Origin of the sequence: Anaerococcus cruorum, from assembly GCF_046365495.1 — a bacterium.
Classification (GTDB): domain Bacteria; phylum Bacillota; class Clostridia; order Tissierellales; family Peptoniphilaceae; genus Anaerococcus; species Anaerococcus cruorum.
This window is the reverse complement of sequence record NZ_JBGMEH010000001.1, coordinates 287,277-494,010: the sequence shown is the minus strand read 5'-3', so window position 1 is coordinate 494,010 and position 206,734 is coordinate 287,277. Positions and strand designations below refer to the sequence as shown.

Here is a 206,734-nt window from a genome sequence, read left to right as displayed (position 1 = left end):
ACTTTGGTTAATATCTCATGCGAGATAGAAACATCATAGGGTATTATTCTCCGTTTCCAGAGGCTATCCCCTTGTATAAGGCAGGTTACTCACGCGTTACTCCCCCGTCCGCCACTAATCCGCTTAAGTTCATTCCGAAGAAATCATTTAAGTTTCATCGTTCGACTTGCATGTGTTATGCACGCCGCCAGCGTTAATCCTGAGCCAGGATCAAACTCTCATGAAAAATATTATTTACTACTATTACTAATAGTAGATTTAAGTTTAATTCATAAGAATCTTTCTCGGTCTCCGTCCTGCGACCACTCCGTGGAGGGTCCTCTATTGGCCGGACGGGCCTATTTTGATCTAGACTCTTCATTTACATCAACATTCTGTTAATGCGTGATTTAAATTATCCTGTTCTTTATATAAAGAACAAAATCATTGTTTTAAGGTTACTCAAATTAATTGAATAAGTTTAATTTCTATTTATTTTTAGATAAGTTTTATCTTATCTGGTTCATATTGCCGCTTCTCAACGACAAGATATATAATACCACGTTTAAAAATGTTTGTCAAATGTTTTTTCAAATATTTTTAATTTTTCGTTATAAATTGCTTTTATAACTAGTGCGGTATTTTTATATATTACACCATCTTAAAATGATTGTCAAATTTATTTTCCAATCACTTCTTAAGTGGTGATACTAATAATACTAGGAATTTTTAATTATGTCAAGTTTTTTTCTAAATTTATACCCCTCTATAAGTTCCTTCTATGTATAGGCACAAAAAACTGACCTAGTATTTTCTAGCTAGGTCAGTCCTAATATAAGAAAACTAATATTTTATCTTAAACACTCATTAATTACACTTCCGCTCATATTTTTTATTTCTAAATCGTAAATTTTATTAATTGTTGGAGCTATATCTACGATTTTTTCATTTTCTATAGTCTTGCTTTCTTTGAAGGCAGGACCTTTAAATATTGCTATGGCTAGATTTTTTTCCTTGCTTGGTAAAAATCCGTGGTTACCTCGTGGTCCTGGTTCTTTATCTCTACTTTCTACAAAGTCTCTTGCATCTGCGTCAAATACATAACCTTCCTTAGCCTCAATCCATAACTTAGCACGGTCACTTGATTTTAAATCGCTAATCTCTTCGGTGGTAAATATTTGATCTATTCCTTCTATGTTTAAACTTTCAATCTTCTCTTTGATTTCTGCTACAAGTTTAGGATTATCTTCTTTTGTATAAAGAGCTGTAGATCCTCCGCATGTTAAGAAATATGCTTGCCAGTCTTCTTTTACAGTACCATCTTCATTTACATTTACTAAATCCATATCTGCTAAAACTTTATTTAGTCTAATAGGATAAGCTGTGTCTATTTGGGAGTGGTCGCTTAAAAGCATGATATTTATTTCATCAAGATTTTTAACTTTTGAAATTTTTTCAAACATACGTTTAAGTCTATCATCTAGTTCTTTTATAGCATCTGTTATTGCAAAGTGGGTAGAACCATATACATGCTTTTGGTGGTCTACATCTATTAGATGAAGGAAGGTAATGTCTGGCTGGTGTTTTTCAAATGTGTAGGCCGTAGCATTTGCCATCCATTCATCTTTTTTCTTTTGACTATCACAACTATTAAATGGACCAAAAACAGATTGTAGCTCTTCTATATATTCTCCACTACCGTTTTCTTTTAAGTGGTCTATATAGGTTCCTACTGGATTTGGAGAAACTTCTGGAACATTAAACTCAATATCTGCTTTTGCAGAAACTGGCCATGAAAAGGCAGCTATTTTTAATCCCTTTTTGTGGGCATTTTTTAATATTGTATCTCCAGAAATATAATCATGGTCCCAATACCAATCCATTGCTTTTTTCTCAGGCTGAACAAGTAAGTTATTATCAACCCCATGTTCAATCGGATATCTACCAGTGACAATTGTTGAATGAATAGGATAAGTAAGGGTTGGATATATGGATTCTACTTTTCTTATCCATGTACCTTTTTCTATTATTGATTTTAAAAACGGTAGATTTTTATAAGTTTCTTCATCACAGTATCCAAGAGCATCTAGTGAAATAATTATAAGTGGTGTATTGTTCATAATATCTCCTATTTGATTCCGCTATAGGTAAAGGCTTTAATAATCTCTCTTTGGGCAAAGATATAGATAATTACAATTGGTAATATCAAAATAACATTTCCTGCCATTACTGTATTCCAATGGATGCCATCTAGGGTTGACTTAAGCATAGAAACTCCTAGAGGTAGAGTTCTTACATCATCATTACTTGTCATAACTAATGGCCAAAAATAATCATTCCATGTACCAATAAAGTTTAAAAGAGCAATGGTGATTACAGTACCGCGAGCTTGGGGAAGCATAATTTTAAATATTATCTTCCATGTTGGAGTATTATCTAAAACTGCTGCTTCTATAATCTCATCTGGCACTTGCATAAATCTTTGGCGCAGTAAGAAAATCCCAAAGGCTGAACTTGCCCATGGTAATATAAGTGACCAGTAGGTGTTAATTAAATTTGCCTTAGAAAACATAAGATATACTGGTAAAAATATTAACTGAGCAGGGATCATCATGGTTACAAGTATCAATGAGAACAAAATATTTTTGCCCTTAAAATCCATTTTCGCAAAGGCATAGCTTGCTGGGATGATTGTTAATAATTGCAAAGCCACCACTGATAAAGTTACAATGATAGAGTTTTTTGTATAATGTAAAAATGGTCCAGAATTCCAAGCATCTACATAATTTTGTGGTACCCAAGTTTCTGGTAAGAAAGTTGGTGGCAGTTTTAAAGCTTCAGCCAAGGGCTTAAAGGAAGTAAATACCATCCATAAAAACGGTCCTAGGAAAATAACTGAAACCAGTATCAAAGCTATAATTCTTAATATTTTTCTTAAAATACTTTCTTGTCTCATAAATTCTCCTTAATTGTAGTAAACTTTCTTAGCCATCAGCTTAAAGTAAATAAAGGTAAGTATAGCTATTACAACAAATAAAATTACTCCTGCTGCTGATGAAAGTCCCATGTTAAAGAACTTAAATCCTGTTTCATAAATATAATAAACTAAAGTATTTGAAGCATTCATCGGCCCACCTTGGGTCATAATACTAATAGTTTCAAAAACTTTAAAACTTGCTATAATACTTGTAATGCCTATAAAAAATATAGTAGGCGAAAGCATTGGCAAAGTAATTTTAAAAAGTTTTCTATGCCAAGGAGTATTATCTAGGGCTGCTGCTTCGTAAATATCATCAGGTATAGCTTGAAGACCTGATAAAAATATTAAAGAATAATATCCTACACCCTTCCAAATGCTTACTGCTGCTAGAGAATACATAACTATATCTGGATTTGTAAGAAAACTAACAGGACCTACACCAATTTTGCCTAGCAGATAATTAAAAAGACCATAATCATAGTCCATTAACCATAACCAAAGCATAGATATAGATACTAAAGATATGATATGAGGGGCAAAGACTACACTTTGCATAAAAGAATGTATCTTAGTATTTTTATTTAAGGCAATAGCAATAAGTAATCCTAAAATTATAAAACCTGCTACTGTAAGGATGGTGTATAAAATAGTATTTCTCATAGTTTGAGCAAATCTAGGATCACCTAATAGATGCTTAAAGTTGTTAATTCCCACAAACTTCATATCCGGGGATATGAAGTTCCAATCATGAAATGAAAGGTAAATCATATATATGATAGGAATAAAGGAGAATAAAACAAAAACTAACATAGCAGGAGTAATCATTAGATAAGGGCTAGCCTTACTTTTAGTTTGAGCTATAGGTTTTTGAGTTGGTTGTTTTTTCTTGATAGCTACGTTCAAACTCATCTCCCCTTTCTTTGCTCTCATTTTTAACTTCTACTTCTTCTAATTTTTGGTTTTCGGTTAATAAATTTTGGTTCTTATCAAAGTAATTTAAATCTTCTTTTTTAACTTCTATGATTACTTCATTTTTATTAATAATCTCTTTTTCATAAGATTTAACTTGGAAAGAACCTAGATTATTTTCTAAAGTATATATGGTTTCTGATCCTAGAGGCTCAACATTTTCTACATTACTAAGAATAGATAAAGAATCTTGGTAATTAGGCTTTTCTACAATTTTAGCATCTTCAGGTCTAAATCCTACATACTTTATAGCAGAGTTATGAGGCTCATAATATTTTCTAGTACCATCGTTTAGTTCGATGATATTCATAGGTGGAGATCCTATAAATTTAGCAGTAAATACATTAGCTGGGTTATTATAAACATCACGTGGTTTTGAGTCTTGCATAACATGACCATCACTCATAACAATAATTTGTGTTCCCATACTCATAGCTTCTACCTGGTCATGGGTTACATAAATGAAGGTTGTTCCAAGCTTTTCGTGAATTTTTTTAAGCTCTGTTCTCATTTGCACCCTAAGTTTTGCATCTAAGTTACTTAAAGGCTCATCTAAGATAAATATATCTGGTTTTTTTACCATAGCGCGTGCTAGGGCAACTCTTTGCCTTTGCCCACCGGAAAGATTTGATGGTCGTCTATCCATATATTCATCAAGAGAAACTATTTGGCTAATCTCACTAATAAGTCTATTTCTTTCTTCTTTTGGTACCTTGTTATTTATAAGTCCAAATTCTATATTTTCTCTAACTGTCATTGTAGGGTAAAGAGCATAGTTTTGGAAAACCATAGCTACTTTTCTATCTCCAGGAGCTACATTATTTACTAACCTATCTCCTATATAGATATTTCCATCGGTAATATCTTCTAGTCCAGCTATCATTCTTAAAGTAGTGGACTTACCACATCCTGACGGTCCTACAAAAACAGCAAAAGCTCCGTCAGGGATGTATATAGATACATCCTCAACAGAATACTTTTCATTGCCGTCATATTTTTTATATACGTGTTCTAGTTTTACACTTGCCATTTTTTATCCTAACTAAAATGATAAGATTGATTGTGCTTGATTTTGTAAGTTATCATAAATTTGATCTACATCAGCACCTTGAGTTGTCGTATTTGTCACACCTTCATAAAGCATTTTTTCCATTTCAGGCCATCCTTTTGCAATTGGTCTTGCTTGTGCATGTTCTAACTGGTCAAACGCTGTTCTGTATTGAGGGATTTCTTTGTGGAGTTCTTGAATTTTATCAGTTTCTACTGATGAATATCTTGTTGGTAGATAACCTGTATATTCTGAAGCAAATACGTTTTGCTCTGTCGCTGTCATAAATTTAATGAATTTAAAAGCCGCTTCTTGCTTTTCTTTATCAAGCCCACTAGTCATAACAATGTTACATCCACCTGTTGGTACCGCATAATGTTTATTCCCTGGGACAAATGAAGTATCAAGCTCAAAACCATTTTCTTCAGCTAATGGTAATAAAGATGATAAACCTGCAGTAGATGTGAAATATAAAGCAGAATTTTGGTTTACAAAATCTTGTCTTTGTGTATCTCCTGCTTGTTCACCTAAAACTACTTTTATTAGATCATCATCTGCAAGTTCTTGTAAGAATCTAGCTGGTTCTTTTGTTCCCTCTTGATCAAAGCCAATTTCCCCATCTTTTGCATAAAATCCATCAGATGAATAAACCCAAGCTTCTAAAAACCATGGATCTAAATTAAATGTCATTGCATACTTATCGTTATCTTTATCTCTTAATGCTTTAGCATATTCCTTAAATTCTTTCCAATCTTTTGGCCCCTCTGGATCAAGACCTGCTTCTTTTAACATATCAACGTTTTTATACATAATTGGAGTTGATCTATAAAAAGGAAGTCCGTATAAAGAATCATCTATATATGCTTCGTGCATAAGTCCTTCGTTAAAGTCTTCTATATCTACTTCATCATCTACAAATGGATCTAGATTTTCAATCATGCCACCTTTAGCCATGGTATACATATTTGCAATTTCTACTTCAAATATTTCTGGTGCATTGTTTGCTGCTTTTGCAGCTTGTGTTTTCGATGAAAGTTCATCATATGAACCCTGGTAAGCTGCTTCAACTACAATCTCATCTTGGGATTCGTTAAATTGTTTTACCAATTCTTCTTTTGATTCACCGATTTTATCCTTCCAGGCATACCAATATGTAATGTGAATTTTTCCATCATCGGTGTTTGCAGAAGTTTTCTTATCTTCTGTATTATTTTCTGCTGGTGTGTCGCTAGTTTCCCCGGATTTATTTTCTGCATTATCTGTATTTGCAGATTCTGTTTGTGCTGGTTGACTGTCTGTTGCAGTGTCATTATTATTTGCACCACAAGCTGTAAAGCCTAGTAACATTGACATTGATAAAGCTAGGCTAAAAATTTTTTTTGTATTAAACATACATCCTCCTAAAGTCTAATGTATGTATATTTTAAGAAGTGCATATAAAATGTATTTATTAATCTTGTAATACTTTGGTAAATTTTAGCAAAGATTTTTTAAATTTTTTTTACAAGCTTAGTCAATTTTTAGAAAAATTACTAAAATCAAGGTATTTTTAAAATTTATATAAACTTTACAAATATTTAATAAAAAAAAGCATACTATTGTATGCTAATTTAGAAATTCTTTTACTTTATCTGGATAATCTGTTATGAGTCCAGTAGGATTACATGGCAAATATATACTATAATCATAATCAGCTTTACCAAACCAAATGTTTAAACCAATATTATTTTCAGCAAATTTTTCTGCTATTTCTTTATTTACTGTAAAATTCATAGGATGGTAGTACTCCATGCCCAAGTTTTTTACATACTCCCATGGCTTATAAAGTCTGGATGATTCCAAAACTCCACATTTAATATGTGGGGCAATATCTTTAAATTTTACTAGGGCATTGTGATTAAATGATGAAATAATTATTTTTTCATCTAAGCTATATTCTTTTATCAAATCATAAACTTTCTTTTCAATACCTGGATAGTCGATTATGGAAGTTTTTAGTTCTATATTTGTAATAATATCCTCATTTTTGGCATATTCAAAATACTCTTTTAATGTAGGAATTTTTTGACTGTCCCATTCAGGATAAAATTTTGCTGCATTTAACTTTTGTAGTTCATCTAAAGTTTTTTCGAAAACTAAACCCTCTCCATCAGTTGTTCTATCTAAAGTTTCATCGTGAATTATTACTAATTGACCGTCTTTTGATAAATGAACATCAAATTCTATTCCATCCGCACCAGCTTCAACTGCTTTTTTAAAGGCTAGCATGGTATTTTCTGGATATTTTCCTTTAAAACCCCTATGGGCAAAATTTATCATTAATTCCTCCTAAAATTTTTGTGTATATGATAGCAATAAAATATTTTAATTTTATATTAGTTTTGTAAAATCTAAATTAAATACTTGTTTTTGCCACAACTTTGGTATAATTATTGGTAATATAAATTAAGGATTAGAAATGGATAATAAAAATAAAGATTTGATAAAAAATGATGGTTTCACTGGTAAATTAGGATTTACCCTGGCATCCATAGGATCTGCTGTAGGAATGGGAAATATTTGGCGTTTTCCTGTTATGGTTTCTATTTGGGGAGGGATGAGCTTTTTAATTCCCTACTTTATATTTGTAATACTAATTGCATCAACTGGGGTTATAGAAGAATTTGCCCTGGGTAGGCTTACAGGGTCTGGACCTGTGCATGCTTTTGGTTTTGCTACAAAACAAAAAGGAAATGAAAATATAGGAAAAAAATTAGGCTTCATCCCTGTTTTAGGCTCTCTTGCTCTAGCTATAGGCTATACAGCTGTTATGGGGTGGATTTTTAAATACAATTATCTGGCTATAAGTGGAGAATTGTCTAGCTTGGGCAATGATTTTTCATCTATAGCTATAACTTTTGAAAATACTGCGGCAACTTTCTCAAATAATTTTTGGATAATAATAGCAGGAATTTTTTCGATGGTTATTATGTCTTTTGGTATCGCTAAGGGCATTGAGAGGGCAAATAAGATTTTAATGCCTATTTTATTTATTTTGCTACTTGGCCTTGCCATATACCTAGGAATGAATCCAAATTCAGCAGCTGGCTATAGGTATATTTTTAGCCTGGATACATCTAAATTAGCTGACATAAAGTTATGGATTTTTGCCTTTGGCCAAGCCTTTTTCTCCCTATCTATTGCAGGAAATGGATCTGTAATTTACGGATCATATTTACCAAAAAATGAAGATATCCCATCTTCTGCAAAAAACATTGCTTTTTTTGATAGCTTATCTGCCATCCTTGCAAGTTTTGTAATCATTCCTGCCATGGCTATTGGTAAGGCTGACCTTACTGAGGGTGGACCCGGCCTTATGTTTATATATTTAGTAAATGTCTTTAATCAAATAGAAGCCGGTAAAATTTTAATGATTATTTTTTATCTAGCTGTTTTATTTGCAGGACTTTCATCTATAATCAATCTTTATGAAGCTCCAGTAGCCTATGTTCAGGAGAAATTTGGCCTAGAACGTAAAAAATCAGCCTTTATTATAAATCTATTGGGAATAATATGTGCTATTTTCATCCAAGCTATAGTTGGTCCATGGATGGATATTGTTTCTATAGTAATAGCTCCCCTTGGAGCCCTGCTAGCTGGAATAATGTTCTTCTGGGTTTTGGATAAAGATATAGCTATAAAAGAAGTAAATATGGGTCGCAAAAAAGCTTTAGGCGCTTGGTTTTATCCTCTCGGTAAATATATTTACTGTGCATTAAGCTTCCTTGCACTTATTCTTGGTATAGTTTTGGGTGGTATTGGTTAATAAATATTTTACCAATTTTTGAGTGTAAGAGCTTGAAAACTTTAAATTAATATAAATTTTTTTAAAAATTTATTAAATTTATTGTATTAATATGGTAGAATAATAAAAATAAGAAATTTAATAGCTAATTTTATTTAGCCTTTAAAATTTTTATAATATATTTATATATGATTATTATAGGAGGCAATCATGACTTTTGAATCAATAAACAACAAACTTAAGTCCGGTGTAATCATGGATGTTATAAATGTTGAGCAAGCTAAAATTGCTGAAGATGCAGGTGCTGTTGCTGTAATGGCCCTTGAAAGAGTACCAGCAGATATTAGAGCTGCAGGTGGAGTTTCTAGAATGAGTGATCCTGAAATGATTAGCAAAATTCAAGAAGCTGTTTCAATTCCAGTTATGGCAAAGGTTCGTATAGGTCACTTTATAGAAGCACAAATCCTAGAAGCATTAGGAATTGATTACATAGATGAATCTGAAGTTTTAACACCCGCAGATGATTTTAATCATATAGATAAAACTAAATTTAATACACCTTTTGTATGTGGAGCTCGTAGCTTATCAGAAGCTTTAAGAAGAATAAAAGAAGGTGCTGCAATGATTAGAACTAAAGGTGAAGCTGGAACTGGAGATGTAGTTCAAGCTGTAAGACATCTTAGAACAATCCAAACAGAAATAGCAGAAGTATCAGCACTTAGGGATGACCAACTTTATACAAAAGCAAAAGAACTAGGTGTAGACTATGACCTATTGGTTTATGTAAAAGAAAATAAAAAACTTCCGGTTCTAAACTTCTCTGCTGGTGGAGTGGCTACTCCTGCTGATGCTGCCCTTATGAGACAACTTGGAGCAGAGGGTGTTTTTGTAGGAAGTGGTATCTTTAAATCAGGAGACCCAGCAAAAAGAGCTCAGGCTATAGTAAAAGCAGTAGAAAACTACAATGACCCTAAAGTTTTACTAGAAGTAAGCAAAAATTTAGGAGAAGCTATGGTCGGTATCAACCCAGATGAAATAACTCAAATAATGGAAAATAGATAAAACAAAAGCAGTAGACTAAATTCTACTGCTTTTGTTACATTATAGTATTGCTTTTCTTAAATCTTCTAAAGCTTCACGTGCTACATCCATAGCTTTTTGCATAGCATCTTTATTTGTCATATCAACACCTGCTTTTTTAAGAACATCGATTGGATATTCACTTTCACCTGCTTTTAAGTAGTTTAAATAAGCTTCACGATCTTTATCACTACCATTTAGGATTTTTTGGCTAAGGGCTACTGCTGACATAAAGCCTGTTGCGTATTGGAATACATAGTAGAACATATAAAAGTGTGGGATTCTTGCCCATTCTGTTGAGATATATTCGTCTACTTCTATATCACTACCAAAGTAATCACGGTTTAAGTCCCCATAAATTTCATCAAGTTTTGCAGCTGGGATAGGCTCTCCTTTGGCAACTAATTTATTTACTTCATGTTCAAATTCTGCAAACATTGTTTGTCTAAAGACTGTTGACTTAAATTGGTTTACAAAATAGTTTAGTAAATATGCAGTTTCTTCTTCACTTTGGCTATTTTTTAGCATGTAATCTAAAAGTAGCAACTCATTAGTTGTTGATGCAATCTCTGCAAGGAAGATTGAATATGAACCGTAAATGTATGGTTGGTTTTTCATTGTGTAATATGAGTGCATAGAGTGGCCAAGCTCGTGGGCTATAGTAAATACATCACCAATGGTATTTGTATAGTTTAGTAAAATATATGGTTGGGTATCGTAAGACACTGATGAATAGGCTCCTGATCTTTTTCCTTCATTTGGCATTACATCAAACCATCTTTGTTCAAATCCCTTGCGAGCTACCTCTACATATTCTTCACCAAGTGGTTTGATTGCTTCTAAAACTATATCACGAGCTTCATCAAAGTCGATTTCTCTTTCATAATCTTTTACAAGTGGTACATAGATATCGTGGAAACCTAGGTCATCTACTCCTAAAAATTCTTTACGAAGGCTAGTGTAATCTCTGTGGATATCCATATTATCATGGACCACTTCTAGTAAATTGTCATAAATTTCTTCATCTAAATTATTTGCTGAAAGACTCATTTGACGAGCTGAGTCATAGTTTCTAAGTTTTGCTACTATATTGTGGCTGGTTAGCTCACCGTCTAATAGTGATGCAGCTGTGTTTTCAAATTGTTTGTAAACTCCATAATAAGTTTCATAAACCCTGCGTCTAAAGTCACGGTCCTTATTTTCTTCAAGAGTTGTAAAGTTTGCATCTGATAAGGCAACTTCTTCTCCATCTTTTTCAACTGATGGGAATTTCATATCAGCATTTGAGAAAATCATATATGTTGATACTGGATTCTCGCTTAGTTTGGAGAAAGATGCTACGATTTTTTCTTGATCTTCACTTAAAACGTGGTCTTTGCTTCTAAATAAGTCATCAAAGTAGTGGTCGTATTCTTTTAGCTCTTCATTTTCTGTCAGCATTTTTTTGATGTCATCATAGTTAGCAGATAAAATTTCTGGTGTAATAAAAGATAATTTTTCAGAAATTTCTGCACCTGTAATTGTAGAAGTTTGGCTCATTTGTTGGTAAGTGCTGTCAGATGTATCTTCATCTGATTTTAAATGGCCATATACTGCAGCCTTTGAGAATTTTCTCATAAGTTTTTCATAATCTTTTAGAAAATTTAAAAGGGTTTGACTATCAGATGTAATCTTGCCCTTATAATCTGTAAGTTTTTCGGCAAGATCTTTTACTTCTTCTATCTCCTTATAATACTCATCATCTTCTTTATAGATTAAAGAGGTATCCCACTTTAAATTTTCATCTATTTCGTGTCTTTTCATTATTACTCCTTATTTTTCTATATCTATATTCATGCCCATATTTTGTGCACTGGTTGTAGTTTTTGTAAGTAATATCCTATCTTCCCCAGTCACATCAGGCAAATATCCTATATCCATCTCACGATTTTCATATAAACTTGTAACTGGCCTATGTTTTATACCATAGATATCTAGCATGGATGGTAAATATCTTTCTTCTGTTTCCATACGATTTTTAATAGCCTTATTTATATCCCCTGGTACAGCCTGATCAGTATATTCAACAACATCTCCCAAGCGTTCCACAGTTGGCATAGTGTTGTCAGTAGAAGTTCTAAAAACTAAATAATCCATCAGGCTCATAAATTTATTAAAAATATAATAAGCGCTATAAGTCTCGCCATTATTTATAGTAATTTGGCTAACCAAAAGCATAGGACCAGAATCAGAATTTATCTTATCATAAGTTACAATTGTATTTAAACCGCTAATTCCTGCAACAGGCCCAAATTCACGCTCTGTTAGCTCGTTATTTCTCTTATAGGAAAGAATTGTAGAATATGCTCCACCAATTTGAGTTGAAGGGCGTAGGGAAACACCTATTTGACTATCTCCTATTTTAGTGTCTATGATATTTCCCACAGCATCAGCTGGATTTAAAGTTTTGCCAGTCTTACCAGACCCATATAAATTAGTTAAATCTAACTTATCTTCTGTTTTTTCTTCTCCGCTTGATTCTGGTTCATCACCCGCTTTTTCATAGCGGATATCTGGCATAGCAAAGTCTTTTTCACTAGCACTATCTTCTGCCTCCAATTCTTTTTCAAAATCAGCTCGGGATTGAAATTCGCAAGAAGTAAGGGCCAAAATGAGGCCCAAACTTAAAAAAAACTTTTTATTCATAGGCTATACCACAGTTTTTAGACCTATTCTTACAAAAAGAATAGCTAAAACTACAAAGGCAGTTACACTTATAATTTGAGTACTTGTAGCAAGGCTGCGATTTATAACTGGGAAAACTCCCGCCAAAATCACACCAGCCAGCAAACCACCTAGGTGGCCAAGCATGCCTACGCTAGGGCTTAGTAAAGAATAAATAATATTTATTGCAATCACTGATAAAAAACTTGCCCCAAAACTAGATAGCATGCTATCTCCCCTATAATTTAGCATAATACCTAAAGCCAAACCAAAAAGTCCGTAAAGGGAAGTAGAAGCTCCAGCACTAACTGTGGATGGATTTCCAAAGGCAAAACTTACCAAATTTCCCATAATTCCTGCTAAAAGGTAAATAATAAGGAAGTTGCGGCTACCATATAACCTTTCAAAAATTGGTCCTATTTGATACAAAAAGTACATATTAAATAAAATATGCATAAATCCTATATGGATAAAGCTAGCAGTAAAAAGTCTCCACCATTCACCATAAGCAATTCTCTCCTTAACCACAGCTCCAAACCTAACAAGGTTTGTGATATTTTGGCTGCCTCCATTTAAGGTCATAATTGCAAAAACTATGACATTTATTATAAGTAGGGCGCTTGTTACTTTGCTTGATCCTAAATTTCTAAAATTATTCATAAATTTACTATACTTTCTTTTCCTATTTTATCTGCTAAAGTAGTTTTTATTAAGGTCTTTAGCCAAGGCCCTAATAGCTTCTCTCATCTGGTCACGGTCAAAATCATCTGATATTTCGTATTGGTAGATTTTATCAAATTTTTCTCTTTGCCCAATTTTTTTGCCATCCTTATTTTCTAAAAATATTACATCTAAGTTTTCATTATAAGACTTGGCCACTTTGGCAACATTTATAGAACTTAGACCGTCAAATTGATCAACATTTTCCCCTAGGATTAGGGTGTCATATTCTTTTATCATTTGGTCAAAGTCTAGTCTTTCTAATACTAGGTCCATGGACTTGGTAATTTTTGTTTTAAAAAATGTATATAAGGCCCAGGCCACTCCTCCACCAGAGCCTAAAGATGGTAAGTCTACTGGGTCAATGCCAAGGGCCTCTTCTATTTTTTTCTTAAAGTGTTTGGAGCCCTTATATAAAAATGCTATATCTAATTCCGAAGCTCCCTTTCTGTAAACCCTACTTTCTAAAAAGGAATTTTCCCCAAAAAGGGTCGTATCAGAGCTTGTGGCAATGACTATGTACTTATCAAAAATCCTATGGTCCATATTTGAAAGGTCTATTCTTTCTACTTCTACCATATTTTTTGCAATAGGATTTAGCTCATTATTACCTTTATCATAAAACCTTGCCCCCAAAGCATAGAGCATGCCCATACCAAGGTCATTGGTTGCCGTATCTCCTATGCCTATAAAAAATGAATTAGCTCCAGCATCTAGTCCATCTACTAGCATTTCTCCAAAACCTAAGGAAGAAGAATTCATCACATCAAGCTCTTCTTTATATAATAAACGTAAGCCAGAAGATTGGGCCATTTCCATAACTGCGTACTTATCTTTCATGACATATCTTGCCGTTATAACTTCATTTTTGGGATTATGGACATTTACATAATGGTAGTCACCATCTAATAGGCCTTTCATGGCTTCTACTGTCCCCTCGCCTCCATCTAAAAATGGAATGATGTCAGCATTATCTCCTAATTCTTCTTTAAAAATATTTCCTATCTCTATTGAATTTTCATAATTTTTTATTGAATCTATTGCTATTAATGTTTTCATCATCTACCCTCTCCTTATAAAATATTACCCGAAAAACGGTTAAAATAGCATAAATTAAAGCTTTACAAAAGTAACTCATATGTTATAATAAACAAGAAAGTTTATACTTTCGCTGTTTAACTCATGGAATCTTAACGGATTTCACCCATCAAAGACCATCACAAGAATGTGGTGGTTTTTATTTAGCAAATTTTTTTCAATATGTTATAGTATATTTATTAATATAGATAATGGGGTGCTAATTAGCTGAGATTATACCCAAAAACCTGATCTAGGTAATACTAGCGGAGGGATTTTTCTCGCTATTAGCTCCATGAAAAAGGAGTATCTTATGCAAAATTCTAAAAATTTACGCAAATTTGTTTTACTAGCTATGCTTGTAGCTATTGGAGTAGTTATTTCTCCAATTTTAAGGGTTCATGGCTTTGCTCCCACCCAGCACTTTATAAATGTAGTTTGTTCCGTTTTATTAGGCCCTTATTATTCTCTAGCCTGTGCAACTATGATTGGACTTATTCGTATGAGCCTTATGGGCATATCTCCCCTAGCACTAACTGGTGCAGTTTTTGGTGCCTTTTTATCAGGCCTTTTATATAAAAGATACAAAACATTTTTATCAGCATGTATAGGAGAAGTTATCGGTACAGGCATAATTGGATCTATGGTATCTTTTCCAGTTATGAAATTTATAGCAGGAGATAGCAAGGTAGCTTTATTTACCTTTACACCAAGCTTTGTAATTGCAACTATAATTGGATCAGCTGTAGCCTATATCTTCCTAAAAGCTTTAGAAAAAAACGGAAGTCTTGCTAAAATGCAGGAGTCATTAAATGATTGATTTTAATACTAGTTTTAAAAAAATGAAAGAATCCACCCACATGATCCATGCCATAGTAAGCCCGCTTGCTTCAAATGATTTGGCAAATGTGCTTTTAAGCTTAAACCAAGCACCAATTTTGGCAGAATATTATAGGGAAGTTTATGAAGTAACTCAAAACTCCCACGCCCTACTTATAAATCTAGGAACTCTAAATCAAAGCAAGCTTATGGGTATAAAAGAAGCTTTAATATCAGCCAAGGCCAATGATATTCCTATCATCCTAGACCCAGTTGGTGCTTCTGCTACAAAAGTAAGGCTAGAAACTAGTCTTTACTACCTAAAAAAATATCCTATCAAGGTTTTAAAAGGCAATTATAGTGAAATCTACTCTATATATTACCAAAAATTATCTACTAACGGAGTAGATGCCAAAAATATAGACAAAGATCAAATGATAAAAATCTGCCGAGACTTATCTACTATGTATAACACAATAGTAGTAGCAAGTGGCAAGGAAGATATAATTTCAGATGGCAAAGAAACTTTACTTTTAAAAAATGGCAGCCCACTTTTACCAAAAGTCACCGGCACAGGTTGCATCCTAGGTGGCATTATAGCAGCAAGCTATTCATTTGAAAAAAATTTAAATGCCATAGCCCTTGCCATAAGTATATTAAATATAGGAGCAGAGCTTGCCCAAAAAGATAAGGGAATGGCAACCTTTAAAATATCACTACTAGATCAAATTTCCCTTATAGATAGTAAAACAATTGAGGAGAGAATCGTATATGAAAAACTTTGACCTAAGCCTATACCTAGTTACAAATAGAGATAAATTAACCGATGAAGAATTTTTTAAGACAGTAGAAGAATCCTTAAAGGGGGGAGTAACCCTAGTCCAACTTAGAGAAAAAACTGCTCCAGCTCGTGAAGTCATAGAACTTGCCAAAAAATTAAAAGAACTTTGCCACTCTTATAATGTGCCCCTTTTAGTAGATGACAGGGTAGATATTGCGCTTGCGGCAAACCTTGATGGAGTTCACTTAGGAAATGATGATATGGATGTGGCAGATGCCAGAAAAATCCTAGGCGATGAAAAAATTATAGGATCAACTGCAAAAAATCTAGATTGGGCAATAGCAGAAGAAAAAAAAGGAGCAGACTACCTAGGAGTAGGTGCAATTTTTGAAACCAAAACCCACGTAAAAACCAAACGCACCAGTGTAGAAACATTAAGGGAAATAAATGATAATATATCTATCCCAACAGTAGCTATAGGTGGCCTTAACTATGAAAATATAGATATCCTAAAAAATTCCGGTGCATCTGGTGTATCAGTTGTAAGGGCTATTATGGATAGTGAAAATCCTTTTGAAGATAGTAGGAAATTAAGAGAAAAAGTAAAAGAAATTTTAAATATATAGAAACTTAAAGACTACCCTTAAGGGTAGTCTTTTATGATATCTTATATTTCTTCTAAATCTTGGCTAATGAACGATAGGCTTGAATTTTCTATATCATATAATTCAAAAAGCTCACTTAAAACTCTAATTTTAGAATTGTTGCTATAATTTAACTCAGCGTAGACATCCTCTATTTTAATGGGCATTCTCAGATCATCTTTATCGAAGCTAAATGCTTTGCTTAAAAAGCCATCTTCTTTTGTTTGATTAGCTAAATCAACTATATTTGAACTGTCCTGTTTATAAAGCAATCTAATTATTTCTGTAAAAGCATCTGTTAGATTACTTGTATTATATTGCTGATCTTCATATATAAATGCTTTTATTTTTTTACCAGTAAAGTCATTTTCTTCATCTAATATTAATTCACTTACTCCCGAATCTTTAACTTCGTAAGTTGTTTTAATATCAGGCCATATTTCTAAAGCTTGATTTGTTAAGTGTTTATCCCTCTTCTCTATCTCATCTTGTCCCCAACTATCGAATTTTGAAATATATTGATTTATTCTAAGACCACTATCGATAAATCCATTCTCTCTAGTTTTTTTATCCTCAAAACTATTATTACTATAACTGCTATTGTAAGCTGTTAAGGTAAGATTTGCCATTGTATGAATCCAACGTTCATAAACAGCCTCATAGTCTTCACCCAATTCTTCTTTCCACTGACTGGTTAAAGTTTGAGGCATTATGTGCTCTATTGAATAATCTCCATTATCCACGTGCCTATATATATCTTTATCTTCTTTTGTATTTACATTTTCAAATCTTTCTAGCATGTATATAACAGTCTTATTGTTCATTAAATAAACTTGTTTGATAGATAAATTTTCGATAAATTCTGGATTTCTTGGAAATTTAGCCTTACCACTTTTATTTAAAAGTGAATAATTTAATTTGTTTACATAATCATCATAGTTGTTTTCTCTTTTATAAATATCATTATTTAGCGGCAAGAATACTTTGTTTAAACTGTTTGTTGGTAAGCCTACTATACTTCTTCTAAATATATAACTTTCAATGCTAATGAAAATATCATATAAACTTCTCTCATCTATAATTTCTTGTTTATATAATTTTAATACCTCTAGAAAATATGGTCTAGTAACTTTAGTTTCTAATCTATTTAACCTATATATAACAGCCTTAATCTGATTATTTATACCATCACCTGTTACTAAGATATTATAGTTTCTAGCATATTCTAATAAATCTTTTAAGACTTCCTCATTGTCTAAGTTTTCTCCTTTTACATAATCTTTAAAGGCAAAATATACTTTATTCATAGATGGAGTTTTTCTAGTCTTTGCACTTAGATAATCTCTTACAAACCTACTTAAATCTTCTTGTGTTAATTCTTCTATTTTACTCCAATAATCTTCATATAATCTATCTTGTTCACTAGCTTCCGCTCCCATAAGAATAAAGTTTCTAATTTTATCTGACTCTTCTAAGGCTAAACCAGTAGAATTTAGGCTTTCAAATATAAGCTGAGGATCATCACGTCTAGAATCCAATTCTATATTTATAATTTCTAATTTATGTAAGGCATCATATAGCTTATCTAAATCAATATTTTCTTTATTTAAACGATTATAAAAGTAATTATAGTTGATAGTAACATTACTAGCTTCTATTACTTCTGTATTTTCCTTAAATAATTTTTCATATGCATCATTATCTTTTTTAATAGGTTTTAACTTTAAGCTGGTTTCTAAATTATCGGCATATGGATCTACCAGGTATCTTTCATATATTTCTTTTTCACGATTAGTTAGTTGATCAGATTTGTTATTAGATCTTAAGGTTTTGTATATAGCAAGTAATAAAAGTGAAACAGTTGTAAGACGTTGTTGACCGTCTATAACAAGATACTCATTAATTCTTCTTTCAGAATTTACAACAGATACTACACTTCCAAAAAAGTGACTATCTCTATCTTTTTTACCAACATCTATTAAATCATCTAATAACTGCTTACATTGCTGAGTACTCCAACTATAATTTCTTTGATAAACAGGTATGGAAAATTTAGTCTTTCCTTTATCAAGCAATGATAGTAACTCCTCTTTTCTACCGTCCATAATTATCTCCTTATAAAAAATTTTATATATTATTATAAATATTCCCATTTTTGAATAAAAATATCATTCCTAATAAAATATAAACTATTTATATGTATATATTACAATTTTTAAGCAAACAAAAAGCCCCAATATGGGGCAAACAAAAACAATTTATTATTCTTAGGGGTGTGTTTATTAATCTTTTCTTTTACTTATTTTATTGACATGTAGTTTACTGTGTACTCTACTGGGTAGTCTTGGCCGTTTTTTGTAACGCCTGCTACTTTTACTTGTAATTTTGTACCAGCTTCATAGTTCATTCCGTATCCAAATGTGATTGCTTCTACGTTTCCTTTAAAACTTTCATCAACATTTGCTGCTATGTTTACTTCACCTGTTGCTAGGTCTGTTACTTCTACTGTTGCGTTTGTTAGGTCAAAGTTTTCACCAAACATTAGTGATAGGCTTGAACCTTCTGAGTGGAATTCGCTGATTGCTGTTTCACCTGGATAAGCATAAACTGTGTTCGCATTTTCTCCAGCATAGTCGTTGTTGTTTACAAACATAGCGTTAAATTCTTCTGTTTGACCAAATCCTACAAGGCTAGCTTGTGGGTTTAGTACCCATCTTCTGTGTCCAACTTCTAATTGGTTTTCATTTCCTAGGTCATCTTTTAGGTATTCTACTACTGAGTCAAGGATGTTAAAGCTTGCTGCAAGGTTTGAGTTTTCTGCACCGTATGCTCCGTTTACATATTCTACTGAGTCAGAAGCAAGTCCTGTTGGAAGTCCTGGGTAGTGGCTAACTTGTAAGTTTAATCTGTTTACCATTGTTGCTGCTTGTGCAAATTGTGCTTGGTCAGATCCTAGTGCTAGTTTATTTGTAATACCTGATGCAAATCTTGCTGTGTTTGCAATGTGTAGGGCATCTTCTTGAGCTATATTTGAAACTTCTCCAAGGTTTAGAGAGTTTAGGTCAGCATTTGGTATGCTTACAAAAGCTTCTTCACTTTCTGGATTGATTAGGTTAAGTCCGTAGAAATCTTTTTTATCACTTGCTTTTGATTCGTAGTTTAACCAGTATGCTTTAACTTCTTCAACTGATGGGCTAGCAATTGTAAGTCCGCTTGCTACTTCTTCTGTTTGTACTAATGTACTTTCTTCTACTGCTACAGCTTCAGGAGATGCTACTTTTTCTTCTAAAGTTTTTGGTGATGAAAGAGATTCAGATGTTTCTGATACTGCATCAATATTTGCTAATTCAACATCATTTGAAGCAACTTCTTTTACTTCAGCTTCCTCATTAGCTACGTAAGCTTCTTGTGTAGTTGTTGTTTCTTCTACTACTACAGCTTCTTCGTTAGCTTCTTTTACTTCTTCTTTTTTGTTTTCTTCTTTTAGTTCTACTGTTTGTGGGATAAGGTAGTTTCTGTTATCTTTTTTTTCTACTTCTACTGCATCAGCTTTTGGTGTATCAACATTTGCTACTTTTACTTCTTTAGCTTCTGCTGTTTGTGCTTGAGCTACTTTTGTATCGTTTGATACTTGTGCTTCGTTTGATCCGCATCCTGTTGTTGTTAATAGTGCTAATGCTAATGTTAGTGCTTTAAGTTGTTTTTTCATGGTAGACCCCTTTAAAAATAGTTTTTTTGTTTTTGTTTTTTGTTTTTTGTTTTCTTGTTCTTTAGTATGTCTTTATTATAGGTGGGGGTCTTTAGCTGAATTTTTTTTGAAATTCATTTTTTTATTTGGCTTTGTTTTACCCTCACCTTTATTCTGATTACATTATAGAGGGGGCCTATCAGCTTAGTTTTTTTTGAAATTCACTTTTTATTTTTATCTATTTTTCTAGGATAAAGGGCCAATTTTGAACAAAAAAATACCAGACTTAGGAACTTCCCAAATCTGGTATAAATAATTTACTATTAAATTTTATCTTCTTTTAAGTCTTTAATTATCTTTTCTGCTTTTTCTTTATCTTCACTATCGAAGGTTGGATAGCTTGGATTTATATTTTCTATAGCCTCTATTAAAGCAAGGGTTGCAATTTTTCTTGCAAGCCATGGATTATCAGCTGGTAGTACATACCAAGGCGCAGTCTCAGTAGCAGTATTATTTAGCATTTCTTCAAATGCTTTTTGATATTTATCCCAGTTTTTTCTATCATCTATATCTGAAAATGAAAATTCATGGTTTTGGTTTTTATTTTCCAGTCTATCTAAAAGTCTTTGTTTTTGCTCGTCTTTTGATACATGAAAATAAAATTTCATTACTGGAAATCCGTTTTCTTTCATATATTCTTCAAAGTTATTGATATGCTTATATCTTTTTTCCCATAAGTTAGGATCGTTTTTAATCTCATCTGGCAAGTGGTCTAGGGTGTCATATATCTTTGGAGAAATGATATCTTCATAGTAGGATCTATTTAATATGCCGATTTCTCCTCTCTTTGGTAAACCCTTATGCATTCTCCATAAATAATCGTGGGCGTTTTCTTCTTCGGATGGTTTACCAAAGGATGTCTCCCTTAATCCTTGGGGCATAAGGTTTGAGAAAATATATTTTATTATTTCATCCTTGCCTGCTGCATCTATAGCCTGAAGAACTACTAGGATACCGTACTTACTTTCTGCATTTAATTTTTCATGAAGATCTCTAAGTTTTGGCACTAAATCATCATAGAGTTCTTTTTTAATTTCTTCATCTTTTTCTTCACTTACCAAGTAACTATCTAAATCAGTTATTTTTATTTTTTCACCAGTTAATTTAAATTTATTATTATCCATAATATCTCCTTTTTTTATATTTACCCCAAATTTAAAAAAAACCGGATTTTTGTCCGGCATTTCTTACTAAAAGTTTTCATGTTGGTAAATAAACTTATTAATATTTTCTTGGTTATTTTTATAGTCTATAGCATTGGCAGTTTCTATAGCTAGGTTAAAATATTTTCTTGCTTTTTCTTCTTTGCCCCAACGAATATAAAGTTCTGCTAAATTACTATAGTTTACCATTAATCTTTCTTCATTTTCTACTGACTTATGATAGTCTATAACCCATTTGGTAAGATCAATTGATTTTAGATAACACTTTTCACAAAGAGCGTAGTTTTTATCTTTTATCAAGTAAAGATTACCTAAGTTATTGTAGGTAATGGCTGTTTTCTTACGTTTTTTGTATGGGTCTTTTAAAATTTTAATCAGCTCTATTACTTCTAAGTATAAATCTTCTGTCACACTTAGAGGATAATTTAAGTCTGTTTGATTACAAGCTAGGTTATTATATATTATCAGAAGTTTTTCGATATTATCATCATCTTTAAATTCTTTGATTAATCTTTTATGAATATCAATAGCTTTTGCGTAATATTTTTCGCTATTTTTACTATCGCCTAGCATAAAGTATAGAGAAGCAAGGTTTGTATAACAAGTTGCAAGGTTTTCTCCATAACTTTTATCTGTTTGATTTTCTTCAATAGTATTCATTAACTCAATGGATCTTTTGTAGCAAAAAATTGCATAATCATCATCTGCCCTATTATCTACATATAAAAAGCCTAGGTTATTATAGCTTGTTGCAAGGTCAGTAATGGCTTCTTTGCTGGAGCTACTAGTTAATAAATCTTCTTTTAAGGCTATGGCTTTTTTGTAGTATCCATAAGCTTCCTCAATTTTCCAATCTGCATAAAGATTGCCTATATTATCGTAGGTAATTGATAGAGATTTTTTTACAGAAATTATGGCCTTAAGCTTTAAGATGCCTTCAAATATCCTAATTGCTTTAAAATAAAAGTCTTCTGCCTTTTTCCTATCATCTATTAGCTCACTTGCAAAAAGGTCGGCAATATTATTATAAGTCTTACCTAGAGTTTCTTTGTTTTCTAGGCTTGGCTCTTCTTGCTCAATCTCTTTTAAAATATCAATAGACCTATAGTACCATCTTTCTGCTCTATCAAATTTATTTTGTGTAAAGCAAAGGCTAGCTATATTTATATATGCTAAAGCTAAAGTTTTTTTAAGGTTGATATCATCATGATCATCTAAAAGTTTTTTTATAGTATCTATAGATTGTTTATAATAGTATTTTGCATTTTTAAACTCTTCACCATCCCCTGTCGAATAAAGGTTGGCTATATCATTGTAGGCCATGGCTAGATTTTCTTTATTGACAATGTTTGGCTCATCCTCTGCAATCTTTTGAAACATCGTTAGAGATTTTTGATAATATTTGCTTGATTCATCCCTTCTACAAGGACTTACATCTAGGTAAAATCTTCCTATATTACTATAGGAATTAGCTACATTTTCTTTATTTGAAGTGTTTTTATCTAAATCGTAGAGTTTTTTATTTACCTTAAGTGAATTTAGCAAATACCTTTCACTTTGCTTCATATCACTTTTAGATCCTATGTCATACTTCATTCCAAGGTAGGCTGATTGGTCTGCATATAAGCTCATTAATTGCTTATCATCTGTATGAGTTTGAACAAGAACTTCCAAATATTCTAAAATTCTTTTACCATTATATTTGGTAGCTATAAGAGATTCCCTAGTTTTTTCCTCATAGGCACTGTAAACAAAGTAAGTTAGTAAAATCTTTTGAGCTTCTAAGCCAAATTTACTAAGTTCTATAAATATTTTTTTCATCCATTCATCATCTTTATTATCAATGCTTACATTGTGGATTTTAGTAATAGATTCTATGGCAATATCTATCTCTTGTGGGGTTAGTCTCCCATATTGATTGCCAATCTTATTTAAAATATCTGCTCCTGCTTCTACATTATGGGACTTATAGGCTGAGTAATATTGCTCTTGAAGTTTTATCGGATCTTCTATTGGCAGGGTAATAAAAGCGTTAGCAATATCGTTATGATATCTTTTTTGTTTTTCCTCTGAGAGAACTTCAAGAACAGCTTGGCGGATAATCTTATGAGTAAAGTCTATCCTTAGGTACTTATCTTCTAAGAAAAATGCCCTGAGATATTTTTTTAAAGTAGCAAAGTCTAGAGAATTATAGTTATCTCCTTGCAGTTCATAAATCTTTTTTAAATCACTTTCACGGAGACCTCGCCTAGATACTGCTAAGTAAGAGATGGTTCTTTGCACATCATCTGTATTTGTTTTTAGATTTTTAGATGCATGGGAGATTATATCTAGTATTAGCTCTTTTAAATCACTTGGCATTTGCTGGATAAGATTTTTTTGATAGGTAGTTATTTTTTCATAACCATCGCCAGCCTTTAATATCCTTAGATAATCTTCCCTATTCATCATTAAAAGTCTTTGAACTAAAAGCGATATATATAAAGGAGATGAGCTTCCCTTTTTATTCACAATTTCTTGTTTGATTTCTAAAGGTAATTCTTTATTGTTTATAGCAAGTGATGAATTAATAACCTCAAGTTTATCTTCAGTATTTAATTTATCTAACTTAAAGTTTAAATAATCATTTAGGAAAATATAGGTATCACTTACCTTTTCATTCTCATCTTCGAGATAAGAAATTATAAATTTAATTTTACTATCGTTAGTGAAGTTTAGAGGTTTAAGAAGTTCTGCAACACCAGCTGGATTATCAAGCTGGTCTATGGCATCAATTAAGATAATTATTTCTCTTTTGCCTTTTTTGAAATATTCTCTAAGAGCTGTTTCATATAATTTCTCATCCTTAGACTCATCTTCTTTTTTTACACCCTGAGATGCATCTTCTTCTTCAAAATCTTCCAAAATTTTGCTAAAGTCTATGGCCTTATCTTCTTTTCTAAGAGTTTCATTTATATATTCTGTTATAACTCTCATCATCCCTTGAGGGCTGGTAGTTTTTGGCGTAAGGGATGAGAAAAGGATGATAGAATTATATTTTTTATTGACTCTTTCAGAAATTTTTGCCATTAAGGTAGACTTACCATTTCCACTTTTTCCCTTAACAGTTATGACATTATTTTTAGCAATTTCTTTTACTATCTGGTCTTCGATAGCTTTTCTGGCATTAGAAATTACAGATTTCTCGTCAGCTTGAGTCTTGTGATAGAGGATTTCTTTTTGAGTATCTGTTAGGTCTTCTTTTATAATTTGATTTTCCAAAAGAACTCTAGTCATATCCTCTGTAGCAAAATCTACAAATTTATCTACACCTACTAAGTATCCATCTTTATAAGTTACATCATACTCATGGATATTTTCTGCTGGTAAAACTTGCCTGATTTCTTTTTTTAGCTTTTCTATTTTTTCTTTTTCTTCTGGGTCTTGCTCATATATAGTTCCCTTTAAATCGCCCACTATATTTCTAATATAGGCAAAGGAATGTTTAGCGTATTGGGGATTTTTTAAAAATCCATAGTCTATTTCTAGGTTTGTAATAGACTTTTCTATTTTTTCATCTGGAGAATAGATTCCGTAGCGAACACCAGTTTCTTTTACCAAATCATTATCTGGTATCCACCCATACCTATCTCCTACAAGTACCATAAAATAAGGTCTGTTATTTTCTATCTCATCTAGGCACACTTCTAGGATTTTTTTATCCTTTTCTTCTTCATTTTCAATGTCTGTATCAATACCCCAACGTAAGTCTTGGAATTTGATTCCTTCTATTCTTTTTTTGTATGCTTTTTCATTTAAGTCCGGGGATAGTTTTGTCTGAATCAAATCCCTTTCTATGTGCATATCCTTAAATGTACTTGATACAAATATTTGCTTCATCTAACCACCTAATTTTCTACTAATTCCCAATTCTTTTCTGCTTTTGCTATATTTTCTAGATAATTTATAATATTATTCTCTTCTATCATCTGACGATCTATTAAATAAACTCCTGTGGCCTTGGCAATTTTTCTAGTAGAAGAATCTATACCCTTACTATTAGTATTTACTAAAATCGGCTTGGTATCTATACCAAACTGCTTGGCCTGAGTTTTTATTTCATAAATATCTTCTTTTCTTAGTTGTTCTTGGATGGTTGTTATGATAAAAGTAGAAAATTCTTTGGTACATACTATATCAATATGATTTTCTACCCCCTCGCTTATAGGGCTATAATCATCGTAGGCCTTCCACTTTAACCTAACATCGATTTTTATCTCATCAAAGACTGAACTTTTTCTAATAAGTTCAAAATAAGTATAAATCTGTAGGGCAATACCTTTTTCTAAAAACTCCCTAAAGGCTATATCTCCCAGCTCGTAATTAAACTCTAGGGTATTTCCTTTTGCTCTTACAAAGTCCTTGCCATTTATATGATTAAAAATTCTAATATCTTCATCTGGATTTATATTTTTATCCAAATTTTCCATCAAACTATTTAATTTTTTGGCTATATCCTCTGCATCTTCTCTTGTAGTTTTATAGCTAAAATTAACATTATTACTCATAGCATAGTAGTAGATGTTCTTTTCTTCTTCATTTTCATAAAGAGGGAAATAAAGCTTTCTTAAGTCAAAAACTTCAAAATATTTGTTAAGATTTTCACTTATGAATTTGCCTAGGATTTTTGAAAATTCATCATTGTAGCTATGAAGTTTTAGTTTGCCGGGATTTACTGGATATTTATAATCGATTAATAGATTTTCATCCTTCATGTCATTTAGAAAAGAAGTAAGTTTTTGATATTTTAATTTATCATCTCTTTTGAAAATAAAGTCTCCTACTTCTATCATACTAGTATTTGGTTTAGTTTTATACGATAAATTTAATATATATTCTGGCATGGACTCTCTAAATATTCGGGTAAATTTTGCCCAACTTTCAGAGTCAGATTCTATATAAGCCTGCCATAGCTTTTCATAATAATTATTTAGCCTTGCTATGTTGTTTTCACTAGCTGCATTGTAAAACTTAGCATTATTTAGGAAAAAAGTTTCTTCTACCGTTAAAGTTCTGCGATTTATATAATAGTCTATAGCATCATAGTCCCCACCCCATTTATTTGATCCTAAATATTCTACATAAGGCAGGATTATTATTTCTGGTCTTTTAGCATCAGTGTGGGTATTTAAGGTAAGATCAGCTACAGCATCAACCTTACTATATAAGTGCATTTGATCATAGCTAATCATATAGATATTTAGAGATTTTTGCTGTCTTTTGTATTTTAAAAATTCTACAATCTTAGCAAATTTTTCTTTATGCTCAGTAGGATTTTCTGCAAGTAATATCAAGTTTTTAGGATCAAACTTAATGGCTGCAAGGACATTTGCCCAAAGCAATTGATCATCAGCTACAAAAGGAGCAAAAATAGTTTTGATAGGCCCATGTTTTATAAGAGGCTTTGCATCTATTACCATGTAGTCAGAATCTCTAAAAGATTTTGGTTTTTCCCTTTCTATCATTAGTGATATATCCTGCTTTATAAGGATATAATCAGCCAAAAGCTCCTCTTTACCTAGGAAATCTTCTTCAAATCTTTCATCAATAATGCTTAGCAATTGATTTATAGTATTTATTGCAAAGGCTTCTTTATCAATTAACCTATCAGTGACATTGTAAAGCTCCTCCCATACTGGAAAAAGCTCACGCAAACTATCATTGGCATGCCAATTTGTATTGCTTAAATTATGGCTGATACGTTCCATAACTTTTTTGTCGATATTTTTAGTTTTCTGGAATAAAAACTCTTGGATTTTACGACTTACTATTTCTAGCTCATCATCCTCACCCGCTTTAAATTTTTTTATATTTGTGTTGGCTATAAGAGGGTGGAGTTTATTTACTTTATCAACGTGTTTAATGGACCCAGTGTAGGCATAATTTTTAAATTCTTCCTCACTTGGCCTGCGGTAACCTTGGGTTATCATAAACTTATTCCAATTGTGGTGTTCTCTATCAGCAAAAATATCTCTTGTAGAAAGCGCCTGTGTTTTACGTCCTGGTTCTACAACTCTTTCATAAAAATGCTTAGAAATATCCTCATGGGCATAGGATCCTGCCATATAAATCCTATATTTCATAGAAAGAGCCGTTCTTACAGATGATTTTAAGCTGTAAAGGTCATTTTTTATAAAATCTTGCCAAATTCTAGCATCATCCACTCTTTCTCCACCGTATTCTCTGGTGTAATATTTATGAACTTCGTAAGCTTCTTCCAATATATTTTCGCCAAATTCTTTGTTACGGAAGGTTGCTGCACTACGCAAATCTACATTATAAAGGCTAATAAATTCATTTTCATGTGCTTCTATATCGCTAGAATATCGAGAGTAGTTGATAATTAAACGGTTTTCTTTTGTATCTTTAAATTTTTCATAAAGCTGGTTGGCAAGTTGTGTATAATTTTGCCCATCCTCATGGTGAATTATTATATAATGCTCGTTTATATCAGCTGTTTTTCTAGAAAAATTAATGCTTGCATAAGAACTTTCTGTAATAGCTGGGTTTATATCATCATTTATTAATTTTCCTTCAATGCTTATTTTTGTTGTTTCTTTTAAAAGGGGCATAGAAGTTGTAAGGGTTTTATAAGTTTGTTTAGGGTTTTTTGTATAAAAAGTAAACCTATTTTCTGTCCCATCTAAATCTACTGCAGCAAATAATAAGCTAAAGAATTCTAGACCTCTTTCCAAATCCCCTACTATGGCTATATCTATGTAAGATTTATCGTCATCTTTTTGAATATAGTTATAGAGAGGCTTATTTTCTATAATAAAGGCAGCAGAAAGTATATTTGCTATTTGTTTATTCTTATCTATATCAAGACCTGCTTGAATCTCATCTAGCCTTTGGCTAAAATCACTTACTGTAAGATACCTATGGACAGATAAGCTTTCCTTTAACAAATCAATAATTTTATCAGTAGTTATTTTGTTTAAAAATATCCTGTTTGATTTTTTAAGTAAAACTTCCCTAAGATTACGCTCTAGGTAGTCCATATCTTCATTTTCTAAATCTTCTGGATACCTATCCATTAAAAGATAGAAAAATGTAACACCAAGCATGTATAAATCTATCTCTTCACTGATAAATATTTCCTTACGCTTATTGATATTTGATACATAACGGAGTTCTGGTGGGATAAAGGCACGCTCATTTGGCATGAAAAATTCTGTAATACTATCTAAATCATCCAAAGATACTGCTGCGTCAAAGTCAAATAATTTTACCGTATGACGTTTGTAATCATATAGGATATTTGCAGGTTTTAAATCCATGTAGATAATTTCTTTTTGGTGGAGGAAGTGTAATATTTCAGAAGTTTGCCTTAAGACATCTATAATCCTACCTAGGTCTAGATTATTGTATTTATCTACACTTTGGGCCTTATCTGTGTCATATAAGGCAAAAAGATAGTCATCTGATTTTTCTAGTTTGTAAGGTCTTACTATCCTATCTTCAAGAATTGGGTCGATTTCTATAACTTTTATGTGCTTATCATAGGAATCGATAAATTTTTTGCGGTCTTTTACAAGCGTTAATAAACTTTCTTGGTCCTTGGCATCAAAATCTAATTTTATAGGATTGGCTTTATCCCTTATCACCTTTATGTCATCTTGATTATAATTAGGGAAAAACTCCTTTAAAATCATATTTTTCTTTGGAGGATAAAGGTCATCTACTTTAACTTCATAGACTAGGCAAGAAGCACCAGCGCCAACAAGTTTACCCACTTCTATTTTATATTTTAATTCTCCTCTATCATCCAAGATTTTTATATCTTGGCCTGATAAAGAAGACCTGCTTTGGTCCATTTCTTTTATTTGGCTGATAAATTCTTCTTGTGTCTTGAAATTTTTCATCTAGTCTTTATTCTCCTATATTTATTAGATACTTAGCCCAAAGATCGCGAAAGGCATCTATTGGCTCATCATAAACTACTAGTTTTAATAGGGTTTCCTCATATGGGTTTGATATATTGTACTCATATAGCCTTGAGTTTCTTAGCTTATAGTCCATAAAAATCAAGTAGTTTCTCTTTCTTTTGGCTGGGGTTGATAGTTTATCAAACCATATATCCTCATTTTCTATTACAAAAGCTAGAAAATATAGGGTAATGAGCCTTGATCTAGTAATTTGTGATATCTTGTTTTTTTCTATAATTGCATTTAGGTTTTCGTGTTTTATCCTCGTATCTTTAAGCAAGTCATCTAGGGCTGCTATTTGATTTTCTGGTAGGCCTACATCTTCATTTGATATTATGGCATCTTTATTATAAAGATAGGATAGTAGCGAGGATATTTTCTTTTCAGATATATAAATAGAGTCTTGCTCTACCCTTTCTATACCTCTTATATCATTTTGATAAATATAATCACTATACTCTTCTCCAGAACCTAGGATAGGTACCTCATCCTTATAGGTAAAGTCATCGCTTCTTAAGATGATTTCTTTTTCCGCTCCTGCTGGACTTTTTTCAAGTATATATTTTTTTTCTGGATAATAGGTCTTAGTATCTACCCTTTGCTCTGATTTAAAAACAAAGGGCATATCTTGAGTAATTATTATGTCATCCTCACTTTTATAGAATATCTTTACATTTCCTCTTGAAAAAAAGTCTGCATTTTGAGTAGATCCATCGTCATTGCCATATTTTACATTTGAAAAACCAGCTATCTCGTAATCAAGTTTTTCTTCGACTTCATAAAAGGTAGATATAAACTCACTTTTTATAGTCCTATTAGTATTTTCACTAACAAGGTCCTTATGATAAGCTATGATATCGTGAATAATGGTATCATCTACCTGATCCATATTTCGATACTCATTTAGATAATCATCTAAGGAGTTTTGTAAAATTGTAGTGTTTAAGTTGGTGTCTTTTTTTTCTACTTTGCTATCTAAAAGTTCGTCTTGGTGGTCATAAAGATAGTTTGCTCTTAGAAAAAAATTGACAGGATTATCTGGAAAGTGTTTTAGTGCAATATAAATTAAGGCTTCCTTTTTATCCCAAATGTTAAGCCCTGTTTCTTCTAATGCTTTCATCAAAAATACTTCTAGCTCAGCAAGGTCCATGCCTAGGCCAAAGCCGTAGATAAACATCTTATCACGGCTTATCACACTTGCTTTAAAGTCTTTTCTGATTTGTGTTTTTTTCCAAATTTTCCTGTCGTCTTTGTCATAGTCCAAAGATCCATAGACCTCACTTTTTGAGCCGTGAGGGTAGAGATTTTTTTCTTTAAATAAGTCTACTACTAAATCTATAATCTTTTCAAAATCTTGGTTTTTTTTCTCCATTTTCTATGGAGGTAAATATGTCTATTACCTTATCCCCAATTTCCTCTTGGCTAAAGCCTAGGTCATTGTAATGGGTAAGGAGTAAATAATTAATTATGTATTTATAAAAAGGAATTTTCTTCCTTAGAGCAATAGTATTATTAGCTCCAATTTCTATAGATTCTATATCTAAGTATTCTCCAGAACTAATATTTTTTTGCCATTCAAACTCGTTAGTTTCAATTATAGTAGTTTCACCAGAAACTATTGCATTTTCCATAAAGGCTCCTTAATTAATATATTCGTATGTCTTATCAAACTCATCCCTATCGATTAGGTTAAAATCGACATTTTCTATAAGATCTCCATCTCTTTTTACATCATATATTAATATAATATCATTTTTCTTAGCCCTTAATATAGTCCCCCATAATTCTGCCTGATAGAAAGCATCATCTAAGTCAGGATTTATTATAAGTTTACCTGTATCAAGTAGGTATTTTATGACATCATCTTCCTCATCACCGTACTGCCAGCTATAAAGAATAACTGGAACTTGCTCATACTGATAGCCCTCTATATGGCGGTGATGATTTAAAAACCTTTCACGTGCATTTGGATAGGGATTGTTAGCATTATCAATTTTTACAAAGTCTCCAGTGCTTGCAAGCTCACCTTTAGTTGTAGTTTCTGTCGAATATACTTCATAACAATCTTTGTGCTTAATAATCTTTCCATTAGCAATCAGCTCTTTTTCAAGGTCTGTACCAGTCCCTAGTTCAAAAGCTCTTACATAGACATTAGTCTTTTTAACTTTTCTCATAGTTCCTCATCAAAATTTTAATATATAATTTATAAAAATTTCCCTAAGCATATCCCAGGGTTTTACTAGGTAATATTTTACCATAAATAATTAAATAATTATATTACATTATAGTATTATTGTAAAAATAACAAATATATATAAAATAAGGAGTAACCTCACCTCTATTAATAGGAAAATATTATTTATATAATCATCAATAATATTAGCTTACTTGGGTAAGATATCTAATGAATAGAATTATAATCGTTCTTTTAGGTTGACTTTTATTTTAGAATGATTATAATGTTCATGTAACCATTAGTAAAACACTACTAAAAAATATAAAGGAGAAATAATTATGGCATTTATTGGTAAAACCCTACCAGAATTTAAATTAGACGCATATGATCCACAAAAGGATGACTTTATCACAGTTTCAAGTGAAGATTTAAAAGGTAAATGGACTGTATTACTATTTTACCCAGCTGACTTTACCTTTGTTTGTCCAACAGAACTAGAAGACCTACAAGATAACTATGCTGCTCTTAAAGATTTAGGTGCAGAAGTATATGGTGTTTCTGTAGATACACACTTTGTTCACAAGGCTTGGCATGATAACAGTGATAGAATTAGCAAACTAGAATACCCACTAATCTCTGACTCAAATAAAGATCTAACACGTGAACTTGATATCCTAGATGAGACTGGAAAAGCTCAAAGAGCGACATTTGTAATCGACCCAGAAAATGTAATCCAAACTGTAGAAATCAACGCTGACGGTATCGGACGTAAGGCTAATGTAAATATTAACAAAGTTAAAGCTGGAAAATACGTTGCAGAACACCCAGGTGAAGCATGTCCTGCAAAATGGGAAGAAGAAGGCGATGATATCCTAACTCCAGGCCTTGACCTTGTAGGTAAACTATAAGTTAAGAAGGAAAACTAAATAGATGCTAGAAAATAATTTAAAGCAACAGTTAGCCCAATACCTTGACATGTTAAAAACAAAAGTCACTATTGGGCTTTCTGCTACTAACGATGAAAAATCGGATAAAGTAAGAGAATTTGTAGAAGAAGTAGCAGAACTTTCAAATAAAATAAAAGTCGAAGAAAAAGAATTAACCTACACACCTTCATTTGAAATAAAGGGTGACTTTGACCATGGTAAGATTATCTTTGCAGGAGTGCCACTAGGTCATGAATTTGCATCTTTTGCCCTAGCTATGCTTCAAGCAGGTGGTATAGAGCCAAAAGTAGATGAGTCTACTAAAAAAAGAATAGAATCAATAGAAGGCGGAGACTTTGAAACTATCGTTTCCCTATCCTGCCACAACTGCCCAGATGTAGTTCAAGCTATAAATATCATGGCAATCTTAAATCCAAATGTAAACCACACTATGATAGAAGGATCCATGTTCCAAGACATAGCAGAAAGCCGTGATGTCCTTGCAGTACCAGCTATCTTTAAAGACGGAGAATTTTTTGAAGGTGGTAAGCAAACCATGGATAGCCTTTTAGATAAAATTGCCGGTGGCAAATCAGCAGATGATTTTGCTGATAAGGCAGCCTTTGATGTTTTAATCATAGGTGGCGGTCCAGCAGCAGCAACTGCAGCAGTTTATGCAGCTAGAAAAGGTGTATCAACAGGACTAGTTGCAAGTGATTTTGGTGGTCAAGTAGTGGAAACACTTGGAATAGAAAATATTCCTGGCTTTAAATACACAGAAGGCCCATCATTCATGGGACAAATGGAAGAGCAAGTTAAGGCCCTAGGTGTAGATATCATGACAGGAGCTCTTGCAGAAAATATCAAAGAAAGTGAAAACTCCTCCCAAGACCTACGCCTAATCGAAGTAGAATTAGATAATGGAGCAAAACTAGAAGCTAGATCAGTAGTAATTGCAACTGGTGCAAGATGGAGACTACTAGGTATCCCTGGAGAAATCGAATTTAAAAATAAGGGTGTTGCCTACTGTACCCACTGTGACGGACCACTATTTAAAGGTAAAAAAGTAGCAGTAATCGGTGGAGGAAACTCAGGAATCGAAGCTGCCATAGATCTTGCCGCAATGGTAGAACACGTTACAGTTATAGAATTTTTACCAGAACTAAAAGCAGACCAAGTCCTACAAGATAAGCTAGCTACCCTAGGAAATGTAGAAGTAATCAAAAATGCCCAAACAACAGGTCTATATGGTGAAAACAAACTACAAAGACTAGAATACCTAGACCGTGAAACAAACGAAGAACACGCTATAGATGTAGAAGGTTGCTTCATTCAAGTGGGCCTTGTGCCAAACACAGACTGGCTAAAAGAAAGTGATGTAGAACTAACAGACAGGGGAGAAATAATAGTAAACCCAGACGGATCAACAAGCCTAGAGGCAGTATATGCAGCAGGAGATGCAACAAACAGTCTCTTTAAACAAATAGTAATAGCAGCAGGATCAGGCGCAACAGCAGCCCTTGGTGCTTTTAATTACTTGATGAGAAATTAAAAAAATAACTATCCAAATAGTATCTAAAATTTTGGATAGTTATTTTTTAATTTTAAATCTTCTATTAATTTAGCCTTACTTTCAAAATCAGTTGGTATACCAGTAGCATTCATATAATCATATACTATCTGATAATCTCTTTTAGCGAAAGCTTTAGCAGTTACAATTATTGATGAATTCATTTCGGATGTAATTAAGTAATCACGCATAAGAATATTCATACATATAATCATTGCATAAACATTGTTATAATTATTTTTATCAAATAAATTTTGATAATTAGAATTACCAACAATATTCCTGTTAATATTATAAACATTATCCTTGTATGTTATAAATTTTAGGTTGTGGGCGATTTTATTCCTAAACCTTCTAGTAATACTCAAAGAATTGAATAGAACTTCTTTTTTATTTTCATCCACAATTTCATCATCTAGTAAAATACTACACACTTCCATTTTATCATCGCTTCTTAATAATTTGTACAACCTTATAGATTGGTCGAAAGTGATATTTTTAAATAGTATCCATGGTGGAATATGATTTTTTTTCATTTTATAATGTTTTGTAGGTTCCTCAATTGAATCGATAGATTTTTCGTATACTTTTCTAATCGAATTTAATAATGAAATAGTTTTACTATGATTTGGTCTAAGATAGTTATTAGGACTCAAATAATTATCTTCTAACACGCCATAATTTTTTGAGATTATGTAAGCCAGAGCATTTTTAAACGATGTTTCAATTATAACGCTATATTTAAATAATATATTTTGTATATTTCGGTCAAAACGAGAAAATAGATATAAATATTCTATTGATAAATTCGGTCTGAAATTATCATCAATCATAAATATATCTTTGTAACCATTAACTAAATCATAATAGGATATCATAAAAATAATATTTTTTGCAGCATTCCTGTCTTTTATTACTAACCCTCTACTTTCTAATATATCTATTTGTTCATCCACAGTTTTAAAAGGTTTGTCTGGTTGTAATTCATTGCTCATATTTTTACCTCAAACAAAAATCCCCATCATCAAAAGATGATAGGGATCTAAGCAGTTCGCTTTCGCGTAACCATTGTATACACTATCATTATATAATATTATACTATTTTTTCAAGATATAAGGGCGTTTTATTGCTAATTTTATCGATAATATCAATACACTGTATATTTTATATTATATTAACCACAGATAAATTTATAACCCAATTTAGTACAAAAATAGAGATTAATTATATAAAAATTAACCTCTATCTTTCAAGTTGTATTTAGCAGCTACAAGTACCGCCACCACAGCCACATCCACCTTCATCATCCATATCATCAAGGTCTGAATCTGGGAATAGGTGTTCATAGAATTCTGCATTTTCTGGATACCTGCGAGTTATTACTACCTCATCATTTAGTAAAACGATAGGAAGTACGTCTTCTCCATTTTCAGCTAAAAATCTAGTTACGATTTTGTTCTCATCAAATTTTTCTTTTGAATCATCTAGGCTATATCTAGTAATACCAGCACCTACATTAGTAAGCTCAGTAACAATTGTATTGACCCTATCAAGTTCTTTGCTATCTACGCTATTTGATTTTGGTTCGTATATATATAAATTTCTCATTGATTCCTCCATTGAAATTGATTATCATTACATATTTATAATACCGTATGACTATTAAAAATCATGTAAAATCGAAAATAAAATTTGAAATTTTATCTGAATTAGATATGAAAATATTTTAGAAAAAATGTATTAAAAAATTATAGCTATCGACTGTAGATTTGCAGCTTGTGAATCACTAATTATAAATTTGATATACTTATCACATAAAACATAAAATAATAGCCAATTATAAAAATCAGCCCTAGGATAACTAAGGCTGATTTTTTATGATAATTTTTAAAAAATATTTATACAATTATCGGTTAAATTTATATTCCAGTGAGTTTGCAATTCTTACTAAGAGTAGCATTACTGGTACTTCTACCAAAACTCCTACCACTGTTGCAAGGGTTGCACCAGATGATAGGCCAAACAATGAAATAGCCACAGCTACAGCTAGTTCAAAGAAGTTAGATGCTCCTATCATACCGCATGGAGCAGCTATTGAATAAGGCAATTTTGCAAGATATGCCATACCAAAGGTAATAGCAAATATCAGGAAGGTTTGAAGTATAAGTGGTACTGCTATAAGAGCAATATTTAGAGGTTGGTCGATAATTTTCATTCCTTGGAATGAGAATATAATTATTAAAGTTAGTAATAATCCAACCATAGTATACTTATCAAAAGATGGTATAAATTCGTTATTTAAGTAATCTTCACCCTTATTTTTTATCACATAGTTTCTAGTAATCATACTTAGGATAAGGGGAACTACTATAAATAGTACGATTGATAAAAGTAGAGTCCCCCAAGGTATATTGATATTGCCCCTCTTTAGTAAAAAGCTTACTATTGGTATATAGGCAATTAATATAATAAGGTCATTGCTCGCCACTTGAACTAGGGTATAGGCACTATCCCCTCTTGTTAGCTTACTCCAAACAAATACCATGGCCGTACATGGAGCTGCTCCTAATAAAACTGCTCCTGCTAGGTATTCTGATGCTAGATTTTCGTTAATGATATTTTTGTAAATACCAAAGAAAAATAAGCTAGCTATAAGATACATAGTAAAGGGTTTGATAACCCAGTTGGCAATCCATGTTATAAACAGTCCCTTGGGATTGTTTTTGATATTTTTTATACTCTTAAAATCAATTTTGAGCATCATTGGATAGATCATAATCCAAAGAAGTATGGTTGTTGGGATAGATACATTATAAAACTCAAACTCTCCCAGAGCCTCTGGGATAGCAGGTAGGAAGCGTCCGATTAAAATACCTATAGCCATACATATCAAGACCCAAAATGTAAGGTTTCGCTCAAAAAAGCTTATATCTTGTTGTTTTTTCATCTACCAAACTCCTCATCTATTTCACTGATTAAGTCCTTTAATTTTCCTTCAATTTCATCTATTACTTTGATAAACTCCTCATCAGACTTACCAGTAGGGTCTTCTATCCCCCAGTCATACTTTTTGTGCTTGAAAGGAAGTATTGGGCATACCACATTACAACCCATAGAGATGACATAGTCTACTTCAGGTAGGTCATCTATGAGTTTGGAATACTGGTCTTCTTCCATATCTATCCCGTGGATTTCTTTCATAAGTCTTACTGCATCTTGGTTTATCTGAGCTACTAGCTCAGTTCCTGCAGAGTAAAAATCTATTTTATCTCCAGCAAATTTCTTGCCAAGGGCCTCAGCTATCTGAGACCTGCAAGAATTGTGAACACATATAAATGCAACTTTTGCTTTTTCTGTCATAATATACCTACTTAATTAATTTATCTAAATTAGATCCCTTGATTTGGTCACTAGACCATGGGATTATTGTGAAGTTACCATCTGTGCGCTCGTCAACCTTATTTATCCATTCTAGCTCACTATTAGCCTTAGCTTGTAGGGTCTTGTTAGTAGAGCCAGTTTTGTATATAGATGAGTTTATAATCCACCAGTTGCTATAAATTCCCGCTCTTTTTAGGTCTTCTTCAAGTCTTACAGACTCATAGAAAGGAGTAGGTTCTGCAAGTGTTACAATTAGGACCTCTGTTTCATCACTATTTTTTAATCTAGGTAGAAGTTTTTTTGCTGATTCTGGAACATTACCTTGGTTTTTTTCTATCTCTTGGTTGTAGGATTCTGTAGAATCTAGAAGCAGAAGTGTATGTCCTGTTGGAGCTGTATCTATAACAACAACTTCACTATCAGCCTTATCCACCACATCTGCAAAAGCTCTAAATACGGCAATCTCTTGAGTACATGGTGATCTTAAATCTTCTTTTACATATTCCAAATCATCATCAGACATGGTTTTTTTAGCATTTTCTAGAACTTCTTCTTGGTATTTTTTTAGTTCTTCCTCTTCATCTATATGGCTTATAGTTAATAAGTCATCTTCTTCAATCATGCCAGTCAAATGGTTGGCTGGGTCAGTTGTAGTTAGGTGGACCTTTTGCCCCTTATCGGTAAGTCCCTTAGCGATAGCAGATGCTATTGTGGTCTTTCCTACACCACCTTTTCCCATGGTAAAGATAACTTTTTTCTCATTCTTATATAAGTCATCTACTATATCTTTTAGGCTTGTGTTTTCATTTATATTAATATCTACATCACTAGTATAGTCCTTATCCTCAATCAGAAGTGATCTTAGGTTTTCGATACTATTTAAGTTGTATCCCCTAAGTGGGATAAAGAAAGTTTTAAGATCCTTAAGACCTTCTGGCATCTTGTCTAAGGATTCTTTTTGTTTTTTATAGAAAGCTTCAGAAACTTCATCATCATGGCCACTTAAAAGACCATTTATGATAAGAATTTGATTGTTAATACCTAGTTCTGATAGTTCATGAGATGCTCTATTTGCTTCAAGAAGAGGAGTTTCCTCAGGTCTTGCAACTAATACTAAGCTTGTAAGATTGCCATCAGCTAGAGTATCTACAGCAAATTTGTATGTTTCTTTCTCATCTTCTAGACCTGATAATTGACCTAGGCATGAAGCTCCGTGAGTACTTTCGCTGATAAAGCTCGTCCAAGCAGAAGGAAGTTGGAGCATCCTTAAGGTATGGCCAGTTGGCGCAGTATCAAAGATTATATAATCATATTTATCTTTAAGGTCTGAAGCAGTTATAAACTTAGAAAATTCATTAAAGGCAGCTATCTCAACAGTACAAGATCCGGATAACTGCTCTTCCATATTTTCTATTACACTATCAGGCAACTGTCCTCTGTAAGGACCAACCACACTTTCCTTATACTCATTAGCAGCTTCTATAGGATCAAGGTTGGCAACAGTAAGACCATCCACACCTTCTATCCTTACACCCTTATTATCAAGCTCAGTTTCAAAAACATCCTGAAGATTAGAAGCTGGGTCAGTACTTATTAATAGGACCTCATTGCCCATATCAGCTAGGCTTATTGCACTAGCACAGGCAGTAGAAGTTTTTCCAACTCCTCCCTTTCCTGTGAAAAATAAGTATTTAGTTAGGTCGATTTCCTTAATATCAAATTGTTTCACTTAAAGTCACTTCCTTTTTCTTGTTGCTATTAGCAGCAGCATCCACTGCCAGAGCAGCAGCTTCCACTATCACTATTTGTTTCTTCTATTGCATCATCAGCTAAAAATAACATTTCATAAAATTCTTCATTGCTAGGATATTTACCTGTCATAACAATTTCATCATTAATCATTACAACTGGTAGGATATCTCTACCTTTTTCCCCTAAAAGATTGTTAATAATTTTGTTTTCTACAAAATCTTTAGTATTGCTAGTTAGGTTATATCTATCAATGCTAGCCCCACTTTTTGTAAGCTTATCTATCAAAGTAGATACTCTCATCAACTCTTCATCTGGGCTTGGTCCACATACACCTGTTGAGCAACACATAGCATCTTCATATATATACATCTTTTTCATAAAATCCTCCCTTAATTTAAAACCATAATAATATATGTAACAAAATACATATAGACACATTCAAATATTTCTATATGTTTTAGAAAAAATATTTGCCTAGGATTTTACACCTTGCAAATACAGTCATCTTGGATATGAAATATAAGATTTAAACTATCCTCAATCTCATCTAAACGATCCTTATTTAAAGAGTAGTAGGTATTCTTACCCTCTCTTCTGCTAGACACAAGACCAACCTCTTCTAGCTTTCTCATATCATGAGATAAGGTGGGTTGGCTTATATCAAATTTTTCAAGTATCTCACAAGCGCAAAGCTCATCGCAAGATAACATATCTATAATCTTAAGCCTCTTAGGATCAGAAATTGCCTTTAACTTTTTAGATATATTTTCATAATCAATACTCATAATCCACCTCATATAGAAATATTTCTATATGTTATGATACCGGCGGATTTGGGGGTGTCAAATGGATTTTAAAATAAAATATCTTTGGGTAAAAGTGAGGAAATATTAGGCAGATAAAGGTATAGCTTAAGAATTTTGGGTGAATAATATAAAACTCCAGATATAGGACAAAATTAAATATAATAATAAACTGACTTGTATAGGGCAGGAAAATAAGAAAATCATTGCGGTAAAGTCAGAACTAAGATCTATCACTACAAGCTATTAACTAAAGAGATTACTTCTTAAAATTACACCAATAAATATTTCGGATTATATCAACCAACCTTTGCAATACTTCTCTTATGATATAGATAATTAAAACTAAGTAATGATAAAATCTTAAGCTAATGGATCTACTAACTCTAATAAGCATATGGTTTTCTTATAAAAAACCCAGCTAGTTAATCACTTTATATAAAAATAGCCGGTATAAGACTCCTCCTTAATATATTACTAAAACTTATACCGGCATAAGCTAAAATACTCATTACAAAACCCATCTACAAGCTAATTCCTTTATTGACTGGTAGGTGGGTTTGTTTTTTTATAAGATTGAGTAGGGCAAGAGAGTTCGAAAGAGTCTTTGGGGAAATAGTTAGAATAAAGTTGAGGATGTATTATTCTCAATTTACTCTTATAGTATAATTATTAATTCATATTAATTCTCTTCATAATCTTCGCCTAAAAATTCATTACTCATAGAAGTTATTATAAGTTCTCCTCCAACATTTTTAGCATAAAATCTATTTTTCATATCTTTTGTTTCATTATTAATCAAGGGACTAATTTCATCCTTAATTATTTTCCTTTCAGCCTTTTTTACTATATCTATAAAGTCTTCAATTACTTTATTACTATTCTGATAAATATCTTGATTCATTTCTTTTCCATGCATAACTATATTTCTTATCTCTATTATTTCTTGAAACTTTTCCTCTACAAAATTAGTTTCATCTGTGTTTATATACCTATTCCAGAAGCATACTTTTTGTTCTCCATTATTGTTAAAATATGGATAATTTCTAAAAAGAAGATTTCTAAAATCTGAAAAATAAACGAATTCAAGAGCATTTTCTAAAGACCATTCTTTTTTCCCATTTTTTTTAATATTACTCATAATATTCTTCTTATGCTCTTTATCTATCTGATGGATAAATCTTTCAATCCACATGTTACCATAATTGTTAACGACCCCTACATATATGATATTTCTGATACTTCTTTCGATGTATATTAATTTAGGGTATAAAACTTTGCAGTAATAATCTGACACTCCATCATAGCTAAAAACAATATAGAAATCATTAAAGTCACTAGATTTTTTTATAATCTTCTTGATTTCGTTAAGTATGGTCTCTTGCTTATCGATAGGTCCATCAGCTTTTATATTTATTTCTAGCAAGTGATCCAGTGGTTCCTTATGATATGCCACTGTAAGTTTACATTCTTTATATTTTTTACTAAAATCCTTTACGAAGTCATTCTTAGATAAAACCTGTTCTGCAGGGGTTATAGATTTTACTTTATCATTATCTTTAGGTAACAATATACATTCCAGATACATTAATATTCTTCTCCATCGAAATTATTAATACAGTACTTTCTTAAAATTCATTTATTTAATCGAACTAATTATAGTTATAAGAAAATTACTTTTACTTCCATATAATCCTTAAATATATCTATATATATCTATAGGTTCGCCATCTTTATTTTTCCAATTCCACCAACCATTAGCATTTTTTCCAACTAAAATCCACGCTGCCATTGATGGAGAACTACATATTATATCTTTTTGTAATATCCCATCTACTACTGGAGCTGATTTAACTACTTCAGGTGGATTCTTATGAGTGATTGGTGCGCACCTCGCCCCTGCCTTTAAAGTGAGAGTCCCTCCATTATTTATCAATACTCCATGTGTTTTCCCGAATCCTCTTACATTTCTATTTAAGTAATACTCCCCATCTGGTAATGATTCAATTCCAGATTTCTGACTAAGCTCCTCCGTAGATTCAGAAAAGACTTCCCTCTTTGTCTTTTGCTCAGGATAAACTTGTTTCCCCTCAAAGGAAGACAATAACTGAGTTACTAAATCTATATCTAATGCAAATAGCTCAGTATTAGGAACACGACTCTTGGAGAATATCTCATGCAAGAGCTTCTCTTTTTCGTCATAATCATCAAGCTCTATAGCAAACTCACGGCTAAGCCCTGTTACATTAGCATAACCATGGCGTTCTAATCCATACATTCTATTATCAAAATTATTAACATCAGTCTTACCAATCTTTATTAGACCTGGCACTACTGTTGTCATTACATATATTATTCCTCTTGCCAATACAAATCTCTCCTATTCGATAGATTCAAATACCATAGTTGCTTGAATCCTATCCCCTCCGCCAAGGCCAACACTTGATCCTACCGATGTTGAAATAGTATGTAATTTGTATCCTTTTTGTGCTTGCTTGTTAATCACCGCTTCTAATTCAGATAAGTTTTTAGACCCAGTTCCTATAAATTTTTCTTTCAAAGTAACTTGTAAAACTACATATTTATAAGACCTTCCACTTCCATGTGATACTGTAGATTTATCAGCCATGATTTTAGCCAATTCTTCTTCATTGATTTCTGCTCTTCTTATTTCTGTTGATTCATCATTATTTTTCTTAAAAAATTTATCCATCTATAGATCTCCTTTTTATATAACCATGCCATCAAAATACTCAGCCTGCTCCACAAGCAAATCTATTATCTTATTACGGCTATCTGCTGGGTATTTATGTCTTGCCAGTAGTCTTTTGATGGCTCTTCTCATATTTGCTCGGCCGGATTCTCTCATCATCCAGTCTGAGGTCATTTCTTCTGATATTGCTTCTGTTAGTTCTTGAGTAAAGGTTATTAGCTCCTCATTTGTATAAAAATCGTGGATGTTTTCTGGCTTTGATATTGCATGGTAAAATGCTAATTCTTCTCGGCTTAAGCCTAGACTTTTGTTTTCTTCTTCTAATTTTACAATTTCTTCTGCTAGACTCATTAAAGCTTCCCTGATTGTTCCAAGGTTGTAGTCATCTTTGTCTTCTTTCACTAATCCTACAAACTTATCCAAACTTTCTGCATTATCTACCATGCTTTCTCTGTAGGATTTCATAATGCGTTTTAGTCTTTCGGAAAACTCCTCACCCTTTACTATATCACCTCTGGATATAGTTCTTATTTCATCTTCTATAAGCTTATTTAAGAGTTCTATACTTAGATTTTTTTGCTCCATTTGAGAAATTTTTTCTAAAAATAGTGGGTCAAATAGGCTAAATCCTTTGTCAAAATCTTGAAAAAGATTGATAACCCCTTCACTGTGAATGGATTGCTCTAGAAGTTTACTTATTTGTTCATTGATTTCATTTTTATTTAATTTACCATGACCTGTAATCCTATTTAAACTTGTGCGTATAGCTTCAAAATATGCAGCTTCTCTTTGTTCTTTTTCGTTTGTTATAGAAGAACATAAGGTATGGGCCTGTTTTAATGCGTAGGATTCTCTTTTAAAAGAATTTTGTTTTTCTTCAGAAAAAGTCAACACATGATTTAGCCCTTCGGTTATGAGGTTTGCTAATTGATTAGGTTTAATTTTTTCAGAAAATATCATTGAATAATTAAAATTACAGAAAAATACATCTCTACATACTTCAAGTTTTTCCCTAAACATAGGATATGCCGAATCCCTAATATTTGCATTTTCTATTTGTTTTTGGTCTGCCTTAGTATAATTGCTCATAGCTTCTTTTAGAGCACTTGCTATACCAATATAATCTACTACGAGCCCTCCTTCTTTATCCGCAAAAACACGGTTAACTCTGGCTATAGCCTGCATGAGATTGTGGCCTTTCATTGGTTTATAGACATACATGGTAGAAAGGGAAGGCACATCAAATCCTGTCAGCCACATATCTACAACTATAACTATCTTAAAGGAATCATTGTCATCTTTAAATCTTTTTGCTAACTCTTCTTTATCAGAGTTATTCCCTATAATTTCTTTCCATTCTATAGGGTCATTGTTGTTTGCAGTTACTACTACCTTTACTTTTTCATTCCAATTTGGGCGGACTTCTAGGATTTTATTATAAATTTTAACTGCTATTTGCCTATTATAAGCAACTATCATAGCCTTGCCAGTCAATAATTTTTCCCTAGTTTCTTCATAGTGGCTAATTATATCATTTACCAAAGTATCTATGGCTTCATCTGATCCTATGATTTGTTCAAGGCGGGATAATTCTCTTTTGCTAGCTTCTATATCCATTTCGCTGGCATGGTCGCTAAGCTCATCGTACTTATTATCAATTTGACTTAGGATATTTTGGTTAAGGCCTAGATTGATTACCCTGTTTTCATAGTAAACCGGTTTGGTAGCTCCATCCTCAACAGCCTGAGCCATATCATATACGTCGATATATCGGCCAAATATTTCTTGGGTGTCCTTATCGTTCTCGCTTAAAGGTGTACCAGTAAAACCAATATAAGTAGCATTTGGTAGAGATTTTCTAACCAATCTTGCCATACCGGATTGGATTTTCCCGTCTTTGGTCATTTTTTCTCGCATACCGTATTGGGACCTGTGGGCCTCATCAGCTATGACAATCACATCATCACGCAGGGTCAAGGCTTCTTCAGATTCTGCAAATTTTTGCATAGTTGAGAAAAATATTCCATTGCTAGTCCTGTTGTCCAAAAGCTCATGCAAGTTCTCACGTGAGCTTGCTTGAATAGGCTCTTGCCTTAAAAATTTAGCTGCTCTAGCAAATTGACCATATAGTTGGTCATCTAGGTCATTTCTGTCAGTAAGTATTACAAAAGTTGGCTTGCTTAAAGTACGCATCATACATCCAGTATAAAAAACCATGGATAATGATTTACCCGATCCTTGGGTATGCCAAAAAACTCCACCCCTGCCATCACCTGATCTGATAGCATCGATTGTGGAGTTAACAGCCTTGTGAACTGCAAAATATTGGTGGTACTGAGCTAGTATCTTATTTGTACCATCATCCTTATGTTCAAAGAAAATAAAGTTTTTTATAATATCTAAAAACCTATCCTTGCTAAGAACACCAGAAAGCAAAGTCTTATAATCTGCATACTGGGTAGATTCATAGGACCCATCGATAGACTTCCACTCCTTATACCAGGCCTTGCCCGCGGTAATAGTCCCAATTTTTGTAGTAGTAAAATCAGAGATAATATTAAAGGCATTATAGACAAATAGATTTTCTATGTCATATTGGTAATTTTGTATTTGCCTAAAGGCACTATCTATATCAGAGTTAATAGAAGTCATAGATTTAAGCTCTATAACAACCAAAGGCAGACCATTGATATATAAAATAATATCAGGTCTTTTGGTATCCTTGCCAATGATAGTAAGTTGATTAGTCACTACAAAAGAGTTATTTTCTATATTTTCATAGTCTATAAGGTAAACAGTAGAAGTTTTTTGCTCATCATCTTCATAATAAGAGATTTCTATCCCATTTTGTAGGTAGTCAAAAAAGACCTCGTTACGATTTACCAAAAGACCTGCATCTATATTTTTTATTTTATAGATAGCTTGGTCTATAACCTCCATAGAGATATCTGGATTAATATCTACTAGACCATCAGCTAAAATATCACTAGCAAGCACTGCCTTCATACTATCCCTTAGTATTTCTTGGTGGGGAATATATGTGTATCCTAGGTCCTCGATATGTTCTATAAATACTTTTTCAAATCCATCTTCTAGATATATCTCACTCATAATCTATATCCTCATCATCAATCTTTATATTAGAAACATCAATCTCCCCACTCATTAGCTTTGGTAGGAGGGTGTCTCGGGTTTGGGCTAGGGTTTGGTTTTGTTCTGATAGGAAATATTTATATTGAATAAATGGTTTCATAATCCTGTTGTATCTATCAATAACCTCTATTGTTGGAACTATGATTTTAATATCTTTAACGTTTTTTATTGTTAGTTGAGGTTGAGCAGAACCTGTGACGTAGTTTTCAAAATTTATAAAATCGAATAATTCACCAAAATAATAAAAGTAGTTTTCATCTATCTCATTAAATACTAGTGAGTTATTAGTAACAAATGAATATGGTTTTGAAAATCCAACCTTTCCTGAAGCTGCTCCCCTACAAGAAACTATAATCCTTGGTTTCTCATATAAATATTCACTGTAAAACCCAATCTCACCATTACCACCAAATACCGGATACCCATAATTTTTTAAGTTTTTGGTCGGCAAGTTTTTTCCATATTCTATATTAAACTTTCTTCCAAGATTAGATATATTCCAACCATTAGGAATCAATCCTAATTCACTTTCTACAAAGTTCCCATCTTGAAATGGTTCAAAATCTACAAACCATGATTTGAAAATAGCTTGAGCTTGGGTTTCTAGGTTTTCTATGATTTTATTATTTGTTTCTATTTTTTTATCTAAATTTGATAAAATTGATGATACTATTAGCTGTATTTCTATTCTAGGCAATTTTATTGACAACTCTTTCAAATCAGATGGCTTAATAGCTGGATAAGTTGATACTGAATCCTCAGCAATTTTTTGCAAGTAGTCAGTAATATTTGGCTGTGTTAAGTAATAATAAATATATTTAGAAACAGCTTTAGAAGTATTTGTATCTATAACAGCAAAGCCTGTTGAAACTAATAAATTTTTAAAATCATCTTCTATAAATCCATAATGTTCTTGATTTGGTCTTACAGTTGAGTAAAGAATACTGTTTTTTTGAGTGATTCTCTTCGCTCTAGAAGGCAATTTTTCTACTTTTAAATCAAACTCAACTATGTCATTTATAGTATTTTTTGTTAGATTTCCAGTATCTAGGTAATATGCCTTATTCCAATTCCATTCCTTCTTATAAGATGATTTATTGATTTTCACAATATCTTCTAATTTTAAGGTCTTAAACTCCATAACCGAGCTCCCCAATCTGTGCTCTTATCTCTTCTTCTAGCTTATTAGATTCGGCAAAAAGCAAGCCTAATTCATTGGTCAGCCTTTCCATTTTTTCTTCAAAGGGCTCGCCATCATCCTCTACTTCTTCTAGTCCTACATACCTACCAGGGGTTAGGACAAATCCGTTTTCTTCTATCTCATCTATATCAGCTGCATGGGCAAATCCAGCTTGATCTATATCTTTACCATTTGTAAAATTCTTATAAGTTTCAGATATATTTGCTATATATTCTACTGATAGGTCTCTGTGGGCCCTGTCTACCATGTGGCCCATATTTCTACAATCTAAAAATAGGGTTTTACTTTTTTGTTTTTTGTCTTTGTTGATTATCCATAGAGAAACTGATATACCTGTTGAGTAGAAAAGTTTATTCGGCATGGCTATGATGGCTTCTACTAGGTCATCTTTTATAATATTTGCTCTAATTTCTCCATCTTTTCCGATTGCTGATAGGGATCCATTGGCAAGGACTAGGCCAAGTTTCCCTTTTGGTGCTAGGTGGTAGATCATATGTTGCATCCATGCAAAATTGGCATTTCCTTCTGGGAGACCGTATTTCCATCTAACATCCTCTACTAATTTATCTCCTCCCCATTCTTTCATATTAAAAGGAGGATTGGCTAGGATATAGTCTGCACGCATGCTTTGGTGTTGGTCTTCGAAAAATGTATCTGCTGCGCCCTTTCCTAGGTCACCTTCTAATCCGTGAATAGCAAGGTTCATTTGAGCTAGCTTCCAAGTATTGGCATTTGATTCTTGGCCATAGATTGAAAGTTGGTTGACCCTGCCTTGGTGGCGTTCTACAAAGTTTGCTGATTGGACAAACATGCCACCTGCCCCACAGCAAGGATCATAGACTCTACCTACATATGGTTCTAAGATTTCTACTAAAGTTCTTACAATGCTTGATGGTGTATAGAATTCTCCTGCATTTTTACCTTCTTGGGAGGCAAATTGAGCTAGGGCATATTCATATGTACGGCCTAGGATATCTTTGGAATTTCCATGTTCTTTTAGCTTTAGGTTGTTAAATAAATCTACAACTTCTCCCAGACGTCTCTTATCTAGTTCTGGTCTGGCGTAGTTTTTTGGAAGGATGCCTTTTAGCCTGTCGTTTTCTTCTTCTATAGATACCATAGCCTTGTCTATTACTTGTCCTATTTCTGGTGTCATTGCTTTAATAGCTACGTAATCCCAGCGGGCTTCTTTAGGTACGAAAAATATGTTTTCTGCTACGTATTCTTCGCGGTCTTCTTCAAAACCATCGCCCTCTTCTACAAGTTTTTTGTATCTTTCTTCAAAAGAATCAGATATATATTTTAAAAATATTAGCCCTAGTACAACATTTTTGTACTCTGCCGCATCTATATTACCGCGTAGCTTGTCAGCCGCTGCAAATATTTCTTTTTCAAAGCCGAGATTAGCTCCACTTACTTTTTCTGACATAAGGCTCCTCCTAATTTATAATATGATTCTATAAATAATATTTTAAATATTTTCTTTATAATCATTATAACTAAAGTAGCTACCGAAGGCCAGAGTATTTGTAAAAAACAATTCTCCTTAAAACAGAGCTTCTACTTATATATAGAAAAACCCCAGGATTCTTCCCGAGGTTTTCTTTGTCCTTTTTCTATCACTTATTTTTCAGCTAAGATTATATCCATCTCTTCTAAGGCTTTTTGGCTTTTTTCTTGCAGTTTTTGTGATGTTTCTAGAAGTTTTGCTATTGTTTCTTTGTTTTTTTCTGCTATATTTGGTGCAATATCTTTTAGGATTTGGATTGCTCTTGCTGTTGTGCGGTTTTTTTCTACTGATGCTTTTAGTTTGTTGTATTTTGCTAGTAGGTCTTTTTTGTAGTAATAGCCTTCTTTTATTGATTTGTAGCCATTTGATACATAGATTATCTCGTCTGTGATTTTTTCTGCGTATGGTTCGTTTTTGCTTTGTTTTATTTGTGGCAATTCTTTGTTGTAGTGGATTTCGATTTCTTTTTTATCTTCTATTTTTAGTGTTGGTGGGATTACTATTGTTATATTGTCTATGATTGGCTTTTTGCCTTGGTCTTTTTTTGGGCTTTCTTTGCCTGGGATTTTTGTAAGCCCTAGGTCTTTCATGTAATCTGCTTTTATGGCGCTTTTTCTAAAGGCTTTGGTGTTTTCTCCGTCCATAAACCAGTAGGTTGATCTTAGTCCATCTGCTGATGCTTTTGGATCTATCATAAATCCTTCGTTGTTTAGGTCGATATTCATATCTTTTGGTGCTGTTACGTGGACAATTTTTGGATCTTTGCTTCCATTAAATTGGATTATATTGTGGATATTGTTGTAGTCATTGTCTGCGTTTGCCCAAAGCACGTTGTTTTCTGTATCAAAGTCCATGCTCATTACTCCACCTAGTCCTGTTTGGATTTCTGATATGACTTCTGCTTTTCCATTTTCTTCAAGTACTAGGGCGTATACATGGCCATTTGCTTCCATACCTACAAAGAATATTCCGTCTGCGTAGGCCTTTGGATAGTCGTTTTTGTCTAGGGCTTTGTTGTTTTTTTGGTCATATAATAATCCGTTTAGATTATCAAAGCTTACCCACTCAATGGTTTCTATGCCTAGGTTTGCTCCTACATCTGGCAATAATTCTGTGATGTTCCATTCTCTGTCTGCTACCATTTCTTTTGCATCTTTAAATGGATCTGCTACTTGAAGTATCATGTTTTTGTTTACATTTTTATCGCCGTTGTCGCGTTCTACTGCTAGGTAAACTCTTCCTTTATTATCTACTGTGATGCCTTCTGAGTCTGGACCTGCTGCTTTTGGATTATTGGCATCTTTTATAAATTTTACGGATTTTCCTTTGCCATCAAATCCTGGTGCAAATATCACTTGGTCATTTTCTACTTTGAAGATGATAAATCTACCTTCTTTGTTATTTACTCCATATATCCAACCATCGTGGTTGTCTAGGCCTGATAGGTCTTTTAGGTCAAATATTGATGTTTCGTCTAACACTTTTACTTCATCAATTCCTGGCCAATTTAAAGTTTCTACATCTATTTCTTTTTCTACATTTTCTTCTGTAGTGTTGGCTCTGCCTTTTGAAGCTTTACCATCTACAATTTCGCCTGTACCATCTGGGATTCTACCGTATGTACCATTTGCATGGCCTTGCCATGAAAACTTATCTACCAACTTATCTTCTTTATCGTAAAGATTTACTTCATCATTATCACCTAGGCCAAAGTCAAAGTCTACATTTTCTTCGAATACGAAAAATCCTTTGGCTGGAATGCTTGTTCCTTCTTTTACTGTATATTTAGAATCTTTTTTGTGTTTTGGGTCATTGTCTAGGATGTACCAACCAGATATATCTATTGCTTGGTCTGTATTATTATAAATTTCTGCATAATCATTGCCACCACTAGGATCTTTTGATTCTACTTCATTTACTACTACTTTGCCCTTAAATGCTGATTCTACTGTGTTAGTATCCTCAGCTGGTGGAGTTTGCTCTTCTTCTTTTGCTGGTATTGGGTTTATTTGTCCCTTTGAAGCTTTTGCTTCTTGCATTTGACCTGTCTCAGGATTTCTTGCAAAAACTTCATTTGGGTGTCCGCCTTCCCATTGGTAGCTTCCGATTAACTGATCATTTTTATTGAATAATCTTACAGTATCATTTTTTCCAAGACCAAAATCAAAGAGAGTATCTTCTTCTAATACAAAAACTTCTCCTGGATTTAATATTATTCTATCAAGTTTTATTACTTTATCCGCCCTATCTTCGCTATCGAAAATATACCAACCTGTTAAATCTACTGGACCATTTCCTTTATTTAACAATTCTACATAATCTTTTCCCTTATCAGGAGCTTTTGTCATTATTTCGTTGATGACAATATCAAAATCATTTTGACTTGTGTTTTCATTGTTTGCTGCTAATAAATTTACATTTTCTAAATCTGTGCTTGATTCTTCTAAGATTTGTGTTGTTTGCCCAAGTTCAACGTTATTTTCTGTTGCTAAATCTTGGCTTGCAAAACTTTCATTTGCTCCAAGGACTAAGCTTGTTGCAAGTACTACTGCTAGTAATTTTTTCATAAAATCCCCTTTATACTTTTTAATTTAAGTTTATATCAATGGTGTAAATTATATGTAAAACAAGTGTAAAGTTTTATAAATATTAGTTAACAAAAAAAAGACCCCCAAGGTCTATTGCCTTTGGAGGTCACTTTATTTTTTTATCTTAATTATTTAAGTGTAGCATACATGATTGCTTTGATTGTATGCATTCTGTTTTCTGCTTCGTCAAATACTTTTGATTGGTGTGATAAGAATACTTCTTCTGTTACTTCTTGGCCGTTTAGGTCGTATTTGTTTCCGAATTTTTCGTTAACTTCTTTACCTACTGTTGTGTTTAGGTCGTGGAATGATGGTAGGCAGTGCATGAAGATTGCTGTATCTTTTGCATTGTTCATTACTTCTTTGTTTACTTGGTATGGGTGAAGTTGTTCGATTCTTTGTTCCCAAACTTCTTCTGGTTCTCCCATTGATACCCAGATGTCTGTGTAGATTACGTCAGCATCTGTTGTTGCTTCTTTTACATCTTCTGTAAAGTTTACTTTTGATCCGTGTACTTCTGCAAATTCACGTGCTAATTGTTGTACATCTTCTTCTGGCCATAGGTCTTTTGGACCGCATCCTGTGAAGTTTACACCTAGTTTTGCACATGTTACTGCTAGTGAGTTACCCATGTTGTTTCTGCAGTCGCCCATGTATACAAAGTTGATGCCTCTTAGTTTACCAAAGTTTTCTTTGATTGTAAGCATATCTGCAATCATTTGTGTTGGGTGCCATTTATCTGTAAGACCATTCCATACTGGTACTCCGGCATTTGCTCCAAGTTCTTCTACTAGGTCTTGGTCAAATCCTCTGTATTCGATACCATCGTAGAATCTACCTAATACTTTTGCTGTATCTGCGATTGATTCTTTTTTACCCATTTGGCTTGAACCTGGATCTAGGTATGTTACTCCCATTCCTAGGTCATATCCTGCTACTTCGAATGAACATCTTGTTCTTGTTGATGTTTTTTCAAATAATAGTGCTATATTTTTACCTTCTAGGTATTTGTGTGGTGTACCTGCAAGTTTTAATCTTTTAAATTGTTCTGATAGTTGGATTAGGTAAAGTACTTCATCTTCTGTGAAGTCTTTGATTGCCATTAGGTTTCTTCCTCTTAAGTTAACTCCCATTTTATATCTCCTTTTATGTTACTAAAATATTACCAAATATATATTACAAAATGCCTTTTAAAGCATCTTATAAGCTACGTTACATTATTTTGTTACCCACATGTTTTGATTTTAATCAAGGGTGACTTAGCCGTTTATGATTTTTGTTCCTACTTCTCCTGATAGAGCGTATGCTGCTTTTTCTAGAGATGTAATGATTGCTGTTCCTTCTGGATTTTCTTCGATAAATTTAATGCATGCTTCTACTTTTGGTAGCATGGATCCAGCGTGGAATTGGTTGTCTTCGATGTGTTTTTTGATTTCATTTACTGTGATTTCACGAAGTTCTTCTTGGTTTTCTTTGCCAAAGTTTATATATACTGAATCTACTGCTGTTAGTATTAATAGTGTATCTGCACCGATGTCTGATGAGATTCTGCTTGCTACAAAGTCTTTATCGATTACTGCATCTACCCCTTTTAGTTCGCCATTTTCATTTAGAACTGGGATACCGCCACCACCACCTGTAACTACTACACCATCGTTGTCTAGATGGTTTTTAACTGTGTCTAGCTCAACGATTCTTTGTGGTTTTGGACTTGGAACTACTCTTCTAAATCCACGACCTGCATCTTCTTTAAATGTGTATCCATCTTTTTTTGTTATCTCGTTTGCTTCTTCTTCTGTGTAGAAGTTTCCGATTGGTTTTGTTGGATTTTCAAATGCTGGGTCCTTTGGATCTACTTCAACTTGTGTTACTACTGTTGCTACTTTTTTATCTATATTACGAGATGCTAATTCATTTTCGATAGCTTGTTGTAAGTGATATCCTATATATCCTTGGCTCATTGCCACACATTCAACTAATGGAAATTCTGGGATTGTTGAGTCTTCTTTAGCTGCAAGGGATAAAGCTAGGTTTATTACTCCTACTTGTGGTCCATTTCCATGAACTACTGCAACTTTATCATATGTTTCTACGATATCTGCTAATGATTTTGATGAGCCTTTTACAGCTTCAAGTTGTTCTTTTGGGCTATTTCCTAGGGCGTTACCACCTAGTGCTACTACTATTGATTTCATGTATCCTCCTGAAATTTAATAATGGTTTGTAAATATTTTTTTATCTTTCAACAGAATCATCATCTGATTCAAATGTTAAGGTTTCACCTTCGCGAACTTCTGTTGCGTTAGTTGTTGTAGTTGATTTTCTTACAGTTTCATCTGTAGGTCTAGCTGGTGCTTTTACTTTTCCAGTATCTAGTCTGTAGTACTTATCTGATTTAAAGAAGTCATCAGCTATTTCTTTAACTTCACCACTCATCATTATAAGACCAATCAAGTTTGGTATTACTACAAGTCCTAATGTAAAGTCAAGGAATACTCCTGCATTGTCAAATGATACAAATAATGCAGCAAGTATCATAAGGGATGCAACTATTCTCATAACTTTACCAACTTTTGTACCAAATAGGTACTCAGCTTGTTTTTCACAGTAAAATACGATTACTATGATTGTTGATAATACGAACAGGAATAAGCAAATTGAGATGATTATTGAACCCCATTGACCAAATAAGGTGTTAAATGATCTTTCTACAGCTATTGATCTTACTGCTGCCATGTCAGCTTCACTCATACCTGGTTGCCATACTCCTGTAAGGATTACTACTAGAGAAGAAATTGTACAAACTATAATAGTGTCTGCAAATACTTCAAAAACTCCCCATAGACCTTGTCTAGCTGGGTGGTCTGTTGTAGCTGCAGCGTGTCCATAACCTGCAGAACCCATACCAGCCTCGTTTGAGTATACTCCACGAGCTACCCCTTGGGATATTACTTTTGAAATTGTTACACCTGCTACACCACCCATAGCTGCTTTAGGATTAAATGCTCCTTTAAATATATAACCAAAAGCTGCTGGAACATCACCTATGTGCATGATTATTATAAGTAATCCACAGATAATATAAAAAGCTGCCATGATTGGAACTAGTTTTTCTGTTACCTTACCAATTTGTTTTACTCCACCAAATACAACTATAGAAACTAAAATAAAAATACCAATAATAGCAATTCTTTTAGCTGTAAGTTCATCTACTGCAAGTGGTTTAAATACACTTTGGATTGGGTTAACCGCTGATAGTGTTTGAAGGGTAATTGATGGAAGGATTTCTATCATAAAGAAAAATGCTGCAAGGGAACCTAGTACTTTACCAAGATTGCCTTTTAGACCATTTTTAAGCATGTATGAACATCCACCAACGTACTCTCCTTCAGAGTTTAGCTCTCTGTATTTGATAGAAAGAGCAACTTCTGAGAACTTTGTTGCCTGACCGATGATTGCTGCTATCCACATCCAAAAGATTGCACCAGGACCTGCTATAAAAATAATTGTTGGTGCTACTACGATATTTGCAGCTCCAATTGATGAAGCCAGTGCGGTTGTCATAGCTTGGAAAGCGGAAACTGTACCGTCACCTTGATTTTCTTTGGAAAACATTTTTCCAAAAGTTTGGCCCATTATGTATCCAAAATGGCGCAATTGGAAAAATCCTGTTCTGATAGATATAAGCAAACCGCCGCCCATTAATAGGACTAATAAAGGCCAGCTCCACAACCAATCAGTAAAGCGTGATAATGTATCTAACATAATTTTCTCCTTTTTTATAAGTTCGATATGACTTATAAATATTTACAAACCATCATCTTGATAAAAGTATATCATAATCGTAATCAACTGAGGGACATCTAAGTTAAAAATTATTGTAAAATTAATGCAAATGTTTTCATAGCCTTAAAGGATTTATTTTTTTAAAATTTTTTGTACTTTAATGGGCCAAATTATGTTATAATTAGAGCGATAAGAGGTAAAAGGGAGGGATTAATATCAAAGATCATACCAATATCCAAGATGAGTCAACATATTTTCAAACTGACTTTAGCCAATCAGTTCTAATAGATATAGGAAGTGAGATTTGCAGCAAAGAAACAGATCCTTTGCTTCATACCAATGCCAGATTTTGGTATATAAAAAGTGGCAAGGCTATTTTTAATATCCAAGGGGAAAACTATACCCTAAAAGAAGGAATGCTTGTAGGGATATTGCCATGGTACTACACACAAATTATACAAATTATAGAACCAATAGACCTAGATATTGTGGTAGTAGATATTGAGCTTATAAATATCATACTTAAAAAAACTAACGAAGTATTTGGATCTACTGCTCAAATCACTACTGCTATATCTGAAAATACCTATGTTATTTTAAATGATGATGAAAGAAAAATGGTAGAAAATATCATCCAAATCCTAAAAGATGAGTTTCGCTCCTTTAATAATGGCAAGGCCTATGCCAATCAAATGATTTATATAAAACTTATGGAACTTGCTATTTTATTTGAAAAACTAACTGACAAGGGTAAAAAAAAACTCCAAAACAATAATAAAATAGAAATATTTCACTACATCTGGGCCCATTTGGATGAAAAAATTACTTTAAAAAGCCTAGCAACCACCTTTTATATTTCAGACTCAAATATTTCAAAGTACATCAAAGAAGAAACTGGCCTATCCTTTACCGACCTTACCTCACTTATGAAACTTACTAAACTTATGGGCTACCTCAACTTTTCTGAAAAAAGTTTGCAAGAACTTTCTGTTATCCTAGGCTTTAAAGATGCCTCCCACCTTTCTAAATTTTTTAAGGCAAAAACAGGTCTTAATTCTAAGGATTACAAAAATTCCTACCATACCATAGATACATATGACTCGGTGGTTGGCTATGAAAAAATGGAAAATATAGTTGATAATCTAATAAATAACTACTATCAAGATTTAAAAATAGACGATATTTGCCAACAATTTGCTATAAGTCAAAACCAATTAAATAAGTCTTTAAAATTTTATGTAGGCAGGAGTTTTGATGATTATATCAACTATGTCAGAGTGATAAATGCAGCCAAACTCTTGCTGCAAACAGATGACTTAATCTCTGTCATAGCCTACAAAGTAGGTTTTAATACAACAAAAACTTTTTATAGGAATTTTAAAAAAATCTATGCTATAAATCCCAACGATTTTAGGCAAAAAATAACCTACCAAAAATATAATATCTAATTTAAAAAATCATTCCACAATTTGGAATGATTTTTTATTTCTCTTTTAGTGCCCATTGCCGAGGGCCCTTAGGGTATCATCATGCATCTTTTCCTTAAGATTTTTATCCTCATCCACAAAAAATGAATAAAGTAAATCTACCATTACCGATAAGGGAAATTGGGGACTTATGACATTGCCGTAGTTTAAATGTTTGAGGGATGGGACTAGGATTATTTCATCGCAATAAGACCTTAGCTCATCTCTATTTTGAGAGGTTATTAAAACTGTTTTTGCATTTTTATTGTGGGCTTCTTTTAAAAAGTATAGGACTTCCTTGGTTTCTCCGCTAATACTTAGGCCTATGACTAGGCTTTCTTCATTATGAAAAACGGCTCGCATTTTCATTTGATCAGCATCAGTTATGGAATCTATATTTACCCCTATTCTCATAAACCTTGTTTCCATTTCATTGGCTGCAAGACCCGATGATCCCTTTCCACATACAAAAACTTTTTGGGCTTTGTTTAAATAATCTATAACTCTTTTCAGCTGGTTTTCATCTATAAGTGAATAGGTTTTGTTTAAAAGTTCTTGATAAGTTTCTAAAACTTGGCTGACATTATTAGTAATTTCATCTTGCTTTTCCACAAATTTTTGCTTGTATTCGTAAATGAATTCTCTATACCCTCTAAAACCACACTTTTGGGCAAAACGAGACAGGGAAGCTTCTGATACAAAAAGTTCTTCTGCAAGTTTTTTACCAGAAAAATCTCTTTTTTGGTCATTATGGATAAAAAAGTCCGCAATATTTTTTTCAGTAGGCGTGAAATTTTCGTAGTTAGATTCTATGGTTTCAATTACTGATTTTACATAATAAGCCATAAAATTCCCTTAATTTTTGGCTTCTTGGTTTTTAAAATTATAAAAGGCTCCTAGCATGCCTGCTGCATTTTGATTACTAGCAAATTTTAGACTTATTGCATCATAAAGTGGTTTTTGTAAATATTTTTCTAGATTGTTATCTATTTTTTCATACAAATATTCTTCTTGAGCCATAATTCCACCGCCTAGGATAACTGTATCTGGGTTTAAGACATAGACTATATTTGCTATGCCTCTTGCTAGCACGTCGCACATTTCATCAATGGCTTTTATGCACATCTCATCTCCACCTTTAGCTAGGTCAAATATTTTCTTACCATTCCAATCTTCTACATTCTCACCTTTTAAATCAGCAACTTTTTCTACTAAGGCTTTTGCAGAGGCTAGGGTCTCAAAGGTGCTATTTTGCATATTCATATATCCAATTTCCATAGCAGATCCAGAAACTCCATGGTAAACTTCTCCATTTATTATAGCACAACCTCCTATTCCTGTTCCTATGGTAAGGATAAGGGCGATCTCACTATTTTTTCCAGCTCCTGATTTATATTCTGCAAGACCAGCGCAATTTACATCATTTTCTACAGTACAAGCTAGATTAAATCTTTCTTTGATAGGGTCTTTAAAATTTATTCCTGTATAACCTGGGATAAGTTCTGAGGCATAGCGGATAGAGCCATTTTTTGTATCAACCATACCTGCAGTAGATATGGCAACTCCTTCTACTTGATGATTTTCCTTATAGTCTCCCACAATTTTTAAGGTTTTTTCTAAGATTTGCTCACCACCCTTACTAGCTTCTGTGGCAAGCTCGTGTTTTTCTAAAATCTCTCCATTTTTATTTATCAGACCATATTTTATAAAGGTCCCGCCTATATCTATACTGATATATTGTTTCATAATCACTCCTAAGTTTTAGTTTTAAAAAGGCATAAGACTTCTTGCCTTATGCCCTTTTTAATTAAATTTTGATTTTAAATATTGCTTTTTTAGTATATACTGGATCATCTATTTGTAAGGCTGTCATATGAACATCATTTGGATAGCAAACTAAAAAGTCTCCTATTTTTAAATCTACTGATGAATTTCTCTCACCTTCTGCTGCTTGAAAGTCTTTTTCTTTATCATAGTCACCTAGGTCCATGTCTTTTAAAAAGTTTAAGTCAATTCTTTCTTCACCTAAAAGCATGAGGTGAAGGTCTAGGTATTCTTTGTGAGCTTCCCAAAATCTATTTTCTGGTGTTGTTGTATCATATTCTACTATGTTTACAAAAAATTCATCGCCATCGATTTTGTGGATACCTGCTTCCATGTTTTCCATATCATTTTCTTCGTAATAGTCAAAGCACGCTTTGATTTTATCTTCTAAGTAAGCATATTCTTCTAGATTTGTAATATTTCCAAATATCATAATTTTCTCCTATTGTTGATTATAAATTGTTGAGTTTACTGGTGGTATATCTTTTATACCCTTAACCTTATTATAAATTATAGATCCAATTACTCCAACTACTAATGACACTGCTATAGAAATAATTGAGTATGACCAGAATGATACTTTGGCTGGATCTACAAAATATTTTATATAAACCATTACAAGGGCAGCTACCGCAAAGGCAAGGCTTGCTCCAAATTTATTGGCAACTTTTGTAAAGGCACCTAGGATAAAGATTCCAACTAGGATTCCTAAAACTAATCCCATAAAGCCGTTAAACCATTCGTAGGCTGATTTTACTCCACCGTGGGCTAATAATATTGAAACAATTATTGCAAAAATACCTACTACTAAAGAAACTCTTTGGCCAATTTTAGTTTGTTTTTCAAAGGTCATGTCTTTTTTATTTAAAGTTGATTGGATATCTAAAGCCCAGCTTGATGCAACTGAGTTAAGTCCTGTGGATAGGGTTGATTGGGCTGCTGCATAAATTGCTGCAAGTAGTAAACCTGTAACCCCAACTGGTAGCTCATAGGCTATCCATGATGCAAAAATTTGGTCTTGTTGGGCATTTGGTGGTAGTGGATTACCTTGGACTTGGTAGAATACATATAGTCCTGTACCTATTAGGTAAAACACAGTAGCTATAAATATTGATAGGCAACCATTACCAATCATCATTTTTCTAAGTTGTTTAGGATCATTTGTTGTTGTAAATCTTTGTACTATATCTTGGCTTGATACATAAGAACCTATTGTATTTATACCAGCTCCTACAATTAGTAAAAAGACACTATCTCTTAGGATATTTGCATCAAAAATTGGTTGGTCTGCTGCTAAAAATTTGTGGTTAGCAAATAATTCTTGGTTAATAGCACCCATTCCACCATTTATATTACTGATAAGGTAGATTAGACCAAAAATAACACCAATTAGTAAAACTGATCCTTGGATAAAGTCAGTCCACAAAACAGATTTAAGACCACCTGAGTAGGAATAAATAATTGCTATTACTCCCATGATAATTATAAGAATATCTACATTTATGCCCATAAGGCTAGATAAAACCATGCATGGTAGATACATAATGATAGACATCCTACCAATTTGATAGATGATAAACATAATTGCCCCAAGGACTCTAAGGCCCTTAGATTTATATCTTATTTCTAGATATTGGTATGCTGTATCTATATCTAATTTTGCATAAATTGGCAAAAAGAATTTTATGGTAAATGGTATAGCAATTAGCATACCCAGTTGGGCAAACCACATTATCCATGTTCCTGCGTAGGAGTTTCCAGCAAGGGACAAAAAGGAAATAGGGCTAAGTAAGGTTGCAAAGATAGAAACAGATGTTACCCACCAAGGGATAGATCCATCACCTCTAAAATATTCCTTACCTGTCATTTCTTTTTTTGAGAAATGAAGTCCTGCAAAAAGTACTGCACCAAGATAAACTATCAGTATTATTAAGTCAATTGTTGTAAAACCCTGCATACTTTTCTCCTACTTAGCCAAGATATTTTTCTTTTGCATCTCTTATCATCTTAGCAGCTTCTTTTACAATTTTTTCATCTTCATCATTTAATTCAGCTAGTGGTTTTCTAACAGATCCTATATCTAGATCTTCGTTTTCTCTTAAAATAGCTTTTATAACTGCATACATATTGCCATGACCTGAAACCATTTTATAAATTATTGAATTTATGTCATATTGGATACTGCGAGCTTGGTCTAAATCGCTATTTTCAAAATATTCATTCATTTTTAAGAATAATTCTGGCATAGCTCCATAAGTTCCACCTATACCTGCTTCGGCACCGATTAATCTTCCTGAAATAAATTGTTCATCTGGACCGTTGAAGATAATATAATCTTCTCCCGCATCTTGTTTAAAGATTTGAATGTCTTGGACTGGCATTGATGAGTTTTTTACACCGATTACATTTGGATTTTTTCTCATTTCGGCAAATAAGCTTGGTGTTAGGGCAACTCCTGCAAGTTGTGGGATATTGTAGATAACAAAATCTGTATTTGGAGCTGCTGATGAAATATCATTCCAATACTCTGCGATAGCATATTCTGGTAGTCTAAAATAAATTGGTGGGATAGCTGCGATAGCATCTACTCCTAGGCTTTCTGCGTGAGCTGCAAGTTCCATAGAATCTTTTGTGTTGTTACAAGCAACATGGGCAATTACTGTTAATTTTCCTTTTGCCTCTTCCATTACATTTTCTAAAACGATTTTTTTATCTTCAACACTTTGGTAGATACATTCTCCAGAAGATCCATTTACATAAACACCCTTCACACCTTTTTTAATAAAGTATTTGGTTAAATCTCTTACCCTTTCTGGGCTGATATTTCCTTCATCATCATAGCAAGCATAAAATGCTGGGATAACACCTTTGTATTTTTCTAAATTTCTCATAATTACGTTTTCCTCCTTATTAAAATTTTTATTTTTTTAGTTTTCTGCAAGTTTTTCAACAAAGTTTTTTGTAATCACTTGGGGTCTAGTTATTATTGATCCTACAACCACACTGTAAGCACCAAGCTCTATTACTCTTTTTGCCTTTTCTGGAGTATTTATATTACCTTCAGCTATGACTTTGCCATTTGCCTTTTCAATTATTTTTCTTAAAATTTCAAAGTCATTAGCCTCAATCTTATCTCCCTTTGATTGGTCAGTATAGCCAACTAGGGTTGTTCCTATAAAATCAAAACCTAATTCATCTGCATAGAGTGCTTCTTCTACTGTCGAGCAGTCTGCCATTAGCATTTGATCTGGATATTTTTCTTTGATTTCTTTAAAAAATTCATCCAATGTTTTGCTATTTGGTCTTAAATCACTTGTAGCATCTAGGGCTATGATATCAACTCCAGTTGCTGTTAGCTCATCGATTTCCTCCATAGTTGGAGTTATGTAAACTTTCGAATCATCATAATCTTTTTTGACAATCCCTATAATAGGTAAATCCACTTCTTTTTGTATTTCTTTTATATCTGCTGCAGTATTTGCTCTGATACCACTTGCCCCACCTACTTTTGCAGCTCTTGCCATTCTTCCCATAATAAATGAAGAATGGAGAGGCTCCTCAGGTAAGGCCTGGCAAGAAACTATTAACTTTCCCTTTATAGCTTCTACTTTCTTGTTTTCCATTATTCTAACCTCCATCTTTAGGAAAACTATATCCTGTTCTGAATTATATTTCAATATTTAATCACTAATTAGAAATTACTTTCAAGATAGCACCCTTTTGGTAACATTTTCCTGTTTTCCTTACACTATTTAATTTTATCTTTGAAAGTAGCTTCAGAAAAAATTGTTTTTTTGAAAATAAAAAACAATAGCTAGGCTATTGTTTTAAAAAAAATATTATTTACCATCCAAAACAGTATCTGAAAATACTAGATATATAACAATTTGATTTTCTATATATGTATTTTTACATTCAGCATATAATACTAAATTTTCTTAATTTAGATTTTTTATCATGTTAATAACCTTCTTCAATTAAGTAATATATCGGTCAAAAGCTATGTACATATCATTATAAGAATGATGATTCTTTTAATCTAAATTTTTATGCACCCTTAACAAAATCTCCTTGTATTTATATTTTTGATTCCTGTATAGGATAATTTGCCTATTTTTTATTATATTTAAATTTTTATATATTGAAATCACGCGATTTAAATACTAAAAAAAGGTAAGAATATAATTTCTAACTTTTTTGTAGAAAGTTTGAGTCTTCGATTTATTCCTAAGTCTCATTTTATTGTGTAAATTAATTAACCTTAAGAATTTATTATCTCAAAATCCTCTGGTTTTTCTGATGCAGAGTAACTTCCATTAGATTTTCTTTGGTTAATTCTCCTTGTAAAGATTTTTCCTTAAGTTCAATTACAGGATCGAATTTTAAAATAATGCTATCGTATGAAATAGTTGAGTCTTGTTCTTAACAAACGGGTATTATTAATATAATGATGTTGAATTGTTTATTCTAAAGTAATAAAAAAAGAAGTCAGGGAGGATAAAATGAATAATAATAGAAAAAAACTTCTCATTACTCACTCGGTTATTCTTGTAATATATATATTATTTGAGTTTTTAGTTTCGGATTCTTATAAATATTACCCATATTTTATGTGGATGCTTGCACTTCCTATTTTTGGTTTATCTTATCTTGATTATAAAGAAAATAAGAAATGATAAACAGAGTATAAAATTAGCCTTGACCAGAATTATATAGTAAAAATTATAACTCTGGTCAAAGATTAATTACTAACCTACAAAATTAGTCCTGTGTACTGTTTTTTCTAACTTAGTTAGGTCTGGATCTGAATAATATTTTACTATACTTTCTTCCCCTATAAGCACTTCATAACTGTCTGGTTTTGGAGTATGGGCCATAATGTTTCTTGCATTTACTGTTATCCAAACATCTGCATCCTGAGGAATAGTTGCGCTAGCTATTGAATATACTTGCATTAAATCCCTTACTTGTGCGCTTGGTATTATACGTGATAACGCACCAGTTACAATAGCTTTTCCTACTCTTTTTGCTCTTGTACTTAAAACATATTTATCACCAGACCAGTCACTATATTGAAAATTGCTATATCCTAATTTTTTATAATCTTCAATACTATTAGGGCGGGTTAGACTATACATCTGTACGCCATCTTTATTATTTATTACACGATCGTTATACAAATTTGCGTGTGGTAAATTTGATGACTCTTCATATGAAACTCCACTTTCTTTAATAACTGATTCTTCAGAGTCTGCTCTTGATGTAGAAGGCAATGCTAACACAATGAATTCAAATACGAATACAATTGACATGAGCAATGACATAAGTTTTAAACTAAAATTTTTCTTTCTTTCCAAAACTTTCTCCTTTCGTTATATTCCAGTAACTATTAAATTGTTCTACATAAAAGTATCTACCCAGTTTGTTAGATTTATAATATTTAATTATTAATCTAACACACTTAATCGATTAAAAGAGAATAACTATTTGCATAAATACTGAAATCTAATCCACGTTTTTAAGATCTTCTGTCAGTTTATCATCTTATATTGGTTTATTTTTTCTTTAGCTTCAGGAATTTTAGGTTATTAATTAACTTTCTATACAAGCTCTGTTTTAGCATTATCTTTATTAGCTCTAGAACTATTTAAAAAACTATTATCTAATAGCTTTAAACTTATGTATTAGCTTAATTATATCAAATAACCATTGTAAGATACCAATCTATCTTGTAATATAACATTAATGTTAGTATAATGTGAGTGACTAAAAGAATAGAGTTCAATTATGTTGGACACACAAAAAGACTGGAGTTGCCGCTCCAGTCTTTTTTTATTAGGCTAGTTACTATCTTTATCATCGCTTCCATCTAACCATTTGCAGATGTAGGGACTAAGTACACCTGCCATGATAGAAACTGTCAAAGAATAGAGTAGGTCTATGAGTAGATCCTTCATGCTGGACACACCCCCTTCCTGTTACCAGTATGGGGATAGTAACTTATACACTATTCTATTCTTTAGATAAAAAAAGAAAAACTCGATTTTTATCAATTAAATTTATTAATTTAGGTATTCAAATAAATAGTTCAAATATTTATTGGTGAAAGAAAAATATCTCCTACATAGAAATTAAGTTTTGTTTCTTGATTTTGCTTTACTTTTTATTTTTATTGTAATAGCCTAGCTTCTTATTTAGTAAAGTAGACTCTAATATATTGAAACCAATCCATTTAACACAAAGAATAGTGAAATTGTAGTTTGTGCCTACTTCGTAGACGGTCTGATCAATTTATCCCTACTGCTACTGATTTCAAATATAAATTCAAATTTATTCTCCATCCAAAACTGTATCTGAAAATACAATTAAAAGCTCTAGACCAGGGTGATTAAATATAGAAAGAACTCCATATTCTACTAAAGTCATTTCGGGATTGTCCTTATATCTTTTATCTGGACTGCCATCCTTGTTGGTGTGGGCATAGGTTTTACCTAGGACTGTAGCATCATTTGGAATTTTGCTATCTTCTAAAAATAAGGCTGTTGCAAGATTTATATCTATTTCTTTAAAGCTTACTGCAGCTAGCTTACCATTTTGCTTGATAAAAATAGCATCTGGTAAAAATATCAGCTTAAGCTTCCCTGCATCTAGGGTGTAGGTATCTACATTTGCCTCTATGGCTTCATCTGTCCCCTTATAAAAATTAATTGGTGTGCGATCGATAATTCTCATTCGCTCTTCATCACCAGCCCTAGCTTCTTCTAGCTCATTTACCAGCCACACAGCATCTGATTCCATAATACCTGCTAGTAAATTATTGGTTACTTCAAGTTCTTCTTTGGCATCCTCGCTTAATTCGTAATCTAGGCTAATGGTTTGATTATTTTTGTTATAAATAGCCAAAATAACCCCCAAAACTGCCAAAATTGCAAAAAGAGGATTTACAATTATTAAAAGTAGACCAATTATTATAAGAGCAATGGCCGTATATTTATAGGTGCGGTTTTTATTAGTTGCTGCAAGCACATCTGCCATGTCTGATGAATGGATACTGCCTATATCACTTTTATAAAAGATAGAGTCTTTGGATTCACTATTACTTTTAGCAGGTTTATTTTTATTGCCAGATATTTTTTTGTGGGGATTTCCAAAATCTTTTTGGTAGCCAATCCCAGTTCCCGGTATGTAAGCTGATCCTCTTATATTGCCATTGGCAGTACGTGTAATCCTAAAACCCTTGCCTCCCCAAGAAAATCCAGGTCCAGTCTTACTCATATTTATCCTAAATCCCTTGCCAAGATTTATACTTTTTCTATATCTAATTCCCATATTTTTCTCCTGAAATAGTCTCTACTAATCTAATTTTATTCATAAGCCAAAATAATATGATACATTCTTATCTAAGATAAACTGAGAAAAATCATAAATATATTTCTCATTTACCAATATATCTCCTTCATGGGCCGTAACGTAAGATATTACTTCGTTATTTTCATCAAAAAAAGCAATATCAGCGTGTCCCCAATCAGTATCCTCTATAGTACAACTATAAGTATTTTTTGAAATTTCCTTTTTATTAATAATAAAAAAATTTTCCAATTTCAACAAAATATTTTTAAATTCAGAATTTGAATCAAAACGATACAATAGATTTTCTCTAGATCCTGACTTAGTTCCCATCCAAGAACTTACATTTTTTGCTCTCACGTTATTTTTCTTCAAATATTCCATAATAATTGGGCTAAAAATATAACTATCATTTAAAATAACAAATTCGATATTTTTAACATATTTAAAAATGTGGTTTATATAATTTTTATAATCATCATTACTATCTAAATAAATTCTAATCATTTCTTCCATATTAATCTTCTCCTGCACTTATATTATACTAAATCCTAATTAAATAAGTAAATTTAACAATAATTAACTTGACTTTTAATATTATCAAGTATAATATAAGTGTAATTAAATTTTATTAAAACCTATTTTAAGAAAGGGGTTTCAATGAACAAATTAAACAGACTTAGAACTTCAATCCCAGCTTTTTTTAAAGCTTTAAAAAATAAAAATACACCTATTCCAGCAAAAATCTCAGTTATTGTTGCTATTGCCTATGCAATCCTACCTGCAGATATGGTTGTCGATGCTATTCCATTTTTAGGATGGTTTGACGATGCCCTTGTAATGACAGTATTATTTGCTATCGCAAACAAGATGATTCCTGATTATGTAATGGAAAAGGAAAAAAGCGAAATCATAGATGATGTAAATTATGAAACAATAGACTAAAATATAACTACAAGCCCTAGGGCTTGTTTTTTTGTGTAAAATAACAAATAAAAAACCCAAGCTTGCAATAAAATTATCCTTGACTAAACTTTCTAAAATCGTCTGGTCTGTTCCTAGGTCTTGCGATTTTTTAAAGTTTATCTTAAATAATCTTAAAAACTTGGGTTTAGTGGTTGGTTAAAAGTAAATTTCTTTAATTACTCTTATTATAAGCAAATTTTGAAACTGGAGTAGGATACTCACTTTTTCTCTCAAAGTTTCAAAGCGGGCTGCTATTATATTTATTTCAATATCTAATATTTTTATTAAAGAAGATTTTCCTTAGCATATTCAATTATATCGTCAGATTCATACATAGCTTCACCATCTATAACTAGACATGGTACTTGTACCTTGCCTCCGACTTCTTCTAATTTACGAGCATTTTCCTCGCCGCAGGTTGCATCTTCTATGTTATAAGATTGGAATTTGATGATGTTATTATCTCTAAAGAAATTTAACACCTTTAATGAATATGGACAATCTGGCTTAAAATAAAGTTCAAAATCGTGTTCTCTTTCCATTGGACTATCCTCCTATCTTTCTAGTTGAAAATATATTTTCTTATTAATATAATACCCAGCAATTTTATTTCTAAACATCGTTTTCCTAAAAAAGTTAATTTTATATTTTAATTTTGCACGACTAAACTATTTGACAATAAAATTACAAAAACTTATAATTTAACTATAATTTAATTTATAGGAGGTTATTATGGATTACATAAAACTTGCAAGGGATAATGAAGACCTTTGTATAGAAATGAGACGCGAGTTACATAAAATTCCTGAATTGGAATTAGAATTACCAAAAACTGTTGCCTATGTAAAATCAAAGCTAGATGACTTTGGCTTAAGCTACAAAGAATACGTAAATGGTAACGGCTTATCTGTTCTTATAGAAGGAAGTGAACCTGGTAAATGTCTTGCTATTAGAGCTGATATGGATGCACTACCTGTTGCAGAAGAAACAGGACTAGAATTTGCATCTACCCACCCAGGCAAAATGCACGCTTGTGGGCATGATTCTCACACAGCTATTGCTTTAACTGCCGCAAAAATTTTAAATGAAAACAAGGATAAATTAAAAGGCTCTGTTAAATTTATCTTCCAACCAGGTGAAGAAATCCCAGGTGGTGCAAAACCAATGATTGAAGAAGGAGTTTTAGAAAACCCAAAAGTTGACTTTATAATCGGTATGCACGGAGGCCACCTAGCAGAAATCCCACGTGGATCTATTGCCTTTAAAGATAACGAAATGATGGCTGCTATGGATAAGTTTACTATAGAAGTAAATGGAAAAGGCGGCCACGGGGCAAGCCCACACCTAGCTATTGACCCAATAGTTATTTCTGGAGAGATATTACTTGGTTTACAAAAAATTATTTCAAGAGAAATAGCTCCAGTTGATAGCGCCCTAGTTTCAGTTTGCAAAATCAACGGTGGTTTTACTCAAAACATCATCCCAGATAAGGTAGAAATGATGGGAACAGCAAGATCTCTTAGTGAAGACGTAAGGGATATTGTAGAAAAAAGAGTAATTGAAATTTCAGAAGGCATTGCAAAAACTTATGGCGGATCTGCTGATGTAAATTACGAAAGATTTTACCCAGTTTTAAATAATGACCCAGAATTTACTGGTCAAATTAGAAATATTGTTAGTGAGATCCTACCAGAAGATGTTTTTGAACTTAGAAAACCAGTTATGGGTGGAGAAGATATGGCCTTTTACCAAAAAGAAGTACCAGGCTGCTTTATGTTTTTATCAAACCTAACAGAACACTCAGATGGGGTTTGCTATCCAAACCACAACTCTAAGTTTAACCTAGATGAGTCCCTATTCTATAAGGGAGTTGCAGCCTTTATATCTTCTGCCTTTGAAATTTTAAAATAGGAAAGATTTATGCACAAATTTAAAATAAAAGATGACCTAGGTATGCATATTACAGTCCTGATTTTGGCTATTATAAGCATCCTTATCGGTCCAAAAAACTTAAATATCGGGGGAATAACAATAGTATTCTCTCCCCTGATTTGGGCAATGATTTTATCATTTGCAGTCTATAAGTCACCCATTAAAACATTAAGCGAAAAGGATGCTCCTGCAGCTAACTCTATGATGAGTATTATGCTTGCAATTTTAATTGCAAAACTAGGAGTTGCTAGTGGATCACAACTGGAAGCTATAAAAGAAGCAGGCCTTGCCCTTGTTTTACAAAACTTTGGTAACCTTGGCACAATTCTTATTTCCCTACCAATTGCTATGCTTCTTGGCCTAAAAAGAGAATCTGTCGGTATGTGCCACGCCCTAAGTAGGGAATCAAACGTAGGTCTTATCCAAGATACTTATGGGGCCCAATCTCCAGAATTTAGGGGTGTAATGGCAGTTTACATTATAGGAACAATCTTAGGACCAATAATTTTAAGTATCATCACATCAATTACTATTTCTCTAGGCATAGTTAGCCCACAGGCAGCAGCCATGGGTACTGGAGCAGGATCTGCATCTATGATGACTGCAGGACTTTCTGCCCTAATTGCAAACTATCCACAATTTGAGGCAGAAATGACAGCCTTTGCAGGACTTTCAAACCTCATTTCTAGTGTAATTGCTCTGCCACTTGGAATATTTTTAGGACTACCTATTACAGAATTTTTATATAAGAGACTTGATAAACTAAGAGGAGGAAAAAATGCAGAAGTTTAAAACTGATTTTCCATCCATATTAATAGCCCTATTGTTTACAATAATAGCTTGTACTGTTTCAAATATGGTAGGCTATGAGAGTCTAGGCAATTCACTGCCTGGTATCTTAGTTTTATCAGCTATAACTGTTGTAGGATACTTTTTATCTTATGTAGTACCCCTTAAAAAAGTTTCAGCGGTACTTTGGATATCAATTATTGCAATCCTACTTGCAAGCCCAATCTCACCAATATCTGATTTTGTGATAACAAGTGTTGATAAGCTAAATATCAATGCAATCATTACACCAATCCTAGCCTATGCCGGTGTTATAATCGGTAAGGACTGGGGAGCATTTAAGTCAGTTGGGATAAAAGGAGTGATAGTTTCTATTTTTGTAATCATAGGGACATTTTTAATCTCAGCCCTACTAGGTGACTTCTTTATAGGTATATTTAATTAAAATAAAAAAATCGCTAAGTTTTTATCCTTAGCGATTTTTTATTTATTCACTTTCAAAGCTTCTAGAAAAATCTGAAAACCATTTTAATTCTTCTTCTGCAGTTTTCTCATCCCAACCGTATTGGCCGATTAGAAATTCCTTAAAATTTTCTATACTTGATAAATCAGCATCTAAGGGCTCACTTTTTAAAACACCCCAGTGATCTACTGCCAAATGTCCATTTTTATTCCATATATCTTTTATTTTTAAATCCATATCATACTCCTTTGCTACAATATAGATACCCAAAGATAAGTTATAAGTCTACAGGAGTCATTAAAACTTTTCCCCTAGCTACAGATTCTGCTAGATGACTTATTTATAGGACTCTTTAACTAAGAAACTTTAGTTTAGATTTACTATCAAATCGTATAGGACATTGATTGCTTTTTCAAAATATTCATATGGTGTAAATTCTTCTGGACTGTGGCTTCTGCCATTTACACTTGGGACAAAAACCATGGCAGTAGGTTTGTACTTGCCTAATATCATAGCATCGTGACCTGCTCCTGATGGCATGGTAATGTTAGAATATCCCCTATCATTGGCATATCCCACTAGCTTATCAATCAAGTCTTCATCCATCATAGTAACTTCTGCATCCAAAGTCTTTTGAACCTCCCAGGATGCACCTACTTCCTTAGTCAGTTGGTCTAAAAGACTTGCAATTTTGCCATAAACTTCACTTACCACATCCTTATCAATTGACCTAATATCAACAGAAAATTCAACTTCTGATGCAACTATATTCATCCCACCTGGCTTTACATTGATAAGGCCAGTTGTTACAACAGTCCCACCACCTGCCTCGTTGGCAAAGTCAGGAAGTTTAGAAATAAGCTTAGCAGCAATATCAACAGCATCTTTTCTCATATCCATTGGGGTGGTTCCAGCATGGTCAGCTCGACCTTTTACTGTAATCATATATCTTTCAACACCCACAATCCCATTTACAATACCAAGGTCAATATTTTTTTGATCTAGAACTGGCCCTTGCTCTATGTGAAGCTCTAGGAAAGTTCCTATGCGGTCTTTATCCCATATAACTGATTTGATATCATCCGGATTTAGGCCATAGGAAGTCATAGCCTTACGAATAGAAATACCATCCCTATCTGTAAAATTATTTATCTCATCATCATCTACTTCACCTACTATGGCCCTGGATCCAAAGCAACCATTACCAAACCTTGTTCCTTCCTCATCCATAAAGGCTGAAACTATATAACTCCTATCTAAGCTTATATCATTTTCATCAAGCAATTTGGCAATTTCAATAGCTGCCATAACACCAGCTATACCATCAAAATTACCACCATTGAAAACAGAATCATAGTGGGACCCACAAAGGATGGCTGATTTTTCGGAATCTTTTCCCTTTCTTATTCCAAAAATATTGCCTACTCCATCTTCAAAAACTGTAAGATTTGCATCTTCCATTAGTTCTTTTAGCTTCATCCCAGCTTGTTTAGTTTCTTTTGAAAATGCAATCCTAGAACACCCCTTATCTGGGCTTGCGCTAAAGGCAGCAAAGTCCTTTAAGTTCTTTTCTATTCTTTCTAATGTTCCCATTGTTTCTCCTATATTTTTATCTCTAAAAGTCGCATCTTCTATCTTATATGAGAAGAATTTTCTTTATTTATAAGTCCACAGGAGCCATTAAAACTTTGCCAGTTCCCCTATATACATTTACAAGACCTTCGCCACTAGCTGCAGATCCTATTAATGACTTGGTTGTTCTTTCTACTGTAAATTTTAGAGATGAAGACCAAGCTACTGCAAATGACCCATCTATTCTTAATTCATCATCTTCTAATTCTACCTCTATAAGCTCATTACGAGCTACTGGAGACTCTAGGGCTACTACTCCCTCTCCAGATAAACCTAGGTTAAATAAGCCTTCCCCACCAGCAACTGTTGATGAAATTGAAGATCTAGCTACAGTTTTGTGTTGTAAGGATGATTCGCAAGCTAAGAAATATCCATCTTCTAAAACTATGCCACCATTCCAATTTGCCACATCAAGTAGGATTATGTATTTATATGTAGGCTCTAAAACAACCATGCCTGTTCCGTGATATTCTGGTTTTATGGCAGATTCATTAGTTACAGATGACCTTAGACTCTTGCTAAAAAAATCTCCCACACCCTTGATACCTGTACCAGCATTTACATCACCAGCCATCCATTGCATGGCCCCTTGCTGGAGGGTAACTGGATTTATAGACAAATCACAAACTAGTTGTTTAAGCCTAACACCCATTTGAGCGGCAAAATATTCTTTTTGAGCAGTTTCTTTGGTTACTGATAGGTCTCTTTTATATTCAGCAACCCTGAAAGCTCCTTTCTGGTCAGTTATCATTATGTCATCATTATCTATAAAATTATTAATTTTAAACACCTTTTGCTCCTTTTATTTAATTATGTATAATATATTATCCTTTCTATTTATAACCAAAAAAAGATGAGATTAACATCTCATCTTTCTTTTTATAATAGTATCGCAACTAACAACAAAGGCACTATGACTATTAATAAGCCTGGTAAAAATACCTTCATCGCTGCTAGAAACATTGCTAGCCTATCATCTTTTTCTAGATTATCTTCATCTAGCAAGTTTTCTTTTTCATAGATTTCATCTGCGTTTTTGCCGCTAAACCTATCTATGGGTTTTTTCATAGAGCACTCATTTCTTCTAAATCGTGCTCTTCTTTATTTTTTAAAGCTTGATTTTTTTCATAAGCTTTTTGCTTTTCTTCTTCACTTACTTCCATAAGGTGGCAGGCTACATAGTGGCCGTTACCATAGTCTTTAAGTTGTGGTTGGTAAGTTTTACATATATCCATAGCATATTGGCATCTAGTGTGGAAACGACATCCTGTTGGAGGATTTACTGCTGAAGGAATATCTCCCTCGATTGTTTGCAGTTCTTGACCTTGGTCCACATCTGTTCTAGGGATTGCTTGTAATAGGGCTTGGGTATATGGGTGGGATGGATTGTCAAATATTTGCTCTGTACTTGCAAGTTCTACCAAAACTCCTAGGTACATTACCCCGATACGGTCAGAAATGTATTTTACAACTGAAAGGTCGTGGGTGATAAATAAGTAGGTTAGGTTGTTTTGATCTTTTAAGTCTTGTAATAAGTTTATAATTTGAGATTGGATTGATACGTCAAGGGCAGATACTGCCTCATCACAAACTATAAAACTTGGTTTTAGGGCAAGAGCTCTTGCAATACCGATTCTTTGTCTTTGTCCACCTGAGAATTGGTGAGGATATCTGTGTAAGAAGTATGGAGCAAGACCACATTTTTCCATAGTTTCTTGGATATATTCATTGTATCCATCATCTTTTCTTGATTTAAATAAATCATGGCCAAGCACACCTTCACCGATGATATTTCCAACTGTCATTTTGGTATCTAAGGATCCATATGGGTCTTGGAATATCATTTGTAGGTCTTTTCTCATCTCACGCATTTCATCATCATTTAGTTCTGATAAATCAATACCATTATCTCTTTGACTTTCTAATTCTTCAAAGCCTTCTTTATCTTTTAGAGTATCTCTATATTCTTCGATATTGTTATATTTTTCGCCTACTACTTTTGAAAGTTCAGCTCTTTTTGCAATTAATTCTTTGTATCTTGGGTCGTTATCACGGTGGTCGTAATACTCATCCCATTGTCTAGATCTCATTTGAAGTTTTTGCTCAAAAACTTCTATGTCATTGATAACTTTTGCACGCTCTTTTAGGCTTTTGTAGTAGTCATCTAATAAAGATTGGACTTTATTTAAATCTTCACTTACTAAAAGTCCTCCGGCAATTCTTATCATATTTAGATATTTTTCTTCTATCTCACGGCGTTTAAACATAGCCTTTTCGTTTGCTGCTGCACGTGCTTCATCATCAGCTGCATTTTCTAGCTCATTATAGATAGCATTTAGCTCATCATTGGCAGTTGCATAGCTTGGAAACTGGCTAGGGATATTTTTTATCATAGTTCCCATATATGCTGGAGCAACATCTTCTAAAGTTTTGCCGTAGTATAGCGTTGTTCCCTCTGTTTGATCATAGATTTGTAAAAGTGTTCTACCAAATGTAGATTTACCACATCCGGACTCTCCTACAAGTCCCAGTGTTTCACCCTCGTAGATGTCAATAGAAATTGATTCGTTGGCATGAACATAGGAACCTGGTCCCTTATTAAAAAGACCTTTTTTCTTAAGAGGGAAATATTTTTTAAGGTTTCTTATCTTAAATAAGACCTTTTTATCATTAGTATTTTCCATCTTCTCTTTCCTTTCTATTTGGATAATGACATCTAATTCTTTGGTGCTCATTAACTGATACTAGTTCCGGCATTTCGTTTACACATTTTTCTGTCGCAAACTTACATCTATCTGCAAATTTACATCCCTTTGGTAGATTTAGTGGGTGTGGTACAGATCCTGGAATTATATCTAATCTTTGGTTTTTATCACTTGTAATTGATGGGATGGAATTTAAAAGTGCTACTGTATATGGATGGTTGTAGTCAGTGATATCGTGTTTAAAGATAAATTCTACTGGTGATTGTTCTACAATTTGCCCAGAATACATAACTGCAACTTCATCCGCCATTTGGTTGATAACTCCAAGGTCGTGGGTGATAAATAAAATAGAAGTATTAAGTCTATGTTTTAAATCATTCATCAACCTTAAAATTTGCGCTTGGATAGTTACATCAAGAGCTGTTGTTGGCTCATCTGCGATTAATAATTTCGGCTCACAAGCAAGTGCCATAGCAATCATTACCCTTTGATTCATCCCACCTGAAAGTTCAAAAGGATATTGTTTAGCAACTACATGGGGGTTTGGGATTTTTACAGAAGCTAATAGTTCTTCACATCTTTTTGCCGCTTGCTCTTTGTTCATATTTCTATGAAGCATCAAAACTTCTGAAATTTGTCTTTCTACTGTAAAGACTGGGTTTAGAGAACTCATTGGCTCTTGGAAAATCATAGATATATCATTTCCTCTAATTTTTTCCATTTGACTTCTATTATAATTTACTAAATTCTCACCCTTATATATGATTTCTCCGTTATATATTTTTTGGTTTGGCTCAAATAATTGCAAAATACTCATAGCAGTTTGACTTTTACCTGAACCAGACTCTCCTACAAGACCTAGGGTTTTACCCTCATCAACTGTAAAAGAAACTCCATTTACAGCTTTGATGAGGCCTTTTCTTGTGGAGAAATATGTGTGGAGGTTGTTAATTTCTAATAAACTCATTATTTTCCTCTATCTCTCATTTGCTCTAGGGTCTATGGCATCTCTTATAGCATCACCAATTAAGTTTACAGAAAATGATACTAAAAATACTGCAAGGGCTGGGAATACCCATCTCCACCAATAAATATTTAGTACATCTGAACTTTGGGCTGCTGATAGCATATTACCCCATGAAGGAGTTGGCTCTTGAACACCAAAACCTAAAAATGATAAACCTGATTCTGTTAGTAAGTTGCCTGCATAACCTAAGGTAGCATTTACAATTACTATAGAAAGAATATTTGGTAATATGTGCTTGATCATGATTTGAGAATCTTTTACACCTAGTGCACGAGCTGCTGTAATATAATCACGTTCACGCTCTGCAAGAATTTGTCCACGCACTAAACGAGCTAAACTTGTCCATCCTAATAGTCCTAAAAGCACCATTACCATGGTAATTCTTTGAGTTTGGCTAGCTCCTGGTGGTAATAAGGCAGAAAGTGATATCAGCATTGGATAAAATGGGAATGATGAAATAATTTCAGATATTCTCATTAAAATATTATCCACACGTCCACCTGCAAAACCTGAAATCATACCAATTAATACACCAAGAACTATTTGGATAATTGTAGAAATTAAAGAAATAATCATTGTCATACGACCACCGTGAATTAATCTTGTAAATATATCACGACCTTGATCATCTGAACCAAATCTAAAACCATTTAGTCCCCAAGTTTCTATATTTCCTTCTTTTCCTACTGCATATTGGTTAAAGTAAGATGCATATATTTGTTCAAATTCTCCATCTGGTGCATTTAATTCACCATAGTTATCTTTTCCCCAAGTATAAATTTTTCCATTTTCATCTAGGGCAGTAAAGGTTGTATCTGCTCCCTGGATATCTACAATTGGTGCTTCAAATTCTGGAACATTGTCTCCAGAAATTTGGTCTCTACTTGGTCCCCAAACATAAAGTTTTCCTTTATCATCAAGAGCTGCTGCAGATGAACTGGTAAGTGCAACTTTTTTTACAAAAACAGATCCATCTGTAAGTTCTTTTGGCATAGTTGTTTGGTTTTCTGCACCAAGAACACCGAGTAATTGTACAGTACCATCAGTTTTTGCTACTAGCATATTGATTGGTGATGTATCAAAGTCTTCTACTTGCCCTTGTACTTCTGATGGTATTAAGTTTAGACGGCTGGCCATGGTTGATCCCCAAACTACAAGATTTTTTGCCTTTGTAAGGACAACAGAATATTGAACACCAGCTCCAAGTTTTTCTATACCTTCAGTTTTAATTTGGTTTTCTTGCATTGGAGGCATCTTTGTTTGTTCGAAAGAATTGTTTCCCCAACCATAGATTTGATTATCATCTGTAGCAACTAGAATATGCCTATCCCCTGCTGCAACATCGGTTACTTTTTTGCCTTTAAGTCCTTTTTTTACATCTTCAGGGATAGTTAATACTTTATCTTCGTTATCTGATCCCCAAACATAAACATTGTCTTCTTTAGTAAGACCTACTGCAAAAGTATTACCAATTGAGATTTTTTGAGTTCCCTCTTTTTCCATCTCTTTTGGATAATTCATATAAGCTCCACCCGGAGCAACATTTGTTAGGTTACCTTGAGAATAATATTGGTTAAATGGTAGGATAGCTGATCCTACAAAAACTATTAAAATAATAGCTATAAAAAGTATTAAGCCAATAACTCCAAGTGGATTTCTAAAGAAGTTTTTAACTGCAACTTTTCCTGGAGAAAGAATTGCTTCTTCTCTTAAATTTTCATTTTCCCTAGAAGGATCAGGACCAGCACTGACATTTGAATTTGGATTGTTGAGATTTTCTCTTATGTCAGCATCTAATCTTTCATCTTCTGGTATTCTATCTTCATTTTCTAAATTTGGCACATCACCTGCAAAAGTAAAACCCCTGCGTAGGTATGATTTTAAAAATCTAGTATATGATTTTAGTGATTTATTAAAAGTTTTATTCATCCTATACCTCTTAAGCTTCCAATTTAACTCTTGGATCTACTAGCGCATAGGCTATATCCATTATCAAGTTGCCTAAAAGTGTTAGTATGGCATAAAACATTGATAAAGCTAAAATTACGTTATAGTCTTGAGCAATAACAGCAGTTATAAGTTCATTTCCTATACCTCTGTAAGCAAAAATACGTTCTGTAATTGCAGATCCTGAAAACATTCCAAGCACGGCCCAAGTAAGAGCAGTAACTACTGGAATAAGGGCATTTCTAAAAGCGTGTGAGTAAATAACAGTTTTTTCTTTTAGACCCTTACTTCTCGCAGTCCTAATATAATCTTGGTTTAGGGCATCTAGCATAGAGTTTCTTACATATCTTGATAAGGATGCAAGAGAACCTATAGTTAGTGCTATAGTTGGCAAGGTTAAATATCTTACCCATTGGCCAAAGGTGTTTTCACGTGGCATACCATTTGGAGGTAACCAGCCTAATTTAAAGGCAAAGAAATAAATTAAAAGTAGGGCTATAAAAAATATAGGAACAGACATACCAATTAAGGTTAAAGTCTGGAAGGTCTTATCAAAAACTCCACCCCTATGAGTAGCCGACCTTATCCCTATAAGGATTGATAAAACAAAAGATAAGATTGTAGAACCTATATTTAAATAGATAGTATTTTTTAAAGGCTCTCTTAAGTGATCTCTTACCGGTTTTTTAACTCTAAGTGATTCCCCAAAGTCACCTTTTAATGTTCTACCCAGCCATCTTACATATTGTTCTGGATATGATTTATCAAGCCCATATCTTTCTGATAAGTTTTTATATAATTGTTCTTCTTGGGCCTTGGTCATAGCTGTTCCTTGAGGCATCATAGCTTGGATAGGATCACCAGGCATGGCTTTAGAAAAAATAAAAATCATTATAGAAATTATTAAGGCTGTTGGAATCATACTTAAAATTCTTTTTACTATATAACGAAACATAACTTTCCTTTCTCTATTGTTATATAAAGAAATTTCTTAAATAATTGAAAATAAATTTATTAACCCACCCATTAAATATAGACTATAAGGGGTTAGTAAAAATTGATAAAAACTTCCAAAATAACAATTTTATAAATAATATATTAATATAACAGGGATTATTTGTCAATAAAAAAGACCCATTTTTCCACTAAAAACACCCATTTTTAGGCAAAATATAAGAAAAAAAACAAGGTATTGATTTTTATATATTTATACAGTCAATTTTATAATAATTTTATTATAGATAATATATATGTAAATTTAAACTAAAAAAGCTCACTACTGTGAGCTAATTTAGTTTTAATATTATTTGACTATTTTAGTGAAACACCATTGATTTGGTCTTCGATACCCCATGATGGTGTATTTAGTTCAAATCCTTCTACCCTTGTTGTGTAACCTGTGTGGTATAGGTTTGAGTAAAGTGGGATTTGTGGTAGGTAATCATTGTACCAAATTTGGAATTCTTCCCAGTTATCTAGATATTGTTCTCTTTCTTCTGGTGGAGTTTGACGTAATTTAACTGTCAACTCATCTACCTTTGGATCGTTTGTTCTAGATTTGTTGTCATTACCCTCTGAGTGGTATTGAGCCCATGGGTCATATACTTCATCGAATGTTTGTCCCATTGAAAATGCTGTATATTCTGCATCTTCTTCTGGGAATACATAGTACTCTTGAAGGGTTGGGAATGATCCAGCTGTGACGTTATATTCCATACCAGCTTGTTTTGCATTTACTGGAAGTTGGCTGTTCATTAAGCTTGTTATTGGTGATTCTTCTGAACCATATTGGTTTACAACAAGTTTTTCACCGTTTTCATCGTATCTATAGTAGTCAAATCCATCTGCATCAGCATTAAATGCTTCTTCAGCTTTTGTACGGTCCCATGGAGTTTTTCCATCTGCTTCAAATTTGTATGGTGAATTGTCAAGTAATTCGTTAGCTGTATCAATGTTTAATTGATAGTTTGTTAATTTACCTTCTAGGTCAGCTCCTCTATCTTGGTACATCCATTGGCTAAGACCATAAGCTCCGTTTGTTACTACCCCGTATCCACCTGCGTATGATTGAACGAATGTGTTTCTATCCATTAAGTGAGCGATAGCTTGACGTACTTCTTTATATTGAGTTGTTCCTCTGTCTGTTAAGAAGTTAAGTGAGCCGTAACCATTTCTTTCAAATGTGTTTATATTGATTTTTCCTGCATCTGCTGCTGCCTTCATCTTATCGATTTTGCCACCTTCAGATTCTTGTTGCCATACGTCTATATCACCATTTTCTAGTAAGTCAACAGCGATATTTTGGTTTACATATTGAACGATGATGTTTGGAATTGTAGCTTTTTCTCCTCTAAAGTTACCTTGGTATTCAGGGTTTAGAGAAAGTTTAACCATATTGTTATTATATTCATCAAATTTGTATGGTCCTGCAACTACACTTGGTGCTGTTCTGTATTCGTTATATACATTTAGCATAGCTTGTTCGATAAGTTGTTCTGTAGGGTCAACGTCTCCGTCAAGTTTTTCTTGAAGACCTGCTATTTTTTCTTCATGAGCAGCTTTTTCTTCTTCTGATGCTTGATCTTCTACTTCTTTAAACTCTTCGTTTGCCCTATCGATTTGTTCTTGAACAGAATCTTTATATTTTTGAACTTCTTCATCACTTGGTTGATAACCATCTTTAGCCACTAGTTTTTTACCATCTTCACTTACTGCTAGGTTTTCAGTAACTGCATGCATTGGGAATGCTGATCTAGATGCTAGGTATTTTTCGTAGTAGTAAGGAAGTTGTTCAGCATCAATTGTATATTTGAATGTGTGATCATCAACTTTTTCTACTGCTTCAAAGGTATCAGACTCACCTGAGTGGTAAGCTTCATTGCCTTTACCAAATAAATCCCCTGGGTTTACTGATCCTGTTAAAGGCATAAATTCTGGGTGAGTAAATAGTAATGAATAGAAGATATAGTCATCAGATGTCAATTCTTCTCCATCAGACCATTTTAAACCCGGTTTGATTTTAAAGGTATAGGTTTTTGAACCATCTTCGTTATCTGTTGTTTCTGGTTCACCATCTAGTACTGCTGAGTTTGCAAGCCATTCTCCATTTTCATCAACGATCATTGTTTTAAAACCGTTAGATCCTTCGATACCTAGTAATTTTCTAATTACAACATCGTATGCAGAGTTTTGCCAACCTTCAAAGAAATCACCAGAAAATTCTGCACTACCGATAACAAGGGTGTCATCACTTGTTTGTGCCTCAAAGTTTTCTAATTCTTCTTGGCTTGCAGCATCTTCTTCGCCTTCAGCGTTTTCTGCTGTTTTATCGTCTTCTTTATTTTCTTCTGTTTTATCATCAGCATTTTCATCTACTTTTTCATCTGTTGTTTCTTCTGCTTTATTTTCTTCAGTAGAATCTGTAGAAGTTGTAGCTGAATCTGTATTTCCTCCACAAGCTGCTAGGGTTGTTGCCAATCCTAAGGCCATTAGTGAGGAAAAAACTTTTTTCATTTTCACTTTGCTTATCCTCCATTATTTTTTGTTATCAGTTATTTTATGATAAATAAAATGCTTTGTCAATAGTCTTTATTATTTTTTATAAGCCACAGTGTATATTTATACTTATAAAGTATTAATAAATCAATATTTAAATATCACTCATGTAAATTTTTCCATATTTCTTTATTATGATAATGTAAGAAAAGAATTTGAAATTTCAATCTTTGCTAAAATTTATTATTATTATTTTTGATAAAAAATTGCTAGGCTTGCTTTATACATATTTTAGGAAAATATACTTTAAAATTTTGATAAAAAAGTAATTTTGCCCACAAAAAAAACACCCTAAGATATCTTAGAGTGTTAAAAAATTTATATTATTTTCTATTTAAGTAAGCCCCGTTCGAGCTTGCTCCAACTAATCTATAGTATCTTACAGGCAGACCTCTGCTATCCCCCATGTATCCTTTTCTAGGTGTTACTGCAACACCATTTTTACTATAGGTCATGTGAATGATTGTATCTTCGTGTGGATTTAGGATAAAGCCTGTATGTCCTGCTGCTCCCATGGATCCACCTGGAGTACCTGCTACGAAAATATCCCCATATTGGCGTTCATTCTCGCTAATTTCATACATAACAGTACCTTTTGCTCCCATTTGGAATAAGGTTTCTGTATTTCCTACCCAAGTATCTTTATTTAAGAATCCACCATGGATAAGGGCTCTATAAACTGCTGATGAACAGTCTGCTTGTGTGGCAGAATTTCTTCCAGCTCCCATATTATAAGTCATTCTTTTATCTCTTGCAGCAAACATCCATTCCATTACTTTATCTATATTTTTTTCACCGGGAATGACATTGTCTTCTTTTGTTGCTATACCATTAGCATCTACTGTATAAACTACACCTTTTTGAGTTACAGTTTGGTTTGGTGTTAGACCATTTGCTGTGAAATAATAATAGTTATTATCTATTTTCCAAACGCCTTCTTTTACATAACCTGCTTCGTTGGTGTGGTATTTTTTGCCATCAAGTTCTACCCAAGAGTTTTTAACAATTGTTGCTAGACCTTTTGTGTCTGATTTATAGAATTTTCCAGCATAAATAGATGATGTGTTTTGAGCAAGTTTTCCTGTTCCATCAAATACGTAAAGGTTATTGTTTATGTTTTGTGCACCCTTTACAATTTTTCCATCATTACCTGATCTATATGTATTACCAGCAAGTGTGAACCATTGGTTAGCTTCATTTGTTGCCACACCATTTTGGTCTACTAGGTAATATTTATCTCCTGCTAATAGTTTTTTGTTTGGTGTAAGGGTTCCTTTTTCATCAAAATAGTATGATTTATTTCCAATTCTTGCAACACCTTTTAATAAATTACCATCATTGTCGTTGTAATATTTTTTGTTATTAATTGTAACCCAGCTATTAGTTGGTGCAGTCATAGATCCATCGTTAGCTAGCTCATAATGAGACTGGCTTGTTACAATTCTTTTGTTTCTTTGTAATTCACCGTTGTTATTAAAGTAGTATTTTTTGTCTTTAATTTGAGCAATACCCTTAGTTAGGTTGCCCTCTTCGTTCATATAATAGATATTGTTACCAATACGTCCCCAAAGAGTTTTTGGGTTAGTAGCATTACCCTCATTATCAATTTCGTAAAATTTGTCTTTTACGATAACATTTGAGCCTTTTACAAGCTTGTTATCTTCGTAATATTTTGTAGAATTGCCTTCATAAACAAAGTATCCTGTGCCTTTTGGAGCATAGTAATTTGTTTGGTTGATTTCTTCTTCGTCTTCTTTTGCTTCTTGTGATTTATTATTTGTATTTTCTGTTGTATTTTCTTCTACTGTTTTGGTATTTTTTACTTCTTCAGATTTTTCTGCTTGATTTTGTTTTTCATTTACTGATTGGTTAGAAGTTTCTTCATTTGCTACTGGTTGGTTATAAGCTGGTGTGTAGTCTTCTTTTAAAGCTTCATCTAGGTTGGTATTGTCATAGTAGATTACATCTTCTAAGTTGTCGCTAGATGGTGTTTGTACTTCTTCTTCAATTTTTTCTTCTTGTGGGTTTAATTCAACTTCAAAATCAGCTTCTAATTTTATAGAATCTGTGTCTTGTTGGTCTGTAGTATTTTCTTGTGGTGTAAGGCTTTGGGTTTGGTCGATAGATTCATCGTTTGTTAAAGCTTGATTGTCGTAGTTGATATTTTCGCTAGAATTAGCTTCAGAATTTTCGTTTGTTGCTTCTAAATTTTTATCTGTTTCGGTTTCGTAATTGTCTAAATTAGTCGACTTGCTCGGTTCAACATTTAGGTCATACCCCTCATCAGCATATGATTTATCAGCTGTACTAACAGCAGTGGATACAAATAATGTTGAGGCAAGTAACAATGTTTTATTAATCTTATTGCTTAGTTTTTTCATTATTCTTCCTCACTCTATATTACAATATTATTACAAATTTTCTGTCTGTTTATAATCACTGACCCTATTATAATCTATTTTTTTTGTAATTGCAACAAAAAGGTTACAATTTTTGTAAAATTTATCAGATTTATTGCCTACATTAGTTAAAATTTAGTTACAATTGTCCTTATAGCTATTCAAAATTAGCGAAATATAGTAAAATGAAAGCAATTAAGGAGGCCTTATGACAAATAAAAAATTTATACTAGCACTAGGACTTATCCTTTCCTTAAGTGCGTGTAGCCAAGATGCCAATAAAGACAATGCTGTTACAGAAGAAACCATCTCCCAAGCCCTAGATGGACCAGTAGAAAAAGATGTAGTGGCAGATGATAATCAAAAATCTAAAGAAAAAGAAAGCACAACAAAAACAACAAATGATGCCAGTGATTTAAGTAAATGGCGTGATATGATTTTAAATATCGGAGAATTTTCTCCAACCCTAGTAAAAAATCTAACTGATAGTGACCTAGAAGAATTAATTAAAAAAGCTAACGAATTAAGCGAAGAAACAGGATATTGGGATGCCAAAGACTTTGTTTTCCAAGAATTAGGAAAAACATATCCAGAATTATCAAACAAATTCCCATTAGACTCTATAGAAAATAGATACAACCAAGAAGCTGCAGAAGAAGGCGACTATAAAGGTATGTTTGATCATGAAAGACAATTAATGATAGACATGGGCTATCCATCCTATGATGTATGGGCAATCGATGATAAAACAGTCCAAGATGCCTTTCATAAAGCTTATGAAGATGATATAGACTTATACTATGAAGACTATATAGCAAATGCTGGAGAAATTCTCTTTGGAGAAGATGAAAAAGCAGAGGCAGAAGCAGAAGATGATAATGAAAGCACAAGCCAAGCATCAAATGAAAATCAAGAAACAACAACTACAAGCAAGAAAAATAAAATTAAAAAGTATGGATCAAGTCAAACAGACTATGATGCCATAAAATCTACCCTAGTTCAATATTACGAATTTAGCCCAGCAAGTGTAAACCAAATGACCAACGAAGACATAGATATAGCCTACACAAGGGCAATGACAAAACTAGAAGAAACAGGAGCAGGCGATATCGGACTAATATTTGAAGAACTAGGAAATATGTTCCCAGGGTCAAGCAAAATGTACCCAGGAGAACAAACAGAAGAAAATTAGGGAAAAAACACCAATCTCCTCTATATATAATAGAGGGGATTTTTTATTGCCTAAAAATCCATAAAAATATAACCACAAAACAATCTGAAAATCTCTTAAAAAAGGTATAGTAAACCATAGCGTTAAATAAAGATTAAAAACAAAAAGGATTTTGAAAAAATCCTATATTTTCCCTTAAAAACGGACATCGCAAAGCGATTCCTACCAAAAACGCACCCCGCGCAGGGGCCGTTTAGGGGTGAAGTTTGCGGGGTGGCTTGAAACTAGCCCGTCCGGCTAAGGGAGAACTCTCCAAAATTTAAATAATAACTAAATAATCGTCAATAATTAATCTAGGAAACAAATTTAATTATTAAAAATTTGCTTCGATTTAAAATAAATTATTAATTTAGTTTATTACTTCGAATTCTGGGGAGCAGGGCCGTAGGGGCTGCAGAGGCCCCTCTGGCCCTTCCCCAGACCCCCGACCCATTTCACCCCCTCTGCTCCTGCGGAGAGCAATAATCAGTAGAAGTTCGCTTCGCGAATTCTTTTTTATTATTTTGTAGGCTTTTGAAAAAGCCTACATTTTCCCTTAAAAACGGACATCGCAAAGCGATTCCTACCAAAAAACGCACCCCGCGCAGGGGGCGTTAGGGTGAGTTTGTTGGGTGGTTTGAAACTAGCCCGTCCGGCTAATGGAGGACCCTCCATGGAATGGTCTTGCGAAGCAAGATGCTTTGGAGGGGGTATCAGAACCCCCTTAAAGCGGCCCTCCAAAATTCGAAGTAATAAACTAAATATTTAAATTAAATTTAGTTACCAAACAAAATTTAAATCCAAAAAATTTTAATCAAAAATATTTAGCAAATATCTAAAACAAGGAGACCTATGGCAGTGATAGTACTAGCTGGAATGATTGCAGCAGGCAAGTCCACCGTATCAGCAAGACTTGCAAAAGAGCTAAAAACAGACCTAATGATAGAGCCAGTAGATGATAATCCCATCCTACCTCTATATTATAATAATAAAGAAAAATACGCATTTTTGCTTCAAATATACTTTTTAAACGAAAGGTTTAAATTAATCAAACAGGCCCTAAAAAATAATAAAAACGTCCTAGACCGCAGCATCTACGAAGATGAACTATTTACAAGGATAAATCTCATGGAAGGTAATATAACCCAAGTAGAATACGACGTTTACAAGGACCTTTTAGACAATATGCTAGAGGAAATAGAAGATATGCCCAAAAAAGCCCCAGACCTCTTAGTATATCTTGATATAACATTTGAAAAATTCTTATCAAACCTTGAAAAAAGAGGTCGTGACTTTGAACAAATCGACGAAAACACAGAAAAAGGCCAAAAAGACCTAGCCTACTTCAAGCTTCTTCACAGTGAATACCAAAAATGGTATGAAGATTATAACTATAGTCCAAAAATAGCTATAGATATGAATAAATACGATGTAAACGACCCAGATGATTGGGATGAAGTTTACCAGATGATAATGGCTGCCTTTGATGAGAGTGTAAGAGAGCAAGAGAAAAATAAATAAAAATAAACCCATAGGATCCCTATGGGTTTTCTTGTAGAAAAAATTATTTTTGATTTACCAAATCTTGGTACATTTTCATAAGCTCAGCCACGCATTCAGACTCAGTCATAGTACGCCAGTCAAAACCATAGGCCTCCATAACTGCTTTGTTATTCAATATATGAGCATTTATTAATTCTGCTGGCATTGTAATATCATATAAATCAGCTAGTGAAGAATTAGGATATTTGTTTCTGGCATCTAATATAGCTTGAGCTGTTCTCGTAATTTTTTCTTTTTGAGCTAAGCTTGCTTGTGGCCATGGGAAGTTGTTATAGACAATATCTTTTGAATATCTATATCTCATTTCTAGTCTACCTCCAACAGCTCTCATCCATCCCATATGAACATTTGAGTTCAGCACTCCAAACTCATAGAGATTAGCATCTGGTATTATTAATGATGCATCACTTGCAATAACATCTCCTGGCAAAAATCCCATTGGTACATATCTCCTTTTTTCAGAAGATACCCTCGGTATCATTATAAATGATTTTCCGATAGGCTGAGTAATTTGCGCAAATCTTGTAGGTGTTAGAGCCATTTTTTGTGTAGATTTGGCTTTAGAACTAGCCCTCATGTCTTTAACAGCTTCTATTCTTTTCATTACAGTCGGTGACTTTTTAAGCTCACTTGGATCTGCATCCACAAGCCATAAACAATATCTTTTTCTTTTGTTTATAAATTCCGCAGCACCTAGGTAAGGGTGTATCCATTGCTCAGCAATAGGCTCTTTAATTATAAGGTTTTCTTTTTCCTCTTCACTTAATATGAATCCTCCCCCATCTCTTGGCATATTTCCAAAGTTCATTCTTGGAACATCAGAAATAGGTAACGTTCTACTTTCCAAATATACTTCGTCTGCTTCTACTAGATATCCATTTAATTTATCAACTATTTCAATTTTTCCATCATCAAATAAATACTTTTTAGAATTAAAGTTATTGTTTTTATTTACAAAACCTATTATAACTACATGTACCTGAGCTTTCATAGTGGCTTCGCTATCCCATTTAAATGTATCATGAGCAAATATAATTTCAGTATTGTAGTTATCTACTAGATGTTTCCAGTATATACCAGGATGAATGCCTTGGCTTACAGAATTTGTAGATACAAGGGCAGTTTTTATCTTTGGATTTTTCTGCATAATTTCGGCTGATTTTTTGTACCAAGCTGTTACATAATCTATTTCTCCAGATCCCGGTATATTATTGAATGATTCTTTAACCTCTTTTTTCTGTTGGGCAGACATTCTCATTCCTCCTATAAATGGAGGGTTACCTATGATGTAATCTAAGTTATTTATATCTACTACATCTGTCCATTCTATATCTATAGCATTTGCATCTACTATATTTGAGTAAGACTTTAAAGGTAAGAAGTTAATATCTTGATGAATAATATCTTCAGTTGCTTTTAACATTTGAGCTTCTGATATCCATAATGCTGTTTTTGCAACAGTAACTGCAAAATCATTAATTTCTATACCATAGAATTGATTTAAGTTAACCTTTACTGGATTATCAACAATTCCTAAAACTATCTGTTCCCCGTAAAGTTCTTTTATTATTTCATTTTCTATTTTTCTTAGTGAAATATATGTTTCTGTTAGGAAGTTTCCCGAACCTGCTGCTGGATCTAGGAATGAAATTGAAGCTAATTTATCTTGTAAGCCTCTAAGTTGTTTTTGTCTAGTTTTTAGGGTTTTAATATTTTTTATTTCTTCAAATTCTTCAAGTAAATCATTTAAAAATAAAGGATCTATAACTTTATGAATGTTTTCAATAGAAGTATAGTGCATCCCACCTGATTTGCGGGTTTCAGGATTTAAAGTAGATTCAAACACAGCCCCAAATATGGTTGGTGATATTTCTGACCAATTAAAATTTAAGCTTGCTTTATTTAATATTATATCTCTAATATCTGAATCAAGTCTTGGAATTTCTATGTTAGATTTTTCAAACAATCCTCCATTTACGTATGGAAAGTTTGCTAACCCACTATCTAAATATGGATCTCTTTCATCTTCTTTCTGATTTAAAATTTTAAATACATTGATTAGCGCTGTTCTAAAGCTGTCTCCTTTAAATTGGGATAGATAATCGTGGAACATATTATGTGATCCAAAAAGTCCCGCATCTTCAGCATAGAAACAAAATACTAATCTAACACACAAAATGTTTAGATCCATTAATGTCTGCGAATCATTTGGATTGTTATATTTTTGTAAAAGATTATTATATAGGCTAGCAATTATTTCACCCGCTTCTAAAGATATTTTCTTTTCTTCCGGCATAATATCTTTTTTACTATCGATTAAAAATCTAAGCCTATATGATTCATTAGCTAAATCCTTTAGCATGATTTTTGAGGGTTCATTATTAGGTTTTTGCATATCATAAATATGAAATTCTTGAAAATTACATGTTACAATCCACCTAGCTCTATCTGTATATGGTAGCTTATCAGCATATCGTTTAGCTTGTTCAAAAGAATTTAGATAAGATCCATCTGACTGTTTTATAGAAGCTAAAAGGTCTTTATTTATGCTTTTTTGTTCTATTAAAACATGTGTTTCCGGTATGGTAGCATCAATAAAGCTTGTATTTTCTAGCATAACTCTATCTTCAAATTTAATTACCTCTGATGCTTTTCTAACTCCTAGCACATCTTCCAGTAAATCTGTCCAAAATTGTTGAGTGTGTGATTTTTCATCCCCTCTGTCAATCCATCTTTCGACAAATTCAATTGTTTTTCTTCTATTTGTTGATTCCTTCATTCTCCACCTCTTTTCCTATTTATTATAGCATAGGTAAAATGTCTATCAAAATTCGATTTAGGATTATAAGTAGGTATAATATATCCTAAATAAGGAGGCTAAATATGAAAATAGATACAAGAACTATGGTTTCTATTACAGAAGCCAATCAAAATTTCTCCAAAGTTGCTAGATTGGTTGATGAAATGGGATCTGCAGTTATTATGAAAAACAATGCTCCAAAATATGTTTTAATAGAATATGATGAAAATGAGGATTTAGTTACAGATGATTTGACTGAAGCAGATGATGAATTATTAAAAGAAATATCCGATATGTTACTTAAAAAAAATGCAAAAGCTTATAAGAAGTTAGCTGAATGATTAGACTAAATAAAAGACAGATACTAAGTTTGCATTCCCAACAAATTAGCTTATTTGGGGGAAGTGATGGAGTTAGAGATGATAATCTACTTGATTTATCAATAAGTTCCGCCTCCCAAACTTTTGATGGCAGCTACTTATATGATAATCCAATAAAGCAAGCTGTAAATTTAGGATTTTCTCTAATTATGAATCACCCATTTTTAGATGGTAACAAAAGAATAGGTGCTCATGCTATGCTTACAATCCTTTGTTTAAACGGCTTTGAAATAGATTATAGTCAAGATGAACTAATTGATGTAATAATGGGAATTGCAAGTTCCAGTTTGACTGAAAATGACTTATTAGAATGGGTAGAAAATCATATGTAAAAAATCAGACCTTAAATGAGATCTGATTTTTTATTGCTTATTTTTATTAAAACATACCCATTTTATCTTGTGAACCATCAATCATGATATTTTTAACTTGGGTGTAGGCATCTAGGGCAAGTTTATCTGTTTCACGGCCGATTCCTGATTCTTTGTAGCCACCGAATGATGAGCCTGCTGGGAATTGGTTGTAGGTATTTACCCACACTCTTCCTGTTCTTACTCCGTTTGCTACTTTCATGATTCTATAGATATCATTTGAGTAGATACCGCCTGCTAGACCGTATTTGCTGTCGTTGGCTTTTTTGATTACGTCTTCTTCGTCTGTGAATTTTTCTACTACTACTACTGGTCCAAATATTTCTTCTTGTACTGCATCATTATCTTCTGGCACGTTTGCAAGAATTGTTGGTGCAAAGAAGGCTCCTTTGTCTAGGCCATTTTCTGTTAGTGGATGTCCACCTGTTAAGACTTCTCCACCACCTGCTTTTGCTTTTTCGATAAATTCTTCTAATACTTCAAATCTTTGTTTATCTCTTAAAGCTCCCATTTGTGTTTCTGGGTCTAATGGGTCGCCTACTTTTACATTTTCAAAGGCTTTTACTAATTTTTCTACAAATTCATCATAGATTGTTTCTTGAACGAATAATCTAGATCCTGCAGAACATACTTCACCTTGGTTAAATAGAATACCTAATTGTGCTCCCTCGATTGCTTTTTCCATATCGCAATCATCAAAGATTACGTGGGCTGATTTTCCACCTAATTCTAGTGTTGCTGGAATTAGTCTTTCTGCCGCTGATACTGCTATGTGACGTCCAACTGCTGTTGATCCTGTAAAGGCAAGTTTATCAAAGCCTGGGTGATGTTGGAGGTATTCTCCTGTTACTGATCCTTTTCCTGTTACAAGGTTAATAACTCCATTTGGTACTACATCTTCGATTAATCTCATTAATTCTAAGATAGAAAGTGATGTATGGCTTGATGGAGAAATTACTACTGTGTTTCCTCCTGCTAGAGCTGGAGCTAGTTTCCAAGCTGCCATTAGTAGAGGGAAGTTCCAAGGAATCATTTGTCCAACTACTCCGTATGGCTCACGTTTTCTAACTGAGATAAATCTTCCGTCTAATTTACTAATTTCATCTTCATCAGCTCTTAGTACTGCTGCGAAATATTTAAAGTGGTCTGATACTAGAGGGATATCTCCATTTAGTGTTTCACGGATTGGTTTACCATTATCCATTGATTCTAGTTTTGCAAGATATTCTGTATTTTCATCAATTTTTGCTGCTATATCTAAAAGTAGTTGTACTCTTTGTTCTTTGCTCCATGAGCCGTATTCGCCTTCAAAGGCTTTACGAGCTGCCTCAACTGCTTTGTCTACGTCTTTGTCATTTGCTGCTGCAAATTCTCCTAATTTTTCGCCTGTTGATGGGCTAATGATGTCAATATATTGGTCGCTTTCTGGTTTTATCCATTGGCCATCTATAAAAAGTTCATATCTATCTAAAGTTTGCATATGTCCTCCTGATTTTTAATTTGCGCGTCTGATACTTATTATCAATTTTACCCCTTAAAAACATTTAATAAACGATAGTTAAATTTTTAATAAGAAATAAATATAAAAATCCACGGCAGGGCCGTGGACTACATTGTTTCCATTTTTTCTAATTCTAGTGTAAACTTTTGAACTATTTTCTTTTCTATCCTTGAAACAGTCATTTGGCTAATATCTAGAGTTTCTGCTATATCTATTTGGGTACGGCCCTCATAGTATCTTAATTGCAATATTTCTTTTTCCAAATCATTTAGCCTTGCTGTAGATTTATCTATAAGATCTGATAATTCTACTGAATCAAAGTTTCTATCTTCTTCGCCTATCATATCAGCAAGGTCTATGGAGTTTTCCCCTTTTTGAACTTGGTATTTCATATCAAGACTTTGTGGAGAATACACCTTACTTGCTTCCATAGTTTCTAGTATGGTTTCCTCATCTTCTCCTAGGTAATCTGCTATATCTTTTACTGTTGGAGTTCTTTGAAGTTCTTGGGGCAATACTTTTTTGGCGTTATTTATTTTTTTATAAAGGTTTTGGATACGTCTTGGAACTCTTATTACCCAACCCTTATCTCTAAAGTAGCGTTTTAACTCTCCCATAATTGTTGGAGTTGCAAAAGAAGAAAATTCATAGCCCTTACTTGGGTCAAATCTTTCTACTGCATAGATTAAACCTAGACTTGCTACTTGGTAGAGGTCTTCTTTTTCTATACCCTTACCTACATACTTATTTGATAAAATATCTACAATATACATGTGCTCTTCGATTAGCTCATCACGCAATTTTATATCACGTGTTTCATAATATTCTTCAAACTTTCTTTTTATCTCTTCTTTATATTCTTTATCATTTTTATCTAGCTGATTTTTAGCTGTCATTATATAGCCCTTTTTATGATTTTGATTGCTCCATCGTCTATTTCAACTTCATCTGCTAGCTCTTTTAAAATCAAATCACGCATTTTTAGTGCTCTTTCATCTAGACTTTTATCATTGCCTAAAACCTTGATTTCTATATTTTTTTCTGCTGGTAAAAACTCGATTGTTACATCGGTGTCAGATAATTTGTAGTTGATAGCCTCGCTAACAACTACCCTTAAATCTTCTACCTCTTCTATGTTAAAACCTAGGTCGCTGGCAAGGGATGCTGTGAAAAGTCTAATTGATTTTATATAAAGTTTTTTAGGTGGGATTGTTATGCTGATTTTCTCCATCTTCTACTCCATATCAAATAGATCTGTTAAATCAGTAATTCTAAATAGTTTTTCAATATTATCCTTAGCATTAATGACTTTTATCTTTTTATCATTGTCATTTACCATCTTATAAATGTTCATAAACATACCAAGTCCTGTTGAGTCAAGGTAATCAAGCTCTTTTAAGTCAATGGTTATATCTTTATTAGGATCTATCTCTTCTTCTATAAAACTTTTAAATTCATCTTCTGAATATACATCTAAATCGCCGATTAGTTTAATGGTTTGGATATCATCTGTTTTTTCAATTTTTTTATCAAACATTTTCTTCCTCTACTTCTACTCCTAAACTAGCATCATATTTAGCAACTGATACGATTTTATCTGATTCATCCTTTAGATTTTTAAGGGTGACTCCCATGGTATTTCTACCTGTGGTTGATATATCTTTTGCCGTTATCCTAATCATATCACCATTTAGGGATACCATCAATACATCATCGTCTAAGTCTACTGGTAGGGTATCTACTACACAACCTGTTTTTTCTGTAACTTTGTGGCATCTGATTCCTTTTCCACCCCTATTTTGGTTATTGAAGTTATTAAAGGATGTTTTTTTACCAAAACCATTTTCTGTTACAACTAAAAGATAGGTTTCATCCCCTTTTATATTCATTGCTACTACTTCATCATTTTCATTTAATTTTATAGCACGAACACCACGAGCTTGGCGGCCCATACTCCTTACATCTTCTGTATTAAATTGGATAGTCATACCATTTTTAGTTGAAATAATTAATTCTTCTTCTTTTTCTATATGGCGGGCAGATATTAGTTTATCTCCCTCTTCTAGGCCAATGGCTATGATTCCATTTCTTTGGATAGATGTAAAGTTATTTGCATCAGTTTTCTTAATTTTACCATATTTTGTTTGAAGTACTATCTGATCATCATCACTTAAAACAGAAAGTGGCATGATTTCTGTGATTTTTTCACCAGAATTTAGGGATAAGATATTAATTATCGCTTGTCCACGGCTAGTACGTGAGCCTTCTGGGATTTCATAACCCTTTAGACTGTAAACTCTACCAAAAGAGGTAAAGAATAGTAAATCTTCGTGGGTATTTGTCGTCATAATGCGTTTGATAAAGTCATCTTCTTTAGTATTTGCAGCTGAAATACCCTTGCCACCACGATTTTGTACCTTATAGGTATCTACTGGTAGGCGTTTGATGTAACCATCATTGGTTAGAGTGATTAAGATATCTTCTTCTTCTATTAGCTCTTCGATATCTATATCTCCCTCATCAGCTACAATTTTAGTACGACGGTTATCTCCATATTTTTCTTTAATTTCTAGAAGTTCTTCTTCGATTAATTCGATAAGTTTCTCTTCTGACTCAAGGATGCCTACAAGGTAATTAATGGTTTCTTCAAGCTCTTTGTTTTCGGCATTTAGCTTTTCAATTTCAAGTCCTGATAGGCGTTTTAATCTCATATCTAAGATAGCTTGAGATTGTAAGTCTGTTAGGCCAAATCTTTCTAGGAAAATCCCCTTAATTTGATCATCATCATAGGAAGAACGAATGATTTTAATAATCTCATCGATGTTATCAATGGCAATTATTAAACCTTCTACTATGTGCTTACGAGCCTTGGCACGGTCTAGGTCAAATTGAGTTCTACGAGTTACAACATCTTTTTGATGGTCAATGTAGTATTTAATTAATTCTTTTAAAGTTAAAACTCTTGGGACACCATCTACTAGGGCTAGGTTTATAATACCAAAGGTCGTTTCTAGTTGGGTGTATTTATAAAGGTTGTTTAAAACGATATTTGCATTTGAATCGCGTTTAATCTCTATTACGATTCTCATTCCCCTTCTATCAGATTCATCTCTGATATCAGAAATACCATCTAATTTTTTATCTTTTACAAGGTCGGCAATTTTTTCTATTAATCTTGCCTTATTTACCTGATAAGGAATCTCTGTTACGATTATTCTCTCACGGTTTTTCTTAAAGGGTTCTATTTCTGCAATACCGCGTAGTTTTACTTTTCCACGGCCTGTTTGGTAGGCATCTTTGATACCTTTTCTACCAAGAATTTTTGCTCCAGTTGGAAAATCTGGTCCTTTTATGATTTCATTTAATTCTTCAATTGAAATTTCAGGATTTTTCATGTAGGCAATGGATGCATCTATGGACTCATTTAGGTTATGAGGAGCCATATTTGTTGCCATACCTACGGCTATACCTGAAGACCCATTTACCAAAAGATTTGGAAATCTTGAAGGAAGTACTACCGGTTCTTTCTCTTCTTCATCGAAGTTTGGCATAAAGTCTACGGTATTTTTGTTAATATCACGTAGCATTTCTTTGGCAATCTTGCTCATACGTACTTCTGTATAACGCATAGCAGCAGGATCATCACCATCTACTGAACCAAAGTTACCTTGGCCTTGGGCTAATGGATATCTAGTTGAGAAATCTTGGGCAAGTCTTACTAAAGCATCATAGATTGCAGAGTCACCGTGAGGGTGATATTTACCCATTACTTCCCCAACAACTCTGGCTGATTTTCTAGTTGGTTTATTTGGATCAAGGCCTAGGCCTTCCATACCATAAAGGATTCTTCTATGAACTGGTTTTAGCCCATCGCGCACATCTGGCAGTGCACGAGAAACTATAACTGACATAGAATAATCTAGGTAGGCATCCTTCATTTTATCTTCTAGGTCAACATTTATAATATTATGGTCATTATTTATTTCTATCATCTTGCCTCCTATACGTCGATATTAGTTACGTATTTGGCGTTTTCTTCTATGAATTCACGTCTTGGTTCTACTTTTTCACCCATAAGTAGGCTAAAGGTATCATCTGTGCTTGTTGAATCAGCATCTGCCTTTACCCTTAGAAGCACTCTATTATCAGGATTCATAGTAGTTTCCCAAAGCTGTTCGGCATTCATTTCCCCAAGACCCTTATAGCGGTTAATTTTGTATTTTTCTCCATCTAGGTCTTTTAAAACTTTATCACGTTCATCATCTGAATATACATAACGTTCAGTTTTTCCGTGAGTGATTTTGTATAAAGGTGGTTGGGCAACGTAAATGTGGCCTTCATCTACTAATTCTCTCATGTATCTATAAAAGAATGTTAAAAGTAGGGTACGGATGTGGGCACCATCGACATCGGCATCTGTCATGATGATAATTTTGCCGTATCTTAGTTTTGATCTGTCAAAATCTTTGCCTATACCTGTACCAAAGGCTGTTATCATTGCCTTAATCTCTTCTGAGTTTAAAATCCTATCTAGTTTTGCTTTTTCTACGTTTAGAATTTTTCCTCTTAGGGGAAGTATAGCTTGGATTCTATTGTCACGGCCTCCCTTAGCAGAACCACCAGCTGAGTTACCTTCGACGATAAAGATTTCATTTTCATTTATATCTGTTGATTGGCAGTCAGCAAGTTTTCCTGGAAGGGTTGCGCTATCTAAAATAGATCTTTTACGGGTTAAGTCTCTTGCTTTTCTAGCAGCTTCTCTGGCTCTTCTAGAAGATAAGGCTTTATCTAAGATAGTTGATGCAACTTTTGGGTTTTCTTCTAAAAAAGCTTCTAGTTTTTTAGAGAAAAATGTATCTACAGCTCCCCTTACTTCTGAGTTACCAAGTTTTGCCTTTGTTTGTCCCTCAAATTGTGGTTCAGAAATTTTTACAGAAACTATGGCTGTCATACCCTCACGAACATCTTCCCCTTGCAGATTATCTTCGTTTTCTTTTAAGAATTTATATTTACGGGCATAATCATTTACTCCACGGGTTAGGGCTGACCTAAATCCTGATAGGTGGGTCCCACCTTCTGGAGTTAAGATATTATTAGCAAAGGTTAAAATATTTTCACTGTAGGAGTCTGTGTATTGGAAGGCAATTTCTATTTCTGTATCTTCTTGGCTACCGATAAAGTGTGGTACTGTTTCCATGATTGGATCTTTGTTGCGGTTTAGGTACTCAACAAATTCTCTAACCCCACCATCGTATTTAAAGGTTTGATTGTAGCCATCGCGTTCATCTTCAAATATAATTTGTACACCAGAGTTTAAAAATGCCATTTCACGGAATCTACGTTCTAGAGTTTTTTTATCAAACTCAGTTGTTTCAAAGATTTCGCCATCTGGTTTAAAGGTAATAGTTGTTCCAGTTTCGTTGGTATCACCTATTATTTCAAGGTCACTTGTAGCCACACCGCGTTCAAAGCTCATTCTATAAATGTGGCCATCTCTTTTTACTTCAGCTATTAAATATTCTGAAAGAGCGTTTACTACTGAAACACCTACCCCGTGTAGACCACCTGAAAATTGGTAGGCAGATGAGTCAAATTTACCCCCAGCGTGAAGGACTGTTAAAACAGTTTCTAGGGTTGATTTACCTGTTTGTGGGTGTTCTTTTACAGGGATACCTGATCCATCATCTTCTACACTTACTATATTATCTGCTGATACAGTTACTTTTATGTAATCACAGCGACCTGCCAGAGCCTCATCCACTGAGTTATCTACAACTTCATATACTAAGTGGTGAAGTCCCCTCTCGCTTGTCGAACCGATATACATACCAGGTCTTAGACGAACAGGTTCAAGTCCTTCTAAAACCTTAATATTACCGGCATCATAATTAGATTCTGTCATATTATTCCTTTCTTATCAAACATTTAAAATCTTGCCTGCTGCAATTTTTTTTATATTTGACTTATCTACCATATCCAAAGACTTGGTGTTGGTAGCTGTAATAATTGTCTGAAAGCCCGCTAGATTTTCTAAAAGAAAGTGCGATCTTTTTTCATCTAGTTCTGAGAAAACATCATCAAACAAAATGACAGATTTTTCACCTGTCACTTCCATAATTAGTTTTACTTGGGCAAGTTTTATATTTAAAATGGCTGACCTTTGCTGGCCCTGGGATCCAAAATTTTTGATGAGCCTATCATTTATTGATATGTCTATCTCATCCTTGTGGACTCCCTTTTGGGTTGTCATATATATAAGGTCATCCTTTCTTGCACTTATAAATTTATTGTAGTAATCTTCATAGCTTGTAGCAGAAATATCTGGATTATAGGTTAATCTTAAATCTTCCTTACTAGCTGAAAGCTTACTATGGTATTGATTTGCAAATTGGTCTATTATTTTTATAAATTTGGCCCTGCGTTTATAAATCTTAAAGCCATACTTGGTAAGTTCCTTATCGTATGCATCTAGTTGCTGGTTAAAATAAGGAGACTTTTGATTTTTTAAAAGCTTATTTCTCTGATAAATTAGCTTATCATACTCTTTTTTGGTGGTTTTATAGGCAAAATCAATTGATATTATGATTTCATCTATCAAATCACGCCTAAGATTTGGACCTTCCTTTATAATTAGTAGGTCTTCTGGAGTAAATAAGACCAAAGAAAAAAGAGCCTTTAAATCTTTGTTCCTTTCATATTTTACTCCATTTACACAAATTTTCTTTTCTCCGCCCTCTATGTCTATCAAAACCTTCTTAAAATACCTATCTTTTCTAATAAGGCCCTTAAGTTCCATTTCCTCTTTGCCGAAGCTTATAATATCCCTATCACGGATTTTTTTAAAGCTTGTAGCATTGGCTAGGTAATAAAGGGATTCTAGGAGGTTGGTCTTACCTTGGGCATTGTCTCCTAAAAAGATATTTATGCCCTCATTAAAATTTACAAATTGATTATGATAATTTCTAAAATTTTTAATCTCTATTTCACTTATCCACATTATATAATCGTTATGCTGATATCATCAAAGATAACCCTATCTCCCTTATATAACTTTTTGCCAGGGATGTAGCAAGGCTCATCATTTAAAAGAACTCCTTCTTCTTTGATAATAAGTTTTGCAAGACCTCCTGAATGTACAAGTTGGGTTGCTTTTAGGAGGTCTTTTAAGGTTATCATATCAGCTTCAAATTCTAAATTTTCCATAATTTCCTTTTTAATTTGCTAGACGAACTGGTAAAACAAGGTAGGTAAATTCTTCATCTTCATACTTGCTATCTACAGGATAGATAAGGCAAGGATTTAGGGAAGATTTGAAGGTTAATTTTATCCTATCAGATTCATTGGCCTTTACTCCTTCTTGCATGTATCGCGCATTAAAGGCAATGTCTAAGTCTTCACCAGTTTGTTCTGTTTCTATAACTTCTTTTACATCCCCTACTTCTGAGTTAGATTTTATAACCATATGATTTTCTGCTACTTCTATTCTAATAAGATTTGCCTTGCCTGGATCTGATAACACTTGGGCACGGTCAAGAGCTCTGACTAGGCTATTTCTATCTAGGGTTATGGAAGTATCTGAGATGTCATTTATGATATTTCTATAGTCGATAAAGTTTTTATCTATTACTCTGCAATACATAGTAGTAGATTCACTTTTAAATACTATATCATTTTCATTTTTATAAATATAGGTTGTATTATCATCTGAAATTATTCTTGACCACTCCATAAGAGATCTTTTTGGGATGATAAATTCACTATCTTCAAAGGCTGATGGATAGTCTATTTTATTTTTCTTTAAGGCAACCCTATAACCATCGAGGGCAACCATATTTAAGTAAGATTCTTTAAGTTCAAACAAAATTCCTGTTAGGGCAAGTTTTGTTTCATCTATACTTGTTGCAAATTCAGTTTGAAGAATTGATCTTTTTAATTTATCATTGGCAATTTCTATAGGGTCAGTCTCTGGTAGGGACAAATCTTGTTTTTCAAAGTACTCAAAAGCAATTAGGTTAAAGTTTGAGTTTTGGCTTTTGATATTTATTTTGCCATCTTTAGTTTCTATTTTTACAGTATCATTTGGTAATTTTCTAATAATACCGGAAAATAAATTAGCCTTTACTGCCATCTCACCTTCTTCTTTTACTAGGGCTGGAATAGAAGTTAAAATTGTTATCTCTCCATCAAAAGCAGTCAGTAAGAGTCTATCGTCTTTGGCTTCAAAGTATATTAATTCATGAATTTGTATATTGGTGTTTTTACTTACGGCCTTGCTTGCTATACTAATAGCATTCATTAGCTCATTTTGTTTTACTTCAATTTTCATAGCTGCTCCTCATATAACTATATATATTTAGTAGTATTAGTAGTAGGGTGTGTTTATATGTGGATAAGTCAAATTAATGTTTAAATATAGCTATCTCTTTTCCAAAATAATCCTAGGAAAAGTTAAGGATAACTTTCGACTTTATCCACATATCCTTTTAGGATAAATTTAAAAATAAATATTTTGACTTATCCACAAGCCTATCCCCAAAGATATACACATTTTACTCGGTAATTGACTTTTTTAAATTTTCTATTTCTTCCTTAAAATCAGGATTAAGGCTCATTTCATCCTTTATTTTATCTATACCATGCATAACTGTCGTATGATCACGTTCAAAAGCATTGGATATAGTAACCAGGCTATCATCTAGGATATCACGAGCAAGATACATCGAAATGTGTCTAGGATGAACAATATCTTTTTTCCTAGACTTACCCTTTAAATCTGATATTTTTACATTATATTTTTGAGCTACAAACTGCTGAATATCATCTATATTTACATGTTTTTGCTTATTTAAGCTTCTAGTATTTACACCTTTTTTGGCATCTTCTATGCTAACAGTATTTCTATTATCACCCTTAGCATAAGCAATGGCTGTAGATAAGGCTCCTTCTAGGTCTCTGATATTGGTATCAATATTTTCTGCTATATAGGTTAGGATTTCATTGTCTATATAGGCTCCTAGCTCATCTGATTTTTTTTGTAAAATTGCTACACGGGTTTCAAAATCAGGTTTGCCTATATCTACCGTAATCCCCCATGAAAACCTTGATAATAATCTATCTTCCAGGTCTTTTATTTCAAGAGGTGGGCGGTCAGATGATAACACAATTTGCTTATCTGCATAGTAAAGATCATTAAAGGTGTGGAAAAGTTCTGTTTGAGTTCCCTCTTTATTAGATAAAAACTGAATATCATCTATTAAAAGAATATCAGCTGATCTATACTTGTTTCTAAATTCTTGGTTTAAGTTTTGATTTTTATTTTTACTAGTAGGTTGAATACTTGCAATTAACTCATTTGTAAAGCGTTCACTAGATATATACATAACATATAAATCATCACGTTCTTCTAAAATTTTATGGGCAATAGCCTGCATTAAGTGAGTTTTCCCCAAGCCTGATTCCCCGTATATAAATAGAGGGTTATAATTTTTACTTGGATTATCATTAATAATATCCTGGGTTACAGCACTTGCTATGGCGTGAGCATATTGGTTTGACTTACCTTGAACAAAATTTTCAAAAGTATAATTTCTATCTAAAATTGGTTTTGGGAATTTGTTTACCTCTTTTAGCCTCATTTGACCATCAGCTTCATAATTTTTGCCCATAGCTAGGACTCTGTTGTAGCTGTCACTGTCTTTTGCGATGATTACAACCTTTAAATCATAGTCATTGTCCTTATTAATTTTATCTAGGGCCTCTTGAAGAGATGGAGTCCATATCTTTTCGTAAACAAACATCATTTCTGACTTTGGTATTTCTAAATATAGAGTGTTTTCAAATAGATTTAGAGGCTTTAATATGTCTATCCATGTATCATATTGCGATTGATCGGCAATATTCATTTTCATTTCATTTTTTAATTCATCTGTAATGTATTCTAAACTAATCATTACCATGCCTTTCATAAGAAAATCTATCCACATTAGTAAAAAGTCTATATATCAAAGTTTAGCTAATCTTTTATTACTTATCCACACCTGTGGATTAAATTGTGGATAACTTATTGTTTATAAAATTATTACCTGTTTTTCAAGGGTTTTATAGGAAAAATAATAAGATATACTTATAAAAATTTTACTTTTCCACAAATAATTAATTTATGAAAGCTATTTTAAAGCTTTTCCCCTGGGTTTTACACCTCAAATTATACTACAATTTGAATGTTCTGACAACTTATCCACAACTTGTTAATAAAATTTGGGAAAACTCTAATAAAATTAAATATAAACTTTGAAAAGGATGTTAATATGTGGATAAGTCTGTGTATTTATTAAAATTTTTTATATTTAAAAAGGAATTAGCCCAGTATTTGGGGATAAGTACTTTTTGACAATCACTTTTTCTTATAAATATCCAATAGCAAATCTTGTATAAAAGCTGTGTATAAAAAAATGCATAAAAAACTTATCCACATTGGATATTTATTAGAGGTTTTATAGGATTTATGAATTATTATAAAATTTATTATGCATTTCTTATTCATTTGCTTTAAAAACACTAAATAATCTTGACAAAATAGCCCTTTATTCATATAATAGTATGAGTCTAAAATTATAAGTAGGAGGTGTAACTATGAAAAGAACCTATCAACCAAATAGAAGAAAAAGAGCAAAAGATCATGGTTTTAGAAAAAGAATGTCTTCTCCAGGTGGAAGAAGAGTGATTAAAGCTCGTCGTAAAAAAAATAGAAAAAGATTAACAGCTTAATTATAGGCATCTTTTGCCTAGCTTTTAAGCACGTTTAGAAATTTAGGACGTAGATGGAAAAGCGACTTAGTTTAAGAAAAGATACTGATTTTCAAAAAGTTTACAAAAAAAGTAATGCTTTCTATAATAGGGACTTTACTATATTGATTAAAAACAATGGCCTTAACCATCCTAGATTTGGCTTTTCTATTAGCAAAAAAATCGGTAAGGCTAACCAGCGTAATGCCCTTAAAAGGAAATTGCGTGATATAGTAAGAAACAACTATAAAAACCTTAATGGAGTTGATATAGTAGTTATCCCAAAAAAACATGTCACTGACTATGACTACCTAGCCTTAAAAAAGACTTTTGGTCATGTGATGAGTATTGCTTTTAAAAAGAATAAGATTTTTTATGTTAAATAAAATATTTATAAAAATTATAAATTTTTACAAAACTTACATTTCTCCACAATTAGGCTTTGGAAAATGCAAATACTATCCTTCTTGCTCAGCATACGCTACTGAGTGTTTTACAAGATATGGATTTTTTAAAGCATTTTTTATGTCTTTGTGGAGAATTTTAAGATGTAATCCTTTTTCCAAGGGCGGATATGACCCTGTAAGATAATCCTATTAGTCCTACACACGAGAATTTATTAGAAAAATGGAGAGAATATGATAAATTTTTTAGCTTCCTTATTAGGAAAACTGATGAGGTGGATTTATGATTCGCTTGCTGCAAACCAAGTTGAACCTAGTAACATAAGCTTTTATGCTATTTCAATTATCCTAATGACCCTGCTTGTTAGCCTTATTATAATCCCAGTTACCATTTCCCAACAAAAACAAGCAGAAAATACCCAAAAGATTAAACCTAAAATGGATGAAATCCAAAAAAAATATTCCTATGATCCTCAAATCATGCAGCAAAAAATGCAAGAACTATATAAAGAGGAAAATGTTAACCCGGGTCTTGCCTCATGCCTTACCATGATTTTACAACTTTTAATTATCCTAGCCTTATTTAGGGTAATGCAAGATACAACCAAATATGTATTCCCAGAAGGGATTGAGGGAATAAGAAAAGACTTTTATTGGATTAGCGATTTAACTAAAAAAGATCCATATTGGTTTGGTTTACCACTTGCAACAAGTGTATCTCAAATTTTAGTGCAATTATTTTCAATGAAAACCAACCCACAAATGTCTGAAGGACCAATGGCTAGCATGAATAAGACATTTTTAATGATGCCTATACTATATTTCTTTATGTTTAGAAACTTGCCAGCAGGTCTTCCACTTTATTATACAATGAGTTCTATAATTAGACTTATAATTATGGTAATCATGCACTTTACATTCAAAAAACCTAGACAAGTTCAAAGACAAACATATGAGGTAAAAAATGAGAAAGTCAATAATAAAACAAGCAAAAAATAAGGAAGAGGCCATAAGAAAAGGCCTTGCAGAAATTGGCAAAACTAGATCAGAAGTAGATATTGAAGTTATAGAAGCAGGCAGCAGTGGATTTTTAGGCCTTGGTGCTAAAGATGCAGTAGTTCGCATAAGCTTTGATGAAGATATCAATGAAGCTATGGTTGATTTAGAAAATGAAATCAAACGTGATTCCCTAACAAATGGTGAATTTGATAGAGAGTATAACATCAAAGACCGCAGTAAATATTACGAAGATGAAGCTCGCGCTAACTACCAAAGAGAAGAAACTTATGAAGATGACCACAGTTCTTATGATGAGTATGCCAAAGAAGGCCAAGACTTTGAAGATCGCATCCACGAAATCACAGACGATGATGAAAATTATGGAGAATACGAAAGACTACAAAAAATAAAAACTTTTGAAGAAAACTCCAGTAATTATCACAGCCAAGGCGTTGATTTAACAAAAGAATTAGATGAAAAAATTAGCCAAATCGATAATAACGAAAAGTTAGATATCAAAGTTAACGACCCATGGGAAGGCCAAGAAGAAAAAAGTACTGAAAATCCTAAAACTATTGAAAATATAGACTTTAAAAATGAAGCGGATGTGGATACTAAGCTAGTAGAAGAAAAGCCAGTAACAGATACCTATAAGGTAATAGATAAGTCATCAAAAGTGACTTTTGAATCAAATCCAAAAAAGGCTGAAGAAACTATAAAAGATGAAAAAGAAGTTGATGATTCAGCAAATGATTTTAAAGTAGCAGCAAGACCAAACCTTGCTCAAGAAAAGCAACAAACAGATATAGAAAAATTCTACAAGGCCAAAGAATTTTTAGAAAATATCCTAAAAGAAATGCACTTTGAAAATCCAAGTGTAATAGGCAACCTAGAAGGATCAATTATAAAACTTGATGCAAAAGTTGCTGAAGAAGACACAGGTATTGCTATTGGAAAAGGTGGAGCAACTCTCGATGCTATCGAGCTTATAGTTAGAAAATCTATCGACTCTAGAGCAAATAACTTAAGAGTAAATGTAGATATCAATAACTATAAAAAACGTAGAGATGAAAAAATAGTAGAACTTGCAGCAGATACAGCAAGAAAAGTTCAAAGAAGCAAAAAATCTTGGAACTTAAAATATATGAACTCCTACGAAAGAAGACTAGCCCACGAAGAAATCAGCAAATATCCAAATGTAGCCAGCCACTCAGAAGGCCAAGAGCCAAAACGTTATGTAGTAGTTGACTATGTTGGGGATGATGAGGAATAAAACTTAAGCAGCCTTAGGGTTGCTTTTTTTTTTATTTAAATAAAACGAAGCTTTATAAAACCTTATAGTAAAGTTGACTAATTTTGTAGACATTTTAACATATTCTTGTTATCATATAGATGTAAACGATATTTTTAGGAGGTTAATTATGGATTTTTACCAACAAGCAAAACAATTTGCTAAAGAACACATTGAGCCTTATACTCGTAGTAGTGATGAGGAGAGCAGATTTCCAGTAGAATCATTTGAGGAAATGGGAAAAGCGGGTTATTTTAAACTTTTAATCCCCGAAGAAATGGGTGGCCTTGGAAAAACTGCAGTAGAGCACCAACAAGCAGTAATGGCCTTTGCAGAAAGCAACCCTACAGCAGGCCTATGCTATATGATGCATAACGTTGCCTTAATGACAGTTTTAAATGAAGGAAATGAAGAGATTAAAAAGCGTGTAGTAAATGATATTATAGAAAATAACGTTTTTATGGCTCTAGCTTATTCTGAATTTGGAACAGGAACTCATTTTTATATACCAGAAGTAAAAGTAGAAGAGAAGGATAACGGTCAATATGTATTTAATGGTGTTAAATCCATGGTAACCAGTGCAACTCATGCTAGTTACTATCTAATCTTAACTCCATCTACAAAGGAAGAAGGAGCTATCAACAACTGGCTAGTACCAATTGATAGTGAAGGTTTAGAATTTAAAATGGAACATTGGAAAGGCCTAGGCATGAAAGGAAATGTTTCTTGCCCTATGCAATTAAACGGAGTAACTCTACCAGAAGTCAACCGTATAGGAGCAGAAGGATCTGGAGAAGACCAAGTATTTAATATAGTTGCTCCATACTTTATTTTAGGTTTAGCAAGTGTTTACACAGGACTAAACTTAAGATTATCACAAGTAACTAATGACTATGCTATAAATAGAGAATATCCAGATGGATCAAACCTATCAAATATAGAAACAGTCCAAGTCCACCTAGCAAAAATCTACTCAGATGCTTTAAGCTCTAAGGCAGTAACAGAGCTTGCAGCAAGATCTCTAGTAGACGGAGAAGAAGATGCAGTTGCAAAAATAATTGCAGCAAGAGTTTGTGCTATAGATAGGGCAATCGAGTCATCAAACCTAGCTATGAGAGTGGGTGGAGGAAAAACTTATAACAGGATGTCTGAAATAGAAAGACTAATGAGAGATGCCTATGCAGGACAAATCATGGCTCCATCATTAGATATTTTAAATGTTTGGCTAGGAAGAGCTATTACAGGCCAACCATTACTATAGCTTCTGATTTTAGAGTATAAGAAAGGTTTATAATGAAAAAATTAAAAGTAGGAGCTGTTATTTATGCTCCAAGAGTTACTGTAATTTGGGAAATGATTGAAAAATTCTATAAGGAAAATGGGGCAGAAATAGAGCCAGTTTTCTTTAAAGACTATAAACTCCAAGTAGATGCCCTAGTTAATGGAGATATAGATGTAGCTTGGAACTCTCCTCTTGCCCACCTTGATGCCCACCTTAGAACAGATGGCAAAGAAAAAATTGGATGCATGAGAGATACAGATAGAGACCGTAAGACTTATCTAGTAGTTAAAAAAGATAAATTTAATGAGATAGCAGATCTAAAGGGCAAAACAATTGGCTTTGGAGCTATAGATTCTCCTCAAGCAAGGCTTATCCCAATTTACCACCTTCATAAAAACGGCCTAGAATTTGAAAAAGACTATGAAGAAAAAAGATTCGACCTAGGTGTAGGCCTTCACGGAGACCATGTTGGTGGAGAGCTAGATAGTATGAAAGCCTTATTAAATGATGAAGTAGATGCAAGTTTTTGCCTAGATTTAAACTATGATGCTTGGGTTGCTGATGGAACAATTGATAAAAATGAAGTGGAAGTTTTATCAAAGACAGATTATTTTGACCACTGCATCTTTACCTTTAACCCAGAAGTAGATGATGAAGACATCAAAGAATTTGATGACATCATGTTTAAAATGGACTATAACAAAGAAGAAGATAAGGAAATAATGGACCTAGAAGGCCTTACAGAGTGGATGCCAGGTAGACGCGAAGGTTTTGAACAAATTACAAAGGCCAATGAATATCTAGGAAACTTTATCGAAGGCTTTAATAGTGAAAACTAATTTATTTAAAACATCTCTAATAGGATCCATGCCTAGGGGCCATGAAATATTAATGGCCCGTAGGAAACTTAGCGCAGGATTAATAGATCAAGATACTTACGAAAAATTAGTAGATGAGAAAACCAAGGAAGTAGTGAAACTTCAAGAAGGCCTAGATATTGATATCATAACAAGTGGAGAAATAGGTCGCGATAATTATTTATCTTTTATATCTGAAAAACTGGGTGGAGTTTCTCAAATGTCTATGGCAGAGATGCTTGATTATGTGGATGATAAAAGAGAATTTGAAAATATTTTAAATACTTTAGATGTCCCAGCTTCTTCCATAAAAAATGCTATCTGTACGGGTAAGGTGGAATATACAGGAGATATAGTAGCAAGTGAGCTTGAAAAATTAAAATCTTTTACCAATAGACCAGTAAAAATCACCCTACCAGGTCCATATTTGGTAACTCGTAGTATGTGGTTACCAAATGTTAGCTCAAATTACTATGATAGTAAGGAAGACTTGGGCGAAGATATAATAAAAATCTTTAAAAAAGAGATAAAAACATTGCAGAAAATAGGTGTTGATGTCATCCAATTTGATGAGCCAGTTCTAACAGAGATAGTTTTTACAGAAGGTAGGCCAAGGACTTTTATGTGTGCTTCCCTATCCCAAAGAAAAGATCCAACAGAAGAATTAGAATTTGCAACTCATCTTATAAAAAGCGTTATGGATGGTATAGATAGAGAAAAATCTATAGCTTCTATGCACATTTGTAGGGGTAATTGGAGTAAAGATGAAAGTATTTTACTAACAGGACCTTATACACCTCTTCTTGATTTATTTGCAGATATAAATGCAGATTTACTAGCTTTAGAGTTTTCCACACCAAGGGCTGGGGAACTAAAATCTCTCTTAGCAGATGAAAGAATAAAAAACAAGCTGATTTTAGGGCTTGGAGTTCTAAATCCTAGATTTGATGAAAAAGAAAATGTAGATGTAATCTACAATAGGGCCAAGGAAGCTTTGACTTACATTGACAAAGAAAATCTATGGCTAAATCCAGATTGTGGTTTTGCAACATTTTCTAATAGACCAGTAAATGAATACGAAAATATAAGGGATAAAGTAGGCGCCATGGTAGAAGCAAGGGATAGATTGAGAGCAGACTATGCATGATGATATAAATTACTTTTCCAAATCATTTAGGGCTGTAGTTTTTGATGAAGATGTTAAAGTTTATAATGAAAAAACATCTGTTAGTATAGACCAAGCCATATCCTTTGATTCGGAAAAAGAAGAATTTACATCAATAGACTTATTTGTATCATCCATTGTTTCAGAGATTTTGCTAACCATGATGAAGGTTGCAAAAAAACGTGGGGAAATCCTTCAAGATATAGAAGCAAAGGCAAATTTAGAAATCTCAAACCCCATGTACCTACTAAATGTAATAGGCTATGAAGATCCTGGCCTTATAGAAAAACTAGATATAGATGTTTACTTTTTTTCATTTTTAGAGGGAGAAGAATTAGACCAATTTTTAGATGAAGTTTTAAAAAGGACTTTAATTTATAATACTTTTAAGGATAAGATTAAAGTTAATTTTAAAACAGTTTTATAAGAAAAAGCAGTCGTTACTGACTGCTTTTTTATCTACTAATCTCTTTTTGTTTTCTTAAGTCCTAGGGCTGCTGCACTTAGGAGGCCAAATATTCCTGTAATTGATCCAACTCCTGTTTTTGGGTTTGTTTTTGATTTTGTAGTTGTTTTTACTTGGCTTGCTTTAGGAACTTTTATAGGATCTACATTTGTTGGTTTTTCTACTAGGAGATTCCTATCAGCTAGGGAAACTTTTTTGTTATTTAAGGCATAATCTAGGAAATTTGAGTAAATTATTTCTCTAATACTATCATCAAGTGGACGGTCTTTTAATTTTTCACGATAACGCCAATAGGTATTTTGATCATAAATATATTTATCATCATAGTCTTCCCTAGTCATATTATTTTTTGCGAGATATAAGTTTAAATATTCTTCGTAATAGTCTTCAAAGGTTTTACCTTGCATTTTTAAGTTTTTATCTACTATAAAGCTTGTTGGATAAGACATGTAGTATCTTTCTGGCTCGCCTATATAATAATCTGGATCATTAAGGTCAGTTTTTAGAGAGTCTAAATCTTTTATATCAAAGTAAGAATCCCTATCTGCTACATATACCTTGCCCATTAGCCTTAGTATTTCATTATTTATTTCTTCGTTTGTTCCAAAATTTTTCCATGCTGGATTTTTTTCTTTAAATAATACAGAGATTTCTTCGTTGGTGTATTTGTCAGAATCTTTTATCATTCCTAAAATTTGCACCTTGCCTTTGCCTTCTTCTTCTAGGCGTTTGGCATATCTTTCTAAGATTTTTATCTCATGTTGGGAGTCTCTGCACCATGGAGCCCAGTTAAATAATATGGTGTGGTCCGCTTTTTTGATTTCTTGGTGAAATTCATCTATACTTGGTACTTTGATATCAGATTTATCTGAGTTTACTAAAATTTCTTCCCTATCTTCTAGGTTTTTTCTTGTTCTAAAGGCTAGCGCTTCATCGATTTTATAGGTATCGATATAGGTTTCACCATTTATTTTATAAATTGTAATAGGGATTTCTTTGCCATCAACTACTAAAAATCCTTGGTAGTGGTTTGTGAGTGTTGAATTTTCTTTATCAAGTTTGTTGTAAGCACCACCTTGGTAGTTTTTGCCCTTAGTTAGGTAGATGTATTTGCCATCCTCAATAAAGTCAAAGTTTAGCTTTGAGCCTTTTACCGCATTTGCATATTCTTTGATACAAACTACATCAAAGTTTGACCCGCATGGGATATACACTTGTAAATTTACTTTATCAATTGTTTTTGCCACACCATCAAATTTTATCCTTTGATCACTTACATATTCTACACCAGTTTCTTCCTCTTCTAAGATTTCTTCAATATCTTCTTCTGACTCTTCATCTAAAATTTTGTTAATTTCTTCTGTATTACGGTCAAGGGTTTCTATAAGTTCTTCTACATCCTTGTTTGTAATATCAGCCTTAAGGTCTGGTGCTTCTTTTACTAGTTTTTCTTCTGGAGCTTTTTCTTCCAAGTTAGCAGGAGCTATATCTTTATTTTCCGCTGCCACTGGATCTACTATCTCAGCTAATACATCTTGGTTTTCTTGGGCTGCATCAGCAGAGCTTACTGGTAAGACTAAACCAGCTGCTAAGGCTACTATTAGTGCTTTTTTCATGATCTACATATTTCCTCCATATTTGATTATGATATAAGTATAAACCCATTCCTACACATTGTCAACATAATTAGTTCATATTTTACACATATTTTACATACAATTTTTTATATTTTGCTAGCAAATGTTGACTTTTACTAATTTTCCACTATAATCTTTATGTTAATAACCACTAGTCAAAGTAGTGGATACAATCGTACTATGAAAGGAAAATTTTATGAGTGAAGCTACTATTGCAGCTATTTCTACTCCAACAGGTACTGGTGGTATATCCATTGTTAGGATGAGTGGGGATAAAAGCAAAGAAATAATTGATCAAATATTTGAGCCTATCCACGGTGGGCCAATTGATGTTAAAAAAGATAACCGCAGGATGCGCTATGGAAATATCATCGATGATGGTGAGATTATCGATGAAGTTATGGTAAATTTTATGGCAGGTCCTAGCACCTATACCAGAGAAGACATAGTAGAAGTTAACTGCCACGGGTCTTTTATATCTGTAAAAAAGATTTTAAATCTTATCCTAGATAAGGGAGCGGTTTTAGCTGAGCCTGGTGAATTTACTAAACGCGCTTTTTTAAATGGCCGTATAGATTTATCTCAGGCAGAAGCAGTTTTAGATATAATAAATTCTACTAATGACTTATCCCAAGCCCAAGGGATTAATCAACTAAATGGGTCTTTAAGAAATGAAATTGAAACTATTCGTAAGTCACTTTTAGAAGCCTTATCCCGTTTGGAATATTCTATAAACTTTACAGAAGATGGCGAAGACCTATCTCCTGATGAAATTATAAAATACATGGAAGAGGCCAAGGTAAGAATTAATAAACTCCTTAATACTTCTAATAAGGGGAAAATTATTAGAGAAGGGATTAATACGACTATTCTTGGGAAACCAAATGTGGGTAAGTCATCTTTACTAAATGCGCTTTTAAAGGAAAACCGTGCCATTGTAACTGATATTCCTGGTACAACTCGTGATTTGATCAGTGAATATATAAATTTAGGGTCCTTTACCCTTAAAATAAATGATACGGCAGGTATCCGCGATACTGATGATGTGGTAGAAAAAATTGGTGTTGATAAGTCAATCGAGCTTTCAAAATCTTCTGATTTAATCATTGCCCTTTTTGATACATCAAGAGAATTTGATAGGGAGGATCAAAAAATCCTTGACCTTATCGAAGGCAAAAATTCTATCATTATTTTAAATAAAACAGACCTTGACCAAAATTTTGATAGGACTATTTTTGATAATGTTGACCTACCTATTATAGAAACATCTATGACAGAAAATATCGGTATTGATAAGCTAGAAGAAACTATAACAGATATTTTTGATACGAGCGAAATTAATCGTGAGTCAATTTTAATTACCAATACTCGCCACGAGAGATTATTAAATGAAGCAAATAAAAAATTAAATGATTCACTAACTGATATAAAAATGGGGATTCCTCTTGATGCAGTGGAAGTAGATTTAAGAGGGTCTTATGATGATTTAGGACTTGTAATTGGTGATTCAGTTTCAGATGAAATAATGGATAAGGTCTTTAAGGAGTTTTGCGTTGGAAAATAATAATAAATATATACAAGATACTTATGATATAGTAGTCATCGGTGCAGGCCATGCTGGTTGTGAAGCAGGTCTTGCTGCAGCAAGACTTGGAATGAAAACTTTAGTTCTTACTACATCGCTAGAATCAGTAGCAGACATGCCTTGTAACCCAAATATTGGGGGAACAGGAAAAGGCCACTTGGTCCGTGAACTAGATGCCCTAGGTGGAGAAATGGCAAAAGTGATTGATAAAACATTTATCCAATCTCGTATGCTAAATACTTCCAAGGGACCAGCGGTGCATTCTTTACGTGTTCAAGCTGATAAAAGAAAATACCACGAAGAAATGAAAAAAGTTTTGGAAAATGAACCAAACTTAGATTTATTTGAACAAGAAGTAGATAAGATAAATTATGAAGATGGTAAAATTGTTTCATGTGAAACAATCGAGGGAGCAATTTTTCCTTGCAAGGCTGTTATAGTTTGTACAGGAACATATCTTAACGGAAAAATTTTGATGGGTGATTTTGAAAAAGTTTCTGGCCCTCACGGTTTGTCAGCGGCAACTTATCTTTCAGATTGCCTAGAAGAAATGGGATTTTTCTTACGTAGATTTAAAACAGGAACACCTGCAAGAGTTGACCGCAAAACAATAGATTTTAGTAAAACTGAAATTCAAGCTGGTGATGAAGAGATTGTTCCGTTTTCTTTTGCCAATGAAGGAGAAGATTTTTCTAATCACAAGCAATACGATTGTTATCTAACCTATACTACTACAGAAACCAAGCAAATTATTATGGATAATATTGACCGCTCTCCAATATACGGGGGCAAGGTAAAAGGAATTGGTCCTCGTTATTGTCCATCTATAGAAGATAAGATGATTCGTTTCCCAGACCGTGATATCCACCAAGTATTCTTAGAGCCAGAATCATTATCGACAGATGAAATATATGTCCAAGGTGTATCTTCATCCCTACCTCAAGAAGTACAAATGGACTTTTATAAAACTATTTTAGGTCTAGAAAAAGCAAAAATTATGCGTCCAGCCTACGCTATTGAATACGATATGATAGATACTCGTGAATTAAATCTTACCTTGGAATCAAAAGCTTATTCTGGTCTTTATTTTGCAGGGCAAATAAATGGCTCATCTGGTTATGAGGAAGCTGCTGGCCAAGGACTAATAGCAGGTATAAATGCAGCTTTAAAAATAAAAGGCGAAGATCCATTTATCCTAGATAGGTCAGATGCCTACATTGGAGTTTTAATAGATGACCTAGTCACAAAAGGAACTAATGAACCATACCGTATGATGACTAGTCGTTGTGAATATCGACTAACCATGCGCCAAGATAATGCTGATCAAAGGCTTACACAAAAAGCCTATGATATTGGATTGGCTAGTGAGGAACGCTACCAAAAAATGGTTCATAAATACGAAAATATTGAAAATGAGAAAAAACGTCTAAAAAATATAATCTTAACACCAACAGAGCAAACGAATAAAATTATGGAAGAACTAGGATCTACCCCTTTAGTTACTGGTGTAAGACTTTATGATTTATTAAAACGTCCTGAGCTTGATTACTTTATGGTAGAAGTACTTGATAAAGACAGACCAAAACTTCCAAAATTCCAACAAATCCAAGTGCAAACTGAAATTAAATATGAAGGTTATATAGCCAAACAAATGGCGGATATTGATAAATTTAAGAAACTAGAAGAGAAAAAATTACCAGCAGACTTTGACTACACTAGTATTGAAGGTCTTAAAAAAGAAGCTGCTGCAAAATTAAATGAAATAAAACCATCTTCAGTTGGTCAAGCAAGTAGGATTTCTGGAGTAAGTCCAGCGGATATAAATGTATTACTCATTAGATTAAAGACAGGAGAAGTAAGTGGACAAGAATAAAATGTATGAAGTTTACACTGATTATTTAATAGAAGTAAACTCTCACACCAACCTTACAACAATTACAGATCCAGCAGAAATAAAAGTAAAACACTTTGAAGACTCACTTTCTGTTTTATCCTATATAAAGGAAGGAGACAAGGTTTTAGACATTGGCGCTGGTGCAGGCTTTCCTGGCATACCACTCCGTATAGAAAAAGATTTTGACCTTACCCTAATAGATAGTGTAAATAAAAAAGTAAATTTTATGAATGAAGTAATAGAAAAGCTAGAACTAACGAATGCCCGTGCTATCCATACCAGAGCTGAAGATTTTGCCAAAGAAAATAGGGAAAGTTTTGATGTTGTAGTAAGCCGTGCAGTAGCTAATATGGCTACACTTTCTGAACTTTGCATTCCTTTTCTAAAACAAGGTGGAATTTTTATAGCTCTTAAGGGGCCGAAAGCAGATGAAGAATTAGAAAATGCTGCGAACGCTATTAAAATTTTGGGTGGTAAGGTAACAGAAATTGATCGTTTTAATATCGATGATAATGATAGAGTAAACATAGTAGTAGAAAAAGTCCACCCAACTAAAAAAATATATCCTAGAGGCAAAAACCAACCTAAAAAGAATCCGTTATAGGATTCTTTTTTATGTTTCATATGAAACATAAGGTATAATTAAAAAAGAGGTGAATATGGAAAAATTTAAATGGATTTTAAAAACAACGGGAATTTTAATCTTTATAAATGTATTTGCATTATTAATAGTTTATATTTTAACTTCGCTTGGCTTAGATGTTAATAATGAAAGAGCAACTACATATATACTATTAATATCACAGGCAGTTATAGGTCTAACTACATACCTATTAATTAGAATAAGAAAGAAAAGAACAGCCGGTCCTTATATTTATAATCAAGGGTTAAATAAAGATTCTTGGAAAATGGTTATAATCGGACTAGGTGCGGCAGGCTTTGGTAATATATTATTGTCTATAGTAATTAAAATGTTAGGCGAGAATTCTTTAGTAAAGGATAGTGTAGACTTAGTCAATACAGTATTTAATGCTTCAAATCCTTTTACCATTATTTTACAAACTTTATCAGTCGCTATAATTGCTCCTATAGTAGAAGAATATTTGTTTAGAGGATATATTTTTACTGAGAGTAGAAAGGGATTTAGTCCTGCTAGTGCTATAGTACTTAATGGTTTAGTATTTGGAATTTATCATATGAATTTACTGCAAGGAATTAATACATTTATTTTAGGAATGTTACTTGCTACTATATATTATTATAGAAGAAACATTTCTGATGTTATTCTTATACATGCAGCTAATAATACTATAGCTATCATATCTGCGTTTTTACCTCAAGCGGCAAGTATTATTGGTGTATTATTAATAATTAGTTTAATAATAGCTAGCTATATGGTTTATAAAATAATAAAAAATGGTAAAGCAGCTTATAAAAAAGTAAGTAATCAAGAAATTTAATTTTAAAATAATTCTATAAAGTTAAGGTAATTTAGAATGGAGATAGAATGAAAGCACAAATTTTTTCAATAGGAACAGAAATTTTGCTGGGAAATATTGTCGATACAAATTCTCAATATATTGCTCAAAGATTGATGGAGCATGGTATTGATCTTTATAAAATGGAAACCATAGGGGATAATCCTGATAGACTTTTTGCAGCCTTTAAAGAATGCGATGGCAAAGTTGATTATGTAATTACCAGTGGAGGACTTGGCCCTACACCAGATGATTTATCAAAAGAAATTGCAACTAGAGTTTGTGGTTTAGAAGAGGAAGTTGAAGTTGATCAAAACTCCTTTAATGCTCTAGTGAAGTTTTTTAATGGAGATCAAAAAAGTGCAAATGCTAATATTAAACAAGCTAAATTTGCAAAATCTGCAATTATATTAGAAAATTCTGTAGGCACTGCCCCAGGCTGTATATTGACCAGTCCCCAAGGGACCAAATATATTTTAATGCCTGGCCCACCTAATGAAATGAAAATTATGTTTGATAACGAGGTTGTTAAACATATAACAAGAACTGATATAATAAAATCAAAAATTGCTAAAATAGCCCTATTAGGTGAATGGGATATGGCTAGACGTGTAGACCTTGATAGAACCAATCCTACCATTAGCCCATATATAACAGATGAGGGTCCGATTTTGAGGATAACTGCTAAAGCAGATACAGAAGAAGAAGTAGAGCGCCAATTAGAAGAAGGGGTCAAGATAGTATATGAAAGTTTAGGACCTTTTGTAATCACTACCGAGGATATAAAAAAAGAAGAAGTTTTAATTAACCTACTTAAAGAGAAAAATGAAAAAGTATCAACAGCAGAATCAATAACTGGTGGATTGATAGCATCTTCTATTATAGATATACCTGGCGCATCCGATGTAATATCAGAAGCTTATGTAACTTATGCTGATGAAGTGAAAGAAAAAATATTAAATGTTTCACGTGAAACAATAAAAGAGTACAGTGTAGTTAGTGAAGAAGTCTTAAATGAAATGTTAGATGGATTGTATGAGCAAACAGGTGCAAGTTTATGCTTGGCAACCACCGGATACGCCCATACAGGTGAAGTATGGATGGGTGTACTATATAATGGTAAAAAATATACTGACCATTTACAATTAAATGGAGATAGGAATAGAGTAAGGCTTCGTACAAAAATAAATATTATAGATACAGCTATACTTGTAATGAGAGGTGAATATGAGAACAATATCGGTATTTAATCAAAAGGGTGGGGTAGGAAAAACAACTAGTGTTGTAAATCTTGCTGTGGCTTTAAATTACTTAGATAAGAAAGTCTTAGTTATAGACATAGACCCTCAAGCCAATACAACCACAGGTCTTGGTCTAGATAAATATAATATAGATAATTCTTTATATGAATTATTTTATGCGGGTGATGAGGACAGCTCTGAAGAAAAAGAAAAATTAGAAGAAAATATAAAAGAATCTACTGAAGAGGAAAATGAACAAGATGAAACATCAGAAACAGAAGTAGAAGATGAAGAAATCCAAGAAGCTTTGGAGGAAGAAATAACCACAATTAATATAGATGAGTATATTACAAAAACCCAATCTGGGGTAGATATTATCCCTTCAGAATCTGCTCTATCAGGTTTAGAAGTAGAATTAGTTGAGTTAGATGCCTTAGAACGTACCAAGCAATTAAAAAATATCATTGATCTCATAGATGATGATAAATATGATTTTGTTTTAATTGACTGTCCACCATCCCTAGGACTTTTATCTATTAATGCTTTGGTAGCTAGCAATTCAATCATTATTCCAATCCAAACTGAGTACTATGCCCTAGAAGGTGTAAGTGAGCTGATGAATACATATAATATGGTAAAAAAACAACTTAACGAAGAATTAGAAATTGAGGGTGTTTTATTATCCATGTTTGATAAAAGGGCCGTTCTTTCTTATGAAGTAGTTGAAGAAGTAAAATCATATTTTAAAACCAATGTATTTAAAGTTATGATTCCAAGAAATCCTAGACTTGCAGAAGCCCCAAGTCATGGATTATCAACTATAGAATATGATTCCACATCACAAGGATCAGTAGCTTATATAGCTCTTGCCAATGAAATAATAAAAAATCAAGAAAACAGAAAGGGAGAATAGATGTCAAGTAAAAGAACCCTAGGACGTGGCCTACATTCTTTGATTCCAGAAGTAGAGGAGAAGGAAAAACAAGCAGCAGGTAAAAACTTAAATTATTCTTTAAACACTGACTACGAACTAGCTATAAAAGATGAAGTTAAAAAAATTGACCAACAAAAACCTGGAGATAAAATAGAAAAAATTAACATCCAAAAATTAAAACCTAGAACCAACCAACCTAGAAAACACTTTGACCAAGAAGCCCTAAATGATTTGGCAGCTTCCATAAAAGAATATGGTTTACTAAATCCAATTGTGGTTTCAAAGGTAGATAATAATTATGAAATAATAGCTGGTGAAAGAAGATACCGTGCAAGTAAGATTGCAGGGCTAAAAGAAATTGATGCCATAGTTCGTGATTATTCTAATAAAGAAATTGAAATCTTATCCCTAATAGAAAATGTGCAAAGGGAAGATTTAAAAACTTTAGAGGAAGCCCGTGCCTACAAAAAATTATCAGAAAATCACAATATGACTCAAGAACAAATTGCAAAAACAATGGGTAAGTCTAGGTCTTATATTGCAAATACTTTAAGGTTACTAAACCTAACAGATGTAGAAAAAAAGGCCCTAGATGATGGCAAGATTTCTCCAAGCCAAGCTAGAACTTTATTATCAATATCTGACCAAAACCAAAGAAGTTTAACTTTAAATGATTTTATAAATGGTAGTACAAATATAAGAAATGTAGAAAAAAAAGTTACTAAGAAAAAAGAAAAAAAATCTACAGAAAAAACCAATAAACAAACTTATGGGCCAAATATTGACCAAATCTTAGTTGAAGATTTGGAAGAAAAATTTATGGACCAAGTTGGATCAAAAGTTGCTATTAATAAAGATGGCAAATCATATAAGGTAACTATTGATTGTTATAGCATAGATGATATAGAAAAATTATACGATAGGTTAAAAAATGAATCTAATTAATATGGATATTACTAAGCTTATCTACCAAACTAGACAAGCTGATGCAAATCCAGGTGGGGGAGCAATTTTAATTCTAGTTTCTAATCTTGCAATAAATCTAGCACTTATGATGGATAAAAAAGAGTTTGAAAATTTAGAAAAAGATGCAAATGTTTCACGTGAAACACTTTTGAAAATTTCAAAAGATTATGAAACTTACATGCAAGATGATGTAGATAAATTTAATCATCTGATGGATAGGATAAAAGATAAATCTGCTAGTGAAGATGATTATCTAAAGGCTGCAACACCCTTATTAAATATGGTAGAAAAAAATATAGTAGCCCTAGATAAAATAAGTTTCTTTTTAGAAAATGGAAAAAAATCTACAATAACGGATGGGGAAATAGCCAACGACTTGCTCTACCAAGCTCTAATCTCATCTTTACCTACTATAAAATTAAATCTGGATATGACTAGAGAAAGTTTTGATCTGGCCAGTAAAAAAGATGAGGCGAATAAGCTTTATATTAAAAACCAACAAATTATCGAAAGAAGGAAGCAATGACAGCAGTATATGTAATACTTGGTATCATGGCAGTTTTAGTAATAGTAGAATTTGCTATGATTCAGTCAATGAATAACAAATTAAGAAGACAAAAAAAACGCTACGACCATTTACTAAGAGGCTCTAACGAAGATGTAAATTTAGAAGAATTACTTATAACCTTAAATGACCAGATAGAATCTTCCAATAAACAGTTATTATCTGTCGATCAAAGATCTCTTGAAGCAAAAGATACAACAATGGGTGCTATTAGCAATATGGCAGTTGTTCATTTTAATGCCTTTGATGGTGATACAAATCAACTTTCATTCTGCCTATGTCTTTTAGATAGTTTCCACAATGGAGTTATTCTTACAAGTATCTATGGAAGTGATGGATCAAATGTATATTTAAAAGAAATTACTAATGGTCAAACAAGGGGAGAGATATCCCAACAAGAAGAAGCGGCCTTACAAAAGGCCCGTGGTTAAAGTGGCTTAATAATCTATAAGTTAAAAATAATTTGTAGATTTTTGGGTATATATAATCGAAGAGACTTTATTTAATTTTTAGGAGGAAAAATGAGCTCAACAATATTAGAACAAGCAACAAATGCAGTTAAAGGAAAAGACCTTAAGATAGTATTCCCAGAAGGGACTGACAAAAGAATCCTAGAAGCTGCTATCCGCCACCAAGCAGATGAACTTATTAAACCAATCGTACTTGGAAATAAAGAAGAAGTAGAAAAAACAGCTGAAGAAAACGGCTTGACATTAAATGACCTAGAAATAATCGATCCAGCAAATGATAGCCACTTTGATGAGTTTGTAGAAAAATTCGTAGAACTTAGAAAAGGTAAAAATACTAAAGAAGATGCAGAAAAAATGCTACAAAACCCTAACTACTATGGGGTTATGATGGTAAAAACTGGTCTTGCAGATGGTATGGTATCAGGTGCTGTTGGAACAACAGGTGATACAATTAGACCTGCCCTACAACTTATTAAAACAAAACCAGGTGTATCAAGAGTATCTGGTGTTATGATTATGGTAGGACCAAATGGAGAACAATATGTATTCTCTGATGTAGCTGTAAATATTACTCTAGAAGCTCAAGAAATGGCAGAAGTTGCAGTAGAATCAGCTAGAACTGCAAAACTATTTGGTATTGATCCAAAAGTTGCTTTACTATCATTCTCAACAAAAGGTTCTGCAAAACACGAACTAGTTGATAAAGTATCTGAAGCAGCAGTAAAAGCTAAAGAACTTGCTCCAGACCTTGCAATTGATGGTGAATTACAATTTGATGCTGCTATTGATGAAACAACTGCTAGCAAAAAAGCTCCAGATTCAAATGTAGCAGGAAAAGCTAATGTATTTATTTTCCCAGATCTTCAAGCAGGAAACATTGGATATAAAATAGCTCAAAGACTTGGTGGATACAAGGCAATAGGACCTATCCTTCAAGGATTAAACGCACCGGTAAATGATTTATCTCGTGGATGCTCTGCAGATGACGTTTACGAAACAGCAATTATAACTGCTAGCCAAGCAGCAGCTGAATAAGACAATACGCAACTAAACATTTAATTAAGAAAGAGACAATCGAAAGATTGCCTCTTTTTTTAAAAATATAAAGGAGGAGTCTATATTTTTAGATTATATAAAAGAGAACACTAAGGCCGTTTTGCCGATAGTGGTTTTAGTTTTTATCCTCAATTTTTTTGTAGGGATAGAGCGCTCTTTGCTTATTAAATTTGTTTTAGGATCACTGGGTGTCATCCTAGGCTTATCTATATTTTTATCAGGAATAGACCTTTCTATTTCAAAAATAGGTACCATGATGGGAGATTTTTTAGGAAGGTTTGATAAGATTATTAAGGTAGTTTTCTTTGGTATCTTTATAGGTTTTGTAATTTCTATGGCAGAACCTGACTTATTAATTTTGGCCAACCAAGTAACTTATGCTATTGGCCTTTTACCATGGACTATTGTTGCAATTATTTCTTTGGGTGTAGGTATATTAATTTCTATAGGTTTATATAGGATTTTTAAAGAGATTAGTATTTCAAAACTAATGTGGATAGTGTATGTAATTATTTTTGCACTGATGATAATTACAAATGAAACAGGCCATGCCATTGCCTTTGATGCATCAGGAGCAACAACAGGAGCTATGACAACTCCATTTATAATTGCCCTAGGTCTTGGGGTTGCAAATTTAAAGGGAGATTATAGTGAGGAAAATTCTTTTGGTTTGGTAGGAATAGCTTCAGCAGGGCCAATACTTGCTGGACTTTTGATGAGTTTATCAGTTGGTGATACTGCGCTAGAAATAGAAACTGCAGCCCATACATCAGCGCTCGCATCTGGTTTAAAAAATGCTACCTTTGCTATAGTACCTATAGCCCTAGTATTTTTCGTGATGAATTTTAAATATTTTAAACTGGACAAAGAAGAATTAACAGAAATTTTATTTGGTTTGTTTTATACTTATCTCGGACTGATTATATTTTTAACTTCAGTCGAGGCAGGATTTATGGAACTTGCCCGTGTATTGGGTGAGGGACTTAGAGATTCTAAATTCTTACCTCTAATTGGTTTTATAATGGGACTTGTAGTAGTACTTGCAGAACCTGCGGTTGCAGTTTTGGCTGAACAAGTGGAAGATGTAACAGGTGGGTCTATTCCAAGAAAAAGTATCCTAAGAGCCCTATCCATAGGGGTTGCAACAGCAGTTATGCTTGCAATCATTAGGATAAATACAGATAATTTTGCCTTATGGATGGTAATAGTGCCAGGATTTTTAATCTCTTTATTAATTTCATTAAAAATCCCACAAATATTTGTAGGAATTGCCTTTGATTCAGGTGGAGTTGCCTCAGGGCCAATGACAGCAACCTTTATCCTTGCCTTTTGCCAAGGAGTTGCAGGAAATGTTGCAGATGGGTTTGGAGTAATTTCCTTTGTGGCAATGATGCCAGTTCTTACTATAATGGTCCTAGGCTACCTTTATAAGAAAGGAAGAAGATAATGCAACTTTTAAGAGTAATATTGCCAAGAGGACTTGGTAGTGATTTTATGAAAGTTTTACAAGACAATAAAGCCCAAGCAATCACTTGCCTATATGGATATGGATCAGCAAAAGATACTCTATCAAATATGCTCCATGTAGATAAAATAAAAAAAGAAATTGTAATGGCAATCTTAGATGATGAAAGTGTTAGGAAAGTATTAGGTGATTTAAGCCAGAAACTGGATAAGACAAATACAGGTATAGCATTTACATCCCCACTTGATTATAAAGGAGAAGAAAGTTTGAATTTTGAAATAGACTATGTAGCCTTATATGTAATAGTAGATAGGCATGATGGACAAAAAGCCGTACACATTGCCCAAGATAATGGAGCAAAAGGAGCAACCTTAGTCCATGGACGAGGATCAGCTAAAGAAGTAAAATCAATTTTACTAAATATGAACATAGAGCCAGAAAAAGATATAGTAATCATGCTGGTGAAAAAAGACCTAGTAGAAAAAATCAGAAATGCTATTTATGAACAAATGAATTTAGATGAGGAAAATAAGGGTATAATATACTCGCTACCAGTTATGGAAGTTAGAGGGCTGGTTGAACAAAGCTAGCCCGTCCGGCTAAGAGAGGACCCTCCACGGAGTGGTCGCAGGGCGTTAGCCCGAGAAAGCCCCTAGGAAATTAAGATATTAATATTTTTACCATTTAATTTATAAGATGAGTAAAATATCCATAACAAATATATCAAAAATTATAAGGAGACAATTATGCGTGAATTAGATACATTAGGATTTAGAGATGAAGTTGAAGCTGGCAAAGGACTTTGCCTTGTAGATTTTAATGCTACTTGGTGTGGACCATGCAAGATGCAAGCACCAGTTTTAGAAGAATTAGCAAGTGAAGTTGATTATCCAATCTATGGGGTAGATGTAGATGAAGCAGAAGAAATTGCAATCGACTACAATGTAAATGCAGTTCCAAGTCTAATGATTTTTAAAGATGGTAAATTACAAGAAACACTTGTAGGCTTTCAATCAAAAGATGTCTTAGAAGAAGCGATGGGAAAATATTTATAATGAGATATGATTTAGCAGTTATCGGCGCAGGTCCTGCTGGACTTAGCGCTGCTGTTAATGCAAGTATTAGAAATAAAAATGTTATAATATTTGGAATGGATTCTCCAGCTATATCTAAAACCAAATGGATAAAAAATTACCTAGGCTTTGAAACTATTAGTGGTGAAGAATTAAACGAAAATTTCAAAAAAACTCTAGCAAGCCAAGATGTAGAAAGATCAACTGAAAAAGTCCAACAAATCTATGCCATGGGCGATTATTTTACAATCATCCTTAAAGGTGATCAGATGATTGAAGCCACATCTGTAATCGTAGCAACCGGTATAGAGCTTAAAAAAGATTTGATTGGTGAAGATAAATTTTTTGGTAAAGGCGTTTCGTATTGCGCAACTTGTGATGCAAGTTTTTATAAGGGTAAGGAAGTTGTATTAATTGGCTACAACGAAGAATCAGTTGAGGAAGCAAATTATACAGCAGAGGTTGTGGATAAGCTTACTTACATAAATATGTATAAGGAAAATCCTGAACTAAATGATAATATAGAAGTGATTAATGGAGAAGTACCAGTAGAATTTGTAGGTGAAGAAAATCCTACTACTTTAAAATTCAAATCTGGTAAAGAGATTAATGCAGATGGATTTTTTATCATTCGTGATTCATCAAAACCAGAAAGATTAGTCCCATCTATAAAAACTGATGAAGAACATATTATAATAGATAAAAATTGCCACACAAATATCCGTGGCCTATACGCAGCAGGAGATATAGCAGGCAGACCTTATCAAATAAATAAGGCAGCAGGTGAGGGGCAAGTAGCGGCCTTAGATGCAGCTAAATATATTACCTTAGTTAAAGAAGGTAAATTTGATAAGGAAACATGGTAAAAGTAGATAAAGCAAGAAATAAAAAATATTATTTTTAATTAAAGGATATTAAAAATAATATTTTTTTGATTGAAAAATACAAAATTATATGTAAAATAATCTAATAGACTATATATATCCAGGAGGAGTTATGGCAGCAGAACATATTGATTTTTTTGAATTTAATAATTCAATTTTCTCTATGATTAGAGAGATATCACATAAAATTGATATATTATTGCAAGATACAGCTCAAGAATTGGGCATTACTACCTTGCAATTAAAAATGTTAATTACCCTTTATGCCAACAAAGAACCAGTTTCTATAGGAAATCTAGGAAAAGCTATTGGTGTAACAGGTGGCAATATTTCAAATATTTGCAAAAAATTAGAAAAATTAGGTTTTGTCACAAGAGTTAGATCTGAAGAAGATGAGAGGGTTGTAAATGTAGAATTAACCCAAAAAGGACGTGATGCAGCTGATAAGGTAGGCACATACTTTGACCAAATCAGATCAGATATCCCAACAGATGAGATAGATGTTAATTTACAAACAATAATTGATGAACTAGGGGCTCTTGACATACTTTTAGATAATTATATCTCAAGGAGCGGACTATAAGATGAGCAATAAAAAAAATAAATCTAATAGACCTCTCTTGTATTATTGGATAATTGCAATCGTACTTTATATAGTAATTAGATTTGCAGTTAGCCCAGTAATTAGCCAAGATGGTGCAAAAGAGGTAAGCTATAGCCAATTTGTTTCTATGATAGAAAATGACCAGGTTACAGAAGTCTTTAAAGATGAAACAAAATACACATTTAAAGCTATAGTAGATGGTGATGAAAAAACATATGAAACAGGTTTATGGGCTGATACTGATCTAACAGATAGGCTTTTAGAAGCTAAGAAAAATAATGATAAGCTTACATTCAGCAGAAAAATAGAGACAACCATGAATCCATGGCTGACTATATTTTTAACATCAATCTTGCCTTTATTATTCCTATATGCAATATTCTATTTTGCATCAAGATCTCTTACAAAAACCATGGGTGGCCGTGGTGGCGCAGATTTTATGAATTTTGGTAAATCAAATGCTAAAGTTTATGTGGAAAATAAGACAGGAAAAACTTTTAAAGATGTAGCTGGTCAAGAAGAAGCTAAAGATTCTTTATTTGAAATCGTAGACTTCCTTCACAATCCAGGAAAATACAAAGAAATTGGTGCAAAAGTTCCAAAAGGTGTGCTTTTAGTAGGACCTCCAGGAACTGGTAAGACACTTCTTGCAAAAGCAGTTGCTGGTGAAGCAAGCGTACCATTTTTTACAATTTCTGGTTCAGAATTTGTGGAAATGTTTGTAGGCCTTGGTGCTAGTAAAGTACGTGATTTATTTAAACAAGCAAAAGAAAAAGCCCCATGTATAGTATTTATCGATGAGATTGATGCTATTGGTAAAAAACGTGATACAGGTGGTTTTTCTGGAAATGATGAACGTGAACAAACATTAAACCAATTATTAAATGAGATGGATGGTTTTGATGCAACAGAAGGAGTAGTACTTTTAGCTGCAACAAATAGACCAGAAATCCTAGACCCAGCTCTAACACGTCCAGGTCGTTTTGATAGACAAGTTCAAGTAGAACTTCCTGATAAACAAGGCCGTGAAGATATTTTAAAAGTTCATGCTAAAAATATAAAACGTGAAGATAATATCGACTATGAAGAAATAGCACGTAGAACAGCAGGAACTTCTGGGGCAGATCTAGCAAATATCATAAATGAAGGTGCTTTACGTGCAGTACGTGAAGGCCGTAAAAAATTAACTCAAGAGGACTTAGAAGAATCAATAGAAGTTGTAATAGCAGGTCAACAAAAGAAAAATGCAGTAATTTCTGATGACCAAAAGAAAATTATTGCCTACCACGAAGTTGGCCACGCCCTAGTAGCAGCTATTCAAACTCACAAAACTCCAGTTACAAAAATAACTATTGTACCAAGAACTGGTGGAGCTTTGGGTTATACAATGACAGTTGATAAAGATGAAAAATACATCATGACCAAGCAAGAACTCTTTGATGAAATTTGTACCTTTGCTGGTGGTCGTTCTGCAGAAGAATTAGTATTTAATACAAAAACTACCGGTGCAAGCAATGATATCGAACGAGCTACAGCTATGGCAAGATCAATGGTTACTATTTATGGTATGGATGAAGACTTTGACTTTATGCAACTAGAACAAATCCAAGGTAGATACCTAGGTGGAGAAAGAAGCTTAATTGTTTCAAGTGGAACAGGTAATAAGATTGATGAAAAAGTTCAGTCAATCATTAGCCAAGCCCACATGAGAGCAATAGATATCCTAAAAGAAAATATGGATAAGCTTCATGAAATTTCTGATTTCTTATTAAAAGAAGAAACTATTACAGGTGAACAATTTATGGAAATTTTAAACCGTAAAGAAGTAGATTCTATAGATAAGGAAGAAGTAAGGGAAAATACCAATGTAGATTTAAATGATTTAGATAATGAAGAAACTGAATTAAATGATCTACCACCTATAAATGAAGATCTAGATGATATCGCGGGCGATAACCCAGATAACAATCCAGGTGAAGATATATAAAAAAACTGCCCACATTGATGGGCAGTTTTTTAATTTGGATATAATATTACATAGATATGTAAATAGGCCAGAGGGCCTATACATTACAATTATTCTTAGTGTTAACGATAACTGTCATGCACTATAATTATACGTTTTATAATGAATAAAACAATCATTGACTATGTTATATTAATAACAATAGTTTTTTGATAAAAATTTTAAAAGGAGGAATTATGGAAAAGGGAAACAAAAAGAGGTGGCTAGCAGCAGGACTTGCTTTAGTAGTATTTTTAATATCAATGTTTTCTAACACAGGTAAGCAATTTAAAGAAAATGAACAAGCAAATTTTTATAACCAAGCTCGTGAGAAGTTTATGGGAGCTGAGGATGAAGTTTTGTATGGAACAAATCCGTCACAAAGAATTATGGTTTTAAATGTAGATGGAATGATTGCAAGTGATGACTCAAATGACTACATAGTTGAAAAACTTGATGAAGTTTTGGATGATGATACTATAAAAGGAGTTATCCTACATGTAAATTCACCAGGTGGATCTGTGTATGCGAGCGAGAAAATTGCTAAAAAAGTTGAGAAGATAAAAGAAAAAAATATCCCAGTTTACTCAGTTATGCAAGAACTAGCAGCAAGTGGTGGATATTATATATCGGCGCCATGTGATAAGATTTATGCCTCAAATGAAACATTCACAGGGTCAATTGGAGTGATTATGCAATCATACTCTCTTGAAGGACTTTTTGATGAATATGGGATAAAAGAACAAAATATTACTACAGGAAAAATGAAGGATGCAGGCTCTATGGGACGCGATATGGATAAAGAAGAAAAAGAATATTTCCAAGCTCTTGTAGATAGTGCCTTTGATAGATTTGTAAAAGTAGTAGCAGATGGTCGTCATATGTCAGAAGATGAAGTAAGAAAACTTGCAGACGGTAGAATCTATGATGGAAGCCAAGCGGTAAAAAATGGGTTAGTAGATGAAATAGGGGACTTGGATGCAGCTGTTGCAGATATAACAGAAAAAGAAAAATTATCTGATCCTATGGTTGTAGAAAAAAATGAACTAGCAAATGCCTTTGCTAAGTACCTACCAGCTTTTTCGACAAATACTAACAATCCAAAATCAGATCTTGCAATCTTAAAAGAATTTATGGAAAAAGAAGGTAATAAGCCAATGTATTTATACGGAGGTTATTATGAGTGAAGTAAGTGAAGTAATTGTAAAAGAAAAACCAGTTGTAAGAGCAGATTTTTATTATGCTGGTTTTTTTATAAGACTCTTAGCATTTGCCATAGATATGCTAGTGACAAGTTCACTTGCAAATATAATAAAAAATTTAGTAGGTAATGATTTTGCTATAACAGATTCCATAAGTTTATTTACTATAATATTTTGGCTTATAACACTAGCATATTTTACTTTGATGACTTATTTTAACCATGGTCAAACTTTAGGAAAAATGGTTACAGATATTAGAGTAATATCTACTAAGGGAGAAAAATTAACTTGGGGTCAAGTTGTTTCACGTGAAACATTTGGAAGATATGTTCAAAACAAATTAATTATCCTATATCTTTTAATTGCTTTTGCACCAAAGAAACAATCTCTAATGGATATGCTAACAGATACAGTAGTTGTAAAAAATAATGCATATGAGTACTATCTAAGTACTACAAAAACTTTATAAATATATACAAATATATATAAAAGCGGAGCCTATATTTTGCAAAAGCGCATGATATAGGCTTTTGTTTTCGTTTTATTGTGCCTTTAATTAACCTACTATATATGGTATAATACCAAAAGTATTAAAAGATATAGCACTATATATAGTGCTATATCTTTTGTGAGTCTAGATGAAATATAAATAGAAAGTGGTGTCTTATGGATATTATAAAAAGAGATGGAACGCGTGTTCCGTTTGAAAAAGAAAAAATTGAAAGAGCTATAGCAAAATCTTTTGCTTCGGTTGATAGTTTAGTTTCTAATGAAAAATTATCACAAATGAGTGATAAGATTGTAGCTACTATAAAGGAAAAATATCCTAAGGATCATACAGTAAGTGTCGAGGAAGTCCAAGATTTAGTAGAACTGACTTTAATTGATGAAAACTACTATAGAGAAGTAAAATCATTTATTCTTTACCGTGCTAAACACAACATGGACCGTAAAGTAATGAGTGACTTTGAGGAATATATTACAGATAGAGAAGTACTAGAAATACTTGCTAAAGTACAAAATGAATTTGATAACCAAAGATACCCTATTGATTCTCTATACTTTAAATTTGAATCTTTTACCAAGGCAAATATGAGTGAAGAGGAACTTTTAAGTGCCCTAACTCGTGCAGCCAGTGAGTTAACTAGCAAAGAAACTCCAGACTGGGAAATCATTGCTGCAAGATTTTTAATGTATGAGATAGACCTTGAAATAAAAAGAAACGAAGAAAGATATGATATAGTTGATTTTAAATCAAAAATTGACTATTTAACAAATGCAGGTCTTTACGGAGCATATATCAAAGAAAATTATTCATCAGCTGATATTGATGAACTAGAAAGCTATCTAAAAAAAGACCGTGATGATTTATTTACCTACTCTGGTTTAGATTTAGTTAAAAAACGCTATTTAATCCGTACATTTACAGGCGATATCATCGAAAGTGTCCAAGAAATGTTTATGGGCATTGCTATGCACCTTGCAATCCCAGAAAAAGATAGCGTTGCCTTTGCAAAAAGACTTTATGATATCCTATCAACTTTAAAAGCAACTATGGCTACCCCTACTATGACCAATGCTAGAAAGCCATTTAATCAGCTTTCATCTTGCTTTATAGATACAGTTCCAGATACCCTAAAAGGCATTTACCGTTCAATTACAAACTTTGCTGAAGTTTCAAAACACGGCGGTGGAATGGGACTATATTTTGGAAAAGTTCGTGCAAATGGATCTGATATCCGTGGTTTTGAAGGAGTTGCAGGTGGGGTTATCCGTTGGATAAGACTTGCAAACGACACTGCAGTTGCAGTAGATCAACTTGGTGTTCGCCAAGGAGCAGTTGCTTGTTACCTAGATATTTGGCATAAAGATATGCCAGAATTTTTGGGACTAAAAACAAACAACGGGGATGATAGAATGAAAGCCCACGATATTTTCCCTGGTGTTTGTGTGCCAGATTATTTCTGGGAATTATGCCGTGATGATATAAATGCTACTTGGTATATGTTTGATCCACACGAAGTTGTGAAAAAATATGGTAAGGCCTTAGAAGATACTTACGGCGATGAATGGACAGAATTCTATCTAAAACTTGTTGAAGATAAAAATATCTCAAGAAGAACAATGCCGGTAAAAGAAATGGTGCGTTTATTAATCAAATCATGGACAGAAACAGGAACACCATTTGTATTTAATAGAGATGCTGTAAATAAATTTAATCCAAACAAACACAAGGGCATGATTTACTCATCAAACCTATGTACAGAAATTGCCCAAAATATGAGTGCCTCTGAAACAATTTCAACAGAAATTGTAGATGAAAATGGCGATACAATTATAGTTAACAAAACAAAACCAGGCGACTTTGTAGAATGTAACCTAGCAAGTCTAACCCTTGGTAAATTTGATGTAACCGACCAAGCAGTACTTGAAGAAACAGTAAGGACAATAGTAAGAGCCTTAGATAATGTAATTGATTTAAATTACTATCCAACCCCATATGCAGAAGTAACCAACAAAAAATACCGTGCAATAGGACTTGGAACAAGCGGTTATCACCATATGCTAGTTAAAAATGACATCAAATGGACAAATCGCGAAGCCCACGCAGAATTTGTAGATAAGGTTTATGAAGATATAAACTACTATGCAATTCTAGAATCTATGGAAATTGCCAAAGAAAAAGGTGCTTACAAAGAGTTTGAAGGATCTGATTGGCAAACAGGCGAATACTTTGCCCTAAGAGATTATAATAGCGAGCGTTGGGAAGAATTAAAAGAAAAAGTTGCTGAAAATGGCCTAAGAAATGGCTATCTAATGGCTATTGCTCCAACAGGATCTACATCAATCATATCAGGAACATCTGCAGGAGTTGATCCAATTATGAGTAGATATTTCCTAGAAGAAAAAAAAGGAGCCATAGTACCAAGAGTAGCTCCAGGTCTAACTACAAAAACATTCTGGCTTTACGAAAATGCCCACGACATTGACCAAAATATCTCAATGGAAATGGCAGGAGTAAGACAAAGACACATAGACCAAGCCCAATCAATAAATATTTACATCACCAACGAATACACCATGCGCCAAATATTAAACGTATATATCAAAGCATGGGAATCAGGAGTAAAAAGTATTTACTACGTAAGAGGTAAAAGCCTTGAAGTAGAAGATTGCGATTCTTGTGCAAGTTAGTTAAAATTAAATAAAAATATCAAAACCCACCTAGGTGGGTTTTTTTTATTTGTAAATTTTACTATAAAACAATGATTTTATCATATGAATAAATATTCTTTTATTATTTATTGATCAAATAAAACAATCACAAAGACATTTTATTTCAAATATATTTTTATGTTTATTGGTAGCTATTTCATCATAAGTAGAAGATTTTATAATATTGAAAATATTAGTATTATTCTAAATAAATAATGAATATACTGGATAATAAGATATAAGATTGATATATAATAATGCAATCTCTGTATAATATAAGAAATTAATGGTTTTTTAGACCAAATTATACATTATAATATAAAAACTGTGAAAGTTTTATCTTGACAACGTGTCAAATATTTTATATATATTTAGTAGGATATAGGCACATCTAGAAAATTTGAGTATTTTTTATCTACTAACCCAAAATTTCTTCTTATTGCCAAACAATTAATTATCTTATAATCTTAAAAGTTTTTAAAATTCTTAAAAATGATAATGTTAAGTTTTACATGCAAGTACGAACCCACATAAAAATTTGAATAAAGGAGGCAAATATGGGGAAAAAATACAAACTTTTTTCAGTATTTACTTTAGTAACTTTTTTATTAACTTCATTACCACTTGAAAGTTATGCAAAGTCCTATGATGCAAGTACTGAACAAAGAGAGTATGAATCATCAGATATGTATTTATCTGAGATAGAGAAGATAAATGAAGACTATGACCTAAGGCTAAGTGATGATGAGCTTAGGCAAGAAAGTTCAGTTTTACAGGGAGCAAGAATTGAAGGTGACAAGGCTTATGAAATACCTTTAATGCAACAAGCCCAAAGCGACTTAGTAGAACTTTGCGAAGATAGAAATATTAACTTGCCAGGAGGCATTAATACCCAAAACCCACAACAGTTTTTCTATATAGGATCTGTTGGAGTTAGGATCCAGCTTTTAAGAAGAGTAAGTAAATTCGTAAATGAAATGACTACTGAGCACATTTATAAAATCCAAGAAGCTCACAATAAGGCTGCACAAATTGCTTTTGAGGCTGTAATGGTAGCTATAAATCCTTTCAATGGCAGAAAAGATGTGCTAAAGGCTATAGAAAAATTTGACGAAAATGCAGAAAAAATCAGAAACTACCGCGATTTAACTAGCGGTGACCAGGCAACAACCTATGTAAAAAGGTTGATGTATAAAAATATTACAGAGGCTAGAAGAGCTCAAAACAGATACTTTAGTCAAGGAGACTATGGTACTCGCGGTAAAGAAGAATATATTCAAAATATTTTTAAAAGCGAAGTAAATGATATCTATAAGCAAGTGGGACAAAAAATAACCTTTGGCCAGCTAATAGAGCTTGATGCAAGGTTAAAATCAGCATCGTCATCTGCTCTTTTATCAGCAGAAGTTATAGCAAATCCTAAGTGGATAAGTGAGACAATAAATAAAGAAATAAATAAGCAAAATAAATTAAAGGGCCAATACAGAAACCAAATCAGTAAGGATGATTATGATAGGTGGCAAGGATTTGTAAAAAAGCTTACTGATAGAAAAATAGAAAGAAATCCTAGATATGACCGTATAGCTGAAGCAAGTTATGACTTATGGGACTTTAATATCTATCTTATAAACCAATATCCAGATGTTTTTACTAAAGATTTGTTTGGAGATTTTAATCTTTTTATACCACCATCCTACATTGAACCATATCAAGTTGCTGATATTAAATGGATAGTATCTCCAACCTTTGATAAAATCCCCCAAGGCATGCAAGCACAAAGCTCAAATATTATAATCGGTTTTGGAGCCCAACAAGCTCAGTATGGAGATTATAATAGCTATGTTACAAATAGAAGCACTTTAAGAGATGAAGTCATAACAACTAATATGGATGGGTCAAGGCCAGAACTTGTGTATCCGGACTTTACCGATCCAAATTATTAGAAATATGATTTTAAAGTAAAGAAATATCACGGAGGATATGATGAAAAATAAAATATTTGCATCTTTACTAGCTATACTTATGCTAGCAAATGTAACTGCACCTGCTGTAGCAAGTGCTAGTTCAGAAAATGAACCATCATTAATTGAAGAATACCAATACACTATGCCTCAACTATCAGAAGATGAAATATTACAAGGGGCTACAATTTTAGAAGAAAACAAGGTAAAAAATATTCCTTTAATGCAAGCTTACCAAGAAGATTTAGTAACTTTAGCTGAGGATAGAGCCTTTGATTTACCACCAGCCGCACAAAAATATAATCCAGATACAATTTATGATCTAGATTCTATAGCACCTAGAATTAAATTATTAGGACTTACAGGAATCTTCATTCACAGATGTTCAACTGAATTAATATATAAAATACAAGCAGCGCACAGTAAAGCTAGCGCTGAAGTAGCTATTGCAATTGTAACAGCCCTTAATCCTTTTGCATCTGTTGATGATATAGAAGCAGCTAGTGAAAGAATTTCAAATGTTATGGATGAATTAGTTCAAATGCCAGACCTAACAGCTGATGACTTTGCTACTATTTATTTAAAAAGAGTATTTAACAAAAACGTAAGAGAAGCTAGAAAATTAATGAACAATTATTATAGAGATGACTTATCTGAAGTTGGAGTTAAAGGTAAAAGAGAGTTTGTAAGAAATTCTTTATTAAAAGAAATAAATGATGTAAGCAAGGCAGGTAATAGTCAAATCCAAGTTAAAAACCTTATAGAACTTGATGCAAGACTTAAATCAGCTTGCCAACAAGCCCTTCTTGAAAGAGATGTATACGCATCACCAAAATGGCTAAGTGGTACTATCGATAAAGAAATAAATGATATGAGATCTATTAAAAATAAAACAAGTAGATACCTATCAACAGAAGATAGAAATACCTTTGAAAAAGAAATTAGAAAAGCCCAAGATGTTAGAAGAGCAAGAGATGTTTCTTACCCTAGAGCAGCTGAGGGAGTATATATTCTAAGAGACTTTGTAAATGAATTAAGAGCAAAATATCCAAAAGAATTTGAATCTGTCTTAGCCCTAAGAGAAGGCGAAGCAATCTCTTGGAGAGAATTTAATGTTCAATCTGAAATACCAGATCCAGCAAGAATTTCAAAAATTATTTGGTTAAATAGTCCAACATTTGACTTCCTACCAGACGGATTTAACCCAAGTGATAATGAAGAAATTATAGTTGGCTATGGCAATAATGAAAACAGACTACAATACGGTTCTTATGAAGCTTATACTTATAATAGAGATAGACTAAGAGCTGCTGAAGAAGTAGTAGCACCAGACTTTGGTGATGAAAATCAAGATAATAGCCAACAAATAAATGATGGTTATCTAATTTTTAATTTTAACTAATATATTCAAAGAGTAATGTGCTTGTAAACAATAGAGGGCTTTTGCCCTCTATTGTATTAAGGGAGTAAGATATGAAAAATAAGGTCAAAATACTTTCCATAATCCTTTCTTTATCCATGGTATTACCAAGTTCTAGCAATGTTTTTGCAGCAGATTCTAGTAATCAAAACCAGTCTAAAGACCTAGTAGAATTTAAAGAAACAGAGCAAAATTTAAATCCAGATAAAGATGAGGTAGATTTATTAGAAAAATCCATATTAAATGAAAAATTTAATAATGAATTTCAAAAGGATAATCCTATAAAAAGAGATCCCTATGAAATTTACACCAACTATACACCCATAGATAAAAAAGTAAAAACTAAACCCATGCCTAGAACCTATAGTAGGTTTCCAGCATTTTTTGTCCTAAATCAAAAGTATGACTTAAGAGATGAGGGTAAGGTAACAAGTGTCAAAGACCAAGGGCCAAATGGGTCATGCTGGGCCTTTGCAACTTATGGATCAGCAGAATCAGTTTTAATGCCTGATGAAAGAATGGATTTTTCTGAAAAACACATGAGAAACACCCATGGTTTTGACTGGGGTCCAAGTGAGGGTGGAACAAGAACTGTTTCTTCTGCTTATTTAGCTCGTAGATCAGGACCAGTTTTAGAGAAAGATGATCCATACGATATATTTGCAAGTAATTCACCAGAAAACTTACCAATAGTAAAAGAACTTACCCACGCTATATTTATTCCAGATAAGCGAGAAGCTACAGATAATGAACTTTTAAAGAAAATGATTATGGAAAATGGTGGAGTTTATTCAGCAGTAATGGGAGGAGACCAATATTTAAATAAGTCTACTATGGCCCACTATTATACAGGAAATCAAGCTCCAAACCATGCTATTACAATAGTTGGATGGGATGATAACTATAGTAGGAAAAACTTTAAAACAACACCACCTGGAGATGGTGCGTGGATTTGTAAAAACTCATGGGGAACTAACTGGGGTAACCAAGGTGGCTACTACTATGTTTCCTACTATGATAAAAATATAGGGACCCAAAACTCTCAATATATATTAAAAGATTTAAATGAAAATGAAAAAATATGGCAATATGACAAATTAGGAATGACTAGTCAAGTAGGCCTTGGAGAAGAATCCTACTATGCCAATGTATTTGGACCAGTAGAAGAAGATACATATCTAACAAATGTGGGTTTATGGACATCAGCTAATAATGCTGAATATGAAGTTTTTGTAAATACAAATATTGAAAATAATGCTGGTCTTATTGATAAAACTAGCATTAGAGAAGGGAAAATGGAATTTGCTGGATATGAAAAGGTAAAAGTAGAAGATACCTTCATACCAAAAGGTTCTAAGTTTGCAGTTATTGTTAGAATGAAAACACCTGGCTATAAGTATCCTATCCCAATAGAACGCCCTATTAAAGGATTTTCATCAAAAGTTACAGCTGATCCTGGCCAATCTTTTGTAAGTAAAGAAGGCGAAAAGTGGACCGACCTAACAGATCAAATTCCAAATGCCAATGTTTCACTAAAAGCTTTTACAATAGATGCTGAGCATATTGATAAAAATGATAGCCAAAGTCAAAAAGTTGAAAGTATAAGCTTTAAGCAAAAAGAAAAGCTTATGAAGATTGGGGAAGAAGCTAGCTTAGAGCTAGAAATAAAGCCATCTGATATATCAGCAAGTAACTTAAGATGGGAAAGCTCAGATAGAACAGTTGCCGAAGTAGATAAGACTGGAAAAATTAAAGCCATAGGTTATGGAGAATGTGTTATAACAGCTAAGGCAAAGAATTCTAACAAGGCTTTTGATACCATGAGGGTAAGAGTTGATGAATCTAATGCTGAATTTAAAGCTAATATCCATTCTGATAAGCAAAATTACCTACAAGGTGAGCAAGTAGGTATAAATATTGCCTTAAGAGATCAAGATAACAATCAAATAGTAAATAAAGATATAGTTTGCGAGTTAGTAACTAGCCATAACCAATCTTTCAAATACGATTTAAAAACCAATCTTACAGGAGAAGCTAACTTTAATGTAAGGCTTGATAATAATGCAGCTATAGGAAAATACAGGATAAACATCTACTACAAAGATAAGTTAATAGGCATAAATACCTTTAATGTAGAAAGTAAAGACTTTGTTCCAACTATAGAAAATCCATTATTTGTAACAAATACCCTGGATAAAGATAAGATTAGACCAAATAATTCGGTAAAGCTTATATCCCATGTGGAAGATAAATATGGTCAAATAAAAAGATATGCCAAAGTAGACCTAACCTTAACTACACCATCCAGTAAAGAAATAAAGAATAGCCTATATACAAACAAAGATGGAGATGCTATCTTCGATTTATCAAGTGATATTTTTACAGAAGAAGGTGATTATAACATTAAAGTTGATGCTAGTCTAAGTGGCTATGATAGTTCTAATGAGAATTTAAAATTAACAGTGGATAGAAATACCGCTGAAATGGCCAAACTAGATTTTGATATAGAACTTCCAAAAAAAGAAATCATGGCAGGTGAAGATAGTGCTGTAATGAACTTTACAGTAAGCCATGAAGGAAAAGCTATTGCCGATGCAAATGTAAGACTTAGCATAACTGATCCAAATCAAAAATCTTATGAACTAGATTTAAAAACTGATGCTAATGGTAAGGCAGTATTTTCTATGGACATAACAGATAAAAATGCAACTGGTATGTATAAAATAGATGCTACAGCCTATAAAGATGGTTATTACGATATAGAAAAATCTGATACATTCTTTGTAAAAAGAGCAGGTAAATACCTAAATATTTCCTTTGAATCAGCAAAAAAAGAATACAAACTCAATGAATCAGCTTATATAAAAGTTCAAGTAAAGGATGAAAACAACAACCCAAAAAGAAATGCATCCGTAGAACTTAGCATAATAGATCCTAACCAAAAAGAAACAAAAATGAGAAAAGTAGCTGACTATAACGGCTATGTATTTATCTACATGACACCAAAGGCCTATACCTCAGCAGGTGAATATAACATTAGCGCCTATGCAACAGCCTACAATTACCCATCAGTAAGGGCAAATTATAAGATAAGATTTGGCGATCAAAATCCAAACTATAAGGAACTAGCTGTAGAAGCTAAAAACAAAAAAGATAAATATTTTGTAGATGAAAAACCAGAAGCTTTCCTAACATCTATAGATGAATTTGGAAACTCTGTAAATAATGCAGAGGTAAATGTTTCAATCAAATCACCAGATAATAAGATAATTGTAGATAGAATCAAAACAGATGATAAGGGTAAGGCTAATTGGATTTACAATTTAAACCTAATACCAGGTAAATACGAACTAACCTTTAAGGCAGAAAAATCAAACTACAAGGCTACTAGCCAAACAATAAGCTTTTTAGCAGAAGAAAGACCAAAGCTTACAAAAATAGATACAAAATTATCTACAGATAAAAAAGTTTATGAAGATGCTACTAGAACAAAGGTAAATTTAGACCTAGTAGATGAAAATGGCAAAAAAGTAGCAGATGCTAATATAAAAGTCCTTGTAAGCACCAGAGAAGGCAAAAAAGAATTTACAGGTCAAACAGACAAAAATGGTCATATCTCTTTTGATATAGATTTAGCATCAGCTGGCAAATACACGATTAATGTGGATATAAGCAAGGATGGCTATGAAAAAACTTCAGTTAGAGAAGTGATTTTTGTAACTAATCATCCTATAGCAAGAACTAATGAAAACTATCTAGGAACAATAAAGGCAAGTGAAGTTGATAATTATCTTTCAAATAATAAACCATTTATCTTAGACGTAAGGCCAAAATCAGCCTTTGATAGGGCCCATATAGAAAATTCTTACAACCTTGATTACAATGACAGCGACTTTGAAGAATTTTTAAATAATATAAGCAAGGATTCTAGCTTATTTGTTGTAAGTAATAAGGTAAGTACAGATGAAATACTTAATTTACTAAAAGAAAAAGACTTTAAATCAGTTAGACTTATAGAAGAAGGCATGGAAGCTTATATTAAATTAGCTGATATAAACAATGACTCTTATAACAAGGACTTAGACCTTAAAATTAGCAGAGATAAGGAAACTTATAATCCAAAAAATGAAGTAACTTTTAAAGTAAAAAGTACAGATACCAATAATAATTATATTGCCAATGCAAAAGTAGCTTATAAGGTCTTAGACTTAGCCAATACTGAGTTAGATAGTGGTGAAATTAAAACAAATAATATTGGTCAAACAGAGCTAAATATAAAACTAGCCGATAATACCTATCCAGGTAAGTATAAAATCTTAGCTGAAGTAAGCAAGGATGGCTATAAAAGCTCTAAGGCTCTAACAATATTTAACATAGCTAGTAAAGAGAATACAGATAATTTTATTGATTATCCTACTGCTAATAAAAATCAATATTTTGACCACCTAGCAGGCGATAGTTTCGATGAAAAAGTCCTTAAAAACCTCTATGGAAAAAACTTATTAGCAAGCAGTGTAAAAGATTTTGAGGGTAATGATAAGATGCTTGGGGATAATTTTGACCTAGATAAGGTAAGCTTAGTTTTATTTATAGATGAAAAGGACGAAAACTTAGAAAAATTTGCAAAATTATCTAACCAATCCAATAACTTTGTAAGAATAAGTCCTAAGGCAGACTTAGCCTACCTAGAAGCTAATAATCTTAGAAGATTTATTGGTTACAGCAAGGTAGATGAAAATAATTCCTTAAAAGAATCTAGGTTAAAACTAGGCAAGGGAGCAAAAATCTTAGTTTTAGACCAAGATGGTAGAGTAATTAACCTAATAGCAGAAAAAGATTTTGATAATATAAAAGAAATCTTAGCTAAACAAAATATAAATATTGTAAATACTAGTGTAGATCCTAATAGCGAAATACTAGGACAAGCTAGGGCAAATATTGCTATAAGTTCACCAAGTTCTCGAATAAAACGCAGGGACATAGTAGAAGTAAATGTTGAAATGAGAGATGCAAGCAGTGGAGAGGCCCTAGCAAATAGAAATATAAAATATACCCTAATGGATCCTTTTGGCAGAAGTGTTGCCTACAATAGGCAAACAGATAGGTTGGGTAGACACATCTTTAAGATAGGAACCAATGACAAAACTAGCCTTGGTAAATATAAGTTAAAAGTAGAACTTCTAGATGCAGAATATAAAAATAGCTTTAAGTTTTTCGAATACGAAATTATAGATGCCAACGCTCAAGACTTACTGCAAATGAAAGCAGATATTGCCACTGATAAAACTAAGTATGACTTAGGAGATACTATAAACCTAGATATAGTAGCCAAAGACTTAAATAATTCATTATTAGATAAGGCTACAGCTGAAGTTATATTAGAAGATCCAAAAGGAGATCAACTATATAATAAGAGCCAAGTATCAGATAGCAAAGGTAACATAGCATTATCTTTCCCAACATCTGATAAAAATGTTTTAGGAACCTATAAACTTATAATAAAAATTAATAGAGAAGGCTTTAAGGAATATAAAAAGGAAGTGCAGGTTCAAGTTGGAGATAAAAATCCAATCCCAAACCCAGACCCTGATATAAAACCAAATCCAGATTCTGATGAGAAAGAAAATCCAGATGACAATAAGCCAGCACCTGTTAATCCAATAGATGTAGAAATTAAAGAACAAAATACTCCACTATCATTTGAAGGAGCCTATGCTCTAGGTTTCTTTGAAACAACAGATGATTTAACTATGATAAATCTAAAAGCTAGGTATGGTAAAAATTATGATAGTCTGGTTTTATATGACAATAATAGAAAACCTGCAAAAATTGGTGAAATAATTGACCATAAACGTCCAACTATATTTTTAATGGGTGACAGGGTGGATAGTAATTCTATGGCTATGTTTGAAAACTCTTCAAAACTAGATAATAAAGCCTTTAACCTAGTGAATGTAGTTACAAATGGTAGTGCAAACGACCTTGAAAGTATCAGCCAAGGAAAACTATATAAAGATTCTTTTTACAGAGGTAATTCCTTAAACGGCCAATTTAGGTCAAACAAAAATCAGGTAATAGTCTTCGATAAAAATGGAGCAGTTATAAATGTCTTCCCATACAAGTCAAACTACGAACTATTAAGAAGATTTAATATGTCAAATGGATACTATGCTGATAATGACAATTACAAATTATTAAGCCTAGATAATTTTACAAATAACTATCCAATTTCCTTTGCCCAAAGAAAAGATAGAGGAGACTATGAGGACTTATCTGAAGAAGAAATTAAGTTTAATGGCAAATACGCTAATGATTTCTCTAAGGCTAAACTTTTAAATTCTAGCAACAGCAGGGTTGGTCTTGATGAAGTTACTAAAAATGACATAAAAATCCTTCTTTTAGGAGATTACAGAAAAGATGCTACTATAAAAATGTGGGAGGATGCTCAATATATCAAAGAGGGTCCTTATGATTTAATAAATGTTTCCTACCTAGGTAGCCAAACAGCAATCAATGCAGAAAAAGAAAGGTTTAAAAGTCTTTGGAATGTAAAAGATGATATATATGTTTCAGCTAACTATAATATTCTATTTAATGTAAGCAAACCAACAATTGTAGCCTTAGATAAAAATCAAAGATTTATATTTAGCAAAGAGTACCAGTCTAACCAAGACATAAAATATGTCATTGATAGGACCTTAAATACAAGCGCAAGCAATGAAACAATTACAGATACCTATAAGGATATTGGAGACTATGATGTTTTAGATCCTATACCAGAAAATGAAGTTGACCCAAATAAAGTTTATCCAATGTCTTATGGACAAAGAAATGAGCGTGGCGACTTTAGAATCTTTGAACCAAACGAAAAAGATGTCAACAAAAAGTATTATGGTAAAGATATGAACCTTTATCTATTGAATGATATGAATGATGATACTCGCTATATTAAAGATTTCTTAGATAAAAAGATAAATGTTATGCTAGTAGGCTCTACTCAAGATAATAAATCAAGAATCATGTGGAAAAACTCAGCTTACTTAAACAGAGAGAATATAAATCTAGTTAAGATATCAAACTACAAGGGTCTAGATGATCTAAATTATATGTTTAAGGCCTATGATATGAATGATGTAGCTGATAATTATTACTATGGTGGGGCAAAATTTGACTTTGATAGGGAAGTTTCATCACCATATGTAGTAGTGACAGATGAAGATGGTAAACTACTATTTGTCAAAAAATATATGACAAATGAAGATGTAGAAACATTAGTTAATAGGGCCTTAAAAACTAAATACTCAGCAGAAGAGGGGGCGGATGATTTCCCACCTATAGCTAGTGAAAAAATATCTTTAGACAATAAAGACCACATACCACAGTATATAGAACCAGTAGACCAAGAGGCTTTATTAAATAGTTTTCCCCTAACCTTTAGCCAAAGAGAGGAAAGGGGAGACTACACTGGTCTTAGCCCAGAAGAGCAAGCACAAAATAAAAAATACTATGGTAGAGATATAAAAAATATCAATCTTTTAAGAAACGATAGCAGCTATAAAAGAGTTTCAGATATAGGAAATGGAAAGCTTACCCTCTATATGCTAGGAAATTACAAGGAAGAGAGTTCATTTGAGATGTGGAGAAATACTTTCACATATGTAAGTGAAGATTTTTCTATAAAACCACTCAATTATGCAGGCAGTCCTAGGTTATTAAATGAACAATTGGCAGTCCATAATTTAGAGGTAGACGAGATTTTCACAAATGGCTCAGTCCTTGCATACCTAAACAATAGAGAAAATAACACCATTATAGCTGTAGATAAAAACTCTAAGGTTATCTTTATAAAAGCTTACAGGGACAATAATGATTTAAAATACGTCCTAGATAGGTCAATTAAAACAGAATACACAAATGAAATAAAATCAAACGACCTACCAGCCATTTATGATGTAAGTTTAAACTAAGATAAAACAAAAACCTCCGTAAAGATCGGAGGTTTTTTCGTTTAAAATTGGCAACAATGGGGCAAAGCTATATACTTTTATTAATAGTGGTACAGTTAAATTAAGAAAAAGTATTTAAAAAGGAGTTTACAAATGGAAGATAGCAAAAAAACCGAAGTTGAAAAACGTGGTATTTTCAATGAATATGGTGATGTGGACCTTGCCAAAAGAAAAATCATCCAAGGTAATACCACAAATCTAAATGACTTTAATAATTTAAAATATACATGGACCAGTGATTGGTACCGCCAAGCTATGAATAACTTCTGGATACCAGAAGAGATAAATTTAAACCAAGATATCAAAGATTATAGAAATCTTGATGAGCATGAAAAATTTGCCTTTGATAGAATAATTTCATTTTTAACATATCTTGACTCAATCCAAACTGCAAATTTACCAAACTTACAAACCTACGTTACAGCAAATGAAATCAACCTTTGCCTATCAATCCAAACCTACCAAGAGTCCATTCACTCCCAATCATATTCATATATTCTAGATACAATTTGTTCACCAGAAGAGAGAACAAAAATTCTTTATATGTGGAAGGATGATGAACACCTACTACGTAGAAATGAATACATAGGGGAGCAATACAATGATTTCTTAGAAGAAGATGATGAATTTAACTTTATGAAAGCCCTAGTAGCAAATTATATCCTAGAAGGTATTTACTTCTACTCAGGATTTTCTTTCTTCTACAATCTAGGCCGTAACGGAAAAATGCCAGGGACAGTCCAAGAAATTAGATACATTAACCGTGATGAAAATACTCACTTATGGCTATTTAGGTCTCTTATAAATGACCTTAAAAAAGAAAGACCAGATTTATTTACAGAAGAGCATATTAAATACTACACAGCTATGCTAAAAGAAGGTGTGGAGCAAGAAATTGCTTGGGGAAAATATGCTATTGGTGATAATATTTCAGGACTTAATGGCAAGATGATAGAAGATTATATCAAATATTTAGGAAATCTTAGAGCCAAAGGTTTAGGATTTGGAAATCTTTACGAAGGATACAACGAAGTTCCAGATTCTATGAAATGGGTTGAAGAATACGCAGATCCAAACCAAGTGAAAACAGACTTTTTTGAAGCAAAAGTTTCCGCATACTCTAAATCTTCAATTATCGAAGACGATTTATAAAATTAGAACCCTTAAGGGTTCTTTTTTTTGTGTCTAAATTTCAATAATTTTTACTAATTGATAAAATTTTTTAAAAATAGTTGAACATTGTTCATTTGAGTGTAGAATATAAACTGTAACAACAAATGAACATCGTTCATTTATTGATGGAGGAGGTTTTTATGACCACTGAAAAATTAGGTGGAAAAAAAGCAGAGATTATGGAGGCTGCTCTTAAGGTTTTTAAGAAAAAGGGACCTGATAAGGCTTCTGTTCGTGAAATTATGGCAGAGTCTGGTTTTGGTCTTGGAACTTTTTATCTATATTACACTGATAAAAATGACTTAAAAGAGAAAATAGTCCTTGATAAAGCCATGGATATTATTATTAAGGCTGAGGAAAATTGTGGGGGCGATGATCCTGTTGAAAGATATATTTCTTTTGTGGATTACATAATTGATTATTTAATTGCTAATCCTTTTGAACTTGACCTTTTAAGTAACAATATTACCTGGGCTTTATACACAAAAATCGAGCATGATGAAAGGCTGAGCGAGGCTGATTCGACCTTACAATTTATTTTAAGTAGGTATGAAAATTTATTTTCTCAATCTTACAGTGAATCTCAACAGCTTTATATCCTTGCCATGACTTTTGATATTATGATGACTACTTGTAAAAGTGCCTTGATGAAGGACTCGACCCTATCTATTGATGAAATGAAACCAGTTTTATTTGCTGTTATTAGAAAAATTTTTAATGGAACAGGAGAAATTAAATGAAAAAAATATCAAGATTTATTTCATACCATCCAAAATTAGTATTACTTATTATGACCTTATTACTTATACCTTCTTGGATTGGCTATGAAAAAACTGGTGTAAACTATGACATTCTCTCCTACTTACCGGCTGACCTTGAGTCTACCCAAGGACAAGAAATTCTAGATAAAGATTTTAAAAATGCTGCTACTGGTATGCTGATTTTAAAAGGTGATGACCATGATGCGGATGAACTTAAAAAGAAAATTCTAGAAATTGATGGTGTAGAAGATGTTATTTCAAAATCTTCTATTGTGGGAGATACAGTACCGAATGAATTTTTACCTGATCAAATAAGAGATGCTTTTTATGCTAAAGATTCTACTCTTTTGATGGTTAAATTTAGTGAATCTTCATCTTCATTTAGAACTATGGAGGCTATTGATCAGATAAAAGCAATTGAGTCTAAGGAAAAATTCTTATCTGGTATTTCTTCTTTAGTAAAAGATACCAAGGATTTAATAGACCACGAAACACCAATATATGTGGCACTGGCAGTTATACTTGCCCTTATAGTTTTAAGTTTGGCCAATGAATCTACAATCATTCCATTCTTATTTATGCTAAATATTGGTTATGCAATTTTATATAACTTTGGTACAAATATTTTCCTAGGGGAAATTTCATATATTACCAAGGCTATTGCAGCAGTACTCCAACTAGCTGTTACAACAGACTATTCAATTTTCTTATATCACAGATATGTAGAGAAAAAACAAACAAATGAAGACAATCGTGAAGCAATGTCAAAGGCTATAACAAGTACAGTTGCATCCATATTTGCATCATCACTTACTACCTTTGCAGGATTTTTAGTTTTACTTTTAATGAGACTAGGTCTTGGTAAAGACATCGGTCTTGTAATGAGTAAGGGTGTGCTTTTAGGACTTATTTCAACAGTTGTTGTACTCCCTCCAATGCTTTTACTTACTGAAAAATGGGTTAATAAATATAACCACAGAGTATTATTACCTTCATTTGAAAAAACTGCAGATTTCACTCTAAAATACAGAAAAGCTTTATTTATTGTATTTTTAGCCCTATTTATACCAGCAGTTTACGGATCAAATAATACTGAACTTTACTATAACCTAGATAGGTCTTTGCCACAAGATCTTGATTCTATAGTTGCCTTAAACAAAATGAAAAAAGATTATGATATGGCATCTACCCACTTTATAGTAGTAAAAGATGATTTGAGCAAGCAATCTATAAATGGCATGGTTGATGAGTTAGAAGATGTAGATGGAGTAAATAATGTTTTAAGTGTCAATTCTGTAACAGGACTTACCCTACCATCTAGTGTTTTACCAGATAAGTTACAAGATAATTTTGTAAAAAATGGCTACCAAATGCTAATGCTAAATTCTAAGTACCAAACAGCATCACCTGAGGTTAATAAGCAAATTGAAGAAATTAATAAAATTGTAAAGGCCCACGACCCAGATGGATATCTAACAGGGGAGGCAGTTCTTACAGATGACCTTACAGAAATATCTGACCGCGATTTTAAAATGGTAAATATAGCATCCATTGCAGTTGTATTTGTAATCATTGCAATAGTATTTAAGTCATTTGCACTGCCAATTGTACTAATTGCAGCCATAGAGCTAGCAATATTTATAAATATGGGAATTCCATTTTATATGGGACAAACAATACCATTTATCACATCAATAATTATCGGTGTAGTTCAATTAGGATCTACTATCGATTACTCAATCTTGATGACAGATAGGTTCTTATACGAATATAAACAAACAAAAGATAAAGACGAGGCCTTGATGGTTGCTACAAAAGAAACTGCAAAATCAATTGTAACATCAGCCTTATCATTCTTTGCAGCAACAATAGGTGTAGGTTTTTATTCAAAAATGGAAATAGTATCTACTATTTGTATATTTTTGGCAAGAGGAGCGATAATTTCAATGCTAGTAATTATTATCTTCCTACCTGCAATAATTAGTGTGACATTCCCATTCATAAAGAAAACAACCAAAGGATTAAACTAGGAGGGAAATATGAATAAAAAATTTGTAAAAGTTCTTGCAGCAGTAACTGTAAGCTCAGTGCTTGCTACTAATGTATCATATGCAGCTACAGAACCTGTAAGAAAAAATGAAACAATATATGTTACTGAACAAGATGGTAAAATCACAGACGAAACTGCTTCAATCTGGCTAAATAGTGATGAAAATATAAAAGTAAAAGATAAATCAAACTTAAAAGATATTAAAAACCTTGAAACAGATGAGTCAGTTAAAGCAGATAATGGATATATCAATTGGGATTCAAAAGATAAGGATATCTACTACCAAGGGAAAACAGATAGTGAACTTCCAGTAGATGTAAAAGTAACATATTACCTAGATGGTAAAGAATTAAAAGCTAGTGAGCTAGAAGGCAAATCTGGCCACTTAAAAATAGTTGCAGAAGCTAGCAATAAAAAATCAGCAAATACATTAATTGATGGCAAAGAAAGCACTGTTTATTCTCCATATGCAGTAGTTACAGCTATGGTATTTGATGGAGATAAGGTCTCAGATATCACAACAAGCGATGGAAAAATTGTAAAAGACGGTAAAAATCAAATCGTAACTGGTCTATTAACACCAGGTCTTAAAGAAAACTTCTCTGATATCTTAGAAAAAGATAAGCTAGATAAATTTAAAGAAAAATTAGAAGTAGAAATGGATGTTACAGACTATAAACCAACCGAAGTTTATACTCTAATATCAAATGAATTTTTCCAAGAAGATGCAAATTTAGCTTCCCTAGACGATTTAAACGATGGAATTGATAAGCTAGAAGATAATATGACAAAGCTTGTAGATGCCTCAGATGAACTTGCTAATGGTAGCCGCCAAATCAACGATGGTATCAACCAATTAAGCGCTGGTACTGGTAAATTATCAGATGGATCAGCACAAATTCTAGCAAACTTTGAAAAATTATCAGCAGCCTTTGCTGATTTACCAAGCAAAGTTTCAGTAATGACAAACGCTGTAAATCAATTAAGTGATGGATCAAATAACTTAAACTCTGGCATCAATAAATATACAGCAGGAGTTAGAGAAGTAAATCAAAATATGCCAGCCTTAAATGAAGGGGCTAAAAATCTTCAAGCAGGAGCAACAGAACTTGACAATGGTCTAGCACAACTTAACCAAGCAACTAGTGAATTAAAAGAAAAAACTGCTATGAGCTCTCAAAAAGGAGATGAAAAAGCAAGCTCACTTACAGACTCTCTAGGACAATTAGAAAAAGGCCTAGATGACCTAGGCAAGGGTATTAGCCCACTTGCAGATAGTGTAACAGAATTAAATGCTGGTTTAGGAGAACTTTCAGACGCTTCAAAGACTATGAATGAAAGCATAGTAGGCATTAATCAAACAGCTTCTAATATAAATGTAGATGGAAGTTTAGAAAATATTTATGCCCAAGCAAATTCTATTGATGGCGTAATTGCAAATCTTGAAGCTAGTAACGAGGATGGCTCTTTAAGTGGACAAATCGAAAATCTTGCTGCTGTTAGAGATAATCTTTATGCAGAAGCCGAAAATTTAAAAGCAAGTGCTACAGTAGCTTCTGGAGTTAGAGCAGGTTTAACTGAACTTAGTCAAGCATCAGAAAGCCTAACAACAGGTATTAATAATGCAAGTGCTGGCTCAAAAGAAATTTCTACAAAACTAGCTGCTTCAAAAGATGAACTAGCAAATGCTTCCTCAAGCCTTGGGGCAGGAGTAGAAAAAATTAGCAAAGGATTCTCAGAATCAAACCTTGCAAAATTACAAGAATCAATTGTAAAATTAGATAATGCTACAAGTCAAATAAAAGCAGGATCTAGTAAATTAAAAGAAGGTACCATCCAAAACACAGCAGGTGTTGAAAAGTTATCAGGTGCTATTAATCAATTAGACCAAAACTCTCAAGGATTAGCTGGTGGATCACAAAAACTATCAAATGGTTTAAAAGAATTTAAAAACAAATCTGCGTCATTAAATCAATTAAGCAATATTAATCAAACAGCTATAAACCCATTAGCTGATGCCTTAAGACAATTAAATACAGGCTTAACTCAACTAGATGAATCAACAGGTAAATTAAAAGCAGGTAGTGATAAATACGAAGCAGGCTACCACGAATTTGCCCAAGGTCTAAAAGATTATAAAGCAGAGGGTATTGATGAGTTATCAAATAAAACAGCTGATGTAGAAAAAGTAAGTGACATACTAGATGAAATGTCAAAACTTGCCAAAGAAAATAATTCAATCTCTGGAAGCACAGATGACTTTGAAACAAGATCAAGAATAATCCAAAAAATTAAATAACAAGTAAAAAAATGGGCCTAAATTATAACAATTAAGGCCCGTTTACATTTTTATAATAAATTTTTTATAAAAATTCTTTAATATTTTTTATATTGGGTATCAAAATATATGTGTAAAACACATAAAAAATCTAACTGCTACTACAAAAATTTAAGATAAAAATATTGATAAAAAATTAATTAGCCCTATTTTTAGAGGAAATTTTGTGGTATAATTTAGTTAATGTTAATTAGGGGGTGAAAAATGGCAGATGATATTTTACTAAAAATCAAAGAGGCTGAACAGGCTGCATCTAATGAAGTCAGTGATGCAAAAGCAAAATCACAAGAACTTATTAGAAAAGCCAAAGACGATGCTGATAGTGAGTACAAGAGAATAATCTCTGATGCAAACCAAAAAGCAAAAAGTCTCATTGATGAAGCAAACCAAAAAGCCCAAAGCGAGAAAGAACCAATTTTGCAAAAGGCCCGAGAAGCTTCAAATAATATTTTAAAAGCAGATGAAAAAAATGTTAAAGCTATTATCGATACTTTGACAGAAAGGATTGTAAGAGATGGCAATAGTTAAAATGGATAAGTTTAACTTGCTAAGCTTTGACTCTGATAGAGACAATCTTCTTAACACTTTGCAAGGTTTTAACTACGTACATTTTAACGATTTGGTAAAACAACCAGATGATGATTACTTAACTGAAGTCCGTGAAACAAAAAGACTAGCTGAAATCGATGAAGCACTTACCAAGGTAAATTATGCAATTGATGTAATCAGAGATTACACCAAAGATTTACCAGATGAATTAAGTGATAATGTGAGTGATTTATCCTTAGAGGAAGTCAATAAACGTGGATCAAACTTCACTTTTGATTTAATTTATGAGAAATTAAGAGATTTAATTACCAAACGTGAGAAACTCGTACAAAGTAGAGATAACCTAAACCAAAAATATAATGACTTATCTCCATGGCAAGATATAAATGTCAATGTAGATAAACTTTATAAATCAGATAGATTTTTCTTAGAAACAGGAACGATTTCAAGTAAGTTCTATGAAGATTTGCAAAATGCTCTCGTAGAAAGAAATCTAGATGGTACCTTGGTTTATAAAATAAGTGAAAAAGATGGCAATTATTATGTAGTTGCTATATCTACTAACAAGGAAGCAGAAGAATTTTCTGAAATCTTAAGAGAATTTGGCTTTACCAGAGTAAAAATTGCTGCAGATAATGAAGTTAATACATACTTAACCGATTTAAGTGGCCAAAAAGATGAAATAAATGATCAGATACAGGCAGTAGATAAAGAAATAACTGACTTTAAAAAATACTTGCCAGACCTTTACATTTACCAATCTTACGTTACAAACTGCAGGAAAAAAGAAGCTTCAAGCGAAAACTTCCTAAAAACTCGTCAAATGAATATCGTAGAAGGCTATGTGCCAAGCGATAGAAGCGAAGAATTTAAGGCAGACTTAGATCAAATCTTAGGGGAGAAATACATCCTTGATGTAATCCCAGCAGATAAAGATGATCCAAATGTGCCTATTATTCTAAAAAATAACAAACTAATAGAACCTTACGAAAACGTTGTTGCAACCTATGCCCTACCAAAGTATAGCGAGCTAGACCCAACAGCAATTGTCGCACCTTTTTATACAATCTTTACAGGTTTTATGATAGGTGACTTAGGTTATGGACTTTTAGGCGTTATAGCAATACTTCTTGCTCTAAAACTAAAAGACTTCCCAAAAGAAACAGAACAAACCTTAAAGCTATTCCTTAGAATATCAATATCAGCTTGTGTATTTGGGTTTATATTCGGATCAGTATTCGGCGGTATTATAGATGTACCGTTTGGATGGATAGATACAACCCAAGATATAAACCAACTTATAACTTTAAGTATAGTTATAGGGGCAATAAGTTTATTCTTTGCCCTAGGAGTAAAAGGATTTATGGCTATTAGAGATGGCCACCCAGATGGTTTATTCTTTGATGTAATAAGCTGGTATATGGCAGTAGGTGGAGCGATTGCTCTAGCACTTACAGGCAGCCCAATCGCAAAATGGGTTATGATTGCAGGAATGGTAATCATCGTTTTATTTGCAGGACGCGCTATGAAATCATGGGGGGCTAGAATTGCTAGCGGTACCTATGAACTATATGGAATCACATCTTGGATTGGGGACTTTGTATCATTCTTAAGACTTATGGCCCTAGTTTTATCTGGTGGATTCGTAGCTTATTCTGTAAACTTAATTGTAGAAATGATGGCAGGCAGTGGTATAGGCGGACTTATTGGAGGAATTATAGTATTTATAGTGTTCCAACTATTTAACATGTTCCTTTCATACTTATCAGCTTATGTACACTCACTAAGGTTAATTTATGTAGAAATGTTTAACAAGTTCTACGAAGGTGGCGGAATTAAGTTCCGTGAGATGGTTGAAGACACAAATTTTGTAAATATCATTAGAAAAGGAGAAAAATAATGAGTGAATTTTTTATTGAAAACGGTGGAACAATTTTTGCAGTACTAGCAGCAGCGATTGCAACATTATTTGGTGGAATTGGATCAGCAAAAGGTGTAGGTATGGCAGGTGAGGCAACAGCAGCACTAACAGTAGATGAGCCAGATAAATTTGGTAAGGCACTTGTACTACAACTACTACCAGGTACACAAGGTCTTTACGGATTCGTAATTGGATTCTTTATTTACCAACAAATCATTGGTGGAGATGCAATCACATTTGAAAAAGGACTTTACCTACTAATGGCAGCTCTTCCAGTAGCAATCGTTGGTTATGCTTCAGCACAAAGACAAGCTAGAGTAGCTATTGCTGGTGTAAATATCCTTTCTAAAAACGAAGATGAATTCGTTAAAGGTGTTGTTTACTCAGTAATGGTTGAGTTATACGCAATCTTAGGCTTTGTAATCTCTCTACTACTAGTACTAAACGCTTAATATTAGGAAAAGATTATGAATAATCTTGAAGTAATATTAGAATCAATAATTAGTGAAGGAAAAACTGAAAGTCAAAATATATTAGATGATGCAAAAGCAAAAGCAGAAGAAATCTTAAATGCTAAAAGAAGCGAAGCAGATAAAGAGGCTGCTGAAATAATATCAAAAGCCCAAAAAGAAGCAGAAACCATCAAAAGAAACGAAGAAGTTTCAGCAAACCGTGAATCGCGTGATATAGAGATATCAGCAAAAAATAAGGTTATAGATGATATAGTAGAAGCTTTAATAACAAATCTAAAACAAATAGATGATAAAGACTACAAATCATTTGTAGAAAATACCTTAAGAAAATCTGGTATTTCAAAGGGAGAATTAATTTTATCTGATGCCCACAAGGATGCTTTAAAAAATGCAGATTTTGGTGGCTTAAAAGTAGCAGATGAAACAGTTGAAGATGGTTTTGTAGTAAAATCTGGCAAAATAGAATACGACAACAGATTTTCTTCAATAATAAAATACAACATTGATGATATAAGAAAACAAATTTCAGATGAAATATTTAACTAAGGAGGGTTTATGAATAGAGATAACTATATAGGTGGATCTATCTCAACTAGAATACGCGAAAATAACCTCCTTACTAGAAATGACCTAGAAAGATTAAATGACTATGATTCAGTAGGTGAAGTCCTAGGCGCTTTAAATGATTCTTCTTATAGAGAATCCATTCAAGAGCTAGGGCGACCAGAAGAATATGAAAAAATCTTAGATCAAGAGCTAAAAAATTCCTATGAACTTATAGAACAAACAGCAGGAGATGATAATATTCTCCAATACTTTAGAGAAAGATATAATTTTCATAACCTTAAAGTATTAGTAAGAGAAATTGTTCAAAATGAGTCTTATGCAAATTTATATAGCGATATAGGAAATATAGACCTAGCTTATATCAAAAGACACTTATCAACTGATAATATCGAAGTAGGCTTTTTAGAAGGCCTAGATATCGATGGATATAAGCCATTAAATAAATCAGTAAATAGCAATGACATTTACGTAGATTATGGTAAAACTGCCCTAGCAAAATTTAGGGATACTAACAATCCAAAAGATATAGATATTAGCCTTGATAAGTCATATTATGAAAAACTTTTAAAAGATGCTAAGGAAATAGACCTAGAAGAGCTTACAAAATATACAAAAGAAAGAATTGATTTAATCAATATTAAAACTCTTTTACGTATCAAAGCTCAAGGCAGCCAAGCAAGTGATTTAAAAGATGCCCTAATCGATGGCGGTTTTATAGAGCCAGAAAGATTAGTAGAACTTGCACCAGCAGATGTAAACCATATTGTGGTAAAATTATCAAATGAAAATATCAATAAATATCTGGTAAGGTCTTTAGATGAGGATAAAACATTAGACCAAAACTTACTAGACCTTGAAAAAGCAATTGATGATCACCAAATGGATTACTCAAGACTTGCGAAATCTATGACCTATGGCCCTGAAGTTTTAATGAATTATATCATTTCTAAAGAAGCAGAGATAAAAAACTTAAGGATCATTCTAGTATCAAAACTAAATTCATTACCAAAAGAATTTACATTAGAAAGGTTGCGTGAGACTTATGCATAGAGTAGCAGTAATCGGGGATAAGGATTCTGTCCTTGCCTTTAAGGCACTCGGTGTAGAAGTATATACAGTTATAGATGGCAAAGAAGCAGCAGATACTATAAATAATTTAGCCAAAGAAGATGTTGGCGTAATATTTATAACAGAAAAATTTGCTAAAGAAATCCCATCTACAATTGATAAATATAGAGATCAAATGACTCCAGCTATCATTTTAATCCCTGGAAATAAGGGATCAATGGGCATAGGTCTTGCTGATATAAACAAATCAGTAGAAAAGGCTGTTGGAGCCAATATTCTAAATTAAAGGAGCTTAATTTGAAAGAAGGTAAAATTACTAAAGTATCAGGACCATTGATAGAAGCTAGCGGATTATCTGATGCGAATATCTATGACGTGGTTGAGGTATCAAAAGATAAGCTCATCGGCGAAATAATTGAGATGAGAGGAGATGTTGCAAGTATTCAGGTTTATGAAGAAACAACAGGTATAGGACCTGGAGACCCAGTAGTATCTACAGGCCGTCCTCTATCAGTTGAACTTGGACCTGGAATGCTTCGTCACATGTACGATGGTATCCAAAGACCTCTAGAAAAACTTGAAGACCTTGCAGGGTCATTCCTAGAAAGAGGAGTTACAGCACCAGCTTTAAATCGTGAAACAAAATGGGAATTTGTCCCAACAAAAAATGCAGGCGATCAAGTAGTAGCAGGTGATGTTATTGGTACAGTAGAAGAAACAAATGTACTTACACATAAAATCATGGTTCCTTATGGAATCGAAGGAAAATTAAAAGATATAAAAGCTGGAGAATTTACTGTAGACCAAACAGTTGCAGTAATTGAGACAGAAGATGGCGATAAAGAAATCAATATGATTCAAAAATGGCCAGTAAGACAAGCTCGTCCATCAAGAAGAAAACTTGATCCTAACGAACCACTTATTACAGGTCAAAGGGTTATAGATACATTCTTCCCAGTTGCGAAAGGTGGTACATCTGCAATCCCAGGACCATTTGGATCTGGTAAAACAGTAGTACAACACCAAATTGCAAAATTTGCTGATGCAGACATGGTAGTTTATGTAGGTTGTGGAGAACGTGGTAACGAAATGACTGACGTACTTAACGAATTCCCAGAACTAATAGACCCTAGAACAGGCGAATCAATAATGGAGAGAACTATCCTTATTGCAAATACATCAAACATGCCAGTAGCAGCTCGTGAGGCAAGTATTTATACAGGTATTACCCTTGGAGAATATTTCCGTGACATGGGTTATAACGTAGCTATGATGGCTGACTCAACAAGCCGCTGGGCAGAGGCTCTTCGTGAAATGTCTGGTCGTTTGGAAGAAATGCCAGGGGATGAAGGTTTCCCAGCTTATCTTGCATCTAGAATCGCAGACTTCTATGAAAGAAGTGGTAAAGTTGAAGTTTTAGGAAATAGAGATGAAGAAGGATCATTAACAGTTATAGGAGCTGTAAGCCCTCCAGGTGGGGACCTTTCAGAACCAGTTACCCAAGCTACTTTACGTATAGTAAAAGTATTCTGGGGACTTGATTATGACCTATCTTACCAACGTCACTTCCCAGCTATTAACTGGTTATCTTCTTATTCTTTATACCAAGATAAGATGGATCAATACATCGACCAAAACATAAATGAAAGCTTCTCAACTATGAGAAAACGTGCTATGAGTTTATTACAACAAGAATCTTCATTACAAGAAGTTGTAAGACTAGTAGGTCGTGATGCATTAAGTGATGATGATAAATTAAAACTAAATGTTACAAAATCAATCAGAGAAGATTACTTACAACAAAACGCATTCCATGATGTAGATACATTCTGTTCACTTAGAAAGCAAAACATCATGCTTGATTTAATTCTTTATAACTATGATAGATCTCTAGAAGCATTATCAAATGGTGTAGAGATTGAAAAACTAGAAAATCTACCTGTTCATGAAAGAATTACAAGAGCAAAATTTGTAAGCGAAGATGACATAGAAAAACTAACAGACATCAAAGCACAAGTTGACAATGAAATTAGTCAATTATCAAGGGAGGCATAATGTTAAAAGAATATAAAACAGTAACCGAAGTTGTTGGGCCTCTAATGCTTGTTGAAGGTGTTGAAGGTGTTAGCTTCGATGAACTTGTAGACATAGAAATGCAAACTGGCGAACGCCGCCGTGGTCGTGTTATAGAAATAGAAGAAGGCCGTGCTATGGTCCAACTTTTCGAAGGATCAACAGGTATCAACCTTGAATCTACTTCTGTAAGATTTTTAGGACGTCCACTAGAACTTGGCGTTTCAGAAGATATGGTTGGCCGTGCCTTTAATGGACTTGGTGAACCAATCGATGATGGTCCAGCTATAATTCCAGAAGAAAAACGTGATGTAAACGGTACAGCTATAAACCCTGTAAGCCGTGACTACCCATCAGAATTTATCCAAACAGGTATTTCTACTATTGACGGACTAAATACCCTTGTACGTGGACAAAAGCTTCCTATTTTCTCAGGAAACGGTCTGCCACACAACCAAGTAGCAGCACAAATTGCCCGTCAAGCAAGAGTACTAAACGATGATGAGGGTTTTGCGGTAGTATTTGCAGCTATCGGTATTACTTTTGAAGAAGCACAATTTTTCTTAGATGACTTTAGAAAAACTGGAGCACTTGACCGTTCAGTATTATTTATGAACCTTGCAGATGACCCAGCTATCGAACGTCTATCTACACCAAAAATGGCTTTAACTTGTGCAGAATACCTAGCATATGAAAAAGATATGCAAGTACTAGTAATCATGACAGATATGACCAACTACGCAGAAGCCTTACGTGAAGTATCAGCTGCTCGTAAAGAGGTACCAGGACGTCGTGGTTACCCAGGATATCTATATACAGACCTTTCTACAATCTATGAAAGAGCTGGAAAACTTCGTGGCAAACCAGGAACTATTACACAAATTCCTATTTTATCAATGCCAGAAGATGATATCACTCACCCAATCCCAGACCTTACAGGCTACATCACAGAAGGACAAATAATCCTTAACCGTGAATTATATAACCAAGGTGTAGAGCCACCAGTTTCTATCCTTCCATCTTTATCACGTCTAAAAGATAAGGGTATAGGTAAAGGTAAAACTCGTGAAGACCATGCTGGCACTATGAACCAAATTTATGCAGCATACGCATCAGGGGTTGATGCTCGTGAGCTACAAAAAATCTTAGGTGACTCAGCACTTTCAGAGGCAGACCTTGCATTTGCTGAATTTGCTAAACAATTTGAAGAAAGATATATTAACCAAGGATATTACACAAATAGAACCATCGAAGAAACTCTAAATCTTGGTTGGGAATTATTAAAACTAATTCCAAGATCAGAACTTAAGAGAATTGATGATGCCCTAATTGAAAAATATATGGATTAGGTGATAAAAATGGCAAGACTAAAAGTAACGCCAACTAGGATGAATCTTAACACCTTAAAAGAAAGGCTTGGCACAAGTAAACGTGGTTATAAATTATTAAAAGACAAACAAGATGAACTTATGCGTCAATTTATGATTTTAATCCGCGAAAATAAAACTTTAAGAGAAGAAGTAGAAAAAGAACTTTCTGATTCTTTTTCTGACTTCCTTATCGCAAGTGCCTTTATGAGCCCAGAATCAATGGAGGCAGCAGTTAGCTTTCCTACACAAAAAGTTGGTGTTGATATAGGTGTTAAAAATGTCATGAGTGTTAGAATTCCTGAAATGGAGTTTCAGGTAGAACAAAATAAGGATGCAAGTATGTATTCATATGGTTATGCTGAAACATCAGCAGGCCTAGATCAAGCAATTGCAGGACTAAATGAAGTTACAGAAAAACTTTTAAAACTTGCAGAGCTAGAAAAAACTACCCAGCTTATGGCAGATGAAATTGAATCTACACGTAGACGTGTAAATGCTCTAGAATACCGTACTATCCCAGACTTGGAAGAAACTATTAAGTATATTAGAGCAAAACTAGAAGAAAATGAAAGGGCAACTATCGCAAGACTGATGAAAGTAAAAGATATTATCTCAGATCCTGATGTAACAGATACTTTAGATGAACCAGGATTTAGAGAAAATCAAGATGGATTAAGTCCAACAGGCGATAGCAGACCTACTTTATCTAAGGAGTAATAAGTCTCTATATTAGTATATAAATGTAATTACGATAGCTTTTTAAATGTCAAAATCTATCGTAGTTGCTATACATAAGGGAAAGATTACCCTTAATGTAGAAAAGTAGAATAAATGGAAGAAGAGGACCGTAGGTCTTCTTTTTTTGTGCCTAATTATAATGTTTTAAAAGCTACAAAATTTTTAGAATACTTTTATATATAAAAAAATTAAGTATAATGTAAGACATACGTCAAAATATTTGAGTTTAATTATATAAAATACGTTTTTATAAATATTTAAAACTCATAGAGAGGTTTTTTATGGATACTAAAAAATTAAAACCAGCCCTTGGGGTCGCATTGTTGTCTTTAGGGCTAGCTATATATATTGCAATGACAGGAGAAGCTACTGAGGCTAGTGTTTGGTCACTTTTTCCACCTTTAGTAGCTATTTTTGTGGCATTATTTACTAAAGAAGTATTTTCATCTTTATTTTTAGGGATTGTTACAGGTGCTATTTTAGCATCAGGAGGCTCATTTGGAGTTTTTCTAAATAATTTAGTAGAAGAAGGATTTATTGCTTCTATTTCAGGAAGTTCAGGAATTTTTATATTTTTAGTAGTTCTTGGAATAATGGTTGTACTTATAAATTATTCAGGAGGATCCAAAGCATTTGGAAATTGGGCGAATTCCAAAATAAAGACTAGAAAAGGCTCACAGCTTGCTACATTTTGTATGTGTATAATGTTATTTATTGACGATTATTTTAATTGTTTAACAAGTGGCTCTGTTATGAAACCTATAACTGATTCTCATAAGGTATCAAGAGCAAAGCTTGCCTACATAATAGACGCAACTGCTGCACCTGTTTGCATGATAGCTCCTATTTCTTCATGGGCGGCTGCTGTTTCAGGATATGCCGAAAGTAGTCATATGTCAGGAATAGAATTGTTTATAAGAGCCATTCCTTTTAACTTTTATTCACTTTTGACCTTGGTTTTTGTAATAAATATTATAGCCTTTGATAATGATTTTGGGCCAATGAAAAAATATGAACAAAGGGCTATAGAGGAAGGATATCTAGGTATTAGCAAAGATTCTACAACTATTGTTTCAGATCAAAATGCAAATGGGTCTGTAATTGACTTAGTTTTTCCTGTTTTAATTTTGATTATATCTTGTGTTACAAGCTTAATTAATGTAGGTGGATTTTTCGATTTAGAAAGTCCTTTTTATCACGATTTTGTAAATGCTTTTGCCAACACAGATTCATCAATAGCTCTAGCTATGGGATCTATTATTGCGCTAATAATCACTATAATATTTTTTGTAGTGAAAAAATCCATAACTTTTGAAAAATCAATGGATGCTATTTCTGAAGGTTTTTCTTCTATGGTAGCAGCTATTTTGATTTTGACAATGGCTACAAGTTTAAAGAATATATCAAACGATTTATTGGGTTCAACTCAATATGTAGGTGGACTTATGGAAAATGTAGCAGGAAGTTTAAATTCATTTTTACCAGTTGTAATTTTTATAGTTGCAATATTTCTTGCCTTTGCTACTGGAACAAGCTGGGGAACTTTTGGAATTTTGATACCAATTGTAATATCTATGTTTGAGCCGACAGATCCATTATTTTTTATAGGAATATCAGCTACTCTTTCGGGAGCAGTTTGTGGAGACCACTTATCTCCAATATCCGATACAACTATAATGTCATCCACAGGAGCAGGTTGTATTCATATAGACCATGTTAAAACTCAGTTACCATATGGTATTAGTGTTGCGGCTATATCTGCAGTAGCATATATCATAGCAGGATTTACTCATTCCGCTCTTATATCTTTATCTTTTGGTGTGATAGTAATTTTTGTGTTAATGTACGTACTAAAATTAAAAAATAAAAAAGAGTTCAGCTTATAATGGGAGTTGAACTCTTTTTATAATAAAAATGTTTTGACAATGGGTAAAATAATGTATATACTCATTCTAAGATAGAAAAGAACGGAGAGAATATAAATGGACCAAGGCCCCTACCACAGCTTAATTACAAGTCTTGTTGTAATTTTACTTTTAATTATTAACGGTACTTTTACAGCTATTCATACAGGATTAATTACATTAAACCCTATGAGATTAGAAGAAGATAAAGAAAATGATGCAAAAACAAGGGTTATTCTAAAGATTATATCTGATCAAGATAGACTCAATCAATCTTTTGGCATAGTAAATATAATATTTTCCCTATTAACAATCGCTTATTTTACAAAAAGATTAAGTGATTTAACTTCTAATGGATTTTTCTTTGGCGGTATGCTTTCTTTAGGGTGGATGACTTTTATTGTCATAGTTATATATACAATTATAAAAGTTATATTTGTAGATAAGATTCCTCAAAGAATCGGCGTAAGATTTCCTATGAAAATAACCAGATATACTGTTGGTATTACTAGGTTTGTAATGTTTTTAACCAAACCTTTAGTTTCTATAACTACATCTGTAACAAATTTCTTAATGAAAATCTTTAGCATAGAAGCCAAGGGAATAGAAAAAGCAGTAACCAGTGAGCAGATTAAATCAATAGTTCAAGTTGGGGAAAACCAAGGGATAATCCGCCCTATGGAATCAAAAATGATTCATTCCATCATGGGCTTTGATGATCTCATTGCCGAAGAGATAATGACAGCAAGAACTGATGTTTTTATGATAGATGTAAATGATGATGAAAAAACTTGGTTAGATGAATTTACAAAGATAAAACATTCCCGTATTCCAGTCTATGAAGATGAGGTAGATAATATCTTAGGTATTCTTTATACCAAAGATTATCTATTAGAAGCAACTAGGGTTGGAATAAAAAATGTCCATCTAAGAAGTCTAATAAAACCTGCATATTTTGCACCAGATAAAATTGAAACAGATAAATTATTTGCCGATATGCAGATAAAACATATTCATATGGCAGTTTTAATTGATGAATATGGTGGATTTGCAGGAGTAGTAACCATAGATGACCTCCTAGAAGAGATTGTAGGAGACTTAGATGAGGGTATGAATCTTTCTAGCGAATTTAGAGAAAATCGCAAAGGGGTCTACGTTGTAAAAGCTTCAATGAATATCAAAGACTTAAACGAAAAAATCCCTATCGAGATAGATGAGGATAATGAAAACTTTGATTCTCTAGGTGGATTTATAATTGATTCCCTAGGTTATATTCCAGAAGAAGGAGTCAATGAGACTATTATTTACAATGGTTACGAAATAAAAATCCTATATATCGAGGATAATAGGATAAAGGCATGCAGGATAAGAAAATTAAAAGAAGAAACAAACGCCAATGATAATGAAGTAATAATTGGTGAAGATTCTAAAAATTAAAATCACCCGATTTGGGTGATTTTTCTTATATCAATATAAAAATTTTAAAAAACAAAACTGACTTCAAAAATTGATAAATTCATAATTTCAAAATTCTAAAAATTGCAAACTCGCGTACACTCAAACAGTGCAATTTTTTATCGAATTTCTTCAATTAGAATTTATGGCAATTTTTTACGAACAGAAGACTTTTTAAAATTTTATTTCTATTCATCCCCATCACAAAGCATACCCAGCTTAAAGTACTCATCATACTTTCTAAAATAAAGCAGGCCACCATCTAACATATATATATTATAAAAGTCTAGGTTATGGAGCATTTTTATCATATTGGAGCTTTGGACTCCTGTTTCATCATAAAATAAAATTTTCTTATCTTTAGGAAGTTTTTCGTATTCATCTCGTAATTTTTTGCCTTCAAAAAGTTTTGCCCCCTTTATGTGGCATTCTTCATAGGCTGTTTCATTTCTGATATCAATTATCTCATACTCATCTTTTGTAGTACAAAAATCAGAAAATTTGACGTGAGGTAAACGACCGCTACAAATATTTATTGCCTGGCTGGCTATGACATTATTTATATCTTCGGTTGTAGAATAATATGGCTGATATCCCAGTTCTAGGTTGTATAAATCAGAAAGCGTTCCACCCATTTTTATAAGGGTGCCTATGACATCTATTCTTTTATCCACAACTCCCTTACCTAGAGCTTGGGCTCCGTAAATTTTTCCAGTTTCTTTTTCAAAAAGCAATTTCATATAAACCATTTCTGAGCTAGGCATAATACCAACCTTATCAGAGTGGGAAATGAGGGTTACATCATAGTCATAACCTAATTTTTGCAAGGATTTTTCATTTAGTCCTGTCATACCGATATTTAAATCAAAAGACTTAATTAAAAATGTACCTATATATTTTAAAGGCTCTTCATCCTTACCTAATAAGTGTTTTGCTAAAAATTTAGCTTGTCTATGAGCTGGCCAGGCTAGTTTTAGGTTTTGCTTTTCATTTGTAATAAAGTTTGTAATATCAATGGCATCACCTATGGCATAGATACTTGGATCGGTAGTTTGATAATTTTCATCAGTTACTATTGATCCCTTATCTGTGATTTCTAACCCTGCATCTACTGCAAGTTTGTTATTGGCAGCCATACCAAGGGCAAGGATTACCATATCAGCTTTTACTTTTTTACCAGAAGCAAAGGCAACTTCATCATCACGGATTTCTACTAACTCTTTTTCGTGGATGATGTTTACATCATTTTCTTTTATATTTTCTTCGATAAAAGGTGCTAGTTCATCATCTATCATGCCTAAAATCTTGCTTCTGACAAACATGGATACATTGGTATCATCAAGCTCATTTAAGGCATGAGCAGCTTCAAGAGCTATAAAACCACCACCAGCTACTAAAATATTTTTGGCATTATGATTTTCATAATAGGCTCTGATATTTTCCACATCTACTACATTGCGGATAGTAAAAACATGGTCCTTGTCAGTACCCTTTATAGATTTTGGTATATTTGGATGAGCACCTGGGGCGAGAACTAGGTAGTCATAAGTTTCTTTAAATTCTTTGCCGCATCTTTTGTCTAAAACTGTGACATACTTTTCTTCGCGGTTGATACCTATAACTTCATGGTAGTTGTAAGCATCGATATTGTAACCCTTTTTAAATTTTTCACTATCTCTGTGGACTAAAAGGGTACTATCTTTTATTTCGTATGACAAATAATAGGGCAGCTCACAGTTACCAAAGCTCATATCCCTATCTTTTTCAAACATAACTATTTCAACATTTTCATCTAAACGGCGTAGAGCAGCTGCAAAAGTTGCTCCAGCTGCTACCGCCCCTACAATTACTACTTTCATATGTATATCCTTTGCTATTTACTAAACACTTTTTAAATATTTACCCAATTATCATTTGCAAAAAAAATTTATCGTGGTAAACTAAAAATATAATATATAACTATGACAGGAAAAGTAGTAATTATAAGTATCCACAGAGAGAGGCAACTGCTGAGAAGCCTTATGCGAGTTTTTATGAAAAACCACCCTGGAGTTTTTTAAGAGATTAAAACGTTGGTCGCGTTAAGACCTTAATGAGCACAAATATTAGGTGGAACCACGGATATAACCCGTCCTTTTATCGGTAACGATAAGGGCGGTTTTTTTGTGGATTAAAAAGGAGAGATTATGATAAAAATTACATTACCAGATAATTCTGTAAAAGAATATGAAGCTGGCGTAAGTGTTGGCCAAGTTACAAAAGATATTTCTGAAGGACTATATAGACAAGCCCTTGGTGCAGTTGTAAATGGTGTAACACGCGGCTATATGGAACCAATCAATGAAGACAGTGACTTTAGAGTAGTAAAATTTGATGATCCAGAAGGTAAAGAAATATTCTGGCATACATCAAGCCACGTTATGGCAGCAGCAATACAAGCTTTATGGCCAGATACAAAATTTGCCATAGGACCAGCAATTGCTGATGGTTTCTATTATGATATGGAACTAGACCACAGATTTGTTCCAGAAGACTTTGAAAAAATTGAGAAAAAAATGCTAGAAATAGCTAAAGCTGACCACAAAATGGAAAGAATCGAAATTTCCCGTGAGGAAGCTTTAAAAATGTTTGAAGAAATGGGTCAAGATTACAAAATTGAACTAATCAACGACCTACCAGAAGATGAGCTAATTACTCTTTATAAAATGGGAGATGCCTTCATAGACCTATGTCGTGGACCACACTTAGAATCTACAAAAAAAATCAAGGCAGTAAAACTAAAAACTATAGCAGGTGCCTACTGGAGAGGTGACTCTGATAGACAAATGCTTCAAAGACTTTATGGAATTTCTTTTGAAAAAGCAAAACAACTTGAAGAATGGCAAGAGCTACAAAAAGAAATCGAACGCCGTGACCACAGAAAAATCGGTAAAGAAATGGATTTATTTGCCTTCCATGAAGAAGGACCAGGATTCCCATTCTTCCATCCAAACGGCATGATTCTTATGAATGAATTGCTAGGCTGGTGGAGAGAAGTTTTAGAAGAACGTGGTTATGGAGAAATCAAAACTCCTCTAATCATGAACGAAGAACTATGGCACAGATCAGGACACTGGGACCACTACAAAGAAAACATGTACTTTACAAAAATAGATGATGAAGATTATGCTATAAAACCAATGAACTGCCCAGGATCAGTTTTAACATACGCATCAAACCAACACTCATACAGAGATTTACCAATTAGACTTGCAGAATTTGGTCAAGTACACAGACACGAACTATCAGGTACACTTCACGGATTATTTAGAGTAAGAACATTTACCCAAGATGATGCCCATGTTTATTGCTTACCAAGCCAAATCAAAGATGAAGTTTACAAAATGATAGATTTAGCAGACCTTCTTTACTCAACATTTGGTTTTAAATATTCACTAGAGTTATCAACAAGACCAGATGACTTTATGGGAGATATCAAAGATTGGGACTTTGCAGAAGAACAATTAAAAGCAGCCCTAGAAGAACGTGGTATGGAATATGAACTAAACCCTGGTGATGGTGCATTTTACGGTCCAAAAATCGACTTCCACTTAGAAGATGCAGCAAAAAGAACATGGCAATGTGGTACTATCCAACTAGACTTCCAACTACCACAAAACTTTGATTTAACATACATTGATGAAAATGGTGAAAAACAAAGACCAGTTATGCTTCACAGAGCATTATTAGGATCAGTAGAAAGATTTATCGGTGTACTTACAGAGCACTTTGCAGGGAGATTCCCATTATGGTTAAACCCAGAACAAGTAGTAATCATTCCAGTATCAGACAAATTCCTAGATACAGCAGAAGATTTAGAAAAACAAATCAAAGATGCTGGATTTAGAGTATCTGTTGATAAAAGAAGCGAGGGAGTAGGATATAAAATCAGACAAGCCCAACTAATGCGTGCAAATTACATGCTAGTAGTAGGGGAAAAAGAAGAAGAATCAAAACTACTAACAGTTAGAAACAGAGATGGTGAAGAAACACCAGAAGTTTCAGTAGAAAACTTAATCGAAAAATTAAGTGAAGAAAGAGATAGCAAATCAGTAAATCCTGCTTTCTAAACAAAAAATTATAAAAAAAGTCTGGGAAAACATTCCTAGGCTTTTTTACTTTACCTAGCCACTATTGACAGAAAATTGCAAGTCGGGTTTACTGTATAAGCTTAAATATAATGTATAATTATTTTTTAGGGAGATTTTATGGAAGAAATACAAGTAACAGAAAATAAACTAGGGACTTTAGCCATTGATAAATTATTGCTAGAAATGGCAATACCTATGGTTATATCAATGTTAGTCCAATCAATCTACAATATAGTAGACTCTATGTTTGTAGCAAGAGTATCAGAGGATGCGCTAACAGCAGTTTCACTTGCCTTTCCAGTGCAAAATATATTGATTGCTTTTGCAGTGGGGATAGGAGTAGGGGCTTCAGCCCTTTTATCGAGGTTTCTAGGAGAAAATAACCGTGACAGGGTAGGATCAGTAGCCATCCACGGTATCGTAATTTCAGCAATAACCTATGTTGTTTTTGCCCTATTAGGCTTACTATTTACAGGTGCCTTTGCTGATGCCCAAGGCCAAAGTGCTACAGTTACAGCGTATACTAAAGAATACACCTACATAGTAACCATATTTAGTATAGGAATATTTTACCAAGTACTAGCAGAAAAACTATTACAAGCCACATCCCTTACAAAATACACAATGATAACTCAAATGTCAGGGGCAATTATAAACTTAATCCTTGATCCAATCTTAATATTTGGTCTATTTGGTTTTCCAAGATTAGAAGTAAAGGGAGCTGCCATTGCCACAGTAATAGGACAGTTAGGTGGAGCACTAATAGGTTTTTATTTTAATAAAACAAAAAATAAAGATATTAACTTTAAATCAAAAAAATTTAGATTCCATGGGGATATAGTAAAGCAAATCTTTATGATAGGCTTACCAACCACCGTTATGAATACTATAGGATCTATAGTAGTTTTTGTTATAAACTTAATCCTAAGAGACTTTGGAGCAAGTGCTATCGCAGCCTTTGGAGTAATGTTTAAATTTCAATCATTTGCCTTTTTGCCAGTATTTGGTATATCAAATGCTCTTACAACCATAGTATCCTACAATTATGGGGCTAGGAAAAAAGATAGAATAAAAGGATCCATAGGGCTATCTATGAAAAGCTCATTTGTACTAATGGCCATAGCAGTACTTATAATGTGGATATTCCCAAGGCAACTATTAGGATTTTTTAATGCAACCGAATCCATGATAGAAATAGGAGTGCCAATGATGAGAATAGTTTCCATCTCCTATCTCGTAGCAGTCCCAGCAATAGTATCAGTAGGAGGAGTTTTCCAATCCTTAGGAAACTGGCAAATAGCTATTTTCCAGTCATTTTTAAGACAATTAATAATCCTAATCCCAATATTTTATGCCCTAAGCCGCACAGGTAATCTAAATATAGCGTGGTGGGCATTTGTAATAGCAGAATCCCTAAACTCAGTCCTTTGTACATGGATGCTAAGAAAAGAAGTTAAAAATAAGATAGACACCCTAGAACCAGTAAAGACAGTAGCATAAACTACTGTCTTTTTTTTTCGGGAAAAATATTGGGTTTTTTCTATATATAGGTAGTGGATGATTTCTTACTCATTTCTTCTAATTGAAGAACTCATCTGATAAATTTGCCATCTTATTCCTCTAATGGCAACTCCCATAGTGTATATATTTTCTGGTAATGAAATACCATTCATGGCATCGCCTATGTGTTGGAGGTGGGCTCCGTTTGCTTTTGCTGCTAGGGCTATTTGTCTTATGGTATCTTTGTCGGCGGTTTCTTGGCTGGTGCCTATGGCTGACATTATCAGAACTTTTTTATCTATTTCTTTGCCTTTATTATAATCTCTAATGTAGTCAGCTATTTCTCTTAGGTCATTTTCATTAAAGTGGGGGATAGTGTAAGGGGCTGGGACTAGGAGGATGTCGCATCCTGCATTTACAAATTCTTTGGCAATTTCTAAGTCCATTACTGTCCCATCTGTGCCTGCTGCATGCATTTTGCCGGCTATAATTAAGCCATTAAAGTTTTCTTTGGCCTCTTTAATTGCTTGTAAAATAGCTTGGTTGGTTACTCCTGTGGCTGGATTACCTGTTAGGCATATTAAATCAAGGCCATACTCATTGGCTTTTTTGTAGTTTTCTATACTGGCTTTGCGACCTTTTGCTATTTCTTCCTTACCTTGGGTCATAGGTGCATTTTCATCTACTGGCTCTAGGTTTACTCCAAGTGGTCTTGATGTAGCTTTTTTAAGCCAGGCAATATGATTTTCTTCTTCTTTTGGCACTCCTTCTATCTTTGGATTATCTAAGTCAAGGATATTTAGTAATAATATATCAGCTCCAAAGGCTTTTTCTATCTCAGCATTTGTCACTCCGTTTACATAGGGTTGGTAGGTTACTACGGATTCTGAAACTATAACCCTGCCTTCACTGGCTAGGATTGCTTGTTTTAATTCTAGGGGACTTGTATTTAAAAAGTCTGATCCTTGAAAGTTTAATAGTCTTTTCATTCTTTACTCCTTTTAGTGTTTTTTACCCATATTTACTTATTGATAGATAATTGAAAAGTCACTCATTGTGACATATAATATATGTAAGAGAAGCCACCTCTATCAAAGCCCTTGGTAACAAGGATGAGAATCGAAACAGAGTATATACTCACCAAAAAAGACAGTAGCTGCAACTACTGTCTTTTGATTTACTTGCATTTTTGATCTAATTTTCGTTCTATTAAAACTAGTATTAAACCAACTAGCAAGGGAAAAATAAAATTTTCCATTATGAATCGAAACATTTCTAAAACTCACCTCCTTTCACCCCTTAGGTGAGAGGCTTTTTTATTATAACATATTGTTTATTACTTTCTAGAAATAGATATATATTCTACAAAAAAATCAGCAAGCACTGCCTGCTGATTTATCTTTCATTGCTGATTTTATTTACCTAATAGTTTTACAAATTCATCATGGACTGCCTGAACTTGTGGGCCTATTATTACTTGGACTGCTTTTGGTCCTGGTTTGATTAGTCCTGCTACTCCTGCTGCTTTGATTTTTTCTTCATCAACTTTTGCTGGATCTTTTACTGTTAGGCGTAATCTTGTTGTACAATAGCTAGTTGTATCAACATTTTCTGGGCCTCCTAGGCCTTCCAGGATTGTTCTTGCTGTATCAGAGTATGAACCTTTTACGCTTGCATTTTGCTCTGCACGCTCTTCTGCTTCTGATTTATCAGCTGTTGATACTCTTCCCTTATCTTCTGTTTCTATAATTGTTGATTTATGAGATTTTGAACTTCTACCTGGGGTAGCTATATCCCATTTATCGATTAATGTTCTAAAGATTAGATAGTAAAGAACAAAGAATACTATGCCCATTATAACTAGAAGTAGCATATTATTTCTCATTGGGTTTTGTGATGATAGGAAAAAGTCTATTAGTCCTGCTGAGAATCCAAAACCTGCATATGCTTGTAGTTTTGCTGCTACAAACACTGAAATACCTGTTAGTACTGCGTGTATAAAATATAATTGTGGTGCTGCAAACATAAAGGCAAACTCAAGTGGTTCTGTAACTCCTGTTAAAAATGATGCAAGTGCACCTGCAATCATAAGGGCTTTGATAGTTTTTTTATTTTTTTCATCTGCTCTTTGAGCCATAGCAAGAGCTGCTCCTGGTAAACCAAACATCATTATTGGGAAAAATCCTGCTTGATACATACCTGGGTGGTAGGTTGCTGTGATTGTATCTTTTGCGTTATTTAAGAAGTTTGGTATATCATTTACTCCAACAAGGTCAAACCAGAATACTTGGTTTAAAGCATGGTGAAGGCCTGTTGGGATTAAAAGTCTGTTTGCAAAACCATAAATACCTGCACCTGCTGCACCAAGACCTAGTAAAAATTCACCAAATGTAGCTAGTGCTGAATAAATAACTGGCCATAAGAACATTAAAATAAGTGAGCAAACTAAGGCATAAATGGAAGCCATGATTGGTACAAGTCTTCTACCTGAGAAGAAGGCTAAGAAATCTGGCAAGCGTGTTCCGTGGAATCTATCATAGGCCTTTCCACCTAAAATACCAGATAAAATACCAATTAATACATTTCCATTTCCAATTTTACTAAAGGCTGAATATTGGAAAGGATCAGCTGTTTGCCAAGCCTCAATATCAAGACTTCTAAGTTGGGCAACTGTCTCTGGCGCTAACATTTTTGAAAGTGTTAAAAATGCTACCAAACCTGCAAGAGCACTAGCCCCATGGTTTTCTTTGGCAATACCAAATGCAACACCGACTGCAAAAAGTATGCCTAGGTTATCTAATACTGCACCACCAGCAGAAATTAAAAATGCTGCAATAGGTGATGAAGCTCCCCAACCTTCTGGGTCAATTAAATAACCAAGACCTAGTAGCAAGGCTGCCAGAGGCATAACTGCTACCGGTTGCATTAGGGATTGACCTAATCTTTGTAGTTTTTCTTTCATAAACTACCCTCCTATAATTATTAATATACATTAACTAGATAAACAAAATCGTTTACATATTTATATTAACACAATTAATGCAATTATAAAACAATTTTTTGCATGCAAATTAGTGTATACCAACAAAAATATGGTCCAAAAATTTAATCCTAAGCTTATATAAAAACTCTCCTATAATAAAAGAAATAAGTACACTTATTAAAGTGATCACTAGAGGGCTTGCATTTATTACGGCTTTTAGCAAAACATAGTTTACCTTATATGGATAAAGGTAGGTGAAAAAGAGATATCTTTCTTGACTTACATATTGAACATCAGGACTTTGCTTTAAAATTAGATAGGTTAGGATTATTGTTGAAAAGTAAAATCCTGGATAATAGTCTAGGTACATATATAAATAGATTTCTCCTGCTAAAAATATGAGGGCTAGAACTATTAAAAAATTATTAAATTGAAAGGCAGGTTTTATCCTGCTTGCCATTATGTAAAAGAAGAAATATACCAATAAATCTTTGTAATAAAAATCAAAGGGCAAGATATTACTATTTTGCATAACAAGGTAGAGAATGAAACTTACTATCCCAAAACCTAAAGTAGCCCTCGCACCGACTATGCGTGTAAGGACAATTTCTACTAGAAAAAAGCAAAAAACTACAAATATTACATCATATAAATTTGTAATTACATAAACTAAATCCTCAAGCCTTTGCCTTTCAAAAACTAGCTTAAAATTTCTCATAAAAAATATTAAAAAAATACTATAAAGGATGAGAGGGATAGCCATGAGTAAAACTTTTTTTGTATCCATAAAGGAAATTACATAGGCCAAGTAGCCTATCAAATAACAGTTGATAAGCATAAGCAAAACATTCCCATTTATTCCTAGATGTTGCCCTAAAAAAGGTAGGAAATAGGAAAAAGTTAAAAGTATTAAGGCTAGTAGATCCATCAAATTAATTTTAAAACTTTTCATAACCCTATCTTATCACATTTATTAAAATTGTATAATAGATGGTATAATTAATGGTAAAGAGGAAATTATGGCAAAAAAAGCAAGAAAAGTACATCAAAGAAAACAAAAAAGACGCAGCCTTTTCATATTTCCCTATGTGATTATGGCTTTACTTATAGTGGGCATACCATTTTTAATCTACCAATTTTTTGTATCAAATGTAGATAGGTCAGTAGAAAGTTTAGAAACAGCAATCAAGACCTATGATACAGAGTACATAGACAAAAAGACAGATAGACTACCAATTATCCTAGAGGTTTTAAGGACTTCCTATTCAGATGATAGCAAAAAGCAAGAAGAATTTTATGACAATGCCTTTACCAACTTAGAAATCGAAGTAGAAAACCAAGAGAAAAAATCTGGTGGTAAGGAAGTAAAACTAAAAATAAGCAATGTAAACTATATAGATGTCTACGAAAAAATAGATGATAGTGAAGACGATCAGAAAATTCATGATGACTACATGGCAGCCCTATCAGATTCTAACCAGGAGAAAAATACTAGGGAAGCTACAATCTTTCTAAAACGAAAGATAAATGGTTATGACATCAACGAATCAAGAGATTTTGTAAATGCAATTTTAGGTGGAGCATTGGAATATGCCAGCGACTTTTATAAGGATGATAGCCCAGAGTCTTCCACAGATACTATGGATGGAGCAATAAATAATAACTAACACAGTAAATTTCCGTGTTTTCTTATTAGCATAAAATCAAAATAAAGTTATAATCAATGTATAAAATATAACGGAGATTATAATGTTTGAAGATAATTTAACTATTAAGGAGACTAAAAGAGTTCAGAAAAATAGAAATCCAGTACTAGTTGTACTAGCAATCATTTTTCTATTAATCTTTCCTAAACTATGGTTGGGGGATATTTTCATCCTTAAATCAATAAATAATATAAATGCTATCAAAAATCTAGCACCTAATGATAGATTTATTTTAAGTATGCTTTATGGAACAGTTATTTCCAGCCTTTTAATGTACATATTTGCCCAAAAATACCTAAACAGAAATAATTTATCCTTGGGACTTTCTAGTCCTAACAAAATCAAAAATTACTTAAAAGGCGCTCTTTTAGGTTTTGTAATGATAAGTGGGGTATTTTTGCAGTTAAAAATATACAGGCAATCTCAGGTAAGTTTAAATAAATCAAATGTACCGGTAGAGATTTTCCTAGTTTTTTTTATTGGCTGGGTAATACAAGGGTTTAACGAAGAGCTAATGTGTAGGTCCATTTTAATGAATTATTTTGCAGCCTTTAATGGAGTAAGATCTGCAATTATTACCAATAGCTTGATATTTGCTATTCTACACCTTGGCAATGACGGTTTTGGTATATTTCCCTTTGTAAACATTTTTCTAATGGGTGTAATATTTTCCCTATTATTTTACTTATCAGATGATATATTTTTACCAGCAGCAGTCCACACTTTTTGGAATTTTGCCCAAGCAAATATATATGGTATCAACGTTTCAGGCATTACCCAATCAAATATAAGTTTAATAAAAACCCAACTAACAGGTAATCCATTTTTAACAGGAGGTGCCTTTGGAGTAGAAGGTGGCTTTATAACCTTTTGGATAGAAGCAATAATAGTTGGAGTTTTGCTAATAGGAGCCAAAAATAAGTCGAAGGAAAAAGAGAATAAGCTAATAAATAAAAAAACTGGTCTATAGAAAAATCTATAAACCAGTTTTTATTTTTCTTTAAAGTAAATTTTATTCCAAGTTAGACCAACCAGCTTTTTTTATCAGATAAATCATGAGTGACAAAATAACGGCCACAACAGAAGAAAGCACCATTCCGCTTAGCTCTATTGATCCAAATTGAATGGATAATCCACTAAGACCTGTTATAAATATTACAGAGGTTAAAATTAAATTATCACTTTTTGAGTAATCTACTTGTTGGTCAACCAAAAGTCTTATCCCACTTGTACCAATCATTCCATATAGTAAAAATGTTACCCCACCAATTACATTGCCCGGGATGGTAGAAATAAGGGCAGATAGAGGTCCTATAAAGGCCATAAGGATTGAAATTACAGCTGCAGTAGCAATTACTTTTACAGAATAAACTCCAGTTATAGCCATAACACCAATATTTTCCCCATAGGTTGTAGTTGGAACACCTCCAATTAATCCAGAAAGTGCAGTTGAAAAGTTATCTGCAAATATAGAACGGTGTAAGCCTGGATCTTTTATCAAATCCTCACCGATGATATTGCTTGTAACAACTTGATGGCTGATATGCTCAGCTGCAATTACAAGTAGTACCGGCAGCATAGCAAAAATTGCCTCTGGAGAAAATTTCGCCAGCTGAAATTGTGGAAGGGTGAAAAAACTCGCTTCACGCACAGGAGTTAAATCTACTTGACCATTAAAATAAGCTACGATATAGCCGACAATAATTGCAATCAAAATAGGAATAGTAGACATAAAACCTTTAAACATTATAGATCCTAAAATTGCGGTTAAAAGTGTGACCAAAAACACTAGCCAATCCCTAGATGCTGCAGTATCAGTCATAAGATTTGCCCCAATAGTTCCACCAGAAACAGTATTAGCAGCAAGTTCAAAACCAATTAAAGCAACAACTGCGCCCATAGCAGCAGGTGGGAGCACTACATCTATCCAAGATGTTCCAAACTTATAAATAATATAGGAAAGCAAACACCCTAAAACTCCTACAGCCACAAAAGCACCCTGAGCATATTCAAACCCTTGGGACTCTATGATAGCTATCCCTGGAGCTAGAAAGGCAAACGAAGATCCAAGATAGGCTGGAGCCTTGCCCTTAGTTATCAAAATAAAAAGTAAAGTACCTATACCATTCATAAGTAAAACAATCCCTGGATTAATTCCAAATAATATAGGAACCAAAACAGATGCACCAAACATAGCAAAGGTATGCTGCAAACCCAGTGGAACCAATAACTTTTTAGGTACATCGTCATTTACTTTATAAATTCTTTTATTGTCCATTAAAACCTCCTTATTTTATTCCAAATCTTCAATATTTTAAATTATATAAAAAAATTTGTCAAATATTTTTAATATATCTTTACAAACTAATTAATAGAAAGTAACATATATATAATTTGAGAATTTTTTGAAAAGATAAGGAGATAATTATGGAAACACAACCTAAAAAGAAATCACACCTAACTAGGAACATCTTTATTGCCCTAGTTTTGGCCATTATTTTTGGTTTGCTACTGCAAAGTCAAGCTGAAATTTTAAATACTTATGTAAAACCTATTGGGGATATATTCCTAAACCTACTTAAATTTATTGTTACACCTATTGTTTTATTTTCTATTATGGGCGGAATTATCTCTATGAGAGATATCAAAAAAGTAGGGGAAGTTGGAGTATTTACTGTAATTTACTACTTTTTTACAACTGCTTTTGCAATCTTAATCGGTCTTATTTTTGCTAATATTGCTAAAAGATTTTTCCCACTTATTGCTACTACGAATCTTGAGTATGCTCTAGAAAATGAAGTATCTTTGATGGATACTTTTGTAAATATCTTTCCTAAAAACTTTTTGGCTCCTATAGTTGAAGCAAACATGCTACAAATTATAGTTATGGCTATTATTCTTGGATTTTCTATCCTATTAATTGATAAAGAAAAACAATATAAGGCAATAGATGCTATAGATATCTTAAATGATATTAATATGAAAGCTATGGAGCTTATCTTAAAGCTATCACCTATCGGTGTATTTACTTTACTAATGCCAGTTATAGCTGAAAATGGTCCTATGATTATAGGTTCTCTTGCAAGTGTACTTTTAGTTGCATATCTTGCTTATGCCTTCCATATATTAGTTGTTTACTCATTTACAGTAAAAACTATGGCAGGTATTAGCCCAGTTGAATTTTTTAAGGGTATAGCACCGGCTATGATGTTTGCTTTCTCTTCTGCATCAAGTATGGGAACTCTTCCTATAAACTTAAAATGTTGTGAGGAACTTGGAGCAGACCATGATGTTACAAGCTTCGTACTTCCACTTGGAGCTACTATAAACATGGATGGTACTGCAATTTACCAAGGTGTTTGTGCAGTATTTATTGCATCTTGCTATGGTATTGACCTAACTTTAGGACAAATTGTTACTATAGTGTTAACATCAACTCTTGCATCAATCGGTACTGCAGGTGTACCAGGATCTGGTATGATTATGCTTGCTATGGTACTTCAATCAGTTGGGCTACCAGTTGAAGGTATTGCCCTTGTTGCAGGTATCGATAGAATATTTGATATGGGTAGGACTACTTTAAATATCACAGGTGATGCTACTGCAGCTCTTATAAACTCAGCTAGACTTAGAAAAAAAGGTAAAATTGCATAAAATTAATTTAAAAAAGACAAGTCATTTTTCGACTTGTCTTTTTTACTTACTAAGCTTAATTTGGCCTTGTGTTTTTAATGGTTTCTACTGAGTGATCCCATTTTTCTTGTTCTTTTTCATTTAATTCTAGGTGGATATCTCTAATGATTCCATTGCGACCCACTGCAGCTGGGTGACCAATATAGCAACCTGCTTCGCTTGAGTAGGAAGATACTGGTAGGATTGTTTTGGCATCTGTAAATATAGTTTCTACTATGATTGCAGTTGCATTTGCAATGCCGTAGGATGTATAGCCCTTGCCTTTGATAATTTCAAAACCTTTCATTCTAGCTGCTTCTTCTATTTGGTCGAAGGTTTTTTCATCAAGGCTTTCTCTAATTGGTTTTGCTGCTATAGAAACTTTTGACCAAGCTACAAATTGGCTATTTCCATGTTCTCCAATTACATATCCATCTATAGAATTTGGGTCAAGACCTACATATTTTGCTACTGCATTTTTCATTCTAGCAGTATCGATAATTGTACCAGTTCCTATAACTCTTTCTTTTGGTAGGTCTGTTAGTTTTTGCATGTATTCTGCAATCACATCGCATGGATTTGTTATAGAAACAATAATACCTTTAAACCCAGAATCTTTAATAATAGGTGCCCATTCTTCTACACAGGTTTTTGTGTATTTGAATTCTTCTAGTCTATCACTATTATTTTGTAAAATACTAATATCTCCTGGAGCGAAAATTATAATATCACTTGATGCAAGATCGGATTTTTTTCCTGCGATTATTTCTATATTACCATCTCTTCTTACCATTCCATCTCTAAGATCGGTGGTTTCGGCATTGACTAGACCCTCTTTTTTGTCAAATAGGGCAATTTCATCGCACAATTTTCTTTCTACAAGGGTATGTGCTACTGTTGCTCCAACATTTCCTAAACCAATAATTGATACTTTTTTCAAAACTTCCTTCTTTCCTATTTATTAAAATGAATTTCTAGTGTTAATAATAAAATATATTTTAAAATATTATAGCTTATTTGTTTTCGTAACCTGGTTTACCAAGTAGTTTGAACATTTGAGTCTTGTATTCTTCAACTCCAGGTTGGTTAAATGGATTGATGCCTATCATATATCCACTTACTCCTACTGTAATTTCAAAGAAATAGAAAAGTTCTGCAAGTGTTTTTGCACTTACATTTTCAATAAGTAAACGAATATTTGGTACATCTCCCTTTACGTGGGCAATAGTTGTACCTTCCATGGCTTGTTTATTTACATAATTTAAGGATTTACCTGCTAGATAATTTAGTCCATCTAAATTATCGCTATCTTCTTTTATTTCGATATCACGATCATAATTTTCAATTTCTAATACTGTTTCAAATAAATTTCTTCTACCATCTTGAATCATTTGTCCTAGGGAGTGGAGGTCTGTTGAGTTATTTACTGAAACTGGGAATAGCCCTTGGCCATCTTTTCCTTCTGATTCTGCAAATAATTGCTTCCACCATTCTGCTATATACTGAAGTTTTGGTTCGTAATTTACTAAAACCTCGATAGCCTTATCATCTTCGTAAAGCATATTTCTAATTGCAGCATATTTTATAGCATCATTATTAAAATCACGTTTAGTATATTTTTCACGGCCAGCTTCAAAACCTGCCATAAAATCATCTATATCAACTCCGCTTGCTGCAAGTGGTAAAAGTCCTACTGCAGATATTACTGAAAATCTACCACCAATATCATCTGGCACTACAAATGTTTGATAGCCTTCTTTGGTTGCAAGATCTTTTAACGCACCATTCTGCCTATCAGTTGTAGCATAGATACGAGTTTTGGCTTCTTCTTTGCCGTATTTTTCTTCTAAGGCTTCTTTTAAAAATCTAAAGGCAATAGCTGGCTCTGTTGTTGTTCCTGATTTTGAGATTACATTTAAAGAGTAATCCTTATCTTTTAAATAATCTAAAAGCTCTGCCATATATTGGCCGGATAATTGGTGGCCAGCATAGATTAGCTTTACTTTTTTATTTGTTCCAAAATAATTATCTAGGGCGTAGTCTACTGCTTTTATTCCTAGATAAGATCCACCTATACCTATAGAAACTAAGACATCGCTGTCAGATTGGATTTTTTCTGCAGCTTTTTTTATTCTTTCAAATTCTTCTTTATCATAGTCAACTGGTCTATCAACCCAGCCTAAAAAGTCAGCTCCTTCTCCTGATCCATCCATAAGAGTATCAAAAGATTTTAATGCTTTTTCTTTGTATTTATCAAGGTTTTCTAATTTTATATTTGTATAATCAACTCTCATTATTATTCCTCCGTAAAAACTTCATTCCTTTTAATTATATACCCATAGTTTTTATTGTTAAAATATTTATAATCGCTTTATGATACTAAGAAAAGCTAGTTTTTAGCTTTGTTGACATAAATTTTTATAATACCTATAATAGTGATAAGTTAGGCAAATTTTGCAAGATATGGAAGGATTTATGAAAAAACGCGTTTTATTAACTGGAGGAGCAGGATATATAGGAAGTCATACTGCCCTAGAACTTTTAGAAAATAATTATGATGTAATTATTTATGATAATTTATCCAATTCTTCAAGGGTGGCTATTGACAGAGTAGAGGAAATAACTGGCAAAAAAACTACTTTTTATGAGGCAGATATCCTAGATACTGAGTTTCTAAAAAAAGTATTAGCAGAAGAAAAAGTAGATATAGTAATTCACTTTGCAGCCCTAAAAGCAGTTGGAGAATCAGTACAAAATCCTCTAAAATACTACCACAACAACCTTACTGGAACTCTAAGCTTATTAAATGCTATGGAAGAAGTAGGGTGTAAAAATATTATTTTTAGCTCATCTGCAACAGTCTATGGAGATGCTGCAACAACACCAATTACAGAGGATGAGCCAAAAGGATTTTGCACCAATCCATACGGATGGAGCAAGTCTTTTATGGAGCAAATAATGACAGATTTGCATACTGCAGATCCAGATTTTAAAGTGGTTTTACTAAGGTATTTTAACCCAATAGGGGCTCATAAGTCAGGATTAATCGGCGAAGACCCACAAGGGATTCCAAATAATTTACTGCCTTATATTTCAAAAGTAGCAGTTGGAGAATTAGAATACGTCCACATTTTTGGAGATGACTACAAAACCCACGATGGAACAGGAGTGCGCGATTATATCCATGTAGTTGACCTTGCCCTTGGCCATGTTAAAGCTGTAGAAAATATTGAAAAGCTAGATGGGGTTGAGATTATAAATCTTGCAACAGGTAAGGGATATTCTGTTTTTGATGTTATAAAAGCCTTTGAAGAAGTAATCGGTAAAAAAATCCCTTATAAAATAGAAGAAAGGCGTGAAGGAGATATAGATATGTCCTTTGCGGATGCGTCAAAAGCTAAAAAAGTTTTAGGTTGGCAAGCTAAATACGATATAAAAAGAATGTGCGAAGATGCATGGAGATGGCAAAAAATGAATCCTCAGGGCTATGAGGGAAAGGAAAAAATATGAAAACTACATTAGTAGTTATGGCAGCAGGTATAGGATCAAGGTATGGGGCAGGCATTAAACAGCTTGCAAAAATGGATGACAATGGATATACCATCATTGATTATTCTATTTATGATGCAAAAAAGGCTGGTTTTGACAAAGTTATCTTTATCATCAGACCAGATATAGAAAAAGATTTTAAAGAGATTATAGGAGATAGGATATCAAAAATAATTGATGTTGACTATGCCTACCAAACCCTTGACCTGCCAGAAGAATACCAAGTACCAAAAGAGCGTAAAAAACCATGGGGGACAGTCCATGCAGTTTTAGCAGCCAAAGACCTTGTAGATGAACCATTTTTAATAATAAATGCAGATGATTATTATGGTAAAAATGTATTTAAAGACTTTTATGAGTTTTTAAATAAACCAGCCAATAAAGAAGCTGATAAATTACAAATTGCTATGGCAGGTTATAAATTAAAAAATACTCTCTCAGACAATGGTTCGGTAACCCGTGGAGTTTCTGTTGGTAATGATGAAAATAAATTAGTAAAAATAATTGAAACCCACGAGATTACCCTAAATGATGATGGAAAAATATCTAGTAGAGAAAATTTATCTAGCGACCTATTAAATTTAGAAACCATAGTTTCTATGAATATGTGGGCAACCTTCCCGGAATTTATTGACCTTTGTGAAAAATATTTTAACAAATATTTAGAAAAAAATAAGGAAAATCTAGAAACTGCTGAATACGTTTTACCAGAAATGATAGCTAAGATGCTAGAAGAAGAAAAAGCGGATGTGACAATTCTTCCAACTAATGATAAGTGGATAGGTATTACTTATAAAGAAGACTTAACAAAGGCCCAAGAAGAATTTAAAAAAATGCTTGATAACAAAGATTATCCAGAAAATATATGGAATTAAGCTCTCAGCTCTGGGAGTTTTCTTAGTTTAGCAGACGAAACTAAATAGTAATGATAATCATTATTTACTAAAGTAAAATATTTAGAATAAAGTTTGACAAAGAGTTTTTCTAATTATATAATCATTATAGAAAGTACATAAGAAAATTCCAGGAGGATATACATATGACCTTAAAAGGCACAAAAACAGCACAAAACTTAATCACATCATTTGTTGGTGAAAGCCAAGCAAACATGAGATATACATTAGCAGCAAAAGTAGCTAAAGACGAAGGATATGTTCAAATTTCAAGAATTTTTGAAGAAACAGCAATGAATGAAAGAGAACACGCTGCAAGATTCTTTAAATTCTTAAGAGAAGAATACAAATTAGAAGATATCGAAATAAACGAAAACTACACAAAATGGCCAGTAGTTTGGCATGACACTGTTACAAATCTTCAAGGTGCAATCGATGGAGAAAACGACGAAGCAGAACATATGTATCCATCATTTGCAGATGTTGCTGAAGAAGAAGGTTTTCCAGAAATTGCAAGAGCATTTAGACACATTGCAAAAGTAGAAGAAGCTCACAGAGAAAGATACAAAGCATTAAAAGCTAATATCGAAAACGATAGAGTATTCAAAAAAGACGAAGAAGTTATCTGGATGTGCGGTAACTGTGGATACCTATACGAAGGAAAAGAAGCACCAAAAATCTGTCCAGCATGTGCTCACCCACAAGATTACTTCGAATTAGCAAGATTTAACTACTAAAAATAGACAATAGCAGGGTTATGATGACCCTGCTATTTTAATTTGTAAAATACTAAGTAAAATATAAATAGATAACAAGCTCTAAATCCAATTTTAATTGATTATTAATAAATTGGGTAAAATTTATTAGATTTATAATTTAAAGATGGAGGGAAAAATGAGAGTAATAGTAAGCAAAGATTACGATGAAATGAGTAGAAAAGCAGCAGATTTAGTAATAAGTCTTATGCAAGATAAACCTCAATTAAAATTTGGTTTAGCAACAGGATCAACACCAGAAGGTTTGTACAAAAATTTAATAAAAGCAAATAAAGAAGGTGAAATTGGTTTTAAATATGCAAGTTCAGTAAACCTTGATGAGTATGTAGGCATTGATAAAGAAAATGATCAATCATATCAATATTTTATGAACGATAGATTATTTAACCATGTTGATATAGATAAAAGCAAAACCCACCTACCATTTGCTCCAGAAGCAGATGAAAAATATGCTAAAGAATACGACCAATTACTAGATGATTTTGGACCAAGAGATATTCAAGTTTTAGGTTTAGGTCCAAATGGTCACGTGGCATTTAACGAGCCAGATCAAAAACTAAACCAAAGAACATCTATTATCAAACTTACAGATGAAACAATCAAAGCAAATTCACGATTCTTTGAAAGTGAAGATGATGTGCCAAAATACGCAATATCAATGGGAATGGCAGATGCTTTTAATGCACATACTTTAATAGTAATGGCAAGTGGTAAAAATAAACACGATGCAGTAAAAAGATTACTAGAAGAAGATAAAATCTACCCAGAATTCCCAGCAAGTTTCTTACACCTACATCCAAATGTATATTTATTTGTAGATGAAGAAGCTTATAATGGCTAGAATATAAAAATAAAACCAGCCCTCAACTAGGGCTGGTTTTTTGTTATTCTTATAAGTATTAGTTAGTTTTTAGTTTAAATAGCTGATCTAATAATTCTTTATTATTTTCAAACTTTGCTAAGTTTATATAAAACTTATATTTTTCTTTATCTAAAGTTTCAATCCACAAATAAGTTTCAACATCTATGGAATACTGTTTTAGGTAGAATTTTTTAATATTTTTATAGTCAAAGCCAATTAGCTTGTTTTTAGAATAAAATTCTATATTATTTTCCTTAAAGCATATTTTATAGGGGTGTTTTTTTCCTATAATTCTATTATAAAAATTATAAATTGAAGCAATAAAAGCCAGGGCAGCTATTACTATATAGATGCGGTTGATAATTAAAAATGATGCAATTACAGCAAAAGCTAGGTAGATATAACCCATTATATAAATGTCAAAGTTATAATTTTTGGATTTATAGCTAAAGCACATAATTAATTATTTTCTAACAAGCTAGCTTCTTTTATAATTCTTTTTCTATTCCAAAGAGCAAGGATTATGGCTAATACAGAAGCAATTGCTATACCAAGCACACCAAAGGTATTGATATTAACTAATATCCATGTCAGAGGACCTGCACCATCACTGATGCATGATATCATATTAGCTCCTTCTGGCATTTGAAAACCAACATTCATAGCAGCCTTTGTAATAAGTGGAGCAAGGTCTGTTGAAATGTATAAGCCAAAAATTAGAAAAATTATACCAATTAATAGGGTCCTAAAACCATTATTATTTACAATTGGTGCTATTAAAAGAATCATAAATGGTAGTACGGATAAGTCTGTAAATGGCATTACTTTATTGCCCGGTAAAATTATTGCAAGTATTAGGGCAAGAGGCATTAATAAATAAGCAACAGTTAAAGTTACTGGGTGGCCGACACCGATTGCTGAGTCAAGACCTATATAAATTTTTCCTCTGTTTGAAAAACGTTTTTTAATAAATTCCCCAGCAGCCTCACTGATTGGTTCAAGTCCTTCCATAAGCATGGCTGCCATTTTTGGAATAAGAACTAAAACTGCACCTAGGGATACACCAAGGCCTAAGATACCAGCAAGGTCATAGCCTGCAACTATTCCGATGGCTACACCAATTATAGTACCTATCATCATTGGCTCTCCCAGGATACCAATTTTTTCTCTTAAATTTTCAAAATTAAAATCAATATCACGAACTCCTGGAATTTTATCTATTAGCCAGTTAAAAGCCATAGCAATTGGTGCATAAGATGTTGAAAAACCATGGGGTAAGGAAACACCAGGAATTCCTAGTGATTCTTCAACCTTTCCTGATGTAATATCTGCTAAAACCATGATAATAATCATATTTATAATTGCAGCAACCATACCAACAGCAAAACTTCCTGTATAAATAGCTGTCAATGCTCCAGTAAAGGCAAAGTGCCAGTAGTTCCAGATATCTACATTTAAAGTTTGGGTTGTATTTGTTAAAAGCATTACAAAATTAACAAGCACTCCTACAGGAATTATTAAAACTCCAATTTGAGATCCTAGGGCAATGGCAGCAGCAGCTGGCCAACCAACATCTATTACTGATAAAGCTAGGTCATATTTATCAACCATGGTTTGCACAGCTGGCGATAAAGATGTGCCTAGTAATTCGTTGATAACGAGATTTAACCCCACAAAACCAATCCCAACTGTAAGTCCTGCCTTTAAACTTTTAGAAAATCCTAATCCAAATATAAGCCCTAAAACAAGGATTACCAAGGGCATAAATACTGATACACCTAAACTTTGTAGCCAGTCAAAAAATCCAACTATATAGGTCATATTTTCTTCCTTATTTTTCCATTAAATCTAGGATTTCTTTTTCCACCGTTTCTTTTCCCATTCCCGTTAAGAATGGCACTCCTGATACAAAGTCACAATTTAAATTGCCTGGCTTAGCTGTAGTTGAAACTAAGAAATCAGCACTATCAGATAATCCTGGAGCTTCACTTACTTTAATTTGCTTAATTGAATATTGGTTTTGATAACCATTTGAGTCCAAGAGATTTTTAATTTTTGAGATTACAGTTGTTGAAGTTGCAATTCCTGCTCCACAAGCCACTAAGATTTTTTTCATTTTACATACTCTCCTTTATATAATTTTTAAATGTTTTCTCTATTATATCATTATTTTGACATTTTAATAACATGTTAACCTTTTCCTCGTCTTGGAATATTTCTATAAGTGCTTTAAGATATGGGACTTGCTTTTCTTTATTTTTTATAGCAAGCATAACAATTATATTTACATCAGTATATAAATCTTCTGCTCCCATTTGCCCAAATTTTACTGGCCTTTCTAAAATATTGATCACCATAGCTTCTGAATTTACATGCTCTGAATCAGTATGGGGTATGGCTATTGCATAATTTTCAAATTGTAAGCCAGTTGGAAAAGTTTTTTCTCTTTTCTTTATAGCTTCTATATAAGAATCTTTTACCAATCCCTCATTTAGTAATAATTGGGCGGTGAAATCTAAAGCTTCATTAGTATCTTTGTATTTATTTTCAGTTCTTTGTCCTATTATTTTTATTTCGTTATCATTTAACAAAACATAACCCCCTTAAAACAAGATTCTATAAGTAAGTATAACAAATGCGGGGAGATATTCATAAAAAAATAAAAAATGGCTTAGAGTAATCTAAACCATTAATATAAAAATTATTAAATTGCCCAGTTTCCATTTTCAAATATAGGAAACTCTTCGTCGTTTTTATAGCCAGTGATTTTTAAATCGCTTGTTCCAACCATAAAGTCTTCGTGGATTAGGGAATCATTTATGCCGCGGTTTTTTAATTCGTTTTCTTCTAAGTCTGATCCACCTACTACATTTGTTGGGTAAGCCTTACCTAGAGCAAAGTGGCAGGATGCGTTTTCGTCAAATAATGTGTTGTAGAAAAGAATATTTGAATTGCTAATTGGGCTATCATAAGGCACTAGGGCGATTTCTCCTAAATATTTACTTCCTTCATCACTATCTAACATTTTTGCTAGTGTGTCTTTACCTTTTTTAGCATCAAAGTCGATTACTTTTCCATTTTCAAATGTAAAATTAAATTCATCTATGACTACACCATTGTAAACTAAAGGTTTGCTAGCAAAAAGTGTGCCATCTACTCCGTCATATTGAGGGGCAGTGAATACTTCTTCTGTTGGCATATTTGGAATAAATGAATCGCCTTTTTCATTTTTGGACCCTGCTGATGTCCAAATGTGATCTTTTGGAAGTTTGACCCATAGGTCTGTACCATTTGCTGATTCGTAGTGGACTTTGTCAAATTGGTGGTCGTTTAAATAAGTTGCCTTTTCATTTAAAGTTTCGATGTGCTTTGTCCAATTTTCTTTTGTTTCTTCCCAGGAATCTTCTACTCGGCTGACATCTAGGATAGTTTCCCAAAGTTTTTCGTAAGCCTCATCTTCATTTAAATCTGGAAATACTTTTGTAGCCCATTTTTTAGTTGGTACTGAGATTACTAGCCAGCTTACGATATCATTCATGGAGTATTTTACAAATTCTTTGGTTTTTTTAGAATTTTCTTTTATAGCTTCTGAAATTTTTGCTTCATCTAGGCCGTTTAATAGGTCTGGGTCTTCGGCATAGATTGAAATTCTGTTTGATTTTTTATTTGCTATTTGATATCTTAATTTTTCTATTTTCCAATCAGGAACTTCATTTAAAGTTTCTTGGGTCTGGTTTTCGTATGTTAATCTTGTGATAGCATCATCGCGCCAATCAATTGATACATTTCTTGCACCCTTTTCATAGGCTGCTTTTGTTATAAGTCTTGCTAAATCTGGGTTTTCTACTGGGGCATTGATTACTACATCTTCGCCATTTTGCACGTTTACACCAAATTCTACAGCAAGTTTTGCAAAATTTTCTATTCTTTTATCCATAAATTCCTCCTCATGTTATTATACCTTTAGGATATTTAGGGTAAAATAAAATACATATAAATGTATAAATAATTATTTAAGAAAGGTAATCATGAAAAATAGACATGAAGTTGATATAAATGAAATATGGGCGATAGAAGAACTTTTCGAAAATGATGAAGTTTTCTTAGCTGCTCTTGAAGATTTAAAAAAATCATCAGATGATTTTGTAAATAAATACAAATCTTTAGATTCATCTGAAAAAATATATGAAGCTCTTGAAGCTTATAGTGAAATTGCGGCTTTAACTGATAGACTAAGTACATTTGCAAGTATTACAACAGAAGTTGATACAACTGATGGAAAAGTTATGAAAAGATTTGCAAACTTTGTAAATGAAATGAGCAAAATCGATGCAAATTTAAGCTTTTTTGAATCTATGCTTGCTAAAACAGATACAAATTTATTAGAAGAAGCTAAAAAAGAACATCCAGAATATAAATATTACCTAGAAAGAGTAATTTCTAATTCAAAATATTTACTTTCTGATGAAACAGAAAAAGTTTTGGCAAATCTTGTGCCAACCTTTGATGCTCCATATAAATCTTATGCTGATATCCGCTATGGAGATATGGCCTTTGAAGATTTTGAATATGATGGTGAAAAAATAATTTTAAACCACAATACTTTTGAAGAGTTTTTAGAAGCTGACCCTAGGGATGATTTGCGCCGTGATGCTTTTAAAAGATACCACGATGTTTTAAGAAAATACCAAAACTCAGATGCATCTGTTTATGTAACTCACGTGGAAAATGAAAAACGCCTATCAGATATTAGAGGTTATGATTCAGTTTTTGACTATTTATTATCACGCCAAGATGTAGATAAAGAAATTTATGAAAACCACATCGATACAATAATGGCAGAACTTGCTCCTCATATGAGAAAGTATGCAAAAATCATCCAAAAAATTTATAATCTTGATGAGATGACTTATGCTGATTTAAAACTTTCTATAGATCCAGAATATGAGCCAGAAGTCTCTATTGACCAAGCTCGTGAATATATTGTAGAAGGGCTTTCAAATCTCGGCGAAGAATACGTAGAAGTTTTAAACCGTGCCTTTGATGAAAGATGGATAGACTATGCGCAAAATATTGGAAAAAGAACTGGAGCCTTTGCAGCAGGACCTTATGGATCACATCCATTTATCATGACAACTTACAATAATAAAATGAGTCAAGTAATGACTTTAGCTCACGAATTAGGCCATGCTGGACAATTTTACTATTCAAATAATACTCAAAATGCCTTAAACAACGATATGTCCATGTACTTTGTAGAAGCACCATCAACTGCTAATGAAATCACTATGGAAAGATTTTTATTAAATAAAGCCAAAGATGACCGTGAAAAACTTTGGGTTTTATCAACCATGATTTCAAAAACTTACTACCACAACTTTGTAACTCACTTTATAGAAGCAGCTTTCCAACGTGAAGTTTATAGAAAAGTAGAAGCTGGTGAAAATCTAAGTACAGATGATTTAAACCAATTATTTACAGAAAAATTAGAAGAATTTTGGGGAGATTCTGTAAAATTAGTAGAGGGAGCAGAGCTAACTTGGATGCGCCAACCACACTATTACATGGGACTTTATCCTTACACATATTCAGCTGGACTTTCTGTAGGAACAATCATTTCAGATAAAATTGTAAATGGAACTGACAAAGACCGTGAAAATTGGATAAAAGTTCTAAAACTTGGTGGATCAGTAAGCCCGATAGAACTTGCAAATGCTGCTGGAGTTGATATGACAACTACAAAACCAATTTCTGAAACAGTTGCCTTTATAGGTTCACTAATTGATCAAATAGATGAATTAGCAGAAAAATTAGGAATGTATAAATAATGTATAAAAAGAAAGCCGAAGAACTTTTTGATTATACAGTAAATATCAGACGTAGGATGCACGAAAATCCCGAGTTATCTAGCCTAGAAGACCAAACAGTAAAACTTGTAGAAAATGAACTAGAAAAAATTGGTATCGACTATGTAGAAATAGAAAATGGTGGCATCCTAGGATTTATAGAAGGAAATAAAGAGTCTGATGATCCAAAAACTATTATAATCAGGGCAGATTTAGATGCTTTACCATTTATAGAGCCTGACAAAAATTTAAAAAACGAACGTCTTGTAAAAAGTAAAAATTTTGGTGTTATGCATGCTTGCGGCCATGATGGACATACATCTATGGCCCTTACATCGGCTAGAATTTTATATGAAAACAGGGATGATTTTGCAGGAAGAGTTATATTTTGCTTTGAACGTGGTGAAGAAACAGGAGCTAATTATAAATATTTAATGGCATATTTGGGTAAAAATGAAATAGACATAGATACTAGCTTTGCCATCCACGTTGCTCCAGATTATGATTCTGGAGTAATGGCCATCAAATCTGGCGGGATAAATGCTGGATCAATGATGTTTGATATAACAATTAAGGGAGAAAGTGGCCACGGGTCTCGCCCTTATAAGGCGAACAATCCCCTAGATTGTTTTGTAGACATTTATAACGAGTTAAAATCACTTCGTATGAATAAATTTTCCCCATTTGAACCTATGACCTATTCTATAGGAGTAGTGGAAATGGGTAATCAATTTAACCAAATCCCTGACAAACTTAGGTTTAAGGGAAGTGTGAGGTTTTTTGATAGAAAAGAAGTTGGCTATAAATTTTATAGAGAATTTCAACAACTAATAATTAATAAAGTAAAAGCCCATAATTGCAGGGTAGTTTTTAATTCTTATACAAGACCACATTTTCCAATTATAAATGATGAAAAATTAGCAGATTTTGCTAAAGAGGTAATGAAAGATGAGCTGGGCGATGAATTCGTTGTAACCGCACAACCTTCCATGGGATCAGATTCATTTGCAGTTTACACTGCCCAATGGCCAGGACTTTATTTAATGCTTGGAATAAAAAATGAAGAGTTAGGTTCAGGTGCAGCCTTGCATAGTACCATGTTTGATTTAGATGAAAACGCGCTTAAAAATGGGGTGGCAGCTACAGTTAGATATGTAGTAGAATGTTTAAATAGTAATATAAAAGTAGAAGACGGCCCTTATAAAAATAATATAAAAGGCTTATTTATAGAAGAAAATAGGTCGCAAGAAGAAATAGAGGAAGTATATGAGCACATCTCGTAAAAGAAATTATGACCACAAATCAATAATTTATGCCATCATGGGTGGTGTAATGGTTGGTTTTGGTGGAACAGTTTTATTATCTGTAGATAACCCTTACTTAGGAGCGTTTTTATTTGCTGGAGCTCTTTTTATAATTTTAAGTTTACAATATAGTTTATTTACAGGTATGGTAGGATATCTTTTCTACTATGATAAAAAAGAATACACTAAAAAATTATTTATAGTTTTAATAGGAAACTTGATAGGAACCTTTGCAATAGCTATGCTTATGCGTCAAACAAGGTTTGGACCAGCTTTGATTCAACAAGCCCAGCTAAAAACAGGTGTAAAATTAAATGACACTCCTAAATCATTATTTATACTGGCATTTTTCTGCAATATGTTTGTTACAAATGCAGTTCACCAGTTTAAATACAACCGCTATCAAGTAGGTAAATACTTAGCAATATTTATTTCAATTATGACATTCGTATTGTCAGGATTTGAACATAGTATCGCGGATAGTTTTTTCTTCTTTTTAGCAGGTGAATTTAACCTACTAGCACTTAGAAATTTCTTTTTAATTTTAGTTGCAAATATCCTAGGTGGCCTAGTAATCCCATCTCTATCATTAATGTATGATGATACTTTTAGTATAGCAGGTTAGTAAAAAAGAATAATAATTAAAATAGACCCATACTATCTTATAAAAGATATATGGGTTTTTTATTTTCATAATTACAAAAAAGATTAGTAAAAGGTTGTAATATCAACGAAAAACTATTTTTAAAATAATAATTAAATTTTATTTGTATTTTTTCTAAAAAAGTTGGTATAATATTAGCTAAATAAAAATTTAAAAATATTAATAATATACCGTGACAGAGTGTATTATTACAGTAGGAGAGAATTATGGAAGCTTTTGAAAAACTAACTAGTGTCCTAAGTGATGTCATTTACACTTGGATGCTTATCCCGCTCCTTTTAGGTCTAGGCTTATATTTTACAATTAAAATAAAAGCAGGACAGATTTCAAATATTGGCCATGCTATGGATCTTATTACGGCTAAACCTAAAGATGAAAATGCTATTTCACCCTTTAAGGCCTTTACAATTTCTGCAGCTAGCCACATAGGAACAGGAAATGTAGTTGGCGTTGCAGCAGCAATTTCAGTTGGAGGTCCTGGAGCAGTATTTTGGATGTGGATTACCGCTTTAATAGGAGGAGCATCTGCCTTTGTAGAAAATACACTAGGGCAAATATTTAAAGAAAAAAATGATGATGGTAGTTTTAAGGGCGGTCCAGCTTTTTACATAAATAAAACTATAAAAAAGCCGGGACTTGCAAATTTATTTTCTATTATTGTTTGTATTGTTTACGGATTTATGTTTAATGCCATGCAGTCAAATACGATAGCATCAGGTTTTTCAAACTCTTTTGATAGTACACCTTGGGTTATAGGACTAATAGTAGTTGTAGTTTCTGGTTTTGTTATCTTTGGTGGTTTAAAAAGAATTTCTGATATCACATCACTTTTGGTGCCAGTGATGGCTATAGCCTACATTGGTCTTGTAATTTTTATCTTAATTACAAATATAACTAAGGTGCCTTACATGTTTGGGCTAATTTTTAAGGATGCTTTTAATTTACAAGCGGGCCTTGGTGGTTTATTTGGAACAGCTGTTTTAAACGGAGTAAAACGTGGATTGTTTTCAAATGAAGCTGGTATGGGAGCTGTACCAAACGCATCAGCTGTAGCAGATGTTTCTCACCCAGCTAAACAAGGACTTATCCAAGCCCTTGGAGTATACTTAGATACTATTTTAATTTGTTCAGCAACTGCTTTTGTAATTATAATTGGTGGTGAAGAAATTTATCTAAATCCAAACCTAAAGGGTCTAGACATTACCCAAGCAGCCCTAGCCGCTGAAATAGGCCCATGGGCCCAACACTTTTTAACCATTTGCGTTTTAATGTTTGCTTTTTCTTCTATAATAGGTAATTATTATTATGGAGAAAACAACATTTTAGTTATGGGTCTTGGTAATACTGGTTTAATTATTTATAGAATATTAGTTTTAGTTTTTGTATTTTTTGGATCAGTAGGAGATTTTTCTACAGTTTGGAACACAGGTGATATCTTTATGGGTATCATGGCTATAATAAACTTATTTATCCTTATGATAATCGGTAAGTGTGCAGTTGCTACTTATTATGACTACAAAAGGCAATTAAAAGAGGGAAAAGATCCAGTATTTAATCCAAGAAATATCACAGAACTTAGCCCATATTTAGATGACATAACAGCTTGGGATGACTAAGTAGCATTTAACAATAGAATATAAACTTATTTTAAAAAAACTTATTGACAAAGTTGATTTTTAGAGTATACCGTGTTATACTTAAATAAGTTAAGTAGGGAAGGGAGTGTTTTGCACTCCCTTTCATTATCTAAAATAAATAAGAAAATTTATAAATTTTGAGAAAAGAAGGAGTTAACATGAGTGATGTTAGAGTAAGATTTGCTCCATCTCCAACCGGTTACCTACACATCGGTGGACTTAGAACTGCATTATTTAATTATTTATATGCAAGACATACAGATGGAACAATGATTTTAAGAATAGAAGATACCGATAGAACTAGATTTGTAGAAGGGGCTTTAGAAAATTTATTAAAGGCTCTTGACTGGTCAGGTGTCGAAATTGATGAAGGTGTAATGCTTGATGAAAATGGAAAAGTAACTGAAAAAGGTGAATACGGTCCATATATCCAATCTGATAGGGTAAAAGCAGGCATTTACAACGAATATATTGAAAAATTAATCGAAGAAGATAAGGCTTATTACTGCTTCTGCTCTCAAGAAAGAATCGATAAAGTACGTGACCAACAAAAAGCTGATGGTCTTACACCAAAATATGATGGACTTTGCAGATCTATCCCACTAGAAGAAGCAAAACAAAGAGTAGCAAATGGTGAAGAATACACAGTTAGATTAAAACTACCAAAAAATCGTGATATCTCATTTGAAGATAAAATTAAAGGAAAAATTACTTTCAATACAGATGATATGGATGACCAAGTTTTAATCAAACGTGATGGCTTCCCAACATATCACTTTGCAGTAGTTGTGGATGATCATTTAATGAAAATAACTCACGTAGTTCGTGGTGATGAATGGATATCATCAACTCCAAAACACGTTTACCTATACGAAGCCTTTGGCTGGGATGCTCCAGAATATATCCACCTACCAACCGTACTAAACGAAGATCACAAAAAATATTCAAAACGTAATGGCGATGGTATGGTAGAAGACTTTATAGAAGAAGGATATACACCAGAAGGACTTATAAACTTCTTAGCCCTCCTAGGTTGGTCACCAGATAGTGAAGAAGAAATCTTTACTATGGAAGAACTAGCAAAACAATTTGATTTTGATAGGGTAAATAAAACTGGTGCAGTTTTTGATAAGAGAAAACTAGACTGGGTAAATGGCCACTATGTTCGTGACCTATCAGTAGAAGAATTAGCTGAAAAAATCAAACCATTTATGGTAAAATCTGGGTTAATCGATGAAAATTATTCAGATGAAGACTTAAACTTACTTGCAGAAACATGGCAATCAGCAATTGATAAATTCTCTGATGCACCAAGTTTATCTCAAAATTACTTCCTAGCTGATAGTGAAATAAACTGGCAAGAAGAAGCAAGAGAAGTATTAAAAGAAGAAGATAGCAAAAAATTAGTAGATGCTTATTTAGAAAAATTAGCAGAAGTAGATGAAATTGATGCTGATTTTGCAAAATCAATTATGAAAACTCTACAAAAAGAAACAGGTATCAAAGGCAAAAATCTTTGGTTCCCAGTTAGAGCGGCAATCACAGGATCAGTACACGGCCCAGACTTATCATCTGTTATGGTATTAATGGGTAAAGAGAAAATAGCACAAAGACTTAATTACGTAAAGGAAAATTTTTAAATGAAAATTCATAACACGCTCACAAGAAAAACAGAAGAATTTGTACCAATAGAAAAAAACAAAATTAAAATGTATGTCTGTGGGCCCACTGTTTATGATTATATGCATATAGGAAATGCAAGGCCTCTAGTAGTATTTGATACATTTAGAAGATATGTAAGATACAGAGGCTATGACATTACCTATGTAGTAAACTTTACAGATGTTGATGATAAGATAATTAAAAAATCTATAGAAGAAAATATCTCTACAAAAGAAGTTACAGACAGATATATAGCTGCATTTATGGAAGATGCTCATGATTTAAACTTAGATGAAGCAAATACTATCCACCCACGTGCTACAGAAGTAATGGATGATATTATAGAATTTGTAAGTGAGCTTATCAAAAAAGGTGCAGCTTATGAAGTAGATGGAGATGTTTATTTTAGAGTATCAAAAGCAGATAATTATGGAAAATTATCAGGCAAAAATATAGAAGAATTAGTTCATGGAGCAAGCAACAGATTAGATAATAATCAGGCGAGCAAAAAAGAAAGTCCAGCAGACTTTGCCCTTTGGAAGAAAACGAAAATAGAAGGCGAAGTTTCTTGGGATTCTCCATGGGGATTTGGTCGTCCAGGTTGGCATATCGAATGCTCAACTATGAATAAAAAAATATTGGGAGAAACAATCGACATTCATGCTGGTGGAGAAGACTTAGAATTCCCTCACCACGAAAATGAAATTGCCCAATCAGAAACACTAAATGAAAAAACTTTTGCAAACTATTGGATGCACAACGGGATGATTCAAGTAGACGGAACAAAAATGAGTAAGTCTCTTGGAAACTTCTTTACCCTTCACGATATTAAAAAAGAATATGACCTAATGGTTATACGTTTTTGGCTTTTAACAACCAATTACCGTCAACCAATTAATTTTACTCGTGAAATCATAGAAGGTGCTAAAAATTCCCTAGATAGAATCAATAATGCAGTATTTAGATTAGAAGATTTAGCAACAAATGCTAGCGAAAACGAATTATTTGATGATGAGCAAAGTCTATTAAATGAGCTTGCTGAATTTGAAAATAAATTTATTGAAGTAATGGATAATGATTTAAATACAGCAGATGGTATTACAGTATTATTTGATCTAGTAAAATTTGCCAATACCAAGGTTTCATCTGAAAATAGCAAGCAACTTATAAAAGCAGTTTTAGATAGAATTTTAGAACTTGAAGAAGTTTTAGGTATAGAAAACCGCCAAAAAGTGAATGCAGAAGTAGATGAAGCAAAAATTTTAGATTTAATTGAACAAAGAAACGCTGCCAAAAAAGAAAAAGACTTTGAAAAAGCAGACGCCATCCGTGATGAGCTATCAGCTATGGGAGTAGCAATTAAAGATACCCGTGAGGGTGTAAAATGGGAGCTTATCTAATGGATAAAATTTATGGTAGAAAACCAGTTTTAGAAACCATTGATGCGGGCCTTAATATTCACAAGGCCTACATCATGGATCAAAAAACTCCAATAGTAGGCAAAATTGTTGATAAGCTTACTAAAAACAATGTGCCAATCAAATACGTTGACAAAAATTTTTTTGAAAATGTAGATATGAATCATCAGGGCGTAATGATTGAGGTAGATAGCTACAAATACGCAAGCCTTGATGATTTAAATGATGCCAAAAGACTGATACTTTTAGATAAAATTGAAGATCCACACAACCTTGGAGCGATAATTCGCTCTGCAGAAAGTTTTGGTTTTGATGGGGTAATCATCCCAGAACACCGCTCAGCTAAGGTAAATCCAACAGTTTATAAAACAAGTGCTGGAGCTATTAATAATATAAAAGTCGCTATGGTAACAAATTTAAACCAAACCATAGAAGCTTTAAAAGAAAATGGTTTTTGGGTTTATGGCCTAGCAGGTGAAGCTAGTGAAACAATTGCAGATACAAATTTATCAGGCAAAGTTGCTTTAGTTGTAGGCAATGAAGGCGATGGTCTAAGTAGACTTGTCCGCGAAAATTGTGATGTTTTAGTAAAAATCCCAATGCTAGGGAAGGTAAATTCACTAAATGCATCAGTAGCATCAGCTTTAAGTATATATGAGGTTTTAAGGCAAAATGGCTTTAATTAGAAGAAATATCACAATAATAGATGGCTATAATGTTATAAACTCTTGGCCAAACTTAAGTGATATTTCAAAAACATCCCTAGAAACTGCCCGAGAAAATTTAATAGATGAGCTAGCAGAATATAAGTCCTTGTCTGGGGAAGAGATTGTAATAGTTTTTGATGCCTATAACCTTGATAGGCCAAAAGAAACTATTACAGAAAAATATGGGATGAAAATTGTATATACAAAAAGATACCAGACAGCTGATACCTATATAGAAAAGCAAATTTTAAAAATTGGGCGCAAGCATAATCTAAAAGTAGTAACAGATGATGGGCAAATTCAAGTTCTAGCTTCAAACAAGGGAGCTACAAGGATGACATCAACTGAACTAAGGGCAGAATTGTTTAACAATAGGAGAAAAATAAGTCGTAACAAAAAGCGAGATTTTAATAGAAATTTCAATTCATTTCCCTTATCCAAAGAAATGATAGAAAAAATTGACCAAATCAGAAAAGATTTGGATAACGATTAAGATTTAAAGGTAAAATAAATTCAAATAAGGGTGACATATGGATAAAATAAATTTAAAAGATGAAAGGATAGTTGATAAGATACGTGATTTCTTTAACGCCGAGGATATGGGCGTAGAAGAAATAGATAGTGTCTTAGAAGAACTATCTGATGAAGAAAAGGAAGAATTAGTAGACTTTATCGAGGAAGAAGTAATCGAAGAAGATGAAGTTTATGAAGAAAAAGACGATATCGAAGAAACAGAAGATATTGATGAAGATGATGATGAGGAAGAAAGCAAAGTAAAAAGAAGCGAATCCACAGCCATCACACCAATAACTCGTAGCGATATGATGAAAATGTCTGATCTAACTAATGAAGAAATTGTAGAACAATTTCAATTAGGTAACCAAAATGCTTTAGCAGCTCTTGTCGAAAAAAACCAAGGGTTAGTTAGAAGTAGAGCTTCATACTTTTATAGATCCCACGGTAATGATCTTGACTTAGAAGATTTAGTTCAATCAGGAATGCTTGGTATGATTCGTGCAGCAGAAAAATTTGACCTAACCCTAGGCTACAAATTTACAACCTATGCTTACAAATGGATTGATAAGGCAATAAGAAAAGCTATCAATAAAGAAGGCCACACAATAAGGATACCAGCAGGAAAATATCTAAAGCTTAATAAGTTAAAACAGATTTTAAAGGCCAATCCAGAAGCAAGTGATGAAGAAATATACAAAATTCTAGAAAAAGAAGGTATAGATAAAAAACAAGCAGACGATTTGTTTTTAATAAACCGCAACCAAGTAAACTCTACATCATTAAATATCAACCTAGACAGTGAAGACTCCACAGGAGATGAGCTAATGGATATGGTAGGGGATGAATCAACTCCTGTTGATATGCTTATTTTAGAGCGTGATATGGAAAATTTCCTAATGCAAGCTCTAAACCAGCTTACAGAACGTGAGCGCCAAATAATTATCTACCGCTACGGCCTAGATAACGAAAAACCAAAAACCCTAGAAGAAATAGGATCTATCTATGACTTATCCAGAGAAAGGATAAGGCAAATAGAAAACCAAGCCTTAGGAAAACTAAAAGAATATTCAGATGCTGAAAACTAAAAAAGATGCGAGTTGCTTCGCATCTTTTTTTATAAAGAAAGGATGAGAATGAATAAAAATCGTAAAATAATGTTGATAATTTCTTTAGTTTATCTAGCGATATACGTATCATTCGAATTCTTAGTAGAAGATTCTTATAAGTACTATAGATACTTTATGCTAGGATTTGCCCTTATCTATTTAATAGATATGATAGTAAATTCAAAAAATGAAAATAAATAGCACCACTAGAAATTTATCCTGTGGTGCTTTTTTAATGGACTATTTAGTTTTAGAAATGTATTTGTAAACGTATATTGGAGCAATTATTATTCTTATATACTATTAAATCTAAACAAAATCCTTTTTTTAAATCTTTTTTCTAAATTAGAACTACCAGATTTGGAAATACATAAGAAGTACTATTAACGATAATATTTTTTATCTCTTATAAAACTGGTTAAAATAATATACAATATATAAAGAAAATGGTAAATTTTTATGGTCTTAGTATAGTAGAAAAAAGTGAGGAATTATGGAATACGAAAAACCTTTTTTATATATAGATACAAATTTTGCAAAAGATGAGGCTCTTATGACTTATATGGCCTTTAAATCTTTTAATTTTGAAATTCTTGGTATGTCTACATCTGATGGCGAAATGAACCCAGTTTTAGCAGCAGAAAATATTGTAGGCCTTTCTACTGAAGAAGGTCTATTTTTACCAGTTGCTGCTGGCAAACCTTTTAGTGATTACCATCATTTGGATAAGGAAATTTTTTCTACAACTAAGGATTATATAGAAAAAATGCCAGCTTATGAAAATATAATTGATAAGGCAGAAGATTGCGGGAGGCTTGATATAATCGCTACATCAGGGCTAACAAATATTGCTAAAGCTTTGGAAGAAGCTCCAGAGATAGAAGATCTTATTTCTCATATTTTTATCCTAGGCGGTGAAACAGATGGCAGTGTATCAGGAACTTTTATCGACGATCCTGAAGCTGCTGACAAAATATTAAATACCAGCATAGATTTATTTTTATTGCCATTTGAGATTGCAAATGGGCTACTTCTTTCAGATGATTTAATTGCTAAACTTTATGGTAAAGATAAAAATCTAGACATTATTTTAAATGAATTTAAAAACAAACCTTTAGAAAATAGACTATTAAGAGCGCCACTCCTTTTATACCTAACCCAGGCTCCAGAAGCCTTTATCTTTGAAGAATCAGGCTTTGGTGTTATTACCAGCGACCTTGAAGGGGAAGCGGGTAGCCTTTATAGGACTAATAGCAGAAAGAAAAATTATAGAGTTACTAGGGTAAATGAAGAAGCCTTTTATGATTTTCTTCTAGGCAGCCTATGAAAATCAAACCTCCAGGATTAAGAATAATTAAAACTTTTGTTGCAGTTATCCTTGCTATGTTTATATCAGCCTATAGGCCAGGAGAGGGCTTACCATTTTATAGTGCGATTGCTGCAATTATTTGTTTAAAATCTGATGTAGAAGGTAGTCGAGAAATAGGTATAAATAGAATAATAGGTACTATGCTAGGTGGTATTTGTGGCTTAGCCTATCTTTTAATAGTTCCTGCAAATTACCTACCAGAGCCTATTGAACTAATTTTAATCAGCTTTATATCTTCCCTAATAATTTGGATTATGGCCATGGCAAATAAACCGAAAGCAGTTTCTATTATGGCCATAGTTTTTTTATCCATAACTATAAATCATGGCAAAGAAGTAAATCTTCCATTTCTTTTTGCCTTTAATAGGACTTTTGATACTATGATAGGGGTTATATCTGCAATTGTAGTAAATAGAACTGACTTTGATCTAAGGGAAAAGTATAACCTGACCCATAAAAAATAAAAAATGGAAATTTAGATAAGTTTTGCTAAAAATATGGTATATAATAATATATATGAAATAAATATTTTAGGAGAATCTTATGAAAAATTGTAAAAAAATAGCCCTATCTCTTGCTCTTTCCTTTACTCTTTTAGGAGCAAGCCCAGCCTTTGCGGCACCTAGATTAGATTTAGTAGAAAATACAGGAAATATTAACTTTAGTGAAGGAACTTTTAATTTAAAGCAAGATGAAAATCTTAAAAATCAAGTTTTAGATGAAGTACGAGCTATTAGATCAAGATTATGGGATGAAAATATTTTATATACCCTAGATGCCGATGCAAACATTAAAGGTGAGCGCTTACAAGATGTAGCTAGAGCAAATGGTTATACCAGCAAAGAAGCTTATGTAAATGGCTTAACCTGGTCAACAGAACTAGAAAAAATTGCTATTCAAAGAGCTTATGAACAAACCTTAACAGGACTATCCCATCAAAGACCAGATGGAAGTGATAATTACACAGTTATTTCTCTAAATGGCATCCAACCAAGTGCAGAAATTTTGGCATCAAGCACAGATAGTCAAAGTCCAAAAAAATCTTTTGGCCAATGGTCTTACGAACCATCCAAAAGAAAAAATAATAAGTCAGAATATGATTTATTAAAAGAAACTAAGGGTGTATCAAATTCTGACAATGGTCACTTACACATAATACTTGACCCAGAATTAAGACACATCGGTTTTGCAGCTCTAAATACAAATGCTAAGTGGAACTATGGAGTTGGAATATTTGATTTTGCTATTGCAGGCAATAACCAAGCATCATCAAACTTAGTAGGGAATTTTAATATTTATGCAGGAGATATTAAAAATGCTCCAAAAGCAGATAATAAAACAGTAGCACCAGCAAAAACAACAGAATTATCTGCAGCTAGTATTGAAAAATTAAAAAATTCAGTAATTAATGCCAAAAGAACCATAGCAGGGGCAGAACTATTAATGAAAACCATGCCACAATTTGCCAAAGAAAACGGGGCAAAACTCAACCAATTAATAGAAAATTCACAAAAAATAATTGACCAAGCTGAAAAGATTTTAGCAAAATATTAATACCAAAGAAAAAGACAGAGTATATCTGTCTTTTTTTTTATATAAATATGTTTTTTTATTAATTAATATGCTAAAATATTATTAATAATAAATATTTAAAGGAGAAGATATGAAAATAAAAAAAATATTACCAAAAACTTTAGCCCTTACTATTTTAACCAGTACCTTAATAAATCCAAGCTTTGCAAGTGGTGTAAATACAAACTCTGGATTTTATAGATCTAGTAGAACAAGACAAGCCTACGTAAATCTAACTAATGAACAAAGATTAGAACTTGATGCCATGAACAAAAATAATAATGGTTGGCTTACAATAAAAGAAGTAAAAGATTACGGCAGACATTCTCTACCAGTTGTAAAAGGTCAAAGCTATCTTTATCCATTTATGGATGATAGAAATAATAATGGCATGGTAGGAGAAAATGAAACAGAAGGATCAGAAAATTCAACAAGCAGAGAAGATATCGACCAAGAAAATAATCAAGAAGCCTTAGAAGAAATATTTGATGAAGAAATAGAAAACTCAGAAAAAGTAGAGGAAGAAAACTTAGAAGAAAATCTAGATTCTCCACAAACCCCTATCCCTAATGAAGAAATAGAAGAAAAGCCAGTAGAAAATCAAATACCTAGTGCTTACCTAGATAGGCTAGAAGAATCCTTGGAAAATGCAAAAACCTCCATAGGAGGAGCAGAATTATTAATTCAAATCATGCCAAAGTTCTCAACAATCAACAGAGAATTAATCCAAAATTTAATAGAAAAACAATACCAAATTATAGCAAGAGCGGAAAAGATATTAATAGCTAACGGTAGAGAAATTGTAAATGATTAACACTTTATTTTTAAAAAAGTAAATAAATATAAAATTATAAGTCATAATTATGTTATTTTATAGATTAATTGATTATTATATTAATATAATAAATTGATATAAGGAGACATTATGAAAAATTTCAAAAAAGTTACTGCAGCAGCCCTAGCTATTTCGTTCTCTTTTTTAGGAGGTAGCATAGTAAATGCCAACAATGTAAGTTTTGCATCAAGTCAGGTAAAGGAATTAGACTTAGGAGTTACTTTACCATGTGGTCCATACAGAGAGGATATAGTAACTTTAAACCAAAGTAAAGCTACAAGAGAAGAAGTTATGAGCTATATCAGAGCTATAAGAAAAAGAGCTTGGGATGAAAATGCTCCATATTCTGCTGATGGGTACACAAGCATGAATGTCCAAGATTTATACGATCCTGATAGTGATGAAGGATGGCAAACTTCTAACAAAGGTTATGAATATAGATTTATATATAATGAGGAACTAGAAAAATTAGCTATCCAAAGAGCCTATGAGTACACTTTAACTAATGGTGACTCTCAAAGACCTGATGGATCCTCAATAAGTACATTAAAATCAGAGAATATAGGATATGATGCTGTATTTGATATATGGGTTTCTGATGTAAATGAAATAACTCCTAAGAAAGCATTTGATGCATGGTTACACAATAAAGATGAATTTGGAAAAACATCTTACGACTATCTTATAGAATCTAATGGTATTTATAATCAAAATAATTTTGCTGCTCATATTCTAATTCAAGATTATCCACAAGAAATTGGATATGGGGAAGTTTATAATCCTAATACAGGAAAATCTTATGCAGTCTTATTAATGCAACCAGTAGATATACAACCATATGAAGTTGATAAAGATACCGAATATGTTGGACAATATAAAATGCATATCGGTAATAAAAATAATAAAAAACTTTCAAAAGAAACTTTGGATAAACTAGAAGTCTCTGTTAAAGAAGCTAAAAGAACTATAGCTGGAGCTGAAATTTTAACTAATAGTATGCCAAACTTTGGAAAAAAATATGGATACGAACTTGGTAGGTTAATTGAAAATCAGAAAGCTATTATCAGCAAGGCAGAAGCTTTTTTAAGAGCAAATGGCAGATAATATTATTTTTAAAAGCGGGATATTTTCTCGCTTTTTTGTGTTTAAAAAAAACTCTATGGGGCATTAATATAGTGAAGTATCATCTATAAGGAGGAATTATGAAAAAGGTTCTTAAAATTGCAGCCCTGGCCCTTACCTTTAGCTTTTTAGGGGCAAATCCTAGTTTTGCAAGTAGTAGCGCTCCTATCTTGGATTTAAATGTAAATATGCCAAATAGTACATATATAGAAGATGAAGTACAACTTAGGCAAGATGAGGTGTTAAAAAATGATTTTTTAGAAGGTGTTAGAAGAATTAGAAAAGAAGCTTGGGAAGGTAATTTTTACTTTACCTATGATGGAACGTGGAGCCCTACATCGACCATTCAGACCGTAGCAGCACAAGAAGGTTTTACAAAAGAAGAATACATAAATAATGTATATTGGAACACAGAATACGAAAAAATTGCTATCCAGAGAGCCTATGAAAATCTTATGGAAGATACAGAAAATGGAAGACCAGATAATTCATCCTTTGTTTATGCTGGTACATCTAAAATAGACCACCCAGGTATGGAGTTTAGATATTACTCGGATGGTTACAGTATAGCTACCAGGCAAATCTTTGATATCATTAGAGATATGACTATTCCTTATTATAAAACTATTGAACTTAAAAATGAATTAAGACTTTTAATAGATCCTAGTAAAGTAGAATTTGGCTTTGCTGAGGTTAAACCGGTGGGAGAAGAAGTTTATTCTTATGCAATCATTGCTGGAGAAAAAACAAATTTAAACCAGGCGGTAACAAACTATTATGGAAATTACACCATGTTTTTTGGTAATAAAAATTATGGCAATGAAAAAATAGAAAAACTTAAAGCATCTATCAAAAAAGCAGAGCAATCTATAGAAGGTGCGAAAATTTTAATGAGAACTATGCCTAAATTTGCCAAACAGCGTGGTAAAGAAATTAATAGGCTAATTCAAATTCAAAAAGATACTATAAAAAAAGCACAAGCTATTTTAAAGAATAGTGGCATATAAAAAACGAGCCTAGGCTCGTTTTTATTTGTTTAAATATATTTATTCGATTTTCAAATACTCATCTATTTCTAGAGCATCTTTTGCATCTATCAAGACAGTTATTTTATCACCTAGTAAAATTTTATCTTCTGCATTTGGAACGAATTCATGGTTATCTCTTTCAATAGATATTATTAGAATATGCCTTGGGAATTTTATTTCCTTAAGCTTTTTATTTATTACATCAAGCCCATCCGTTATAGTGTACTCAAGTACAGAGTAATTAGATAAATCTCTTTCATGAGTTACTAGTAGGTTTTTATTTCTTAATTGTCTTTCAAAAAGTGTATCATAAATTGGTTCAACTTTTAAGGCTTCTGCTACATAATAAGAAACAATAACTACTACTGCTATGCCTAATAAGTGCTCAAAGCTTGATATCATTTCTGAAACTAAGATTACAGATAGTATTGGACTTCTTACCACTGACGCTAGGATGCCTGACATTCCTAAAACTATAAAATTTATATAATATTGGTCTAGATTTATTCCTTTTTCAAGCATTGCAAAAACTAAAGCACCACACGATCCTCCGATTACAAGAACTGGGAGGAAGATACCTCCTTGCACACCTGATCCATAGCAAAATGTAGTATAAAAGAGTTTTGCTATAAGGATTGCTAGTATATAATTTACAGAAAATCTGGTTTCGGACATTTTTTCTAAAAGGCTGTGGCCGCCGCCAGTTGCTTCAAAAAATAAAAAGCCAAGGATAATTGTAACACCCATTAGTAGGGAATATTTTAAAATGTCTGAATTAATTTTTTTAAATAAGTCTTGAAATTTGACTATCATTAGATTATAAAAACTGCCTACTAGCCCAGTCAGGATTCCCACTAATATTGCAACCCATATAAGGCTCATAGGAAGTGATTTTATAACTGCAAATGTAAATGAAGATTCAGCACCCATTATTACAAAAGATACATAATTTGCTACTATAGATGCTATAAATGCAGGAAGAAGAACAAATTTTGAATACGATTTATGTAATTCTTCTATTGCGAAAATACAACCTGCCATTGGAGCATTAAAGGCAGCAGCAAGGCCTGCTGCTGCTCCTGCTGTTATCATATACTTTATTTCATCGGGTGGTCTTTTTAAAACTTTACCTACAAATTTTGCACTTGCTCCACCCATTTGTATAGATGGGCCCTCTCTACCAAGGGAAAAACCCATAAGATTGCCAAGGCTGCCACCAACAATTTTCGAAATAATAGTTGGCCACTCATCCATCTTAAATTTCCCTAGGATTTCTCCACGGATTTGAGGAATACCACTTCCGCCAGAAAGGGGAGCCCACTTTAATAATCGGTTTATGATAAATGAAATAATTATAGCCATAATTATTAAAATAAGTACAGATTTAAAATTAAAATTAGTATACAAAGACTCCCTATAAGGGCCTATTCTTGAAATGATAAACCTATAAAGTACAGAGAAGAGGCCGGCTATGGCCCCTACTATTATAGAATCAGTTAGCATTCTAAATATTAATTTTCTATTGTTGTTAAAATCGTTTCTCATTTTTTACCAATAATTAATTTTTGGGATAAATACGATAATTTATACCATTTACCATTTCTACACCATATGGACTAGCAGAAAAATATCCCTTTAAAAACTCATACCTATAGTCATGATAGCTAGAATTTTCTTTTTTTAAATCTATATTATCATTGCTGGATACTTCAAAGCTTTCGTGGTGGTCATGGTCATGGCCTCCAGCACAGGTATTGTCCCTTGCATCTTCTGGATTTATATTTTGATTTTCATATTTACTATGAAGATTGGTGTTAGTTATTAAATATAAATCTCCCTTATCATCTATTTGGGCAGATAAACCCCTATCACAAGGCATACCGTCTAATAAAAGCATATTTAAATCACTAAATACGCTATTAAAATCATCAAAATTTTTGCCTTTAGCATTTTCTTTACCAAATTCATACATTTTTTCTTTGGTATTTTCGCTATTGTTTAAAGCATAGTTTAACCTATTTTCAACTACATCTATTTTTGAATCTAACCACCCATGGATATTAGCTTGGTCAATTAGATTTTCTAAAGGTTCTTTTGATACTGGTTTATTTAATTTATCAACCTCACTGGTATCACCTTCTAATAAATAATTTGTAATCTCATCTTGAAATTTTATTTTCTCATACATCATGTAATGTATTGGTCCTAAATTTTCGCTCATTATATCACCTCATTTTAATTTTACCGGAAGTTTATGTGTTATACTATTAACTTAGGAGGCTTTATGAAAAAATTAACAACAAAAAAACTTACCTACGTAGGGCTTTTTGCTGCCCTTACCTTTGTTTCTAATTACTTGCAAATTCCCTTGGTAACTCCTTTTGGAAATACTCGTTTTCATTTGGGAAATGTATTTTGTCTTTTATCCGGTATTATTTTAGGACCGCTTTATGGTGGACTTGCGGCAGGAATTGGGCCAACTTTATTTGATTTATTTGATCCAGTTTATTTTACATCCGCTCCAACTACTTTTATAAATAAATTTGCCATGGCAGCTGTGGCAGGCTTTGTTTTTAATAAAAGATCCAATAGAGAAAGTAAAGCAAATATCGTCCTTGCATCTATCTTGGGCCAATTAACCTATATTGTGCTTTATTTAGCAAAAACATTCATCAAAAATTATTACATCCTTAACCTAACTTACGAAGCTAGCATGGTAGAGCTTGTTCAAAAAGCTGGTGTTTCTTTTACAAATGGGATAATATCTGTAATTTTTGCATCAATAATTGCGATTCCACTCTTAAAAGCAGTCAAATTTGAGTAGTTAACCCATTATTGGGTATCTATCTTTTTAAGAGGTGACTTTATGGATTATAAGAGATTTGATAATAAAATTGTACTTAGGCTTAAAAAAGGTGAAAAGATTATAGAATCACTTGAAAAACTTGCCAATGAAGCAAATATCTCGGCAGCTCACTTTCAAGGAATAGGAGCTGTAAATGAATTAAAAATTGGTTTAATGAAGCCAGGTGATGATGACTATACTTGGGATATTCACAAGGAAAATTTAGAAATAACTTCATTAATAGGCAATATAACAACTTTTGAAGATAAAAAGGTGGTTCACACCCACATTACTTGTGCAAATGAGAATTCAAAAGTCATAGGTGGTCACCTGGGAGAGGCTATCTGCTCCTTTACAGTAGAAATATTTATAGACTTAATAGATGGTAAATTAGAAAAACAAACAGATCCTGAACTAGGAATACAAATTATAGAATTTTAGGTGGAATATGCAAACTAGAGAAAAAATATTTGGAATAACTTGCCCAGCTTGTGGCCAATCTTTTGAAAGCGAATTAAACACAGCAGTATTTTCTGCTACAACTGATAGAGAACTGATACTAGCTAATCAATTTGGCATCCAACATTGCCCAAATTGTGGACATGAATTTATATTAAATTATAGATTTGCCTATACAGATGATGAAATTAAATTTATGCTAGTAAATGACCCACAATTTGTAGATAAAAAAGCTAGACTTGCCTTTGTATCAAGTTTATCTTTACTTGATAGATATCATAAACAAGAGCAAGAAAAGTACCTTACAAGGATGACAAGTGATATCGAAGAATTACGTGAAAAAATTGTAATTTTTGAAAACTACTTATCTGATAAAGCCGTTGAAATTATGAAATACATCCTACTAGAAAGTGAAGAACTCGCCTTTAATCACGATGATGTGCTTTCATTTAGACTAGTAGATGGCAATACATTTTTAATTAAAACCACTGATGGTAGAGAGTACACCCTAGCTTTTGTAAGGGAAGTATATGATAAGATAGTAGGTCAGTACGAGGGACTTTTTTCAAGCGAAAGGGCTGAGAAAATCGACAAAAATTGGGCCTATCAATTTTTAAAATAAAAATTATTTTTTAACTAGCATTATGCTAGTTTTTTTATAGCTTTATCACTTTACTAATTTAATGAAGAAAATATAATTGCTTATTATTTGACTTATCTAATAAAGGAATAAAATATAAATATATTTTTATATAAATTCATTGATTAGGAGGAATTATGGATAATAAAAAAACTAAAATCCAAGCTAAAGAATCAAAAGGATTCTTAGCGTGGGTTGAAAGAGTGGGTAATGCCCTGCCGCACCCGGCAATGATTTTTGTAATAATGATTGTAATTCTAGCAGTGGTTGCCCAAATTTGTTATATGAACGGAGTTTCTGTAGACTTTTTTTGATGCCAGAGAAGGAAAAGTTGTAGAAATATCGGCTGTTCCATTGTTAAATGCTGAGGGTATTAGACATATTTTCCAAACTACTGTTACAAACTTTACAGGTTTTGCACCTTTAGGAACAGTATTAGTTGCAATGTTAGGTGTAGGAGTTGCTGAGTATGCGGGATTTTTTGATGCAGGACTTAAAAAACTTTTATCAAATGTACCATCGGTAGTTCTTACAGCTACAGTGGTTTTTGTAGGTATTATTTCAAATATAGCATCTGATGCAGGTTATGTAGTTGTTATTCCTCTTGGTGCTATGATTTTTCTTTCAGCTGGCAAACACCCAATAGCAGGTCTTGCTGCTGCCTTTGCAGGAGTTTCTGGAGGATTTTCAGCTAACTTAATTTTTGGACCAACTGATGCACTTTTATCAGGACTTACCAACGAGGCCTTAAGGGCAGCAAATATCGATGCAACAATTGATGTTACAGGAAACTGGTTTTTCTTAATTGCCTCTACAGTTTGGCTAACTATAATAGGAACTCTTATAACTGAGCTTGTAGTTATACCAAACCTTGGTGAGTATAAAAATATTAGTGCCCATGATACCGGATCTGAGGTTACAGATATAGAGAAAAAAGGGCTTAGAAGAGCATTAATTGCTTTAGTTACTTATTTAATTGTTTTAGGATTTTTAATGTTCCCTGAAAATGCAATTTTAAAAGAGCCAGATAAATATGGTGATGTGAATATAAATAATTTCTTAGCTCATGGTCTTATCCCAGCCTTACTTTTACTTTTCTTAATTCCGGGAGCAGTATATGGTAAAACCGTAGGTACTATTAAAGATTCAAACGATTTAGTAAAGGCTATGACAAAATCTATGGAGTCAATGGGTGGATATTTAGTATTAGCATTTTTTGCTGCACAGTTTGTGGCGCTATTTGCCTACTCAAACCTTGGTACTATATTGTCTGTAAATGGAGCAAACTTCTTAAATAATATTGGTTTAAAAGGTATCCCACTTATAGTATTGTTTATTTTGCTAACAGCATTCTTAAATTTATTTATGGGATCTGCCTCCGCAAAATGGGCTATTATGGCACCGATTTTTGTACCTATGTTCTTTGAGTTAGGTCTTTCACCAGAATTAACTCAAATGGCTTATAGAATTGCTGATTCATCTACAAATATCATCAGTCCACTTATGAGCTACTTTGCAATGATAGTAGTATTTATGCAAAAATATGATAAAAAAAGCGGGCTTGGAACTCTTATTTCCACCATGCTTCCATATTCAATTGCGTTTTTGATATTCTGGACAATATTAATAATAGCTTGGATGATATTTAAATTACCTCTAGGGCCAGGCGCAGGTTTATATGTT

The 206,734-nt window shown here is 33.0% G+C and carries 174 protein-coding genes, 1 rRNA gene and 1 riboswitch (1 of these 176 running past the window's edge); of the genes, 93 read left to right on the top strand and 82 right to left on the bottom strand.

The window, feature by feature from the left end; all coding sequences use genetic code 11:
* The 7 genes from ACCQ40_RS02345 to ACCQ40_RS02315 form a co-directional block, all read right to left on the bottom strand.
* Nucleotides 1-226 (bottom strand): 16S ribosomal RNA (locus tag ACCQ40_RS02345); the annotation flags it as partial.
* 604 nt (nucleotides 227-830) lie between these two features.
* Nucleotides 831-2,099 (bottom strand): alkaline phosphatase family protein, encoded by a 1,269-nt coding sequence (locus ACCQ40_RS02340; RefSeq protein WP_410032452.1) that lies wholly within the window; start codon nucleotides 2,097-2,099, stop codon nucleotides 831-833.
* 8 nt (nucleotides 2,100-2,107) lie between these two features.
* Nucleotides 2,108-2,935, bottom strand: a complete 828-nt coding sequence (locus ACCQ40_RS02335; protein WP_394019324.1) for a carbohydrate ABC transporter permease — start codon at nucleotides 2,933-2,935, stop codon at nucleotides 2,108-2,110.
* Between the two features lie 9 nt (nucleotides 2,936-2,944).
* Nucleotides 2,945-3,862 carry a carbohydrate ABC transporter permease gene (locus tag ACCQ40_RS02330; RefSeq protein WP_410032450.1) on the bottom strand — a complete coding sequence of 306 codons (918 nt, stop codon included), beginning with the start codon at nucleotides 3,860-3,862 and terminating at the stop codon, nucleotides 2,945-2,947.
* The gene (locus ACCQ40_RS02325) at nucleotides 3,807-4,958 is read right to left on the bottom strand and encodes an ABC transporter ATP-binding protein (protein WP_410032449.1); all 1,152 of its coding nucleotides are present in this window, start codon (nucleotides 4,956-4,958) and stop codon (nucleotides 3,807-3,809) included. The genes ACCQ40_RS02330 and ACCQ40_RS02325 overlap by 56 nt, the downstream gene beginning before the upstream one ends.
* Nucleotides 4,959-4,970: 12 nt before the next feature.
* Nucleotides 4,971-6,368, bottom strand: a complete 1,398-nt coding sequence (locus ACCQ40_RS02320) for an ABC transporter substrate-binding protein (RefSeq protein ID WP_410032448.1) — start codon at nucleotides 6,366-6,368, stop codon at nucleotides 4,971-4,973.
* A gap of 213 nt (nucleotides 6,369-6,581) precedes the next feature.
* Entirely contained in the window at nucleotides 6,582-7,295 is a 714-nt protein-coding gene (locus ACCQ40_RS02315; protein WP_410032447.1) for a glycerophosphodiester phosphodiesterase, read from the bottom strand.
* A 139-nt stretch (nucleotides 7,296-7,434) separates the two neighbouring features.
* On the opposite strand from ACCQ40_RS02315, the gene ACCQ40_RS02310 reads away from it, so the two are divergent.
* Together ACCQ40_RS02310 and pdxS are read left to right on the top strand one after the other, a co-directional pair.
* A complete protein-coding gene (locus ACCQ40_RS02310) occupies nucleotides 7,435-8,781 on the top strand; it encodes a sodium-dependent transporter (RefSeq protein WP_410032446.1) in 1,347 nt (448 codons plus the stop codon).
* Between the two features lie 189 nt (nucleotides 8,782-8,970).
* The gene (gene pdxS / locus ACCQ40_RS02305; protein ID WP_410032445.1) at nucleotides 8,971-9,822 is read left to right on the top strand and encodes a pyridoxal 5'-phosphate synthase lyase subunit PdxS; all 852 of its coding nucleotides are present in this window, start codon (nucleotides 8,971-8,973) and stop codon (nucleotides 9,820-9,822) included.
* Nucleotides 9,823-9,861: 39 nt separating this feature from the next.
* Here pdxS and pepF (ACCQ40_RS02300) read toward each other — a convergent pair whose 3' ends face one another.
* Genes pepF (ACCQ40_RS02300) through ACCQ40_RS02285 form a run of 4 tightly spaced genes read right to left on the bottom strand, consistent with a single transcriptional unit; the run spans nucleotide 9,862 to nucleotide 14,325 of the window.
* On the bottom strand, nucleotides 9,862-11,643 hold the full coding sequence (pepF, locus tag ACCQ40_RS02300) for an oligoendopeptidase F (protein WP_410032444.1): 1,782 nt from the start codon (nucleotides 11,641-11,643) through the stop codon (nucleotides 9,862-9,864).
* A 9-nt stretch (nucleotides 11,644-11,652) separates the two neighbouring features.
* Nucleotides 11,653-12,525, bottom strand: coding sequence for a hypothetical protein (locus tag ACCQ40_RS02295; protein WP_410032443.1), 873 nt, complete (start codon nucleotides 12,523-12,525; stop codon nucleotides 11,653-11,655).
* A 3-nt stretch (nucleotides 12,526-12,528) separates the two neighbouring features.
* Nucleotides 12,529-13,203 carry a rhomboid family intramembrane serine protease gene (locus ACCQ40_RS02290; RefSeq protein WP_410032442.1) on the bottom strand — a complete coding sequence of 225 codons (675 nt, stop codon included), beginning with the start codon at nucleotides 13,201-13,203 and terminating at the stop codon, nucleotides 12,529-12,531.
* Between the two features lie 27 nt (nucleotides 13,204-13,230).
* Complete coding sequence (locus ACCQ40_RS02285; RefSeq protein WP_410032441.1) at nucleotides 13,231-14,325, bottom strand: glycerate kinase; 1,095 nt, start codon at nucleotides 14,323-14,325, stop codon at nucleotides 13,231-13,233.
* Nucleotides 14,326-14,543: 218 nt separating this feature from the next.
* Nucleotides 14,544-14,632, top strand: a riboswitch (TPP riboswitch).
* A 21-nt stretch (nucleotides 14,633-14,653) separates the two neighbouring features.
* On the opposite strand from ACCQ40_RS02285, the gene thiW reads away from it, so the two are divergent.
* From thiW to thiE, 3 genes are read left to right on the top strand one after another with little or no spacing between them, the layout of a single operon-like run.
* Nucleotides 14,654-15,160, top strand: coding sequence for an energy coupling factor transporter S component ThiW (thiW, locus tag ACCQ40_RS02280; protein ID WP_410032440.1), 507 nt, complete (start codon nucleotides 14,654-14,656; stop codon nucleotides 15,158-15,160).
* Nucleotides 15,153-15,944: a hydroxyethylthiazole kinase gene (gene thiM / locus ACCQ40_RS02275; protein ID WP_410032439.1), complete on the top strand. Its 792-nt coding sequence runs from the start codon at nucleotides 15,153-15,155 to the stop codon at nucleotides 15,942-15,944. The genes thiW and thiM overlap by 8 nt, the downstream gene beginning before the upstream one ends.
* Complete coding sequence (thiE, locus tag ACCQ40_RS02270; RefSeq protein ID WP_410032438.1) at nucleotides 15,931-16,566, top strand: thiamine phosphate synthase; 636 nt, start codon at nucleotides 15,931-15,933, stop codon at nucleotides 16,564-16,566. The genes thiM and thiE overlap by 14 nt, the downstream gene beginning before the upstream one ends.
* 41 nt (nucleotides 16,567-16,607) lie before the next feature.
* Here the strand turns inward: thiE and ACCQ40_RS02265 are convergent, their stop codons facing one another.
* The 8 genes from ACCQ40_RS02265 to ACCQ40_RS02230 all read right to left on the bottom strand — a co-directional run bounded on the left by ACCQ40_RS02265 (nucleotide 16,608) and on the right by ACCQ40_RS02230 (nucleotide 31,636).
* Entirely contained in the window at nucleotides 16,608-18,689 is a 2,082-nt protein-coding gene (locus ACCQ40_RS02265) for a DUF262 domain-containing protein (RefSeq protein ID WP_410032437.1), read from the bottom strand.
* Between the two features lie 194 nt (nucleotides 18,690-18,883).
* A complete protein-coding gene (locus tag ACCQ40_RS02260; protein ID WP_410032436.1) occupies nucleotides 18,884-20,293 on the bottom strand; it encodes a CAP domain-containing protein in 1,410 nt (469 codons plus the stop codon).
* Nucleotides 20,294-20,595: 302 nt separating this feature from the next.
* Nucleotides 20,596-21,456 (bottom strand): PPK2 family polyphosphate kinase, encoded by an 861-nt coding sequence (locus tag ACCQ40_RS02255; protein WP_410032435.1) that lies wholly within the window; start codon nucleotides 21,454-21,456, stop codon nucleotides 20,596-20,598.
* Nucleotides 21,457-21,522: 66 nt separating this feature from the next.
* Nucleotides 21,523-25,374 (bottom strand): tetratricopeptide repeat protein, encoded by a 3,852-nt coding sequence (locus tag ACCQ40_RS02250; RefSeq protein WP_410032434.1) that lies wholly within the window; start codon nucleotides 25,372-25,374, stop codon nucleotides 21,523-21,525.
* An 8-nt stretch (nucleotides 25,375-25,382) separates the two neighbouring features.
* On the bottom strand, nucleotides 25,383-29,399 hold the full coding sequence (locus ACCQ40_RS02245; protein ID WP_410032433.1) for a protein kinase domain-containing protein: 4,017 nt from the start codon (nucleotides 29,397-29,399) through the stop codon (nucleotides 25,383-25,385).
* Between the two features lie 7 nt (nucleotides 29,400-29,406).
* Nucleotides 29,407-30,834 carry a hypothetical protein gene (locus tag ACCQ40_RS02240; protein WP_410032432.1) on the bottom strand — a complete coding sequence of 476 codons (1,428 nt, stop codon included), beginning with the start codon at nucleotides 30,832-30,834 and terminating at the stop codon, nucleotides 29,407-29,409.
* The gene (locus tag ACCQ40_RS02235; RefSeq protein WP_410032431.1) at nucleotides 30,809-31,093 is read right to left on the bottom strand and encodes a hypothetical protein; all 285 of its coding nucleotides are present in this window, start codon (nucleotides 31,091-31,093) and stop codon (nucleotides 30,809-30,811) included. The genes ACCQ40_RS02240 and ACCQ40_RS02235 overlap by 26 nt, the downstream gene beginning before the upstream one ends.
* A 9-nt stretch (nucleotides 31,094-31,102) precedes the next feature.
* Nucleotides 31,103-31,636 carry a hypothetical protein gene (locus ACCQ40_RS02230; protein ID WP_410032430.1) on the bottom strand — a complete coding sequence of 178 codons (534 nt, stop codon included), beginning with the start codon at nucleotides 31,634-31,636 and terminating at the stop codon, nucleotides 31,103-31,105.
* A gap of 340 nt (nucleotides 31,637-31,976) precedes the next feature.
* Between ACCQ40_RS02230 and ahpC the strand changes: the two genes are divergently transcribed.
* Nucleotides 31,977-32,546, top strand: a complete 570-nt coding sequence (ahpC, locus tag ACCQ40_RS02225; RefSeq protein WP_410032429.1) for an alkyl hydroperoxide reductase subunit C — start codon at nucleotides 31,977-31,979, stop codon at nucleotides 32,544-32,546.
* A 22-nt stretch (nucleotides 32,547-32,568) separates the two neighbouring features.
* Entirely contained in the window at nucleotides 32,569-34,116 is a 1,548-nt protein-coding gene (gene ahpF, locus ACCQ40_RS02220; protein ID WP_410032428.1) for an alkyl hydroperoxide reductase subunit F, read from the top strand.
* Between the two features lie 23 nt (nucleotides 34,117-34,139).
* Here the strand turns inward: ahpF and ACCQ40_RS02215 are convergent, their stop codons facing one another.
* The 17 genes from ACCQ40_RS02215 to ACCQ40_RS02135 form a co-directional block, all read right to left on the bottom strand.
* Nucleotides 34,140-35,129: an Abi family protein gene (locus ACCQ40_RS02215; protein WP_410032427.1), complete on the bottom strand. Its 990-nt coding sequence runs from the start codon at nucleotides 35,127-35,129 to the stop codon at nucleotides 34,140-34,142.
* A gap of 266 nt (nucleotides 35,130-35,395) precedes the next feature.
* Nucleotides 35,396-35,743, bottom strand: coding sequence for an arsenic metallochaperone ArsD family protein (locus tag ACCQ40_RS02210; protein WP_410032426.1), 348 nt, complete (start codon nucleotides 35,741-35,743; stop codon nucleotides 35,396-35,398).
* A gap of 298 nt (nucleotides 35,744-36,041) precedes the next feature.
* The gene (gene arsB, locus ACCQ40_RS02205; protein WP_410032425.1) at nucleotides 36,042-37,082 is read right to left on the bottom strand and encodes an ACR3 family arsenite efflux transporter; all 1,041 of its coding nucleotides are present in this window, start codon (nucleotides 37,080-37,082) and stop codon (nucleotides 36,042-36,044) included.
* Complete coding sequence (locus tag ACCQ40_RS02200) at nucleotides 37,079-37,495, bottom strand: arsenate reductase ArsC (RefSeq protein ID WP_410032424.1); 417 nt, start codon at nucleotides 37,493-37,495, stop codon at nucleotides 37,079-37,081. Before ACCQ40_RS02200 ends, arsB begins: the two co-directional genes overlap by 4 nt.
* A gap of 7 nt (nucleotides 37,496-37,502) precedes the next feature.
* Nucleotides 37,503-39,245, bottom strand: a complete 1,743-nt coding sequence (gene arsA, locus ACCQ40_RS02195; RefSeq protein ID WP_410032422.1) for an arsenical pump-driving ATPase — start codon at nucleotides 39,243-39,245, stop codon at nucleotides 37,503-37,505.
* Between the two features lie 29 nt (nucleotides 39,246-39,274).
* On the bottom strand, nucleotides 39,275-39,646 hold the full coding sequence (gene arsD, locus ACCQ40_RS02190; protein WP_410032421.1) for an arsenite efflux transporter metallochaperone ArsD: 372 nt from the start codon (nucleotides 39,644-39,646) through the stop codon (nucleotides 39,275-39,277).
* A gap of 104 nt (nucleotides 39,647-39,750) precedes the next feature.
* A complete protein-coding gene (locus ACCQ40_RS02185; protein WP_410032420.1) occupies nucleotides 39,751-40,053 on the bottom strand; it encodes an ArsR/SmtB family transcription factor in 303 nt (100 codons plus the stop codon).
* Between the two features lie 700 nt (nucleotides 40,054-40,753).
* A complete protein-coding gene (locus ACCQ40_RS02180; protein WP_410032419.1) occupies nucleotides 40,754-41,659 on the bottom strand; it encodes a hypothetical protein in 906 nt (301 codons plus the stop codon).
* A gap of 108 nt (nucleotides 41,660-41,767) precedes the next feature.
* Nucleotides 41,768-42,439, bottom strand: a complete 672-nt coding sequence (locus ACCQ40_RS02175; protein WP_410032418.1) for a DUF4357 domain-containing protein — start codon at nucleotides 42,437-42,439, stop codon at nucleotides 41,768-41,770.
* A gap of 12 nt (nucleotides 42,440-42,451) precedes the next feature.
* Nucleotides 42,452-42,784, bottom strand: coding sequence for a DUF4177 domain-containing protein (locus ACCQ40_RS02170; protein ID WP_410032417.1), 333 nt, complete (start codon nucleotides 42,782-42,784; stop codon nucleotides 42,452-42,454).
* Nucleotides 42,785-42,799: 15 nt separating this feature from the next.
* Nucleotides 42,800-45,895 carry a type I restriction endonuclease subunit R gene (locus tag ACCQ40_RS02165; RefSeq protein ID WP_410032416.1) on the bottom strand — a complete coding sequence of 1,032 codons (3,096 nt, stop codon included), beginning with the start codon at nucleotides 45,893-45,895 and terminating at the stop codon, nucleotides 42,800-42,802.
* Nucleotides 45,888-47,078 (bottom strand): restriction endonuclease subunit S, encoded by a 1,191-nt coding sequence (locus ACCQ40_RS02160; protein WP_410032415.1) that lies wholly within the window; start codon nucleotides 47,076-47,078, stop codon nucleotides 45,888-45,890. Before ACCQ40_RS02160 ends, ACCQ40_RS02165 begins: the two co-directional genes overlap by 8 nt.
* Nucleotides 47,068-48,567: a type I restriction-modification system subunit M gene (locus tag ACCQ40_RS02155; protein ID WP_410032414.1), complete on the bottom strand. Its 1,500-nt coding sequence runs from the start codon at nucleotides 48,565-48,567 to the stop codon at nucleotides 47,068-47,070. Before ACCQ40_RS02155 ends, ACCQ40_RS02160 begins: the two co-directional genes overlap by 11 nt.
* Nucleotides 48,568-48,761: 194 nt before the next feature.
* Nucleotides 48,762-51,215, bottom strand: coding sequence for a lamin tail domain-containing protein (locus ACCQ40_RS02150; RefSeq protein ID WP_410032413.1), 2,454 nt, complete (start codon nucleotides 51,213-51,215; stop codon nucleotides 48,762-48,764).
* Nucleotides 51,216-51,364: 149 nt separating this feature from the next.
* Complete coding sequence (gene argF / locus ACCQ40_RS02145) at nucleotides 51,365-52,369, bottom strand: ornithine carbamoyltransferase (protein ID WP_410032412.1); 1,005 nt, start codon at nucleotides 52,367-52,369, stop codon at nucleotides 51,365-51,367.
* Between the two features lie 126 nt (nucleotides 52,370-52,495).
* Entirely contained in the window at nucleotides 52,496-53,431 is a 936-nt protein-coding gene (gene arcC / locus ACCQ40_RS02140) for a carbamate kinase (RefSeq protein WP_410032411.1), read from the bottom strand.
* A gap of 40 nt (nucleotides 53,432-53,471) precedes the next feature.
* Entirely contained in the window at nucleotides 53,472-55,001 is a 1,530-nt protein-coding gene (locus ACCQ40_RS02135; RefSeq protein ID WP_410032410.1) for an alanine/glycine:cation symporter family protein, read from the bottom strand.
* A gap of 347 nt (nucleotides 55,002-55,348) precedes the next feature.
* Here ACCQ40_RS02135 and ACCQ40_RS02130 point away from each other — a divergent pair, with 347 nt between their 5' ends.
* Complete coding sequence (locus tag ACCQ40_RS02130) at nucleotides 55,349-56,470, top strand: helix-turn-helix transcriptional regulator (protein WP_410032409.1); 1,122 nt, start codon at nucleotides 55,349-55,351, stop codon at nucleotides 56,468-56,470.
* Between the two features lie 45 nt (nucleotides 56,471-56,515).
* On the opposite strand, the gene ACCQ40_RS02125 is transcribed toward ACCQ40_RS02130, so the two are convergent.
* The 6 genes from ACCQ40_RS02125 to ACCQ40_RS02100 all read right to left on the bottom strand — a co-directional run bounded on the left by ACCQ40_RS02125 (nucleotide 56,516) and on the right by ACCQ40_RS02100 (nucleotide 61,935).
* On the bottom strand, nucleotides 56,516-57,334 hold the full coding sequence (locus ACCQ40_RS02125; RefSeq protein WP_410032408.1) for a MurR/RpiR family transcriptional regulator: 819 nt from the start codon (nucleotides 57,332-57,334) through the stop codon (nucleotides 56,516-56,518).
* Nucleotides 57,335-57,343: 9 nt separating this feature from the next.
* Entirely contained in the window at nucleotides 57,344-58,234 is an 891-nt protein-coding gene (locus ACCQ40_RS02120; protein ID WP_410032407.1) for an ROK family protein, read from the bottom strand.
* Between the two features lie 61 nt (nucleotides 58,235-58,295).
* Nucleotides 58,296-58,745, bottom strand: a complete 450-nt coding sequence (locus tag ACCQ40_RS02115; protein WP_410032406.1) for a NanQ anomerase/TabA/YiaL family protein — start codon at nucleotides 58,743-58,745, stop codon at nucleotides 58,296-58,298.
* Between the two features lie 9 nt (nucleotides 58,746-58,754).
* Nucleotides 58,755-60,269: a sodium:solute symporter family protein gene (locus ACCQ40_RS02110; protein ID WP_410032405.1), complete on the bottom strand. Its 1,515-nt coding sequence runs from the start codon at nucleotides 60,267-60,269 to the stop codon at nucleotides 58,755-58,757.
* A 13-nt stretch (nucleotides 60,270-60,282) separates the two neighbouring features.
* Nucleotides 60,283-61,203 carry a dihydrodipicolinate synthase family protein gene (locus ACCQ40_RS02105; protein ID WP_394010825.1) on the bottom strand — a complete coding sequence of 307 codons (921 nt, stop codon included), beginning with the start codon at nucleotides 61,201-61,203 and terminating at the stop codon, nucleotides 60,283-60,285.
* 36 nt (nucleotides 61,204-61,239) lie between these two features.
* Nucleotides 61,240-61,935 (bottom strand): N-acetylmannosamine-6-phosphate 2-epimerase, encoded by a 696-nt coding sequence (locus tag ACCQ40_RS02100; protein WP_410032403.1) that lies wholly within the window; start codon nucleotides 61,933-61,935, stop codon nucleotides 61,240-61,242.
* A gap of 879 nt (nucleotides 61,936-62,814) precedes the next feature.
* Here ACCQ40_RS02100 and ACCQ40_RS02095 point away from each other — a divergent pair.
* Nucleotides 62,815-62,988: a hypothetical protein gene (locus tag ACCQ40_RS02095; RefSeq protein ID WP_394019409.1), complete on the top strand. Its 174-nt coding sequence runs from the start codon at nucleotides 62,815-62,817 to the stop codon at nucleotides 62,986-62,988.
* A 72-nt stretch (nucleotides 62,989-63,060) separates the two neighbouring features.
* On the opposite strand, the gene ACCQ40_RS02090 is transcribed toward ACCQ40_RS02095, so the two are convergent.
* The 3 genes from ACCQ40_RS02090 to ACCQ40_RS02080 form a co-directional block, all read right to left on the bottom strand.
* Complete coding sequence (locus ACCQ40_RS02090) at nucleotides 63,061-63,669, bottom strand: hypothetical protein (protein WP_410032402.1); 609 nt, start codon at nucleotides 63,667-63,669, stop codon at nucleotides 63,061-63,063.
* Between the two features lie 973 nt (nucleotides 63,670-64,642).
* Nucleotides 64,643-65,641: a DUF4236 domain-containing protein gene (locus tag ACCQ40_RS02085; RefSeq protein WP_394019413.1), complete on the bottom strand. Its 999-nt coding sequence runs from the start codon at nucleotides 65,639-65,641 to the stop codon at nucleotides 64,643-64,645.
* Between the two features lie 39 nt (nucleotides 65,642-65,680).
* Nucleotides 65,681-66,175, bottom strand: coding sequence for a hypothetical protein (locus tag ACCQ40_RS02080; RefSeq protein WP_394019415.1), 495 nt, complete (start codon nucleotides 66,173-66,175; stop codon nucleotides 65,681-65,683).
* Between the two features lie 144 nt (nucleotides 66,176-66,319).
* Here ACCQ40_RS02080 and ACCQ40_RS02075 point away from each other — a divergent pair, with 144 nt between their 5' ends.
* Entirely contained in the window at nucleotides 66,320-66,604 is a 285-nt protein-coding gene (locus ACCQ40_RS02075; RefSeq protein ID WP_394019417.1) for a YkvA family protein, read from the top strand.
* Between the two features lie 305 nt (nucleotides 66,605-66,909).
* Here the strand turns inward: ACCQ40_RS02075 and ACCQ40_RS02070 are convergent, their stop codons facing one another.
* Nucleotides 66,910-67,167, bottom strand: coding sequence for a glutaredoxin family protein (locus ACCQ40_RS02070; protein ID WP_394010820.1), 258 nt, complete (start codon nucleotides 67,165-67,167; stop codon nucleotides 66,910-66,912).
* Between the two features lie 190 nt (nucleotides 67,168-67,357).
* On the opposite strand from ACCQ40_RS02070, the gene ACCQ40_RS02065 reads away from it, so the two are divergent.
* The 3 genes from ACCQ40_RS02065 to ACCQ40_RS02055 are packed head-to-tail and all read left to right on the top strand — an operon-like array spanning nucleotide 67,358 to nucleotide 69,791.
* A complete protein-coding gene (locus ACCQ40_RS02065) occupies nucleotides 67,358-68,536 on the top strand; it encodes a M20 metallopeptidase family protein (RefSeq protein ID WP_410032401.1) in 1,179 nt (392 codons plus the stop codon).
* A 9-nt stretch (nucleotides 68,537-68,545) separates the two neighbouring features.
* Nucleotides 68,546-69,349 carry a DUF3100 domain-containing protein gene (locus ACCQ40_RS02060; protein WP_410032400.1) on the top strand — a complete coding sequence of 268 codons (804 nt, stop codon included), beginning with the start codon at nucleotides 68,546-68,548 and terminating at the stop codon, nucleotides 69,347-69,349.
* On the top strand, nucleotides 69,336-69,791 hold the full coding sequence (locus ACCQ40_RS02055) for a hypothetical protein (protein WP_410032399.1): 456 nt from the start codon (nucleotides 69,336-69,338) through the stop codon (nucleotides 69,789-69,791). The genes ACCQ40_RS02060 and ACCQ40_RS02055 overlap by 14 nt, the downstream gene beginning before the upstream one ends.
* Before the next feature lie 42 nt (nucleotides 69,792-69,833).
* On the opposite strand, the gene ACCQ40_RS02050 is transcribed toward ACCQ40_RS02055, so the two are convergent.
* The 10 genes from ACCQ40_RS02050 to ACCQ40_RS02005 all read right to left on the bottom strand — a co-directional run bounded on the left by ACCQ40_RS02050 (nucleotide 69,834) and on the right by ACCQ40_RS02005 (nucleotide 83,056).
* Nucleotides 69,834-70,046, bottom strand: coding sequence for a hypothetical protein (locus tag ACCQ40_RS02050; protein ID WP_410032398.1), 213 nt, complete (start codon nucleotides 70,044-70,046; stop codon nucleotides 69,834-69,836).
* 129 nt (nucleotides 70,047-70,175) lie between these two features.
* Nucleotides 70,176-71,402: a M20 family metallo-hydrolase gene (locus tag ACCQ40_RS02045; RefSeq protein WP_394010815.1), complete on the bottom strand. Its 1,227-nt coding sequence runs from the start codon at nucleotides 71,400-71,402 to the stop codon at nucleotides 70,176-70,178.
* A 67-nt stretch (nucleotides 71,403-71,469) separates the two neighbouring features.
* Nucleotides 71,470-72,231, bottom strand: a complete 762-nt coding sequence (locus ACCQ40_RS02040) for an AIM24 family protein (RefSeq protein WP_394010814.1) — start codon at nucleotides 72,229-72,231, stop codon at nucleotides 71,470-71,472.
* A gap of 89 nt (nucleotides 72,232-72,320) precedes the next feature.
* Nucleotides 72,321-72,509, bottom strand: a complete 189-nt coding sequence (locus ACCQ40_RS02035) for a hypothetical protein (RefSeq protein ID WP_394010813.1) — start codon at nucleotides 72,507-72,509, stop codon at nucleotides 72,321-72,323.
* A complete protein-coding gene (locus ACCQ40_RS02030) occupies nucleotides 72,506-74,125 on the bottom strand; it encodes an ABC transporter ATP-binding protein (protein WP_410032397.1) in 1,620 nt (539 codons plus the stop codon). Before ACCQ40_RS02030 ends, ACCQ40_RS02035 begins: the two co-directional genes overlap by 4 nt.
* Complete coding sequence (locus ACCQ40_RS02025; RefSeq protein ID WP_394010812.1) at nucleotides 74,112-75,113, bottom strand: ABC transporter ATP-binding protein; 1,002 nt, start codon at nucleotides 75,111-75,113, stop codon at nucleotides 74,112-74,114. The genes ACCQ40_RS02030 and ACCQ40_RS02025 overlap by 14 nt, the downstream gene beginning before the upstream one ends.
* 9 nt (nucleotides 75,114-75,122) lie before the next feature.
* Entirely contained in the window at nucleotides 75,123-77,102 is a 1,980-nt protein-coding gene (locus ACCQ40_RS02020) for an ABC transporter permease subunit (RefSeq protein WP_410032396.1), read from the bottom strand.
* 10 nt (nucleotides 77,103-77,112) lie between these two features.
* Nucleotides 77,113-78,075 carry an ABC transporter permease gene (locus tag ACCQ40_RS02015; protein WP_394010810.1) on the bottom strand — a complete coding sequence of 321 codons (963 nt, stop codon included), beginning with the start codon at nucleotides 78,073-78,075 and terminating at the stop codon, nucleotides 77,113-77,115.
* A 356-nt stretch (nucleotides 78,076-78,431) separates the two neighbouring features.
* Nucleotides 78,432-80,639, bottom strand: coding sequence for an ABC transporter substrate-binding protein (locus ACCQ40_RS02010; protein ID WP_463049199.1), 2,208 nt, complete (start codon nucleotides 80,637-80,639; stop codon nucleotides 78,432-78,434).
* A 359-nt stretch (nucleotides 80,640-80,998) separates the two neighbouring features.
* Nucleotides 80,999-83,056: a peptidoglycan amidohydrolase family protein gene (locus tag ACCQ40_RS02005; RefSeq protein ID WP_410032394.1), complete on the bottom strand. Its 2,058-nt coding sequence runs from the start codon at nucleotides 83,054-83,056 to the stop codon at nucleotides 80,999-81,001.
* 226 nt (nucleotides 83,057-83,282) lie between these two features.
* Between ACCQ40_RS02005 and ACCQ40_RS02000 the strand changes: the two genes are divergently transcribed.
* Together ACCQ40_RS02000 and ACCQ40_RS01995 are read left to right on the top strand one after the other, a co-directional pair.
* On the top strand, nucleotides 83,283-84,266 hold the full coding sequence (locus tag ACCQ40_RS02000; RefSeq protein ID WP_410032393.1) for a hypothetical protein: 984 nt from the start codon (nucleotides 83,283-83,285) through the stop codon (nucleotides 84,264-84,266).
* Between the two features lie 870 nt (nucleotides 84,267-85,136).
* Nucleotides 85,137-85,805, top strand: coding sequence for a deoxynucleoside kinase (locus ACCQ40_RS01995; protein ID WP_410032392.1), 669 nt, complete (start codon nucleotides 85,137-85,139; stop codon nucleotides 85,803-85,805).
* Nucleotides 85,806-85,848: 43 nt separating this feature from the next.
* Here the strand turns inward: ACCQ40_RS01995 and ACCQ40_RS01990 are convergent, their stop codons facing one another.
* Nucleotides 85,849-88,626 carry a type IIL restriction-modification enzyme MmeI gene (locus ACCQ40_RS01990; RefSeq protein ID WP_410032391.1) on the bottom strand — a complete coding sequence of 926 codons (2,778 nt, stop codon included), beginning with the start codon at nucleotides 88,624-88,626 and terminating at the stop codon, nucleotides 85,849-85,851.
* A 104-nt stretch (nucleotides 88,627-88,730) separates the two neighbouring features.
* On the opposite strand from ACCQ40_RS01990, the gene ACCQ40_RS01985 reads away from it, so the two are divergent.
* Entirely contained in the window at nucleotides 88,731-88,988 is a 258-nt protein-coding gene (locus ACCQ40_RS01985; RefSeq protein WP_410032390.1) for a type II toxin-antitoxin system Phd/YefM family antitoxin, read from the top strand.
* The gene (locus ACCQ40_RS01980; RefSeq protein WP_410032389.1) at nucleotides 88,985-89,359 is read left to right on the top strand and encodes a type II toxin-antitoxin system death-on-curing family toxin; all 375 of its coding nucleotides are present in this window, start codon (nucleotides 88,985-88,987) and stop codon (nucleotides 89,357-89,359) included. The genes ACCQ40_RS01985 and ACCQ40_RS01980 overlap by 4 nt, the downstream gene beginning before the upstream one ends.
* 46 nt (nucleotides 89,360-89,405) lie before the next feature.
* Here ACCQ40_RS01980 and ACCQ40_RS01975 read toward each other — a convergent pair whose 3' ends face one another.
* The 10 genes from ACCQ40_RS01975 to dnaA form a co-directional block, all read right to left on the bottom strand.
* Nucleotides 89,406-90,878 (bottom strand): aldehyde dehydrogenase family protein, encoded by a 1,473-nt coding sequence (locus ACCQ40_RS01975; protein WP_410032388.1) that lies wholly within the window; start codon nucleotides 90,876-90,878, stop codon nucleotides 89,406-89,408.
* A gap of 128 nt (nucleotides 90,879-91,006) precedes the next feature.
* Nucleotides 91,007-91,795 carry a SigB/SigF/SigG family RNA polymerase sigma factor gene (locus tag ACCQ40_RS01970; protein ID WP_410032387.1) on the bottom strand — a complete coding sequence of 263 codons (789 nt, stop codon included), beginning with the start codon at nucleotides 91,793-91,795 and terminating at the stop codon, nucleotides 91,007-91,009.
* The gene (locus ACCQ40_RS01965) at nucleotides 91,795-92,130 is read right to left on the bottom strand and encodes an ATP-binding protein (RefSeq protein WP_410032386.1); all 336 of its coding nucleotides are present in this window, start codon (nucleotides 92,128-92,130) and stop codon (nucleotides 91,795-91,797) included. Before ACCQ40_RS01965 ends, ACCQ40_RS01970 begins: the two co-directional genes overlap by 1 nt.
* A 3-nt stretch (nucleotides 92,131-92,133) precedes the next feature.
* The gene (locus tag ACCQ40_RS01960; RefSeq protein WP_410032385.1) at nucleotides 92,134-92,436 is read right to left on the bottom strand and encodes an STAS domain-containing protein; all 303 of its coding nucleotides are present in this window, start codon (nucleotides 92,434-92,436) and stop codon (nucleotides 92,134-92,136) included.
* The gene (gyrA, locus tag ACCQ40_RS01955) at nucleotides 92,429-94,891 is read right to left on the bottom strand and encodes a DNA gyrase subunit A (RefSeq protein WP_410032384.1); all 2,463 of its coding nucleotides are present in this window, start codon (nucleotides 94,889-94,891) and stop codon (nucleotides 92,429-92,431) included. Before gyrA ends, ACCQ40_RS01960 begins: the two co-directional genes overlap by 8 nt.
* An 8-nt stretch (nucleotides 94,892-94,899) precedes the next feature.
* Nucleotides 94,900-96,801 (bottom strand): DNA topoisomerase (ATP-hydrolyzing) subunit B, encoded by a 1,902-nt coding sequence (gyrB, locus tag ACCQ40_RS01950; protein ID WP_410032383.1) that lies wholly within the window; start codon nucleotides 96,799-96,801, stop codon nucleotides 94,900-94,902.
* 15 nt (nucleotides 96,802-96,816) lie between these two features.
* Nucleotides 96,817-97,896, bottom strand: coding sequence for a DNA replication/repair protein RecF (gene recF / locus ACCQ40_RS01945; RefSeq protein ID WP_410032382.1), 1,080 nt, complete (start codon nucleotides 97,894-97,896; stop codon nucleotides 96,817-96,819).
* The gene (locus ACCQ40_RS01940; RefSeq protein WP_394010799.1) at nucleotides 97,896-98,102 is read right to left on the bottom strand and encodes an RNA-binding S4 domain-containing protein; all 207 of its coding nucleotides are present in this window, start codon (nucleotides 98,100-98,102) and stop codon (nucleotides 97,896-97,898) included. Before ACCQ40_RS01940 ends, recF begins: the two co-directional genes overlap by 1 nt.
* A 10-nt stretch (nucleotides 98,103-98,112) precedes the next feature.
* Nucleotides 98,113-99,225: a DNA polymerase III subunit beta gene (gene dnaN / locus ACCQ40_RS01935; RefSeq protein WP_394010798.1), complete on the bottom strand. Its 1,113-nt coding sequence runs from the start codon at nucleotides 99,223-99,225 to the stop codon at nucleotides 98,113-98,115.
* Between the two features lie 223 nt (nucleotides 99,226-99,448).
* Nucleotides 99,449-100,849, bottom strand: coding sequence for a chromosomal replication initiator protein DnaA (gene dnaA / locus ACCQ40_RS01930; protein WP_410032458.1), 1,401 nt, complete (start codon nucleotides 100,847-100,849; stop codon nucleotides 99,449-99,451).
* Nucleotides 100,850-101,531: 682 nt separating this feature from the next.
* Here dnaA and rpmH point away from each other — a divergent pair.
* From rpmH to ACCQ40_RS01885, 9 genes are all read left to right on the top strand, one after another.
* Nucleotides 101,532-101,666, top strand: a complete 135-nt coding sequence (gene rpmH / locus ACCQ40_RS01925) for a 50S ribosomal protein L34 (RefSeq protein WP_394010796.1) — start codon at nucleotides 101,532-101,534, stop codon at nucleotides 101,664-101,666.
* 53 nt (nucleotides 101,667-101,719) lie between these two features.
* A complete protein-coding gene (gene rnpA / locus ACCQ40_RS01920; protein ID WP_394010795.1) occupies nucleotides 101,720-102,070 on the top strand; it encodes a ribonuclease P protein component in 351 nt (116 codons plus the stop codon).
* Entirely contained in the window at nucleotides 102,060-102,275 is a 216-nt protein-coding gene (gene yidD / locus ACCQ40_RS01915) for a membrane protein insertion efficiency factor YidD (RefSeq protein WP_410023889.1), read from the top strand. Before rnpA ends, yidD begins: the two co-directional genes overlap by 11 nt.
* A 47-nt stretch (nucleotides 102,276-102,322) precedes the next feature.
* Nucleotides 102,323-103,087, top strand: a complete 765-nt coding sequence (locus ACCQ40_RS01910; protein ID WP_394019467.1) for a YidC/Oxa1 family membrane protein insertase — start codon at nucleotides 102,323-102,325, stop codon at nucleotides 103,085-103,087.
* Nucleotides 103,053-104,360, top strand: a complete 1,308-nt coding sequence (locus ACCQ40_RS01905; RefSeq protein WP_410032381.1) for a Jag family protein — start codon at nucleotides 103,053-103,055, stop codon at nucleotides 104,358-104,360. The genes ACCQ40_RS01910 and ACCQ40_RS01905 overlap by 35 nt, the downstream gene beginning before the upstream one ends.
* A 148-nt stretch (nucleotides 104,361-104,508) precedes the next feature.
* A complete protein-coding gene (locus ACCQ40_RS01900) occupies nucleotides 104,509-105,639 on the top strand; it encodes an acyl-CoA dehydrogenase family protein (RefSeq protein WP_410032380.1) in 1,131 nt (376 codons plus the stop codon).
* Nucleotides 105,640-105,671: 32 nt separating this feature from the next.
* Entirely contained in the window at nucleotides 105,672-106,499 is an 828-nt protein-coding gene (locus tag ACCQ40_RS01895) for a phosphate/phosphite/phosphonate ABC transporter substrate-binding protein (RefSeq protein WP_410032379.1), read from the top strand.
* Nucleotides 106,489-107,664 (top strand): 5-methyltetrahydropteroyltriglutamate--homocysteine methyltransferase, encoded by a 1,176-nt coding sequence (locus ACCQ40_RS01890; protein WP_410032378.1) that lies wholly within the window; start codon nucleotides 106,489-106,491, stop codon nucleotides 107,662-107,664. Before ACCQ40_RS01895 ends, ACCQ40_RS01890 begins: the two co-directional genes overlap by 11 nt.
* Nucleotides 107,657-108,109, top strand: a complete 453-nt coding sequence (locus tag ACCQ40_RS01885) for an OsmC family protein (RefSeq protein ID WP_410032377.1) — start codon at nucleotides 107,657-107,659, stop codon at nucleotides 108,107-108,109. Before ACCQ40_RS01890 ends, ACCQ40_RS01885 begins: the two co-directional genes overlap by 8 nt.
* A 35-nt stretch (nucleotides 108,110-108,144) precedes the next feature.
* On the opposite strand, the gene ACCQ40_RS01880 is transcribed toward ACCQ40_RS01885, so the two are convergent.
* Entirely contained in the window at nucleotides 108,145-109,764 is a 1,620-nt protein-coding gene (locus ACCQ40_RS01880) for a hypothetical protein (protein ID WP_410032376.1), read from the bottom strand.
* A gap of 217 nt (nucleotides 109,765-109,981) precedes the next feature.
* On the opposite strand from ACCQ40_RS01880, the gene mnmE reads away from it, so the two are divergent.
* The 37 genes from mnmE (at nucleotide 109,982) to ACCQ40_RS01695 (ending at nucleotide 160,232) form a co-directional block, all read left to right on the top strand.
* On the top strand, nucleotides 109,982-111,349 hold the full coding sequence (mnmE, locus tag ACCQ40_RS01875) for a tRNA uridine-5-carboxymethylaminomethyl(34) synthesis GTPase MnmE (protein WP_410032375.1): 1,368 nt from the start codon (nucleotides 109,982-109,984) through the stop codon (nucleotides 111,347-111,349).
* Nucleotides 111,339-113,243, top strand: a complete 1,905-nt coding sequence (gene mnmG, locus ACCQ40_RS01870) for a tRNA uridine-5-carboxymethylaminomethyl(34) synthesis enzyme MnmG (protein ID WP_410032374.1) — start codon at nucleotides 111,339-111,341, stop codon at nucleotides 113,241-113,243. Before mnmE ends, mnmG begins: the two co-directional genes overlap by 11 nt.
* Before the next feature lies 1 nt (nucleotide 113,244).
* On the top strand, nucleotides 113,245-113,868 hold the full coding sequence (rsmG, locus tag ACCQ40_RS01865; RefSeq protein WP_410032457.1) for a 16S rRNA (guanine(527)-N(7))-methyltransferase RsmG: 624 nt from the start codon (nucleotides 113,245-113,247) through the stop codon (nucleotides 113,866-113,868).
* 55 nt (nucleotides 113,869-113,923) lie between these two features.
* On the top strand, nucleotides 113,924-114,724 hold the full coding sequence (locus tag ACCQ40_RS01860) for a CPBP family intramembrane glutamic endopeptidase (protein ID WP_410032373.1): 801 nt from the start codon (nucleotides 113,924-113,926) through the stop codon (nucleotides 114,722-114,724).
* A gap of 47 nt (nucleotides 114,725-114,771) precedes the next feature.
* Nucleotides 114,772-115,992: a CinA family nicotinamide mononucleotide deamidase-related protein gene (locus ACCQ40_RS01855; RefSeq protein ID WP_410032372.1), complete on the top strand. Its 1,221-nt coding sequence runs from the start codon at nucleotides 114,772-114,774 to the stop codon at nucleotides 115,990-115,992.
* Complete coding sequence (locus ACCQ40_RS01850; RefSeq protein WP_410032371.1) at nucleotides 115,970-116,896, top strand: ParA family protein; 927 nt, start codon at nucleotides 115,970-115,972, stop codon at nucleotides 116,894-116,896. Before ACCQ40_RS01855 ends, ACCQ40_RS01850 begins: the two co-directional genes overlap by 23 nt.
* Nucleotides 116,897-117,862 carry a ParB/RepB/Spo0J family partition protein gene (locus ACCQ40_RS01845; protein ID WP_410032370.1) on the top strand — a complete coding sequence of 322 codons (966 nt, stop codon included), beginning with the start codon at nucleotides 116,897-116,899 and terminating at the stop codon, nucleotides 117,860-117,862.
* Entirely contained in the window at nucleotides 117,849-118,409 is a 561-nt protein-coding gene (locus ACCQ40_RS01840) for a cyclodeaminase/cyclohydrolase family protein (RefSeq protein ID WP_410032369.1), read from the top strand. The genes ACCQ40_RS01845 and ACCQ40_RS01840 overlap by 14 nt, the downstream gene beginning before the upstream one ends.
* Nucleotides 118,406-118,879 carry a DUF4446 family protein gene (locus ACCQ40_RS01835; RefSeq protein WP_394019509.1) on the top strand — a complete coding sequence of 158 codons (474 nt, stop codon included), beginning with the start codon at nucleotides 118,406-118,408 and terminating at the stop codon, nucleotides 118,877-118,879. The genes ACCQ40_RS01840 and ACCQ40_RS01835 overlap by 4 nt, the downstream gene beginning before the upstream one ends.
* A gap of 90 nt (nucleotides 118,880-118,969) precedes the next feature.
* Nucleotides 118,970-119,953 (top strand): phosphate acetyltransferase, encoded by a 984-nt coding sequence (gene pta, locus ACCQ40_RS01830; RefSeq protein ID WP_410032368.1) that lies wholly within the window; start codon nucleotides 118,970-118,972, stop codon nucleotides 119,951-119,953.
* 130 nt (nucleotides 119,954-120,083) lie between these two features.
* Complete coding sequence (locus ACCQ40_RS01825; protein ID WP_410032367.1) at nucleotides 120,084-121,421, top strand: DUF1538 domain-containing protein; 1,338 nt, start codon at nucleotides 120,084-120,086, stop codon at nucleotides 121,419-121,421.
* Nucleotides 121,421-122,029: a transcriptional regulator gene (locus ACCQ40_RS01820; protein ID WP_410032366.1), complete on the top strand. Its 609-nt coding sequence runs from the start codon at nucleotides 121,421-121,423 to the stop codon at nucleotides 122,027-122,029. The genes ACCQ40_RS01825 and ACCQ40_RS01820 overlap by 1 nt, the downstream gene beginning before the upstream one ends.
* Before the next feature lie 156 nt (nucleotides 122,030-122,185).
* Complete coding sequence (locus tag ACCQ40_RS01815; protein WP_394010769.1) at nucleotides 122,186-122,494, top strand: thioredoxin family protein; 309 nt, start codon at nucleotides 122,186-122,188, stop codon at nucleotides 122,492-122,494.
* Complete coding sequence (locus ACCQ40_RS01810; protein WP_410032365.1) at nucleotides 122,494-123,378, top strand: NAD(P)/FAD-dependent oxidoreductase; 885 nt, start codon at nucleotides 122,494-122,496, stop codon at nucleotides 123,376-123,378. Before ACCQ40_RS01815 ends, ACCQ40_RS01810 begins: the two co-directional genes overlap by 1 nt.
* 130 nt (nucleotides 123,379-123,508) lie before the next feature.
* Nucleotides 123,509-123,979, top strand: a complete 471-nt coding sequence (locus ACCQ40_RS01805; RefSeq protein ID WP_394010767.1) for a MarR family winged helix-turn-helix transcriptional regulator — start codon at nucleotides 123,509-123,511, stop codon at nucleotides 123,977-123,979.
* 1 nt (nucleotide 123,980) lies between these two features.
* Nucleotides 123,981-125,987, top strand: a complete 2,007-nt coding sequence (gene ftsH, locus ACCQ40_RS01800) for an ATP-dependent zinc metalloprotease FtsH (protein ID WP_410032364.1) — start codon at nucleotides 123,981-123,983, stop codon at nucleotides 125,985-125,987.
* Nucleotides 125,988-126,202: 215 nt separating this feature from the next.
* On the top strand, nucleotides 126,203-127,192 hold the full coding sequence (sppA, locus tag ACCQ40_RS01795) for a signal peptide peptidase SppA (protein WP_410032363.1): 990 nt from the start codon (nucleotides 126,203-126,205) through the stop codon (nucleotides 127,190-127,192).
* Nucleotides 127,185-127,676 carry an RDD family protein gene (locus ACCQ40_RS01790; RefSeq protein ID WP_410032362.1) on the top strand — a complete coding sequence of 164 codons (492 nt, stop codon included), beginning with the start codon at nucleotides 127,185-127,187 and terminating at the stop codon, nucleotides 127,674-127,676. The genes sppA and ACCQ40_RS01790 overlap by 8 nt, the downstream gene beginning before the upstream one ends.
* 197 nt (nucleotides 127,677-127,873) lie before the next feature.
* The gene (locus ACCQ40_RS01785) at nucleotides 127,874-130,402 is read left to right on the top strand and encodes a ribonucleoside-diphosphate reductase subunit alpha (RefSeq protein ID WP_410032361.1); all 2,529 of its coding nucleotides are present in this window, start codon (nucleotides 127,874-127,876) and stop codon (nucleotides 130,400-130,402) included.
* Nucleotides 130,403-130,980: 578 nt separating this feature from the next.
* Nucleotides 130,981-132,366 carry a CAMP factor family pore-forming toxin gene (locus ACCQ40_RS01780; protein WP_410032360.1) on the top strand — a complete coding sequence of 462 codons (1,386 nt, stop codon included), beginning with the start codon at nucleotides 130,981-130,983 and terminating at the stop codon, nucleotides 132,364-132,366.
* 40 nt (nucleotides 132,367-132,406) lie between these two features.
* Complete coding sequence (locus tag ACCQ40_RS01775) at nucleotides 132,407-133,786, top strand: CAMP factor family pore-forming toxin (protein ID WP_410032359.1); 1,380 nt, start codon at nucleotides 132,407-132,409, stop codon at nucleotides 133,784-133,786.
* A 71-nt stretch (nucleotides 133,787-133,857) separates the two neighbouring features.
* The gene (locus ACCQ40_RS01770; RefSeq protein WP_410032358.1) at nucleotides 133,858-141,771 is read left to right on the top strand and encodes an MG2 domain-containing protein; all 7,914 of its coding nucleotides are present in this window, start codon (nucleotides 133,858-133,860) and stop codon (nucleotides 141,769-141,771) included.
* A 132-nt stretch (nucleotides 141,772-141,903) separates the two neighbouring features.
* On the top strand, nucleotides 141,904-142,962 hold the full coding sequence (locus ACCQ40_RS01765) for a ribonucleotide-diphosphate reductase subunit beta (protein ID WP_410032356.1): 1,059 nt from the start codon (nucleotides 141,904-141,906) through the stop codon (nucleotides 142,960-142,962).
* A gap of 161 nt (nucleotides 142,963-143,123) precedes the next feature.
* On the top strand, nucleotides 143,124-143,723 hold the full coding sequence (locus ACCQ40_RS01760; protein WP_394019531.1) for a TetR/AcrR family transcriptional regulator: 600 nt from the start codon (nucleotides 143,124-143,126) through the stop codon (nucleotides 143,721-143,723).
* Nucleotides 143,720-145,774 carry an efflux RND transporter permease subunit gene (locus ACCQ40_RS01755; RefSeq protein ID WP_410032355.1) on the top strand — a complete coding sequence of 685 codons (2,055 nt, stop codon included), beginning with the start codon at nucleotides 143,720-143,722 and terminating at the stop codon, nucleotides 145,772-145,774. The genes ACCQ40_RS01760 and ACCQ40_RS01755 overlap by 4 nt, the downstream gene beginning before the upstream one ends.
* A 9-nt stretch (nucleotides 145,775-145,783) precedes the next feature.
* Nucleotides 145,784-148,093, top strand: a complete 2,310-nt coding sequence (locus ACCQ40_RS01750; RefSeq protein WP_410032354.1) for a methyl-accepting chemotaxis protein — start codon at nucleotides 145,784-145,786, stop codon at nucleotides 148,091-148,093.
* Between the two features lie 243 nt (nucleotides 148,094-148,336).
* The gene (locus ACCQ40_RS01745; RefSeq protein WP_394019537.1) at nucleotides 148,337-148,660 is read left to right on the top strand and encodes an ATPase V; all 324 of its coding nucleotides are present in this window, start codon (nucleotides 148,337-148,339) and stop codon (nucleotides 148,658-148,660) included.
* Nucleotides 148,647-150,581 (top strand): V-type ATP synthase subunit I, encoded by a 1,935-nt coding sequence (locus tag ACCQ40_RS01740; RefSeq protein ID WP_394271223.1) that lies wholly within the window; start codon nucleotides 148,647-148,649, stop codon nucleotides 150,579-150,581. Before ACCQ40_RS01745 ends, ACCQ40_RS01740 begins: the two co-directional genes overlap by 14 nt.
* Complete coding sequence (locus tag ACCQ40_RS01735) at nucleotides 150,581-151,054, top strand: V-type ATP synthase subunit K (RefSeq protein WP_410032353.1); 474 nt, start codon at nucleotides 150,581-150,583, stop codon at nucleotides 151,052-151,054. The genes ACCQ40_RS01740 and ACCQ40_RS01735 overlap by 1 nt, the downstream gene beginning before the upstream one ends.
* A gap of 15 nt (nucleotides 151,055-151,069) precedes the next feature.
* Entirely contained in the window at nucleotides 151,070-151,621 is a 552-nt protein-coding gene (locus tag ACCQ40_RS01730) for a V-type ATP synthase subunit E (RefSeq protein WP_410032352.1), read from the top strand.
* 9 nt (nucleotides 151,622-151,630) lie between these two features.
* Nucleotides 151,631-152,692: a V-type ATPase subunit gene (locus tag ACCQ40_RS01725; protein WP_410032351.1), complete on the top strand. Its 1,062-nt coding sequence runs from the start codon at nucleotides 151,631-151,633 to the stop codon at nucleotides 152,690-152,692.
* Nucleotides 152,685-152,996, top strand: coding sequence for a V-type ATP synthase subunit F (locus tag ACCQ40_RS01720; RefSeq protein WP_410032349.1), 312 nt, complete (start codon nucleotides 152,685-152,687; stop codon nucleotides 152,994-152,996). The genes ACCQ40_RS01725 and ACCQ40_RS01720 overlap by 8 nt, the downstream gene beginning before the upstream one ends.
* Nucleotides 152,997-153,007: 11 nt before the next feature.
* The gene (locus tag ACCQ40_RS01715) at nucleotides 153,008-154,765 is read left to right on the top strand and encodes a V-type ATP synthase subunit A (protein ID WP_394019548.1); all 1,758 of its coding nucleotides are present in this window, start codon (nucleotides 153,008-153,010) and stop codon (nucleotides 154,763-154,765) included.
* Nucleotides 154,765-156,132, top strand: coding sequence for a V-type ATP synthase subunit B (locus ACCQ40_RS01710; RefSeq protein WP_410032348.1), 1,368 nt, complete (start codon nucleotides 154,765-154,767; stop codon nucleotides 156,130-156,132). The genes ACCQ40_RS01715 and ACCQ40_RS01710 overlap by 1 nt, the downstream gene beginning before the upstream one ends.
* A gap of 9 nt (nucleotides 156,133-156,141) precedes the next feature.
* Nucleotides 156,142-156,870: a V-type ATP synthase subunit D gene (locus tag ACCQ40_RS01705; RefSeq protein ID WP_394019552.1), complete on the top strand. Its 729-nt coding sequence runs from the start codon at nucleotides 156,142-156,144 to the stop codon at nucleotides 156,868-156,870.
* A 302-nt stretch (nucleotides 156,871-157,172) separates the two neighbouring features.
* On the top strand, nucleotides 157,173-158,777 hold the full coding sequence (locus tag ACCQ40_RS01700; RefSeq protein WP_410032347.1) for a Na+/H+ antiporter NhaC family protein: 1,605 nt from the start codon (nucleotides 157,173-157,175) through the stop codon (nucleotides 158,775-158,777).
* 96 nt (nucleotides 158,778-158,873) lie between these two features.
* Nucleotides 158,874-160,232 carry a hemolysin family protein gene (locus tag ACCQ40_RS01695; protein ID WP_410032346.1) on the top strand — a complete coding sequence of 453 codons (1,359 nt, stop codon included), beginning with the start codon at nucleotides 158,874-158,876 and terminating at the stop codon, nucleotides 160,230-160,232.
* Between the two features lie 206 nt (nucleotides 160,233-160,438).
* On the opposite strand, the gene ACCQ40_RS01690 is transcribed toward ACCQ40_RS01695, so the two are convergent.
* Nucleotides 160,439-162,109: an FAD-dependent oxidoreductase gene (locus tag ACCQ40_RS01690; RefSeq protein ID WP_410032345.1), complete on the bottom strand. Its 1,671-nt coding sequence runs from the start codon at nucleotides 162,107-162,109 to the stop codon at nucleotides 160,439-160,441.
* Nucleotides 162,110-162,436: 327 nt separating this feature from the next.
* On the opposite strand from ACCQ40_RS01690, the gene thrS reads away from it, so the two are divergent.
* Both thrS and ACCQ40_RS01680 read left to right on the top strand, forming a co-directional pair.
* Complete coding sequence (gene thrS, locus ACCQ40_RS01685) at nucleotides 162,437-164,359, top strand: threonine--tRNA ligase (RefSeq protein ID WP_410032344.1); 1,923 nt, start codon at nucleotides 162,437-162,439, stop codon at nucleotides 164,357-164,359.
* A gap of 138 nt (nucleotides 164,360-164,497) precedes the next feature.
* Complete coding sequence (locus ACCQ40_RS01680) at nucleotides 164,498-165,880, top strand: MATE family efflux transporter (RefSeq protein WP_410032343.1); 1,383 nt, start codon at nucleotides 164,498-164,500, stop codon at nucleotides 165,878-165,880.
* 65 nt (nucleotides 165,881-165,945) lie between these two features.
* On the opposite strand, the gene ACCQ40_RS01675 is transcribed toward ACCQ40_RS01680, so the two are convergent.
* The 3 genes from ACCQ40_RS01675 to ACCQ40_RS01665 form a co-directional block, all read right to left on the bottom strand.
* Nucleotides 165,946-166,869 carry a DUF7916 family protein gene (locus ACCQ40_RS01675; protein ID WP_410032342.1) on the bottom strand — a complete coding sequence of 308 codons (924 nt, stop codon included), beginning with the start codon at nucleotides 166,867-166,869 and terminating at the stop codon, nucleotides 165,946-165,948.
* A gap of 425 nt (nucleotides 166,870-167,294) precedes the next feature.
* Nucleotides 167,295-168,842 (bottom strand): N-acetylglucosamine-specific PTS transporter subunit IIBC, encoded by a 1,548-nt coding sequence (nagE, locus tag ACCQ40_RS01670; RefSeq protein ID WP_410032341.1) that lies wholly within the window; start codon nucleotides 168,840-168,842, stop codon nucleotides 167,295-167,297.
* A gap of 109 nt (nucleotides 168,843-168,951) precedes the next feature.
* Nucleotides 168,952-169,815 carry a hypothetical protein gene (locus ACCQ40_RS01665; RefSeq protein WP_410032340.1) on the bottom strand — a complete coding sequence of 288 codons (864 nt, stop codon included), beginning with the start codon at nucleotides 169,813-169,815 and terminating at the stop codon, nucleotides 168,952-168,954.
* Between the two features lie 67 nt (nucleotides 169,816-169,882).
* On the opposite strand from ACCQ40_RS01665, the gene ACCQ40_RS01660 reads away from it, so the two are divergent.
* Both ACCQ40_RS01660 and ACCQ40_RS01655 read left to right on the top strand, forming a co-directional pair.
* A complete protein-coding gene (locus ACCQ40_RS01660; RefSeq protein WP_410032339.1) occupies nucleotides 169,883-170,530 on the top strand; it encodes a hypothetical protein in 648 nt (215 codons plus the stop codon).
* Nucleotides 170,531-170,612: 82 nt separating this feature from the next.
* The gene (locus ACCQ40_RS01655) at nucleotides 170,613-171,539 is read left to right on the top strand and encodes a CPBP family intramembrane glutamic endopeptidase (protein ID WP_410032338.1); all 927 of its coding nucleotides are present in this window, start codon (nucleotides 170,613-170,615) and stop codon (nucleotides 171,537-171,539) included.
* Nucleotides 171,540-171,581: 42 nt separating this feature from the next.
* On the opposite strand, the gene uraA is transcribed toward ACCQ40_RS01655, so the two are convergent.
* Entirely contained in the window at nucleotides 171,582-172,847 is a 1,266-nt protein-coding gene (gene uraA, locus ACCQ40_RS01650; RefSeq protein WP_410032337.1) for a uracil permease, read from the bottom strand.
* A gap of 149 nt (nucleotides 172,848-172,996) precedes the next feature.
* On the opposite strand from uraA, the gene ACCQ40_RS01645 reads away from it, so the two are divergent.
* Nucleotides 172,997-174,223: a dicarboxylate/amino acid:cation symporter gene (locus ACCQ40_RS01645; RefSeq protein ID WP_410032336.1), complete on the top strand. Its 1,227-nt coding sequence runs from the start codon at nucleotides 172,997-172,999 to the stop codon at nucleotides 174,221-174,223.
* Nucleotides 174,224-174,278: 55 nt separating this feature from the next.
* Here the strand turns inward: ACCQ40_RS01645 and ACCQ40_RS01640 are convergent, their stop codons facing one another.
* Nucleotides 174,279-175,181, bottom strand: a complete 903-nt coding sequence (locus ACCQ40_RS01640; RefSeq protein ID WP_410032335.1) for an L-lactate dehydrogenase — start codon at nucleotides 175,179-175,181, stop codon at nucleotides 174,279-174,281.
* 73 nt (nucleotides 175,182-175,254) lie between these two features.
* Entirely contained in the window at nucleotides 175,255-176,535 is a 1,281-nt protein-coding gene (locus ACCQ40_RS01635; protein WP_410032334.1) for a glucose-6-phosphate isomerase, read from the bottom strand.
* 181 nt (nucleotides 176,536-176,716) lie between these two features.
* Here ACCQ40_RS01635 and galE point away from each other — a divergent pair, with 181 nt between their 5' ends.
* The 4 genes from galE (at nucleotide 176,717) to nagB (ending at nucleotide 180,300) form a co-directional block, all read left to right on the top strand.
* Complete coding sequence (gene galE / locus ACCQ40_RS01630) at nucleotides 176,717-177,751, top strand: UDP-glucose 4-epimerase GalE (RefSeq protein WP_394019580.1); 1,035 nt, start codon at nucleotides 176,717-176,719, stop codon at nucleotides 177,749-177,751.
* A complete protein-coding gene (locus ACCQ40_RS01625) occupies nucleotides 177,748-178,665 on the top strand; it encodes a sugar phosphate nucleotidyltransferase (RefSeq protein ID WP_410032333.1) in 918 nt (305 codons plus the stop codon). Before galE ends, ACCQ40_RS01625 begins: the two co-directional genes overlap by 4 nt.
* Before the next feature lie 164 nt (nucleotides 178,666-178,829).
* Nucleotides 178,830-179,420, top strand: a complete 591-nt coding sequence (rbr, locus tag ACCQ40_RS01620; protein WP_394019584.1) for a rubrerythrin — start codon at nucleotides 178,830-178,832, stop codon at nucleotides 179,418-179,420.
* A gap of 157 nt (nucleotides 179,421-179,577) precedes the next feature.
* The gene (gene nagB / locus ACCQ40_RS01615) at nucleotides 179,578-180,300 is read left to right on the top strand and encodes a glucosamine-6-phosphate deaminase (protein WP_410032332.1); all 723 of its coding nucleotides are present in this window, start codon (nucleotides 179,578-179,580) and stop codon (nucleotides 180,298-180,300) included.
* A 58-nt stretch (nucleotides 180,301-180,358) separates the two neighbouring features.
* On the opposite strand, the gene ACCQ40_RS01610 is transcribed toward nagB, so the two are convergent.
* The 5 genes from ACCQ40_RS01610 to ACCQ40_RS01590 all read right to left on the bottom strand — a co-directional run bounded on the left by ACCQ40_RS01610 (nucleotide 180,359) and on the right by ACCQ40_RS01590 (nucleotide 184,258).
* Nucleotides 180,359-180,730, bottom strand: a complete 372-nt coding sequence (locus ACCQ40_RS01610) for a hypothetical protein (RefSeq protein ID WP_410032331.1) — start codon at nucleotides 180,728-180,730, stop codon at nucleotides 180,359-180,361.
* Nucleotides 180,731-180,780: 50 nt separating this feature from the next.
* Nucleotides 180,781-182,142 carry a PTS galactitol transporter subunit IIC gene (locus tag ACCQ40_RS01605; protein WP_410032330.1) on the bottom strand — a complete coding sequence of 454 codons (1,362 nt, stop codon included), beginning with the start codon at nucleotides 182,140-182,142 and terminating at the stop codon, nucleotides 180,781-180,783.
* Nucleotides 182,143-182,152: 10 nt separating this feature from the next.
* Complete coding sequence (locus tag ACCQ40_RS01600; RefSeq protein WP_410032329.1) at nucleotides 182,153-182,437, bottom strand: PTS sugar transporter subunit IIB; 285 nt, start codon at nucleotides 182,435-182,437, stop codon at nucleotides 182,153-182,155.
* Nucleotide 182,438: 1 nt separating this feature from the next.
* Nucleotides 182,439-182,912, bottom strand: a complete 474-nt coding sequence (locus ACCQ40_RS01595) for a PTS sugar transporter subunit IIA (RefSeq protein ID WP_410032328.1) — start codon at nucleotides 182,910-182,912, stop codon at nucleotides 182,439-182,441.
* Between the two features lie 113 nt (nucleotides 182,913-183,025).
* Nucleotides 183,026-184,258 carry an aminopeptidase gene (locus ACCQ40_RS01590; protein WP_410032327.1) on the bottom strand — a complete coding sequence of 411 codons (1,233 nt, stop codon included), beginning with the start codon at nucleotides 184,256-184,258 and terminating at the stop codon, nucleotides 183,026-183,028.
* Nucleotides 184,259-184,349: 91 nt separating this feature from the next.
* Here ACCQ40_RS01590 and pepF (ACCQ40_RS01585) point away from each other — a divergent pair, with 91 nt between their 5' ends.
* The 16 genes from pepF (ACCQ40_RS01585) (at nucleotide 184,350) to ACCQ40_RS01510 (ending at nucleotide 201,086) form a co-directional block, all read left to right on the top strand.
* Entirely contained in the window at nucleotides 184,350-186,149 is a 1,800-nt protein-coding gene (gene pepF / locus ACCQ40_RS01585; protein WP_410032326.1) for an oligoendopeptidase F, read from the top strand.
* Nucleotides 186,149-187,450, top strand: a complete 1,302-nt coding sequence (locus ACCQ40_RS01580) for a M20 metallopeptidase family protein (protein WP_410032325.1) — start codon at nucleotides 186,149-186,151, stop codon at nucleotides 187,448-187,450. The genes pepF (ACCQ40_RS01585) and ACCQ40_RS01580 overlap by 1 nt, the downstream gene beginning before the upstream one ends.
* Entirely contained in the window at nucleotides 187,434-188,096 is a 663-nt protein-coding gene (locus ACCQ40_RS01575; protein ID WP_410032324.1) for a formate/nitrite transporter family protein, read from the top strand. Before ACCQ40_RS01580 ends, ACCQ40_RS01575 begins: the two co-directional genes overlap by 17 nt.
* Nucleotides 188,097-188,341: 245 nt before the next feature.
* On the top strand, nucleotides 188,342-189,751 hold the full coding sequence (locus ACCQ40_RS01570; protein ID WP_410032323.1) for an alanine/glycine:cation symporter family protein: 1,410 nt from the start codon (nucleotides 188,342-188,344) through the stop codon (nucleotides 189,749-189,751).
* A gap of 179 nt (nucleotides 189,752-189,930) precedes the next feature.
* Complete coding sequence (gene gltX, locus ACCQ40_RS01565) at nucleotides 189,931-191,412, top strand: glutamate--tRNA ligase (RefSeq protein WP_410032322.1); 1,482 nt, start codon at nucleotides 189,931-189,933, stop codon at nucleotides 191,410-191,412.
* On the top strand, nucleotides 191,413-192,834 hold the full coding sequence (cysS, locus tag ACCQ40_RS01560) for a cysteine--tRNA ligase (RefSeq protein ID WP_410032321.1): 1,422 nt from the start codon (nucleotides 191,413-191,415) through the stop codon (nucleotides 192,832-192,834).
* A complete protein-coding gene (gene rlmB / locus ACCQ40_RS01555) occupies nucleotides 192,834-193,538 on the top strand; it encodes a 23S rRNA (guanosine(2251)-2'-O)-methyltransferase RlmB (RefSeq protein ID WP_410032320.1) in 705 nt (234 codons plus the stop codon). The genes cysS and rlmB overlap by 1 nt, the downstream gene beginning before the upstream one ends.
* Nucleotides 193,525-194,052, top strand: coding sequence for an NYN domain-containing protein (locus ACCQ40_RS01550; RefSeq protein ID WP_394019616.1), 528 nt, complete (start codon nucleotides 193,525-193,527; stop codon nucleotides 194,050-194,052). Before rlmB ends, ACCQ40_RS01550 begins: the two co-directional genes overlap by 14 nt.
* 37 nt (nucleotides 194,053-194,089) lie before the next feature.
* Nucleotides 194,090-195,160: a sigma-70 family RNA polymerase sigma factor gene (locus ACCQ40_RS01545; RefSeq protein ID WP_410032319.1), complete on the top strand. Its 1,071-nt coding sequence runs from the start codon at nucleotides 194,090-194,092 to the stop codon at nucleotides 195,158-195,160.
* Between the two features lie 48 nt (nucleotides 195,161-195,208).
* Nucleotides 195,209-195,382, top strand: a complete 174-nt coding sequence (locus ACCQ40_RS01540; RefSeq protein WP_394019618.1) for a hypothetical protein — start codon at nucleotides 195,209-195,211, stop codon at nucleotides 195,380-195,382.
* A gap of 292 nt (nucleotides 195,383-195,674) precedes the next feature.
* Complete coding sequence (locus tag ACCQ40_RS01535; protein ID WP_410032318.1) at nucleotides 195,675-196,508, top strand: nucleoside hydrolase; 834 nt, start codon at nucleotides 195,675-195,677, stop codon at nucleotides 196,506-196,508.
* Complete coding sequence (locus ACCQ40_RS01530; RefSeq protein WP_410032317.1) at nucleotides 196,505-197,014, top strand: FUSC family protein; 510 nt, start codon at nucleotides 196,505-196,507, stop codon at nucleotides 197,012-197,014. Before ACCQ40_RS01535 ends, ACCQ40_RS01530 begins: the two co-directional genes overlap by 4 nt.
* A 79-nt stretch (nucleotides 197,015-197,093) precedes the next feature.
* A complete protein-coding gene (locus tag ACCQ40_RS01525) occupies nucleotides 197,094-198,104 on the top strand; it encodes a CAP domain-containing protein (protein ID WP_410032316.1) in 1,011 nt (336 codons plus the stop codon).
* Between the two features lie 109 nt (nucleotides 198,105-198,213).
* Nucleotides 198,214-198,936, top strand: coding sequence for a hypothetical protein (locus ACCQ40_RS01520; RefSeq protein ID WP_410032315.1), 723 nt, complete (start codon nucleotides 198,214-198,216; stop codon nucleotides 198,934-198,936).
* Between the two features lie 111 nt (nucleotides 198,937-199,047).
* Nucleotides 199,048-200,061: a CAP domain-containing protein gene (locus tag ACCQ40_RS01515; RefSeq protein WP_410032314.1), complete on the top strand. Its 1,014-nt coding sequence runs from the start codon at nucleotides 199,048-199,050 to the stop codon at nucleotides 200,059-200,061.
* A gap of 98 nt (nucleotides 200,062-200,159) precedes the next feature.
* The gene (locus ACCQ40_RS01510) at nucleotides 200,160-201,086 is read left to right on the top strand and encodes a hypothetical protein (RefSeq protein WP_410032313.1); all 927 of its coding nucleotides are present in this window, start codon (nucleotides 200,160-200,162) and stop codon (nucleotides 201,084-201,086) included.
* A 39-nt stretch (nucleotides 201,087-201,125) separates the two neighbouring features.
* On the opposite strand, the gene ACCQ40_RS01505 is transcribed toward ACCQ40_RS01510, so the two are convergent.
* Together ACCQ40_RS01505 and ACCQ40_RS01500 are read right to left on the bottom strand one after the other, a co-directional pair.
* Entirely contained in the window at nucleotides 201,126-202,652 is a 1,527-nt protein-coding gene (locus ACCQ40_RS01505; protein ID WP_410032312.1) for a ClC family H(+)/Cl(-) exchange transporter, read from the bottom strand.
* 13 nt (nucleotides 202,653-202,665) lie between these two features.
* The gene (locus ACCQ40_RS01500) at nucleotides 202,666-203,328 is read right to left on the bottom strand and encodes a hypothetical protein (RefSeq protein ID WP_410032311.1); all 663 of its coding nucleotides are present in this window, start codon (nucleotides 203,326-203,328) and stop codon (nucleotides 202,666-202,668) included.
* Nucleotides 203,329-203,391: 63 nt separating this feature from the next.
* On the opposite strand from ACCQ40_RS01500, the gene ACCQ40_RS01495 reads away from it, so the two are divergent.
* From ACCQ40_RS01495 to ACCQ40_RS01475, 5 genes are all read left to right on the top strand, one after another.
* Nucleotides 203,392-203,931, top strand: a complete 540-nt coding sequence (locus ACCQ40_RS01495) for an ECF transporter S component (RefSeq protein WP_410032310.1) — start codon at nucleotides 203,392-203,394, stop codon at nucleotides 203,929-203,931.
* Between the two features lie 42 nt (nucleotides 203,932-203,973).
* Nucleotides 203,974-204,393: a PPC domain-containing DNA-binding protein gene (locus tag ACCQ40_RS01490; protein ID WP_410032309.1), complete on the top strand. Its 420-nt coding sequence runs from the start codon at nucleotides 203,974-203,976 to the stop codon at nucleotides 204,391-204,393.
* 7 nt (nucleotides 204,394-204,400) lie between these two features.
* Nucleotides 204,401-205,033, top strand: coding sequence for a CpXC domain-containing protein (locus ACCQ40_RS01485; protein ID WP_410032308.1), 633 nt, complete (start codon nucleotides 204,401-204,403; stop codon nucleotides 205,031-205,033).
* A gap of 155 nt (nucleotides 205,034-205,188) precedes the next feature.
* Nucleotides 205,189-205,365 carry an AbgT family transporter gene (locus ACCQ40_RS01480; protein WP_410032307.1) on the top strand — a complete coding sequence of 59 codons (177 nt, stop codon included), beginning with the start codon at nucleotides 205,189-205,191 and terminating at the stop codon, nucleotides 205,363-205,365.
* A 40-nt stretch (nucleotides 205,366-205,405) separates the two neighbouring features.
* A protein-coding gene (locus ACCQ40_RS01475) for an AbgT family transporter (RefSeq protein ID WP_410032306.1) crosses the window boundary here: on the top strand, nucleotides 205,406-206,734 show its 5' portion. It continues 3 nt past the right edge of the window; the window shows 1,329 of its 1,332 coding nt (coding positions 1-1,329); it begins with the start codon at nucleotides 205,406-205,408; the stop codon falls past the right edge of the window.

Coding starts and splice junctions, on each gene's coding strand:
- ACCQ40_RS01655 (WP_410032338.1), top strand. CDS start 170,613: ATGTTTGAAGATAATTTAACTATTAAGGAGACTAAAAGAGTTCAGAAA.
- ACCQ40_RS01540 (WP_394019618.1), top strand. CDS start 195,209: ATGAATAAAAATCGTAAAATAATGTTGATAATTTCTTTAGTTTATCTA.
- ACCQ40_RS01985 (WP_410032390.1), top strand. CDS start 88,731: ATGAAAATAGATACAAGAACTATGGTTTCTATTACAGAAGCCAATCAA.
- arcC (WP_410032411.1), bottom strand. CDS start 53,431: ATGAAATCAATAGTAGTAGCACTAGGTGGTAACGCCCTAGGAAATAGC.
- ACCQ40_RS01940 (WP_394010799.1), bottom strand. CDS start 98,102: ATGGAAAATTTAGAATTTGAAGCTGATATGATAACCTTAAAAGACCTC.
- ACCQ40_RS01510 (WP_410032313.1), top strand. CDS start 200,160: ATGAAAAAGGTTCTTAAAATTGCAGCCCTGGCCCTTACCTTTAGCTTT.
- ACCQ40_RS02240 (WP_410032432.1), bottom strand. CDS start 30,834: ATGGAGAAAAAAAACCAAGATTTTGAAAAGATTATAGATTTAGTAGTA.
- ACCQ40_RS01705 (WP_394019552.1), top strand. CDS start 156,142: ATGGCAAGACTAAAAGTAACGCCAACTAGGATGAATCTTAACACCTTA.
- ACCQ40_RS01775 (WP_410032359.1), top strand. CDS start 132,407: ATGAAAAATAAAATATTTGCATCTTTACTAGCTATACTTATGCTAGCA.
- ACCQ40_RS01970 (WP_410032387.1), bottom strand. CDS start 91,795: ATGACAGCTAAAAATCAGCTAGATAAAAATGATAAAGAATATAAAGAA.
- ACCQ40_RS01820 (WP_410032366.1), top strand. CDS start 121,421: ATGCAACTTTTAAGAGTAATATTGCCAAGAGGACTTGGTAGTGATTTT.
- ACCQ40_RS02185 (WP_410032420.1), bottom strand. CDS start 40,053: ATGAGTATTGATTATGAAAATATATCTAAAAAGTTAAAGGCAATTTCT.
- ACCQ40_RS02310 (WP_410032446.1), top strand. CDS start 7,435: ATGGATAATAAAAATAAAGATTTGATAAAAAATGATGGTTTCACTGGT.
- ACCQ40_RS01995 (WP_410032392.1), top strand. CDS start 85,137: ATGGCAGTGATAGTACTAGCTGGAATGATTGCAGCAGGCAAGTCCACC.
- ACCQ40_RS01750 (WP_410032354.1), top strand. CDS start 145,784: ATGAATAAAAAATTTGTAAAAGTTCTTGCAGCAGTAACTGTAAGCTCA.
- ACCQ40_RS01840 (WP_410032369.1), top strand. CDS start 117,849: ATGAATCTAATTAATATGGATATTACTAAGCTTATCTACCAAACTAGA.
- ACCQ40_RS02335 (WP_394019324.1), bottom strand. CDS start 2,935: ATGAGACAAGAAAGTATTTTAAGAAAAATATTAAGAATTATAGCTTTG.
- ACCQ40_RS01720 (WP_410032349.1), top strand. CDS start 152,685: ATGCATAGAGTAGCAGTAATCGGGGATAAGGATTCTGTCCTTGCCTTT.
- gyrB (WP_410032383.1), bottom strand. CDS start 96,801: ATGACAGAATCTAATTATGATGCCGGTAATATTAAGGTTTTAGAAGGA.
- ACCQ40_RS01725 (WP_410032351.1), top strand. CDS start 151,631: ATGAATAGAGATAACTATATAGGTGGATCTATCTCAACTAGAATACGC.
- thiE (WP_410032438.1), top strand. CDS start 15,931: ATGAAAAACTTTGACCTAAGCCTATACCTAGTTACAAATAGAGATAAA.
- ACCQ40_RS01575 (WP_410032324.1), top strand. CDS start 187,434: ATGAGCACATCTCGTAAAAGAAATTATGACCACAAATCAATAATTTAT.
- cysS (WP_410032321.1), top strand. CDS start 191,413: ATGAAAATTCATAACACGCTCACAAGAAAAACAGAAGAATTTGTACCA.
- ACCQ40_RS02115 (WP_410032406.1), bottom strand. CDS start 58,745: ATGATATTTGGAAATATTACAAATCTAGAAGAATATGCTTACTTAGAA.
- ACCQ40_RS01790 (WP_410032362.1), top strand. CDS start 127,185: ATGAGTGAAGTAAGTGAAGTAATTGTAAAAGAAAAACCAGTTGTAAGA.
- ahpF (WP_410032428.1), top strand. CDS start 32,569: ATGCTAGAAAATAATTTAAAGCAACAGTTAGCCCAATACCTTGACATG.
- ACCQ40_RS01765 (WP_410032356.1), top strand. CDS start 141,904: ATGGAAGATAGCAAAAAAACCGAAGTTGAAAAACGTGGTATTTTCAAT.
- ACCQ40_RS01805 (WP_394010767.1), top strand. CDS start 123,509: ATGGCAGCAGAACATATTGATTTTTTTGAATTTAATAATTCAATTTTC.
- ACCQ40_RS02125 (WP_410032408.1), bottom strand. CDS start 57,334: ATGGCTTATTATGTAAAATCAGTAATTGAAACCATAGAATCTAACTAC.
- pepF (WP_410032326.1), top strand. CDS start 184,350: ATGAAAAATAGACATGAAGTTGATATAAATGAAATATGGGCGATAGAA.
- rsmG (WP_410032457.1), top strand. CDS start 113,245: ATGTATGAAGTTTACACTGATTATTTAATAGAAGTAAACTCTCACACC.
- ACCQ40_RS01885 (WP_410032377.1), top strand. CDS start 107,657: ATGCATGATGATATAAATTACTTTTCCAAATCATTTAGGGCTGTAGTT.
- ACCQ40_RS02005 (WP_410032394.1), bottom strand. CDS start 83,056: ATGAAAAAACTAAGCAATAAGATTAATAAAACATTGTTACTTGCCTCA.
- ACCQ40_RS01680 (WP_410032343.1), top strand. CDS start 164,498: ATGGAAGAAATACAAGTAACAGAAAATAAACTAGGGACTTTAGCCATT.
- rbr (WP_394019584.1), top strand. CDS start 178,830: ATGACCTTAAAAGGCACAAAAACAGCACAAAACTTAATCACATCATTT.
- ACCQ40_RS01980 (WP_410032389.1), top strand. CDS start 88,985: ATGATTAGACTAAATAAAAGACAGATACTAAGTTTGCATTCCCAACAA.
- ACCQ40_RS01815 (WP_394010769.1), top strand. CDS start 122,186: ATGCGTGAATTAGATACATTAGGATTTAGAGATGAAGTTGAAGCTGGC.
- ACCQ40_RS01780 (WP_410032360.1), top strand. CDS start 130,981: ATGGGGAAAAAATACAAACTTTTTTCAGTATTTACTTTAGTAACTTTT.
- dnaN (WP_394010798.1), bottom strand. CDS start 99,225: ATGAAAATTGAAGTAAAACAAAATGAGCTAATGAATGCTATTAGTATA.
- recF (WP_410032382.1), bottom strand. CDS start 97,896: ATGTGGATAAGTGAAATAGAGATTAAAAATTTTAGAAATTATCATAAT.
- ACCQ40_RS02180 (WP_410032419.1), bottom strand. CDS start 41,659: ATGTATCTGGAATGTATATTGTTACCTAAAGATAATGATAAAGTAAAA.
- ACCQ40_RS01695 (WP_410032346.1), top strand. CDS start 158,874: ATGGACCAAGGCCCCTACCACAGCTTAATTACAAGTCTTGTTGTAATT.
- ACCQ40_RS01990 (WP_410032391.1), bottom strand. CDS start 88,626: ATGAAGGAATCAACAAATAGAAGAAAAACAATTGAATTTGTCGAAAGA.
- dnaA (WP_410032458.1), bottom strand. CDS start 100,849: ATGATTAGTTTAGAATACATTACAGATGAATTAAAAAATGAAATGAAA.
- ACCQ40_RS02045 (WP_394010815.1), bottom strand. CDS start 71,402: ATGGGAACATTAGAAAGAATAGAAAAGAACTTAAAGGACTTTGCTGCC.
- ACCQ40_RS01880 (WP_410032376.1), bottom strand. CDS start 109,764: ATGAAAAAAGCACTAATAGTAGCCTTAGCAGCTGGTTTAGTCTTACCA.
- thrS (WP_410032344.1), top strand. CDS start 162,437: ATGATAAAAATTACATTACCAGATAATTCTGTAAAAGAATATGAAGCT.
- ACCQ40_RS01590 (WP_410032327.1), bottom strand. CDS start 184,258: ATGGATAAAAGAATAGAAAATTTTGCAAAACTTGCTGTAGAATTTGGT.
- nagB (WP_410032332.1), top strand. CDS start 179,578: ATGAGAGTAATAGTAAGCAAAGATTACGATGAAATGAGTAGAAAAGCA.
- ACCQ40_RS02080 (WP_394019415.1), bottom strand. CDS start 66,175: ATGGAAGAAATGATTAGAATTTATTTAGATAGTAATGATGATTATAAA.
- ACCQ40_RS02050 (WP_410032398.1), bottom strand. CDS start 70,046: ATGGATTTAAAAATAAAAGATATATGGAATAAAAATGGACATTTGGCA.
- nagE (WP_410032341.1), bottom strand. CDS start 168,842: ATGAAAGAAAAACTACAAAGATTAGGTCAATCCCTAATGCAACCGGTA.
- ACCQ40_RS02235 (WP_410032431.1), bottom strand. CDS start 31,093: ATGGAAAATGCAATAGTTTCTGGTGAAACTACTATAATTGAAACTAAC.
- ACCQ40_RS02340 (WP_410032452.1), bottom strand. CDS start 2,099: ATGAACAATACACCACTTATAATTATTTCACTAGATGCTCTTGGATAC.
- ACCQ40_RS01910 (WP_394019467.1), top strand. CDS start 102,323: ATGATAAATTTTTTAGCTTCCTTATTAGGAAAACTGATGAGGTGGATT.
- ACCQ40_RS01600 (WP_410032329.1), bottom strand. CDS start 182,437: ATGAAAAAAATCTTAGTGGCTTGTGGAGCAGGAATTGCAACTTCAACA.
- ACCQ40_RS02315 (WP_410032447.1), bottom strand. CDS start 7,295: ATGATAAATTTTGCCCATAGGGGTTTTAAAGGAAAATATCCAGAAAAT.
- mnmE (WP_410032375.1), top strand. CDS start 109,982: ATGAGTGAAGCTACTATTGCAGCTATTTCTACTCCAACAGGTACTGGT.
- ACCQ40_RS02070 (WP_394010820.1), bottom strand. CDS start 67,167: ATGGAAAGAGAACACGATTTTGAACTTTATTTTAAGCCAGATTGTCCA.
- ACCQ40_RS02030 (WP_410032397.1), bottom strand. CDS start 74,125: ATGGAAAATACTAATGATAAAAAGGTCTTATTTAAGATAAGAAACCTT.
- ACCQ40_RS01700 (WP_410032347.1), top strand. CDS start 157,173: ATGGATACTAAAAAATTAAAACCAGCCCTTGGGGTCGCATTGTTGTCT.
- ACCQ40_RS01545 (WP_410032319.1), top strand. CDS start 194,090: ATGGATAAAATAAATTTAAAAGATGAAAGGATAGTTGATAAGATACGT.
- ACCQ40_RS01895 (WP_410032379.1), top strand. CDS start 105,672: ATGAAAAAATTAAAAGTAGGAGCTGTTATTTATGCTCCAAGAGTTACT.
- sppA (WP_410032363.1), top strand. CDS start 126,203: ATGGAAAAGGGAAACAAAAAGAGGTGGCTAGCAGCAGGACTTGCTTTA.
- uraA (WP_410032337.1), bottom strand. CDS start 172,847: ATGGACAATAAAAGAATTTATAAAGTAAATGACGATGTACCTAAAAAG.
- ACCQ40_RS01730 (WP_410032352.1), top strand. CDS start 151,070: ATGAATAATCTTGAAGTAATATTAGAATCAATAATTAGTGAAGGAAAA.
- ACCQ40_RS02295 (WP_410032443.1), bottom strand. CDS start 12,525: ATGAATAAAAAGTTTTTTTTAAGTTTGGGCCTCATTTTGGCCCTTACT.
- ACCQ40_RS01675 (WP_410032342.1), bottom strand. CDS start 166,869: ATGAAAAGACTATTAAACTTTCAAGGATCAGACTTTTTAAATACAAGT.
- gyrA (WP_410032384.1), bottom strand. CDS start 94,891: ATGATAGAAATAAATAATGACCATAATATTATAAATGTTGACCTAGAA.
- ACCQ40_RS02095 (WP_394019409.1), top strand. CDS start 62,815: ATGAATAATAATAGAAAAAAACTTCTCATTACTCACTCGGTTATTCTT.
- ACCQ40_RS01860 (WP_410032373.1), top strand. CDS start 113,924: ATGGAAAAATTTAAATGGATTTTAAAAACAACGGGAATTTTAATCTTT.
- ACCQ40_RS01485 (WP_410032308.1), top strand. CDS start 204,401: ATGCAAACTAGAGAAAAAATATTTGGAATAACTTGCCCAGCTTGTGGC.
- ACCQ40_RS02285 (WP_410032441.1), bottom strand. CDS start 14,325: ATGATGAAAACATTAATAGCAATAGATTCAATAAAAAATTATGAAAAT.
- ACCQ40_RS02245 (WP_410032433.1), bottom strand. CDS start 29,399: ATGAAAAATTTCAAGACACAAGAAGAATTTATCAGCCAAATAAAAGAA.
- ACCQ40_RS01905 (WP_410032381.1), top strand. CDS start 103,053: ATGAGAAAGTCAATAATAAAACAAGCAAAAAATAAGGAAGAGGCCATA.
- ACCQ40_RS02020 (WP_410032396.1), bottom strand. CDS start 77,102: ATGAATAAAACTTTTAATAAATCACTAAAATCATATACTAGATTTTTA.
- ACCQ40_RS01785 (WP_410032361.1), top strand. CDS start 127,874: ATGGATATTATAAAAAGAGATGGAACGCGTGTTCCGTTTGAAAAAGAA.
- ACCQ40_RS01835 (WP_394019509.1), top strand. CDS start 118,406: ATGACAGCAGTATATGTAATACTTGGTATCATGGCAGTTTTAGTAATA.
- ACCQ40_RS02155 (WP_410032414.1), bottom strand. CDS start 48,567: ATGTCAGAAAAAGTAAGTGGAGCTAATCTCGGCTTTGAAAAAGAAATA.
- ACCQ40_RS02200 (WP_410032424.1), bottom strand. CDS start 37,495: ATGACAGAAAAAGCAAAAGTTGCATTTATATGTGTTCACAATTCTTGC.
- ACCQ40_RS02120 (WP_410032407.1), bottom strand. CDS start 58,234: ATGAAACAATATATCAGTATAGATATAGGCGGGACCTTTATAAAATAT.
- ACCQ40_RS02210 (WP_410032426.1), bottom strand. CDS start 35,743: ATGAGAAATTTATATATATACGAACCAAAATCAAATAGCGTAGATAGC.
- ACCQ40_RS02290 (WP_410032442.1), bottom strand. CDS start 13,203: ATGAATAATTTTAGAAATTTAGGATCAAGCAAAGTAACAAGCGCCCTA.
- ACCQ40_RS02100 (WP_410032403.1), bottom strand. CDS start 61,935: ATGGAAAACAAGAAAGTAGAAGCTATAAAGGGAAAGTTAATAGTTTCT.
- ACCQ40_RS01735 (WP_410032353.1), top strand. CDS start 150,581: ATGAGTGAATTTTTTATTGAAAACGGTGGAACAATTTTTGCAGTACTA.
- pdxS (WP_410032445.1), top strand. CDS start 8,971: ATGACTTTTGAATCAATAAACAACAAACTTAAGTCCGGTGTAATCATG.
- ACCQ40_RS02135 (WP_410032410.1), bottom strand. CDS start 55,001: ATGTTAGATACATTATCACGCTTTACTGATTGGTTGTGGAGCTGGCCT.
- thiW (WP_410032440.1), top strand. CDS start 14,654: ATGCAAAATTCTAAAAATTTACGCAAATTTGTTTTACTAGCTATGCTT.
- ACCQ40_RS02160 (WP_410032415.1), bottom strand. CDS start 47,078: ATGGAGTTTAAGACCTTAAAATTAGAAGATATTGTGAAAATCAATAAA.
- ACCQ40_RS01755 (WP_410032355.1), top strand. CDS start 143,720: ATGAAAAAAATATCAAGATTTATTTCATACCATCCAAAATTAGTATTA.
- ACCQ40_RS02150 (WP_410032413.1), bottom strand. CDS start 51,215: ATGAAAAAATTACTAGCAGTAGTACTTGCAACAAGCTTAGTCCTTGGA.
- ACCQ40_RS02035 (WP_394010813.1), bottom strand. CDS start 72,509: ATGAAAAAACCCATAGATAGGTTTAGCGGCAAAAACGCAGATGAAATC.
- ACCQ40_RS02215 (WP_410032427.1), bottom strand. CDS start 35,129: ATGAGCAATGAATTACAACCAGACAAACCTTTTAAAACTGTGGATGAA.
- ACCQ40_RS01490 (WP_410032309.1), top strand. CDS start 203,974: ATGGATTATAAGAGATTTGATAATAAAATTGTACTTAGGCTTAAAAAA.
- ACCQ40_RS01530 (WP_410032317.1), top strand. CDS start 196,505: ATGAAAATCAAACCTCCAGGATTAAGAATAATTAAAACTTTTGTTGCA.
- ACCQ40_RS01845 (WP_410032370.1), top strand. CDS start 116,897: ATGTCAAGTAAAAGAACCCTAGGACGTGGCCTACATTCTTTGATTCCA.
- gltX (WP_410032322.1), top strand. CDS start 189,931: ATGAGTGATGTTAGAGTAAGATTTGCTCCATCTCCAACCGGTTACCTA.
- rnpA (WP_394010795.1), top strand. CDS start 101,720: ATGGAAAAGCGACTTAGTTTAAGAAAAGATACTGATTTTCAAAAAGTT.
- ACCQ40_RS01535 (WP_410032318.1), top strand. CDS start 195,675: ATGGAATACGAAAAACCTTTTTTATATATAGATACAAATTTTGCAAAA.
- arsB (WP_410032425.1), bottom strand. CDS start 37,082: ATGAAAAAACAACAAGATATAAGCTTTTTTGAGCGAAACCTTACATTT.
- ACCQ40_RS02085 (WP_394019413.1), bottom strand. CDS start 65,641: ATGGGAATTAGATATAGAAAAAGTATAAATCTTGGCAAGGGATTTAGG.
- ACCQ40_RS01665 (WP_410032340.1), bottom strand. CDS start 169,815: ATGAAAAGTTTTAAAATTAATTTGATGGATCTACTAGCCTTAATACTT.
- ACCQ40_RS01960 (WP_410032385.1), bottom strand. CDS start 92,436: ATGTTTGATAAAAAAATTGAAAAAACAGATGATATCCAAACCATTAAA.
- ACCQ40_RS01625 (WP_410032333.1), top strand. CDS start 177,748: ATGAAAACTACATTAGTAGTTATGGCAGCAGGTATAGGATCAAGGTAT.
- ACCQ40_RS01520 (WP_410032315.1), top strand. CDS start 198,214: ATGAAAATAAAAAAAATATTACCAAAAACTTTAGCCCTTACTATTTTA.
- arsD (WP_410032421.1), bottom strand. CDS start 39,646: ATGAAAAAGATGTATATATATGAAGATGCTATGTGTTGCTCAACAGGT.
- ACCQ40_RS02015 (WP_394010810.1), bottom strand. CDS start 78,075: ATGTTTCGTTATATAGTAAAAAGAATTTTAAGTATGATTCCAACAGCC.
- ACCQ40_RS01770 (WP_410032358.1), top strand. CDS start 133,858: ATGAAAAATAAGGTCAAAATACTTTCCATAATCCTTTCTTTATCCATG.
- ACCQ40_RS01760 (WP_394019531.1), top strand. CDS start 143,124: ATGACCACTGAAAAATTAGGTGGAAAAAAAGCAGAGATTATGGAGGCT.
- ACCQ40_RS01690 (WP_410032345.1), bottom strand. CDS start 162,109: ATGAAAGTAGTAATTGTAGGGGCGGTAGCAGCTGGAGCAACTTTTGCA.
- ACCQ40_RS02170 (WP_410032417.1), bottom strand. CDS start 42,784: ATGGATAAATTTTTTAAGAAAAATAATGATGAATCAACAGAAATAAGA.
- ACCQ40_RS01850 (WP_410032371.1), top strand. CDS start 115,970: ATGAGAACAATATCGGTATTTAATCAAAAGGGTGGGGTAGGAAAAACA.
- ACCQ40_RS01965 (WP_410032386.1), bottom strand. CDS start 92,130: ATGGAGAAAATCAGCATAACAATCCCACCTAAAAAACTTTATATAAAA.
- pepF (WP_410032444.1), bottom strand. CDS start 11,643: ATGAAAAGACACGAAATAGATGAAAATTTAAAGTGGGATACCTCTTTA.
- ftsH (WP_410032364.1), top strand. CDS start 123,981: ATGAGCAATAAAAAAAATAAATCTAATAGACCTCTCTTGTATTATTGG.
- ACCQ40_RS01610 (WP_410032331.1), bottom strand. CDS start 180,730: ATGGGTTATATCTACCTAGCTTTTGCTGTAATTGCATCATTTTTAATT.
- ACCQ40_RS02060 (WP_410032400.1), top strand. CDS start 68,546: ATGCACAAATTTAAAATAAAAGATGACCTAGGTATGCATATTACAGTC.
- ACCQ40_RS01855 (WP_410032372.1), top strand. CDS start 114,772: ATGAAAGCACAAATTTTTTCAATAGGAACAGAAATTTTGCTGGGAAAT.
- ACCQ40_RS01525 (WP_410032316.1), top strand. CDS start 197,094: ATGAAAAATTGTAAAAAAATAGCCCTATCTCTTGCTCTTTCCTTTACT.
- galE (WP_394019580.1), top strand. CDS start 176,717: ATGAAAAAACGCGTTTTATTAACTGGAGGAGCAGGATATATAGGAAGT.
- ACCQ40_RS01900 (WP_410032380.1), top strand. CDS start 104,509: ATGGATTTTTACCAACAAGCAAAACAATTTGCTAAAGAACACATTGAG.
- pta (WP_410032368.1), top strand. CDS start 118,970: ATGAGCTCAACAATATTAGAACAAGCAACAAATGCAGTTAAAGGAAAA.
- ACCQ40_RS02110 (WP_410032405.1), bottom strand. CDS start 60,269: ATGCAGGGTTTTACAACAATTGACTTAATAATACTGATAGTTTATCTT.
- ACCQ40_RS01635 (WP_410032334.1), bottom strand. CDS start 176,535: ATGAGAGTTGATTATACAAATATAAAATTAGAAAACCTTGATAAATAC.
- ahpC (WP_410032429.1), top strand. CDS start 31,977: ATGGCATTTATTGGTAAAACCCTACCAGAATTTAAATTAGACGCATAT.
- ACCQ40_RS01580 (WP_410032325.1), top strand. CDS start 186,149: ATGTATAAAAAGAAAGCCGAAGAACTTTTTGATTATACAGTAAATATC.
- argF (WP_410032412.1), bottom strand. CDS start 52,369: ATGGGAGTTAACTTAAGAGGAAGAAACCTAATGGCAATCAAAGACTTC.
- ACCQ40_RS02325 (WP_410032449.1), bottom strand. CDS start 4,958: ATGGCAAGTGTAAAACTAGAACACGTATATAAAAAATATGACGGCAAT.
- ACCQ40_RS01570 (WP_410032323.1), top strand. CDS start 188,342: ATGGAAGCTTTTGAAAAACTAACTAGTGTCCTAAGTGATGTCATTTAC.
- rlmB (WP_410032320.1), top strand. CDS start 192,834: ATGGATAAAATTTATGGTAGAAAACCAGTTTTAGAAACCATTGATGCG.
- ACCQ40_RS01515 (WP_410032314.1), top strand. CDS start 199,048: ATGAAAAATTTCAAAAAAGTTACTGCAGCAGCCCTAGCTATTTCGTTC.
- ACCQ40_RS01710 (WP_410032348.1), top strand. CDS start 154,765: ATGTTAAAAGAATATAAAACAGTAACCGAAGTTGTTGGGCCTCTAATG.
- ACCQ40_RS01480 (WP_410032307.1), top strand. CDS start 205,189: ATGGATAATAAAAAAACTAAAATCCAAGCTAAAGAATCAAAAGGATTC.
- ACCQ40_RS01505 (WP_410032312.1), bottom strand. CDS start 202,652: ATGAGAAACGATTTTAACAACAATAGAAAATTAATATTTAGAATGCTA.
- ACCQ40_RS02055 (WP_410032399.1), top strand. CDS start 69,336: ATGCAGAAGTTTAAAACTGATTTTCCATCCATATTAATAGCCCTATTG.
- ACCQ40_RS01605 (WP_410032330.1), bottom strand. CDS start 182,142: ATGACCTATATAGTTGGATTTTTTGACTGGCTACAAAGTTTAGGTGTA.
- ACCQ40_RS02075 (WP_394019417.1), top strand. CDS start 66,320: ATGAACAAATTAAACAGACTTAGAACTTCAATCCCAGCTTTTTTTAAA.
- thiM (WP_410032439.1), top strand. CDS start 15,153: ATGATTGATTTTAATACTAGTTTTAAAAAAATGAAAGAATCCACCCAC.
- ACCQ40_RS01645 (WP_410032336.1), top strand. CDS start 172,997: ATGGAAACACAACCTAAAAAGAAATCACACCTAACTAGGAACATCTTT.
- ACCQ40_RS01660 (WP_410032339.1), top strand. CDS start 169,883: ATGGCAAAAAAAGCAAGAAAAGTACATCAAAGAAAACAAAAAAGACGC.
- ACCQ40_RS01745 (WP_394019537.1), top strand. CDS start 148,337: ATGGCAGATGATATTTTACTAAAAATCAAAGAGGCTGAACAGGCTGCA.
- ACCQ40_RS02165 (WP_410032416.1), bottom strand. CDS start 45,895: ATGAGTGAGATATATCTAGAAGATGGATTTGAAAAAGTATTTATAGAA.
- ACCQ40_RS01740 (WP_394271223.1), top strand. CDS start 148,647: ATGGCAATAGTTAAAATGGATAAGTTTAACTTGCTAAGCTTTGACTCT.
- ACCQ40_RS02260 (WP_410032436.1), bottom strand. CDS start 20,293: ATGAAAAAACAACTTAAAGCACTAACATTAGCATTAGCACTATTAACA.
- ACCQ40_RS01550 (WP_394019616.1), top strand. CDS start 193,525: ATGGCTTTAATTAGAAGAAATATCACAATAATAGATGGCTATAATGTT.
- ACCQ40_RS02250 (WP_410032434.1), bottom strand. CDS start 25,374: ATGAAGCAAATATTTGTATCAAGTACATTTAAGGATATGCACATAGAA.
- ACCQ40_RS01495 (WP_410032310.1), top strand. CDS start 203,392: ATGAAAAAATTAACAACAAAAAAACTTACCTACGTAGGGCTTTTTGCT.
- ACCQ40_RS02065 (WP_410032401.1), top strand. CDS start 67,358: ATGGATTACATAAAACTTGCAAGGGATAATGAAGACCTTTGTATAGAA.
- yidD (WP_410023889.1), top strand. CDS start 102,060: ATGTTAAATAAAATATTTATAAAAATTATAAATTTTTACAAAACTTAC.
- ACCQ40_RS01810 (WP_410032365.1), top strand. CDS start 122,494: ATGAGATATGATTTAGCAGTTATCGGCGCAGGTCCTGCTGGACTTAGC.
- ACCQ40_RS02000 (WP_410032393.1), top strand. CDS start 83,283: ATGACAAATAAAAAATTTATACTAGCACTAGGACTTATCCTTTCCTTA.
- rpmH (WP_394010796.1), top strand. CDS start 101,532: ATGAAAAGAACCTATCAACCAAATAGAAGAAAAAGAGCAAAAGATCAT.
- ACCQ40_RS02025 (WP_394010812.1), bottom strand. CDS start 75,113: ATGAGTTTATTAGAAATTAACAACCTCCACACATATTTCTCCACAAGA.
- ACCQ40_RS01500 (WP_410032311.1), bottom strand. CDS start 203,328: ATGAGCGAAAATTTAGGACCAATACATTACATGATGTATGAGAAAATA.
- ACCQ40_RS02105 (WP_394010825.1), bottom strand. CDS start 61,203: ATGAGAAATTTAGAAAAATACAAAGGTGTTATCCCAGCATTTTATGCT.
- ACCQ40_RS02320 (WP_410032448.1), bottom strand. CDS start 6,368: ATGTTTAATACAAAAAAAATTTTTAGCCTAGCTTTATCAATGTCAATG.
- ACCQ40_RS01975 (WP_410032388.1), bottom strand. CDS start 90,878: ATGCAAACTTTAGATAGATATGAACTTTTTATAGATGGCCAATGGATA.
- ACCQ40_RS02255 (WP_410032435.1), bottom strand. CDS start 21,456: ATGGATAATAATAAATTTAAATTAACTGGTGAAAAAATAAAAATAACT.
- ACCQ40_RS02265 (WP_410032437.1), bottom strand. CDS start 18,689: ATGGACGGTAGAAAAGAGGAGTTACTATCATTGCTTGATAAAGGAAAG.
- ACCQ40_RS02230 (WP_410032430.1), bottom strand. CDS start 31,636: ATGAGAAAAGTTAAAAAGACTAATGTCTATGTAAGAGCTTTTGAACTA.